Genomic DNA, 230686 nt, shown 5'->3' on the forward strand with positions numbered 1-230686 from the left:
ATCTCGCGACCTGAAACAGTAAGACCTGCAATCACTTTCTTCTGCCGGCAATAACGCGACAACAATATCCCCCAGATGCCGTACAGGATGGTATTGATACTCACCTGTAATGTAGCAGCTGCCTGTTTCAGCCGTGCGCTCAGCGCTTCGCTGAATGTTGTCTGCAGGGATACCTGCTCCATATTAAGGGAAGGCTGCATAAAGGATTCCGTCAGTGTGCCCGGCAGAAAGTCTGATTCAGTGGCCAGGTGGTCCAGCCAGTACTGTGTGACCGTATCCTGCTGTTGCCGCGCCAGATACTCCGTTACGCCCGTAAATGACACCGGATCTTTTAATATTGTCTTGCCATGGTACACGGCAATCAATTCATTCATCACGATGGCGAAACTCCAGCCATCCAGTATGATATGATGGAAGGAGATCACCAGCCGGGAGTTATCCCCTATATGTAAGATCGCTGCTCTGAACAATGTATCTGTGAGTATATCAAAAGCGCGTTCCCTGTCTGCCTGCAGGAACGCCGCTACCTCGTCTTCATGTTGCAATGAATGGCATGTCAGCTCTGGCGTCACTTCATCCATGATCACCTGTACCGGTCTTACTCCTTTATCGGCTATGAAGCGAAGTCGTAAGGCATCATGGCGCTGCATCACGGTTGTCAGGCTGTTACGGAAACGTTCCACATCCATTCCGCCTGCCATGGTGAAACTGTATTGTTCAAAATAGGCCTGCCTGTCTGTTTTAGCAAGGGCATGAAATAACAATCCCTCCTGCAGGGGCGTCAATATCTGTATACTTTTTATATTGCCCATATTTATAGTGAATTATAGATCTCTTCCATTTCCTGTTCATTCAGCTCCAGCGCTGCTGTACCTGCTACCTTCTTCTTAAACATGTCATCTCCTTTTCCTAGTGCATAAATGAACTGTTCAAGACAGGTGATATACTTGCAGAGCAACTGCGTAGCTGTATCTTTTGTAAATAATGACCGGTGATAAGAAAGGCTCACCTGTAGTATACCTTCTGAAATGATCAGCGTAAAGTAGAGCGCCGAAGGCATGTAAATCGCAGGTCCCACATTCTGCTGTACCGGTGATAAAGGATGAATAGTGAAGGCCTGCCGCTCAGCGGTATCATGTTGTCCAAGATAATTGAAGGTGACGAGAGGTTCAGTGCCCCGACTGCGTGCAGGCAGTTCAGCCAGGTAACGCTGACAGAGATATCCTTCTCCATTGCCGGGCATCTTTTCCAGTGCAGCAATGGTTTGCTGTATTCCACTGCGCATATCTTCTGCGGGAAGACAAGGCAATGCTACCGGGTACTTCATCGTAAACCAGCCTATTGTTTCAGCGAAGGAAGCTGCATCTTCCGTACTATTCCTGCCGTGCGACTCCAAATACAATGTAATCGCAGATCTGCCGTCCCATTCATGTATGGCGCTGGTCAGCGCAGCCAGCTGCACTTCCTGTATGGTCACATTCATCGTATGCAGGGGCAGTGATAACAATTGCTGCGTGGTAGTTGCAGACAGCTCTCCATGCAGGTGATCAAAATACTGATAGGTCTTCTCTACAGGCGCCAAACCGGTCCAGTCTTCCGCAACCTTTGCCTCCATGTCTATCCAGTAGGATAATTCCTGTACAGTAAGACTATCTGCCTTTTTCCTTAAGGCCTGCGACCATTTCAGGTAAGACCCGGATGTATGCTCCTGCGGTGCTCCATTACCAGATAACTGCTCCAGGATGATACGCCATGAAACACCATCAATGATGAGGTGGTGCGCCAGCAGGAACACATAGTCCTCTTCTTCTCCATGGAATAAGATGCAACGGAAGAGCGGCCCCGTTTCCAGGTCAAACTGCTGCTGCCAGTATTGCGCCTGTCCTTTCAGATCGTAGGCATCCTGTTCGATAAAAAGTCCTTCCATCACCACCGCTGCCGGCAGTACGTGCTGTATACGCTCATTCCCTGCCAGAGGGAAAACAGTACGCAACCCCGCGTGGGTTTGCCATAAACGGACAACTGCTGCGTTAAGATCATTCGCGTCTATCTTTCCGGTAGCCTGCAATAAAACAGACTGGTTATAGTAATGCAGGTCAGCAGTGTTATCCCTGAAAAATTTGATCTGCAAAGGTGTAAGCGGAACTGCCCCTCCGTCTGCCAGATCATCCGCAGGGATGCTATCTGCCTCTTTCAGATAATTTACCAGTTGTGAAATAGTAGGGAACCTGAGTACATCGCCCACCTGCAACATCCAGCCTTTCTCCCTCATCTTTGCCACCACCTGTATGGCCTTTATGGAGTCGCCACCTATACCCAGGAAATGATCATGGATACCCACCGGTACTTTCTGTAATACCGTCTCCCATACCTGGGCCAGCAGCTTTTGCTGCGGTGTATTGGGGAGTACGATTTCCTGTCTGCTGCGCACCTCTTCCGGAGAAGGCAATGCAGCAATATCCAGTTTACCGTTGACGTTCACCGGGAACCGTTCCAGCGCAATAAGGCTGACAGGATGCATATATGGGGGCAATTGTAACTCCATCTCTTTCCTGATAGCAGCATCCAGTTCAGGAGCGCCCGCATAATAGCCGACCAGTTCTTCGTGACGTATGATAACAAAAGCATCCTGCACACCAGCAACACTACGCATGACGGATGTTATTTCACCCCGTTCTATACGGTAACCCCGTAGCTTGATCATGTCGTCATTGCGCCCGGTATAACAGATGTTTCCGTCAGGCAACCAGTAACCTTTATCGCCTGTTTTATATAAGCCGTTTATAAAACGTGCCGCTGTCTTTGCCTCATCATGAAAATATCCGGTTCCCACCGTACTGCCACCGATCCAGATCTCTCCTTCTATGCCCGGGGTACAGGGTTCCATCTGCGCATCCATGATACAGGCGCTTGTATTGCTGATGGGTTTACCTATCAATATATCGTTAAATGACACTGGCACATTCCATACAATACAACCTACGGTACACTCTGTAGGGCCGTATTCATTATAGATCTTCATGGCTGGATATAATGCACGCAGGATGGCAATATCGCTTTCCAGCAATGCTTCTCCTCCTACGATACAGGTATCTATGGTCGTATGTGTAATGTCCAGGTGCGGCAGCATGCGGATATGTGAAGGGGTCAGCTTGATGGCATTCATCGTACTGAAAGCATTCCGCAGATGTATGCTTACGTCCCTATCCTCCGCGCAGATATACAATATTGCTCCTCTTAACAAGGTGCAAAAGACGGTAGTAACGGTCAGGTCAAATGCAATTGGCGTAAACAATGGCATTGTACCGGCAGGATGATTGGCGAAATAGTAATGGCCCGCCCAGCGGGTATAGTGTAACAGGTTATTCATGGTGATGATACAGCCTTTGGGCTGTCCTGTTGTACCTGATGTATACAGTATATATACCGGCTGATCCGGCTGCCAGCGGGGAAGCTGCCTGTTAACTTCAATAAGGGCCGCCTGCTGGTACAGTTTCTCCGGAGAGACACTTTTATCAGTTTCCTTATCATCTGTGATAGCCAGCTTTGCTTCTGATTGCTCCATGATATACTTAATCCGGGCGGCAGGATACTGTTTATCAGCCGGGATATAGGTTGCTCCGCTCAGCATGACCGCCCAGATGACAGGTAATAATTGCTCCGTACGGGTCATGTTGATCAATACCCTGTCGCCCGGCTGTATGCTGTATTGCACGATCAATACTTCTGCCAGTTGCCTTGACTGCCGGAGTAAGTCCCTATAGCTCATACTTCCCCCATCCCACTCCAGCGCAATATGCTCAGGATACCGACCTGCGGTCGCGATGAAAGCATCTGTCAACGGCACAAATTCAAATGGGATCTGCGCCCCAAACAAGGGCTGTATATCCGGGGTGCTTACTATTATTTCTCCTGATATAAAACGGCTGACATAGTCCAGTAAAGTCTGCCGTATCCATTCCAGCGATGCCCGAGCAATGGCAGTTCTATCTGCCTGCAATATGATCCTGGTAGTACCGGCAGTATCTTCTGCAAAAAAGGAAAGTATAAACGGCTCATGACAGGAAAGGCTTTCTATACAAACCGGCATCTCTACCAATACGCCTCCCGGGAAATGATCCCTTTCCAGGTATTCGAAACTACAGGTGCAATTATTGTCAGTAGTATCAGGCTCAAACTGCTCCCGGTACAGGTCTAAACGTTCTCTCTTTTCCTTCAGCCGCATAATATCCTGCGCTTCCTCCTTACGGAAATTGCTATAGATCCCCTTTGCAAAAGGACCGGGTATTTGTTTAAATTCATCAAACCGGCGACCGGACGATATGTATACGGCAGCGCCTGTACCTTGCTTCAGGTAGCCGGATGTTACATTCGTCCATGCCCAATACCAGATATCCGCGGGTGTTATATTCTTTTCTGCCGCTACCTGTTCCAGCTGATCAAGCAGTGCCTCGTCTGCGTACAGGTCTGTAGTGATATAGGAATCATATACCGGATTGCCCATGCCCTCCTGTAGTGTAAGCGTTCCGTTGATCTGTATGGGTTCCTGCTCCAGATCCTGTGGCAGTGCTGCCTCTTCCGCTGAAGTGCTTTCCAGCCATTCAACATACTGAATGAACTGCAGTGGGTCTTCTTCCGGTTCATCTGCTGTTACCAGCTGTTGTACAAGAAAACGTAAAGACCAGCTATCCAGCCATACAGTAGGGGCAACGATACCCAGATATACCGGCGCTCCTTCATTGTCATTAAATATCACCAGCCTGATCTCCCCGTTATCCGGCGCAGCTATGCGCTGCCATTCACTGATAACGGCCTCCTCCTCACTCGCCCGATCAGCAATGACGGTCAGGATCGTCTGGTCATCCTCTGTCACTTCCTGAAAAGGGATATTCACATTACTGCTATAGGTACTGACTGTTCTCAGTATACCATGCCTGCTTACCAGCAGCTCCCAGCGACTGAGGATATCATGTGCAACAGGGGTAGTGATCCTGAACAAAGCCCTGTGCAATAATGCCTGATCCCACTTGAGACTGAAGTACTTTTTCTGCACAGGAGATATACAATGGATACTCATATTAAACGCTTAATTCTTTTTTAGGAAACTACTGATACTCGCCTGCTGCGCAGCCTGCATCATGTCTTTTTCCGTATTATGTAATTGATGTTCCAGGACTGTCATTGTTTGTGAAGGTTCGCCGCTAAGTGCCGACAGCATCTGCTCAAATCTTGCTATACCCCGCTGTACAAATTTTGCGCTGTAAGCATGCTGATCGTACAGGCATTCCGCCGAAAGTCCCTGTTCTTCTAATGTAAAATGTATCTCCATGCTGAACTTCCTGCTCATCGCCGTATGAAGAGGACGCACGGTAATATCCGGCGGTGTCACAACGGCATCCCTGTAATGCCCTTCGAAATCATCTATGTGAATTTCCAATATGCCTCGTCCCGGTACTTCCTCTCCCGCAGCAGGCACCCATTGCGCCACATACTTGTCCTGCTGTTCAAGATAAGCAGTACACTGCGCCTGCACATGTTCAATCAGGTCTGATATATGCGTATACAACTGCTTATAGATTGTGAAGGGCACTACGTTCATGAACAATCCTATCGTATTATACCAGGCTGGATCAAAGCGGCCATGAAGTGGTGCAAACACTGTCAATACCGGCTGTGAAGCATCGTCCATAAAAGCCAGGGCCTGTAAGCCGGTTATTAATGCAAAGGGAGATACTTTGTATGCTGCAGATAATTCAGTGATAGTATCACCTGAGTACTTATGAAATATCTTCCTGAAATATCCCGATCCCTGGCTGGCGGCATTTTCATCTAACCTTTCCTTTAAGAGGCAATGCCGCGCCAGTGTGGCCCTGTCTGTTTTAAAAGGCAACTGCTGACTGGTACTGTATGCATACTTACTATAGGGTGTAATTTCCGTATGTGCTATTCTTTCCCCGTAGTGATCCAGGATGGATGTCATGAGTACCTTGATACTCCAGGCATCGGCAATGAGATGATGCAAAACAAAGGTGAATACATAGCGCTGCCGATCCTGCTGCTGTAGAAAGAGGCGGCATAAGGGGTCTTTCTCCGGATTCATTTCCACACCGGAATCGTCGCCATATTGTACCTGGTTTTCATTCACAGGGAACAGTTTATACTGCAGGCCCTGTCCTGATACCCTGAAGCGACATCTCAGCATGCCATGCACTTCCAGTACGCTGTTAAGCGATTGCCTGAAACGTGTTTCATCTAATGGGCCGGTCAGTTCAAAAGCCCCCTTCATCAGGTATTTCCCGGCTCCGGTCGTTTCCATATCCGCCCACATTCGCTGTTGCATGGGCGTGGCATTGTGCCATTTGTTTTCTTCTGTATATTTTTCGTAGGAAACCTCTGGTGTTTTCTGATCAAGCAAATGAGCCAGGTCTTTTACCTGCGGATACCTGTAAAGCTCTCCCAGCGTCACCGCCTTCCGGGATAGTTTATAGATAGCGGAAATAAGCTGAATAACCCGAAGGCTGTCTCCTCCAGCGGCAAAGAAATGTGTATGCCGGTCGGCAGGTGCACGCAGTATTCCTGCATACAGTAAGGCGATCATATTTTCGCTTTCAGACACCGGCGCGACTGTCTGTTGCTGATCCTGACTAAATGGTGATGGCAACTTTGAGCTATCTTTCTTGCCATTGCTGGTGAGCGGAATAAATGGTACCATGATAAAGAAAGAAGGCACCATATAAACTGGCAGTACCTTCCTGGCGTATGCCAGGAGCATGTCCCCCTCGCAGGAAGCATCTTCCGGCACCACGTATGCCACCAGTACAGGCTGTTCATTGCCCTCAAATACCTTATACGCTACCACAGCATCTTTCACCAGCTGGTGTGCTGTCAGGCAATGCCGGATATCTTCCAGTTCTACCCTGTTACCATTGATCTTTACCTGCCCGTCCTTTCTTCCTGCAAAAACCAGTCTGCCATCATCGAGCCACCGTACAAAGTCCCCCGTACGGTACCATGTCTCCTCTCCATTTTTATAAAAACGTGATGCGGTTTCTGTGTCATTATTGAAGTAACCCTTCGTTAAGCCGATTCCCGTAATGTGCAGCTCTCCCGTTACACCTGCGGGCACCGGCTGCTGATCTGCATCAAGTACCATTACTTTTACATTTGCCATGGGCATACCTATAGGCATCCCCTGATCTGATGGATAGACACGGGTGAAGGTGGTACAGATCGCATTCTCCGAAGGGCCATAGGCATTGAACAACATATGCCTGCCTGCGAGTGCAAGCCCTGTTCTTTCAGGCAAGGCTTCTCCCGCGGCAATGAGCACACGTAGTGTATGTGGTAGCTCCGCAGGCAAGGCCGAGAGATACGCCGGTGGAATGGTAGCTACTGATATGCTCTTCGTTGCTATCCAATCCAGGAATACATACTGATTACTGATCAGCTCAGGAGTAGTGGTGTTTAAAGCAGCGCCAGATAATAAGGCCAGCAATACTTCAGACAAGGATGCATCAAAGCCCGGGGAAGAGAACCATAGGCAATGATCCTGCTGCGTCACACCAAATCCCGCGATCTGGGCAGTGATCGTATTTAACAGGCCTGTATGCGATATACTTAGCCCTTTGGGCTTACCGGTAGAACCGGAAGTGAAGATCATGTAAGCAGGCGCTGCACCTGTGATGTCAGCAGAGGGATTCTCCTGGCTTGAAAATGCAGGCATATATACTGTAACATCTTTCAGCGGGTATGATTGTCCGGAGGTATTCAACACTACCTCTGCCCCGCATTCCCTTATGACAGAAAGCACTCTTTCTTCCGGCAGTTTTGCGTCGATGGGTAAGTATACAGCTCCCCTGTTCATGAGGGCCAGCATAGCTGTAACAGTCAGTTCATTGCGGGCTGCCAGTACCGGTACAATCTGCCCTGGCTGGATTTCATCCATATCCATGGTAAGCACCCGTTTCAACAAAGTGCGGTAACTCACTGCCGTTGCCTCATCAACAACCGCGGTACGGTCTGGATATTGCTTAACAATCTCGCGGAAGCGGGAAATGATCGTCTCAGTGGAATCGATAGGCACAACAACTCCCGTACCACAGTTGTCCCATTGTGCCGTTTCATCAGGGGAAAGCATTGAGACTGTTCCAAGAGCGCTTCCTGGCTGATCTAACAGCTGGTCTGTCAGGAAGAGACAGTGCTTTAATAACTGGCGGATGAAGGACTCCGTGTAGATATGTCTGTCGTAATCAACGGTAAGTCCCAGTTCATCCTTATGTTGCGAGAAGTTGAAAGCCAGCCCTACTTTTGCCTGCGTCTCTCCTTCATAGGATAGTTTCTCTAACTTCAGATCATTCGTCGCTATGATATTGCCCTGTTGTCTTTCCTGGAAGTTCACCAGTACATGAAACAGGTTGTCGCCGGAGATGCCATGTAGCGCTGTCAGTTCTTTCGCCAGTAATTCGTAAGGGTATTGCTGATGCTGCAGGCCTTCTGCAAGACGGTGACTCCATTGCCTTGTCAGTTCATCAAAAGAAGCCTTAGGATTGAGCTCATTTCTTAGCAACAGTGTATTGAGGAAAAACCCTACCTGTTGCATAAAAGCCTCATGCAGGCGATTGTCCACCGGTATGGCCATTACCCTGTCATTACCAGCGCCATAGCGGTAGAGCAACATATCTACGACAGACAAAAGCAATGGGAAGACAGTGATCTTCCTTCCTTTTGAAAACGCCAGTATTTTTCCTGATAGCGTTTTCCCTAATGCAATGCTATAACTGCCGGCTGTATTGTTTTGTTCCTGTACACCATTGAGTGGGGCTGTTAATGCCATCACGGGCAATGGGTCTTTGAATTGCTGCACCCAATAGTCACGGGCTGCCGCATCCTGTTGCAGGCTATTCTGCCAGGCAGCGTACTCTTTATATTGTAAACCAGAAACAGGTTCGTTTCCGGCTGGCTGATCATATTCCTTCAACAGGTGTTCAAACAGGATCTCTTCCGATAATCCGTCTGCAATGATATGGTGCAGGTTGATCAGCAATAGCCATTCCTCCTCCGCAAATTTGTACAAGGCAACCCGATACAGTGGCAATACATCCAGCGGAATATGTAGCTCCGCATGTTGCCGGCATACGGATTCAATATCAACAGGCCCTTCTTCATACCGGTAGCTGAAACTCGTATTACCATGAATGACCTGCCTGGGTACACCGTCCTCCCCCTCCACGAAGGTGGTGCGTAATGATTCAAAACGCGCGATCACCCTTTCAAAGGCAGCGGTAAAACTCTGAACAGAAAAGGGTCCGTGTATCCTGTAAGCAGCAGGCATGTTGTAAGCGGTAGACAAGCGGACGCTGTAATGCTCCATCCAGATCCGGAGCTGCTGTCCTGACAGCTCATAGGATTCCTGAAAGGGAAGCGCAACAGGTTCCTTCAAAAGGGCCTTTTTAGCCCTTTTAACCTGTATTGCCTGCTCAGACAATATTGGATAGTCAAAAATATCTTTCAGCGAAAATCCGGCCTTAAAATGCTTATTTAAACGGGCTACCAATGCCGAGGCCTTGATGCTTTGTCCGCCGGAAGCAAAAAAGTGGTCGTGTCTTCCTACTCTGTCTGCCTGCAGGAGTTCCTTCCAGATCGCTGCGACCTGTTCTTCAGTTTCATTCACAGGAGCTTCATAAGCCTGGGTATCTTCTTTAATGGTCAAGCTATGGGACAACAGCCTTTTTGTATCTACCTTCCCATTGATTGTAAGTGGTATCTGCCTCACCCTATAATAATGCTGCGGCACCATATAGGCCGGTAAATGCGATTTAAGCGACGCCACCACAACCGCAATGGCAGCATCGCCTTCAAAGAACAGCGCCAGCTCCTGGTCATCCCCCTGCGGTTCTGCCAGTACCTGTACTGCCCTTATGCCTTGAATATTTTGTAAATGGTGTATGATTTCTGCGGTCTCTATACGGTATCCGCGGATCTTCAACTGCTGATCTATTCTGCCGAGGAAAACCAGTTCGCCGTTGGGTAATTGCCTGGCAAGGTCGCCTGTGCGATAGAATAAGCGCTTATTGTCCGGCTTTACAAATTTCTCATCTGTCAATGCCTGGTTGTTAAGGTATCCTTTTGCAATACCATTACCGGCGAGGAACAGTTCACCAGCGAGCCCCGGCATTAATGGCTGACAGACATTATTGAGAATAAAGGCCTGCATGCCATCGATAGACTTACCTATCGTGATCAGCTGATCATCAGGACTAATACGCTTTACAATGCAACCAACAGTTGCTTCTGTAGGACCATATTCATTAAACAGTAAAATGTCCCTATTGAGCCGGAACAAAGTTGCAGCCTGTGATGAAAGCAATTGTTCACCACCGGTAATTACTACCTGTACTGGCGTATGCGTCAGTTCCAGGTGTTTTAACAAACTGATATGTGAAGGCGTCAGCTTAATGCTATCGATACCATACTGTCCGGAAAAGCATTGCTGCAGAACCAGGTCTGTTGGTTCTTCCTCGCGGAACACCACGATCTTCTTCCCGGTTACCAGGGGCAGGAAAATGCTGGTGATAGTAAGATCAAAAGACAATGGCGTAAACCATGGAAAATTACCGCAGGTATTCTCCTTAGTATAGGTTTTAGCGCACCAGTGAAGATAATGGGACAGGTTGTTCACCGACAGCATACACCCTTTGGGTTTGCCCGTGGTGCCAGATGTATAGATCACGTAAGCGAGTGCTTCGCCATGCTGTTGCGGATACGCTACCTCAGTTACTATACCATCCGTCTTCTCAAGAAAAGCTGTTATGTCACCTTCAGTTAATACAAGCACAGGGGCAGCATCATCCAGGATAGCCTGTATTCTGGCAGCTGGCTGGGAAATATCCACTGGCAGAAAAGCAGCTCCCGCTTTCATGATAGCGATGAGCGCAATGATCACGGCTGCACTTCTTCCCGCACCAATCGCTACAATATCTCCTGGTTGCACGCTCTTTTCATTCATCAGTACAGCAGCCAGTTTATTAGCTGATTGCTCCAGGGCACGATAAGTATATGTTACATTTCCCTCTGCAATAGCAACAGCATCAGGATGTTGCCGGCAGCTTACCTGAAACAACGTTATAAAATCCTGCCGTGCAGTTTTAGGAAGGACTGTATATACGGATAAATCATCCGCCAGCAAATTAATGTCAGTGACCTGTTCAGGATCATTCTCTGCCAGATCAAACAACCTTTGTAATACACCATCTATCTGTTTAATAGCACTCAGGCTGAATTTTGTACTATCAAAACTCAGGCGTGTTATCAATCCATCACCTGTATCCAGGATATCTAATTGCAACGCCACGCCGGGAAGCATTACCCGCCAGTCAGTACAATGTTTTACGTCATCAGGCACCTTCATGTACTGCACTACATAAGGCAAGTCCTTACCGGAAACTTCCTTTATAAATTCATGGCTGAAATATTCAGCTACAGATTGTCTTTCATTGACTGATTCAGAGATCTTGTCTACCAGTGTTTTAAAGCTGTCCTCCCATGTTAGTGGCAAAGGGATCACCTGGTCGATAAGACCCACGGTATTATCCAGCTCATCATATACTCTTCCCCTCAGTAATATACCCGGCGCTACAAGATCGCTACTGGTAAAGTGACTTAACAAAACACTGAAGATGCCATAACAACAATCCCTCACTGACATACCCGCTGTTGCAGCAGTCAACTGCAATGCGGTTCCTCTCCGGGTAAGGGCAGTACTTTCATATACCGGTTTATCCGAAGTACTTGTCGTTTCAAATAAAAACGGTGAGGCGATTACACGCTCAGCCAATTGCTGTTTGAACCAGCCGGCAATCTCCTCTGGTTGCTGTTCCAATGTCTCCGTTTGCCAGCTTACATACTGCGACCAGGATATAGCGGGATCAGCCACTTCCTTATCTGAAAATACATGTTGTATATCACTGCATAGTTTGCCTATGCTGTGAAAGTCTGCCACACCGAAGGGCACTTGCAGATATGCATGGTAAAAGGCATCTTCCTTGTTGCGGGCCGCCGCAAACACCACATATTGGCTGAATTGCTGCAAATGCTGCTCACAATCTGCAACAAAAGAAATCGCATCCTTTCCTTCTTCCTCAAGGAAAATAAGTATCCGCCCGTCTTCGGCTGCCGTGATCTTTTGTAAAGGATATACCATATCAGGCTGGTACACAAAGCATGTCAGCAGGGCTTCCTGTTTACGAAAAAGCCCCTGCAGCGCCGCTTCAAGCGCCTTTATATCCTGCACCGGCTCACAATGGATCTGCCAGGAGAAGGTAAGTGGTAAATGCGATACGTATTGTTGAAAATATCCTTTCTGTGTTTCAGTCACAGGCAGGATGACAGCACCAGGTAAACTCGTCATTATTGTCTGATAGGTTTCATCATGATTACATTGATCTCTCTCGGGCCTTTGAATGAATTACGGCCATGCGCCACCAGCATATTATCCATCAGCAGGATGTCCTTTCTTTTCCAGGGAAAATAGACGCACTCTTCTTCGTAAGCCGCATGGATAAGCTCGAGGTACTCGGCTTCGATAGGAGAACCATCGCCGTAATAAGTATTAAAAGGCAATTCATCACTGCTGGAAAAAGCTGCTCTTATCTCAGGCGCCAGCGCCCCAAAATTGAAGAAGTAGCCATGGTTGAACCAGATCTCCTCCCCCGTAACCGGGTGTGTCCTAACTGCAGGTCTTTGCCACCTGATCTCCAGCCGGTCATTACCTGTCCAGCTGAACTCCTGCCCATATGCTCTACAATGCTGTTCCACGACTGTCCGGTTCTCTGTCTGGAATACCTCCTGCCACGATAATCCCACGCCCTTCTGCAATAGCCTGCGGTATAGTATGCCCTTTTCTTTGAATACACTTACCAGCTTTTCAGGCAGGCGTTGCAATACCTTGCGTACATCAGCCACAGGTGTTTCTCCTTTTTCAGACGGCTCCTGAGAACAATAAAAAGCGATCCTGAGCGGCCATGTATGTGAGTAAGACAATTCATTATGCATATTAATGACCTGATCTGCCGGATGTTCTGTAGAAGTGTAGAGGTTCTCCTTTACTTCTGTACGGGGCGATGAACGGTCTTTATAAGAAAGGAATTCTTCATTGAACGCCCCCATTACATCCTGGAAAGCATTCCTGTCCGGCACGTCAAAACCTCTGAATAAAATAGCGCCATGCACATTCAGGTCTTCATTTACTTCCTCCTGGTGACCCGCTAACCACGATTTCAGGGAGATCCCATCCATAGCGGGTTTATAGATCACCGGGAAGCCAGGTATCTTTTCAATAATATCACCTGCAATATCAATGGTTCTTGGTTTCACATCTTTTAATGAAAATTGCTGTCTCTGGAATTGCATGGGGATCTATTTTGTTGTGGTTAATTTCAAAAGGTTCTCACTACGGCGGGAATGTAACGCCTGTTTAGTTTTAGCTGCCTTTAACTCCTTCAATGCGCCTGTCAACGTTGCCAGGGATTCATCTCTATTAGTAAAGGATAATTCAAGCAGCATTTGCCAGTCCTCCAGCATTTCCTTCACCAGCGATGCAGGATAGCGCCCGGTATCATAATGTATCTGTAATGCTATATCGTCGTGTCCTTCATCAAAGCGGAACTCCATGGGGTATTTTCTTGGGTCTATGGACAAACTGCTGAACGTACTTACCGATAATCCGTTAAACTCCCTGGAAGTATGGTGCCGCTTCAGTCTGAAATTCTGCAGCGATATTTCTATTTCAAAGAAGGGATGCTGTTCACCCTTACTACGATCCCAACATTCATTCTTCAATGTTTCGAAAGAATAATCCTGTTTTTCAAACATCTCCATCAGGTGCACCTTGAGTCTTTGCAGAAGTTGTGCAAATGTTTCTTCCTTCCGCAGCTGTGTACGTAGTACCAGTATATTCAGGAAATGCCCCACCAGCTTATGCCATTTCGCCTTGCTCCTGCCGGTAACAGGGGTTCCAGTGGTAATATCTGTCTCACCAGTATAGCTGTGCAACAGCAATTGTGTCACTGCAGTGATAACGGTGAACACGCTCAGGTTAAGATCAGTGGCCAGCTGCCGGATACCGGCGTAATGCTGACCACTAATTAGTGAAGAAAACGCTCCATTTCCCGGACTTCCATCGGTGGTTGTTCCCGGAATATGGAGCGGGTTCACGTCTTTCACCTGTGCATGCCAGAAGTTCCGCAGCGCTTCGTTCGTAACGCTCTCCTGCTCTTCCTGCACATAATGCCGGTATTGCAATGACTCAGCATCTTTAATGGTCTCGCCTTTTATTAGTGCATTGTACAGGTCAATAAGGTCATTGAAGAGCACTTCCATTGACCATCCATCACAAATAATATGATGCACCGTAACGGCCACCAGGTAGGCCCCATTCTTCCTTTCACTGACCACCACCCGCCATAGCCACTCATCGCCTGGTCTGAAGGGTTCCTGGTTCTTTTCCAGTAGTAGCTGCGTTGCTGCACTGTCCCCTTCCGGCAGTTCCATCCAGGTCAGGGCAAATTGACGGTCCTGCACGGTTCGTTGCCAGGGCACACCGTCTTTTTCATAAAACACGGTGCGTAATATTTCATGCCGTTGCGTCAGCAGGTTACAGGCCTCCCCGAATTTATCAGGGAGGAACCCGCCTTCAATGAGCATGGTTTCCGATAGATTAAATAATGACGATTCAGGTTGCAGTTGCCATGCCCACCAGATATTCTGCTGAGCCGCGGAGAGTTTTATTTCCGGTAATACTTCTTCCTCAGTGGCGCTGATCAATTCATCCCGTAACAACTCCAGGCAACTATCTTTTACAGCGTCTGTCAATTGACGGATATCAGTGGCGGTATGCGCCGTGGAGACATAACAATTCCTGCCTTCCCATATATAAATACCTTTTGCCAGCAGTTTATAGAACAGCAGTTCATAATTGCCTTTCAGCACAAAGCGGAACAGTGATCCGAAATGCACCATGCTGATAGGAAGACGCTGGCTTTTGAAGAAAGTATTCAGTTCGTCGCAGATGCCACTGGTAGTTTGTTCCAGTTGCTGGTAGATGCCGGGGGTCGCCTCCAGATGATTCAGGACATGAATACCTGCCGCCATTGCCAGCGGATGATGACAGAAAGTACCTGCTACAAAGGTATTCATCACAGTAGGATGTGAATTATCACCATAAGACCAGAAACCGCCATCCACTGCGTCCATAAAACGCCTGTTGCCGGCTACCACACCGATGGGTATTCCACCACCGATAATCTTACCATATACAGAAATATCCGGTCTTACCTTTGTAAAGGCACGGATACCATTGATTGCGAATCTAAATCCGGATATCACCTCATCAAATATCAGCGCGATATTATGCTGGGTTGTGATACCTGACAATTGCTGCAGGAAGTGTTCCGGGAAGAAATCGGGTCTGCGGCTCTGCACAGGCTCTACCAATACCGCAGCAATTTCCCCCGCCATACCTGCAATTACTTCCAGGTCTTCTTCATTGCCATAGCGTAATACCAGCACATCCTGGCTTACAGAGGAACTAACTCCCGGGGCTAGTGGTTCACCATACACCTCTTTACCCTGCCGCGCCAGTATGCCATCAAAGGTACCATGATAGGAACCGGAGAAAATAACGATCCTGTTCTTTTGTGTCACTGCCCTCGCCAGTCGCAAAGCCACCATCACAGCCTCTGTACCGGTGTTATAAAAAGCGGCGCGTTCATTACCTGTTATCTGACAGATGCGCATGGCCAGCTCTCCTGCCTGTGGACTCAAAGCCCCCAGGAACAATTTATCATCCAGTACTTCCTGCAAATGTCGATTGACGAATGGCGGGTTATAACCAAACAGGTGTACGCCGAACCCCATAGTGAAATCCAGGTAGCGGTTCTCTTCCTTATCCCATATATAAGCACCTTCCGCTCTTACGGCAACAGGCTGATACACCATCTCTTTCCAGCGGGGTTTGAAGCCTGCAATATTCCGGTTATTAGCCAGGTATTGACGGTATTCCTGCGTAAGCTGTTTGGAGCTACTGCTTCTTTTCACTACATCGTTTACCAAAGTCTGTAAAGCAGCTTCCTTACCTTCTGCCATCTGATCAGCGGCTATCTCCGGTACTTTATAGGGAACAAACGCAGCTTCCACTGTTTTCTTCACCGGCAAGGTTCCGGGAGCGGCTGACTGTAAATATTCCTTTAACTTACCGGGTGTATTTAGTTTGTCGTAGAACAGGGAAATTTCAATGTTCACCTTTTTATCTTCCAGGATGCGTTCCCGCAGATGCATGATCATAATAGAGTCCATGCCGAGACCAAAGAAATCATCATCATCTCCGAACGTGCCTGCATTCATTTCTGTTATCTCGCCAACGATCCTGTCTACATATAAAGTCACCGACACATCTTCTATGAGCACCACAGGCACAGCTTTAACGACTTCACCAGATGGCTCTTCAGCTGAACGATACAAGCTGTCTTCTACCCAGAATTCTTCATGCTCGAACTGATAAACCGGAATAGGAACAAGCGTACCACGTAAGGACCAGGGATGCTGCTTCTTCTTTAGCAGGAACTGCTGCGCATCTTCCTGCAGCAGCGGACAATGACTATGCGACATTCCGGGAGATACCAGTAACTTCTCATCAGCTCCTGCCATGAACAATTCCAGCAAGCGTACTGCTGCCGCCTTATTCTCTGCAATCACTGCCACCCGCTCTTCAAAATGATCCCTGCAGTGCAGGGCCGTGTAGGCAATATCAGGTAAAGCAAAAGTTGCATTCCTGAGATAGGCCACATATGCTGTGGCCAGTTTTTTCAATGCAATCATGGAGCGTGCGGAGAGCAATAAAACAGCACATTCATCCGGGTAAGGGTTACTGTACTCCTGTTCCGCCGACTGCAATATCATGTGCACATTTGTACCACTGAATCCGAAAGAGCTCACTGCCGCCAGGCGGCTTTCCAGTTGCGGCATATCGGTGAGTGCTGTCACCACCTTTACCTGTTCATGCCAGTGAATAACAGGATTGGGTTGATGATAATGCAGACTTGCCGGTATCTTTCCATGATACAGGCACAAAGCCGTTTTTATCAGCGCCGCAATACCGGCGGCTGATTCCAGGTGACCGATATTCGTCTTTACACTACCCACATAGAGCGGATATTGGCGTTTATTTTCCGTGATATAAGCCTGCTGTAATGCTTCTGCTTCAATAGGATCGCCCAGTTTAGTGCCTGTACCATGTGTCTCTACGTACAGCACATCATTGGGATTCACCTTCGCATCATGCAGTACTGACTTTAATAGCCTTTCCTGCGCAAGACCATTCGGCGCCGTCATACCGTTGCTGGCGCCATCCTGGTTCACCGCTGTTCCTTTGATGACAGCAATGATATGGTCTCCATTCTTCACTGCATCATCGTACCTTTTCAGCACCACAATACCACATCCTTCGCCACGGCCATATCCATCTGCGGATGCATCAAACGCTTTACAACGCCCATCTTCTGCCAGTGCTCTTGTTTTCGAGAGAGAGATATGCCCGAAGGGCGTCAGGAAAAGATTCACTCCTCCCGCAATAGCGACGTTGGTCTTACCGGCACGGAGCTCACGAACAGCCAGATCTACTGCTACCAGGGAAGAAGAACAGGCGGTATCTATTACCATATTGGCGCCCGTCAGGCCCAGCTGATAGGCAATCCTGCCACCAGCGGTAGAAATTGCATTCCCTGTCACCGAGAAGTGCGAAATACCATTCACATTCCCTCCTGCTGCCAGGTGCCGGTACTGATCGTCTGATATACTTAAAAACACAGCGGCATCTGTACCGTTCAAACTCCCCGGTGGTATATTGGCTGCTTCCAGCGCCTGCCAGGTAGTTTCAAGGAGTATGCGCTGTTGTGGCGACATCTGCCTCGCTTCCGCAGGATTGATCCGGAAGAAGGCAGCGTCAAAACCTTTTACATCATCAATGAAAGCACCCTTGGTACAATAGGATTTGCCCGGTGCATCAGGGTTCTTATCATAAAAGCGCGCTGCATGCCAGCGTGCGTCCGGCACTTCTGTCACCGCATCCTTTCCATTACACAGGTTCTCCCAGAATGCCGCTATATTCTCCGCACCAGGAAAACGGCAGGACATGCCCACAATGGCAACAGGCATGCCCTCCTTTTTTTCCAGCGCAACTATACGTTCTTCTGCTATCTTCAGCCTTTCGTATAACTTTTTTACCAGCTCGATATTTTCCATAGGCGATTAATATTTTTGCATTTCTTCACTGACCATTTTTAATACCTCTTCGTCGCTCATCTCATAGAGACTGCTGGTTACCTTTTTTACCGGTGCTGCTACTGCTTTTCTGAAGCGACTGTTCACATACACCGCCAAGCCAGGGATAGTTGGATAATTGAACAGCATATTGGTGTTAACATTCAGTCCCAGTTGCGAATTGATACACTGTACATACTTCACCAGTAGTATTGAATCCATACCCATATCGCTGAAACTTCTGGTAAGGTCCACCTGTTCACCATCACCGATAGCCAGCACCTGTTTCACCAGCCTGACCAGTTCCTGTCTGATCAGGTCTTCTCTTTCCGCATCATCATTGATCAATGACAGATCCGTTTCACCTGTTACCGTCACCTCTTTCGTATCCTCCACAGGCCGCAGGTTTTCCCAGAAGGCCATCGTTCCCTGCATTTCCATCATGCTGATAAAGCGGGTATTGTCGAGACATACATATACCAGCTGCGGAACATCCGGCACGAGCAGCGAGGCATACACTCTTCTTACTGTTCCCGCATTAAAAGGTGGTACGCCTGATTCTTTCAGCAGGTCTGTACTGTTTGCTGCTTCCAGCATCATATTGCTGTCTTTCCAGGGGCCCCAGTTGATCGTCTTCGCTGGGATACCCTGCTTCCTCAGCTGCAGCACATATGCATCCATATAGGCATTCGCAGCAGCGTAATGAGATAGCATACCTGATCCCCATACGGCGGCAATGGAAGAATAAGTAAGCAGGAAATCCAGCCCTTCCATGGGTAAGTATGAAGTGAGATGTTGCAACCCAATGATCTTGGGACCAGCCACGTACATGATATCGTCAGCAGATAGCTCGCTTTGCAGACAACGGCTGTTAGTACCTGCCGCATGTACAATGCCTTTCAGTGTTTTCTTTTCCCTGCGCAGCCAGTCGCCAAAGTGGCGTACTGCGTTTGCATCTGTTACATCCAGCTGCCTGTATACAATACGATGATTGCTGGTATAACTGTCTCTGCTTCTTCCGGTGATAATTACCGCACCAGCACCTTTATGCACCAACCACTCTGCAAGATGTATCCCCAGGGAACCTCTGCCACCAGTAATGAGATAAGTACCGTCGGGATCGCCCGTAACTTCTGTTGCAGATGAAAGCCCTGTTACTGCGAGAGCAGGATACCACAGTTGTTTGTTTCTGCAGGCAATCTCCCTGTAGTAAGACTGTTGTACATAATTGTCGACGAACGTCTGATCAGGCAGTTCCTGGTCTATGTCCAGTACCAGCATGGCAGGACCGCGCATTTCCAGGGAAGCTGATCTGATGAAGGCTGTCAGGCTGTATTGTAGTGCAGCCACATTATCACTACCCGGCGCATTCAATGCATGACGGGTGATAAACAGTATAGATGCGGGTGTATGAGCAAGCCGTTGCAGTGCTTGCAGAAAGGCCAGTAATTCCTGATAAACATGCTTCATGCCTGGGGCATCAGTTTCCTTCAACCCACTGACATCATATACCAGGCAAAGCGGACGCCCATCAACAGGCGTGATGCTATCCAGCATGAACAGACGGTCAGTTCCTAATCCGAGGCCTCCTTTACCTTGGAGGAGTTGCTCCATATTGGCGACTATTCCCGCGTCTGTTTCGATATATATGTATTGCGGTGCGATAGGGTTTTCATCCAGTACTGGCAGTGGTTTCCATTGTACGTTAAAACAGGCGGCCGCAGATTTACCGGGCAGTTTTCCCAACCAGTGTGACTTCAACTGGAAATGGGGAGCTGGCAGTTGTTTTTCTCTGACGGCCGGTGTTGTTTCACAGGCTGCTACTATGCAGTGAGCGATGGTACCCGTAAATCCAAATGAACTAACGCCGCCGCTCATACGTGTGGGCGCATTAAACTGGTGTACGTCCTTATTAATACGGAAGGGCATATGCTCCCAGGCGATATGATGATTCGGTTGCTGAAAATGCAAATGGGGAGGCAATTGCCGGTGATAAATACTCAGGCATGCCTTCATAAAACCAGCTAATCCGGCAGCAGCTTCCAGGTGCCCTACATTACTTTTCACGGAACCTAACAACAGCTTTTTATCACCATTACGATGGCCGAATACCTGCTTCAATCCTTCCGCTTCTACAGGATCACCCAGCGAGGTACCTGTTCCATGGCCTTCAATAAAGCTGATTTCTTCCGGGTGCATGCCTGCAGCCTGCAATGCGTTACGGATGACCTTCGCCTGACTTACGGGATCAGGTACGGTCAATCCGCCGCTTGCGCCATCCTGTGCAACGGCAGAACCTTTTATACATGCATAGATACGGTCGCCGTCATTTACCGCATCAGATAGTCTTTTTAATATAACAGTCAGACAACCTTCAGAACGTACATACCCATTCGCGCTATCATCAAAAGCCTTACACCGGCCATCAGGCGATAACATACCGGCGTCTGTAAGGCTGGCCTGCAGGTAAGGGGATAATACCAGGTTGGCCCCACTTACAACAGCCAGGCTGCATTCATTTCTCTTCAGACTTTCTGCTCCCTGGTGCAAAGCCACCAGCGATGAGGAACAGGCGGTATCGATACTCAGACAGGGACCATGAAAGCCGTAACAATAAGAGATACGGCCACTGGCGCCACTGAGCGAATTACCACTTCCCAGGTAAGGATCTACCCTGTATTTATCATCTTGCTGCATAATATGCAGACTGTAATCGAAAGCGCTGATGCCGGTAAATACGCCGGTATAAGACCCTTTGAGGGACTCAGGCCTTATGCCTGCATCGGCAAGGGCATTGGCTACCATCATGAGCAATTGCCGCTGCTGCGGATCAATGTATCTTGCTTCTGCGGGGGAGATGTGAAAATATTCGTTATCAAACAATGTGATGTCGTCCAGCAGGCCTGCATGCGGCATTGCGCGATGCACAGCATCTTCCGGCTGGCCCATATCCCGCCAGCGGGCTGTCAAGCCATTATCAGCGATCAGGTCCTCCCCTGTCAGCAATGCCTCCCAGAAATCCTGCGGAGAACGGATACCACCGGGCAGGTGACATGCCATCCCCACTACCGCTATTTCTTCTGTTGAAGAGTCGCGGTTCTTCTCTTCCTGCAGTTTTCTTTCCAGGTTCCGGATGATCAGAAATGACTTCTGAAGGCTGCTTAATGTATCATGGGATGTTGACTGAGTGGCTGTTTTCACAATAGTTATTTTGGTTGACGGGTTAAATAAACTCTTTAAAGCGGGGCAGCTGCAAATGCGGGAAATGCATACTAAAGTACCTGGAAAGTGTCTGGCAGAAAACGGCGGTATCCGAAAAATAGAAATGGTTACCTTCCAGCCATTCCTCGTAACAGGCAGCCCGGGTATGTTCTTTCCAGGTAAGCGCCGGCTCTGTGCCTACATGCTCGTCCTCTACTCCGTTCATCACAACGAAGGGTATATCAAACGGTTCCTGCTGCTGATAGCAGTAAGTGTCATTCAGACGAAGATCGTTCCGGATGATCGGAAGATAAAAAGAGAGGAAGTCGGGATGCTCAAGGAATGAATCCGGAATGCCTCCCATGATCGCGAGATGGGCCAGCAGTTCTCTATCAGACAATAAAGACCTGTTCTTCTTCTCTGCAACCGCGGGCCCTTTTCTGCCGGAAAAGAACACCAGTTCCGGCAACTCCATGTCATAACGCCGCATATAGTTCATCGTTTCGAAGGCAATGAGCGCACCCAGGCTATGACCGAGGAATACCAGCGGGAGTCCGGCTTTCCTTTTCTCGCGCACAATGCTCATACAATCCATTGCCATGGCATTCATGTCTTTCTGAAAAGGCTCACGTATCCTTCTGCCTCTTCCGGCATAACAGATCGCAGATGCCACCGTTTCCGGCAGCAGTGCTTTCTCAACAGGAACATAGGAAACCTCGCTTCCGCCCGCGTGGGGGAAAATAAAAAGCTGTACGCCGTTGATACGCATCGCTTTAATGTTGTTTGTAGTATGTGAAATTTATTTGCCCTTATTTATCGGCTGAAAAAGGTAAAGCACTACGAGTACTACAACAGGGGTCAGGATAAGGGCCAGACAAAATGATCCCCAGAAGCCGGTACGCGAACGGGCGCCGACTATTCCGCAGACCACTGAAAGAATTATCCAGCCGATAAATAAGGGGCTAAATAAGATACTGAACATAATCGGGTCGGTTATATTGTTTCAGACTCCGGCAGATCAGTATCCCGGACGGATTTTCCTCTCGTAAAAGGTTTCTTGACTGTTTTGGTGATGTTAGTAACTACTTCTTTTCCTTTATCCAGTTCATCTGAAAAATAATCTTTTACAGCTGCAGGTTTGAAATCGAGCATGGTACCTCCTTCAGCAAAGTGTCTGTCAAACACCTTTCCAACTGCGTAGGTAGTAGCGCCGGCAAATGCAGGGAATGTAACAGCGCCGATGGCAGATCCTACAACCGGAATAGCTTTGATCGCACTTCCGATGAAGCCTGTTACCAATGCTTTGCTACCTACACCTCCTACCAGTGATGCCAGCAGTGACTTACCCAGATCTTCTGCAAACTGAACACCATGTGCCTTCGCCAGTTTACTGATCATAGAAAGCTGTACACCGGTAACGGCTGCCACATCCACCATTGGAATAGGAACAGCCCCTACACCCATGGATATCAATACATGCTTTTTGATAATTGCCCTTGCATCTGCTTTCTCAGCGGTGGCAACTTCAACTTGTTGATTTTCTACCATGTTAATTTTATTTTACTTGATGAAAAATACCTTTATTGTTGTGTTCTTCTCCTTTGATTTTGAGGCGGCGCATTTTGCGAAGTGGCAGTGGGTACCGTTGTAAACTGATCGCCCATGATAATCGGCAGTCCGCTTGCATTATTACCCATGATGATCATCTTCGAGTTCGGCGACATAGCCAGTCTTTGTGTTACATCCAGCGCCCTCCATTGAGCAGGCGCCACATTCAGGATCGTACTGAAATCCCTGATACCTTGTGCCTCTATGATCTTACGCTGCCGTTCCTTCCGCTCCACCGCCAGCCGGTAATCATATTCCTCACTCTGTTGCTGCCGCGCATACACAGCTGTAATCGCCTTGTTCACGGAATCAGGCAGGACTACACTTGAAATGAAATATCCCTCTATAATGACTTTGTTGTTGACCAGGATCTTCCGCAGACTATCTATTTCATTCTTCTCTATCACACTTCTTTCTGTCATATAGATATCTTCCGGCGTAAGTGCGCCTATATCTTTCCTGACTTTGGCTTGCACACAGGGCGCTATCAGCGTGTTCTTATAATCAGCTCCCACCTGCTGATGCAGCAGCGGAAGAAAATTCCGGTCCGGCTTGAACAAAACAGCGTAGTTCAATTCGATCTTAAGACCATTCTTACTGATAATAGACTGACTGAAAGTGAGCTTTTGTGTCCTGACATCGTAAACGGTCATTGTGTTAAACGGACTAATGATATGCAGGCCTTCGCCATATGACCTCTTTATATCGGTACCATTTCCCATGGTATATAAAACGCCTGCCTCACCCGATTTGATCACTATGAAGATCCGTTTATGAAAAAACACAATAAAAAAAAGAAGCACCAGTGTTACAATAGCCGTTCTTCTTAAGATTTCATTCCTCTCGGTCCGGGTAAAAGATTTTTTCATAACCTGCCCTCTGCAAGACTATTTAACTGGTTAGCCAATGAAATACATGTAAATGACTGATGGTAAGTGAAGGGACCAAATAGATGTTTTCATTTAGTATCATTAATGGGTTTTATCATATTATCAATACGGTTTATGATTTTATTTCCCGGCACATGACATACACACGTATAGCAGAATGGCCATCACGGCTGTACCGTGATGCTTCAGGACATTTCTTTTAAACGTTCCCAAACAATGAAGACAACCAGGTAGGTTGTCCTTTAAGGGAATCAGGATCTATCATACTCAACAGTGGAATTGTGGCTTATACACGAGTAGTGATATTTCATTTCTTGTTTTATCTAAATTTTACTGATATTCGTTTAAATAAAATTCGTGCTATTATCGCTATTATTTACCACATAAAAGTGTAGTCTATGAATTTCTTATTGTAGAACAATGTATATTTAACAACCAATCCGAATTTTGAATACACCTCAATTCAGCGGGAAGTCCATAATTTTATATCCGTGATGTTCAAGACAGGTCAGGCATACTACGCCTCGCTCCCTATTTCATAAGCATAAATAATGTGAATGTTCTGTTGTTTCTAATCTCTTCCTGTAGACTAGCTAAATATATTTTATCCATTTCCCAATGAACCAAAATCCAAAAAACCAATGTTATCAATTAATCTGAATCGCAAATACCAGATCGGTATCATTGAAGAAGATGCTCAATTCAGTGACGACCTTATTTTACACATCTCTCAAAACAGCCATTTTTCCACCTGCCTCAACACCAATAGCACCTCCAATGCATTCAGGATATTATACAATCATCCGTCCCTCAACCCTGACATGCTCTTACTCAGTACACAGGCAGCAGACGCAGAAGGCATGGAAGAAATAAAAGAGTTTAAAGAATTAAAGCCCGAAATGCAGGTGGTATTGCTCACAAAAGAAGAGAATAAACATATCATCCAGATGGCGTTCGACCAGGGGGCAGATGGTTACCTCATGAAAACCGAGAACTTCGACAGCATGGAGCATAAGATGATCCATATGCTTGAATACGGACAACCTGCTATGAGCCAGCAGATCTTCCGGTATATGCTTTTCCGTAACCGGGGTGATAAACCGGTTAAGAAAGATCAGTTGACGAGAAAAGAGCAGGAGATCATAGATATGGTCCTGGAGGGAATGTCTTATAAAGAAGTTGCAGCGACGCTGCACCTGAGTTTAAATACGATTCAGTATCATATGAAGAATATTTTTCTTAAGCTGGATATCAAGACGAAGACGGAGTTGTTTAAGATGTATTTTCATTGAGGGAGGATTGCCTGTCAGACGCTGTTCTGCTATAGTTAAACGTTTCCATATCATATATTGTCGTAATAACTGTGACGACCCGTTGTTTATTCAATGGGTTGGGAATAGTTTGTGGGTTCCCCGGGGAATTCCGTTTCCCCGGGGTAGCGGCGTATTTTGTTACCCGGGGTTGAAACCCCATTACGTTTTCCGGTTGGGAATCGGAAATGGGGGTTTCCCATGGTTCCATCCAAATCCGGATTAAGACAAGATTCGCTTGATATTCGTTTGAGATTCCTTTGAGATAACCTAATCCTCCCTTCATCTTCCCTTTTGAAGGGAGCATGAAGGGAGGATTAGGTTATCTCAAAGCCGATTGTAACGAATCCCGAACCTATTGAAGTAAATATTTCCGCCTTTTTCACTTTGCCTCACAAAGCTCACACGCTTTTATTTCGCGTTTTGGGGGTCTCATGATCGATTTTCGGCGTCTCGTATAGTTTTTTTTGAACCGTTTTGAAATCCTTCCTAACATTGTCCAATGAATCAGGACATTGTGCAGACAGGCAAAGCGTTCTTTGACATATTGGTTTAATGAGGAGATTATTTCACTCGCAGCAGCTTCGCGTTAATGGCGACAACAATGGTGCTCAAACTCATTAGTACGGCGCCCATTGCGGGACTAAGCATAAATGCAGGATAGAGGATACCCGCAGCCAGCGGGATGGCAATAACGTTGTAACCGACAGCCCATACCAGGTTCTGGACCATTTTCCGGTAGGTAGCTCTTCCAAAGGCGATCATCTGCACCACGTCTTTAGGATCGGAGTTCACCAGGATAATGTCTGCAGTCTCAGCCGCTACATCGGTTCCGGAACCGACGGCAATGCCGACATCGGCCTGGGCAAGTGCGGGAGCATCGTTTACGCCATCACCGGTCATGGCAACGATCTCACCTTTGTCCTGGAATTCTTTCACCTTGCTTTGCTTTTCGTGAGGCAGCACATTAGCCAGATAGCCATCCATCTGCAGTTTACCGGCCACGGCAGCAGCAACTTGTTCATTGTCGCCCGTTAGCAGGAAGGAGCGGATACCCATGGCTTTGAGATCAGCAATGGCCTCAGCCGCGGTTTCACGGATGCTATCGGCCAGGGTGATGATACCAGCAGGGGCATCGTCAATCAATATAAAGTTCACTGTATCGGTGGATTGATCAATTTCAGCGGGAATGGCAGGCATTTGGCTGTTTTCCTGCCTGAAATAGTTAGGGCCTGCCGCTATTACGTTTTTGCCGTTTACAGTGCCCCTAACGCCCATTCCCTGCATATATGTGAAAGCAGTGGATGGCCATAATTCCAGCTGCCGTTCTTTCAGCTTTTTCATGACGCCATGGGCGATATGATGTTCTGAATTCTGTTGTACGGCAGCGGCATAACGTAGGATATCATCCGCAGAAAACTGATCATTCAGAGGGATGACTTTCTGTACTTCATGTGAGCCTCTCGTTAAGGTTCCTGTTTTATCAAAGATGATCGTAGTCAGTTTCCGGGCGTTCTCAAAAGCAGTCCGGTTACGGATCAGCAATCCATGCATAGCGGATAGTGAAGTGGAAATAGCTACTACTAATGGGATGGCCACACCCAGTGCATGCGGACATGAAGTGACCATTACCGTTACCATCCTTTCCAGTGCAAAAGACAATTCGTTGCCTTTGATTAGCCAGACGATGAAAGTGATAATACCCACACTGATTGAAATAATAGTCAGCCACTTTGCTACTTTGTTGGCCAGGTTCTGTGTATTGGATTTTGCGCCCTGGGCTGACTGTACCATGTTGATCACTTTGTTCAGATAGCTATCGCCACCCGTACCTGTCACCTGCACCTTTAAAGCGCCGTCTCCGTTTACAGCACCACCGATCACTTTATCGTCCTTTCCTTTTTTAACAGGTACACTTTCCCCGGTCAGCATGCTCTCGTTTACATTGGAGCTCCCATCAAGTATAGTTCCATCCGCAGGTATCTTTTCTCCGGGTTTAATGAGAATGATATCATCATGTTGCAGGTCTTTCAGCGGAATATCTGATACCTGTCCGTTACGCTCTACATGCACAATAGCAGGAAGCAGTTCCACCAGCGACTCGAGCGCCCTGGAAGCAGCCATCTGCGATTTCATTTCCAGCCAGTGTCCCAGTAGCATAATGTCGATCAGTGTAGCCAATTCCCAGAAGAAGTCCATACCACGGAGGCCCAATACTACCGCTACACTATAAATGTAAGCGGTACTGATAGCCACCGCTACCAGCGTCATCATACCGGGGTTCTTCCATTTCAGCTCCCGTATCATGCCAACAAGGAAAGGCCATCCTCCGTAGAAGTAAATAAAGCTGCTCAAAGCCAGCAGTAAATAACTATCACCAAGAAAAGAGATCTCAAGGCCCAGCCACATCTGGATCATATGGGACAATAACAGCACCGGGACAGTCAGGGCAATACATAACCAGAAACGCTTAAGGAAATCCATCGTATGGTGCCCCGCATGCTCATCATGACCTCCTTTGCTGTCATGCTCCTTGTGATGTTCATGCCCTTTACCGGATGTAGGTGTATGTTCATTACTGTTGTGATCATGCTGATGAACCGGCGCGGGATGCTGCGGCTCGTGTTGGTGTCCATGATGTTCATGCTTGTGTTCCATACGATAGATTTTTTAAGTGACAGGATTTCAATGATCGTTATACTATTTCAGTGTTTCCTTTACTTCGCCGCAGGTCATCATCTTTTCTCCGAAATATGGGTTCTTCACTTCTTCATTAGCACTTAACCAGTAAGCGCCCTTGCTTTCCATTGCCATCGGGCAATAGTCAACATACAACGCGCCACTGTTCAGGCCAGATTTCTTCACCAGTGAAATAAAATTGTTGCTGAGATCTGCGTATGCTATTCTTTGTGCTTCAATATCTTTCGCAGCAGTGATCTTTGCTGCTGATGTACCTAATGCATTACCACCGTCAACAGTTGCTGCACCGGCTTCAATGGCATTGCTGGCAATCTTTGCGGATGCTTCATCTCCATTGATGAGGGCTGTGGTCAGATGTACATAGTGCTGGTACACAGCATTCAGCTTATCATCTTTCAGCTGTACAGCGGCAGCAGCTGGTGCACTGTTTTCACTCATATGACTGTGATCATGGCCTTCATGCGTCATGCTATCTGTAGTGTTTTCGCTCTTTGCAGCTTCAGGATTATTATTGCATGCTGCAAATAAAATAACTGCCAATACGGGTAATGCCGCTCTGATTAATTGTTTCATTAGTGTTGTTTTTATTGAATGGATTAATATCATTGTTTAATTATCGTATACTATAAACCGGCCAGAGGATCCGCGCCTTTCTTCAGTACAAATTCTGAATACAGGAGGTAAGCACCGGTGATCACTACTTTATCACCGTCTTTTAACCCGTTGCTGATGGCTACCTTGTCGAAGTTCTCCATGCCTGTTGTTACCTTCCGTGGTTCAAATTTTCCCCGGGCGGTTTCAATCCACACATGCGCACCTTTACCATCTCTGATCACGGCATCTACCGGCAGACTTAACACGTCTCCGCTGCTTTTCATCGGAAGGAAAATATTCGCCTGTATTCCAGGTTGCCAGCGATTATCGGGGTTAGGGATTGTACCACGGATCTGCATCAACTGACTACCACTCTGTAAAACGGGATTGATAAATGCGACCGTCATTGTCTGAGGATCATTCTCCCAACCGGCAACCACTACTTTCACCGATTGCCCTACGCGAACAGCGGCTGCTTCTGCCGGATAGACATCGGCTTCCACCCATAACTGGCTATATCCTTCCAGTCGCATTACAGCGCCGCCTTCAGCCACGTACTGGCCTTCTGATACAGACAATTCCGCCACCACCCCGCTTACAGTAGCCGGATAGGTTACATAAGGATCCGTCTTGCCGGACTGTAACAACTGGTCGATCTGCCGGTCCGACTGGTCGTATAAAGCCAGCTTTTGCCTGGCAGCCTTTTCTATCTGCTGAAAGCGGGCATCATCCGGGAAATGTTTTACCTGGGCAACAGCCAGCAGGTATTCCTGTTGCAGGGAGGCCAGTTGTTCGGAGTAAATGCGGTATAAGGGTTGCCCCTTATTTACCTTCGTCCCTGTTTCCTTTATGAACAGCGTTTCTACACGTCCGGCTACCCTGCTGGAGATCACTGCCGTTTGTTCAGGATCGGTTACCAGGCGGCCGTTCAATTGTTTGGAATCGGATAAGGCTGCACTTCCTACAGTCATCGTAGTAATGTTCGCCAATTGTATCTGGCTTTCGCCTAATGTCAGGGAAGCAGTTTTATTACTCTTATCAAATGGTACGAGGTCCATACCACAGATGGGACAGGTACCGGGTTTGTTTTGTACTATCTGCGGATGCATGGGACAGGTATAAGTCTGCTGCTGTGTTGCAGCCGGCGTCTGCTGACTGGATTCCTTACACGCCGCCAGCAGCAAGGCTGGCATTAATGCGGCGATGGCAACTGTTTTGATGAATCTTTTTCTTTCCATATATCACTATTGTTGCACGTTCTTGTTTATTTCTATAAAGCTCTCACTGTCTACCAGGTAAGATGCATTTGCAGCAACTTTCCAATCGCTGATATCTGTACTTACCTGTATCATATCTTTTGTCTCGGCAGTGGTTGTTATCTCAATAGGTACATAAGCATTATGCTCCTTTTTAAAGACTACAGACCTATTCCCCAATTGCCATACCGCCTTTTTAGGTAGCCACCAGCCGCCGGTATATATCACAGGAATATTCGCAGTGAGCAATTCTCCTACCTGCAGCTGATTATCCTGCAGATATATTCTGGCCAGCGTAAAGTTTTGTCCGTTACGGAAAACAGGTTCTATCAGGCCGATATTGCCAGGTTGCATTGCCTTCATGTTGTTAGCGGGGTAAAACAGCAATTTCTGGCCCTTCTTTATGCGGGCAGCCAGCTGAGGCGGGAAAGCAAATTCTGCCACCAGCCCCGAGGACTGATAAATGGTGAATAAAGATTGACCGGCATTTACATACTGCCCCTCCCGAAACAATACGGGTGACGCTACCGGAGCTGGACTACCAGCAACAGGTGCCGGTCCTCCCCCCTGCATACCGCCTCCCATACCATCATCAGCAGATGCTGCCGGAGCAGCGGCAGGAGTAGCTGCCTGTGCCTGAGCAGTCTTCTCCAGGATATAACCGTCGCTGTTACTATATACCGGCACACGGTACAATACATTGCCTGATTGCAGTACCTGTGTAATTTGTGCAGGTTGCATACCCAGCAGCTGTAAACGTTGTTTCGCAGCAGAGAGCATCTCCGGACTATTCTTCGCTACATATAACAACTCTCTTTGTGCAGCAGCGAGGTCGGGTGAATAGATCTCCATAATCAATTGTCCTTTCCTTACCGGCTGATAGTTGTACTTTATCAATAACCTCTCCACGCGTCCGCCAACCCTGCTGGCAATACTTGTCTGATGACGGGTATCATAAGTGATAACACCGTTCACTTCCGAGGTATAAATACGGGTACCACGTTCAGCAGCAATCGCAGAAATGCTGGCGATGACATGCTCATTTACTGGTTTGGTTAGCCCGGTAATATTACTATCAACTACCAGTTCTTTATTAGCGTCTTTCAGCACCACGTCCATGCCGCATATGGGGCATTGTCCCGGTTGATCTCTCACTATCTGCGGATGCATGGGACAAGTGTACAGCTGATGCTGTGTATGACCTGCATGTTTTTCCTTACCTGTTTTGCTTTTGCAGGCCGTCATGCCAAACAGGATAAAAGACAGGCCCAGTATGATACTAACGATATAGCTGTTTCTCATAATCCACTATCATTTCGTAGAGTTTTAATTTTTCATCCAGCACGCTGGACTGCATCATGGCAAGCGCCTCCCAGGAATCGATCACATTACTCAGCGCCAGTTTGTTCTCCTGGTAGTTCAGGAAATTGGCATCCAGCGTTTGTTGCAAGGCAGGGATCACCTTTCCTTCCATGGTGGCAATACGTTGCTGCATGGTCTGTATTTCGTACTGCATGCCGTACAACATGCCCTGCGTTTCCTGCAGCATAGCTGAGCGTTCCTTTTCCATTGCCTGCACGTTGTATTGCATGGCTTTTACGCCAGACTTGTACATCTTCGATGCCCAGGGAGCAATAGGTATGCTGACCATCCCCATCACGCTGTAAGATTTAGGCATCATTTCGCCTAAAGGAGACATATGATCGAACCGTATCCTGAAATCTGGTTTCTTCTCATGCTTCATGCTCTCAATATTCAGCTGCATGGATTGAATGCTGGCATCCATCCTGACGATATCTTTCCTTACACCGGATAAGCTACTTGTATCATAAGAGGCGGCCTGCATAAAACGCGGCTCGTAAGTAGTATCTATTTCAAAGGACTGATTGCCTGGTGCATTCATGAGACTATTGAGCCAGGACCTTGCTTTGGCAATCGTACCTTCCTTCATACGGATCATGTTCCGGTTATCTTCAATCTTTGCATTGGCGCGATATACACCGCTTAGCTGCGATTGATTGTAGGGATACCTGACTTCCTCGATCTTCTTCATCGTCTGCATGATCTTCTCTGTTTCCTGCAATACTGTAATGCGCTGCTTCGCAATCAGCCAATTGTAGTAAAGCAACTTTGCCCTTGCTTTAAAATCATTCAGGGTAATATCTCTTGTAGCCAGTTCAATATTGCCCTGTGAGGCGATATAACGTTTCTTTGCATTGAGTTTCGCCGGATTAGGAATGTCCTGTTCCAGTTGCAGCATCAGGCTTCCTTTATCCCTGTCCTCCATAACGGTTTGTCCGGGATAAGGCGTCATGTATGTGCCCACTCCGACCATCGGCGCCATCCAGGCAGTGGCAGCATCGGCGCTATACTTGTAGCTTTCGGCTTTTAGTCCGTAGGATTGCAGCAATACGTTATTCCTGTCAACCCTTTGTATAATACTGTCCAGCGTCAGTACCGGCGCCTGTTGTGCAGACACTGCGGCGGGAAGCCATAACAGCAGATATATGATATATTTAGTGATGTACTTCATGGATCTCTAGTTTTCCGTACTTGCGTAATTCATATTCTTTCGTCATTAAAAAGATCAGCGGCGTCACCAGCAATATATGCGTGGAGGATGTGAGCACGCCACCGATCATCGGCAGTACGATAGGTTTCATCACATCGGTTCCTACGCCGGTAGCCCACAACACAGGTACAAGACCAAACAGTGATACACATACCGTCATCAGTTTGGGACGCAAACGTTTGGCGGCGCCATATATCACATGTTGCCGGAGATCTTCCTTTGTGATCGTCTCTGAAGAATTGCCTTTCTCTTTTATCAGTTGCTGCATGGCATCATTGAGGTAGATCACCATCACGATCCCTGTTTCTACGGCTATACCAAACAATGCGATAAAGCCCACGGCAACTGCCACAGAGAGGTTCACTCCCCAGAAATAGATCATATACGCACCACCGATCAGTGCAAAAGGCACGGTGATCAGGCTAAGGAAAGCCTCTCTGACAGATCTGAAGGCAAAATAGAGGGAAAAGAAAATGATCAGTAATACAATAGGCGCAATCCACATCAGCGTTTGCTGACCGCGGATCAGGTTTTCATATTGTCCGCTCCATTCCAGGTAATAACCGGCAGGCAATATGCCTTTGGCTTCACTCATTTTATGAATGGCATCTTTTACCGTACTACCCAGGTCACGGCCACGCACGTTAAATAGTACTGCACCGCGCAGCATAGCATTCTCAGAAGAGATCATAGGAGGACCATCGGTAAATTGCACATCTGCAACCGACGATAGAGGCACTTCGCCCATAGTAGCAGACATCATGGGAATACGTTTGATACGTTCCACACTATTGCGGTAATCCTGCGCCAGACGTACGCTGATAGAGAACCTTTGACGGCCTTCTATGGTATTGCCCACAGGAGCGCCCCCCAACGCCGTTTCCACTGTCTGATTTACATCGTCTACGCTAAGGCCATAACGGGCCAGGTCTGCTCTTCTTACATCGATGCTGAGATATTTTCCGCCGGTAACTGGTTCTACATAAAGATCCATGATACCAGGTGTTCCTTCCAGCGCCTTCTTTACCCGCTCTGATACCACTGCAATAGTGTCGAGCTGCTGTCCGTATATCTTCACACCTACATCCGTCCGGATACCAGTGGCCAGCATGTTGATGCGGTTAATGATGGGCTGTGTCCAGCCGTTCACCACACCGGGTATCTGTAGTTTGGCATCCAGTTCGTTGATGATGTCTTTCTTCGTTTTTCCGGTCCGCCATTGTGATTTCGGCTTCAGCATAATGATGGTTTCTATCATGCTGATAGGCGAATTGTCGGTAGCGGTACTGGCACGTCCAGCTTTGCCCAGTACCTTATCTACTTCCGGTACAGACTTGATAATCCTGTCCTGTACCTGCAGAATACGTTTCGCTTCTGCATTGGAAATATCAGGTAATGTAACCGGCATGAAGAGGATACTCTGTTCGTCCAGTGGGGGCATGAATTCGCTACCCAGGCTTTTTAGTAAAGGAATGGTGATCACGAGTGCGATCACATTGATAGCGATCGTCGTTTTACGCCATTTCAGGACCGTATTGATGATCGGTTCATATATCCGCTCCAATATTCTGTTCACCGGATTATCATGGTCGGACCTGAACTTTCCCTTCATAAAAAAAGAGATGAGTACCGGCGCCAGTGTGATGACCAGCAGGGCATCCACGATCATGATAAATGTCTTTGTAAAAGCCAGTGGATGGAAGAGTTTTCCCTCCTGACCTGTCAGCATAAAGACAGGTAAAAAAGACGTGATAATGATGATCGTCGCAAAGAATACCCCACGGGATACCTGTTTGCTTGACTGTTCTATCACCTTTAAGCGCTCTTCCTCCGTGATCCATTCAGGCGATCTTTTGAATTTATTCTTGAACCAGCTCATGTTTATTTACTTTTTTGTTGTTCCTGCCAGCCTGCATATCTTTCTGCCAGGTGTTTGTAGGCGTTCTCACTCATAATGATCCCATTGTCGACTATCACACCGATAGCCAACGCAATACCTGTCAACGACATGATATTGGAAGAAATACCGAAAGCATTCAGCAGGATGAAACTGGCAGCCAGTGTGATGGGGATCTGTATGATGATGCTTAGTGCGCTGCGCCAGTGGAAAAGGAAGATGATCACCACTACTGATACAACGATCATTTCTTCGATCAGCGTACGTTTGATGGAATCCACTGATTCTTTGATCAGCGCCCCCCTGTCGTAAATGATGTCGAACTTCACGCCTTGCGGAAAACCTTTGGCGACTTCTTTCATCTTCTCTTTTACCTTGTCAATGACAGCGTCCGCATTCTCGCCGTAGCGCATTACCACAATGCCACCCACACGTTCTCCCTGGCCATCCTGGTCGAATATGCCGAGGCGTGTCTCGCCGGTCATCTGCACCGTGGCAACGTCTGCTACCCTGATGGGGATGCTGTTCTGGACTTTAACAGGAATATTCTCTATCTCCGCTACTGATTTCAGGTAGCCGGATGTTTTAATAATATAGCCGATGTCGCTGAGCTCAAACTTACGGCCACCGGATTCATTGTTGTTTGTGCGTACCGCGTTGATTACTTCTGCTACCGACAGGCGGTAGTACAACAGTTTGTTAGGATCTACCGTGATCTGGTACTGTTTCTGAAATCCACCGAAGGAGGCAATTTCACTAACGCCTTCCACATTCTGTAAGGCGAATTTTACATACCAGTCCTGCAGGGCGCGCTGTTCTCCCAGGTCCATTTCGGGGGCATCTAGCGTATACCAAAGTATATGTCCGACGCCGGTGCCGTCAGGACCTAACTGGGGTGTTACACCAGTGGGTAGAGAACGGGTAACGGTGCTTAATCTTTCGAGCACCCTTTCCCTTGCCCAGTAGATATCGACATCGTCGTTGAATATCACGTAGATGAAACTCATGCCGAACATGGAGGTACCACGTACGTATTTGATCCGCGGCAAGCCTTGCAGGTTCGTCACCAGCGGATAAGTGATCTGATCTTCTATCAATTGCGGACCACGGCCCATCCATTCAGTAAAGACAATCACCTGGTTTTCCGAGAGATCAGGGATGGCATCGATGGGGTTCTTCTTTACCGCGAAGATTCCCCAGGCAAACAAGCCTGCTGCCATCAACAACACGATGAACCGGTTGCGTAAGGACCATTCTATTATTCTATGTACCATACAGGTTTGTTTCAGGGGCATATGCGCAGATGTTTGCATATGCTGACCGTTAATACCGGCAGGCGTCATTACAGCGCGTTATAATCGCACAGCATTATGCCTGATATCAATAAATTATATGTGGAGATAGTGGGCGTACCTAAAAAAGGAGGTATAATAAATGTACGCCTGATGGGTTATCAGATACGGAAGGTGCAGTTCAATATATGTGTATGTACTTTGCTACTTCGTGGCGGAGCGTTGCAGACCGGAAACTCTTCCAACAGGGAAGCAGCATACATCTCCGGCTGTTCGAAATAAGTAACCGGGAGGAAAATAGCGGGCAACTGTATAAAAGGAAGGATATTTTCAGTAGCCTTCTGGTCTTTCTCCAGCTTAATTGTTTTATGCTCATCCTTACAGCATTTCTTTGCGCATGCTGATTTGGGTTCTGCGCCACACTTACTGCATTTCTGGCCTTCCTTATGCCATAGCTTCACTTCTACCAGCTTTCCCATGCAATAATGCATGTGGAAGGTAGCCCCGGTAGCGGAAACCATGTAAAGAATGGCCAGGATGAGTGTGAGTAGCTTTTTCATCTAGGGCAAAAGTAGTCGTAATATCGGAGAATGTGTTATATAATTTTGGGCTGGGTTTATATTATTATGAGAAAATGTTATAAGGTATTCATAACATGTCGTTTAAACTTATCTACCTACATCATTAAGCGGGAACCTTGTATCCGGTCACGATCAATGGTGTAGGTAGATAGGATTTTTGGTTAAAAGACAACCATCATCTTGAAATGATTCCTAATTCAGCTACGGATACGCCCTTCCCTGTATTAATGTGCAACGCAGAAAATCTGAAATACCGCGCTTTCAGTGTTTTGGGCAGTAACAACAACTGCTGAACCGGATTGGCTTCAATGTTATGAAAGTCACCCTCTCTTGCCTTTTCCCAGTCCTTATCATTATTACTGACGTAGAAAGCGTAACGGCCGATCAGCCCCTCATTCTTTTTATCCTGTCTCGGGAGATACGTGAATGCCTTGATAGACCTTTCCTCACCCATATCTATTGTTACATCCACCGGCAGTTTACCAGACAGTTCAGGAGTGAGGGTACTCCAGTTGGTGTTTTCATCTTCGTCAATGACATTATCTGCATGGCTGCCTTCCGGCGCTTCCACTATCTTCCAACCCTTTTTACCTATGCCGAATATCCTGGTACTGATATCTCCGGATATCTGTTTGTCCATAATCCTTGCTTTGATAGTTCCACCATCAGCAAATAAAAACGGTCCTTTATATACCAAAGATCTGGCTGATGGTTCTGAGCCATCCAGTGTATAATAAACAGGCTGCCCGGATGCATCTGAAATGATTGTAACCATACCAGACTTCTCTCTGCTGATAACAGGCGCTTTAATATGCACAGGCTCTTTATAAAGACCGAAATCGCTCAACGCAATACATACCGGTGCACCGGTGATACGTAACCTTACTTTATCTGTTGTGATATTTTCTTCCAGACGTATCAACCTGTTGGATCCTATACTGGTGGCGGTGGCAATTTCCTTCCATTCACCATTTTCAAAAGCATCCACTGCCACAGCATCGATGCGTTGGCCCAGTTTAATGTTCTCACGGAGACGGATGACGTTGAATGTTTTCTTACCACCAAGGTTGAGCTCCAATGTAGGAGTTGTTACACTGTCGTCTGTAGCCCAGTATGAATACCGGTCATTGTCCAGCAGGAACTGCGGACCAAAACTGGCCTTGTTATTCCCGCGAATGTTGCTGGCCTTTAATTGCGCTCCCTTTGCCAGATTAATCGCAAAGGTCTGACGCAACAGATCACCGAAGCCTTTCAGGGAGGCTACATCAGCAGTATTTAGCAGTCCACGCTGATCGGGAGATAATCCAAGGTCCAGACCAGTCCCACGGCCTACGCTTTCATAATACAGGTCCAGCAACTCGGAGGGAGTTTTTACCTGTGGATTCTGAGACGCATGATAGAACCATCCCGGCCGTAAGGGTACATCACATTCCGCCGGCATCCAATACATACCGTTGCGTGTACCTTCTGTTGCCAGTTCTGTTTTTGCGTAACCATTGGCGGGCTTTCTACCCGGGTCAGGTGCCTGCGGCGTATAAGTAGCCCAGCAGGTTTTACCTGCATGTCCTTCCTCATTCCCTACCCAGCGCACGTCCGGTCCTACATCTCCAAATAATACAGCACCTGGTTGCATCTTCCTTGTAATAGCCCAGGTATTATCCCAATCATAATAAGTAGTACGGTCAATATTTCTTGTTTCATTGGCGCCTCCATAATAGCCGTTACCACCATTAGCGCCGTCATGCCATGAGGAGAACAACGGACCGTAGTTGCTGTATAATTCTTTTAACTGATTACGATAGATCTCCAGGTAGGCAGGCCTTCCATATTCAGGATTATTCCTGTCCCACGGAGAACAATAGAGGCCCAGCTTCAGCCCAAGTTGTTCACAGGCCAGCTGGTATTCTTTGATGATATCTCCCTTACCATTCTTCCACTTGCTTTTGGAAATGTTGTGAGGCGTTGTTTTGGTAGGCCAGAGACATAAACCATCGTGGTGTTTGGCCACTACAATAATGCCCTTAAAACCGCCTGCTTTAGCGGCGCCTACGATCTGTTTCGCATTAAACTGTGTGGGATTCACCAGTCCGGGATCTTCATCCCCATATCCCCATTCGTGATCGAGGTAGGTGTTGACACCGAAATGGATCAGGCAGTACATCTCCATTTCATGCCATTTCAGCTGAGCAGCTGTTGGCAACGCACCATAGGGTTTGGGAGCGGATTGTCCCCAGGTTAATACCTGTACACTAAACAATACCGTCAATAAAAAGACTCTCTTCATCGGATAACATTCGTTTTATTTTGCATGATTGATTGAGACCTGTTAATATATCTATACCTGTTAAATCTTTTCATTAAAGGTACCTGCGGGCGGAAAGGTACCTCCTTACCTGCCCCGCCCGCAGGCACTGGTATAATTTACTACCAGCCGGGGTTTTGTGGCAATAATTTCTGATTCAGCGTCAACTCCTGTGTAGGGATGGGATACAAATACATTTTATCTTTCCATACACGGGATGTGATGCTTGTATACAACCTGATATAATTATTGGCATCCACCTGTACGCCACTCACCTGGCTGGCAGGGTATTGCGCCCTTACAGCAGGCGTCAGTTTCATCCCCAGGATAGTTTCAGGATTCTGAATCAGCTCACCTGCCTTCCAGCGCATGATATCATCAAAACGGAAACCATCTGCCGCCAGTTCGATCCTTCTTTCCCTCCGGATCTCATCTATCAGCACAGGCAGCGCGGGGAAATCAGATTCCGGGTCTTTTACCAGGGTCGCAATATCCATATGCGCCATGCCTACCCTGTCACGTATTTTGTTGACAGTATTATCTAAAACAGTTTGCGTGCATTGCCCCAGCTCTGCTTTCGCTTCTGCTTCATTCAGCAATATTTCTGCATACCTGAAAATGAACAGGTCCAATGTAGACTGTCCGGCATTCCATTGTGCAGGGTCGGGCGACAGCGCTTTGATGATCATATAACCTGTTGGTGCGGTTGCCGTGCCTATCTGCGGCAGCGTAAATATATTCTTGGTGCCATCGGCATTATTCAGCAATACAAATCCTCTTGTAGCAATCAGCTGCCTGAAACGGGGATCCCTGTTGGTAGCCTCTGCTTCCAACGAATCGTCACCCTTATACAAAGGGCTTAATGCAGTAGGCAAACCATCTTTACAAAGGAATGAGCGGACAAAATTCTTGCTGAATCCCGTGGAGCTTTCCCCCAGTTCTCTTGTAAGATTTTGGGTTAACACATTCTGGATGTATATGGCCGGCAGGATAGCCTCCTTGTTATTACTGAGATCTTCCTGGATGAACAGATTATAGTAGTCTTTAGTGGGGTTACCTGTTGAATAGATATCATAGTTACCAGAGTTCATGACCGCTTCCGATGCAGTTACTGCTGCGTTCAGATAAACTGTTTCATCGCCGGTTCCATGATATTTCCTGAAAGTACCTTCCCATAAACAAATGCGCGACATCAGGGAATAGGCAGCATATTTATGCAATCGCCCTGCGTCTGCCGTATTCAGGTCAGGAAGGTTTGCCACCGCAAAATTCAGGTCGGCCAGCACGGAATCCATCACCTGTTTACGCGGCATCCTGGATCCATACAACAAAGCGGTGGAGGTATCAGTCAGATCGGTGTTCAACCAGGGCACATCACCAAAGGTCTTCACTTTCTGCCAGTAAAACAGCGCTCTGAAAAAGCGGATCTCGGCAACATATTTATTCTTCGTAGCATCATCAGCATTAGCCCGCTGATAACGCTGCAGGAAATAGTTACAGGCCCTTATCTGCCACCAATCCCATCCACCACCACTCACAGGCACTACATATGAGCCATACAGAAAATCATCTGCATCAAGCGGTACCTGGTTGTCCGAATTCTTTTCCGACCAGCAAGAATTCTGAACAGGCAGGTTCTGATAAAACTGGTTACAGTACAGCTTTAGGTCATTGGCGTTCTTGAAGAAAGTCGGTTCGCTCAATGCATCTTTGGGATAAAGATCCAGCTGTTTGTTACAGGCCGCCAGCAACAGCGCCGTAACGACGATAATATAGTTAATGAAGCGTTTGTTTTTCATAATAAAACATTTAGTCTTAGAGATCCCTGTATTATAAACCTACCTGTACACCAAATGAAACCGCGCGACTCAGTGGATAAGTACCGAACCCGATTATTTCCGGATCGTAAGCTTTAAACAGGCTTGTAATTTCAAATAAGTTCTGCCCGGTTACATACACTCTCAGGTTCCTTATTTTGGTTGCCCTGATAGCATCCTCAGGGATCGTATACCCAATAGAGAGATTCTTTAAGCGGCAATAAGCAGCACTCTGCAGGTATTTGGTCTGCGTCTGAAAGTTACTGCCACCACCAAACCTTAAACGCGGGAAGTAGGCGTTGGTATTCTCAGGCGTCCAGTGGTCTTTCATGTACTCGAATGGGACACTCCACTCAGAATAGAATCCGAAGAATGCATTATCATTCGGCATGATGTCACGCTTTGCTACCCCTTGTACAAAGATGGTCAGGTCAAAGTGTTTATACTGTGCCGACAGTGTTACACCATATTGATAACGGGGTGTACGGTTGCCGATCACTTTCTGATCGCCGGGATTGGACACGGTATTATCGCCGTAACTTATTTTACCGTCCTTATTCAGATCTTTATATTTTATGTCGCCCGCCAGCTGTGTAACAGTACTCAACTGTGACTGATCAGCGGCTTTCCCCTCCGCATCTGTTTTAAAATATCCGTCTGTTTCAAAACCCCATATCTCGCCGAATTTCTGTCCCACGTATAAATTGTTGAACAATTTATTGGGGTTGAGATCATATTTCGTGATAGTGGAAGTATAATCAGACAAGCCGACTCTTACGGAGTATTTCAACTCTTTGCCGATCTTATCCCTCCAGGTCAGACTTAACTCCCAGCCTTTCGTACGGAGATTAGCAGCGTTCTTTAAAGGTGGCGTAACGCCCAATACTGCCGGTAATGGCTGACCACCTACCAACATATCCTTTGTATCCCTGATATACCAATCGAAAGTACCGTTGAGTTTTTCGTTGAGCAGTGAATAATCCACACCTATATCTTTAGTGGTCACTTTTTCCCAGGTAAATCCCTGGCTCACCAGTCCCGGCGTACCTACATAAATGCTCTGTTGTGAGCCAAAGATATAGTTGGATTTACCGGTAGGCGACAAGGCGATGTAGGGATATACACTGGCATCTGTCGGACTTGCAGGATTAAACAGCTGGTTGGGAAGCTGTCCGTAAGAAGCGCGTATTTTCAGGTCATTGATCACTGATTTCAGCGGCATAAAGAAGCCTTCTTCAGAGATGCGCCAGCCTGCAGAAACAGAAGGCGACCATACAAATCTTTTACCCCGTGGGAAAGAAGAAGTACCATCATAACGACCGTCTACTTCCAGCAGGTATTTATTTTTGAAGATATAGTTCATCCTGTACAGCAGCCCATTCAATGCCCATTCAAATTCATCGCTGCCCACACCCGGTTTTGGATCATCATTTAAGCCAACAGAAGGGGTACCCGGATCTATGAGGTTCTGTGCTCTGATATTCACGGTTTTGATATGCCTCTTTTCCTGGTTGTAACCAACGATCAGTTTAAAATAATGCGACTTGTTGAACGTATTCTCATAGTTGGCAAACAGGTTCAGTGCATTGTAGTTATTATTATAGCTGATCTCTGTTGTGGCGTCAGGATATGTCCATGGATAATAGTTTAGGAAGGCATGATTCACACCATATTCCGGGAACTGCTTTTGCACTTTCTGCTCAAAACCCGAGTAACTGTTATATGTATAGTCAGCGTTCAGCGTTACATTCTTCACGGGTGTAAGCACAGCCCCACCGGTGAGCCAGAGATCATTAGCGGTCAGCTTATCACGGCCGTTCTGCATCATTACAGCCACAGGATTCGTCCAGCTGCCCTGTCCCGCATAATCCTTACCACCAGGATTAAAAACAGGCATATTAGGCCTGGAATCGCCCTGGATATAGCTATTGGAATTACCATTAGTGGGCGCATTAGGAGCATCGTTTGAAACATGGTTCAGCGTTGTTTTCATGCTCAGGGTTAACCATGGAGTAGCTTCGGTGGTCACTCTCAGACTTGGATTGATACGTTGATAATCTTCATTACCCTGTTTCAATAATCCTTTCTGATCAAAGTAGCCTATTGACCCGATGAATGAGCTCTTCTCTGAACCGCCGGAAACGGAAAGATTATGCTGCTGTTGTCCTGTCCAGTCGGGATATAATACATTTACCCAGTCTGTATTGCCCACATAACGGTATTTGGAAGGATTACCGGGATCAGGATATCCTGACTGATTATTTGCAGGATCTGCAAAATACTTTGCCGCCATGATAGAGTCCGTTTCAGTGAAAGGGAAAGAAGCGGTGGAACCACCTGAGATCTGTCCGTTCCTGTCTGCCTCCCTATGCATAGCGATATAGTCAACTGAGTTGAGATATTTCGGCAAACGGGTGGGTCGGGTGAGCGTATAAGCACCTGAATAGTTCAGATTCAGCGCACTGTTCTTCTTCCCGCTTTTTGTTGTGATCAATATGACACCATAAGCGCCCCGGCTACCGTAAATGGCTGCAGAAGCAGCATCTTTCAGCACCGTAACGCTTTCTACATCTCCGGGGTTGATCAGGTTTGGATCCATCTGCACACCATCTACCATTACCAGGGGACCGCCCAGGTTCTCGTTGCCGGAATTGATGGAAGTAATACCCCTGATATTGAAATTGGCACCGGTACCGGGCTTACCATTATTCAGGTTGATGTTCAGGTTGGGAACCAGCCCCTGAAGGCCCTGGGCGAGGTTGACCAGCGGACGGCTTTCCAGTTCTTTGGCGCCCACGGTAGCAATAGCCCCGGTGAGGTTTTCCTTCTTTTGGGAGCCATATCCGACTACTACCACATCACTCAGTGCCTGCAGGTCTGATTCCAATCGCACGCTCAGCCTGGAACGGCCCTCTGCAGGAATCTCGCGAGACCGGTAACCGACAAAATTGATAATAAGCACTGCATCCCTGCTGACAGATCTGATGTTAAATACACCTTCGTTATTGGTAACGGCCCCCTGTTTAGTACCTTTCACCATTACAGTAGCCCCTGGCAATGGATTGCCGGCTGTATCCGTCACTAACCCTGTAAGATTGGCAATAACGGTATCTGGCGGAGCTGCCAATGAAGGCGGGGATTGTTGCGGAGGAAGTTTGCGACTGATGATAATTGTTTTATCCTCTATGGAATAATCAAAAGGCTGGTCTTTCAGCACCTCCTGCAGCACCTTTTCAACAGGTGCATTTTTCATATCAATAGATACCGGTTTGGAATCTTTTAAAATGCGTACATCGTAGAAAACACCGTATCCGGCCTGTTGCTCAATTGTCTTAAAGATTTTTATGAGCGACACATTCCTGGCCGAAATGGTGATCTTTTGTGAAATCCCTTCCGCACTTACACACATGAAACTTACCAGTAGCAAGAATGTGGCTATTTTCATGATTCTGAAAAGTTTAGTTAATAGTCCCGGCACGCCAACACTATTTTGGCATAGAGCTGTTAAATTCATAACTTGGAATTGGGTGATAAAATTGGTTTACAGAACAGTTTTTGCCCTTTGCCGGGCCCGATGGCGATCGGGTTCCGGCTTTTATAAGCGGACATTGATTTTGGTCAGTTGTTTCTTGTCGATAGTTACGTTTTTAAGTTGTTAAACAATATGGCTGCAGTGACACATGACAGTCTGATTCAGCCCTCCTTGCCTGTTCCATGATGAGCGGGTATAACGGCAACGATGAATACGTTTAACGGATTGTTCAACCAGGTAATACTGTGATTGTTTTTCCTTCAACGTGGAAACGCACATGATACTTCTCAAGAATTTTAAGCATCTGCGCTAAATTGAGGTCCCTTTGTATCCTTCCTTCAAACACGGCATCGGTAATGTCCCCTTTATAATTTACTTCTACATCATACCAGCGTGCAACCTGGCGCATTACTTCCGGCAGGTTGGCCAGGTGGAACTGAAACCAGCCTTCTTTCCAGGCAATGACCTGCGCAGTGTCTACATCCTTAAACACCTGAAATGTCCCATTTGTGCTTAAACTGGCCTGCTGACCCGGTTTTAATATGACACCTGGCTGCTGATTCACATTCACCTTTACTTTACCCTCCAGCAGGGTTGTATTGATGGCTGCTTCATCTTTATAAGCATTAATATTAAAATGTGTTCCCAGTACTTCTACCTCTGTTGAGCCGTTCACATCGACCATGAATGTTTTTGCAGCGTTGCCGGCCACTTCGAAGTAAACTTCTCCGCTTATTGTCACCCGCCTTTCATTTTGTGTAAAGGCAATGGGATACCTGATAGAAGATGCAGCATTCAGCCAGACTTTGGTACCATCTGGTAATACGATCTTAAACTGTCCTCCCCTGGGTGTTGTCAATGTATTATACGCGATGCCTGATTCTGCGCCCTGTGCTTTATACTGCAACAGCCCGTTATGCTGTCTGATGGTGGTTGCTCCCTGCCGGATCAGCTGATTACCGACACTATCCAATGGGACGGTTGAACCATCACTCAGGGTTAGAAGCGCCTTATTACTACCAGGAGCCACATCATTTTTAGCAGCTATACTATCTGTATTGCCGGTCTGTTGCGGCTGTGCCTGACGGAAAAAGAGCAGGTATGCTCCGACACAACACATCACCACAAAGACCGCTGCGGCCCACCAGGCGCCTCCACGCGCCAGCCATCTCACAAGGGGTTTCTGGTCCGGGACCATAGGGGGAATCACCTCTTCTGTCAGCAATGGCCGCAGCCTGTCCAGTGCTTTTTCTTTAATATGATCGTCAGAAAGACCATGGTACATGGGGTTCTCCCATACACTTTGGATCATTTCATTCCAAATTTCTCTGTTCCCGGGCTCTTCCAACGCCGACCATAACAGCTGAAACTCCTGCTGTGAGAGGTCTTCCGTCAGATATTTCTCAATCAGTTCTCTTAATTCTTCCTGTGTCATGCAATGAATATATTTACCCTTCTACTGTTAAAGACAGCCGAAGAATACAAAAGGAAGTGCCGGAAGGAAAAAATTATTTTAAACGGGAAAGAATCAATAAAAACAGTCCCAGGGCATGCTCCTGCAGATATTTTCTTAAAAAGGCGATGGCCCTTACGATATAGTCCTTGACAGTTGCCCTGCTTACCCCCATCTGATGGCTGATCTCTTCATGACTCAGGCCGTTTTCCCGGCTTAAGCGGAATGCTTTCTGTTGTTGCGGGGGAAGTTGCCGCATTCCTTCTTCCAGGATAGATTGTAACTGCCGGAACTCTGTCCCTGTTTCCGTATCGGGCTCTGATAGGGAAAAATGATGTTGCAAATAGTTTGTATAAGCCGCCTCCAACTTCAGACGGCTCAGCTTATTATAGACCAGGTTGCGGGCGGTAATAAATAAGAAGCCGTCGAGGTTATCAATAATATCTGTCTTATGACGGTTTTGCCACATACGGAGAAATACCTCCTGGGCAATATCCTCGGCTATCTGGTTTGACTTTGTCAGTACTAAAGCGGTTGAATATACCTTGTCCCAATAGTTATTAAAAAGCTGATTAAATGCGTCCTCCTCTCCGGCTGCCATCCGGAGGAGCAATGTACGGTCGGTATAGCGGGAAGTAGTCAAATCTGAACGCAGCCTTTATCTGCCCAAACATAGCAAAATAAATTTAAGACGGCTATTTTTCCTTTCCCCTTCTACAAAATACGACGAGGCTTCATAAGAAAGCCTCGTCGTATAGACATAAAAGTATAATAAATTAAAAATTTAGTATCACACTACTGAAATCATTGGTTCACTGTTCTATATCATATTTCCTTAATTTCTTCTGATCATTGTACTTCATCTTTGTCCCCGCCTTTTTTTATTTCAGTACATCCAATATCGGATGTGTGATACCCGATACTTTGTTCATTTCCGGTTTGATCAATTCCATCACGGCAATGTTGTTCGTGCCTTTACGGAGCCATTCAGCCGGAACGTAAATTGTTTGCTGAGGACCTACCTCCCAGTATCTGCCGAGGTGATGACCGTTGATCCATACAGCGCCTTTACCCCAATTGCTCATATCCAGGTAAGTATCTCCCGGCGTATTTAATACAAATGTGCCCTCTTTTAATGCCGGTACGTTTGTGCCAATACTCTTTTGTGACTTCACGGCCGGCAGCTTGTTAAATGGCAGTTTATACATCTTCCAGTTCCTTACTTCTTTACCTGCCAATAATACCTGCTCTGTTATACCTTTCTTATTTGTCAGCAGATAAGGACCGAAGTTGATACGGCCCAGGTTTTCTACCAGCAGGTCCAGTTTCACCTTTCCTGCAGGCAGCTGCAATTGTAGGCTATCCAGCCCTGATCTTCTGTCCAGCACTCCCACTCTCTTGCCATTTACCATAACAATACAGTAGTCCCTCAGCTCTTTCAGCTTTAACCAGGCCTTTTGATTACCGGTCACAGTTGTACTATATAGTACCCATCCATATGCTTGTCCGAGATCTTCAAAAGTGAGTGGTTTCACACTGCTGACAGGCGCCGGCAAGAAATTAAACAGTGGTGTTGAGCGTGTAAATTGAATATCCGGTATCTCTATCACAGGTCTTGCTGCAGGTATTTCCGGCAGTACTGTTCCGGCAGGTAAATGCTTAGCGATTACATTACGGAACTGCCTGAACTTTTCTGTAGCATTACCTGCTTCATCAAGTGGTGCATCATAGTCATAACTGCTGATCTGTGGTTCATATGGCGCATGATCATTTGCATTGGCGCCATTCATGAAGTCCCTGGTGGTTCCTCCATGGAACATATACATATTGATGGAAATGCCTGCAGACAGCACGCTATCCAGTTTCCCCAGGTACTTCTCATAAGGAACAGTATGATGTTTTGTTCCCCACCAGTCGAACCAGGCAGGATACCATTCGGCTATATAATAAGGGCCTTTGCCGTTATGATTTTCATTGATCAGCTTCTTTACTTTCGCAGGATCGTCTACGCCGTTGATTGCCGGTAAAAGACCTGGCAGGTGACCATCTTTAATAGCTGGTTCAGGATCACAGGTATAAAGCAGGCAGTCAAATCCCGCTTCTATGAACATTTTGCGGTTAATGTCGAGATAGTCTTTATCGTTCGAATAAGAACCGTATTCATTTTCTATCTGCACCATCAGTATATTACCGCCATGGTTCACCAGTAATGGCGACAGTTGTTTACCTACGGCCTTAATATAGTTCCTGTACGCTTCCAGGTATTGCGGTTCTTTGCTGCGCACAGTCAATCCCTTTATCTGCTGTAACCAGTACGGATAGCCGCCAAATTCCCATTCTGCACATACGTAGGGACTGGGTCTTAAAACTACCCATAATCCTTCTTCCTGCGCTGTTTTCACAAAGGCAGCAATATCATTGTTACCTGAAAAATCATAATGTCCTTTTTCAGGTTCATGCACATTCCAGAATACATAGGTGCCGATGGTATTCAGGCCCATGGCTTTCGCCATTTTCATCCTTTCCCGCCAGCATTCGCGTGGCACCCGGGGATAATGCATTTCGCCCGAGATCATCAGGAGGGGTTTACCATCCAGCAGGAATGCGGTATCTCCCAGTTCGAACGTATGTTTCCCTGTTTGCTGCGCACCTGCATTCATGCTGAACAGTGCAATCAGCAAAGCAATTAAGCCAGTCCTTTTCATCCTTGGTCTTTTATTAATTAATACTTTCTGTCACTGTAACAACAGCCCTGGCGGGTATGGTGAGACTATTGTTTACAGCAAGAGGGTGCAGGTTATCTGTTTCGGAAGTCACATAGGAACGCAGCCTCCGGAACTGTCCCTTCTTACGGTCCAGTGAAATATGTTTATTCTCGTTCGCATTGTTTACGATCACTACACTGATGGTGCGATCCGTATTTTTATAGGCGGAGACCAGCAATGTACTGTCTCCCTGTATTTCAGCCCTGATCCTTTTTGCTCCGGGTCTTACAAAGCGGCTATAGTTGCCGAGTGCCCACAGCATTTTACTGTCGCGGAACTCACCATCCTGTTTGTTTTTATCTATATAAATCAATCCATCCTTATAATCATAAGGAGATATCGCCAGCCAGTATTGCCATGCTGTGGCATTAGCAATAGTCAGATCATTATGGATAACACGGGCCAGGTACAATGCCGCTTCCATTCCATAGTCCCTTTTTTCGCCATTGATCTCTCCGGCATTGTCACCGAGTATACAGTATTCTGATTGCCAGAATCCCAGTCCGTTTATTTGCTTAACATGTTTCGCTACTTCCTCTCTTACCTGCACCGCGATGTTATTGGGTGAGGTGGTAAAATAACTATGACCTAAAATATTGTGATAAACATTCGGCAGGTTCCCCAGGTATTGCGGAGAGCTGATGTCAAAGAAAGCATTGATCTGTTTACCTTTCGCGGGCTTATCTCTACCATCAAACAGGTAGTTCAGCTGACCGGCTTCCCCGATCACTATTTTTGTAGACAGTTTGCGTGCTGTCAATGTTTTGCTCAGACTTCTCGTCAAGGCACTGATCTGATCATTGTTGTAAGGGCATCCCTCCTGCTTGTTATCACTCCAGTCCCATTGTGGTTCATTCACGGGACTGATGAAGTCAAAACGGGTACCGGTAGCTTTATGGATGCCTTCAAGTGCATCTGCTATATAAGCAGCAAAAGCATCGTATTTATCAGGACCTATGTTTGAATTACCTTTATCAGCAAATGCTCTGCCGTTGAGGGTCAGACTAACAGGAGGACTATTCAGGAATGCCAGGAATTGTTTCACCTTTCTCTCTTTCGCTGCCTGCAGGAACCAAAGCTGTCCTGATTGTGTCTGCCAGCTGTTAGCCCTGTGCCATTCGTCTTTGATGCCACTGCTTTCTCCCTGTTCAGCACTGCCCGCACCTATATTATAGCGCCACAGGGATAGTCCGATGCCTTTAGGTTGCCCCGTAGCAGTCGTGTCTGTGCTAAACAGCCAGTCTGCCATTCTGTTCTTCTTTTCTGCCGGCCAGTTTCCTACAAATTGCGTAGACCAGGCATCTGAAGCGCCGAAATTGTCAATCGTCTGATAAGTCACTTCCGGATCGATGCTTATATGCACCGCGGCGGTCTGTCCCGCCGCGGTATGCATACATGTATAAAGCAATAATGCAGATACAATGATCACTTTCATACTAATATCCACTTGTTTGTTCCAGCTTATTATTTGAAGCCTGGATCTCTGTTCTTGGAATAGGCAGCCAGTAGTTCTTTTCTGCGAAGGAACGGTTGCTCAATGCTACCATCTTTGTATATACTGGTTTTTTATTGCTATCCAACGTCACGGTCATACCATAAGCAGGAACGTTTTCTGTCTCCATGGCAATCTTCCAGCGACGTACATCATAAAAGCGGTGCTCTTCGAAAGCCAGTTCCACCTGTCTTTCCCTTCTGATCGCTTCCCTCATCTGGTCTTTGGACAGACCTGCGGCCAGTACCGGCTGTTTAACGCTTGCACGCTGTCTTACCTGGTTCACCGCATCATATACGGATGCATCTGGGCCTACTGCTTCGTTCTGCGCTTCTGCATAGCTCAGCAGGACTTCCGCATAGCGGAGATAGATCCATGGCTGTAAGCCGGCTACGTTCCATGGGTTATCTATAGGATTGTTGTCATCCATGAATTTACGCAGGTAATAACCAGTTTTCGAAGTATTCCAGTTAGAAGGACCGTCTTTACTGTCTTTACCACCCGGAGTATACGTTTTAACAGTATCTCCTCTGTAAATAGCGCCATTATAAAGTACGGTCGCATAAAAACGGGCATCACGGTTTGCATAAGGATTAGTTGCGTCGTATCCGGAAGAGGCATCAGTGATCGGTTTACCACTCTTCATTTCGTACGCATCCACCAGGTTCTGCAACGGTATGTTTCCACCCCAGCCATTATAACCATTTGGTCCGTTTGCGATTTCCAGGCATACGTGGCGGGCACCTATTGCATATTGTCTGGCGAAAATAATCTCGTTATTGCTGGTGTTCAGGAACAATTTCGAATAATCCGGTGCAATTGAGTACTGGTTCATGTCCATCACCGCTTTTGCAGCTGCTGCAGCATCTGCCCAGCTACCTACATTATACAGTGGGCTGGCCGCGTATAATAACAGGCGTGCTTTCAATGCCAGCGCTGCACCTTTGGTGGCGCGGCCCGCCTGCCAGCTGTTGTCGTTCACAACAGGCAGATACTGTGCAGCAGAATCCAGTTCAGCCACCGCATAAGCGATACAGTCTTTCAAAGAAGACTTGGTATAGAGGGAGGCATCGGTCATGTCATCACCGAGATTGTATACTTTGTCGCCCATTAAAATAACGCCGCCATAGTTCCTGATAAGGTCCTGGTAACGGAAAGCTCTGATAAAATGCAGTTCACCTCTCAGTTTAGCTCTTAGCTGATCGCTCATTCCCACCTGCATAATATTGTTCAGGCCATAGTTACATTCGCGGATACTGCGGTAACTCCGACCCCAGATAGTACCGGCAATACCGGTATTTTCCGGCGCCAGCATACCTCTTTGTATCAGCCAGGTATTATCATCGTTGTTATATATGGCTTCATCTGTGAGTGCACTCCACATTGCATATTCAAAACCTCTGCCGAAGCCCGGAGGCGTTCCTTCAGCTTCCTTATCCTGTAGTCTTACGCCCATGTAACGGTTAATAACATAGCTCTCAAACAAAGAGGAGTCAGCCAATACTGCCACATCAGCAATCTTATCAGAAGGTACAATATCCAGGTAATTCTTTTTACAGGAGGTGAATATTCCTCCGGCAAGAAGCATCGCGTATAATATTTTCTTACTAGTTTTCATTGATGGAATTTTTACGGAATTAAAACTTAACATTCGCACCCACATTCACAATACGTTGCTGCGGATAGAACTGTCCGCTGCCGCTAAAGCCTTCCGGATCATAGTCTTTCACTTTGGTGAAAGTGAACAGGTTGAAGGCGCTGGCGTATATTCTCAGGCCGGAGATATTCATACGGGATAAAATACCTGCGTTCACGTTATAGCCAAGTTCTACGTTCTTCAGACGGAGGAAAGAAGCATTGTTCAACCAGAAGGAGTTCTTATACAGACCACCGTTGATAGAAGAAGAAGCTCTTTCGTCTACTTTAGGATAAGATCCGTTAGGATTTGACGGACTCCAGCGGTTATCGGCCCAGCTGCTATAGTAGTTACCGATAGTACCTGCTTCAGGTAATACATACTGGCTTACACGCGCCTGCCCTGCAAATACCACGGAGACATCAAAGCCTTTGTAATCAGCGCCCAATACAGCACCGTAAGTGATCTGAGGAATATTGCTGTATGGCATTCTTGTCTGGTCGTCTGCAGTGATCTGACCATCCTTATTGTAATCTTCATAAATCAGGTCACCAAGCTGCGCACCTTTCACGTGTGGAAATTTATCCAGATCTGCCTGCGTTCTGAAAATACCAATTGCATTGTACAGCAGCTCTGTATTCATTGGCCTGCCGGTTTTCCGCTGGTAATCCAATGTTCCTGCCGCTTCATCGATGAAGATCACTTTGTTTTTTGCGTAAGTAAAGTTCGTGCTGATATGATAACCGATACCGGTGGCAGTGCGGTTGTCATATCCCAAGGTTGCTTCAATACCATTGCTGTTCACCTTTCCGATATTCTCAGACGGCACGAGCGGATCAGCACCGTATGGATTTACGATACCTGATATCTGTGGAATAGAGGCATTCCTTGGCGTGAGGATGTCACTACGTTTCTGCTGGAAATAGATGAATTCCAGTGACAGGTGTTTCAGGAACTGTGCATTGAAACCTATGTCCAGCTTTTTCGCTACTTCCCAGGTAATGTTTGGGTTACCGAGCTTGGTAAGATCGATACCTGAGTGCACAACGGAACCGAGCACATACTGGTTATTCAGGGAATAGTTATCGAAGTACTGGAACAGTCCCACATTATCATTACCCAATGTACCATAGGAACCACGCAGCTTCAGGTCGTTGATAAAGCCTACTGAAGACTTAAACCATTCTTCCTGTGATACGCGCCAACCGGCAGATACTGAAGGGAAGAAACCATAGCGCTGGCCAGCCGGGAAAGTAGAAGAACCGTCAATACGGGCCTGCGCCTCGAGGAGATATTTTTCCGCGTAGTTATAGGCCAGTCTGCCGAAATAACTCTTCCTCGTAAAGGTGTAGCTCTTACCGGAGTTATCTTTATCTGTTGAAGCAGCGCCACCCTGAGATAATTCAGGTGTCAGCGTTGTCGGGAAATTCATCCTGTAGGCGCCAAGACTATCCAGGGATGTTTTACTCTGCTCATATGCTACGAAGGCACTTACATCGTGCTTACCAAACCTGCGTGCATAGTTCAGCTTGATGTTGGAGGTGATCAGCGCTTTGTTCAGTTGTCCTTCAGACAGCGTAGCCATTTGGTTAGAACCACCGATGACTGTTTTCTTATAAGTGTTGGTTGCTTCTACAAAGTCATACACTGCGTATGGCTTAGCAAATGATTTGCCGAAGCTCCATGATTTGTCGATAGACATGAATCCATCCAGGGAAAGACCATCTACACCCGGAATGGCATAGCTGCCTTTCAGGATACCATTGAACACCTGTGTAGGGTTCCTGTTGGTACCGCCTATATCGGTTACCTGCAGTATCGGGTTATTGTTCTCGATACCGGAAGTTGGTAAGCCATTAGGATAACGTGCTGCCACTGTAGGATAAGCGCGGTAAATAGAACGGAAGATATCTCCCGCACCGGTTACCGGATACATACGGTCTTCTTCACGGCCTGACAGATAGAGGCTTACTTTCAATCTTTTGGTAACATCCGCATCGATATTTGACCTGAAGTTGTACTGATTGTAATCTGTTACACCATGTTTATAGATACCGTCCTGTTTGATCATACCCAGGGACACATAATATCTTACATTCTCACCACCACCATTTACCGACAGGCTATGCTGGCTCTGCAGCGCAGTATTTTTCAGCGTTTCTTTCTGCCAGTCAGTGTTTGGATAATGCAGGGGATCAGAACCATCTCTGAACTTCTGGATCTGATCAGCGCTGTACACCTGGTTCATACCATTTGCCGGCAGCGCATAATACTGAATCTCATTCCTGATAGTGGCATAAGTTGCCGCATCAGCCATTTTTGGCAGGCGGGTTGGAGAAGAAAATCCCTGGTTAAAGCTATAAGAGATTACAGGCTTACCTGTTTTACCCCTTTTGGTGGTTACCAGGATCACACCATTTGCTGCACGGCTACCATATACCGCTGCAGATGCGTCTTTCAGTACACTGATACTTTCTATATCATTGGGATCCAGCCTTTCCAGACCACCGATCTGTCCGGGCACCCCGTCTACCACGATGAGGACATCATTACTACCGGTAGTTGCCAATCCACGGATGCTCACAGTGGAACCATCGTAACCTGGCTCACCAGACCTGTTGTTGGCAATTACACCAGAGAAGCGGCCAGCCAGCGCGTTGGATACGTTTGGCTGAGGGCTTTTTACGATATCGGCCCCTTTTACCACAGAAATAGAACCGGTAAGGGTCGCTTTTTTCTGGGTACCATAACCTACTACCACCACTTCATTTACATTCTGGCTCACGGATGTGAGCGTTACATTTACCGGGGCAGTACTTTTAACCGCAACTGCCTGGCTTACGTATGAAACGTGATTAAAGATTAAGGTATCCCCTACATTGGCCATCAGGGTAAATTTACCCTGGTCATTCGTCAGCGTTCCCTGGTTGGTTCCTTTTATACGGACACTCACACCGGGAATCGCCCCAGTCGCTTCAGACACTTTCCCTGTAATATTTTGCTTTTGCGCCCGTAATTCAGGGGCTAGGGACAGGGAGAGGAGAAGGACCATCAGCAACTGTCGTAGTGACACTAATTTCACTACCGTCGATAAACATTTTTTCATAACGTACATTCCTTTAAAGTTGATTGATAGTTGGTTGCACTATGATTACGTGGTAATTATGTGACTAAATTAGGTGGATAAAAAGGACCCGCAGAGGGGGTAAATCGCTTAAAAAAGGGGGTAATTTCATATTTCAGACTGCAGAATTGTCTGATTTTACCACGTTCAGGTCCTGGTTAAAAGAATGCCTGTACTTTTTGACGTAAGCCGAAGGATTCATCCCAAACAGTTTATGAAACTGCTCCCTGAAATATTTAATATCAGCGATTCCCACCTGGAAGGCAGCCTGGTTGACGGTATAATTCTCCTTTAACATTAAAACTGCTGCCTTCCTAAGCCGGATAGAACGGATAAAGGCATTGATCGTCTGTCCCGAGATTGATTTTACTTTCTTATAAAGGCTGGAATGGCTCATGCCTATTGCCTGTGTGAAGGTCTTAATGGAAAAATCTTCGTTCCCCAGATTATCTTCTACTATTTCTATACATCTTTTCAGAAAGTCCTGGTATTCAGCCGGTACTTTCACATAACTGGTTCTGAGTGTAATATTTTCCTGGAAATATTGTTGTAACAGGTTACGGTTCCTGATAATCGTCTGGACCTTTACCAACAGCAGGGCGCTGTCAAACGGTTTGGTAATATAATCATCCGCGCCACCTTCTATCCCTTCCATTTTCGCCTCTGAAGAAGAGGCGGATGTGAGCAGAATAACCGGGATATGGCTGATAATATCCGTCTCCTTGATCTTCCTGCACAATTCAATCCCGTTCATTCCCTCCATATGGATATCACTGATCACCAGGTCCGGCATATACTTCTCTACCGCGGTAAAACCCTCCGTACCGTTTTCCGCTTCGTAAACAATGTACTTGTCCTCGAAAAGCCGGCGCAGGTACTCCCTGATCTCAGCATTGTCGTCTATCAGGAGGACAGTCCTCTTTTCCGTGATCATTTCTTCGGGAGATGCAGGCTTTTCCGGTTTCCGGTATAGATCATCTATCAGTTCGTCCAGGATGGCCGACTTCTTCACCGGTTCCTCCTTGAGTAACAGGGCGTCAAAATGCTCCGTTCCTGTCTTCAGGTGGACACAGAAGGTGGTCCCTTCGTTAACTTTACTGGTATAGGTGACGTTCCCCTTATGATTTTCAATGAATTTCTTCACCAGGTAAAGTCCGATCCCAAATCCAGAACTATGACTATCCCCATGCTGGAATTTGTCAAATATCTTGTCGCCCATCGTCTCCGGAATACCTGCTCCTGAATCCTTCAACACGATATCAACTCCACCTGCTGTTCTCTGGATATGGAAAGAGATTTCTCCCCCATCAGGAGTAAACTTAAAGGCATTAGAAAGCAAATTGAAGAGGGCTATTTCTATCTGTTCATAGTTGGCGCATATTTCAAGAGAGCCATTACTATCTGCCAGGAACCGGTACCTGATATTGCGGGTCTCGGCTTGCTGGGTAAAACAGAGGAATACCTCCTCACACAGTAAGGTAATATCAAACTTAGTGACCTTTAATTCCTCATTATCAGCTTTCCGGAATAATAATAACTGGTCCACCAGGCTTAGTAAGCGTCTCGCGTTCCTGTATACCACCCCCAGCTTTTCATTGTCTTTCAGCTCCTTCAGCGGATTAATGATCAGGGTGAGCGGGGTCCGGAATTCATGGGAGATATTCGTAAAGAAGGACAGTTTCTTCTCATTGATCTCCTTCTCCTTTTCACTCTCCAGGTGCGCCAGCCGGATCTCGTATCGCAGCCTTTCCTGGCGGGACTTATATTGTATATAAAGGGAGATGACGCCGAGGATAAGCGCTATATAGATACCATAAGCCCAGGGAGTGCGATACCAGGGAGGCAGCACGATGATCCTTAATAGTTGTTTCTCGTCCCCCCATTTCCCATCCGCGTTTGTCACTTTGATCATGAAGTTGTAATTCCCCTCGGGGAGGTGGGTATAATTGGCCGTACGGGATTCTCTCGCATCATTCCAGCCCTTATCCCAGTTTTCCAGCTGGTAGCTGTACCCGATCTTATCAGGCGAGGTATATTCCAGCGCCACAAAGTCCAGTGAAACCGCTGCCTTATCGTAAGGGACGGTTATTTCTTCTATATTCTCCAGGGATCTTTTCGAAATGTATTCCGTATTCTGCCCGACAGGGACATTATTCAGGCGGATATCCGTCAGGAAAGCGGGCGAAAAGTTACTCCGCTCATAAATACTGTCAGGATGGAAAATATTAAAGCCTTTAATGCCTCCGAAAAGGAATTCCCCCGATCTCAGCCTTAAAGCGGCATTATAGGAAAACTGGTTGCTCTGCAGCCCATCCGTATGTGAGAAGTTCCGGCAGGTATACTGTACCGGGTCAAACTTTGCCAGTCCGTTGAAGGTACTTAACCAAAGATTTCCCTTGTCGTCTTCCAGCAAGCGGAGTACCGTATTACCGGGCAGTCCTTCAGCTTCCGAGAAACGCCTGAACTTACCGGTTACCGTGTTGAAGAGTAATAATCCTCCTCCCTCTGTTCCAATCCACAGGTTTCCCCGCCGGTCTTCATGGATGGCCCTGACGGTATAACCAATGGGATAGGTATGGTGCTGCTTATGATCGCGGTCAATCTTTATCAGTGAGGAATAGTTCCCGGCCCACATGTTACCCTTACGATCTTCCGCCAGGCTCTGGATATTCACCAGCGCCCTGTCAAACAGTTCGAAAGTATCTGTCTGGCGGTTAAAGATGTATAATGTACCATTGTTCGTCGTGCTGGCCCATAACCGCTTCTGCGCGTCTTCATAGACGACCCAAACATTATTCTCCGCAGCTTTGGTAAAAGGATTAAAACAAGCATAGTGATCAAATGCGTCCCGGCTTCTGTTATATTTATTGATGCCACCAAACCAGGTAGCTATCCACAGATCACCGTGGGAGTCCTGCAGCATACCGGTAATAAAATTGCTGCTGACAGCCAGTTTGTTTCCCGGGTCGTAGTTGTAGTTCTTAACAGTATTGTTCTCCCGGTTCCAGTATTTTAGTCCGCCGCCATCTGTGCCTATCCATATATTTTTACCATCCCCTTCGCAGAAGGAAAGAATGAAATTGTCTACTGTGCTTCCCTTGAAGGCATGCTGCTCAAATAAATTACGACGGTTATCAATAATATTAACGCCTCCCCGCAGGGTACCGATCCACTTACGGCCTTCTCTGTCCTCACAGATCGAATAGACGGCATTACTGCTAAGTGCATAATCACTGTGTCTTGCCGCTCCATCCTTTACTACGAATATTCCATGGCCATCAGAGGCCGCCCACAGTATTCCCTGTTTATCTGAACAGAGACTCACGATCTTACTCTTCTCTTCCAGGTAATTGTTCGAGTAGGTACCGTTATATCTGAAAAGTCCTTTATCTGTCCCAATCCAGAGAGCGCCATCTTTATCCACCTTCACGCAGTTGGCCTGGGTTAACTCCCTGTTGATAACAGTAACGATAGATTTACTGCAATCATATTTACATAATCCGATGCCCTGGACGAAAATATAAGCTGCGGTTTTATCCGCATTAAAGTCAATGGCTGTTACTTCATAGTTCAGGTTATTATCTACCGGAATCTGTCGCCCTGCAGCTGTATGCCTGGTAAACAATAAGAGTCCCCTGCTCTCCGAACCCACCAGCACCATACCGTCATTTCCTGCCTTGATGACGTGAATATTTCCTTCCACGGGTTTACCGGTTGCAGCATTCCTGGCCACGGAAAAATGTTCATTTACCGGGTCAAATATGCTGATCCCTTTTCGCCCTCCTATCCACAGGCGATGATCGGTATCACCGTCAATCGTATAAATACCATTATCAATAAGAGATGTACTGTCGCCTATCCTGTTCCTGTAGATCCTGAATTTATAGCCATCATACCGGTTCAATCCGTCGTATGTTCCGAACCACATGAAGCCTTTATAATCCTGGTAAACATTTACGACTGCATTGTTGGAAAGCCCATTTTCTATACTTAAATACCGCAAAGGTTGCTCAGCAGCAAAGAGACCATTTATGGAAATGGTCATCCATATCAACATTGTCCACCGCATTCTGTAAGCGCTAATTTGCGGTCAAAATAACATTTTTTTCATAATCCCATTCAACAATATCATATTTCACACATAAGGGTCATTCATCAGTATATTCAAACAGAAAGCCTCCGGATCAGTGATCCCGGAGGCCTTTCTGTCAGCAGAATATCATTTATGCCTTCACCAACGGCGGCACAGTCAGCACAGGTTCGCTGTCGCCCACCACCGGACCATCTACCGCCAACTCACTGCCCTTCCGTTTGGATTTAAACACCGGCCAGAGGAACTGCGCGTACCACTCTTCCTCCTTGTAATGTTTAATGCCATATCCGCTGGGATATTGCCGGGTAATAATCCCTGTCCCAAATATGATATCCCAGATAAAGAACATATTTCCAAAATTCCCTTTATAATGCCCTACACCATCATCATTACTGTCTGCATGATGGGCATGGTGAGTAGCCGGGGTTGAGATCAGTCTTTCCATCACCCAACCAATAGGCTGCAGCCACCGGATGGTATAGAAGGGTTTATCCCATTTAATACTGGAATGCGCTGCCGTTGTGATCAAGGCCTTGATACCTGTCACAAACAATACCGGGTATCCCAGTCCGAGGTACACCAGGGTGGTGGTCAGATAGATCTGTGAAAAGAAAATGGTGTAGATGATATTCTGCCGGCTGGCCATCGCCATTCCCATATAAGGCGCAGAATGATGCGTACGGTGAAAACGCCATAACCAGGGCAACTGGTGATGCAGGCGGTGATACCAGTATTGTGTCAGATCATCGCCTACAGCGATGATAGCAAATCCCCACCAGAACGGTACCCAGGCAAATATATTTTTTGCATCGGGCAACAGCGTAGGCAGAAACAATACACCCACGTAGGCAATAAGCGGCCGCACTACGATCTTAGGTACAACGAAACATACAATGTCCAGTATCCGTTCATTTTTCGTCCACCTGTTCTCATACAAGCCAAAGGAGAATTCAACGATACCAACGATTAGCATGATCACCGGCAGTCCCCATCCGTTTAGATTTCTAAAGACAAGTTCTATATAATGTAACATCAGATTAAGTTTTGTGTACCAGCAACGCCGGTACAGGTAATAAAATGTTATCTTGACGCTTTTACAATTGTCTGCGTATGCTGCTTCCACGGTCTTTCACCGCTGATGCTGAACGACAATAGCATCAGCAATACAGGCAATGCATACAACACGATGCTTATCAGTGCATCTCTGACAATTCTTTGCTGTGTGATCTTATCCGTTTTCATGATGATTATATTTTCATGTTAAGAGCCAATGCTGGATCAGCCACAAAGCGCCAGCGATAATAATCAGCGGTATTAAAAAAATGATAATACCTACAATTATCTTTCTGATCAGTAACAAAATATCCTGTACTATCATACGGGTATCATTTAGGAGCGGCGGTGAGTAATTTTCTTGAGTTGATCAACCTTGCATTAAACACGTCCTCCCAGTCGATATACGGATAGATATTATACTTCTTTGCATCCTGCTCGAAGAGCTTCTTCAACTCCGCCAGTTTCTCCGGATATTTATCCGCCAGGTTCACCCGCTCATTGAAGTCATCGTTCAGGTTATACAGCTCCCATTCGTCTTTGTCAAAATCTTTTTTGATGGCTTTACCCGCATCTGAAAAACCATTCAGGTCTTCATAGTTGGGATGATGTGCAGCCCCGGCTTTCCATCCGTCTTTATAAATAGCCCTGGAGCCAAAAATATAATAGTACTGTTCCGTATGCCGTGAAGGCGCGTTGGCATTGGTAAAGGAATATACCAGGGAGGTACCATGCAGGCTATCCTGTTGAATGCCCCTGATCTGTTGCGGGAAAGGAATATGCAGGAATTCCAGCGTAGTAGGCAGAAGGTCTGTTACATGTCCGTACTGTGTGCGTATTTCGCCTTTGGCTTTGATCTCTTTCGGATAGAACACGATCAGTGGGTTACGGGTCCCTCCTTCTGAATTAGCATCCTGTTTCCAGTATTTGAATGGCGTGTTGGCTGCCTGTGCCCATCCTAAAGGATAATTGGCATCAGATTCCGGCGTACCTATCTGGGCGATATGCGCCTCGTTGAATAAGCGGACAGAATCGCGTGACAGAGTCTTATTTCTTCTGGGAGAATGACCATTGGTCACCACGCCTTCCAGGGTGCCTTCTTTACTCGCTCCATTATCACCAACTACGACGAAGATCAGCGTATTATCCAGCTGATTGATAGATCTCAGGTAATTAATCACGCGACTTACCTGGTAATCAGTATAAGTCAGGTAACCGGCATAAACTTCCATAAAGCGTGCGTACAGCTTTTTCTGGTCAGGTTTGAGCTCATTCCAGGCCGTTATATACGGGTTCCTTTCCGGCAACTTTGCATTGGCAGGAATGATGCCCTGCTTCTTCTGATTGGCGAAAACTTTCTCTCTGAATGCGTCCCAGCCATCATCAAACTGTCCCTTATACCGGTCGCTCCATTCTGTGGCCACCTGGTGAGGAGAATGCGTGGCTGCTGGTGCGTAGTACAGGAAGAAAGGCTTATCGGGCGCTGCTGCTTTTTGTCTGGCGATGTAGCTGATTGCCTTATCGGTGATCTGCTCGCTGAGGTGTCTGCCATCGGGTTTGATGTTCACGTTATCTTCCACTAATGCTGGTTTATACTGATCTGTAGCAGAGCCCAGGAAGCCGAAGAAATGTTCAAAGCCTTTACCGGAAGGCCAGCGGTCAAAGGGGCCTGCGTCTGAAGTATCTTCGTCAGGGGTGAGCCCGTATTTACCCACTGCAAAAGTGTTGTACCCGTTCTCTTTCAGGACCTCTGCGATGGTCCCTGAACTGGAAGGTATACGTCCGTCGTATCCGGGGAAGCCGGCAGAAGAAAAGTAATGTGCAAAGCCGCCCATATGCACAGCATGATGGTTCCTTCCGGTCATTAATGCTGCCCTTGTAGGCGCGCAGATAGCAGCCGTATGAAAATTGGTGTAGCGCAGGCCGTTGTTAGCCAGGCTGTCAAATGTGGGGGTGCTGATCACACCTCCGAAAGTACTGGTGGCGCCGAAGCCCACATCATCCAGCAATATCCATATCACATTCGGAGAACCTGCCGGCGGTTTTACCTGTGCCGGCCACCATTCTTTTGATTCAGCCAACGTACGGCCCACTGTGCCCTGATAGGTTTGCTGTGCGCTTACCCCCAGCACTGTCATTAATGTAAATGCAGTTAAAACGAGAAATTTCATGTTGTGTTATTATTTTTTTATGACGATGTGATTACCAGCCCGGGTTATTTGTTAATTCCCCATTGATGTCGATCTCCGCCTGAGGAATAGGAAACAGCGTATCTTTTAATGCCGCCCCTGTCTTTGCCGGCAGCTTTTTCAGCGCATCATAGAGATAACTGCCTCCTCTTCTTGACAGGTCAAACCAGCGCATGCCTTCCTGTATAAACTCCTTTCTTCTTTCCAGGAAAACGGAATCGCGAAAGTCCGCCTGGCTCAATCCTGTAGTTAGCCCTGCAACATTTGCACGGCTTCTCACCTGGTTGATGGCAGCGTAAGCGTCTGCCGTAGGGCCATTATTCAGTTCATTCAATACCTCTGCTTTCAGCAGGAGGATATCCGCATACCTGATCACCGGGAAATTGATACCGCTCTGTGCCTGGTTGTTTAATGGCGTCAGCGAGTAATCTATGAACTTGGCAAAACGGGCGGGGCTGAAGGTGACGTAGTTCCCGGTGGCCGCATTATAAATACGGGTCAGGAATGTAACATCCCTGCGGGTATCTGTTGCAGCAAACAACTGGAACAGCGTGCTGTCAGCAGGAAGATCTCCCGGATATACAGCGGTATTAAAAGAAGAGAAATTGCCACTGCTCAGCGTCTGGGAGCTGTTCTTGGCACCAAGGTTCGTCCCGAACTGTACGGAGAAAATATGCTCCTTTCCGTTCTTCGTTGCCTGCTGGAAAACATCGAGATATTTTTCAAATAAGGCATAGCCGTATCCGCCATTGATGACCTCATTAATTTCGGTCAGGGCCTTACCCCATTCCCTGCGGGTCACATACACTTTTGCCAGCAATGCGTGAGCAGCACCACTGGTAGCACGCCCGATATTTCCGCCCGTATATGTTTTAGGCAATAGTGTGGAAGCAGTAAGATCTGAAATGATCTGCGCATATACACTGTCTTTCGGCGCCCTTTTTACCTTCTGTGCATTTACATCTATAGTGGAAGGATCATGTAAAATAAGTGGCGCATCTCCCCAGAAACGCACGATATTGAAATACACCAGTCCGCGAATAAACTTTGCTTCCCTTACGAGACGTGCCCGTACCGTCGTATCAAAATCGATAGATGGAATATTGTCAATTGCAATGTTTGCACGGCTGATAGCGAAATAATGTTGCTGCCAGTTCTTCTTCACCCTGTCATTGGTGGCAACATAGGTGGCTGTACCTAATGCCCGTACGTCTGTATTGGTATTCGACGGACTAAACACCTGGTCGTCGCTGCCATTCCCCGTTAACAGGTTCAGATTCCTGCCGTACATCGGAAAGTCGCCCGCCGCATCTGTGTTCAGGGCACTATACACTGCAGATACCGCGGCAACGGCATCCGACTGCGTTTTGTAAAATTGTGAAGCGGTGATGAGAGAAGAAGGTGATTCATCCAATTTATTGCAGGAGGCCGCAAGCCCACCGGCAATCAATAGTATCGTATATAATCTTGTCATTGTATTAGTATTAAAAACATGCAGGGTAATTGTCAGAATGTAACACTTAAACCGGCGAGGAAACTTTTTGAGCTTGGATATGCGCCATAGTCAATCCCCTGTTTCGTGTTGTCATTATCGTAGAAGTTTACTTCCGGATCCAGACCGGAATAATCTGTCCATGTCAGGATATTCTGTGCAGTTACATAAATCCTGAGTTGTTTCGCATGAATTTTCTCCAGTACTCCCCCCGGAAGGCTGTATCCTAATGAAATATTCTTCAGTTTTACGAAAGATCCGTTTTCTACATACCGGTCAGTTACCTGTGCTACCGGTGCATTGGTGGCCCTGGCCACTTTCCCGTTGGGATTAGTATCGCTATACCTGTCTAGCAACGTGGCAGAGGCATTCAGCGACAGTGTAGGTATTTCCAGTTTCTGCTGCAGGAAGTTGAATATCTTGTTGCCATAGCTACCCTGGAAAACAAAGGACAGATCAAAGGCCTTATAATTCAGTGTATTGGTAAAACCAAAGGTCAACTTAGGCTGCGCACTGCCCAGGCTATGTTTGTCGGCAGTTGTGATCACTCCATCTCCGTTGGTATCCACATACTTCGTATCCCCTACCTGCTGCGATGCGCCGGTCAATACAGGAATGCCTTTCTGTACGTCCTCTTTCGTAATCAGACCGTTGGTATTATAACCCCAGAAAGTACCCACCGGTTCTCCTACTTTTACTATCACAGGGGAAACGTATCCTGTAGGTGCCAATGGGAAATAATAGTCTGTACCATCACCCAGGCTCAGTACCTTATTCCTGTTGGCAGCAAGTACCAATGTAGATCTCCAGTTAAAGTCTTTTCCTTTGATGTTATCTGAGGTGATGCTTAATTCCAATCCTTTATTTTCTACACTTCCCACATTCTGTAATACGCTGGAATAGCCGGTATACAGTGGGAATGGCACATTCAGCAACAGGTCTGTCGTCTTCTTATAGTAGGCGTCGAACGATACATTCACCCGTTTGTTGATCAATCCGAAGTCGATACCACCATTGTACTGTGTAGTTGTCTCCCATTTCAGATCCGGGTTGGCGATCTGCACAGGTGCGATACCTGTTACCAGTGCTCCGTTGAAATAGTAGTTCGATGGCGCCAGTGCAGCCAGTGAGCTATATGGCGGCACTTCCGAATTACCCGTTCTGCCAACAGATAGTCTGAGTTTCAGGTCGCTGACAGCATTTCCCCATTGTTGCGCAAAAGTTTCCTTTCCTGCGTTCCACGAAAACCCTACCGAAGGGAAATATCCCCAGCGATTATTCTTTCCCAGTCTGGAGGAACCATCTGCACGCAATGACAAGGTGAAATTGTATTTATGCTGATAAGAATAATTCACCCTGGCCAGGTAGGAATTCAGAGAAGATTCATGTCCGTCGGAAACAGACAATACAGCTGTACTGGCATAGTTCAGATTATTAAAGGAAGTAAGGTCATTAGGAAATTTCTGCGCACTGGCCACGGCAGATTCATCCTTCTGATGCTGCATGGTATAACCTGCCAGTACGTTCAGGAAATGCTCCTCCCCGAAAGCATGGTCGTAGGTCAGCGTATTCTCATTGATCCAGGTAGTAGCGTTCAGGCTACCCACAGAAGCATATCCTCCCGTGGCATAACCGGTAGCAGTTCCTCCGGGCGAACCGGCATAGCTGGGAGAATAGTAATTCTGTTTTGTATTGATCAGGTCTGCACCGCCTGTTATTTTCAGGGTAAGTTCTTTAAGCAGCTTATATTCCAGTGAAGTATTTGCCAGGATCCTTCTCAGGTAAGTTTTATTGATTGTAGAGGCAAAATCCTGGATCGGATTGGTAGGATTAGCGGAAAAAGGACTGCTCGTATTGTAGCTACCATCTTCATTTCTGATCTTTGCTACCGGCGACACCTGCAACAGGTTGGCAAAGGCAGTACTCTGGAAATTGAGGCTGTTATAAGCGTTTCCATATAACTTATCTTCTATCGACTGACTACCGAAGATATTGGTAGCAATCTTAAGCCGGTCAGTCACCGTACGTTCATAATTCACACGACCAGAGTAACGTTTAAACCCGGTATTAATGATAATACCTCCCTGATCAAAGTAATTACCCGAAATAAGGTACCTGGACTTCTCATCTCCTCCCGAAAAGGACAGTTCATGGTTCTGCAGTGCTTTTTTCCGGAGGGCAGCATCCTGCCAGTCGGAGCCTTCGCCAAGTGCAGCAAGATCTGCATCGCCGTATGTCTTCGGACTTCCTGTGCTCACGTTAATATCGTTTACCAGTTCGCCCCATTGCCTGGCGTTGAGCAGGTCCAGTTTCTTTCTTACCTGTTGAGTACCAACATATGTATTGTAGCTCACTTCATCATGGCCCCGACGGCCTCTTTTAGTAGTGATAATGATCACTCCATTGGCTCCGCGGGAACCATAGATAGCGGTCGCGGAAGCGTCTTTCAGCACCTCTATTGAGGCGATATCGCTGGGGTTGATGGTTGACAATGCATTGACACCGGTACCGTTAGAAGCGCCTGTATTTGCGTAGTCGTTGTTATTATAGATGATAAACCCGTCTATCACATATAAGGGAGCATTCCCGAAGCTGATTGAGTTCCCGCCACGTACGCGGATGGTAGCCGTACTGCCTGGCTGTCCGGAACTCTGTGTCACAGCTACGCCCGGCACACTTCCCTGCAGGAGATTATCAAATGCGGCAGCAGGCTGCGCCAGTAATACCTTGGATACGCTGGCCACAGACCCGGTAATATCGCTTTTACGTTGTGTACCATACCCGACCACAACGACTTCGTTCAGCTGACTTTCATTCTCCTGTAATAGGATCTTTAGCGGAGAACCGTCAGCCTTGATCTCTTGTTTTTTGTACCCTATGAAAACGGCTTCAATAATGTATGGCAGCTTCTGACCTGTTTTGAACTGGAAGTTCCCTTTTGAATCGGTCAATACCTGGTTGGTGGTGCCTTTAATTCTGACCAGCGCACCAATGACGGGGGTGGCTGTTTTACTGTCAAGTACAGTACCGGTGAGTGTAGAATTAATTACAGGATCGGAAGAGGATTGGGCATATAACGTTACAGGTGCTATCCCTGTTAACCAGGAAATAAGCAAGAGAACTTTTTTCATTAAATTTGCGATTAGTGATTAGACAATACGATACTGCCCCGCGATCATTCGCAGAGTAGTACATCCAGAGATTTGTTTAGTCAGGCCGGCACTGTTCCCGCAGTGCCGGTCAACTTTTTACCATTACAGGCATACAATAAGGTGCACCCCGATTATTTACGATAACATTGTTCAACAACATACTTTTAGTTTATAAAGATTACGTTCCCTTTTGCAGGGAATACGGTTTACCGACATGAGTGTTGAGTGGAAATTCGGGCGAAATATGGCCAGGATTAGCGTTTTGTTGTACTTCAGCAACAACAACAGCAGCAGTAGCTTTTGCTGCTGGAGATGTTTCTTATTTGATATTTGGTTGATCCCTTGTGTGTCATTTGGCAATATATTACAGGGAAGTACGCTTAATTTTCGATTCAAAAATAGAAAGTAATTATTAGTCCACCAAATTAATGTACTAATAAATTTATAGGGATGCTGCTTTTCTGTTCATTGCTTATCTAAGTAGTATCTTTCTATGCGATGATAGCGTTAGCCTCCGACCTCCTATATTAAGAAAGCATTCTCGTTTCAGAATGCTTTCTGTTAGTCTTATTGTTAGTCGCAAATTACAGGAATTACTACACCAGCTTACGCTTACTTCTCACAGAAATCACCGTTTGCAAAACAACCGAAGTCCCTACAAACAGTAATCCTACATAAAAAGATGCATTCACCTCCTTCCCTTCTGCAAAAAACAGGAAGGCCATTATTATCGCATAGATAGGCTCCAGATTGAAACTGAGATTTACCGTAAAGGCAGGTATTCTTTTTAACGTTTCTGCAAACATTATGTACAAAGCCACCGTGCAAATCAACGATAAGAACAGCAGGTAGATTGTATCCTTTACGCCGGGAATAAGACCTTCGACCGGGAAATAGTGAAGATATATGGGTAGTAAGATCCCTAAACCGATCGTCCCTCCCATCATCTGATAGTAATTGATCAACTTACTATCATAGTTTCTCACCAGGCGTTCATTATAAATTGTATAAAGCGCGGCAAAAGCAGAAGAAATTACTCCCAGCACGATGCCAAACTGGTAAGATGCGTCAAAATGAAAGATAAGGGCAATGCCCAACAAAGTAAGCAGGCTTAATAAAAGCTCCGTGAGAACGAACCTTTTTTTATTAAGCAAAGGCTCAAAGATGGCAGTAAAGAAACTGGTCAGACTGTAACAAACAACCCCGATGGAAATGTTAGAATATTTAATGCTGCCATAAAAGAACACCCAATGAATGGTGATCAGCATGCCAATTTTTGCAACGTCAAACTTTTGGCGAACCGGAATTGCAGTATTCGCCTTCACCAGCTTCAAAATGAAAAATAGCCAGATAAAAGAGAAGAATACCCTATACCAAACCAGCAACCCTTCGTTGAGAGAAATGAGCTTACCAAATACTCCGGTGAAACCAGCAAGCATTACCGCCACATGTAATATGAGATATGGTCTTTTCATATAGAATTATCCGCACGTCACTACGGGACAAGCAATTTAATATTAACAGTCAATTGAAATTGGAAGAATAAATAAACTACCGACGGAGAGAACCATCAGCTATCTTCTATTGAAGAAATATTAAAATCCCGGAGGAGGGAGACAACTCTTTCTGTTCATAGTTATTGAAGTAATTCCGGCAAATATAGTAAAAACTAAATTCTCCCGTTCCTGATTCTTATTTCAGGTGAACAAGCTAAAAGCCATGAGCTGGCTCGTTTACAATAAAGTGTAATAAGCTGTTGGTGGGTGGTTATTCATTTTTGGAAATGTAGTATTGCATAAACCATTTCGTTCATTTTATTAGGGGATGTCATTTGTATGAATAAGAATTAATAATATTGATGGCAGAATGGTGTTTGTTTCTTTTGATGCCATCTGGGGTCCAAAACAATTTTACCATATCTCTATCTATTGAAATATTGTTAATCTATGAATAATACACTTTCCTTTAAAGAAAAGTCTGATCAGAGTCTGCTTTCTGCCAGATATTTGATTAAAAAAAAGATCTATTGTAGTAGTGTACATTGTTCGTTTTACTCCTGTTTACAAACAATGTTTCATTGCTTATTTACGAAGAAAAAGATTGCTAAAAATGAGTTCATTGCGAAAGGTAAACACAACGGCATTAGCTCACATATGCAGGCATTCAAATTAATTGGCAATGAAATAGCTAATAACGATTTTAAGGATTACAAATGGTATCAGAAACAATATCCGGAACTGAAGCACTTAAGAGAAAAAGCAGATTATTCGGATGAATTTATAATACAGGAAGAAGTTCATGACGCCTTAAACAAAGCTAATAGTATTATTTACCTCGTTAATAAAATTTAATTCTATGTTTAACAAATCGAATAACTCCTCCGTTGAGTTTATTAAAGAAAAACTGGGGCTTTTAGCCAACGCTTTCAAAACAATTACCATAAGGTATGCATATAATGATGCAATTAGCACTCATATCGTTGAGCTAACTCCCGAAGAGGAATATTACAATAACACCGCTCTCGACAAATGCTGGATTCCAATCTCCCTGGAGTTTAAGACATTATTTGAAAACGAAGATATTACCTTCATTTCCTCAGATTCGATACTGAAAATATCGGATCCTGCATTTGAATGGAATACTAACGGTAAAATAGCCAAAGAGCAATCCCACTTCCAGTTTCCGAGGGATGTTTTACCAACACCAGGCCAAAGAATTAGTCTGGCCTGAAAAGACTGAGCTTGTCGGGCTACATGTCTTCTTAGTTTCACAATTCAATATGATACGTCGTTTACAATTGGCATAATTACACTTACATCAGGAGCGAATAGCTCAGTCAGTAGAGCATTAGCTTGGGAAGCTAATGCTCTTACTTTTTGTAATCCGCAAACGCCTCCAGGTATTTACTGATAAATTCCTCTTTACGCTTCAACCGGTATTGCATGACAAAACGGGGGTGTTCCAGAGGAACAATCGTTTCAAAAAAACCTTCCTTCTCATTCAGTTTCTTCAGGAAGGCGGCATTCTTACCAGTACCAAAGCAGTAACAGACACGGGTATCCACACCAAATTCCAGTTGCTGACGGATGCTCTTCACCATAAAGTCATATACTGCATTGATCAGCGCTTTACTGTCGTAGTAGTTATAATTGACTTCAGAGCCATCCGGCTGTATAGCTGTGAATCCCAGCGGAGAAACCGATGCGAAATAGAAATCATGGTAAAAGGCAGCAGGCCCTCCATATGCGCTGATCACATCATAAACGAATACAGACGAAGGCTCGTGTGTTTTCAGCCCTTCAATACCAATTCCCAGCACTTCTGTCAATCTTTTGGTATCTGTAAAGGGAATACCGGTCGCGCCAGAACCTAAGCGGCCGGGATTAATACCCATAATTATGCGACGCGGATGATGATCGTTATAATACTTGCGGTAAAATTGCTGCATGATATCCATCACCTGCGGCTGCTCACGGAAAGGGTTCATGATCCTGACGCCCGGTGGCAGGGAGCCTGTATAATGCAGGTTGGTATTGAAATCAATGACGTGGTCGGCAAATGTCTTCTTCTTCATGATAGGATTTGGGCAGTAAAAATACGCTGTTTCTTCTTAGCGTAATACAATTACCGGATACTTTTCCCCTAAATGAGCCCTGCCTATTCACGGTCTCATCTGACCGGTTCAGCACAAATTTAGCCTCCTTAACGGACTTTTACATTGCCTCCACCCCCTCATAAGTCTAGTTTTGATCTATCAATCACTCACAGATCTAAACTTAAAACTATGAGAAACAACAGAACAATTATTGCTATGAAACGTCTCGCCTTATTCGCCATGCTGGCGCTGAGCATTGCCTCCTGCGATAAAGACGAAACACCATCCAAAGACAATGAAACAGTAACAGTAGATTATCACCAGACAGCCACCACACAGTTTATTGACGCAGGTGATACAAAGTATGCTTACCGGGTTTTAGGAGAGAAAAAAGATACTCCACTGATCCTCCTGTCTCCGCTGGGAGCGTCAATGGATGACTGGGATCCGGCTATTACCAATGGGCTTGCTCAAAAACACAAGGTGATCATATTTGACAACCAGGGTGTGGGATCATCCACAGGTAAAACACCGGCTACGATTGCTGATATGGCAAAAGGCGCTGTCACATTTATAAAAGCGCTGGGCTATAATAAGGTGAATCTGATGGGCTTTTCTATGGGAGGATTTGTTACACAACAGATAGCGCTTACTGAACCAACGCTGGTAAATAAGATCATACTAACCGGAACCGGTCCAAAAGGTAGTGAAGGACTATCCAATCTGCCTAATTTATTGTCAGCCGCTGCAGGCCTGAGCCCTGAAGAGTCCTTCCTTCTCTTCGGATTCACATCATCCGCAGAAAGCAGAAATGCTGGCAAACTGTCTTATGCAAGAGTACAGAAACGCACGGTAAACCGCGATGCACCATTAAGTAATGAAAGCTTTAGCGCTCAATTGACAGCGGTGCTGGCATGGGCTCAACCATATCCCAATGCGTTAAAAGAGCTCGAAACGATCACACAACCTGTTCTGCACATACAAGGCCAGAAAGACGTTCCTGTTCCTGTGATCAACGCAGTTAACATGTCTCAGCATATACCAAATGACCGTCTGTCCGTTTATCCGGATGCAGGTCACGCTGCGTTTACGCAGTATCCCGAACAGTTTGTACAGGAGGCAAACGACTTTTTAAAATAATTAGTTAGCAATTCTTTTCTAAAGGATATTCTAAGCCGCATATATCAAATGGTATATGCGGCCTTTTTTATTGGAGTCTTCTTGATATAGACCAGCGTAGCTATGATTGCACATTATTGGTTGAGTGCCACAAATGCCTGTGAAACGGTATCAGCCAGATGGCCCCAGCGGTTGGCTGCCACAAGTTGCTTGCCATCAAGCGCCCTGATTTCCATTACGGCTCCTTTTTCCCGGGTAGTCATAAGTCCGCAGAAACAGGGGACATTAGATGGGCCTACCTTTTCAAAATCCTTGGTCTCGTCCGAAAATTTGAGGTTTTGACCGTTGTAGATACTTTGCAGCCATTGAGCTACTGTAATGTCAGGAGTAGCCTCTATGGTACGACCGGCATGCCCTGGAGTATCCAGGCCAAGCGGGAAAAGCGGCGTAGCTGCATTCCCCCCCGGCTCACCCGCAGCTGTCATCACATCAGCTCTAAAAACCGGAGCGGCAGGCATTTGTGCTTTGTCTTTAAGCTCAGAAAGACTTGAACGGCTCAGCACCGGCACCATCATCTTTGCAGCCCTTGGAGTAATTAATTCACGTAATACAGCTCGCAACTCACTAAAAAAGCCCTCCTTTCCCTTTTCCTCGTATTGCCTTGCAATATGCTTATCCGAGCCGGTGATATCACCTGTACGCATAAATTCTTCAATATTACGTGCATTGGCGCAATACTGGATCCTGTAAAAGTCTTCCCGGTAGTCCCTATATTTCATAATAGTTTCATGCGCCTCGTTTGCCATAAGCCGGTAACGGCGTTGACCTGCTACATAACTTCCTAACAATGCCACAAGCCCCTGGTATGCCGCACCCTGTCCTGCTATTGTACCCAAAGGATCCTGGGCGGCATTTACAGCCTGTCCGAGTACCGCTCTTGAACTCTCGTCCACGTTCAGGTCATTGGTACCGTCCCACGTTGCTACCTGCTGCAATAGATCAATGATTTTATCAGGTTTAATGCCACCGGTAATATGAATATTTCCCTCCAATGCGCCTGGTAGGCGCCTTAACACAATATTACGCGCCAGTTGTGTATATCCCTGTGCGGCAACGAGTCCGCGAACCCGCCTGGCTTCCGTTTCAATCCGCCTGGCGATGTTCCCCAGTTCAGTCGGTTGATTCGTTTCATCAACAGGATCAGTAATAAATTCAATGATTCCCTGCCCACCGATGATATCTGCAGTTAATTTCCAGCCCGTACCACTGAGAATAGCCTTTCCTTTTTCCAGCTGATGGTCAGATGTTTCAAAAGGCAGGGAACGTTCACCATAACCGTCTTCTTCTTCGTCCGAGTTAATTAAAATTGAATATTCATCCTGTTTGTTACGTTTAGATTCCTTACGTTTAGGTTCTTTACGTTTAGGTTCAGGTTTCATCCTGCCCGGATAAAGTTCAAAGGTCGGTGTCTCGATTTCCAACCCCACTTTACGCTGTACCGGAGCCGTGGTATAAGGCTTTATTTCCACATCTTCAGACTGATCATTTCCATTTTCGGCAGGCATAGGGAAGGCCTCAGTTTCCTGCGCACGTATCCCATACATTGGTGTAGGACTATCTTCTTTCCTGTTTTCAACCGACGCCTTTGCAAATGCCTGGATAGCGGGCCTGGATACTGCTGAAGAGCTACGTCGGGCTACAGCTACCGGTGAAAAAGACCGACGAAACTGAGTGCTGCTATTTTCCTTTATCATGGAGTTGAGGGATTAGGGTTAATTAACTTTAAAATACAATTTTTCCGGAAATATTCTTCTCTAAAGATATCCAACCCGCTGGCTATAAAATGGACAATTCAAGGCGCTAGCTATTGTAAATTGTTCATTTTCGAAATGCCATGTTCGACAAAACCATTTTGTTCATTCCATGGGCAGATTAATGAAGCATTAAAAGGCGCGAAATTGCCCAGATAATTTTCGATAAAAGAACTTAGCCATCTGATTCATTCCAGATGCCTTTTCCATTTCTGTCCCCTCCCAACCCAATCCGAATACTTTTCTCATCCCCGCTCCCGGAGATATCCTTTACAACTAATCCCTTCTTTATTGTAAATATGACAAATATCCCGCCTTTTTGTATATTTATACCCACTACGTATTCTAAATTGTCATGCGTAAGAATTCCCACACTGATGAAGAACTTCTGGAACAGATCCAACTAAACAGGGATGCTGCCGCCTTTACGACTTTATACGAGCGTTACTGGGAAAAGCTGCTTACACTTGCCTATATCCGCCTTCAATCATCTGCAGACGCCCAGGAAGTAGTACAGGACGTTTTCCTGGACATCTGGAAAAGAGCCGGCAACATATCCCTGGAACATTCCTTTCATACATATATATCCGCCGCTCTCAAATATAAAATACTGACCTTCTTAGCCAAACGCAAAACAGAACAGGCCAGAAGTGCCCTCATAGTACAGGACGAAGCCGATGCCAGTACCGAACAATGGCTTAGCTATCAGCAATTACGCCAGGAACTGGAACAAACCGTACAGGCCCTCCCTGAAAAATGCCGGCTGGTATTCCGCCTGAGCAGGGAAAAAGGCATGAGCGAAAAACAGATCGCGAAAACCCTCAATATCTCTATTAAAACCGTAGAAGCCCATATATCCAAAGCATTGAAAACGCTGCGTACCTCCCTTCAGCATCTCCACTCCCTATTCCTCTGGTAAAATATTTTTTCCCCGGCACTAAGGGAAACCGCTTATCTCCAAAGACTATATATAAAAGAGGCCCTACAATGAATGATCTGACATCAGAACAGATATCCCGGCTTGCCGATAAATGGCTAAAAGGTACTATCAGCCAGGAAGAAAAGGCTTTGTTTGAAGCATGGTATAATAATGTACCTGAAGGTACTGTTGAATGGGATGAAGCAACGGCGCATTCCAACCGGGAACTCCGTGAACAACTCCTCCAACAGATCAGGGACCGCATGGAAGAAAAAAGGCCTCTTACATTATATAAACGTATACCTGTCAGATACCTGGGCGCAGCTGCAGCGGTATTACTGTTGTTCATTGCAACAGGTATCTACCGGTATAGCGTTAAAAAGCAGGCATCATCTCTTGCCAGCAATAATATAAACACTAACCAGCTTAAACCCGGCGGCAACAAAGCCACCCTTACACTTGGCAACGGCACCGTAATAGCGCTTGAAGATGAACAGAACGGCGCCCTCGGACAACAAAACAATACAAAGATCATTAAGCTCAATAACGGTCAACTCGTATACAACAGTGAACAGGAAAGAGCAGGCAATGCACCTGTAGTCCTCAATACACTTTCTGTACCCCGTGGTGGCAAGTACAATATCACACTTGCCGACGGAACAGTGGTATGGCTGAATGCAGCCAGCAGCATTACCTTCCCTGCAGCCTTTACAGGCAGGGAAAGACAGGTTACTTTAAATGGTGAAGCTTACTTTGAAGTTGCCACCGACGCCTCCCGCCCCTTCACAGTAAAGGTGGGTGACATGCAGGTAAGGGTACTGGGGACACATTTTAATATCATGGCTTACAATGATGAACAGTCTGTAAACACCACACTATTACAGGGAGCAGTGAAAGTACAGAGTGCCGCCGGTGAAGCATTGCTCAAACCAGGGCAACAGGCTAAAATGGATCACACAGGCAATGTAAAGGTCGTACCTGCCAACATCGACGCTACTATCGCCTGGAAGAACGGCCTGTTCAGCTTCAATAATGCCTCGATAGAGGAAGTAATGCGACAGGTGGCACGCTGGTTCGACGCAGAAATAGTATACCCGGATGGTATTCCACAGGACCGTTTCCAGGGGGAAATAGACAGAAACTCAGATATAACGGCCGTACTGAAAATACTCGAAGCAAGCGGGGTTAAATTCACCGTACAGGGACATAAAATACTGGTAAGATCCTGACACCGTAAAGACAACGTTTTTATCAACCAAAATTGAATGCAGGTATGGACAACGCACCTTGACTCCACCTGCCGTATAACCTGTAATAAAACAGGGGCGATTGAGCCCGCCCCTGCAACGTTTGGGTTGTACAGGCAATAAAATAATCCGCTGAAGATCAATTATCACTCTCACCCAAACACTGCAAATCTATGCAATTGTATGATTATGTGGAAGCCACAGATATGCCCTGGCTTCTGCCAACCAAAATTGAACATCGCAGCATAGCAAAGAAAGTGACGCTATTCCCTGTGCGCAAAATTCTCCTGGTTATGAAAATGATCACCATTTTACTCACAATCGCCTGTCTGCAGGTAAGCGCTGCCAGCTATGCACAAAAGCTGAGCTTATCCGCAAAGGACCGCCCACTGGAAGAAGTGTTCAGGGAAATTAAAGAGAAAACCGGCTACCTGTTCTTCTACAATATAGGTATGCTGAAAAATGCGCAGAAAGTGAACATACAGGTTGAAAACAGTGATCTTCGCTATGTGCTGGACCTCATCTTCAAAAAACAACCCTTCACCTATGAGATCGTCAATAAAACAGTGGTGATAAAACCCCGGCAGACAGATCTCCTGATGGTGGTACCCACTGAAGCACCCGCTGGTAACGTTTCCGGCCGGGTGACAGACGAAAAAGGGAATCCCCTGCCCGGTGTATCTGTACAGGTGAAAGGCAGTTCCAAAGGCACACAGACCAATACCAATGGAGAATATCAGCTGACCGGATTAGCCGACAATGCTATATTGATATTCCGTTATATCGGCTTTCAGCCACAGGAGATACCGGTAAACGGGCGTAACAACATTGCTGTTACGCTTACATCCGGTGCACTTGGCCTGGGTGATGTGGTAGTAGTAGGTTATGGTAAACAATCACGCCAAAACCTTATCAGCGCTGTCAATACCGTAAAAGCTGATGAACTGAACAAAGGTGCCATTACAGACGTAGGCCAGTTGCTGCAAGGTAAAGTACCAGGCCTGAACGTATCTGCGAGCGGCGATCCGAATGCGGTTGCGGCCGTAGTATTGCGCGGCGCTTCCACACTGAATGCCTCCCAGGGGCCCTTCTATGTGATTGATGGCATACCGGGAGCCGATATCTCTGTTATTGCACCCGACGACATTGCATCGGTGGATGTGCTGAAAGATGCCGCTGCCACCGCCATTTATGGTAACCGCGCTGCCAATGGCGTGATCATGGTCACCACCAAAAGAGGCAAAAAAGGACAATTACAGGTATCCTACAGCGGATATGCAGGTATGGAAAAAGTATCCAACAACCTGAAGATGATGAATGCCGAAGAATTGCGCAGTTTCCTTACAAAGAACGGCCAGTCCTTATCTCCGGCGGATGATAAAGGCGCTAATACAGACTGGCAGAAAGCGATACAGAGAATTACCGCCGTATCACACAACCACAACCTCTCCCTGAGCGGAGGCACAGACCATAGCACCTATGCCGCAAGCCTGAACTATACCAAAAAAGAAGGTATCCTGCTGAACAGCAACCTGGAACGTGTCATCGCACGTTTACAACTGGAGCAGTACGCATTGAACGACAGAGTTAAATTTGGTGTAAATGTGATGAACTCCAACAGCAATGCCAATGATATCCCTTATCGTAATGTGGTACTGCTGCAATCTGCATTACATCTGCCTGTTTCACCTATAAAAAACGCAGACGGTTCCTGGTTTGAAAACTTCACTACACAGGGTTATTACAATCCTGTTGCCATGATGAATAATAGCCAGATGAACAACAAATACAACAATCTTGTAGGTAGCTTCACCACTCAGGTGAAATTACCATTCGGATTTACCTACGATCTCAATCTCTCCTATATCGGCTTCACCTCTTTGCATAGTGAATACTACGATAAGTATTTCACAACTAGTTATAACAGCATGTATGACAATCCCGATCCCGGATTGGGCGGTCATACCCAGCAAACGTTTGGTCAGAACGGACAGGCTACCAGAAAATCTTACCAGAACACCACAAAGGTGCTGGAAACCTTCCTGACATGGGATAAGACCTTCGGACGCCATGTCATCAACATGGTACTGGGATATTCCTGGCAAAACAACAAAATAGGCGACGGCTTCCAGGTTACCACCAGCAATTTCCCAGTAGACAATATCGGTTATAATAACCTCGCCCTGAGTAGTCCGTATTCCGTATCGGGCTTCCAGGTGGGATTTGGTCCTGATGGCCTTTACCAGGAAAACAGGCTGATCTCCAATTTTGCCCGTTTGAACTATAACTACGGCAATAAATACCTTCTGCAGGGATCTGTAAGAAGAGACGGCAGTTCCGTGTTCGGCACTAACAACCAATGGGGATATTTCCCATCCGTAGGTCTCGCCTGGCGACTAAGCCAGGAGAATTTCATGAAGGATGTCACCGCACTAAGTGATGTAAAACTGAGAGCCAGCTATGGCGTAACAGGTAACGCATCTGGTTTTAGTGCCTACACTTCAAGGTTCATCTCCGGCAATCTGGGTGTGTATTATTATAACGGTATGGCAATAGCAGCCAGTGGTCCCATACAGGCAGCCAATCCTGATCTGAAATGGGAAAAGACCGCTACCTCCAATATCGGTGTGGACTTTGCCATACTGAAAGGTAAAGTCAACGTTTCAGTAGACGCATATAACAAAAAGACAACAGGCATGATCTACTCTTACAGGGTAGACCCCATACTTGTTCCTACAGGCACTATCGTTGCCAATGGCGGCAGCATGCGCAACAAAGGGATTGAAATAAGCATCAACGCTACACCAGTACAGAACAAAAACTTTAGCTGGACCAGCAGCCTGAATATTGCGCACAACCAGAACAGGATCACCAGTCTGACCAATCCGCTCTTTGCCGGCGGCGACTCCGTATTGCTGGCTTTCCCTGAAGGTGCTGGCCAATCCGGCCACTCCTTGCAGATACTGAAAGAAGGTAAACCGTTGGGACAGTTTTTTTCGCTGGCCTATGCCGGTAAAGACGCCAATGGCGTTTCACAATACGTGGGTGGCGACGGCAAACTGACTACCACCCCGGTAGTAGGAACAGACTACCACTACATCGGCAATGCACAACCTAAATTGCTGATGGGATGGGCCAACAATTTCCATTACCATCAATGGGATCTGAGCATCTTCCTGAGAGGCGTATTCGGCAACAAGATATTCAATGCTACACGAGCAGACCTGTTCAGACCTTCTACTGCTCAATATACCAACATCCTGAAAGATGCGGCCAGTGAAAGTACGGCCGACTTCAACGCATATCTCTATTCCGACCGTTTTGTTGAAAGCGGCACTTATGTACGGTTTGACAATGCCAGCCTTGCCTACAATTTCAAAAACCTGGGGCCATATATCAAAGGACTCAGACTATATGTAACTGCCAACAACCTTTTTGTCATTACAGGATATAAAGGCGTAGACCCTGAAGTGAACCAGGGAGGCATCGCACCAGGGGTAGATTACAATAACTTCTATCCCAAAACACGCACCTTCTTATTTGGCGCAAACATATCGCTGTAAGTGAACAAGTTAAAATCTTCATTATGAAAAAACTACTTCAATATATAAGCATTCCTTTGCTGATGAGCGTATTGGGAGCCTGTTATAAGCTGGATGTGCCCATCACAACTGAACTAACGCCGGATGTATTTCCACAGGACAGCGCACAGTTTGTTGCAGCATCAGGTCCTGCCTATGTAGCTTTAAGAGGAAACATTTCGGTGGAATACTTCTTTCTGCAGACATTAACTACCGATGAAGCTATCTTCCCTGCCAGAGGAGGTAACTGGTATAACGGCGCAGAATTTCAACAAATGCACTATCATTCCTGGACCAAAGACAATGGCCTGGTAAACGGAAACTGGACCTGGCTTTCCACTATCATAGGAACAACGAACCAATCCCTGTCGATACTATCTAAAAATGTTCCGGAAGGCGCTTTTAAACAGAGAACTATTGCAGAACTCAGGATGATCCGTGCGCTGGCTTATTTTATGATGATGGACAACTATGGTAATGTGCCACTGGATACAGTAAACGGCGACTTCACACCCAAGCCCAATGTGCCTCGCGCCCAGGTGTTCAACTTCGTAGAGCAGGAAATAAAAGCCTGCATCCCCTACCTTGGTACCGATCCTGTTGCTACGTATGGCAGGGCCAATAAATGGATGGCTTATACCTTACTGGCAAAAATGTACCTGAATGCTGAAATTTACACAGGTACTGAAAGGAACAATGACTGCATCGCAGCCTGCGACAATGTTATACAATCCAACCAATATGCGCTGGAACCTAAAAATACCTATCTGCAGATGTTCTATCCCAACAACGGGCCTCAAATGAAGGAGTTCATTTTCGCTATACCTTTTGACCCTTCATGGGCGAACACCATGCCTTTCAGGTCACAGAACCTGCATGCACGCTATGACATTCCGAGAGGGCTTGCGCAGCAGAAGTATCATCTTCCCTTTACACCAGATGGCGCTATCTCTACCCTGCCTGAATACTATGTCAATTTCAATGATCCCGGAGATATCAGGAACAAACAATGGCTCACTGGCCTACAGTACCTGGACGATGGCGTAACACCCGCTACCGTTACCACTACCAAGAAAGGCTATGATCAGTTCTATACCGGTGCGGATGGTTCGGCTCCTTTCACTTACCAGATCGATCTGAAGCCAGAAGTGATCCTCCGCCAGGATGTAGCTTCCTTTGATGCAGGCAACGATGAGATTGCCTGGAATATGGGTTATCGTAACATCAAGATCTTCCCCGACGCTACATCCCTAAACAGGAACCAGAAAAATGATATTCCGTTCTTCCGTTACTCAGATGTTATACTGATGAAAGCGGAAGCCATACTGCGCGGAGGTGCGCCTACCCTGGGTCATACGGCGCTGACACTGGTGAACCAACTAAGAGCAGAACGCAGTACATCACCGGCATGGGGTGCTGTGACGCTGGAAGATATCTATGCCGAAAGAGCCCGTGAATTTGCCTGGGAATCCTGGCACAGGAATGATGTGATCCGCTTTGGCAAGTATGAAGGAAAATGGGGCTTCAAAACAGATGCAGATCCTAATAAACGCATCTTCCCGATTCCAACTACAGCCTTCCAGCTCAATCCTGCACTTACCCAGAATCCTGGATATCCGCAGTAACAATAACATACGGAAGAAATTTTACACCCGGCATTATAGTACCGGGTGTAAAATTTATCGGCAAGTGTTTAACTTCACTGCAGGATGCGCATGACATATGTCCGACGCTCCGGCAATCAATTTTTCAATCTCATTCGTACCATCAGATAATGAAGATCTTATTCCCGGCCAAAGTACGCCAACACCGGTATTACATCGCCTTGTTCCTTTCCATCTGCTTTTACACCAGTGCTGCAGCACAGCTTAATAAAGCGGAAGCCACTGCGCTGATAAAGAGAATAGTGCCGGACAAGGCAGCTGCATTCACCGTGGAAAGTTTACCGCCACAGGCAGACAAAGATGCTTTTGAAATAGAAAGCAACAAGGGAAAGATCATTTTAAGAGGCAATAACGGCGTAGCAATAGCCGCGGCCTTATATCATTACCTAAATGAATATACTCACAACCAGATCACCTGGAATGGCACTAACCTGCATCTTCCCGATCGCCTGCCTGCTGTACCACAGAAGGTGCAAAGGAAATCTCCCTATCAGTACCGCTACTATCTGAACTACTGTACCTTCAATTATTCGATGAGCTGGTGGAACTGGGAACGATGGGAAAAAGAGATAGACTGGATGGCACTACATGGTATCAATATGCCGCTGGCTATTACCGGGGAAGAATATACCTGGTACCTTGTCTACAAGGACCTGGGGTTCAGCGACGCAGAATTACAGGACTTCTTCAGTGGACCAGCCTATTTTGCCTGGTTCTGGATGGGCAACCTGGATGGCTGGGGTGGTCCTCTCCCACTCAGCTGGATGAAAAGTCACCATGACTTACAGGTTAAGATCCTGCAAAGGGAAAGAGCACTGGGTATGAAACCGGTATTGCCTGCCTTCACCGGTCATGTGCCTGCTGCCTTCAAAAAGAAATTCCCCGCAGCAAAACTGATAACTACCAACTGGAAGAATGGCTTCGCCGATACCCAGATCCTCGACGCGGCTGATCCGCTCTTCGCTATACTGGGTAAGAAATTCCTGGAGAAACAAACACAGTTATTTGGCACAGATCATTTATACTCGGCGGATACCTTTAACGAAAATGAACCGCCCTCCGATGATCCTGCCTTCCTCTCAGGATTGAGTGCAAGGGTTTATGAAGGCATGAAACAGGCAGATACTGACGCTGTATGGGTCATGCAGGGATGGCTGTTCTATAGCGACCGTAAATTCTGGAAAGCACCACAGGTAGAAGCCCTGTTGAAAGCCGTTCCAAATGATAAAATGATCCTGCTGGATCTCGCCGCGGAAATTGAACCGATATGGAAAAGAACGGACGCCTTCTATGGCAAACCCTGGATATGGAATATGTTAAACAACTTCGGCGGAAATGTCAACCTCTTCGGAAGAATAGAAGGTGCCGCATCAGGCCCTGCATTGGCACTGAATGATACCAGTTCCGGTAATATGGCGGGCATTGGTCTTACTATGGAAGCTATCGAACAGAATCCTGTGCTGTATGAACTGATGATGGAACATACCTGGCAATCCCAGCCTATACAACTGGACAACTGGCTGTATAAGTATATCCGTAACCGCTACCGTAGTGAGAATCCAGACCTGCTCAAAGCCTGGGACATCCTGAAACATACCGTCTATAACGGACAAGCCATCAGGGATGGCGCAGAATCTATCATTACCGGCCGCCCTACTTTTGATTCGGCTGCTGAATGGACACGTACCCGACTCAATTATCCACCAAAGGAACTGCTCCCTGCATGGGACCTTTTCATCAAAGCAGCAGCGGCGGGCGTCAATACTGACGGCTTCCGTTATGACCTGGTTGATATTAGCCGACAGGTACTGGCCAACTACGCATTACCATTGCAACAGCGGTGGGTACGTGCCTTCCGGGAAAAAGACAGTGCCGCTTTCCTGTTGTACAGTCGCCGGTACCTGACACTGATCAGCGACATGGACACCCTCCTGGCTACACGCAGGGATTTTATGCTGGGCCCATGGATCGCCACTGCCCGCAGCTGGGGAAATAATACTGCAGAAAAGGCTTTGTATGAGCGTAACGCCCGTGATCTGATCACCTTATGGGGTGACGCTAATAGTCCCTTACACGAATATGCCAACCGCCAGTGGAGCGGTCTGCTGAACGACTTCTATAAACCACGCTGGGCACAGTTCTTTGACATGCTGCAACATTCACTGCAAACAGGAGCAATACCTGACTTACCGGCATTCGATAAACAGATACGCAGCTGGGAATGGCAATGGGTGAACCGCCAGAAAGCGTTCCCTGTTACCGCACAGGGCAACAGCATACAGACCGCCCGCAGACTATACAATAAATACAGACCAGTAATGGAAAATCCGCTGTAATATATACCCGCCACCCGGGGACTTTCATAGCGCAATCCTAAAATTCCGGCGATCGGTCTATAAAGGGTAAGCCCCTCTGCCGGAAAGGACTATTTTCCAGTCGTTTCCGGTTATTTTAAAATTCCACTCACAGCGAGCTTTGTGTTATCAAAATAAGAAACTATGAAAATAACAACAGCAGGCTCGCTGGGAAACGTAGCCACACCATTAGTTAAGAAACTGGTTGCAGCAGGACACCAGGTCACCGTTATCACCAGTAACCCCGAAAAAAGGAGCGCTATCGAGACATTGGGCGCCATTGCTGCGGTAGGTTCGATAACAGACGCCAGCTTCTTAACAACGGCTTTTAACGACGCAGATGCCGTTTACACCATGATGCCCCCTTCAATGGGCCCCGGAAACATGATCGAAAATATTGCCCGGGCCGGGCAGGCGTATGCTGACGCCATCATGAGCGCGGGTGTTAAGCGTGTTGTTTTCCTGAGTAGCATTGGCGCAGATGCAGTTGCAGGCACCGGCCCTATTCAGGGCGTGAACCGCGTAGAACAGATATACCGGCAACTGCCAGGCATAAACATTACAGTGCTGAGATCGGGATTTTTCTACGTTAATTTTTTCAGGGATATTCCCTTGATTAAAAACAGAAATATTTTCGGGAATAATTATGGCGGGGAAGATAAACTGGTACTGACACATCCTGAGGACCTCGCAGCTGCTATAGCGGATGAACTGCAGTCAAAGGGGAACGGTTTTGAAGTGAAGTATGTGGTAAGCGATATTTCAACAGGAAACGAGGTGGCGTCCATCTTAGGCAAGGCAATCGGGAAACCGGACTTATCGTGGACAGTTGTTCCGGACCAGCAGTTAACAGAAGCGATGACAGCCGGGGGACTTCCTGCTGAATTGGCCGGGTTGATCACAGAATTAGGCCAGGGCCTGAGAGCTGGCATCATTACCAAAGATTTTTTTGACCAGGGGGCCAGTGTCACCGGTAAAAGAAAGCTGGAACAATTTGCCGAAGAATTTAAGGACAGGTATCAACAGGTTTAAAACATCATCCGGATCCGCGGCAATGCGGATCCGGATGATGCTATGGCTCTTTACCTGCATTTTTAGATGAAATGCCCGCATATGCATGTTGTGCGGGAGATCTGATGGTATCTTACATTTCAGTTTAAAGTCATAAATTGCAGCAATGGCCAAAGCCCGAACCTGATGATATTCAGTTTTTCCGCAACAGCTGATTTTGACTTTATGACCTATTTTGCCCGTCACATCGGGGCGACGGTAAACGGCAACCTGTTGGTAATACCTGAACACCTGGGCCAGGGACATATTCGCAAATTAACCTTCGGCCCGGATTTCAAGATCACGATCCATCAATACATACTCAGGGAAGACCTGGTCATCAAACGTAATACCTCCGGTCAGGGTAATGACCTGATCACCGTATTTTTCTATACCAACGAGCAGCCGCTTGGAATCGCGTACAATGATGACCCTTCTATACAATTTTCCGAACGGGATGACTCGGCCATCCAGGTCACCTCAAATGATCTAAGCTCCACCATACGCTTTCCTGCCAATCACTCCATTCATTATATGGTGGTTGCAATCAAGCCGCCATACCTGGCATCATTACTGGCTACAAATAAACTGAATTCTACACTTCAGACCATTACCGGCAGTGGCAATTCCTTTCTTTACCTTGAGCGCATGAACGCCGAAACCAAGCTGCTGTTAAAAAATCTGGGCACCATAGATATGCAGGATAACCTCAGCCACTTCTACATGCAGATCAAGGTGCAGGAGCTGCTTTACCTGATTTTTCATAAATTGTCGATGCGTGAAAACGTACCACATCAGAATATCAATAATGGTGATGCAGCAAGATTACTGCATATTCGTGATGAAATCCTCAAAGACCTCAGCGTACCGCCGGTACTGCGCGAGCTGGCACAAATCGCAGCCATGAGCGAAACCAAACTTAAGCAGCTCTTCAAGCAGGCTTTTGGAAGCACGATCTATAACTATTACCAGCAGGCCAGAATGGAGGAGGCAGCCTTCCTGCTCAAACAAGGCAATCACTCCGTTGCGGAAGTGGGGTATGAAATGGGATTCTCCAATCTCAGCCACTTCAGCAGGTTATTTGAAAAACACTACGGGTTGAGTCCAAAAAAATTCTCCTACTCCTGATCCTTTCCCGATTATTGTACTTCCCGATGGCAGCATACAACCACTATACCTTTCTCATCACTGGTTGATTATTGTGTTGATCGTACACCGCCGGCAACATGCTACTATGCCTCATTTTAGAACCTCCGCATCAGCGCAAAAAAGTCCACGGGCGATATAAACCTCATAAGCCTTAAATCGTCATTGACCGCTGCCGTTTAAGACTGTTTTTCCGGCTTTTTGCGCTATTTACCGCTCTCAGGAAGATGCAATTTTGTGATGTAAATAAAAACATCATAAAATGAAAAAGTTATTCACGCCGTATAAGAAAGGTTCCTTTCAGTTAAAAAATCATGTGGTAATGGCCCCGATGACCAGAAGCAGGGCGCTTAACAACTTACCGAACGAACTTATGGCCAACTACTATAAACAACGTTCGGGAGCGGGCCTCATCATTACTGAGGGCACGTCACCCAGCCCCGAAGGTTTAGGCTATGCCCGTATTCCGGGCATCTATTCCGAAGCGCAGGTGGAGGGATGGAAAGCCGTAACGAAGGCGGTACACGAGAACGGCTCCAGGATCTTTGTACAACTCATGCACACTGGCAGGATCGCGCATGTTACCAATCTGCCCGAGGGTTATTACCCCGTAGGCCTCTCCGATGTCAAAGCTGCCGGCGAAATATTCACAGACGAAGCAGGTATGCAGGAACATTCAATTCCTGCTGCCCTGGATGCCAAGGGCATTGAGCACCTGATCAGCGATTTTGTGAAAGCCGCCGAAAACGCCATTAAAGCCGGTTTTGATGGCGTAGAACTTCATGGCGCCAATGGCTATATTCTGGAACAATCATTAAACCCTTACGTAAACACCCGTACGGATATTTATGGCGGAAGTACAGAGAACCGCAGCAGATTGATCGTGGAGATTGCCGGAAAGATTGCGCAAAAGATCGGCGCAGAAAAGGTTGGCCTGCGTATCTCACCGTATTCTCAACTTAGCGACATGCCGCTGTATAACGGGGAAGAAGTGCATCAAACCTATGCTTACCTGAGCAGCGAACTTGGCAAGATAGGAATAGCTTACATACATATCTCTGATAGTCCTGCTATTCCGGAAAAAACGCACAAGGCCATCCGCAATGCGTTTTCAAATACGCTAATCTACTGTAACGGATTAACGCCTGAAACAGCGGAAATAAAACTACAGAATGGATCAGCCGATCTCGTAGCATTCGGCAGAAGCTTCCTGGCAAATCCGGACTTTATGAAGAGGATAGAAAAAAATGACCCTTTAAATGAAGTGGATTATATGACCTTATACACTCCCGGCGAACAAGGGTATATAGATTACCCGGTACTGGGCTAACGGTAATTCAAAGACCGGACGACTGTCAGTGACCGTTAGTGTGTTTCACCCATGACTCACTGCCAGTAGCCGCTGATGAATGTCACAAGGTTGAAAGAAGGTGCCTTCAAAAGCAATTAAGGCACCTTCTTCCATGTATACCGTCAGGATCCTGTCCATAATCCAGGCAATGGCTGGGCCCTATTGGGCTCACAGCAAAGCCTCGCAATGCAGCGCTATACGCTCATCCCTCCATCTATGATAAATTCAGCGCCTGTAATAAATGAAGCGACTGAATCGTCAGACAAATGAAGTACCATCTGCGCCACGTCCTCCGCTGCGCCGAGCTTTCCCAACGGAATTTCGGGCAGGATCATATTTTTCGCCGTCTCTTCATCAAGTCCCAGCTTCTTTACAATTTCAGTGGCTGTTGGTCCCGGACTTACCGTATTCACCCTTATTTTTTGCCCAACCAGTTCAACCGCCGCCGTTTTCATGAGCATATTCAGCGCTACTTTACTGGCGGAATACACAGCGCTGTTAGGTCTGTGCATACTTGCACTGTTGGATGATATCATTACAACAGATGCCCCCTCATTAAGGATCGGGATAAATTTCTGCAGCGTGAAAAATGCACCCTTGAAGTTGGTATTAAGCACATCATCAAAATGCTGTTCTGTTGCAGCTACAATGGGGAAAAAAGCAGCAATACCCGCATTGATCACCAACACATCGGCCTTTCCATAATCGCGTTGCACCTGTGCTACCAGCTGATCTATCTCCTGTAGATTTGCCTGATCCGCCTTCACCGCCACTGCGCCAGTGTCCTTAGCTGCCTGCTCTATTGCATCTTTACGTCTGCCCGTAATGATCACCTTTGCACCTTCGGCGATAAAACCCTTTGCCGTAGCCAATCCGATACCGCTGTTCCCTCCTGTAACTACTACTACTTTGTTCTCAAATTTTCCCATGTTATTTTTATTTTTCTGAGCAACAAAACTATTTTCCAATGATGTAAATTTGTTATGAGTTACATAAAGAATAGTACTTACATAAATGTTACTATATGGTCAATTTGCTACAGGCTGACTGTAAAACCGACTGTAAAAAAGCACAGGCAGCAGTGCAGGATACGTTATATGTTGTTAACGGTAAATGGAAGATGGGCCTTTTATCTATCCTGATAAACAGTGGCACTAAACGTTTCGGAGAACTGGTACGTGAGGCGGAGATCTCTCCGAGAATACTTTCCAAAGAGCTACAGGAACTTGAAATGAACCTGCTGGTCACCCGAAAAGTCTGTGATACCAAACCGGTAACAGTGGAATATTCAGCCACTCCTTACAGCAAATCCTTAATGGAAGTGATTGATGCCATGGTACGCTGGGGTACCAGGCACAGAGAGATGGTTGCGGCGGCAGCAGCCAATTCGTAGTCTTACAATACCTTTATATTCCACTTTTAACAAACAAGTTAATCCATGAAAAATCTCATCACAAACTTATTCCTGGTGTTGATCGCTTACCCGTCTTTCAGCCAGCAGGCAGCAAACAATAGCAGCCCTGCAAAGCTGACAGATGGCATCTCCGTTGCCTCTCTGAAAGAAGAAAGAATAAACGAAGACAAGATAAATGCGCTGGCAGAAGAAATTGGCAAAAACACTTATCCCAATATTCACAGTCTGCTGATCAGCCGCCATAACAGGCTGGTGTATGAACATTACTGGCCGGGGGAAGATCAACGCTGGGGGAATCCCACAGGCGTTATACCGCATGACAGGGATAGTTTGCACGACATCAGAAGCATTTCCAAAAGCATTGTGTCCGCCTGTATTGGGATCGCTATACAACAGGGAAAGATCAAAAGCGTTGATCAGAAGGTCTTCAGTTTCTTTCCTGCCTTCTCCGCTCAGGATACCGGCATGAAATCTGCGCTCACCATCAGACACCTGCTCACTATGAGCTCCGGCCTCGTGTGGAATGAAGATGTTCCTTACGACAATCCGGAGAATAGTGAAATAAAGATGATCCAGAGCTCCGATCCGGTAGGATATGTACTCAGTCAGCCGATGGACGCGCCTCCCGGACAGGTCTGGAAATACAATGGCGGCACCACTCAGTTGCTCGCAGCCATCATTGAGCGGACTACAGGGAAGCCCATAGACGAGTTTGCCCGTGAATACCTGTTTAAGCCATTAGGTATCACTACCTTTACCTGGTTCCGTTATCCGGGCGCTGATATACCTGCCGCCGCTTCAGGACTACGCCTGCGCTCCAGGGACCTGCTGAAGTTCGGACTGCTATACAGCAACAAAGGAGTCTGGAAGGACAAACAGATCGTTCCGGCACAATGGGTAAAGGAATCTTTCCAGCCACAGGTAAAACGCTCCGGCGGGGCCTATGGCTACCAGTTCTGGATATGGGACGATACCGTGAATAACAAACCAATACAGGTAGTGAATTGCGTCGGCAATGGCGATCAGCGCATCATTTTTGATAAAGAAAATGACCTGGTAGTGGTAATTACTGCCGGCAACTACAATAAATGGAACATTCGCAAAAATAGCGCGGCAGTAATGAGGGATTATATCATTCCCGCAATGGAAAAATAAATGTGCTGGGACGTTTATGCATCCGTTTATTTGCGGCCCGGCAGGAAGAGTTCTCCACCCTCTTTAAGCTCTATTCTGCCAGCGACCGGCTGGAATATATTGAGCAACATCATCCCCACATACTGCAGCGGGTATCATTGACCCAGCTCTCTTCCTTCCTGGGAGTAGCCCGGGAAACTTTAAGCAGGATCAGAAAACGCCGTACCGTGTCCTGATATTTTGTGACGATCGTCACAGCGTTGAAAGTAGAGATGTATAGAACTTTGTGCTCATCGCAAAAAGTAACACATATGGCAAAACTTAGAAAAATCGACGCGGAGACCAATGTCATCACCTGGTTTGAAATACCAGTACTGGATTCGGCCAGGGCAAAAGCATTTTATGAAACCATCCTGGACATCAAAATGCACACGCTCTACATGGAAGAAACAAATGAAGAGTTAACCTTCTTCCCATCTGATCCAAATGTTGTCCAGGCCACCTCTGGGCGCGTAAGCGGATCATTGACAAAATCAAAAAATGCAACACCGTCAGCCGGAGGTACAAAAGTCTATCTTAACGCATACCCCGAGATTGATCTTGTACTAAACAGGGTTGAAAAGGCTGGCGGAAAAATCATCGTTCCCAAAAAGCATATCAGGGCAGGCTTGATTGCAGTCATTGAAGATACCGAGGGAAACAGGATCGGGCTTCACGCTGAGCAGTGATCCTTTATACATCCAGGTACGGCTGTGCCTTTGTATGTGCTTAGCTGGAAAACGCTCCGATATGCCAGAGTATACCTGAGGGATCATGTATAAAACACTCCTTTCCCCAATCATATGTTCGTATGGGTGTCAGTTTCACACCGGGGTATTTATCGGGCAGGTTCAGTGTCTGCAGTTCGGTCCAGAAACGTTCTACGTCTTCCACTTCAAGGAAGATCATTGAATTATCTATCCAATCCTGCACATACGCCCGCTGAAGGTAAAATGCCAGTTCTCCTGTTTCGAAAACAGACATGTCCGGAGATAATACCCCCTCCTCGAAACCGAGATCCCTGTAAAAACTACGGGACAGCTCAAAGTCTTTAGCGCCGATAAATGGCCGGATTGATACAGCTTTATGTTCCATGATTTTTACGTTTATTGATTGCCACGAACCTGGCCTGTTAAAGATAACAAAGCCCGGGCAAATAGCCCGGGCTTCATTACACAAACCAAATATTAACTGTATTAGTTCAACTTCCTGTAACCTGCAGTTCCCATCGGGGAGCCAGCCAGCGGCAGGTAGTAATTCGCGGCATTTACCTGTGCGGATAACCAGGTCGGGAATTTCTTATTCACCAGTGTACCGGTACCTTCCTGTACCTGTGCATTCTGCTCAGTGTAGATGTAATACTTGTCATAGATAGGCGCTACTGCGTTATGCGGTCTGATAAACGCATTTCCGTTGACTATCTGAACACCTGTCTGACCAGTGCTACCATTGATACGCAGGCTATTTCCCATAGTATAGGCAATGGTATTGTTGGTAAACTGCACGATCGCATTCGCATAACCTCTCATGCTCACACCATCTCCCGAGCCATTTCTGAACAGGTTGTTGTGAATGATATGGGTAACTCCGCTTCCACCGGAACCATAGAACTGGCAAAGTTCACCCCAACCGTCATGTACATAGTTGTCGTGTGTGTTGGTATTGATGGTACGTCCGCCGATCAGGATACCGCCATTATGCGCGGAATTCTTCTCCATTGCCCAGTTGGTCACTTCATTGTTGTAAACCTCCAGGTGATCAATAGCGGCAGTCTGTATACCATCTTTTCCAATGTTCATTACCTTATTGTTATAGATCTTCACGTTCTTCCACATGATGGGCTGTACATACTGATGACTTGTGGCCATTCCTGCTGTAGCGCCATAGTAAGGTGCATTAGCAGTCAGATCCCAGTAAGTAGCAGTATGACCGATATACATCGCTTCGTTTGCGGTACCTTTGATCACCAGATCATGTATCAGCAGATTGTTCATTGTGGTGTTCGGATATTGCGTGGTCGCATCTCCTGTTACAGGATCTGTTTTCGCTACGATACCATTACCACCATTCTCGATAGTCAGATTGGAAACTTCGATGTTGTCACTCTTGTTACCGATCTGCAGATCATAATAAGCTTCTTTTGCTCCCTGTGTTGAACCACTGATAACGATCTGGGACTGTCCTGACTGACCTCCGAAACGTATGTAATGGGAGTTCCAGAATACACATCCCACGCTGTACGCACCACCATTCCAGGCTGGATCACCGATTTTAACTGCATTACCTGCCAGGTTGCGAATGGTAATAGGTGCAGAAGCGCTTCCACTCACATTCACCACCTGTACAGCCTTAAAATTACCTTTCAGGTTGATAATGTCACCTGGTTTGTAAGTGCCTGCGGTATTGTCTATAAGCAGACGACCATTGGCATCAGGAACCAGTGTAAACTCCCTTCCGGTAACTGTTGCGGTAACAGCCAGATTGTTGTTTGCGTCCAGTTTTTCCGTTAAAATGTCCTCTTTCTGACAGCTTGCAGCGAGAATGAGCATAGCCGCGCCAATCATTGATTGGCCAATGATGTTGAGATTCTTCATGTTGTAAATTAGGATACAGTTAAATTTTAGGTGCGGTGACTCAAACCGCCCAATAAATGTTGTGATTAAAAAATAATGTCGTGATTACTCGAAATAAAAAAGCTGACTAATGTTGTGATTAATTAGACCAAATAGGTGTTTAAAAATTCGATTTGTTACAGTGTGTTTTTCTGTTTTTCAATCAAGATAGGTTTTAAAAAATGATCAGTTGCGATGTGCTCTTCTGTTTTTCAATAAGTTTTTCCGATATGTCTCTTACTCTTCTGTTGGGCTTTTGGTGTGCATCGTTACGTTTACCGATGCTGAACATTCATGACAAAGTAAATAACAAATTGTTCTTCTTCAATTGCGATGCAAAGTTAGAAATAATTCTGCAAATTCAAAACAAAAAAAAATTCGCAATGAAACAAAAATTATTCAACAACTACACGAAAGTGTATACAGTAACTGTATCACATCGATGAATCTGAAGACTGTTTACTATCTTGTGTCGCCGCTTATACGGTTATTATTATTAATTGAAACCCTTACTGACCATGAACAAAATTGTCTGCCTGACACTCATCTGTAGTATGATAACAGGTGTTTTATATTCTCAGACACCAAAAGAAGAAAAGGAATTGCTGAAAGCTGTAGATCAGTTCACGAATGCCAATAAACAAAACTGGGATGATCTGGAGAAGTTAATGAACAGTTTGCCTGACAGTGAAATTGTACAGCGGACTGATAAATTTCGCAACGCAGCTTTTGTCAAATCGTTTAATTCTTTTAGTCAGAAAAACGGCGACAAATATGCAGCTGTACGCTCAGCAAAATTTGCACAGTATGCTCCGCCACCACCTGCACTGCTCGCCCTTGAATGGGATACAACAAGCCTCCGCACGCCCAATGGTGTGACCAGCAATATCGATCTGTTCTCAGTGATCCTGCTCCGGACATTTGATCCGGGTCTGACCGCACAGATCGCCAACTCGATGTTTGTACTAACCATATTCTCCGACACCACATTGCAGCCCTTGGCCCTGCGTTATTACCGCGTAAAAGGGATGTTCGGTACGCAACTGTATACCAGGCATCTTTCGGGCGATTTCTGGCAAGTCTGGGCCGCAGACCGCATACTGGCGATTTCGTTCCGATATGACGTAAGACAGGGGATTATTTCCGCCGCCAGTCGGACAAAGCTGGATGACCCCGCCTATGCAAAGATCAGTTGGCCTCATTCCATAGCGAAGCCAGCCAATGAAACTGTCCGCCTGATGGATGATCTGGTACAATCAATATGGGACAGTTATCCGGAAATTGGATATGAAAATGAGGACAGGTACCTTCGGTACCGGCAATTGCAGACCATAAAACTGGCAGCATTTCATAATAGCAACCGCGGGCGTTACAGGAAAGCCATAGAACAGGAGTTGCGCTCGCTGGCACAGCCGCCTGCTACGCTTACCGGCTTTAAAGAGCTCACTACAGCAGAGGACGATATCACTCCCTACAGGGATAGCACCTACAATGCGGCCACTTTTCTCTATCCCCGTCAGTGGGCTTCAGCAATACAGATGGCAGCTCTATCCTATTTCCAGCTGAACCCGAAAGAATATGCGAGGCGTGTACAACATACTGCTATATTCGGCCTGAACAGCTATGCCCGCCAACTCAATAATGACGAATGGGAAGTGTGGAATGTAGGGGCCTTGGATGCCTGCAGTTATATATGGGACCTCAGGACCGGACATGCCAGCAAAGCTCGCTACTGGGTACAGGAAGATACCAGGTTTTGATATAACTTAGAGTCCCGCTGTAAGAACTATTTATAGTCACTATGGCAGAGCTGGCTTGTTCTCTGATGTGTCGGCTCAAGTCCAACTATGCGTCGGGTATGAGGCATGTTTAAGTCCAGATCAAAGGCATATCAAAGGCATATCAAAGGCATGTCAAAGGCATAGTAACGGAGGCCAATTTTGAACCACGTGTCAGAACTGGTTTGTTAGTGTCGGATCATACAATACTAACAGGAACAAATCCCATTAATCTTCCATATGAACTGGTACAAACTATGGTTCTCCTATGGGTATCTTACGTTCATCTGACGTCTTTGAACGTAGCATGAACTTAAGATACCCATAGGAGAACCATAGCTTGTACCTGATTACATCCTGTTCACATACTCTTCAAAGCAATTCTCTTTCCGGTGCAATTATATCCTATGCCTTTTCATAATCAAGCAGGATTACCCCTGATTTTGAGGTAACGGCCCGGTTGAGTTTCAGATTCGTCCTGTCCTTCAGATCTGAAAAGAGCGGCTTCCCTCCTCCCAGGATCACAGGATGCACCGCCAGCAGGTAATTATCAATGAGGCCCAGGTTAACAAACGTAGTGATCAGTTTTGCCCCACCATAAAGCCAGATGTCCTTTCCCGAATGTGCTTTTATTTCATTCACCTTTTCAGCAATATCAGATGTGATATATGCAGCATCCTTACTACCCGTCGGCCGTGTTGAAAAAACATACTTGCTTTTACTATGCACGTTCTCCCAGAGTTTTTTTTCTGGTAAAGAAGCATCGGCAGCAGGCTGATACTGCCCCCATAGATCATAACTCACTCTCCCGTAAAAGATCGTATCTATCCGTGCCAGGAACTCGTCAAAATGCGATGTGATGCTCTCTCCGGCAGCAGGTCCATCGTCCATGATGCACCAATCAATTTCGCCGTTAGGTCCTTCAATAAAACCGTCGAGTGTTACGGCAAGATTTAAGATTACTTTTCTCATATCGTATGGTTTACGTTTTACTTTTCCGCGCTAAGTTCCTGCATTTTATTTATCCTGAAACCATTCTTTTTGACGAGGGCTGCCAATGCGTTGAATTCCAACTCAGGTGTGTAAATAAAAAAGATAAAGGCCGCACAATGGCGGCCCTTATCATTTACCACAGCACATATCAATTTCACTTAAAGCACAATGAGCTTCTGTGTTGAATTGAGAGAAGAATTTGAGATCTTCACCAGGTATACGCCCGGTTTCAATGCTTTGGGTTCCACTGTGTAATTATTTCCTGTAGTCACTTTCTGCAGTATCAGCTCACCTGTCAGGTTATATACAGTGATAATACTTCTTTCCATTTTAGCGTTTGTAAAACGGATCTGAGCACCATTGCTGGCTGGAGCCGGGTTAGGATATACCTGGAATTCCGGATGAGCGTACACAACTTTGTATTCCTCAGGTCTTGCCTGACCCTCGAATGGCTGATTACAATATAAAGACCAATCAATACCTGATTTAGCCTCAGCAACAGCTTCGCTGGTTCTTGCAGAAGAAAGCAGAGCAGCATTGTACCATTTGGTATTCACACTGGCAGCACCAGTAACACCGGTAACCAGCTGCAGACGGTAGTCATACTTCGCCTTTCTTGTAGCTTCCCCCTGATAGATATAATCAGTGTTTGTAATGATAGCGATCACTATATTGTTAGCTGGAGCAGAAGCAAGGTTCAGTGTAACATTACCGCTGGATACATACTGGCTGTATACAGGCGTACCATTGGTAGTCCAGTAAGCCAGCTGACAGGTCATATTAGCGCCTATAGGTTGGAAGTTAACGGTAACGGTATTACCGGTCACTGTTAAAGGAATCTGATTAGCGCCTGACCAACCTGGGAGTGTAGTTGTATCAGGTCTCAGCACGCCGCTGGTATTAGTTGTTTTCACATAAGGCGTTGCGATCCACGGAGCTGGATTTAACCAGGAAGGCTGCCACTCGGCGCCGATAGAACTACCAAAATTCGCATCGAGCAATGCTACAACAGCTCTCTTCCATTTACCAAAATCAACCATGGCCTGTTTAGCCCTGTACTCAGTGATCAGTCTGCGCATCTGTGCAGCACCTATTCCACTCGCCATGCCTTCCAGTACTCTTCCGGATGCATATCTCCAGATCCAGGGAACAGCGTTGTTGCCGAGCACATTACCCACGAAAGTAGGGAACGATGAACTATACTGGTGTCCACCGAGGAACCTGCGCCATGTACAGAGCTGCTGACCGCCATTGAACATGTTCACACCTTCTGCTGATGGTCCGCCGAAGCTACCATCCTGCAGCCAGCCTGAATAACATTCAATAGGCATAAACGGCGCAATGAAATCAGTACCATTCAGGAAGCCCATAGAGCTGTAGTTATTGGATCTGCGGGCATCAGCTGTTTGCTGGAACCACACGTTACCACCTTCATGGAACCATGCAGATTGTTTTACACCTGGCAGGTCGGCCAATGTAGCATGAATACCTTCATGCACCATAGCGCTTCTCTGGTATTCGCCATCGCTGCCTTTGAATGCAGGATCAAAAGCAGACACCGGGTAATAGGATGCCAGGATAATAGGCCAGCTCTTTCCATTATAGCCTATAGCACTCTGCCATCCACCCAGCTCTGTGCTATCTGCATTGTCAGTACAAAGACCGGAACCATACAGGTATACAGCGCTCTTATAACCGCTTCTCGCTCTCAGGTCAGCAGGCCAGCCCATTGTATCGCGGAAGTATTTGAACTCGCTGTTTAAGCGGGCCAGCATCGGTGTGATAGCGGCAGAAGTGATGACAGATTTTTTCTTTGGCCCCCAACGGAACGTCCACCAGCCGGAAGACTGGGTGCCCACTACCTGCGGACAATCATTCAGCACCTGTGCAGGCTCAGCCAGATTAGGATATTCAGTCCTGAAGTCATAACTGATGGTAGGTGAGTATGCAGGCCAGGCATAAGGACTGCCATCACCACCGCCCGGAGGCGGTTCTGTTGTTACCGGAGTGCCGTACACACGCCATTCCAGGATGCCCGTCGACTGCGAAGTATTACGCATGGAGAGACGCAGTCTGGTTGTATTCACTGATGTAAAAGATGCCGTGTTGAAAGCATTTTTTACTAAAGGAACATTTGCCAGTTGTGTCCATGCTGAACCATTCCAGTATTCAAGATAAGCGGTAGTAGGCGTCAGCACACCACCAGCGTCATCAAACCAGTACACTTGCACCGAGGTAACAGCATAAGTCTGTGCCCAGTCATACTGCACCCATTGGATGGAATTCGGATTATCCCAGTTGCCATAGGCGCCATGGGTTTTGTCATTTGAATTGGCCGGCGTGTAATTGTCATTTAACGCCGTAATAGTTTCCCAGGGGGAAACATAAGAAGTTGAGGAGCTTGCCTGTGGCGCAATATTCGTTTGTGCGTGCGCGACAATGCTGCCAAACAACAACAGGAGCGATGTCCATGTAGATTTTAGCATCGTGTGTTTCTTTTAAATGGTGATAAAAAAAAGGATAGCCTGGATAGTTGTTCACTTCACCATCGACGGGTTTTTCAGGTCACAGCAATTCCTATAGCGGGCTTTTCAGGTCACTGCTTCATAGGTTCTCGTATTGATCTTCGGAATGAAAATAAACTATGGCTGAATAGAGCGCCATAGCTGGGTCGTATCATTTTTCCTATACCGTAAATGGTTCTTTTGAGTTTTAATAATATGGTTTTTGATGCTCAGTACACTATACTTCTGCACGCTGTAAAAATAGTATAGTATTCAATACTGGAATCTCCGTATTTTAACTTCTTTGTATAGTATTTTATCCATATGGTGTCACACAGACACTATATAATAATACATCAATATTGTACAGTTACTATCAACAGTAACAGGCATATGTTTTCGTAGGTATTCTATTCCGGCTAACCTGAAAATAATATTTCAGCGGGATAAGCCCCTTTTGCATTTTTCTCTTCTCATAATTTGACGCATTAAACAAAGTAGTTTGACGTTTTAAACAAAGTCGCTTCCAGTAGTTGTCTTTAGCTTTGTCTCATAAAATTCAAAAAAATGAACGACAACTATAATGGCGCATTACAACAGCCTCTCCACTCAGGATTCAACGCTACATCTACCACACAGGATGTGATAAAGGGAATTGACCTTCATGATAAAACAGTGATCGTTACCGGCGGCTATGCAGGTATCGGACTGGAAACAGTAAAGACACTGGTAACTGCGGGTGCCAAAGTGATCGTACCGGCCCGCGATGTGCAGAAAGCTGCCAACAACCTGAAAGGTGTAAACAATGTAACAGTGGAAGCCATGGATCTGATGAACCCCGCATCTATTGATGCCTTTGCAGATAAATTCCTCTCTGTCCATGCGCAACTAGACATCCTTATCAACAATGCAGGCATTATGTGGGTACCGCTGCAACGCGATCAACGTGGATATGAATCGCAGCTGGCCACCAATCATCTGGGGCACTTTCAGCTAACGGCAAGGTTGTGGCCAGCATTAAAGCATGCCAACGGCGCCCGTGTGGTGAATGTATCTTCCTTCGGCCATCAGATGGCGCCTTTCAACTTTGACGATCCCAATTTCATCAACCGGGAATACGAAACCTTACAGGGTTACGGACAATCCAAAACTGCCAATAATCTCTTCTCTGTAGAACTGGACCACCGTGGTAAAGCCTTCGGCGTAAGAGCCTTTTCCCTGCATCCAGGCTCAGTACTGGGCACTGACCTGGGACGTGTTGCACCAATGGCCTTATTCCAGCAAATGGGCACGCATGACGAGAACGGGGATATCTATCCTGAAGTAGCCGCCAGACTGAAAACCGTTGCCCAGGGCGCAGCGACTTCTGTATGGTGCGCTACCAGCCCACAACTGAACGGTATCGGTGGCGTATATTGTGAGGATGCTGATATAGCACAACTGGATGAAGGAAACATCGTACACAATTATGACGATCCTTCCTCACTAAGAGGTGTGAAACCATATGCAGTGGATGCCACTAACGCACGAAAATTGTGGGCGATAAGCGAAGAGATGACAGGCGTTTCATTTCCTGCGAACTAACTGAATCATTCCCGGCATACAGTCCACCACAGACAGGCTGCGTGCCGGGAATTACATAATGGGATCATTCGCTGCGTTAGACCCATTCAGGGGGCTAATTGTTTGTAGCCCGGGATTTTCAACCCCCGGTTGTGGCGTAACGCCCATTAGGACGTACGCGGTTATAGCGTAACACCGGTTAGGGCGTACCCGGTTGCAGACATAACCCGATTAGAGTATAATCTGATTGGGTCGTAACGCCGGATTGGGGTGCACCCCGGTTTAACGGAATAGACACCCGAAACGGAATGCCCACACACAACGCCCCGGCATGTTTTATTTTCGTAGATTTATCAGCAATGGAATTTGAAACAAAATATATTACCCCTGATATCAAACTATCGGAATTTATCGGCAAATCCTTCAGAGTAGAGGTCATGTTCGAACATCACATGCTGGTCTGGTTCATCTCCGGTGAAACTAAGATCATCCAGGCGGATGCCACATACACTTTCAACGCCGGCGATACCTTCCTGATCCCACGCAATCAGCTCGCTACTGTCATCAATTACCCCAAGGATGGTCTGCCACACAAAGCGGTAGCCATGCATCTTACCAAAGAACGCTTAACCGATTTCTATTCCCGACATAAGGCTGTTAATGCCGGAAGAGTACAGCCACTGCAGAAGGTCTATCGCTTTACAAAACATCCACTGCTGGAAAGCTGCCTGGCATCGCTTATCCCCTATTTCGACCTGGGCGACAAACTGCCTCCGGATATCGCCACTATCAAAATTGAGGAAGCGATCAGCATCTTAAGATCCATTGATAAAGATGTAGATGGGTTACTCGCCAACTTCGAAGAGCCTGGTAAGATCAACCTGGCAGATTTCATGGAACGGCATTTTATGTTCAACATGACGCTGGACAGGTTTGGTTATCTCACCGGCCGCAGCCTGGCAACATTCAGAAGAGATTTCAAAAAAGCGTACAACACCACTCCGCAGAAATGGCTGACAGAAAAACGGCTCGAGCTGGCACATTACCAGATCGCTGAACAACGACGAAAACCTATTGACGTATATGTAGAAGTAGGCTTCGAAAACCTTTCACATTTTTCGTATGCCTTTAAAAGCCACTTTGGATATCCGCCGAATGCACTGCTGGAAAAAAAGTAATGGGGCTTTCTCCTGTACGATCATCTTTCATCAAAGATGTTGAGGTAGTGTACTTCCACGTAATCATATTTCTTGAACAGCTCAAACTGTGATCTGTCGCAATAGGCATAGATAAAGTTATCATCATCCGGTCTTAGCAGGCAATACTTCTCCTCCTTGTCCCTTAACAGTTTATTGAACATCATTCCCAGCTCATAGAAATTCCATTTATCCAGGTGTTCCACTGTCTGGAAGGGACCAGCAGTAAAGACAACTCTCATCCTGTTGGAAACAGGGTCGGCCGGTGATTTGATATTTAATTGAATAGTATTTCCCGGGTTGATGTTTAATACCTTCTCCAGCTCTTCACGTAGCCATTTCGGCGCTTCCTTATCTGCATACACCGGCAGGTAATGCCTGCCATCGTACAGGTCCGACTGGTATCGCAGGTTCAGTTCCTCCAGTGTCAGGCGCACAGGGATCTGTGGTATGTCTTTCGCTTTATCAGGGAAGAGGGGCAGATAATTATCAGCATCTCCCAGCACTGAATAACCGGGTATGCTATTCAACACTTCCTGGCGACTGGCGAACGCAAGGTATAAACAGGACTTATTAAATGATTCGTTTGCGCCAGCAGTACTTAGAAGCGGTACGATACCATATCCATTGAAACGGTGTATCAGTCGGGTATTGACCATTTTGACGAAATCAACGATAAAGCCGTCTAACCTGTCTATATAGTCATCATACAGCATACGCTCCGTATGTCGTGTTAGTCCGTCTGAAAGCTCTATTTCAAGCAGAGCCTCATCATTAGTTTTCAGCACGATCCTGCAGCTAGGGTCATTAATGGCAGCCAGTACACTGTTGAGATGTTTGATCAGTTCGGGCACAAACCATTCATGGTGGTCGGGGAACTCTTTCTTCACGGCATCGCCGTGGAAGAAACGGATAGTTTGTTTTTCAGGCATAAGAGATTATACAACGAACACAAAATAAAAAATTAGGATAATTATTTCCTGTTTTTTTTATCTGTTGCAACGCTATAAAATATCGGAGTTCTCTTTACCTATTCGCTCCTCTTCCTTGCCTGTTAAGACTCCTCCTGATGCTTGTTCACCGACTGTTCATGCCTCTCCGGCGAAAAACAATAGGTATTTCCTCTCAGGCCAGCTAGTTTCGGGCCTTGAGTCATTAACCTCTCCCTGATACAGGGGATTATTGTTGAATCGTCATGCAGACTTCATTCAATTGCATATGCGTATTAGTAAACGAACGACTGTAACACTACTGACAGGCATTTCGCTTGTACAAATCATCGCCTGCGGCGGTAAGAAAAACAATACTGCAAAAAACGAGGTAAAGACTTACCCGGTCATGCAAATGGCTTATCAGCAGGCAGAGATAGACAACGATTATCCTGCTACTATTCAGGGTATTCAGAACATTGAAATACGCCCCAAGATTGACGGTTACGTGGAAGATATTTATGTAGATGAAGGGGCCGCTGTAAAGAAGGGACAATTGCTCTTCCGCATCAATGCGCCGCAATATCAGCAGGCAGTAAAAACAGCGGAAGCAAACATTGAAATAGCGCGTGCAGATGTGAATGCCGCACAGATGGAACTGAACAAGGTAAAGCCGCTGGTAGACAAAGACATCGTCAGCAAATATGCTGAGGAAGCAGCCGAGTACACACTGCAATCCAAGCAGGCAGCGCTTACACAGGCCAGGGCCGCATTAAGCAATGCGCAAACAAACTTCAGCTACACCTCTATATATAGTCCTGCCGACGGCGTGATCGGCATACTACCTTATAAGATAGGTAGTCTTATCAGCAGTACAACACCGAACCCTTTAACAACCGTATCCAATATCAGCAAGATCTATGCTTACTTCTCCATCAACGAGAAACAGGGGCTGGATTTCTTTGCTACATCAAAGGGGAAAACCATGCAGGAAAAGCTGGCAACGCTTCCTCCTGTAACATTAGTTCTTGCCAACGGAACATTGCTTCCCGACAAAGGAAAGGTAGAGACAGCGAGTGGTCTGATTAATACTCAGACCGGTGCATTGAATATGAGAGCTACCTTTCCCAATCCGGGAGGTCTGGTCCGCAGTGGCAGCAGCGCCCTTGTACGTATTCCGGAAAAAATAGACACTGCGTTGTTAGTCCCCCAGAAAGCCACCTACCAGATACAGGGAAAATTATTCGTGTATGTGCTGGGAGAAGGTAATAAGGTCAGGTCTGTAGAGGTGACCTCCTCCGCATCTGCCGGACAGGCATTTATTATCACAAATGGGATCAGGCCGGGCGACAAAATTGTGGCGGATGGCATATCAAGCTTAAGGGAAGGCCTGGTCATAAAACCCAAACCCATCAGCGCAGCTGATGCACTAACTGCCTTGTGACAATAATACTGCCTATTAAAATGATGATATGTTAAAGCGATTTATAGAACGGCCGGTATTATCCACGGTAATATCCATCATTATCGTGACGCTTGGCGTACTCGGACTGGTATCATTACCGATATCACAATATCCTGATATAGCGCCTCCGACGGTGCAGGTGCAAGCTACTTACAGCGGTGCAAATGCCGATGTGGTAATGAAGAGCGTGATCGTTCCTTTGGAGCAACAGATCAATGGCGTGGAGAATATGGACTATATCACCTCCACCGCTGGTAATGATGGCAGCGCCAATATCACTGTCAGTTTCAAGATAGGCAGTGATCCCAATATGGCGGCCGTGAATGTACAGAATGCTGTATCCCGTGCTACACCTTTGTTGCCACAGGAGGTAACCCGCGCAGGTGTGACAGTACAGAAAAAACAGACAAGCACCCTGCTCATCTTTGCATTGTACAGCGATAATCCCGCCTTTGACCAGACCTTCATCCAGAACTATGCGTCCATTAACGTACTGCCAGTTATCAAGCGTATACAGGGTGTAGGCGATGCCTCATCTTCCAGTACCATGGATTATTCCATGCGTATCTGGCTGAACACAGATGCCATGGCATCTTATGGGCTGGTACCTGCAGATGTCACAGCTGCGCTGGCGGATCAGAATATCCAGGCAGCACCTGGACAGTTTGGTGAGCAGGGAAAGCAAGCTTTCCAATATGTGATCGCCTATCCCGGTACCTTGACAGATCCCTCACAGTTCGGCGATATTGTGATACGTTCCAACCTGCGGGGCCGCATTCTTCGCTTAAAAGATATTGCACGCGTAGAACTGGGCGCATTAAGTTACTTCAACCCGGGCCGTGTGAACGGACATCCCGGGGTTTCTGTCAACGTCGCACAGGTAGCAGGCTCCAACGCCCACCAGGTGATCCAGCAAACACTGGAAGCCCTGCAACAGGCTTCAACAAGTTTTCCGACTGGTCTTAAGTATGCGGTGCTACAGAATGCTGACGACTTCCTGACGGCCTCCATCGACAAAGTATTACATACACTGGCTGAAGCGTTTATACTGGTATTTATCGTCGTATTTATCTTCCTGCAGGACTTCCGTTCCACGCTGATACCAGCTATTTCAGTGCCGGTAGCTATTATCGGTACTTTCTTCTTCCTGAAGTTATTTGGGTTTACCATTAACCTGCTGACGCTCTTTGCCATTATACTGGCGATAGGTATTGTCGTAGATGATGCTATTGTGGTAGTGGAAGCGGTGCATGCCAAACTGGATGGAGGGTATGAGTCTGCGGAGAAGGCCAGCGTGGATGCACTCAGCGAAATATCGGGGGCGATCATCTCCATTACCCTGGTGATGTCTGCCGTATTTATTCCAGTTAGTTTCATCGGCGGTTCTTCAGGCGTATTCTACAAACAGTTCGGCCTCACGCTGGCAACTGCTATTGTACTTTCGGCTATCAATGCACTTACTTTAAGCCCGGCGCTGTGTGCATTGTTCCTCACACCTCATCATGAAGAGCATAAGAAAAAAAGCCTTTTCCAACGCTTCCACACCGCATTCAATACCTCCTTCGCACAGATGACCGCCCGGTACAGTAAGGCGGTCGCTTTCCTGGCAAAGAAGGTATGGATACCGCTCTCGATACTTGCTATCTTTTGTACCATATTATATTTTCTTTCGAAAAGCACGCCCACGGGCTTTGTGCCTGATGAAGACCTTGGCGCTGTCAACTGTAATATAGCCCTTCCTCCGGATGCATCTCTTGACAGGACGGACGCCGTTGCACGAAAGGTAGAAAAGATTGCCGGCACCATCCCGGAGGTGAATAGTATACTGGTAGTAACGGGTCGCGGACAACTATCCGGCAACGGTAACAACTATGCTTTAGTGGTCATGCGGCTTATCCCTTGGTCACAACGGAAACGGAATGTACAGGCGATCATTAAAGAGTTGTTTGCAAAGACGGCAGATATTACGGAGGCCGAGATCAAGTTCTTCGCCCCTCCTACCATCCAGGGTTTCGGCGCTACCAATGGATTTGCATTCCAGTTACAGGACAAAACAGGCGGTAGCATCGCCAGCTTTTACAAAGTGGGTAAGGATTTTCTGTCAGCCCTGAATGATCGTCCGGAGATACAGTTTGCCACCACCTCATTCAATCCCAATTTCCCGCAATACACGATGACCATCAATGTGCCGAAAGTGAAAGAGGCGGGACTGAATGTGACGGATATTACAGGCGCTATGCAGGGATATTACGGCGGAATATATGCCTCCAGTTTTAACGAGTTTGGCCAGCAATACCGCGTAATGGTACAGGCGTCACCGGAATTCCGTACAACGCCGGAAAGTCTGAATGCAGTGTTTGTACGTACGCAGGATGGTCAGATGGTGCCTATCACTGAATTCGTGACGCTGACGCAGACCTACGGGCCTCAGACTATTACCCGTTTTAATCTGTTCAATTCCATCAGCGTGAACGGTACGCCCAACCCATCCTATAGTTCAGGACAGGCTATCGGCGCCATACAGGCAGTGGCGGCAGAGACACTACCACAGGGCTATAGCTTCGAATATTCCGGTATCACAAGAGAGGAACTGATGGGGGGTAGTCAGACGGTATTTATATTCCTCCTCTGTCTTGTTTTCGTGTTCCTCTTACTGAGCGCTCAGTACGAAAGTTACCTGTTGCCTTTTGCCATATTGCTGACCATCCCTGTCGGGATAGCAGGGACCTTCCTGTTCATCAATCTCTTTGGCATCAGTAACAACATCTACGTACAGATCACGCTCATCATGCTGATAGGGTTATTGGCCAAAAATGCGATTCTGATAGTGGAATATGCCCTTGAAAGGAGAAAGGCGGGCATGGATATCGTTGAAGCAGCTGTTAAAGGCGCAGAAGCCAGATTACGGCCTATTTTAATGACGTCTTTTGCCTTCATCCTGGGACTTGTGCCCCTGATGCTTGCCACAGGTGCAGGCGCAAACGGTAACCGCTCTATTGGCACCGGGGCTGTTGGGGGTATGCTGATCGGTACCACCTTCGGGATCTTTATCACACCTGTTCTGTTTATCCTGTTCCAGACCTTACAGGAAAAATTCAGGCGAAAAAAGCAAGTTATATGAAACGGCATTTCACACGGGATATTATCATCACTGGCATAGCTATGCTGGTCATGACATCCTGTTCCGTCAGCAGGAAGTATGAGTCACAAAATACGGCCGTAAAAGGGCTTTACAGAGATATTGACGAAACGGATACCAGCAATATTGCCAGTCTGCACTGGAAAGAGATCTTTACAGATACACTGCTGCAACAGCTGATCACTACAGGCATTCAGCAGAACCTGGACCTGCAGGCAGCCTATTCCCGCATCCGCCAGGCCGAAGCAACATATGACCAAAGCAGCATGCAATTCATCCCTTCCCTGGGCGTTAATCCAACAGCTACCTATGCAGGTTCCTCTGATCCACAGGCCCTCGGGAAAATTGTCACGCCTGCCCTGTATCAGACAATGCTCACAAGCAGCTGGGAGGCAGACATCTGGGGAAAACTAAGAAGCGCTAAAAGAGCCAGCCTAGCCAATATGCTGCAGGCCGGGGCAAATGCCAGAGCCGTGCAGACATCACTGGTGGCAGGCATCGCGGCCAGTTACTATACCTTGCTGGCCCTTGACCAGCAGCTGATCATCACACAGGAAAGTGTGAAGAACTGGCAGACGACGGTCGATATTATGAAGGAGCTTAAAACTGCCAATACCGTTACAGGGGCCGCTGTTGTGCAGAGCGAGGCGAGTAAATATGCCGTATCTGTTACCATTCCTGACCTGAAACGATCTATACGGGAAACAGAGAATCAACTGAACCTGTTACTGGGGAATGTTCCCGGGCCAGTCAAACGGGCAACGCTGGACAGCCAGCATCCCATTACGTTATTACAGACAGGTGTACCCGCGCAATTACTTGCCAACAGACCAGATGTACAGGCAGCAGAGTATAACCTGAGGTACTATTTTGAACTGACGAATGTAGCACGGAGTTATTTCTATCCATCCCTGACACTCAGTGCGTCTGCCGGGTATGGAGGGTTAAGTTCTTTCTGGGGAGCGGGTTCCTGGCTCAGTAACCTGACGGCTGGATTAACACAGCCCATTTTCAGCCAGGGCCTTAATAAAGCAAGGCTGCGAGCTGCCAGAGAACAACAGCAGCAGGCAGCCCTGAACTTTAAAAACACGGTATTAACAGCCGGAGAAGACGTGTCCAATGCCATGTACTCCTACCAGATGGCAGGGCAAAAGGCAGCAGACAGAAACCTGCAACTGGAAAACCTGAGGAAGTCAGTAGAATATACCCAGGAACTGGTACGCTACGGCTTCGCTAATTACACGGAGGTACTAACAGCGCAGCAAAACTTACTGGTGGCACGACTCAACAAAGTGAACGACCACCAGCAACAACTGCTGGCCATTGTATCCTTATACCGTGCATTGGGAGGCGGCTGGAGGTAAGCCGCCCCGTATTAGAATACATCCAGTATCATCAGTTTCTTCTCTCCTGCCGGAACAGACCAGCTGATCTCCTTTCCCTTCTGAAAGCCCAGTAAGGCCGTACCAATAGGCGCCAGCACTGATATCTTATTCTGACTGATATCTGCTTTGTCGGGCGTCACTACGGTAATAGCCAGTATCCGTTCTGTTTCCATATCCTTGACAACAGCAGTGGAATTCAGGCCTACTACGGTATCAGGAAAGTTCTCTTTACTTACCAGCCGGGCTTTTCTTAACTCTGTTGCCAGTTCCGTTACATTATTTTTGTCGAATGATTGCGGATTGCCGTTCCGGATGTATGTTGTGAGGATATCAAAATCCTCCTTCTTTATTACCAATTGTTCTTTTTCCATTTTAATTAGGTTTTGATTTAAATGATAATTCGGAAATCAATTCGGGCCGGGTTGTATTTGGTGGGCGAATCGATTTTCACCGGGTTGTACCCGCATGGGCGGATCGATTTCCCCGGGTTGAAAACCCGGGGCTACAGACAATTGGACTCCTACGGAGTCCTATTATGTTTTGTTCATTTTGTTTTGTTAATAGCGCGTTAGTCCCGCTGATCTGTCAGGCGCTTTTCTTCAGAGAAACGGGCAACATCTTGGACAGGATCACCTTCCATTTTTCTGCTTTATCTTCCAATTCACGAAGCTTATTGATATTATCTTCTGCCTGTTTGAAAAAAGGAATATCAGCAGGTTGCTTTTCTATAAGGAACCTGAAATGTAAGGTCATCCTTTCAAGATACTGCTCCAGCCTTCTCTTTCTCAGGCCATTTACATGAATACGACCATATTGTTTTTTCACTGAACAGTTACTTACCTGGTTCAGGTCAATGACATATTCTGTAAGCGTCCCGCTACTGGTACCGTTCAATACCAATAGCTTTCTCTGTATACCATCCAGGCCGATGATGCAATTCCTTAATACCTCCTGGCTTGAGAAGGTAAGGTCATACTTTGTTCCGAGCCTGCTGAAATAATCAAGCAATCTTTTCATCTTTCTACGTTTTTGTCTGTTTCGAATAGCTATCAGCAACCCGTAACATAAAAATGTAGCTGCTGAAAGCAGGATAAACACATCTGCGAATGACATGATAGTTTTTTACAGCGCAGTACGATCACTTGCTCCGGGCGAAGCTGAACAACAGCAATACCGGCGTGGTGATGCATAATATAAAATACCATTTAGGACTGGCGATCATGCCCCGCTCCATTGAAATAGCGCTTAATACGGCCAATAGCGCGACAGCTCCGCCAGCTGAAACACGTTGTTTCCGGTACATGGCAATAACTTTTACACGTTAATTACTAACAGTAAATAAAGTTGAAATACAATTATCCCAGGCTATTGGAGTAATCAGGCCTGGGCAAACCTGTTAAAGTCTTTAAAGTTGGAGAAATAGTACAGGTCTACACAAAAGGGGATAAATTCCGGGAAGGACCAGGTAAAACAGTTGCTGATATCAGGTATAACGTACCTGACAGCATCTGTAGTGTTAATATGGGAACTCTTCCGGATCATTTATTCAAACTTACTAAATAAATCTGTTATAAAAACATCAAATATTTAATGGAATGTTAATTGTTGCTCCATTGTACTAACTTTAAGCGCATGAAGGCAGGTATGTTTTTACGCAGCACATCACTCCAGGATGACACCTATTTCGAACAGGCTGTTATTTTCATTACCGAACATAACGAAAAAGGCGCTATGGGCTTCGTTGTCAACAAACTTTTCCCCCGGAGGATCAATGAACTGGTAGAGTTCAAAGATAGTGTACCCTTCCCTCTACATGAGGGCGGACCCGTAGATCAGGAACACCTGTTCTTCATACACCAGCGCCCTGACCTTATAAAAGGAGGCGACCCGGTGACAGGTAATATCCACCTGGGTGGCGATTTCAAGGCAGCCATGCAATATCTCAACAACAATACCATTACGGAGAAAGATATCCTGATCTTTATCGGCTATTGTGGCTGGGACGACCAGGAACTGGAAGCAGAGATTGCCGAGGGCAGCTGGGAGCTGGCCGAAGAGCCGTCCGTCAGCCTCTTTACTGGTAGGTAGGCCCCGCCCTGGATTTGATTGATTTAATCCAGGTATACTGGAATAGTTTACAGCTGTAACATTTGTGGCGCGATGGTCGTTCTACAACGACACGTCCATGTTAAACTATATTATTGCTGTATCATGAAACATTTTTATCTCCTTCTTTCTGCTGCATTCTTATTTGCAGCCTGCTCCAAAGATAAATTCGACCCTTCGAAACCTAAAGATGGCCAGGAAGTAGAAGTCTTCCTTGACCACTACACGACAGCTGGAGATCCACGGATATTCCACACCGATAGAGACCATTCCCTTTATACCTATTTGCACAAATTCGATGAACGGGAAATTGGTTACACCTATGTAATTAAAGCCAGAGTGGTTGTTTCGCCACCGAGCTGGCAGGATTCCCCTCTTTATACTTTGGATTATATCAAAACACTTGCTAAGGAAAAATACCAGGGAAAAGATACTTTTGCGCTGCCATTATTTGGATGGACTGGCGGCGGCTCTGATGCCTTCTTCCTGAGAAAGGATGCCGGCAAATATTCTTATCTGGGTTTCCAACTTACACCTGCCGATGCCACCGTTCAGCAGGATCTTGACACAGCGCTCGTAAAGGGACCACCAATGACAACCTCCGCAGGTCCATGGACTGCCTTTAAGGTATTTGTGCAGCATGATCCCGCCAACTATACCAAGGGATATATCGTGCACAGAGTGCAGCTTCCATAGAACAACATTTGTTACTGAAATAAAAACGAGGCACATCTGACAATCAGGTGTGCCTCGTTGTGTAATTGCATGTGCTAAACTTTGACTATCTTCAATACCTCTATTGAGGCTGTTGGTTAAAAAGTTCACGTCTTACACTTCAAATACAACATCTCTATGTCAATCAGATCCCTCCTTACCTGCTTGCTCTTCTTACTCCTGTTGGGTACAAGCTTATACGCACAGCAGGAAAGCCCTTATTCCGCTAAGTTATCAACACGCCCGGCCGGCATTCAAGACTGCCGATAAACCCGCTACGGGACTTTTTCGTAACTTTAGAAAAAAACAGTACATGGAGAATAAAGGGCTGCTTTTTATTCCGGATATAAGTGGCTTTACCCGTTTTGTGAACGAAATAGAGATCGATCATAGCCGGCATATCATACAGCAATTACTGGAGGTACTGATCAATGCGAATAATACCGGACTTGAGATCTCAGAGATTGAAGGAGACGCCATTCTGTTCTATAAATTCGGAGAACCGCTGGAACTGGAAGCATTATATAAACAGGTGGAAAGGATGTTCTGTGAGTTCCACCGGCATCTGAATGCATATGATAGCCGCAAAATATGCCAGTGCAGAGCCTGTGTATCCGCTGTAGGTCTTACCCTGAAGGTCATCACTCATTATGGCGAATTTACCACCTATAACGTGAAGAACTTCAGCAAGCTGATAGGGAAAGATGTGATCGTTGCCCATCAGCTCCTGAAAAATGATATAGCGCAACATGAATACTGGCTGGTAACAGACAACCTGTTGCAGGATACGCCTCCCACCGGACTGGCAACATGGATGAAGTGGGACGCCAGCGCTAAACAGACAGAAACAGGCGAAATCCCCTTTCACTACACCCAGCTAAGCCAGTTAAGGGAAGAACTACCGCCTGAACCGGATCCGCAACTGGAACTTTCCGACAAGGTTAAAGTCGTATCTGTATTCAAGGATTATGATGTAGATATTAAAACGCTCTGTTTTACAGTCGTACACTTCGAGTTCCGCCACCAATGGCAGATTGGATTAAAAGAAGTGAATGAGGTAGAGCATTTTCTGCCCGGCGTAGGCAGTCGCCACCAGCATGTAATGGAAAATGGACAGAAGATAATGATGTTTACCAGCAGCTTTTACTATAATCCGGAAGAAAAGATATTATTTAGCGAGACCGACGAAAAACGAAAAAGCTCGACCTATTACACCATCACAAAAGCACCTGACGGACGTTCCCGTTTAATATTGGATATCTACATCCCTAAAAATCCGGTACGACAGCTATTGTTTAATCTTTTCGAGAGAAATGCGCTCCAGGCTAACCTGCGGGAATCCCTGAACAGGCTGGAACCTATCGTAAAAGAGATGGTATTACCGCTGGAATTTTAACACACCACTGTTTTCCGCCTGTCACCGACAGGCAGGAAAATCAGTCCCCTGCCCTGCTCCGTTACCGAAAAGGGCAATTTCAGACCATTCCAGCGGCTATTTAACAAGTTATGGCACGCAGGGGTTCTACGCGTTCTGTAACTCCGTAATTTCTATCTTTCTCATCTGCATCAGTGCCTCCTGTGCCTTCTGGGGATTATGAGATTTAAACAGCAACTGGCCAATGTTTTTTGGCACCACCTGCCAGCTGATGCCGAAAGGGTCTTTACACCAGCCACACAGTCCTTCCTCACCGCTTTTCGTGAAAGCATTCCAGTAATAGTCGATCGTCTCCTGGTCATCACACTCCAGCACCAGGGAAACACCTTCTGTAAAGGTCATATGCTGGGGCACACCACTATCCATTGCCATCAGCAGATGACCATTAAGCGTAAATTGCGTATGCTGGATCTGACCAGTCATCGGTCCTTCTGAATAGCGAAGGAGACCGTCATTCTTATAAGCCGGGAAAGTTCTTTCGTAGAAATCAAGCGCCTGCTGGCACTGCCCTTGCTGGGCCTGGCCGAACATCAGCGTAGGTACAAGTTTGTTATATTTCCAGTCATCTGCACCATAATACAATTGCCAGCTAACGCCATAACGGTCTTCTATCCAGCCATAACTGGCACTCCATGGATAGCTATCCAGTTGCATAAATATTCTGCCGTCTTCGGCCAGTTTTTCCCATATCTGTGCGATAGCGACCTTGTCGTTAGATACCCACATAAAAGAGAGTGCAGGATTGGGCTTATACATGGGGCCTCCATTCAGACCCATTATTTCAGTACCATCCAGTAGCGCTTTGACGACTATGGGATTCTCATCTGTGATCCTGGAATTGGGGAAAACCGACACATAAAAATCAAATGCCTCTTTGGCCTTCCCGTCAAACCATATACAAGGAAAGATATTGGTGTTCGATGAAGCGTTCATGATGCATTATTTTGCTATCGAATTTAACCAATTGTCCGATGACCATGAAATTCAATTCATTGTTTAGCAATATCCTTATCCCTCCCCTCGATCAGGAACGAATGAAAATTCTGCAGTAATGCATCAGAAGTATTCGAGTTGGTGAAGATGGCATATCCCATTTTAAGGTCCTTATACACTTCAAACCGGCATTTAAAATCCCCGTTATTACCACCATGGCCAAATGTTTTACCGAAAGGTGTTTCCCTTATCTCAAGGCTCATGCCCATATAGGTAGGTACCTTTGGTTTATGCGTCCATCCGGAGAAGTCATATTCCGACTGCTTCGACATAATGGTATTATAGGTTTCCGGCTTCAGCCCTTTCTGCTCTAACAGAAATAACATAAACCTCGTGAAGATCAGCGCTTCTGTATGCATAGAATAAGCCATACCTGGTTTTTCCGGCAGGTCGTTGTTACTTGGCCGTCCATCGAAGTGACCATATGCCACTACGCGTTGCAGGGAATCATTCTTTGAGAAAAACGTATGGTATAGTCCGACAGGCTGGATCACCTCTTCCTGCAATACCTGCTCTACGCTTTTACCCGTGATCTTTTCCACTACCATTTTGAGGTATTCAAAGCCTTCTCCTGAATAGCCAAAAGCTGTTCCGGGCGTAAATTTAATACTTAGTTTACCATCACGCCAGTTCGGGAAACCAGTACGATGTGTCAGTACATGTCTTGCTGTGATCAGCTTATAACGGTCATCATATTCTATATCCTTGTAAGGAAGATATTGGTATAAAGGTTTGTCGAGATCAATCACTCCACGTTCTGCCAATCGTTCAACAGCCAAAGCAAACACAGGCTTTGTAACAGAGGCTGCTTCAAACAGTGTACTGTCGCTTACCTTTTGACCAGTCATCGTGTTGGTAACCCCATATGTTTTATGATAAACCACTTTGCCATCCTTGATCAGTGCCAGTGAAACACCCGGTATTCCATAATACTCGCGATAGGCTTCAATAAAGCTATCTACCTTACCAGGATTATCTGCCGTAAAATCAAACAGTACACCTTTATCAGGGATCAGGTCTGGCACAGGCGATAATGGGAGAACAAAATCCGGCGCGATTACTTTTTGCCCTGGTTTCGCCACAACGATAAGTGGTTCTTTAGCGACAACCGAATATAGCTTATCATCCGATTGATAATAATGGCTGGGAAATGAAAGCTCATATTTTCCGGCGGGAATTACTATTGAATAATTGCCTACGCTATCTACTTCAGCTGAAGTCCAGAGTTTTGGGTTCTCTAAAGACTTCAGACGCACCTGGCCGGGTAGTTTCACAGCTGTATGCTGGTCCCAGCTCACCTTGCCAGAAACGGTGGACAATTTTGCGCCATTGGGCAGGAAGATAATATCGCCCAGGCTATTCGGATTCATATATTTATCATATCCTTTTCCCCAGTCTGTCCAGGAGAAACTTCCATCTTTGTCCATGTCCATTACATTAAAATCAAAGCCCACCGACTTTCCAACCGTCAGCTCATTTCCCAGCTGTATACGCCACTCGTAATAGCGCATATCTCCTTTCCGGACCATAGCCACCTCTGCAATCTTCCAGGAGGCCGTACTGGCGAAAGGATCATAGAACGCGTTATTGATATTACGGAGTTTCTTACTGTACATAAATGAGGCAACGCCTGAACCAGACATCAGATGGCGGGCATCAATGCTTACCTGAAGACCATCCTGGGTATTCCACCTTACATTCTCAGAGGTATCTTCCACAAAGTCGTCATCCCGTATCGTAAAGGCCACATACAATGACTGGTCTTCAAGCCGGTAACCCAACTGGAAGAATCCGGAGAAATCAGCGTCGTCTTTGGGTTTGGTTTCCGAAAGATTCATTGCGACCATGTACTTTGCCGCATCTTTCGGCCAGTCTGAAAAGTCGCCATCAACAGTAATCTTTCCAAGGGGATAAGCAAACGCTACACTCCCGTTGTGGGCCAGTGAGGGAATGCAAAAGTGGATGCATAATACTGCAATGCATACTGCTTTAAGAGATGGAATTGACATGTTCAACAATTTTAAAGGTAAAGTGATAGTTCCGTTGAACGAAATAGTGGTTGCAATAAGGACACTTTAGCTATAAAAAGGTTGCATGTACGGGGTAGATTTTCCCTGTGTTCAGGAATTTATCACCTTTTTCACCGTAGAAAGGAGCTGCTGCCTGCCCTTCTTCGGATGGATAAGGTGCAGCTTTCCGGGTAGCAGGGTATGGGAGGGGCCGTTCTTATACCAGCGTTTTCCTCATTTCCATCAGGGAAAAAGAAGAACGGGCTGCCGAGGATTTGTTGGAAAACGGCACTTCATTGCCGGTAGGTTCGAAACCTTTACGCCGGTACCAGTCGATCAGCTCCTTCCGCTTGTCTATGACGGTGATTGTAATAGTATTATACTGGTGTTCCCTGGCGAAGGCCTCGCTATACTGTATCAGGCGACTGCCGATACCGGCAGTCTGTACCCCTGGTAACACCGATAACATGCCGAGATATAATGTCGTTTCCTTTTTCTCCAGTAATACACTGCCCAATATCACGGACTGCATGTCGCAACATTTAAATATCGTTACGCCTGGCCGGCTGATAAGGTCAAGTAAGGCTGCTTCTGTGGTTCTCTCTCCTTCTACCAGGTGCCCTTCAGAGGTCCAGCTTTTACTGCCTGCTTCACCTTTATAAGCACTATTGATAAGCTGCGTTACGGCGGGAATATCTGCTGCTGTAACGGGAGATATTGTATAAACTTCCTGAGTCTGTTGCATGCCTTAAAATACTACTTCCGGTAATATTATGCAAGTCGTCTTATACCGGACACTCAAGAAGGCATTATCAGGTATTCCGCCGCAACATCAGACTACATCATGGCTCCTGCGCGCCGGAAATAATCAGAATACAGATGGTGCATTAAAATACAGCGTTACCCTACTTATTCTCATTTGCAGGGGTAAAATTTTAATACCCATTCTTTAGATATCCTTTAGTATTTTCTTATCTTTCGCGCTGTCAAAAACAACGTTATGAGATCTGCCAGCGCTACTATTACCTGTATATTTTCTTTTTGCCTGCTAACAACGAATGCTTCAGCCTTCGCAGGAAACTCTCCTATAGCCGACACCGGTATAGTAGCCGACGGCGCCACGCCTCAACTGATCTCCAGGAACTTCTCCTTTACCGAAGGACCAACAGCTGACAGGCAGGGGAATATCTATTTTACAGATCAGCCTAACAATAAGATCTGGAAATACGGCATTGATGGCCATCTCTCCGTTTTTATGGACAGTGCAGGCAGATCAAACGGCATGTACTTCGATAAAAAAGGAAACCTGTATTCCTGTGCTGACGAAAAAAACCAGCTTTGGATGATCTCTCCTCGTAAAAAGATTACTGTATTGATAAATGATCTCAACGGTAAAAAGCTGAACGGGCCTAATGATCTCTGGGTATCTCCACGTGGAGATGTCTATTTCACAGATCCATACTATCAACGCAGTTGGTGGACGAGGACGAAGCCTGAAATAGCAGGAGAGAAAGTATATGTTCTGCTACATGGCAGCAGAAAAGTAATACCTGTTGTAGATACCCTGCAGCGCCCTAACGGCATCGCCGGTACAGCAGATGGTAAATACCTGTATGTCTCAGATCTTAATGGAGGAAAAACTTACCGGTATACTATTAATAAAGGTGGCGCCTTAAGCAATGCACAGCTCTTTGCGAATATGGGCTCTGACGGGATGACAACGGATAACCAGGGGAATGTATACCTCACCGGCAAAGGTGTTACTGTTTTTAGTAAACAGGGCGTACAGATTGCCCATATCCCTATTCCTGAAGGCTGGACTGCCAATGTTGCTTTTGGTGGCAAAGACAGGAACAAATTATTTATCACTGCATCAGAGGCAATATATATACTCGATATGAAGGTGAAAGGAGTTGAATAATATTTTCTGACTATCTTCGTCCCCATTAATAACTTATGCCCCTGAACTTCACCACATTAACCCTAAGGGACGCGATAGAACAGGAACTACTAACTTCACTCGCTACAGACTTCGACATGCTGGAAGATGGCGCTGACTCGAAGAGGAAGAATAAAATCATTAATCGCTTAAAAAAAGAATGGCGCCTGCAAGATACAGGCGCCATTCTTTTTAAACGTATTATTGCTGTTTCTTTAGGGAATATTTCAGCCCAACATTACCGGAGACGGTGCTGGTAACTGAATACCATTTATTCTCGTCACTGAGCAGCACCTCATAGTTTACGCCCGCCTTATTGGTAATTTCTGTAACACCTTCAATATGCCTGTCGCGGTATTTTTTCTTCACCGCTCTCAGTACTGTCAGTGGTAGCTCCTTCTCGCCACAATACCGAAGCGAATAGACTAATGTACCTTGTTTATCGTACCAGATCCGGTACTGGCTATCGTCCTGTACGAAGCAAACCACATCATAGGCGCCATCTTCGGTCCATCTGATGTATTGTGCCTCGGGGAAGGTGTGATTGAAAAGGCGTAATACAGTCTCATTGGGAGCTGCAAACAAAGATAATTGTGAGCAGAAGATTATTGCTGCTATCAGTACAATTCTTTTCACATTCAACATTGGATGAAAAACAGCTACACGTAAAAAAGTAATCCGTTTCATGGTTTCAGATTTTATGAAAAACAATTTTGTTGTTGATGATGTAAAAGTAGTACGGGTCACAACTTTAAAATTGTATAAAACGGAATAAGGCTTCTTTTGCGTTGAGATGCTATTTCTATTAATATTAAAAATGGAGCCTTACTCCCCTCCTGCTACTGTAGTACTTTTACCTTTAAAGATCTCCGCCAGCTTATCCGTTAATTCCTTCCCTCTCAGATTGCGTGCAATGATATTGCCATTGGGGTCTAACAGAAAGTTGGCTGGTATTGCGCGTATATTATATAGTTTCGCAGCTTCGTTATTCCATCCCTTCAAATCACTCACCTGTGTCCAGTCCAGCTGGTCTTTTTCAATAGCCTTAAGCCATGCTTCCCTTTGACTCGGGCCATCCAACGACACGCCCAATACAGTAAATCCGTTCTCCTTATATTGTTTGTGAGCAGCCACTACGTTCGGATTTTCTTTCCGGCATGGTCCACACCAGCTTGCCCAGAAGTCCAGCAGCACATATTGCGATCTGAAATCAGAAAGCTTCACTGTCTTTCCATCGGGAGTATTCTGTTGAAAATCGGGAGCCGCTTTACCGATCTGGGTATTCCTGACAGCCGCCAGCCGGACGAGTATGTCTTTTGCCAGTGGCGCTTTTTTCAATGCAGGTGAAAGTTGTTTATAAGCCGTTTCAATTTCGCTGTTGAGTTCTGCTTCAGCGGTGGCCTGCGACAGGCAGACCAGGCTAAAATAGGCATCCAGGTGCTTCTTCGCAAAATCCAGTCGAAGCTGGTTCTCCTCTTTAAAAAGCAGTTTTTCCCGTGCTTCAAAACCCGCATGCACCTTTGTGTCCTTTTTTTGTTCCTCCGGCAATGCATCAAACTCTTTATATAAGGCGTCAAACTTGTCCTCAACAGGCTTTAATAAAGCCAGGACCTCCCTATTCAGGCTATTGGTGACAGAGCCTTTAATCTCCAGGTGTTTCAGCGAGTCCGGCGCTGTCATTGAGAACGTTGCCGGCTCCAGGTAAAACCGGAAATAATCCATAGACTCTCCCTGCGCAAGCTTGTTGACATGAGGGTTCCTGTTAAGGAACAGGGAGGAGTAAACAGGATACTGCAATTTGCCTTTCAAGGTAAAGCGTCCTTCCTGTACAACAACTGAGTCAGTTATTTGTTGATCCTCCAGATTGTACACCAGGAAGATCTTATCTCCATTCTTCAAGGCATCCACCTTCCCCTCGATCTTAAAGGAGCCCTGTGCCATCAGCATTGAGGGAAACAATAAAAGTGCTGTCAGCAACTGCTGTATCCTGATGCCAATTCCGGAATGTGCTGATGGATCTGTATACAGAATATCTTGTAACTTGTCTTTCATGATCTATTTACGTGTACCTGGGTTAAGAGATGGGTTGATATGCAAATTAACCGTATTCTTTCGTATCCTCTCCGGAATAAATGATACATGCACATCAGGGCTGATATACGGTCGCTGAACAGGTCTGTCTCCGAAGATCAGCAGTAAACAGCTATTACAGCCCAATAAAGCCAATTTATCCTGATACCCTTCGCTATATCATAAGACAGACGATGTGGTCAAAAAAGGCTCCAAAAGCCTGAAATAAATCGTCCAGATAATTATCTTAGTAATTCACTTTTTATTATTAAACGATTGCTCATGCGTCTATCAGGTATTCCACTCTTATTGGCTCTATTCTTTTGCAGCAACACAGTATTTTCCCAGCAGCGGCCTAATGTCATTTTTGTACTGACGGATGACCTGGGGTATGCAGATCTTTCCTGTTATGGCAACCCTGTTATTAAGACACCTTTTTTAGACCGGATGGCCGGGATGGGGGTAAGAGCTACCAACTACGTTGTTACCAGTCCCACCTGCTCACCATCGAGGGCATCCTTACTCACGGGCAGATATTGCACAAGGCCTAATATTCCATTGCCACTGGCGCCTGGTTCACCATTGGGACTACCGGCAACAGAAGTAACAATTGCAGAAATGCTCAAAGCAGCGGGTTATAAAACTGCTATGGTCGGCAAATGGCATCTGGGCGATCATCAGGAGAACCTGCCTATGAACCAGGGCTTTGATTCTTATTTCGGACTGTTGTACAGTCATGACTATCGCCAACCATATGTAAAAAGCGACAGCACCATAAAACTGTATCGCAATTACACGCCTGCCGTTGTCAGGCCACACGATAGCACCTTAACACAGACATATACCAGGGAAGCTATCCAATTTATAAAAGAACAAAAAAAGGATAAACCCTTCTTTCTGTACCTGGCGCATAATATGCCTCACCTGCCGGTATACTTTGCAGCACACAAAAAGAACAGCAATCTGGAAAACGGTGGAGAACTGGGCGCAGTGATCGCGGAAATGGATGAGGGACTGGCTGCTATCTGGAAAATATTGGAACAACAAGGCCTCGCAGATAATACCATCTTTATGTTCTCCAGCGATAACGGACCATGGAATGATTATCCTTCCCGCATGTCTGACGACAGCGTTACAAAGTCTTTTCATACCGGTTATACAGGTGTATTCAGGGGAAGTAAAGCCACCACCTATGAAGGCGGCGTACGGGTACCTTTTATTGCCTACTGGAAGAATCATACACTTAAAGGTGCAACAGTCCATGCCGCGATGACCTGCCTGGATGTACTGCCCACACTTGCAGAATGGATACATTGTCCGCTGCCTGCCAACACGGTCCTCGACGGCCAATCTATCGCCACAGTACTTACCCGGAATAATGCGCCGGACAATCACCGGGAGATCTATTATGTACACAATAACATACCGGAAGTGGTACGCCAGGGTCCCTGGAAGCTGAGAAGGACCAAACCATCCGGGCAACCTGTCATTGAATTATTCAATCTTAATTATGATCCGGCAGAAAGAGTGAACCTGTCAAATGAACATCCGGAAATAGTAGCAAAACTCACTGCACTTTTAGCACAATATCCCGTAAATTAGACTGAGAAAATGTTTGTCTGTTTTCCCCGTATGTAAGAGGCATACGGGGAAATACCGGAATATACCATCCCCTGTCCACGTTTTATCCCTCCTTACCCCTGAAGATCGATATCCCTTCAGTAACAGATTTCATGATGCACCACAACCGGGGCATGAGTCAATGACATAGATTTTAACTATTAAATTATAAAATCAATTGATTTTGATTATTTCTACAATATCATACTTTTACCATTCTACACAAATACCAGGTGTAAAAACTGTTCATTTAACTTCATAAACCTCTTAAAAATGGAAAACGTACAGGATATTAGTAAATGCCCGTTTCATAACGGCACTATGAAGCAGAATGTTGGCGGTGGTGGCACCAGGAATCGTGACTGGTGGCCCAACCAGTTAAAGCTGAATATACTGCGTCAGCACTCCTCTTTATCAAACCCTATGGGTGAAGATTTTAACTATGCCGAAGCTTTTAAAAGCCTCGACCTGGAAGCAGTAAAAAAAGACCTGCATGCGCTGATGACAGATTCACAGGACTGGTGGCCGGCCGACTTTGGGCATTATGGTCCGCTGTTCATCCGTATGGCATGGCATAGCGCTGGTACCTATCGCGTATTTGATGGTCGTGGTGGTGGTGGCCAGGGACAGCAACGTTTTGCACCGCTTAACAGCTGGCCTGATAACGTGAGCCTCGATAAAGCCCGCCGCTTGCTGTGGCCTATCAAACAAAAATATGGCCGTAAGATCTCATGGGCTGACCTGATGATCCTTACCGGTAACGTGGCACTGGAATCAATGGGCTTCAAAACATTTGGTTTTGCAGGCGGACGTGCCGATGTATGGGAACCAAGTGAAGATGTGTACTGGGGTTCAGAACAGACATGGCTGGGTGGCGACATCCGTTATGCGCATGGCTCTCCCGGTGTAGTGGAAAATCATGGTGTACTGGTATCCGATGATGATGCAGACGGCGATATTCATTCCCGCAACCTGGAAAAACCACTTGCTGCTGTACAAATGGGTCTGATCTACGTGAACCCGGAAGGTCCTGACGGTAATCCTGACCCTATCGCTGCCGCCAAAGATATCCGTGATACATTTGGTCGCATGGCCATGAATGATGAAGAAACAGTTGCCCTGATAGCAGGTGGGCACAGCTTCGGTAAAACCCATGGTGCTGCTCCTGCAACCCATGTTGGCAAAGAGCCTGAAGCTTCCGATATCGAACTGCAGGGTCTCGGCTGGAGCAATAGTTATGGTTCCGGTAAAGGTGGCGACACGATCACCAGCGGACTTGAAGTTACATGGACTAAAACCCCTACCAAATGGAGTAATAACTTCTTCGAAAACCTTTTCGGCTTTGAATGGGAACTGACCAAGAGTCCTGCAGGAGCACACCAGTGGGTGGCTAAAAATGCAGAGAGCATCATTCCAGACGCCCACAACAGTGCTAAAAAACATTTGCCTACTATGCTTACTACCGATCTGTCTCTGAGGTTTGATCCGGTGTATGAAAAAATATCCAGACGCTTCCTGGAAAATCCAGATGCATTTGCAGATGCCTTTTCCCGCGCATGGTTTAAATTAACACATCGCGATATGGGACCTCGTGCACTGTACCTCGGCCCTGATGTACCACAGGAAGAGCTTATCTGGCAGGATCCTATTCCGGCAGTGAACCACACATTGATAAATGAAAACGAAATTGCAGCGCTGAAGGCGAAAATATTGAGTTCCGGCCTGAGTGTATCTGAACTGGTTTCCACAGCATGGGCTTCCGCTTCTACCTTCCGTGGTACTGATAAACGTGGTGGTGCAAATGGCGCCCGCATTCGCCTGGCTCCTCAGAAATACTGGGTGGTAAATAATCCTACTCAACTGCAAAAAGTACTGGATGTACTGGAAGGTATCCAGAAAGAATTCAATGGTGCACAGACTCCCGGTAAGAGAGTTTCACTGGCAGACCTGATTGTACTGGCAGGTGGCGCAGGTATTGAAAAAGCAGCGAAAGATGCAGGACAAACCATCACCGTTCCTTTCACACCTGGCCGTATGGATGCTTCACAGGAGCAGACCGATGTTGAATCAGTTGGCTACCTGGAACCAATTGCTGACGGTTTCCGTAACTACCGCAAAGCAAAATTCCCTGTATCTACAGAAGAACTACTGATAGATAAGGCCCATTTGCTCACGCTCACTGCTCCTGAATTAACAGTACTGGTAGGTGGTATGCGTGTATTGAATACCAATTTTGATGGTTCTCAGCATGGTGTCTTCACGGCACGTTCGGGCCAGCTCACCAACGATTTCTTTGTCAACCTGCTCGATATGAATACTGCCTGGAAAGCAGTAGCAGCAGACAAAGAAGTGTATGAAGGCAGCGACCGCGCTACTGGTAAGGCTAAATGGACTGGTACCCGTGCAGATCTCGTGTTCGGTTCCAACTCAGAACTGAGAGCTATTGCAGAAGTATATGGAAGTGCAGATGCGCAGGACAAGTTTGTAAAAGACTTCGTAGCTGCCTGGACTAAAGTGATGAACCTGGACAGATTTGATATAGCTTAATTGTAAGATCCAGTGAATAATAAAGCAAAGCCGCCGTAACAGGCGGTTTTGTTTTTACAGGCATGCTCTTACCCGCACAAAATAGAAAAGCCACCTTTGCAGGTGACCTTCAATTTAAACTCTCAGCGAGCCACGAAAACCTCTGGCAGCATAATAAGAGATAGCGCCATTGTGATATAGGAAGACAGTATCATAGCGGCGATCACAAAAGAGAGATCCGCCAAGTTTTCTGATATTGGGCGGTGTGATCACCCAGCTTGACGTCTTCAAATCAAACTTCCCCAATTCCTGCAAGCCGCGGTATTCTTCTTCAGTTAATATTTCTATGCCCATGCTGGCAGCCATACCAATAGCGCTGCCGTCTGGCTTTGCTTCTTTCCTTTCCTCCAGCGCTTCATCGTCATAGCAAAGACTTCTGCGGCCTTTAGGGCTTTCAGCAGAGCAATCATAAAAGATATATTCAGCCGTCTTTTTATCGTGGCCTACAACATCGGGTTCGCCACCTGTGCTTTCCATTTCATTGAGAGACCACAGCTTTTCGCTATCAGCTTCCAGCCTTGCCTGGACATTCGCCCATTCAATACCTTTATGACGGTGCATGTTCTTCTCGAAGCGGGTCTTCAATACGTTGAACAGCTCTTTTTGTTGTTCTGCTGATAACCCTTTCTTTGAAATAGTTTTCTTTGACATAATTGCAATTATTATTGCCACATAGGGCTTTACTTAAATATACATGAATCTTTACGTTTACGCTATTCCTTTATTGTTGGGTACAGGCACAAGTCTTCTCTCCGCAGGTCTGAAATACCAGTATACTACAATCAGTGCTAACTTTAATTCACGCTATTCATTATTGATGGGCACGAATACTAATCTTCTCTCTGCTGGCCTGAAATACCAGTATACTACAGTCAGTGCTAACTTCAATTCACCCTATTATTTATTGATGGGCACGAGCACAAGTCTTCTCTCCGCAGGTCTGAAATACCATGATATTACAGTCAGCGCTAACAGCAGCAGGGAAGGAAATATTTCACTTACAGCATTGCCTGCGGCAATATGTGAAAATATCGCTCCTGTCATGGCAAAGAAAAAGCCTGCATAAGCCCACTCCTTCAGCAAAGGAAACCGGGGAATGAGTATGGCTACAACACCCAGCAATTTCCAGATACCCAGTATTGTTGGGAAATAAACGGGATAGTTTAAATGCGCAAGAAAATCTGTTTCCGGGTTTATTTTGAATAACTGTACGAACCCGGTTGAAAACATACCTAATGCAAGCCATACAGTGGCGATCCAATAAATGATCCTGTTCCTTTTTTTCATGCGTGTTGTTTTAATTTACTTACTATTTCCTGTAAACGGTTATGTGCTATATTTATACCATAAGCAAAAGGCATCTTCAGTTGCTGGTCTCTGTCAGCAGCAGATTTGTATACTATATGCATGGTAAGTTTACTCGTATCGTCGGTGAGTTTTTCAAACTGCAGGAACTCAAGCTGCACACCCCATGGCGCATTCACCATTTCAAATGTCCGTGTGATCTTTTCGTTAGGACTAAACTCATGGAATACACCGTTGGCCTGAAATGCTACATTTCCCTGAGGATCTTTTGTCTCATACTGCCAGCCACCATGCTTTTTACCTTCAAATTTCAGCACTTTCGTTCCCATCCACTGCTCAATAATTTCAGGTTCTGCATGCGCTTTAAAAAGCAGTTCCAGTGGCAGATCAAATTCCCTTGTTACCACTAAATCATGCCTTCCTTCTTCGGCGTTTACTTTTGTCTTCTTCTCCATATTATTTCATTTATTGGGTTTGTATTTTTTCATTACCTCCTCCAGTTTGTTAAACCGCTCATCCCACATCTGGCGGAATGGTTCGATAAAGTCTGCTACCTCTTTCATTTTTTTTGCATTGATATGATAATAGATTTCTCTACCGTTTTGCTCCTGCTCAAGCAATTCGCACTCGGTGAGTATTTGCAAATGTTTTGAAACTGTCGGCCTTGCCGTGTCAAAGTTGGATGCTATTGCACCTGCTGTCAATGACTGTGTAGCAAGTAACAGGAGTATGGCCCTTCTCGTCGGGTCTGCTATCGCCTGGAAAACATCTCTTCTCAGATTCATTATGTAGCTATTTGACTACAAATATAAGTGTAGCTATTTAACTACACAACTTTTAGCGATATTTTTTTTAGAAAAAATAGACAAGGCTGATTATCAGCATCATAATTAACAGCGGCTGCCGGGTACATCCGTTAACCGCAACAATTCATGTATTCACCTCAAAGCCTTCGGCAAATCTTAAACTTCAAAGTTTTTTACTGTTCTCACCTAAACAACATCCTCTATGGTTGTGGCCTTCCGAATCGGCCATGATTTTACACTAAAACTATTAATATGAAAGTGAAACCAACGATCCTGCTCGCTTCATTGATTTTATTAACAGCAGTAGTCGTAATCATCTCCTGTAAAAAGGATGATTCCGGTTCCAGCTCAACATCAGGCTCCATTTCTGCATTGACCTGTTCAGGCGCAAGCTTTTCAGGTACAGCGACCGTCAATGTAGCATATACCGGAACGGCTACTGTTCCCTATACAGGAGGTAATGGTACTACATATAGTGCCGGCACACAGATCTCATCAACGGGTGTATCTGGTCTGACTGCCACCTTACAGGGGGGCACACTGGAAAGCGGCGCAGGTAATCTAACATACGCTATCAGTGGTACGCCAACAGCTACCGGCACGGCTTCCTTTGCTATCAGTTTCGGCGGACAAAGTTGTACGCTTTCGCTGATTGTTGGCTCGGAGGCATCGACATCCTGTAGTTCATTAACGGGGGTAGCACAAGTTGTATGTTTGGCAAATGCCTTTATTGCAACGCTGACAACCTCACAGCAATCACAGGTTGTACTGACCTTAAACCTTACAAATGCAAAACGCTGGTCTAACTTACCATGCGCGCTATCCTGCCGTAATGGGTTATTGTTTAGCAGTTTAACAAGTGCACAACAGGCAGCAGCGCTGGCGCTCATTCAGGCAGCTTCCGGCACAGCAACAAATGAGGGTTATGAAGAGTGGCAGACCATCCGTGCTGCTGATGATTATCTTGGTCAATCTGCTTCGGGATATAGTTCCGGCAACTATGTGATTGCCTTCCTGGGTACACCGAGCACCACCGGTAAATGGATGCTGCAGTTTGGCGGACACCATTATGCGCAGAATATTACCTATGATAACGGTGTCGTAACCAGCATTACGCCGCTGCACGAAGCAGTTGAGCCACATGGCTCCTTTACCGTAAATGGTACTACGTATACCAGTCCGATGGCATCTGAACTGGCGGCCATGCAGGATATGCTGGCATCCTTCAGTACAACGGAACTCGCCTCAGCAAAAATTTCAACTACCTTTTCTGACTGTCTGATGGTACCTGGTTCAACTACCAACACCTTCCCTTCCACCAAACAGGGTATTCAGGTTAGTACGCTCAGCAGCGCTGTTCAGACAAAAGTAATGACGGCTATTGCCGCATGGGTCAATGATCTGGATCCAACAACAGCCGCTACCTATCTGACCACTTACCAAAGCGAACTTGCCAATACATATGTATGCTATTCAAGCAATACAGGAGGCACCTCCGGAACCGCCAGTTCATTCTTTACCACTAATACCGATTATGTTCGAATCGATGGCCCAAGTGTATGGATTGAGTTTGTATGCCAGAATGGTGTCGTGATCTCCGGACAAATTCACTATCACACCGTAATGCGTGATCATAAGAGGGACTATATCGGATTATAAATTGCATCAACAACATGTTTGATAATAATACTTTTAAAAACAGCCGGTCCCTTTCAAAAGGGTGGCTGTTTTTTCTAAGCATTGCATTTGTTCTCTTTGCAGGACTTCCAGGTACGGCTATTGCACATCCATCGCCTAACAGTCTTATTTTCTTAGACCTTAGTCCTAAAAAGGTAATGATGGAAGTGCAAATTCCACTCACGGAACTGGAACTGTCATTCAAGCCCGGTATTGCTAAAACTCCGGAGACTTTTCTGGCCAGCGAAGGAACGCAGTTGAAGGAATACCTGTTGGCACACATCCACGCATATGCCATAAAGGATCATCCCTGGCTGATTACTATCACCAACCTGAAAATGGATCAGGGTAAATATCCTGATAGCAATGTGCCGTATTGGGAAGTGAATGTCTCGGTAATGTTAACACCGCAGGACAATACCGACAGCCGCAATTTCTATCTGGATTATGATGCCGTTATACACCAGGTAATGAATCATGCTGCTTTAGTATCTATCCGGAGTGACTGGGAAAACGGCAACGTTGAGACGGGATCAGGCGAAGTACAGGCTATCGGCTGGAATTTAGAGAATAATACCATTCCTCCTTTACATGTAAATCCCAATAAGGGAAGTTGGTGGACAGGCTTCATCAGCATGGTTACGCTGGGCGTACGCCACATTGCGGAAGGCACTGATCATTTGATGTTCTTACTTGTTCTATTGTTACCGGCAACGCTGTTAGTGAAAGACAAGGAGTGGAATAGATTTGGTGGTACGCGTTACAGCATCCTTCGTTTACTGAAAATTGTCACTGCGTTCACAATCGGGCATTCGCTGACTTTATTATCAGGCGCCTTCGGCTGGGTAAGATTACCTTCACAGCCTGTAGAGATCCTGATTGCATTTTCCATACTTGTCTCTGCGGTTCATGCCTTACGTCCGCTGTTCCCAGGCAAAGAAATGTTTGTAGCTGCTGGTTTCGGACTTATTCATGGATTGGCGTTTGCCTCTACCCTATCCAACCTGCACTTAGATACCGTTCCAATGGTACTCAGTATTCTTGGTTTTAATATTGGTATCGAGTTGATGCAGTTATTTGTAATTGGTATCAGTGTTCCCTGGTTAATCATCCTGAGCAGGAAAGCGATGTACAGGTATGTTCGTATCACTGGTGCTGTATTTGCAGCAATAGCGGCTATCGCCTGGATGTTACAACGGTATCTGCAACGCTCCAATCCTTTCTCAACAATAGTAGATCAGATAGCTGGACAGGGTAAATGGATCATAGCTGGGATAGCATTGCTGGCAATTATGGCATCTGTTTGGCCTAAACAGAAGCAGACCAGGGTCCCTGCAATAGAAACAGTGTAATTCTCTTCCATTCACCGATCCCATAGTCAGGGAATCTGTCAGATGGTAGCAGCCTGGAGTAGCCTTTCAGTTCTCTTATATAGCCAGCGTTGAACAGACTCCATGTTTCCAGTATGTAACTTGCATATGACTTGCATCATCTTTCTACTTAGCTTTGTAATATCATCATAACCGTTCCTGCCAATCCTTCCGGGTTAATTTCGCATCGTTTAGAAAAATCCGCGTTATCAGCGCATCCAGATAAATACACATTTCCTTAGTAGACCAAGCCCCGGTGCTTGCGGTATCAGGGAAAGCTCTTTGACATATGGAATTAAAACTTCACCGATCATTGTTCTGATACATACAGCAACTGTTCATTATTGAACGCTTATAGATCAGAAAAACAAAAGAAGATATTGAAATAAAGACACTTACGTACATGGCACAGCGTTTGGCATCGGAGTAACAGCTTTCATAATACACATTTAGATATGAGAAAAGTTTTCATTCACCTGCTGGCACTGGCATGCTGTATCACACAGGTAAAGGCACAGTCGGCATATGATTCCGTTAATGTCTCCATAAAAAAATTTATGGCAGAAATGAATATCCCCGGCTTTGCTACCTGCATCGTAAAAGACGGGAAGATACTATGGTCCAATGCTTATGGGCAGGCCGATATCGCCAATAAAAAAGCCATGAGCATAGATGGCATCATGAACATTGGCTCGGTATCCAAAACATTTACAACAACTGCGGCAATGCAACTCTGGGAGAAGGGATTGATTGATCTGAATGCAGATATCAGCAGCTATCTGGGCCTTACGATCAGGAATCCGAAGTACCCGGACAAACCCATCACCGTTTTCCAGATACTAACACATACGTCTTCTATTATTGACGGTAAGGCCTATGGAGAAAGCTATGCCTGTGGCGATCCTACCCAATCGCTGAACGACTGGATACGCAGTACGCTCACCCCCGATGGCACGCTGTATAATAACGGAGATAGTTTCGCTAACTGGTCACCAGGCGATAAACGCAAATATTCAAATATGGCATTCGGCCTACTTGGATTGATTGTCGAAAAGGTAGCTAAACAGCCCTTCAACCTGTATTGCAAGGAGCATATCTTTCAGCCGCTGGGGATGAACAAAACCGGGTGGATGTTAAGCGAGGTTGATACAGGCAATTATATCAGGCCTTATGCCTACATTACGGAAGAAAGCAGAAAGGAATATCTGAACTATGCAAGATTGTTCCCCAACGAGTCTGAGTTTAAAGTCGGCACCTACATTCCGGCGTGTTTATATAGTTTCCCCAATTATCCGGACGGATTAGTCAGAACCAGTGTGCAGGATTTATCTCTCTTTCTGACCGCGCTCCTGAATGGTGGTGAACTTAACGGCAAACGAATACTCCAGCAGGCAACCATCGACAAAATGTTTACCCCGCAACTGGAAGCATACACTGCGCAGGGCTTGACCTGGCGTACTTCCGAATTCGAAGGCAAACATAGTAAGGCAAAATTATGGGGGCATTCCGGCCTTGATCCCGGTATTCAAACCTTTCTATTTTTCAATCGTGAAAATAAAACGGGGGTGATCACTTTTCAAAATTCTCCTTCCGATGGAACGCCGAAAATTGTTGGGGAACTATATGAAGCGGCGACTTCATCAAAAGGGAATTAATGGTATCTGCCTATAAGGTTTAGGAGGATGTAAAGGAGCATAGAAGCCGAAAAATACAAACTAGTTGGTATTTCCCGTTTGCAAGGACTGGGTTAAATTTAACTGGGAAAATACTTATGCCCTTTATATCCTTTTATTAAAAACAACCATTATGGCAGATGCCCCAAAACCAAAGCTGGCGCCTATCAAAGGCCGGGTGTTAAACGCACGCCCCGATACAATTGATTTCCGGGATAAAATGTACAGTGCTACCTTGTTTGAGGTACCGGAATCAATCCCTCTTGAGCAATATAGGCGCAGGGAGATTCCCATCCTTGACCAGGGACAGGAAGGCGCCTGTACCGGCTTCGGACTGGCCACAGTGATTCATTATCTGCTGACGGTAAGACGAAATAGTCCAATTATGGCACAGGCGCAGGTAAGTCCGAGGATGCTATATGAGATGGCGAAGAAATATGACGAATGGGAAGGAGAAGACTATGTTGGATCAAGTGCACGTGGCGCCATTAAAGGATGGCATAAACACGGCGTTTGCCTCCTGGATAAATGGAGATATGATCCCAATTGCCCTGATAAAGAACTGACAGCAGAAAGAGCTGAGAATGCCGCAGAATTGCCTTTAGGAGCATACCTGAGAGTGAACCATAAAGACTTCACTGCCATGCATGCGGCTATGGCGGAAGTTGGCATCCTTTACGCAACGGCAACTGTACATGACGGATGGTACAACGTACAAACTGATGGCACCATTCCCTACGACAGGAATCCAATACTTGGCGGGCATGCCTTTGCCGTGGTAGGCTACGACAGGCATGGCTTCTGGATACAGAACTCATGGGGAAACGATTGGGGTAAAGAAGGATTTGCCCGCATCTCATATGATGACTGGGCAGTAAATGCCACAGATGTATGGGTGACGAGATTAGGTGCGCCTGTCATGTTCAGAAATCCCAGTACAACAACAGGAAGTATAACGCTGGCAGCTTCCGTAAATGACCAGCTGTCTTATAAAGAGCTACGGCCGCATGTAATCAGCCTTGATAATAACGGTAAGCTAAAGGAAACCGGCACTTATGGAAATAAGGAGAATGATGTAAAGAGGATTTTTACAGAATATATCCCTGAAATAACTAAGGACTGGAACAAAAAGCGGATACTTTTCTATGCACATGGTGGCCTGGTTTCCGAAGGATCCATCCTGGAACGCCTTACTGACTACCGAGAGACCTTGCTGGAAAAAGAGATCTTCCCGATCTTCTTTATATGGCATTCCGATATCAGCTCTACCATCAAAGGTCTGTTGCAGGATGCCATCAGGAAGAGACAGCCGGATGAAAAAATGGGAGGCGCACTTGATTTCCTGCTGGACCGGCTCGACTATTCCCTTGAACCATTACTGCGAGGCCCCGGAAAGCTGATGTGGGATGAAATGAAACAGAATGCCAAAATGGCTTCGGATGTTGACAAAGGAGCCTATTTTACTATTCAATGTCTAAAGGAATTCCTGGATACTAATGACGCAGAAATCCATCTCGTGGGCCATAGTGCCGGCGGTATATTTTTTGCACCATTCATTCCTCGCCTATTGGAACGTGGAATCGAGATACAATCATGTACCCTCTGGGCGCCCGCCTGCACAATGAGCGACTTTACGACGTTCTATGAACCGGCTATTGAGTCCGGGAAAATAGAAGATTTCACGCTGTTCACACTTACAGACCGTGCAGAGCAAAAAGACAATTGTGCGCTGCTTTATAACAAGTCACTATTGTACCTCGTCTCAAATTCATTTGAAACAATCTTTGGAGGAACTCCTTTGCTTGGCATGGAGAAGTTCATTCGTGATAACGACGACATACAGGCATTGATAGATAGAAAACAGATTAAGTGGATTACATCTCCTAATAATCTGCCTGTTCCGGACTTCTGTGAGGCACGTCATCACGGTGATTTTGACAATGACAGTGCCTGTTTCAATTCTACTGTACAGCGTATTCTTGGTATTACAATCCCTGTTGTTCATGTGGAAGAAGTTGCAAGAGTGGCAAGGGCCGCTACAGTGTTACCACCTAAGCAAATCAGCAAAGCTGCCCTGGCGTCGGATAAATTGTCTGACGGAGATAGCATACCAAAGAATGCCAGTACCCTGGTGCTCATCACCGAGCAGGATTTAAAAATGATCAATAAAGAAGAACTGGCGCACAGAAGGAATATTATCAATTCGGAATTCAAATTATAAAAGCATGTTTGTATTGTGCCGTTGTGGGTCAGCAATTCCCGCAACGGCGCAGTACAGATAATACCGGCAAATCCGGGAAGCATACCCTATACCCTATAAATTCCCTTATTACCTCTTCCAACTCATTAAGCAACCTATACCGCCCTCCCCATATTGAAACCATAACAATTACCCTTCATAGCGGCTCAGACAAATGCCACGCAACTTTTTCGGGCTCTAAACCTGCCCCTGAGGCAACGGCCGTTATAAAAAAGTTAAGGCCCTTGCAAAAGTAACCTGCTATTATTTTCTTTGTAGTTCGTTTACTGCCAAATGGGAATCATGCACGGCCTATGCGCTATTGCATATCTCCTCGTGCGGTAAAGACGGAGCTACTACTTTTAATCATATCATTCCGCAGCAACTATTCAATCGCATTATGAAACAAACCATTCTTGTAACCGGAGGCACAGGCACACTTGGAAAACAGGTTGTGAAACAACTAATTAAGCAAGGCAATACACCTATTGTTTTAACATCGAAGGAGAATGCTACTGTGGAAGAGGGAGCTACAGCAGTTGTCGGGAATCTGACACTGGGTACAGGTTTAAATGAAGCAACAGCCATTGCCGACGTCATTATTCATTGCGCAAGCAATCCCCGTAATTCAGCCGAAGTGGATATACAGGGTACCGCAAATTTGCTTAGCGCAATACCGACAGACAGATCACCTCATATCATTTATATATCGATTTGCGGGGTAGACAAAAGCACCTACGCATATTATCAGAATAAACTAGCTACCGAAAAACTAATAGCAGCATCCAGTTTTCCGCATACGATCATCCGGATAACGCAATTTCATGACTTCATCCTTCACCGTATTTTGCTACCGGGACTGAATGAACAGGAGTCATTTATCGAACTGCCAGATAAAATGTCCTTTCAGCCGATAGATATTCAGGATGCAGCAGCATATATTGTGAACAGTATCCGGGAAGTACCTCAAGGGGCCTGTTTAACGATTGGCGGTCCGGAGGTTTTCACTGTCCGGGAGCTGGCCACAACTTATCTTGCATATACAGGAAAAGAATACGCCATCAGAGATTTATCTGCTCAAAGCGATTTCCATAATATTTTCAGGTCCGGCATCAACCTGACACCGGAAAATAAGACAGGAACAATAACATGGCCAATATTTCTGCAAAATACTTTATGAAATATAATACCGCGCATTGCCACATGTTGACCTTGCCGCCAGCATTGCTTCCGGCAAGCAGGAAACCGTGAAGGTGGTCCTGCACCCGATTTAGCTACAACTTCCCGCGATTCTACTACTAATATAACTGGCCATTCATCGAATTTTGACTTGCAAAATCAAACATACTATGATAAAGCAAGTAAAATTAGGTAGCCAGGGACTTACTGTACCGACAATTGGACTAGGTTGTATGGGCATGACCTCCTTAGGTCAGAACGATATCTACGGAAAGGCTGACGAGAAAGAGGCCATTGCCACGATTCACCGCTCATTCGAGCTGGGAGGCAATTTTCTGGACACAGCAGACCTTTACGGTCCATTAAAGAATGAGCGATTGATTGCCAAAGCTATCCAGGGGAACAGAGACAAATATATCATTGCCTCTAAATTTGGATTTGAGATAGATGATCAGGAACAATGGATCGGTACAATAAATGGCAGCAAAGATTACGTGAAGAAAGCAATTGAGCGTTCATTGAAAAACCTCAATACCGACTATATCGATCTCTATTACCTGCACCGTCTGGATACTAACACGCCCGTTGAAGAAACCGTAGGTGCAATGGCCGACCTCGTTAAAGAAGGAAAAGTACGATATATCGGACTTTCAGAGGTTGGTTCCAATACTATCCGGAAAGCGCATGCAATTCATCCGATAACAGCTGTACAGACCGAATATTCGCTGTTCGAGAGAGAAGTGGAGCGACTGGGAATACTGAATACATTAAACGAACTGGGCATTGGCTTTGTAGCTTATTCACCCCTTGGACGAGGCTTTATATCAGGCGACTTTAAAAAACCGGAAGATATACCGGAAACCGACTTCAGACGTCTCCTGCCGCGCTTCCAGGGAGAACAATTCTATAAAAATATCGAGCTGCTGGAAAAAATTAAAGAGGTCGCTGAAGCAAAACAGATTACCGCATCGCAGCTTACCATTGCCTGGGTAATTGCCAAAGGCCATGTACCAATCCCCGGCACAAAACGGGTAAAATACATTGAACAGAATATTGCGGCTACGAATGTCACGCTGACTGCCGAAGATATCAGCCTGCTGGAAAGCATCATCCCAATTGATGCCCAAACAGGTGCCAGGATGCATGAACAGGGAATGACACAGGTAAACCTTTAAAACTATTGGCGGGCAGTAACTATCTTTACTGCCCGCCATTTTTGTAATTTTACGTAATGAAGCATACGCCATATCATATCAAGTCGATTTCAGCATATCACTCCCTTTACAACCTGGCTAAACCAGTACATCCCCTGGTAAGCGTGGTCAATTATGCCGATTTTAAAGCACCGGATGGCGGAGTGCCGGAAAGTGTCATGTACGACATCTACTCCATTAATCTGAAAAAGAACTTCGATGGCAAAGTAAAATATGGCCAGCAATACTATGACTTCGACGAAGGCGTGATGACATTTTATGCGCCTAAGCAAGTACTGCACATAGAGAACATCGGTACAAAGATACCAGATGGCTATTCTCTTATTATTCATCCTGATTTCCTCCAGGGTAACAGCCTGGGAACAAAGATTTATGAATATGGCTTTTTTAGCTATGCTACAAATGAAGCCCTGCATTTATCAGAACGTGAAGAAGAAATCGTAGAAGGCATCTATGAAAATCTATGTCATGAAATTAACTCACTAACAGACATACACACGCAGGATGTAGTGCTGTCACACATAGAATTACTACTCAGCTACAGCAATCGCTTCTACAACCGTCAGTTCATAACGCGGAAAACTGCAAACAACACTTTATTAGTCCAATTGGAAACCCTGTTAAACGACTACTTTGAAAGCGGAGAGATAGTGAAATCAGGACTCCCTAATGTTCAATACCTCGCCCGGCAACTCAATGTCAGTGCCAGCTACCTGGGCGATATGCTCCGTTACCATACCGGCATGAATACCCAGCAACACATTCATAACAAAATAATTGACAAGGCAAAAGAACTGCTAAGTACAACCAATAAAAGCGTAGCCGAAATTGCCTATCAGATCGGCTTCGAACACCCACAGTCGTTCAATAAACTTTTCAAAAGCAAAACGAACCAATCTCCTTTACAGTACCGCCAGTCTTTCTCCTGACAGATGGCCTCAAAATATCCCGCACGTACTCGGAAATATGTTTTAGATTTGGGGAGATTGTTTCTCAACCACGAAAGGATAACAATATATCAGGGAATGCTTCCGGGTCTGCAACCTTAAAATATACACGAAATTCCACTGAACTTACCTGTTAGACGTGGCAGTTTGAGCGATCTTTGTGTCAACACCAAGTAACAACGTAAACAGCAAAAAATGGACTTTGCAACTTACGAACAGTATTTTCAATCCATTTTGAATGGAGAGCACACCGATGCGCCGTATGATAATCCGGCGTATATGAATTACACAAAACTGAACTGGACCCGCCAGCAACGCTGGTTAAAAACCGGTGAGATGAATGCTGATCTTATCAGTCTTGTGATGCAGGTAAAACAGCCACTGCACTGGATACTGATCACAGAACCATGGTGTGGGGATGCTGCGCATATCTTACCTTTCATTCATAAACTCAGCCAGATTAATCCGCTTATTACCCTGGATATACAGCTACGTGATAGCGCCCCTTATCTCATCGACAGTTATCTGACCGGTGCGAGCAGATCCAAGTCTATTCCAAAACTGATAATACGCAACAGTGAGGAACAGGACCTGGTGGTTTGGGGGCCAAGACCACAGGAAAACCAGGAGCTTTTCGAACAGATGAAAGGAGATAAACGGGATATGGAAGAGATAAAGCTGCTGCTACAGAAATGGTATAATGATGATAAGGGTAGAAGTCTTCAGCATGAGCTGCTGGAAGCCCTGACGCCTGTGTTTACACATATGAAGTGACAGATATTCAGTGGTTGAACGCTTGTAATCCGTCGCCAGCACAAACACCTGAAATAGCAATATGCCGAAGCTATTAAAGAATAATAAAAGCCCTCTGATACCTTAATTAAAATACGTCTATTTCAACTCTAAATGCTATCCCAGCGGGAAACAAGTGCTGAATACCATGGATATTAAAAAGACAGCTAATTTCATGGGGCATACATCAGCCTTCATTAGGTCACGTCCGTTCTCGTAGACTTTGGTTGGAAGATCCGTTACGATGAAGCTTTGCGGTCCCTGACCTACTCCTTTTTCCGGAATGAATAACATTAAAAGAGTCGTCAGTAGTATACATAACCAGGAATGGGGCAATTGTTTCATTTTTAAAGGGAGCCTTAAATCTTATTGGCGATGTCATAACAAATTGCAATTATATTTCATTATTGGGATTACTAATGCGGGCAGTCTTCTTTGGGAGCACAGATTGAAAATAATATATTTAATCAGTATTCCAAAACTCAAGCAACATTGGTATTACAAACCGATTCACATTCTTTCAACTCCAACTGAGGGTCAGCCCACAGGGAAAAATTTTTCCCTGCCACCTCTTCGCCCACATGTTTTACCTTTGAGCAAATTTTTCTCATGTACGAAAGGAAAATACCCGAGTTGCTTGATTGCGGTTTAGCCGTGGCCTTGAAAGTAATTGGCGGCAAATGGAAAGCCTGGATATTAGACTGTATCAACCGTGGTGTTGCACGTCCTAGCGCCATTCATCGTGAAATGCAGGAGGTAGCGCCCAGGATCATCAACATGCATTTAAAAGAACTGGAGGAGTATGGTATTCTTTACAAGGAGGTGTATGCGGAAAGCCCTGCCCGGGTGGAATACCGGTTTACTGAGGTTGGTAAAAGCCTGTTGCCGGTACTTGCGACCCTGGAAACATGGGGCAATACGCACAAGGAGTTTATCCACCGCAATATTGAAATTTATCAACCCGGAACCTGCCGGTTCCTTCCGCAATAGAAACTATGCGGAAGGGCCGGTAAGATATCATTAGATTGTGTTCCGCAGCACTTTAATAATAGCAGCATGTTCTTCGCCTCCATAGCCGGCGTCTACTGTACGCTGAAAAATATCGGCGGCAAACTTTGGTAATTCCGTACTGATGCCAGCTTCTTCTGAATGCTGCACCAGCAAATGAAGATCTTCGGTTGTTGTTTTGACTGTACTCTCGGGATCGGCAAAACGATTATATTGTATCACTTCTCCCATGTGACGTGATTCTGTAGCGAGTATAGGTGAGATGTTAGCTATCAGGGTACCAAATGTATCCACGGGTATGCCTTCCTTTTCGCATATCAATGCACCATGGCAAAAGCCGATCCAGTTGCCGGCAAGATAAGCCATCACCGCAGAGAAGAATACCGCCGAAGCACCCGGCTCCTCTCCCAGATAGCTAAACGTACCTGCCAGGGCCCGCAACGTTGTTTCGTGTTGCTGAAAAGCTGCTCCCTGTCCTGATATCATGATAGTAGCCTCGCCGCCACCGATCTGCCTTGGCCAGGCCAGAATATCGCCGTTTAACGCAACGGCACCTTGTAGTGCTGCCCATGTATGTAACTCACGTGCTTCTTTTGGTGTGCCCGTACTCAATTGTACAAGCGTCCGATCTTTCAGTGCAGCGGCAGCTCCTGGCGTATTGAAAATCTTATTCGTGACTTTATAGTCCGATACGCAAACCACAAGCAAGGGACTGGCAGTTATTGCTTCCACAATGTCTGAGGCTACCACTGCGCCTTGCGTCACAAGCGACGCTGCCTTTGAAGCATCGCGGTTCCATACAGTTACCTTATATCCTTTCGTGATCAATGCACGGGCGATTGCAGTGCCCATAGAGCCGAGTCCGATCATGGTTACCCTCGTATCCTTACTGTTTGTTATTCCTGTCATTTGAATGGTTTTTATATGCCGCAAATTAGCCAGGACAGGAGCGGTAGGCAATACGGGAAAAAAGATTCAGGTGGGTGAAAAATTTATCCCTAAGGAAACTACCATACGAACGAAAACGTGGTGAGACCTTCAGTTATTACCGCTATCATCTGATCGGCATTTAACCAAACTATATGCAACCCTGAACTATTGCTGATTCACCTCAATCACCATCTGCTTGGCAATAGCAAAAGCATCTTTAGCCTTTACCTGGCCTCGTTCACCTGACACATCAGGTCTATACCCTTCATACAGGTTTTCCATCCCGAACAATCCAGCTGTTGCATTCAGCATACGTCCATAGACCATCTCATTATGGCCCTTTGCTTCGTTCTTAAGCATTGTCGAAATTGTCACAACTTCATAAGCCGATCGTATAGTTTCATCGGCGGCAAGACCAGCCAGATGACTTACCCCAACCAACATAACACCAGATTCGTTATAAGATGTTACTGTTTGGGCAATACCCACATTTCTTCTTTTAACATTTTCCTCTGAATAGGCTGCCTGCTTTTCAGCACGCTCTACTTCTGATATTGATTCCAACGTTTTAGGGTTAGTTACACCAGACATTGCCGTCTTTTTATAAATGTCAACGCCGGTGACCCTTGCTCCCTGTTGATACAGGTGATGGAAAAAATGCTGCTGATGGGCCACGCTTCCCGTATCATTACCCACAGGTTCCACGTTTCGATGGGGTTCTACATAATCCCTCACCTGGTCGGGCGTCAATTCAATATAAAAACGGCTGGCCTTTAAACGTTGCAGGGCTCCTACCAGAATAGTTACCATTACCCGGCTATAAGGGTCTTCGTGTCCTTCTCCAACTATCACCAATAGCTTCTTACCGGAATGGCGTGCCCGCTCCTGTGCTTCATCTATCATTCGTCCAACATTCGGTACATGAATTGCCAGTGCTTCGCGAATCAATGCTTCAAAATCATCCGCACTGGTATCTACCAATGCTGTCGTTGACAAATCTTCATTCACTTCTTCCGGTGGGTTAGCTATCAAGGCTAACAAGGCCTGGGCAAATTTGTCGTTGCCTTCGTCCAGCGCAGCCTTCAGAGTGGCTATCGTCTCCTGATGCCCCGAGCGGAGCACTGTGAGCACCGAATCAATTTCTTCTTCTGTTACTTTATCCAGTTCAGTCAACTTAGATATCTCCAGCGCACGCGCTTCATTATCGAACGTTTTGAGTACCATGCATAAAATCAAATCGATTTCACCTTCTGCATCCTCATACATACGTTGAACAACGGCTGACTGCCTGACTTGCCCTGCTTGTAGAGCACTCTCCTGTTTTGCATGATCATCAACCGCAACAAACTGTTTCACCTCACGTTTTTGCTGACTAACAGTTGTACTGGCAGGATAATGCGCATCATAGATTTCCTGGAATTCGCCCCGGCTCAACAGGTTGTAGTTAATAGGGCCGATGGTATGCGCACGCGAGAAACCCAGGATATCCTGCACATGCTGCTCACCGATCTTCCATACTCCTGTTACTGCATGATTGTTGTTTGCCGCCATATGCATACCCAAAGATCGCCGCTCACTAGCATCGCCCAATGCTTTACCTGGTGAATCTATTATGCTGTTATCCCCCGGACGAATCCATAATGCGCCCTGACAGAGATCATGTAATTCCTTTCCTTTATGGGCAATAGCCATCAATGGTTTGAGCAATGCTTCGGGGGCAACAATTTTCGCAGCTGCTGCCATGTCCCGCAATTCTTCGGCAGCCTTAAGCAGCCTTAGTACCGGACCAATCTTCGTGTCAGGCCAATCCTCACGCTTCAGATAATGCAGGTGTTTAGAGAATTCTTCTGTTACGGCAATCTCTACCTGTGTATACAGGGCCCTGGTGCTTTTCGCTAACGCCACCATGGCCTTTAATAATTCCTTCCTAAACTCTGCGTCAAGATCGATATTATCCAGTTCAGTATTATCCTCCACAATTGGCGGCAGCTCTCCCGGCAGAGACGCACCATCCGGTTCAACACTATGTCCAACACCGGATTGCTGCTGTTCCCCGAGGGATAAATCGTCCGGTTCATTTAATGCCGTTAAGGAAGTCGCGGAATCATCCATCACTCCCGGTATGAGCATTTCCAGATTGCTGAAGGCTGACTCTAACTTTATACTGAAATCGGCCATTATGTAGCGAACCCGCTCCAAGGTCGGGTCAGCGCCCTGGTCGTTTTTATCCTCATCTTTCTGATGCACGCCGGACCAATCTAATTTAAACATGCTCTCTAACCAGAAATTGACGGACTTTGTCTTTGCGAGGGACAAACTGGCCTCATTCGGCCATCTGGGTTTACTTTCTGCATGATCTTCTCCCACAACATTAAGTTTGTCTGCAGCCAGCGCCGCTAGTTGGATCACCGGAATACCACCCGCGTTAAAGCCTGTCGTGTTCCTCTTCTGGACAGGTATCTTAGTCCAAAATGGCGCAGTTCTATCAGCAACCGCCGGTTTATTCAGCGCCATGGATTGTAGCTGAAACGGCTTTACAGCACGTTGTGCTGAATGATCGTTGCCGGAATTGTTATTATTAAGGCTAAAGCGCTGAATATTCGTTTGACTACCTGTTTTTTTTGAAGTTGGATAGTCGCCCAAAGACGATTTTTCATTGTAAAATGGTTCAGGCAAATTTGGCTCTCCCTTCTGCTGCAGCACAATTACAGCAGGCATTGCCAATCCTCCTTTAGAAGTGTGATCAGCTGTGGATGCTGAGGCATTATTGTTGCTTCTGGGAATCTGTGATCTGGTAAGGGCCACGGGTTAAGCTTATTTGTGTATTAATATTAGCAAAATTTATCTAAAGCACAAAAGGAAAATGAGCTTAAGCTACCCGGATAAAAAAGGCAATAGCTAAAAAGCCATAACAGCCATCTTTGTGCAGCATTGACTAATCAAAACCTTAATTAACGGCACGTACCAGCAAGCCACCGGGGCAATGATCCACCTGGGGGGCCCGGAGGGGCATACTCCATTATTGCATTTCTTCCTATCAGTCTTTTCGCTTATCTTAATCCGGTGTTTTTTAAAATTACTGTTATGAAAAGACATTTCACGGCTGTTTTCGTATTTGCATTACTGGTGTTATCAGGAGGCGCATGTGGCCAGCAGAAACAAATTCCCAAAGGCACTGTCAAACGGTTAAAGATTCACAGCAAGTTGCTGGAAGGAAATCTCAGTGGCGACAGTCCCGATCGCTATGTATCAGTGTACCTCCCTGCCAGCTATCAGGCCAGTTCAACAAAGCGTTATCCCGTTGTTTACTTCCTTCACGGCTATACCGACGACGATGCGAAGTTTTATGGATTTAAAAAACACTGGATGGTATTGCCCCCCATTTTAGATACTGTTTTTTCCAGTGATGCGAACCATGAAATGATTGTAGTTACACCGGATGCTTACACACTCTTCCAGGGAAGCATGTATTCCAATTCCATCACGACGGGCAACTGGGAAGATTTTGTTGCAAAAGAACTGGTAGCATACATCGACAGTCATTATCGCACCATCGCTCAAAAAGAGAGCCGCGGCCTGTGTGGACATTCTATGGGTGGTTATGGCGCATTACGGATTGGGGAAAAGAATCCCGATGTGTTTTCAACAGTGTACCTGTTAAGCCCCTGCTGCCTGAATTCGTCTCCAATGTCCATCGAGTCCTTGCCACCGAATTTCCTGCGCGCAGATAGTATTAAAACAAAAGAAGAAATACAAAAAGCTGATTTCTTTACAAAAGCCATTCTGGCTTCAGCAGCTGCCTGGTCGCCTAACCCCAGCAATCCACCATTTTATCTTGATCTTCCTGTAAAGAATGGAAAACTGCAGCCTGTTGTTTTACAAAAATGGGATGCCAATAGACCTTTAAACAATCTGGATCAATACATCTTCAATATTAAAAAACTAACCGCCATTGGTTTTGATGCCGGTACGAGGGACGTAGCTATTGCAGAGAGCATAAAAACACTGGATAGTGAGTTCAACAAATATGGCATCAAACATTCCTTTGAAATTTATGAGGGCGATCACATTAACCGCGTTGCCGAAAGGATCGAAAAGAAAATGTTGGGATTCTTCTCTGAGAACTTATCATTTGAACAGCGCAAAAAGAAATGAGGAATAACATTTGCAAATCCTCTTTCAGTGTTTTATTTTTCATTTAATTCCACGGCATGAAATTCCTCACATTAACCACAATTACTTTATTCATGATCGTTTTTGCCTTTGCTCAGGTAAAAGTTGACATGACAGACTATAAAAAGACAAACGGTGCCCTAGTTACTCAGCAGGGACAATTGCTGGAAATCAACTGGCCAGCAGGTAATTCGCTTACAGGCCGGGTAGTGTTTGACTGCTCTCCCTCCCAACCGCTCTTTAAAACCATCTCTCTCGGCCAGCAACAGATTGCTGCAGGAATAGATCCTTCATTTCTAATGAGCGTCGGCCAAAGGGATCTGGTTTCACAGAATGGCTGGAATATATTCTTTGATAAGGTCCCTAACAAGCCACATCAAAGCTATCCGCTGACACTTAAGAAAACATCCGTGTCTGTGAGGACCGAAGGTAGCCGCACGATAGCCAGTATAGGCCCTATTTCCGGAGAAACATTTTCCGGCGTGCTGGAAGTCACGTTTTATAATGGAAGTCCGCTGTTCAATATTGCCGCTGTAATCAGCACAGCGGAACAAGCCAAGGCTATCGTGTTTGACGCTGGCATGGTAAGTACAAAGACAGACTGGCAGCATATTGCATGGATGAACACGGGAGACAGCCTGCTGCAGGCACCGGTTATTGCCAGCGATACTGCACGTAATCGTGCTGTAAAATACCGGGCGATTGCAGCATCCGGGAAACAGGGCACTATGGTGGTCTTTCCTCCTCCACATCAGTATTTCTATCCGCTCGATGAAGCATTCAACCTTAATTTCACCTGGTATGGCAGTCAATACCGGCAGATGGTCAAAGGCTACGGTATAGGCATCCGTCAGGAACTGGAAGGAGACAAGCGCTTTGTGCCATGGTTCAATGCACCTCCCGGTACCAAACAGCGCCTTAATTTCTTTTGCCTGCTTAGTAAGGATAAGGATGCGGCAGCATTTACTGCCTTGAAAGCCTTTACGCATAATGACCGCTATGCCGAATTACCCGGGTTCAAGACAATGTCCAGTCACTTCCATAATGAGTTTGTCATGAAGGTCATGATGGCGGGACAAACAGTACCTCAACATCCTGAGTTCGTAAAAGTGTTCAAAGACCTGGGGGTAAACATTGTACATCTCGCAGAATTCCACTACACCGCCGATCCCCGCGGACCAGATGAAAAACGCCTGCCGCAGCTAAAGGCCCTGTTTGATTTATGTGAAAAGCAGTCAGACAACAAATTCCTATTGCTGCCTGGCGAAGAGCCGAATGAATTTTTCGGCGGTCACTGGCTGGATGTCTTCCCACGTCCAGTGTACTGGGTAATGTCCCGTAAACCCGGCCAAGCCTATGCAGAAGAAAAACCGGGCTATGGAAAAGTGTATCATATCGGTAACAAGGAGGATATGCTGAAATTACTTGAAGACGAACGGGGACTTGCATGGACAGCACATCCGCGGACTAAAGGCTCAGTTAGTACTCCAGACAGCTACAGGCACGAAGCCTTCTTTCTATCCGATCGCTTTATGGGAGCCGCCTGGAAAGCTATGCCGGCAGACCTTTCCCAGCCTCGTCTCGGTAAAAGGGTACTTGATCTCATGGATGACATGAACAACTGGGGTACGAAAAAGACTATCGTCTCTGAAGCTGACCTGTTCACCATTACACAGCATAACGAGATGTATGCGCACATGAACGTCAACTATCTCATGCTCGATAAACTTCCCGCTTACAAAGACAGCTGGCGTCCCGTTCTCGACGCGATGCAACACGGACGATTCTTCTGTAGCACAGGAGAAGTATTAATGCCTTTGCTGAAGATCAACGGCCATATTTCAGGCGATAGCCTGCGTTTGCCGGCCAATGGCATGGCTACTATCGACCTGAAGCTTCAATGGACTTTTCCAATGAATTTTGTTGAGATCATTTCAGGGGATGGTAAACAAGTATACCGCGAAAGAATACCGCTGACTAATACCAATGCATTTGGTGAAAAAAGTTTCCGGTTTCCTGCTAAGCTAAGCGGTAGAAAATGGGTTCGTGTAGAGGCCTGGGATGTTGCGGTCAATGGAGCGTTTAGTCAGACGTTTTGGTTATTGTGATGTCTTATCGTTATAACCAGAACATCTGCGGAATAATATATGATACCGTCATCCATCATGCTTACACCAATATGTGGGTTCTAAATATATAAGCTCGCCAGATGCGCTGCTACGTATGTTACATCCTTTCAAATTGTCTGAGACTTTGAAATAGATGGCTTATGTCCTCTGGCTCAAACATTGACCGTTCATTGTCTAAATGATGTACATCTTCAATTTTATCTATTTTGCTATAGCCTGTTTCTCTCCGTTTTTTATTATAGGCTTCAGTCAGTTTTTTCCAATCTAGATTGGGAAAAGGAGCTATATCGTTCCAATGCTTCAATATGCGTAAAAACGCATGAAACGATCGATACGGCAACAGGTAAACTTCGATTTGTAGATATGAACAGATACGTTGTCTAAAATATTGGTCTTTTGACACAAAGATTTGTACTTCCCGAGAGAAGGTACGGTGCACAATCCAATAGTTCCAAATAACGTCGCCAAGATTGTCAACAGCTAAAAAATAATCATTAACAAAATTGGTCCCGTCTAATTTCAGACGGTAATTCAACCGGGCAACCAAATTCATATAAGCCGTTCTATATTTTACCTGTTGCATTATGGTAAGGGGTTCACATGTCGGAAACCGCTCAAATAATAATTCTTCGATCACTCCTCTTAATGGATGTTCGGCAGTAAATTCATTGTTGATAGTGTTTAACCTATAAAAATTAATCAAAGTATCTTCATCCAGTTTGTCTAACTGGAATAGAAGGGGATATCCCGGATGCCAACTGGTTTTCAAGTTATCAAAATCCTTCTCAAGCCGTTGTACCCGAATTAAATCGAGCTCTCTCGTACATACAATAGGGTAAGTAATTCTCTGCGCTTCCCCATACACGGCCTTGTTGGTAATCGTCCGAAAAACAAAAAAAAGCTGATTGAAAAATACAGCCGCCTTGATAATATCCGCCAGGTACTCAGTTTCATGGCGAAAATGATCAAGCAAGAAATCCTGTACTCCCCCATTTTGCAATCTAACTCTTATCCAACCGTAATGAACATAAGTACGGATAAAACTGCCTTCTAATTCTTTGATAGCATCTTTGAATGCTCGCTGCGAAAATTGTAATTTATATTTTTTCTCATGCAAATTGCAGAATGCCTGCATAGCTTCGCTTAATTCTTCAAGATAAATACTATTCCCCAGGGTAAGAAAAACCAGCAACAAAAATCTAGAAAACGGCTTGATATGTCGTTGGAAGGGTAGCTCCCATAGCCCAGCCGGGTGTTCCAACATATTCAGCAGCTCTTGCGCAAACTCCCCAGGTGTAGTGCTTTTTTGGGGTGGAGTATGTAGATATAAAGATAGTAGCCTGGGGCTATAGTTTTTATGATAAATGATTTGTTGATAAATCTCCGGTTTACCAAACTCCCGAACATATTCTTCCGACAAATTCGAAAAACACAGATGATTATGCAAAATCCTGGCTTTGATCTGAAATGTGTAATAGCGAAGGCCCAGAATACATTTGGACAGGTTGATCGCAGGGCTGTCCAGCAATTCATAACGTAACTGAGTGTCTTTTAAAATATATTCCCTTGTAGTAAAAATTAGTATCTTGTCTTTACTTGTCCTGACTAACTCAATAAATGCTACCAGCCGCTTATCCTCATTGCGCTCTAGCCTTAGCTCTTCTATACTCTGCCCTAAAAAGTCATCATATAAAAACACTTGTTTCACTCCCTCTTTCAACAACTCAAACGCTTCGTCAATAGACTCAGATATATACACAAATTCTTCATATTCGTTATGCGCCAGGTAATAATAAGATAATATACGGGCAAGTGTGGTTTTGCCAATGCCTGGAATGCCGGAAATAATAACATATCGGTTTGTGGAAAGAATTTCACTGGCGGCGCCGAAACCATCATTGGCAACATATACTTTCAGCAGGTCTTTTATTTGTTGCAATTCGAATCTGGACTGATTAACAACCTTACTTTTCACTACTGCTTCCAATACGTGCGTACTGTGCAACCAGAGTTTAAAATGGTTACGTTCTGCCTGCGGATATTTTCTTAACAAGGCATTGAGCTCTCTTTGACCAAGAATATTGGTCTCTGATGTCATCCACTTAGAAAAGATGGCGTAGATCTTTTCCTTTTGCTCTACTGTTAAATCCACACTCGTCACTACATAGTACTGCTGAGGATTTAAGAACTCGATTTTGGCTACCTCATTTTTTAGTGCGGCATATAGGTTCAAAAATTTGCTATATCTTTTACACTGAACAATTGTTGTTCCACTATCAGGATCATTCAAGCGCAGGTCAATTCCCCTGTCGCGTCCTTCCGCAAAGGATTCGAGTCGAACTCCCCATTCAATACTAAGCAAATCTTTCACTAATTCTTCAAACTCAGAATACGAAAGATTTAAAAAATCATATTGGTTAACCATATTATAAAATATTCAATATGCAACAAGCATATCCCTCCTTTGTATCCGGCCATTGTCTCTCCAAACATAATAATTATTCCTTGCGGACAATGAGATCGTTTCTCTAAGTACAGACCTGTAATATGACCTAATAAACATCCAGCGGGCTATCTTTGTCGAAGACTCTGACAGTGCAGCACCAGTTCACCCCTTTTGAGACTTTGGTTCAAATAAACTTAAAAAGTTGCACTTAACTAAAATTTATAACACATGTTTTTGAAAAATATAGACTCTTACGGAACACTTCGAAACCCGCCTACCGGTGACGATACGCCACATGCTCTAAATAATAGCTGATTGCAAGAAAACGAAGAGTTAGAGCTTTTTCACCGATAACCACCTTATCTTTGCAAAAAAAGATCTCCTCTCTCCATTTAGCTTAAACTGTGAACAATGAAGTTGCCCCTGATAATTATCATGTGCTTTTCCCTGAGAGCAGTTGCGCAGCAGCCTTATACTGCCTCATTCATTGCAAAGCTCGGGACAGATACAGTTATCGTCGAGACCTATAATATGATGCACGACCACCTGTACGGGAAAGCTTTTCTACGTTACCCGGAAGACAGGATCGGCGTCTTCAATTTTCACTTTCATCCTGATGGAAGTATTCAACATTATTCTATGTCGTACATGAAGCCGGATAGTAGTTATGTCACCTCATCAGGTACTGAAGGTATGATCTGCGAAAACGATACCTGTACATGGTTTGCAGGATGGGCCGGCCTTGAAAGTGAATATGTCAACAAACGAGCCGTCAGACATATAGACTTTATCGGTGGATGGACGCCCACCTTATCACTTGTCGAATGGAATTGTATGAGGCTAATGCATTCTGGCAAGCAAAATCTTCCCATAACCCTGGTGAACGATTATATAGGAACAAGGGATGTATCCCTTACAAAAGGGAACAATGATACGCTGATATTTGGCGGTCCTTTCCTTGAATATGCAAAAATAAAAGCTACCAATGAAGGAAGGATCATGTCGTATGACGGCATTGGCACTCCATGGAACTATATTGTAAGCAAACATGCTCCCATAGATGTTGATGAAGCGGCAAAAAGAATGTCAAAGACACATAAGATTGGGATACCTTCACCACAGGCGCAAGTGCATTTTTCTTTTGGGAAAGATACTATCAGATTACGTTATGGCCGGCCTTTCAAGCGTGGCAGAGTAATATTTGGAGGCATTGTTCCCTATGATTCAATCTGGCGGACAGGCGCCAATGATCCTACGGAAATAGACCTGCCGTTTGACATTCAATTCGGACAAACTATTGTGCCCAAAGGCAAGTATAGTATATACAGCATTCCGAGGAAGGGCGCCTGGACATTGATATTCAATACTGATCTTCAACAATGGCCGACCGATCCAAACAGGTCAAAAGACCTTGCACTGATCCCGATGAAATGGAGGATTCCCAGGCAACAAACCGACCAGTTCACAATTGATATAGAAGTATTGAATGACGGAGGAGTGATAAAATTTACCTGGGACCAGACAGAAGCATTTGCACCGTTCAGGATAGTAAAGCGCTGAATGCCTTACTTACCCTTCGCCTTCGGCAACTTATCCTTCCAATTCCACCATTTCAGTTTTTCAATTTCATGTTGTTCTTTGGGTGTGTCGGCATAATATACCGCACACCTGAAAACATATAATACACAAGGGTCCTGCACGACCCCTGCAAAGCGATTTGAAAGGTCATAAAGCAATTCCGGATCTTTTCCTTTCAGGTCGGAAACTCTTGTAATACCAATATTCCAAAGGTCGGTAGCCAGCGACTTTCCAACGCCGGGAATCTGAATGAGGTCTTTTATTGCTTCCTGCTTTGTCATTTAACGTTAGCATTATTTAGCTCAAAGGTATCTGATTTGAAAATCAGATTCACTATAACCAGTACGCTCACATCGTTGTGTTGGCTATTGGCCATTACGGGTGAGATGTTCCCCGGCAGGTACCTGGGACGACAAATCTGTCGCCCCAGGAACTCCGGGAGTTAAACCTTACTTGGTTGTATCCTTCTGATGTTTCCACAGCTCCTGGAAAATAGCACTGTGCTCACGCAGGTATTCAAACGTTCCCTCTGCCACAATCTTTCCCTGTCTAAGCACATAAATATAGTCGAACTGGTACAGCAGGTGCAGGCGGTGCATGGAAGAAATGAGTGCCTTGTCTTTGAAAGCAGCAAACATCTTCTGGTAGATCATTGCTTCTGTTTTCGGATCAACACTACTGGTAGGTTCATCCAGCAATACCACTTCACTTTCACGGGCGGCCAGAATACCACGCGCCAGTGCCAATCGTTGTTTCTGTCCTCCGGAGAGGTTTACACCTTTTTCCCGTATATCCGATTCCAGTCCTTTAGGGAGATGATGGATCACATCGGTGAAATGGGCGCTTTCGCTGACTCCCATTATTTCCTCATCTGTAAAAGGGAGACCAAGGGTGATATTATAAGCAATGGTATTCTCAAAGATCTCCGGTTCCTGGGGAAATAGGGTTACGGTTTCATTAATGGTGGCCAATCCAAAGGGCTTCCCGTCCACCTCCAACTGCATGTCTGGTTCGGGAGTAAACAGTCCTCTCAGCAAAGACAGCAAAGTACTTTTACCGCTGCCGCTTTCTCCGATCAGGGCAATCTTTTTCCCCCGGCCAATGGTAAGGTGCAGATTATGCAGGCTTTGCGGAGCATGTTCGCTGTCATATTGGTTACGGTGCGAGAAACTGAGGTTCCTGATCTCAATAGTTTGCCAGTTATCCGGCAAATCGGTCAGCTGATCCGGGCGGTGCTGTTCCTTATAAGCCTTCTCGATATTACGGGCCGTTTCTACATGGGTGTTGAACTGCACGATCTCAGTGTATTGCCAGGCCACGTCATGGAATACGGTAGTAAACTGTGTCACAAAACCCAGCAACGTAATCAATCCCGCTACAGGAAACACCTTACCGGCTTCCCAATGCTGGTATACATACCCTGCGGCAATGGTCACATAAATGAGGGTCACTAACATATCGGCAGCAAACCACTTCCATTCATTGATCACTGCATTTTTTCTGAACGGCCGTGCAATCAGTTGCACTTTACTCAGCAATCCACTCTCCATGCTTTTTTCCAGGCGGAGCGTGATCACGGTCATGATGTTCGACAAGCTGTCGAACAGTGTGGAAGAAACCACGTGCTCCTTCTCATTTACCTCGTCGAGTGTTTTGATGAAAGGCTTATCGAATTTCATGATCACCCAGATAGTGATGAAGCCGAGCAGGATACCGATACCGCCGAATACCGGAGAAAAATACAGCATGGCAACCACCGAAAACACCAATTTGGCAATAGCATGAATATACATGAAGCCTTTGTCAAAAAATTCCTTCAGGGCCTCGAACGCCTTACGGATACGGTTGATAGTGGAACCACTGTGATGGTCCTGGTGCCATTTTATTGGCAGATGCAGTGCCTGGTGATAGCGTTCCATCAGAAAGTTACGGCTGAGATTAAAGGCCAGCTGACGCTCCATGACACGCGCTGGTCCATGGAAGCACCATTCCACGAATTTCAGTCCGAAATAGGTAAGCGCGTATAGAAAAGCGTAATGGAAAACCCGCTGGGTATCCTGCTGGATCTTTCCAATAAACCATCCGAAAAGAATGGGGTTCAGGGAGTAGATGATATTCGCGAGAATGAATAACGTATATACAAGTATGTATCTTTTTCGTTCCTGACGGGCATAATGATATGCTGTTCGCAACAGTGCGATATATGGATTGGACATTTGCTGACTAATAAAAAAGTAAATAAAATCGGATTCGTCCCGGGGAAATTCCAGGAACAATATCAGGTCAGAGCGGGCCACACAGTCAATGTTGTGGGAAAATGCTACTGCTTAGTGTGTGAAGGTCATTAGGAACCTGCCTTTCATTGTTGGTATTTTATGTTGGAATCGCAAAGGTCGGAAAAATATTTGAAATGGATTGCAGGTAGGGAAAATTCCCAACCTCAAGAAAGGTTTCATAGGAAGGAATGGCATCCTGAATTAATCAAGTGCCTTATAATCTTCCCTCACTGGAGTGAAAATATCAAATATCTTACAATCTGTAAGCGCCACACCGCCATGCTCTGCCCAGGAAGGAATAACAGCCACCATCCCTTTGGTGTATACCTTCGTTTCACCATCGACCGTCAATTCAAATTGCCCCTCCTCTACCTGTGTTACCTGCTCATGAACATGCTTGTGCTTGGGAAGCACAGCCCCTTTTTTCACATCCCAGTAGCTCAGTGTCATAGAAGGTGTGTGAATAAATTTCGCAGAAAAGCCGGGTATAATCTCGTGGGCGGTGATGGCATCTAAAGTTATCATGCTTAACGTTCCGTTTTAGTGCCATAAGTTATAAAAATGTGTTGAATTAACCATTAGTTTATTCCTGGCAGAAAGGCACATCGCAGACACCCTCGCCATTCTCTTTATTTCGTGGTCTAACCAAAGCCCTGGCGAAATACAGTGGATATCAAACACTAATAAAACCAAAACCAACTGATTAACAGTAAGTTACCGGAAGGCATAGGTATTGCAATTCTCCGTCTGCTCATTAACGTTAAAACACTACCGCAGCATGTAGACAGCTATTGTTATATCTCTAAGAAATAGAAAAACAGAACAAATAATCTTTAAAAATCAAACGATGAACAGCCAAGAATTAATTGAGTTAACAAAGGATCTTATTTATCATGCCACACATTTCGATGTGCCCTACGTTAAGGAAATTTATGCAGATAAATTTCTGATAGCTAATGTTGATAAGGATGGCGGAGTGGAAACCTTGAACAAGGAACAGCTCGTCGCTTTTGTTCAGGGAAACAAGAACGCGAATATTGCACCGCTTTCCACAAAGACCGAATTTCATTACGCCATATGCGATGAAAATATGGGCATGGTGGTGATTACCCGCGAACTGGAACTTAATGGAAAACCGAGTAGAAAATTCTTAACTGTCATCTGGGAAAATATATCCGGAAAATGGCAGGTGGTTAAGGAATCATCTATTGTACGCGACTAAGGAAATCAGTCAACAGAACAAGTCTACAATTGTCAGGCTTGTTCTGTTACTTCATTTTAAATGACGCCGCCCGTTCCCTCCCAAAAGAAGCCAGTATAAGATTTTGTATCCGCTTGTAACCTTTTCGAAATAATGTACTCTATTAGGGAAACAAGTTGTATGCTTTATTTAATCATTTCAATTTTCGCTATTGCCGCTATTGTCGGCCTCGTTATTCTAAAAAACTGGCTCACGTCGGCCAAAACCTCCCGGACTGTCGTTTATACGCATGGTGCTTTTGCTGCCATTGCCCTGGTATTGCTGCTGGTACAGGTACTGCAAAATCCCACCAGTCATTTGCGGACCAGCCTCACGTTATTTGTTATAGCGGCCATTGGTGGCTTTTACATGTTTTTCCGGGATCTGAAAGGCAAATTCAGCCCCATCTGGCTGGCCGTTATCCATGCATTGCTCGCGGTATCAGGATTTATCATTTTGCTGTTAACTATTATTTAAATACCTCCATATGAAGTTGTTTGGCCATCCGGTACATCCGCTGCTCATCCATTTTCCAACGGCTTTGCTACCGATGGATCTGGGCCTCACTATACTGCACTATACCACGGGCAATTTCACCTACTACCAGGCAGGTGCATATTGCCTGTGGACAGGTGCTTTGCTGGGCCTGCTGGCTGTGATCGCCGGTATAATAGACATGACAGCAATTCCACGCACTAATAAGAAAGCAATAACACTGGCCCTATACCATGGATTCTTAAATGGCCTGCTACTGCTTATCTTTGCTATTATTGCCTGGAAATCCTGGCAGGCCTTTCCCACTCCCTTCCTGGCAGGGAAAGTCGGTGTGGTTGTAAAAGGTATTTTGGTAATAGCTCTTTTTGCCGGAAATTATATGGGAGGAAAATTGATTTACAGGCACCACGTTGGTATAAACCTTAATGAAGAGTAAATGGAGACATTACAGCATAAAATCAGCTACGCTTCTGATGAGACCATCATTAAAAAAATACTCGATGGTGAGATAGTGCTTTTTGAGATATTGATACGCCGTTACAACGCGCTGCTTTATAAGATCGCCCGTTCTTATGGTTTCAATCACGAGGACGCGGAAGACCTGATGCAGGAGTCTCATTTTTCCGCATACAAATCCCTTGGCAGTTTCCGTGCAGAGGCATCTTATAAAACCTGGCTTACTAAAATTCACATGAATGGATGCTATCATAAATTAGATCAGCGTTCAGTTCAGTATGAAGAAGCAACGGATGAAATAATTAATCACCATACGGCTGTAACACCCACTATTGCCGAAAATCAACAAACCGAGCAAATGGTTATGAATAAGGAACTGGGAAGGGTATTGGAAGAAAGCCTGCAGCAAATTCCGCTTGCTTACCGCACCGTGTTTGTGCTTAGAGAAATAGAGGGATTCAGCGTGGCTGAAACTGCCGATCTGCTGGGTATTACACCTGTGAACGTAAAAGTAAGGTTAAACCGCGCAAAGGCGATGCTGCAAAAACAACTGGAGAAATTTTATTCAGCGGCGGATCTTTATGAGTTCCATCTTATGTACTGCGATAAAATTGTCAAAAATGTGTTTGCGAAAATTGCAGGTGAAGCCAATGAAGACCACCCGTAATCACCACAAACCGCAGCTGCCATAACATGCGGCGCCAACATGTACCAGGAAACATAAAATCCCCACCTATAAAGATGAAAAAAATCACCCTGCTAACATTTCTCATCCTTGCCTGTGCTATCGCAAAATCGCAACAGGCACCTGCTCTGATCAACAGGTTCAAGTTACTAATTACCAATGAAAGCAATGAAATGCTTCTGGTCAAATGGAAAGGCAACTGGGAGGTTCCAGGTGCCGCATATGGCGATAGTACTGTAGTTAAGCCTATTAATGAATTCCTTAACGATCTTGCCACCGGACTCGGAATCAAAATCAAACAGCCGAAACTGGCGGGGGTATTCACCTACTATATGAATGACCGGCAGTATCCGATGATCTTCAGCTATTACACTGCGAAATCGGACAAAGGACAACTTAAGCCGGGGCCGGGTATAGAAGAAGTAAAATGGTTCCCGGTATCAGAAGGTTTAAAAATAGTTCCATATCCCAATTCTGTCGCAATCATCAGGCAGGTGCTCTCTTCACCAAAAACAATATGGGGCGGAGCCTTCAGAGTATATCCCTCACAGGGCTGGAAATATGAAATCATATCAGATTTTTATAAAATGAATTGACTTACGGAGTCCCATTATACCATACATAACATTTGTTGCCCGCCATCCTTTTGCAAGGAATCTGCTATCTATATCTATGTATATAGTTGATATGACGTCGCATTTACCCCTGTACATTGTCCATTTCAAACACGGCCTGCTGTTAGACAGCTCCTTAATTTTACGCATGTAAAACGCTACATACAGGCGGTATTAACAAACAGAAAATGAATTATCATGAAAATCATTATTTATCTGGCATCATCGGTCAATGGCAGGATTTCTAATAACAGGAACGTTCCGGACTGGCTTTCGCAGGAATATGGACGAGGGTTTATGGAAATCTGTCAAAAAACAGGAGCTGTTATCATGGGAAAAACGACCTATAATATATTGGCCCCCGACTACCTACCACTTCAAAATGAAGGCACTATGGTGGTACTTACTCACGATACTACCGCCACTCCTGCAAGACCCAACGTGGTATTTACCGATAAAAGCGCAAAGGACATTGTTGCCCTCCTTGAATCAAAAGGACATCAGGAAGCGGTGATCATCGGAGGTACGGCTACCGTAAGTGAATTCATAAAGGCAGGAATAGTTACTGAGATCATCCTGGTAGTTGAGCCGGTACTGTTTGGTATGGGATTGCCAATGTTAGATGATGTAGATGTAGAATACAAAATGCACTTATCAGAAATAAAGAAACTGAATGATCATACAGTTCAGCTGCATTACCAGGTATAATAGCTTTTCTGTGTTTGTAGATTACCAGAACCGAAGCAAGCGTCAGTTGCTCATCAGAAGGCACAACAGTAACCGTTAAATGATAAACAACGTATTTTACCTTGACATTCAGTATTAAAAGCTATATGTTTGTACATACAATCGATATTAATGTACAAACATATCTATAGCCTGATAGTCATAGTCTTCCTTTGTTCCTGCGCAAGCCAACGGGAAAACCTGCTCCAATATACAGATCCCGGCATTGGGACTGCACACAGCCGCTGGTTCTTTTATACACCAGCTGCGCTACCACATGGCATGGCGAAATTAGCCCCGTCTACAAACGGGCATTACGGCAATCCCAGTGGCTGGGAGGCCGTTGGCTATGATACAAGACACAGATCAATTGAAGGATTTGCGCATTTCCATGAATGGCAGGTTGGCGGTGTTGTGGTGATGCCGGCAACAGGTCCGCGGATATTGAGTCCAGGGAGCCTGGAAGATGCCGAAAAAGGGCTTAAAAACGGTTATCGCTCACTGTTCGAACACAAAAATGAAGTTGCCCGGCCGGGATATTACAAAGTAAAACTTGATGATTATAATATTACCGCCGAGCTTACAGCAACCAGCCGGGTTGGTTTCCACCGATATACCTTTCCCGCCGGTTCTGATTCCAGGATCATACTCGATATTGGTAACAAGCAGGGGGAAAGCGGCGAGGTACTGGATGCTGCGGTACGCATGACTGACGAAACGCATTTTGAAGGGTTTGTAATCACCTACCCCGCATACATCAAAAAATATGATCCACAGGGTAGCATATCAATGTACTTTTACGGTGAGATCAGCAAGAAGCCTACATCTGTAGGCGCTTTCAATGCCAGCGAAGTAAAAGAACATACCACTGAAAGTAAAGGCAAAGGCGCCGGCCTTTTTCTCGAATTCCCTACCGCAAATCAGGAAACCGTCGAACTGAAAATAGGACTCTCGTATACATCTACACTCAATGCAAAGAAAAACCTGGAAGCCGAAGCGGCAGGACTTGATTTCAACAAAGCAAAAAAGATTGCCCAGCAAGTCTGGCAGCGTGAACTAGGCAAGCTTTATGTAAGTAGTCCGAATACAAAAGATAAAACGAAGTTCTATACGGGCCTGTATCATGCACTTCTTGGCCGCGGTATTATTAACGATTTCGGCCAACCCAATCTCTACAACACTGATGCAATCTGGGGTGCATTCTGGAATCTGACCCAGCTATGGGCGCTCGCCTATCCTGAACATTACAATGACTATGTCCGTTCGCAGATGGATATCTATCAGAAACGGGGCTGGTTTGCCGATGGTGTCTCCAACGGACATTTCACCTCGGGCGTCGGTACCAATTTCGTGGGACTGGCAATAGCTGCCGCCTATCAATGCGGTATCCGCGACTACGACGCCGAATTAGCCTACAAAGCTATCAGAGCGAATGAAACTTCAGGCACCAACAGACCCGTAGGAGCCGGCAAACTCGATGTCGAAGCCTTCAACAAGTATGGCTACTCCCCTTTTCTTGAAGAAGATAAAACAGATTCCACCGGATCGCGGTTCTCTGCATCGCATACGCTTGAATACAGTTACAGCGCATTCGCCACTGCCCAGATGGCTAAGGCACTGGGCAAACAGGCTGACTATGATTACTTCATTGACAAATCCAAGGGGTGGCAGATGCTCTTTAATCCCGCATCGAAGCTGATACAGCCTAAAACAGCGGACGGCAGGTTCATCGACAAGTTTGACCCTCTTGAACCCTGGCGGGGGTTCCAGGAAGGAAACGCTGTACAATACACTTTTTATGTACCACAAAATCCTGCCGATCTTATTGCTGCAATAGGCAGAGAAGAGTTCAACGCAAGGCTCGACAACATCTTCAACACCGCCCAACAAAACAGTTTTGGAGGAGGAAAAACGATCGATGCATTCGCAGGTATCAAAGCAAATTACAACCATGGCAATCAACCAAACCTGCATGTCAGCTGGTTATTTAACTTCTCCGGAAAGCCCTGGCTCACACAAAAATGGACACGCGCTATCTGCGATGAGTTTTACGGAACAGAAAGCATCCACGGTTATGGTTACGGACAAGACGAAGATCAGGGCCAGCTCGGCTCATGGTATGTAATGGCAACATTAGGCTTGTTTGACGTCAAAGGGCTTACCGACCTGCGACCGGTTATCCAGCTGGGCAGCCCTATGTTTGACCGGGCAGACATCAAATTAGGCAATGGCAAGACACTCAGCATCGTTACACAAAACAACAGCAAGGAAAATGTTTATGTACAGGAAGCCAGCTTTAATGGCAAGCCGCTTAATAATGCATGGCTGTACCGCGAGGAACTGATGAAAGGCGGCAAGTTGATTATGAAAATGGGGAATGTACCGAATGAAAAATGGGGAAGCGGGATGCCTCCTCCTTCGGTACAATGATTATCTTTACGTCGAAAGCAGTATTATTAATACTGCTACCGTGAACCTTCCAAAACACCATTAACATGATACAGAACGGGCAAGTAAAACTTAGAAAAACCATGGAAAGCGATTTAGAATCTTTGTTTCAATTTCAGCTCGACAGGGATGCTATTTACTTAGCCGCATTTACGCCTAAAGACCCTACGGACAAAAAAGCATATTTTGAAAAATTCACAAAATTGCTGAATGACCCAACAATAAACATGCGGACAATTCTGGTTGATGAAACCATCGCTGGTAGCATTGCGAAATTTGAAATAGAAGGAGACGCAGAAATTACATATTGGATAGACAAAAGCTTTTGGGGAAAAGGAATTGCTACGACAGCACTTAAGAACTTTCTAACCATTGAAAGCACAAGACCTATTTTTGGCCGTGTTGCGTTTGACAATTTAGGCTCGCAGAAAGTTTTGGAAAAATGTGGTTTTATAAAAATCGGCAAGGATAAAGGCTTTGCAAATGCAAGACAGGCAGAAATAGAAGAATTTATTTACAAGCTGATATAGAAATAACAAAACAACGAACTGCTTTGTCCGTACCTGCTCCATCCCCATTACACCACCTGTTTTCCCTTCGCTACTCCTGGAGCAGGAACATGCATGGTGGCGGGATTTCAATGGATTTTACTTTTCTCTGACCACAGATTGTTTATGATACCTATCAGGCTATATCATTGCTGATGGCAATTGGGGCAGGTGGTTTGCTCCAGAGACGTCAGACAAACATCTCCTTTAGGTCTGGGCTGACTGAGATTAGCAATTTTGATCTTCACTAGCTGGAGCTTTTTTGGAGTTGTTTTCTTTTTCATGGTGATGATGTTTAATGAATACTCCCCTCCTGTCTTTAGCTTGAGAGCAATGCCATGGAGTGGTTGTTCAGCATATAAACGAAGCTGAAATATTTCAGTGTGTTTATTACAGGTGATGTGATCGATACCCAGGCTAACAGCAAATTCCTTTATCGGGTTAAGCATTTAGATGATTAACAGGAATAATCATTGTTACTAATGTAGTTAAATTTTTCAATGTTGAAGATAGTACTGACGGAAGAAAAATCTGTTCAGTTATCGAACTGGCTTTTGAGCATTCGATTGCTTATTACACGTTAATAATATTGATCCTCAACGATATGTAAGATAAGTTTTATCATTTAGTTCACAAAAATCCTTATCTTAGAATCAGGTAATACACCCCATTCCCTTCACTTTTCAGACGTTGCTTTTGTCTTTATTTATTATTAAAACTTAGAACCAATTTTTATGAGAAAGATTTATCTTTTCGTATCGATTGCTTTTTTAGTATCCTGCACCTCCGGCTCCAACAAAACAACAACGGAAGCAGCAAAGGCATCCGATTCCGATTCGAACAAACATGACAACGTTACTTACCCTTACACAGCTGCTTATTCTTCGGATTTTGAAATCGGCGATGCGAAAAACGTACAAACATTGCTGGAATTGTATCAAAACTGGGACAACAACACCATTGAGAATTCAAAGAATTCTTTCGCAGATACTGACACCATGTATTTTGCTGATGGCAATATGTTTGCGGGCAGTAGGGACTCGCTTATAGCTGTTGCTAAACAGGTGAGAGGACAGATGGGTAAGGTCGTCGATTCTGTTCATGCCTGGGCGCCTCTCAGAAGCAAGGATAGAGATGAAGAATGGGTAGTTATATGGACCCGGGAGTATTCAACAGATGCCAATGGAAAAACGAGCGCTAAGGAACTGCAGGAAACATGGCGGTTTGATAAAAATGGGAAAATTAACCTGATGTATCAATACGCGCAGGCCCCTCCCAAGATGCCGCCAGCACCGCCAAAAAAATAAACAACCACATTATAAACAACAGCCCTCAGTCTAAAGATCTGAGGGCTGTTGTTTATAATGGGCTATTGCTCCGAATAGAGATGCGATTCCGTGGGGATTTCGTAAACTATACTAATATCAGGCCCATCATTCTGGTGAGTGAAGTGATAAAGTAAAGGCAGCGTAACGGCTTCGATGCTATTGCAATAGTATTGTACGCTGAAAATGGGGATATGGTGGTTGTGCATCAGGGAGAACTGGCTTAGAGTGATATAGCTGGAATCATCTGACCCGAGGGGCATTTCCCACAAACAAAAAGCCCGACTTCTATTCGAAGCCGGGCTTTTGTGATCCCGCTGGGATAATTCTAATATGTTGAAACTCACTAAGGTGCTGATTTTCACCATCAGCAAAAATAACGGGCCACCATTTGGGCCACTTTATATAAAGATCTTTAGTACGGTAGTTGAATAGTTAAACAAAGATACTAGAAGCAGTTTCGATTAACAAATATTTCATTTGAGTTAAAGTTTTGTTAGAATTTTTAGCTGCGATAGCAGCTAAAATTGCCCAATAAGGGCAATTTGGATGCCTACGACTTCGGAGTAGGCATAAAAAGATACCTTGTTGTAAAACAAGGGGACATCTTGTCATTTTCGAATGACAAATGGGAAGCCATAAGCCCAGTCTGGGCTTCTCGGCAGAGTAAGGTGCAAAACACTGGTATCTGCTGTTGGCGGTGCCAACGAGGATGCCAGTCATAAAATAGCGGGCATTGTCCTTTGGTCCCGGCCTCGGACTTCTGCAACCTACCTTTCTCCAGTGGCAGGAATAAAAAATAAAAACTGCTGAAATTCTCTACCCAGCGCAAGCAGGCCGGGTCATACGTTAGGGCTGTAAACTGCTGCTCAAAACCCATAATAAAAATTACTTCCATCATCACAAAATCCATAACACATTCACTTAACAATACCAAAGTTAGCGGCGTTAAACAATGAAAGCAATCCCCCTTGAATTTCTATAGGGATCAAAACAGGAATCATCTGCATCTTTGAATAGTGAAAACGAAAATGTGAATTATGAATGAAAAAGAATTAGTGGGCGTATTACTCGATACGGTATTGAGTGCGCCGGGTATGGCAGAAACAGTTAAAATTGATTTAAAAATCAGCCGGAAAAACGCGCTGCTGCTCGGTAACCTGATCAGCAAAGGCATAGATCCCAAAAGCACAAACGGACTGCTAGACAGTATGCCTAAAGAAGCTGCCGAACAGCTTACAGAAGTGTCAAATGAGATCATTCAAAAATCGGGCTTAACGGACCTTAACCAGAAGCTCAAAAGCCTAACCAGCAAGTAAAAAAAAGAGGGCTGTACTCACAAGAGCAGCCCTTATTATTTATAAACCGTTTGCTACCCATTCCAGCAGCAGTAAAAGTATACCTCCCAATTGCAGTACCGAAGCCAAAATATAAATGATACCTTCAGAAAAAGAAGTATACTCATAGGCGTTAAAACTGGTAAAGCCCTGTACGCCAAAAGCGTTTGTGCGCTCAAACCTGCGCCGTCTTATAGTGCGCTTAATCCTGCGGGCAAAGAACAACAATACCAGTCCAACCCATTGCAGCAAAGTGATCTCCTGTAAGTATTCCATGATGAAAAAGATTAACTATAAAAAGAACTGATCTACCAGCTTGGCGAACTCCCGGCTGCGGTTCCGCGCCTTGTACTTCACTAAAAAATCCACTATAACCGCCTGCGCCTTTCCGCGCATTAAAAGCCGGGAAAAAGCAGCTGGGTCACTCACCATCTCAACATGACCAGTAATCTTGCCATATATCCATTTAACAGCGCAAAACCATTTCCGGAAACCGTGTATGTAGCGCACGGGCCATGCAAGTTTTAAAGTATCTTCACGCTCAATAATCGCTTTACAATAACCGGTAAGCTTTGCCACCAGTAGCGGCAACTCGTTTTTAAATTCTATGGCAATTAGCCTAACCTTTACGCTGTCTGTCATATAGGCTGGATAGAATCTTTTATCATGCTGTTTATCAGATAGTACGTATTCCTTTACAGGTACCGGTATTTTTCTGAGAACAACCTCACCAGATAGCAAACCACGTTTTATTTTTCGCCTACCAGACAATACAAGTCCTTGCTTATCCGCTTTAATATAAGCCGTACCGTTATTCATCCGGCGGTTTACCGCAACAGCCAGCCTTGGCGCGTCATGAGTAATGCTAGGAAAGTACAATAAACTTTGTGCAGCAATATTTTTATTAGAACGTTTCATAAAATCAAGTTTTAAAAGATTAAAAAAACAGGTAAAAGCAAAAGCAGGCCGCACCACAAATATCATTCACCAAAAAATAACTTTACGGCCAGTTCATACCGCTCATCGTTAATCCGGTCGATACTATAGCGCTGTATAAAATCCATCACCACTACAAAGCGCGGGGTTTCAAAAAACTCGAAAAGAAAAAATTTCATGTTCCTGCACAGCAGCTTATATTTCAACTCAATGATATCATCAGTATCATCAGCAGTGTCTACCCAAAAATCAGCCGTCACAAGGTGATTTTCCGGCCAGTTACTTTCAATGGCATGCCGGTTTTTAACAATATCTTGGCAATGCGCTTGCAGCTCCTTTATCAGTTTAGGGATATGCCGGGGAAACAGTTCAAAAATTGCTTTTCCCTTGTCTGCGTTTGTAAAGTTTTCTAAAGCTTTCATCATACAAAATTTAAATGATTAAAAAAGGGCAGGGATAAACGGAAAATCAAATCAATAATTATTTTCAATAAACAACCTTACCTCATCAAGCGTTCCCCTGAATTCCTTACTACTGTTTGGAATAACTACTTTAAAACTTTCGCTATCTTGTGTAAACAGGATACTATTATAAGAACCAAAAGAAAGTAAGGGCGTATCCGGATAGTCCGTTAATACCAGCTTTGCTGCTGCTGCCGAAATTTCATGATCATTTACATTGCGCCAATACAATTTAACCTCCCGGCCCTCTATCAGGTCGTAGGAGCCATCGGCCCAAAACATTTGGCCCCCTACCTTAATAAAGCCTTCTTCCTCGGTTGGGTGTTCCTGAAGGGCATAACGTCTACCATTGTATTTTAAAATCGGTTCTCCATCTTCGGTAAATCTATTAGTAAAGAAAGCTGTAGTACCATTTTGGAAATGAAATTTCTGTATCATAACATTAGTATTTATCAGGTATTTAAGAATAAGGCAAGGGATAAAAAGACAACGCAAATCACAGTGCTGATTCCAGCGGCGGTACATCATTTTCAGGTGCATTTGAATACTCCGGCAGACCGAAAAAAATGGCCGCTTGTAACTGTGTAATCACCTTATTCAGAAATAAATAAGCATTCTCATGGTCAGCAGACAGATCAAACTTTGCTGCCTTTATTGTGCTGATGCTGATATTATTACGGATACCATGCAGCCAGCGTAAGAATTGCAAGGGCGGCACATTAACAGGGATGAAAACAGCGTTTATAGATTCCGGCGAGGCCACAAGTGCCAACGTTTCCGGCTCCTTCCAGTAAAACATAAAACTCTGATAATTCAAAAATGCCCAGCTGTTTACATAATAACTGATCTGATCTTCCGAGAGATCACTACAACAATGACCCTTTTTAAAAGATGCAAGAACCAATTGACTGGCAACATGCTTTAAAACTTGTGGTTTAATAATCTGGATAGACATAAAATGAAATTTTGAAGGATGAAGAAATGAGGAAGGGATAAACAGGATACCGTAACTACTTTAAACTACGGTTACCGTTGTACGATTTATTTACATACTCGCTACCATATTTTGCGCGTATCTCTTCCATACTTTTACCGCTACTGCGAAATACTTTAGCTTCCTCGGGCCGCCAGTACCACATTTTCTTTTTACTGGCAAACAGTAAACCCGCTTCTTTCAACCTGTCTTTTACAGCATAAGTATTGCCTGATACCCATATCCAAGCGGCCACTATTTCAATCACAATACCTTCAAGAGCGATAATTTTTTCAATAATGATGCGGTACTTTTCATCATCCTGTCGGCGCTGTTCTGTCTCTTCACTATTCAGGTTTTCACCGGCCAGCAATTTTGCACATATGAAATCATATTCATTTATCAGTTCTTTCATTTGTTCCTCATCACCGCCTAAATCCGGGTGGAGCTTTTTAGCTAAATCTCTGTACCGGGTTTTAATTTCGTCAAGCATTGTACAATCGTTGAAATATTTCATGGAGAATAACTTTGAGCGTTAATAAAAATTTTTCCCGTCTTCCGCATTCCCCCGAAGCGTTTTCCCCGAAACGGAAGGCTGCCGCGAAGACAAGGCTATGGTACGACACGCCACCAGGGATTTTGGCACTTATAAGTCCCGAAGGGGGCCATGCCCGAAAAAAATCAAAAGAGAAATGGCATTATGCAGTGACAACTTCCCGGCGTGTCGTTCCTTAGTCGCAGGATTCCCGGCTGCCTTCCTTGAGGGAAAACAATAGTTTTCCCAGCTGTATCACATTCGCAAAGCGGATGCAGATACAGCAACAGCCAACAAATAAGAGAACCAGCAAACAGCGCAATTTGTCAGGCTGCCAAAGGCAGCCACGGTAACGAACAAACGATAAGAAAAGCTAAACAGGAAACAGAAAGAAGAACGGAGCGTCGCAACGGCGGTTCAATAGAGAAGAAACACTGACTAACAAAAAGATTACCTACAAAAACATCAGAAATAAAACATAAAAAAGCCCCCTGATCTGTATCAGAGGGCTGCTAGTCTTAAAAGCACAATATTAAAAAACTATTCTACAGGCACCCATTCCGCGCCATTATATCTAAACTCCGCAGATTTGTCAACAGGATTAAGCCCACCATCCAGCACTACGAAGGGTGAAACATCTTTATAACTTAGTCGATAGGCAATAGATGCTATCTGGTCATTTTCGCGTTCCCTATACTTAATATCTTTTATTTCAATATCCCTAATTGCCACAAACAAGCGTTTAATAAAGGGATACCTTGTATCACCCGGCAGATCATACTTTCGTGCGGCATCAGTAAGCGCCATAGTTTCTGCACCGCCATCCGCTATAGTCCATTTCCGGGTAACGGTCAGCAATTGTTTTGCCTCCAAATCTTTAATTGCTGGCGTATTCACTTTATCCCGATCGGTCATATTCAAGTCCGTAGCCAATGTATCAGACTTCCATAGTTTTGCTACAAGCAGCTTTGCATCAGATTTACTTAACTCTGGCTGGTTAGAACAGCCCATAAAAGCCACTGAGAGGCCCATCATCATAATTGCATTCTTCATCTTCATCATACTACATTTATTTTGAGGTTTATATTAAAACAATCTGTACAAGCGCCAATTTATCCATATAAAGCGGCGGGTGTTGTTACCGGGTAGGTAAATATCGGTAAATGGAAATAAAATTCCTACGGCAGAGCTCAGGTTTTATTTCTCCGCATACGCGGGAAGGAGGTTCTTGCACTACAACAAACTACTACCCTTACCCCTAGAATAACCTTTCGTACAATAAACTTAGTCTCCGTTGCCCGCTTCGCGGAGTGCGATATGCATACCAATATAATTTCTCCCTCCCTTTGAGTTAGAGATGCTACAAATGTGATAGAGGAAGGGATAAAGGATAAGGCAAATAGACGAGAAAAGAAGAACAGAATACCATACCCATGCTCATAGGGTGTCAACGATAAGTACTCTAGCCTCTATATAGGGCGACAAATCTAGCAAAAATGCGAAATTCCGTATGCCGACTTGTTTTTAAGTCTACCTATACCTGTGATTTATTAGCATAATAAATTAAACTATACCCACCTGCGCAAAAAGATTGCGCACACCCATACCTATCTTTGCATAAGAGGGACACAAAATTTGTTATAATAAAAATTTCTAGTTTATGATCTACGAAAGCGAGCACTGGAAAAAAGATTTACTGAAGTTTGCTAGGAAGCTCACTAAAAGAAAACACTCAGCTACCTGGGAAGAGCGAGACTATTGTGATTTTGAAAAGGAACTAATGATTGGCTTCTACATCATCCGCAAACTCTCTGATGCGGGAAAGCTGTCTGATACCACATTGGAAAAAAAACTGTCAGGTAGGAAAATTCCAAGCAGAAATAAGATTATTCACCGACTTAACGCCCATCGTTATCAAGAAAGCTTCGATTTTGCAAAGGCAGAAGCTATTGAGCTTGACCTGATATTTGTTGCCAATCAATTGATTCACAGCTATGTTTTAGCCCATATTTTAACGAAGATGAAATCGGCGGGCGTTATCTATTTTTAGGCATCCACTTCTGCTCAGATATGAAACGTAACAACTCATTGTACGAACTTGAAATCGATTCTATCATTTCGACTTTTAAACTTTGCGGCAATGATTACCCAGCAAACATTCATATCAAATTTTATCCTGACAAAAAAGATTATATTTTTATAAATAAATAACTCAATAGAAGCTCAATGGTACCATCATTTGATGATATAACACTCACAAACCTGGCCCTCGTTATTTCAAGAATGCTCACCCATAGTCAAATTGGACAGCATCTTTCCAGTGCAAACATCTCCGAATCTGCGCAGGGTACAAACAAACAAGATCGACTATACTACGCTTTCAAGCAAAAGCAAAAGCAGGATGGATGTGGAAATAACATCTTAGCTTTTGTAGGGATGCTTTTAAATCCCAAACGTTACTCTGTAGAGGACGAATTCGAAAGCCAACGGGCTGCTATCAATGAAAAACTAATTTATGAAGGCATTGAATTTGATAAAAGCGGACGTCCACAGACAGTAGTAAAAGCCAAAACGATCTCAGAAGCAAAGAGGCGGTCTCAAAAAATAAAAGAGAAAGTGCACGGTATCGGGGTGCATCATGAAATCCTTCGTTACTGCGAAGAGGAATGGTTAAAGGAGAACTATTTTCATGCGATTCTTGAAATAACCAAAAGCGTTGCTCAGCGGTTACGCGATAAGAGTGGATACGTTTCCGATGGTGCAGATCTGGTAGATGAATGTTTCGGGCTGGGTAAAGACAAAAAGCCCATGCTCGCCTTTAACTCCCTGCAAAGTGTCAGTGAAGAAAGCGAGCATAAGGGATTTGGGAATTTTTGTAAGGGTTTTTTCAGTATGTATAGAAATCCGAAAGCTCACAATGCAAAAATACTCGAAGATACACAGCTGTCAGAGATGACAGAAGTTTTAGTCGTAGCGTCGATCATCCATAATAAACTTGATAAAACTGTCAAAACCCACTTTAAGTAAAGCTCAATCTAATATTAAGGAAGAGCGGAACTTAACAGGAATGAAGCAAAGGTATACTGCAAATGGTTCATGTGCCCAGATTATCAAATATGAAATTTGACTTAAATACATAACACATCATGAAACGCGATCTTTTGCGAATACTGTTTATATCTGCCATATCCGGCATTGTCATTACCATAGGCGTATACCTGTTCCAAAAACCTTCCTTTACGGCTGGCTTTAACCTAATAGAGCAGGATAAACTGGGAACGGCAATAAGTGGGTTAACGGCCCCGGTAATCGGTTTGATATCAACTGTTCTACTTTACCTGGCTCTGAGCAAACAGACTGAATCCAATAATGAACAAAAATTCAAAAATGAAAGTGACATTCTCTTTTTATTAATCAATCAGTTGGACTTAGAAATCAACTCTTTCCGGATTAACCAATCCCGACAAGACAAAAACGGGAATGCCTATGAGCATCCAGACGATATAGGTGCAACAGGTATATGGAATTTTAGCAAATCCTGTACAGATCTTAATAGCAGAGGCGGAAAGCTATCCCAAAAACGCGAAAGATTCGATCAGCAATTTGAAGCCAGTGCCATAGTTATGATTATAGAATCATACGCCTTAATTGAAAGGCGTATCATCACTGCTAATCTCGCAGCAGATATGAAAGAACTATTTCAATCAAAGCTCCGTTTCTATTACGACTTGAAGCTAAAGGAAGCATTGGAAATGCTCGCCGATGCCTTCAAGCGATATCAGCTTACAGATGAACTCATGCCCAAGCGGATCATCCAATTCGTTAGCAGCAGATGACACTATAGAGGCGGCCTAATTGGGCCGCCCTCCTTAAGGAACCTATATCTAAAACAGATCATCATCGTATACCTAAGAATCTATTCAGCAAGCTTCTTTTTGCTGGCTTTCTTTACTGATTTAACTTTCTTAGTACATGTTATAAAATTGCCCCAATTACTAAACTTATTGTAGAGGCCCACTGTCGTAAGCAGTTCTTCTATTATAGCATCTTTTTCATCCGGGTAGGCCCGACAGTGCAAAAGCAGGGAACAAAGTTGTACTGTTGTGAGCAAGCATTGATCCCTTCGTGTTGCGTAGGGTATCATTTGATCGGGAAAGGCAGCCTGTGTACGTTCGTCTAAAGGAAACTCTCTGAAAGCATTTACTAAAAGTATTCCCTTGGCTATGATGCCTTTATCTGATAAATAAGTACCTAACCATTTTTCCAGCTGACCAGCATTTTTTTCACCGGCTGATTTGGTAAGCCCTTTAACTTCAACAATTACAATTTGCTCGTTACGGGACATGATAATGTCATCCCGATTCGGCTCGGCAGGTAAAATGGTGAAACCAAGTTCTTCAAAGACCAGTCTAGCAGATCGTTCCAAGGTGAAACCAGTGCCTGTCCATAGTTGTTTAAGCGGTAGAAATGTCGCTAGTCTGTTTTTGCTTTCTTCTCTTTTCTGAATTAATTGCTCAATATCAGATTCAATTTGGTTTAAGGTATCTCTTTCATGTGCTTCACCGGGAAGTAAGAACTTGTCGGCCCAATCTGGAACAATAGCGATTTCATCACCCTTTCTAATGCTGCGGCAAATCTGATAGAGATCATTTAAGAAATCTTCTTCATCCATATTGGTACCCTCAGTCAATGACGGTAGGAATACATAGTCTTTTGTATAAAATCCTACTGACGCATTTTTAGATTTGGCATTACCTATAGAGATACCCGGATGCGATATGAAGCCGACCAGATATTCAAATTCGGTTGAGTAACGGGAAACGAAGTTTGCAAACTGAGTATTGGGGCTAATTTCAATTTTCCTGCCTTCCGTTTCAATTTCATCGACTTCTATGTCGAGATATTTGAATAAACTTGTTTGCATAGTCCCGGCATCGAGAAAGAATCTGCTATGGTTGCGCGTGCAAAAGAATACTATAGGTATGTCCTTCCGCTTGGCAAACTCTTTCAATTGTGTAAATCGCGGCTCGACATCACCCGGCCAGCTATCGTTGACCTCTTTAATTAATTCGTGAAGATCAATAACAATAAAATCAAACTCAAGGAGATTTTGCTTAGATAAGAAGTAGAACCCTTCAATAGTCACGAATAGCTCACCGACTTGCTCTATATGTAATTCGCTCACGGTATATGATTTTGCATTCAAATATAGGGCTTGCCGTAGGCACGGCAAATTATTTCTGCCGGCAAGAGCTCCAAAACATGACAGAGAGGCTGACAAACGATAAGTTATAGAGACGATAATGGAGAACTGAGCATAACGGTGGGTCAATAGAAAGCCAAGCCGAAGCCACTCAGAGAAAAATCGCGTAACTTCAATAAGAAAATGGCTATCTATGCACTTCACCACCCTTGTACCAAACATATTCTATCCCGACATTAAAGACGGTCTGAGGCTATTTGTGGACTGTCTGCAGTTTAAAATCTCCCATAAAGAGCTGCAGTCGCCCAAGCCCTTCTGTGTACTGAAGAAAGAAGGATTACGTATAAATCTATTTCAAGACGCAGCATTGGCACAAGAGCACCACCCCGAGTTCCGGCTTGTGACCCTAAACATAGAAGAAGTATACAATAAAGTGTCTACATCCCATCCCGAATACTTACACCCCAGCCTAAAAACAATAACCCTTAGGCCCTGGGGTGCAAAAGAGTTTGCATTAATGGATAAGCAGCTAGGCATCATCATTCAGGAATGGACTTAGAGGAAGGTAGAGATAGTATGCGAGTCAAAGCCGCAGCAAAAAAGACTTTCGTATCCTTATAAAAAAAATAGATGGAAACGGAACAGGAACTATTCGAACTACTACAAATAGATCAGTACCGGATGGTCGCAGAAGCAGAAGTTCTAGCACTGGTTCACCAGCATGAAAAAGGTTTTCTGATGGACAAAGGAAAAAAGCGTGCCTACGCACTCGGCTGGTTTTACGGAGATCCCACCTGCGGCATTGTAGACTCGCAAAACCAATGGGCAATAATGGCAGGTACTGACCAGTTTGTGCTTTGGGACAACGGTGAAGTAATACCTTTGTCGTTCAACAATGCACATCAAATGAAATTAGACAGCCCAAACAGCATATTGATTCTGACAGACCCCTGGACAGAATATTCCGCAATATGGAGTTTGGATGTTCAAAGTAGGCAGTTTGAAAAGATGAAAGACTTTCCAGAATACAGGGAGCGAGAATACACAGAAGATATCATTTGGTAATGAACGCTGCAGGAAGCAATAAATTAGCTTTTTGCTTTTCCTGTCATAATGGTCAACAAACTTTGAATTTTAAGGCGCAGTTCATCAAAAGTTAAAATCTCAACATCTTTACTGTTGTTCCGGAAAAGCTCAAACGCACCTCTTTGTTTTGCACTAAGAGTAGAAAAATTGCCTATCAGTACGAGCGCTTTCGGATTGAACGTTTGTACATCCGTATTGCCCTGCATCACAGTAAAATAGCTTTTCTGAAAGATATCCCGCTGATTGAGCACCTGGCCGATGCAGCCAGTCAGCTCCTTGCTTGCCGCAAACACATTATCACCTCTATAGGCCGTTGATAATACCAACTCAGCCAAATGTGTCTTAATCTCCACGAAGGACACATTAGTACTCAATCCACCCCTAATAAGGAAATCATTAAACTTGCCACCCTTGTTGCTGATGGTGTTTCCCCCAACATAAGCCTCATCCTCATGCAAAATGACTGGTTGAGCAAAAAGCGTAGAAAATATCCAGCTGTGCTGCTTGAGGAATGCCTGCCATTTCTTTTCAAGCCCCTTGGTGTCGCTGGTAATCGAATAAAGCTTATCAAAATCGTCGAGCGCCGCCTGGATAAATTTATTATCAATAATCTCTTTCGTTTTCGCAAGACTCGTATCGGTAAAAAAATCTGGCAATAACGTTAGCTTTTCAAACAACTCTTTTATTGACTGCTTGTCTGCATCACTGAACTCCGACAGCGAATTCCCCCAATCCAGCAAGGTAGCTGCCAACGTTCCCGAAGTATAAGTCTTAGCGGGCGCTGTAATCTTAGTGGGAAAAGCCTCATGCATGTACTGCTGGCTGGCCCTTTCCCTTTCCGTTTTCTGCTTATCATTCAAACTGGAGAATGCTGTATTCCATTCGGTTAGCTTTTCTTCATTCAAATAAACAATACCCTTTTTTAAATCAATATCCACTTTGCCACCTTTTTCTACAAACACCTCTGAAATCTTCAGAGCGTCTAAAAAATCGCTAACCGGACGTAGCGTTTTGGTAAACCCATATCCAAACGTGAATACCTTATATACACCAACGGGTGGTTTTTTATTGAATCCTATATAAGTGAACTTTTGAATATTTGTATACTTAGCTTTACCCTTGTATGGAGTCGGATAATGTATTTCCTTATCTTCTTTTAAAAATATCTCCCGAGATTTTTGATCGATGTTATTTTCAGAATCTTTGAAGAAATAAACTTCCTTTGTAGCCTGACTAGCCTTGCGGTATTCTTCCGGCTTAATCTGGGCCTGAACTTTAGCCATACTTTATGAGATTAATGAATAATTACTATGAATTTAAGAAATATAATATACTATCATCCGTTTTGTTCTAAAAATTGATAGGTCATCGTTCTGCAGATAAATGCAGCGTAAAGTTCTTATTCAGTTTAATCACAATCTTCTTATCATAGGCAAAAATCATCGCCTTAACATCCGAGGTAAATACATCGGCCAGGTCTCTGGCAACAGTTGAATTGCTGATTTTAACAACCTTCCCATTGTCAATCTGCAGGTTAAAGCTGTAATCCTGCCTGTCACCAACCATAAAAAAATCATTTGAAGGAAATTCAATAGCGCCATGATGAGGAAATATTTCCAACATCGCTAGCATATCCGGTAAAGCCTTCTTCCATATGGCTACATATAATTCTTGCTTTTCCATAATGTTTAAAATTAAATTGGGGCAAATAAGTGTTATCACACGCAATATAACCAATTCAGCAGTATAAATGCCTACCAGTCGTCGCATTGCAACCGTATTAAAAAAAATAACCAAGGCGAAGCTGGCAGCTTCGCCTTGGGCATGCTCAGGATGCCAACAAATGCAATACCATCCAGCAAATAGGCAGTAGCGGCGATACAGTGAATGAAACACTATAATCGCCCTTGGCGAAAACAACAGTCATACAAACAAAAAATTAATAGGTGAAAAATAGTAAGCGTTGTACACCACTTACAAGAGTTGCTACCCCCTACAACTCTGGACAATGCATCCATCTATACATGTGTCATAGATGCAAGACTTTATTTAGTACAGGACCATATTTTTCAACAAAAAGGCAACAGGCCGGTCTTGCTTTTAAAATATGATTAGAGCGTAATCATCCATAAAAGCAATAAATCGCTAACTAACCTCGCCAATAGCTCAAAAAAGGCTGCATTAACAACGCATTAACTTTTCAGTTGTCTTTTTAGTCAACAGATTCCTTGAGATTTGCAAAAGAGTGCAATACCGCTATTATCTTATTGATATCCCCATAATTATTTTAACTATGCAATTGTTGTAAATCAACAATAAACTTTATAACTTAGAGTTAAAATATAAAAATAAGTTGTAATGTTTGCGATCAACACTACGAGGGTGCATTTCAAATGAGTTCACGGTATAAACAATATAACGATATTCAGCTTTCCGAATTGGTGGTTCAGAACGATACGCATGCCTTTGAAGAATTCTACAACCGCCACTGGTTAAAACTGTATCTTTTTGCTAAAAAACGGCTCGATACCAAAGAAGAGGCCGAGGATGTGGTGCAGGAAGTATTTATGAAGCTATTTCAAAAGCTGCCCAGTGTTCATGCAAAGCAATCTTTAGTACCCTACTTGTACGAATCGCTGCGTAGTACTATGATTGATCTTTTCCGGCGTGGTAAACGTAAGGAAGAAGTTATTTCCAGCTTCCGCGAATACTATGAGAAAGGCGTTTACGATACCGACAACCAAGTAAATTACAACGAACTGGAACGGTTAATCGAAGAAGAGATCAGTAGCCTGCCTCCCCAAATGCGCAAGATCTATGAAATGAGCAAGAAAAGGTTCATGAGCAATGTAGAAATTGCCGAAGAACTCAACATCACCGAAGAATCCGTAAAAAAGCAACTCTACCGAGGCATTCATAAGCTACGTAACCGCTTAGGTCGCAAGTTTTGGCTCAACATCATCATTCTACTTGTTTGGCTCAATCGCAGCCTGTAACCCATCCAATTATTTTCTGTATAAGTTAATACCATGTTAAACAGATTTAAAATAAATTTAACATAGAGTACCACTTTTCATGTCCCCATTCGTGTATCTATTTACATCACCCCATAGTTTTTAAGAAATGACTGACAACGAATTTACATTACTGCTAGAGAGGTACAGCAAAGGCGAATGCAGCCCTGAAGAAGCTGCGGTAGTTGAAGCCTGGTTTAACCAGTATATGGCTAATGCAACTGGCAAGTCAGAATTGACCGACCTGCAAGGTACACGTAGCCGCATCTGGAAAGGGATCGGTGTAAAGCATAAGCCTGCTGTTAAGTTATTGGCAGTAGTTCGTTATGCTGCGGCAGCATTAATTGTTATTGGGGGTATTACCTGGTTTTATATTAATCATAACAATAAGACAAATTTTAAACCTTTAACAGCTCAAGAAATTCTGCCGGGTGGCAACAAGGCAACACTCACCCTGGCAAACGGTAAAAAGATCAGTTTAAACGCCCAGAACGACACGATTGCCATCGACCCGGCTTTGGGCGTACTGATCTCAAATGACACCGCTACAGGTGTTGTTACTTATAAATATCAAAACCGCAAAACGGAAAGGGGCAACGGAGAAACAAACAGTTTTAACACCATCAATACACCAACCGGGGGGCAGTATAAACTGCAATTGCCCGATGGTACTATAGTTATATTAAATGCCTTAACCCAAATTAAATTCCCATCCCGTTTTGCAGGCAGTACAAGAGAGGTAACCCTTATAGGTGAAGCTTATTTCGAAGTAGCGCACAACCCTAACCATCCCTTCAGGGTAAATACGGCCGACCAACAGGTTGCCGTTCTTGGTACCCACTTTAATGTAAGCGCATACCCGCACCAGCCCACGAAAACTACACTTACGCAAGGCCGCGTAAAATTAACCCAACCCTCTACAGGCGCAAGCCAACCATTAAACCCGGGGCAACAAGCCGAGCTTATATCACGCGGATTTAATGTAAAGGATGTCATAGCCTCTGATGAAATAGCATGGATAGATGGAATGTTTATTTTCACAAAAACCCCTATAAAGGAAGCCATGCAGCAAATTGCCAGGTGGTACAATATTGAGGTTAACTATCAAACTTTGCCCAATGTTGAACTGCAGGCAGTATTGTCTCGCAAGCTTACTTTAGCACAGGTTTTAGATGCTATACAATTTAGTGATGACTATGAATATAAAATCAATAACGAAAGGAGGCTAGAATACGTACGAAAAAGGGGACGATAATACAACAACCAAAATTTGGTAGATAACATATATAAAAACAAACCGACCCTGTTGCATCAGGATCGGCAAAAGTTGTTTGCAGTTATTTTACCGTTTAAGACAGCTAAATACTAACCAACCAACAACTAAACTCCAAACATATGAATTATTTAATTCATACAGCCAGTGCTATGCGCATAATTATGCGAAAATGCCGATATTCAATACATCAATGTACCAGGGTAATGAAATTGATACTTATATTCCTTATCACGTTTCAGGCGTCGGCACTGGCCTTAGCACAACAGGTTACGCTCAATTTCAAAGACGCTCCTATAACAAAAGTTTTACGTTCCATCCAAATGCAAACCGGCTACGGCTATAGTATGGACGGGGCCGAGGTTAAATACGCAAAACCTGTTACACTAAACCTCAAAAATGCTACTATCGAAGAAACTTTACAAAACCTATTCTCTAACCAGCCATTCAATTATAAGATTGTTGGAAAAGTAATTAAGATTACGCATAAAGAAGTGGAAAGGGCTTCCACCTCTTCAGTAACAACAGAAAAGGATGGAGAAATAACTGGGCAAGTTACCGACAAAGATGGTAAGCCATTGGTCGGGGCAACCGTTTCTGTTAAGGATGGCAGCCTTGGTGCTGTGACAGATGCCAATGGCCGGTTTAAGATAATCGGTGCTCCGGCAAACGGCACATTGGTTATAACGATGATAGGCCGTGAAACCAGGCAGGTCAACTATAAAAGTAACCTGGTTTCACCAATAGTATTATTGGAGGTAAATGCTGCGCTAAAGGAAGTTCAGGTAATTGCCTACGGCGAAGTAGAAAAAAGATTTTCTACGAGCAATATAGGTACAATAAGTGGTGAAACCATTGCAAAACAGCCTGTAGGAAATCCATTACTCGCTTTGCAAGGACGCGTACCAGGTCTATTTATCCAACAAAATTCAGGGGTGCCTGGATCAGCTATTAGCGTAACTGTCCAGGGACAGAACAGCTTAAGAAACGGGAATCTCCCCTTCTATGTGATAGATGGTGTGCCTTATCAGCCAAATACAATTTCTTCCCAGAATACAGCATTGGTGATGAGTCCAAACTCCTATAGCAATTTGAGTTTCATTAATCCAGCCGATATTGAAAGCATTGAAGTACTTAAAGACGCTGATGCGACGGCTATCTACGGTTCCCGTGCAGCCAATGGCGCAATACTGATTACCACCAAAAAAGGTAAAGCCGGGCAGACCAAAGTAGATTTGAACCTGCAAACCGGCTGGGGCAAAGTAGCAAAGACACCTGATATGCTTTCAGGACCTGAATATCTTGCAATGCGGCATGAAGCATTCCAGATCGGCAAAACGACTCCGGGCATTACAGACTATGATGTGAACGGGGTTTGGGATACCAGTCGAAATGTAAATTGGAGAAAAGAATTGGTTGGGAACACAGCGCAATTTCAAAATTTGCAGGCTTCTGTATCAGGGGGCTCTGAAGGAACTCAATTTCTAGCAGGAGCAGCATATATCCGCGAAACGCCTGTCTTCGCCGGTAACTTCTCAGATGTTAAAACATCGGTTCGCTTCAATATCAACAACATTTCACCAAATAAGAAATTCAATTTTTTCTTGTCTGGAAGTTACTTGCAAGGGAACAACCAGCTTCCAAATGTCGATTTTTCCAACGTATCGGCGACACTCGCCCCCAATGCCCCGGATTTGTATAATCCAGATGGAACATTAAACTGGTCACCTGATCCAACAAGACCGAATGTTAACACGTTCCAAAACCCGGCAGCAGGTGCCTTGAGGAGATATAGTATCAAAAGCAGAAATCTGGTTGGAAATTCAACCATCTCTTATGAACTAATCCCTGGACTAGCCCTGAAATCTAGCTTTGGATATAATCGTCTCACATCAGATGAATTGACCATAAACCCGACTGCAGCTGCAAAACCTGATGTATTGCCTATTAGAAATTCTGCCCTGTACTCAGACAAAAGCATAGAAACCTGGATTATCGAACCGCAATTGACGTTCAGGAAATCCTATTCATTTGGTTCTATAGACGCACTGGTTGGAAGTACATTTCAGGAAACAGGAAGTTATCTTTTGGCACTGACAGGAGGCGATTATGCCAGTGATGCACTTCTTGCTGATTATAATGCCGCTGGAATAAAAAGCGTCAATCAATCAATACAGGCAACTTACCGGTATAGTGCCATTTTTGGCCGGTTGAACTACAGATATAACGACCGTTATATCATCAACCTAGCAGCGAGAAGAGACGGCAGCAGCCGATTTGGTTCTAAAAACCTTTTTCATAACTTCTATTCAGTTGGCGGAGCCTGGTTGTTTTCAGAAGAGCATTTCATTAAAGAGCATTTCCCAGTGCTGAACTTCGGAAAACTAAGAGCAAGCTATGGTACTACCGGTAACGACCAGATAGGGGATTACGCGTTCTATAGCCTTTATGATAATTACGGCGTCGACCTGCCGATACTAGGTACAACGGGCTTGGTGCCACGTGGTTTATCTAACGCATATCTACAATGGGAAGAAACCCGAAAGCTCAATATGGGGTTGGATTTTGGAATTATCGACAACCGAATAATGGTCAGTGCAAATTATTTTCGTAACAGATCTTCTAATCAACTGTTAAGCCAAAATCTGACTATAGTAACAGGCTTCGGCGAAGTTCCCAGAAACCTTCCTGCGACAGTACAGAATACGGGCTGGGAGTTTACGCTCGATTATGAACCTATTAGGGGAAATAACTTCCGCTGGAGAGGATCAGCAAACATTACCATTCCAAAAAATAAGCTGATACGCTATGATGGATTAGAAACAAGCAGTGACAGAAATGCCTATGTAATCGGGGAATCAATAAGAATAAGAAAGGTGTTTGTCTATTCAGGCGTCAATCCGCAAACAGGTTTATACCAGTTCACCAATGCTAAAGGTGAACTGACCTCTTCTCCTAGCGATCCGGTTGATAAAACAGCATTGATTAATCTTGATCCCAAATGGTATGGTGGTTTTAGTAATACATTTAGTTATAAGGGATTTGACCTGGATATTTTTTTCCAGTTTGCGAGCCAGAAAGCAGCTGCATCTTCAAGATTTGGAAACTTCCCTGGAACGTCGTTTAATACCAACCAACCAAGTATCGTCTTGAATCGCTGGCATAAGCCCGGCGATGATGGCGCTCAGATACAAAAGGTCTCGTCTAATTTTATTGAAGTTTTGTTCCCGAGCATACTGGCAAGTAGCAGCACTGAAGCATATAGTGATGCAACCTATCTGCGCCTGAAAAATGTGTCCCTTTCTTATTCTTTGAATAGCAACCTATTGAAGAAAGCTCATATTACAAATGTGCGTTTCTATGTGCAGGGACAGAATCTACTGACGTTTACAAACTTTTTTGGCGGCTTAGATCCTGAAACCAGAAGCCAAGGGGCGCTGGGCCCGTTAAGGATGATTACATTGGGAACACAATTAACTTTTTAACTGTAATATAATAAATCGAAAATCATGAACACTATATATAAATGTAGCAGAAATGCAATAATGGCTGTATTGCTATTCTGTTTATTTCCCCTGCATGGATGTAAAAAGTTTGTTGAGGTAGAGCCGCCGCCAACAAATGTAAACGAGGGAAATGTATATGCGTACGGTTCAACAGCAGCTGCCGCAATGATCGGTATCTACACCCAGATGTCAAACTCCTTTTTTCTTAGGGATATCAGTCTGTATGCCGAGTTATCAGCAGACAACCTGGTATTATTCAATAATGATAAGACCGACTATGTAACGTATTATCAAAATGCGTTACTGGCTACCAATGACGGTACTACTAAATTCTGGCTACAAATCTATCCATACATCTTTAGTGTAAATTCTGCGATAGAGGGGCTGAACAAATCGAATGGCGTCACATCAACAGTAAAGCAGCACCTGCTGGGCGAGGCCCATTTTCTCCGGGCGTTCTACTATTTTTATTTAGTCAACTCCTATGGAGATGTTCCCTTGGCCCTAAGTACAGATTATGTCGTAAATAATAGCCTTTCACGTAGTCCGGCTAGCCTTGTTGTAGCGCAGATTATTGATGATTTAAAGCAAGCTCAAAACCTGCTGTCTGATAGCTATCTGCAGGCAGATGCGGCAACTGCATTTCCAACAGGGCAAGAGGAAAGAATAAAACCTAACCGGTCTGCTGCATCTGCACTGTTAGCAAGGGTGTATCTTTATCAAAAGGATTGGGTCAACGCCGAACTGGCAGCATCCGAAGTAATTAACAAAACTGCGTTATATTCAGCAATTCCGTTAGACCAGGTATTCCTGAAAAACAGCAAAGAAACCATTTGGTCCATTCCGGGTGTACGTGCGGGAAGCCCGAACACAGACATTGGTGATATTTTTATCTTGCGGCCTGGCGGTCCAGCAGATGTTACTGACCGCACAATTTATCTGTCTCAAAAATTGGTTGACCTATTTCAGACTGGTGATCAGCGTAAAAATGTTTGGGTAAACAGCGTAACAGATAACAACAATAAACCCTATCCATATGCAGCAAAATACAAGGCTACAGGTGGTGATGCACTATCAGAATACATGATCATTTTGCGACTTGGAGAACAATACCTTATCCGGGCTGAAGCTAGACTGCAACTGGGCAGAACTCAAGATGCAATAGCTGATTTAAATACCCTGCGTGCAAGGTCCATAGACCCGAATGAACCCGATGAAAATAAGCGGTTGAAACTATTGGCAACTTCTTTGTCTAAAGAAGCAGCCCTCACCGCTTTAAATTACGAAAGGCGTGTTGAAATGTTTTGTGAGTGGGGCGACAGGTGGTTTGACCTCAAACGAAGCGGTCAGATAGACGCTGTAATGTCTGCGGCTGCCCCGCTCAAAGGTGGCGTAGCATGGCAATCCTACAAAGCCTGGTATCCGGTCCCATCCGATGAAATAAGAATTAACACCAAATTAAGCCAGAACACAGGCTATAATTAATCTCACATTAGTCGTGTAATAAATGTAGGGGACAACTTTTCGGGTTGTCCCTGCAGCTTACTCGCCATTATTTAAAAATAATTTATGAAAAAGATTGTCTTGATATTATGCTTGTTAAGCCCTGTTGTCGTTCACGCGCAGAAAGATTCAGGAACAGAATTTAGCAAAGCCCGCAATTGGCGGGAAGTGTTGACGGAGGCTAGTGCTGCGGGTAAACCCATCTTTGTAGATCTTTTTACAACCTGGTGCCCGCCCTGCCTGAAAATAGAAAAGGAGGTATTTACAGAACCAGAGCTAGCTCATTTCATGAATGCAAATTTCATCAATGTCAGAGTGCAAATGGATACTACTGACAAAGATAACGATTATGTTAAAGGCTGGCGGCAGGATGCCGCCAAATGGGCTAAATATGCTCCTACATTCCCCACTTTTCTATTTTATACTGCCGATGGCCAATATTCAGGCAGAGAAGGAGGATACCATACTGCTGATGATTTTCTTGTTTTGCTGAAAAAAGCACTTGATCCCCAAGGTAATTACCTAGCAGAAATAGCCGCATTTAAGGAAGATAAACTTGACAAACCACAGTTGCTTGAATTGGCTTACCGGGCTAAAAGTAATAAAGATGACAGCATAGCAAACGAGGTCGCTAAAGTATATAAAGCAAGATACGTTGACACGTTACCGGTAGATTCCTTATTGAATAAGGAAGCTGACCGCTTTCACTCGACATTTATCAAACTCTTCAATTTTAACGATAAGATCATTCAGTATATCTATAGTCATCAAGCTATTGCAGATGTAAGGTTTGGACGCTGGCCAAAGTATTCCCGAAACTTAACAGATTTTGTGATCAGTCGGGACTACATCAATAACCAGATTTCAGGATTATCCACTCCTGATTGGAATAACATTGAACGAAGCATTGCCAAAGATTTCGACCATCAAATTGCCAAGCGACTTGTTTTAGACGCCAGGATCAATTGGTCTTACCAGCACCAAGATTATAATGAGGGTGCCAGATTGGCGTTCATTAAGCTTGAAAAATATTGTATGGATACCACCTTAATGGGCAGAGTAGAAGTGAACAATATGATGTATGAGGTCGTTTTCAAGTATGTTGATGATCCAAAGGTATTGAAAAAAGCGCTCTACTTTATGAAACAGATTAATGAAATGGAAAACAATACGAGCCACGGTCACCTGGATACCTACGCAAGTATCCTGTATAAGGCTGGTGACAGAGACAGAGCGATTAGCATAGAAAACAAGGCTTTAAAAATTGCAATGCAAAAAAATGATCATAAAAATATTAAATTCTATAGCGATATCATTTCCAGGATGGAAAAGGGATTACCCATATGGAAGTAGTAAAACTGGAGGAAAATGCTAGAAACAGAATTTAAAAAAGCGCCCGATCACAGCGTGAGAGAGGTATATATATCCCCTGATTTGTTGTTAGTTCGAAAAATTGATCAACTTGTTGACCAGTATTTTAAAACACACAGTCGCGCCTTTTACTATTGTTCTCAAGTATCATGCAGTCTGAAAGTGGTAAATGCAATTTTGAAGTTCCACAGAAACCTAACCTTAAATGCATTGATTCAGGAGCGAAGGCACAGGGAAGCTATTTGTTTACTTACTCATAGCAGCATGGCTGTAAAGTGGATTGCCTACGAACTTGGATTCTGCGATCCGGGACATTTTATACGGGCGTTTTCAAATAAGGAGGGGCTTTCGCCAGCAAAGTTCAGACAACTAAACCTGCGACAGAAAAAAGGGTCGGGGTAGCCCCCGACCCTTTAGTTTAATCAAGCACCTGGTTTTACTGTCAGTACACCACAAGGTTGTGCTGAGTTAAGGGTAGCTTTAATAGTAAATGTACCCTGTTCCAGAGGTTGACCAATGGTGAGTCCAGTTCTGATTGAAGTACATTCTGTAGTAGCAGCAGTTGTGCTAGGAACAAAAACGATATCAGTGTTTCTTGCTTTGAAAGCAAATATCGCACCTATACCACCAGCGAACAAAACTGTAGCCAAGATTGCTTTAGCTTTAGACATAAAATAAAAGTTTTGTGTGTTAAATTGACACGCTTACTCTGTTCGAAAGGGTTTTCAGCGACCCCCTTTATTTTTTTCGAAAAAAATCTGGTTAAAATGGAAAGGAATTAGGGCCCCCATTGTTTGACGATTGATTATGAAAAAAGCAAATTTGTGTGTTATTGACTAACTATAATTTATTGATTAGTGAGTCCAGCTGATGAAAATTGAGCACCGTCGTCCCACCACCACGATATCGTTTGCCCTTATCAAAAAATACATTATAGGGCGTTGCATTCGGCTTATAACGTCGCATAAAAACGTGACCGGAGTCTCTCCCCACCATTACGTTTGGGTATTGTTCCAAATTGTAATTCTTATAAAATGCCATCATATCATTGTAGGGATGGTCTGTTATCAGGCAAAACTGTACATCCTTTAATTTTTCCATATTGGCTGCAATATCTTTCCATTCTGCCCTGCAGGCCTCACAATACGGCTGGTAATAAATTAGCAATAGCGGTTTACCCTTTGGTATTCTCGCGATGTTAAAATAGCTCGTGCTGTCTGGCATTTGAAGAGAAATATCAGGTATAGTCTCTTTAATTCCACAGTTGGTTAATACTACTCCCATTAGCAAAATCCCCAAGTAACGTTTCATACCTGCAAGCTACTTACCTCTTCAATAAACATTCTTAGGATGCACAGGTATTAATTAGGAGAAAGAAGAAGATTAATGCGCTTTCTTATGCAATCGATATCACATATAACCAACCAATTGCTTTGTTAAGCGGTGGTTAATTTATTGGTAATTATGTATATACACCCGAAATTCGCGATTCGAATATTTTCTCCTGGAGAGTACAAGAATGTAAACCAACCAACCCAGGTAATGAAACCTAACCAAAAAATTCTGATAGTTACTTGCTATCGACGTTCCTACTATTGGGCAGAAACGCTTTTAGCAAAGTCTATAGGCGCTATGCGGCAAGGCACAAGTATGCCACCCGCCTTTGCTAAATTATTGTTAAAGTAAATTTCACCTCGCCCATTTCTATAAATATTACTCGTAGATCATGACACTTGTGGTGTAAGGGAAACGTTAGCTAAGATTGTCAACTGTAAAGCAGTTAAAATTTCTAAACCATTAAATTCTTTCTTTATGGAATTGCAAAGTTCGGGGAACAAGAGGCATGAACATGTCGTAAAACTGGATAACAAGACATTTTCTAGCATTTATGAAAATTACCATAAAAAATTGTTCGGCTATGCCTATAAAATCTTGAAGCTTGAACATGAAGCGAAAGACATCGTACAGGAGATATTCACAAATATCTGGCAGGAAGGCATTAGAGGGCATTCAGGACCAATTAATATAAAACCATATCTATATCAATCAGTTAGAAATAAAATAATAGATCTTGCCAGAAAAAATAAAAATGTGCAGGCTTATTTTGAAGAACAGAGAACAAAAATGGTTACCAGCCACCTCTCCGCTGACAAACCCATCCTCACGGAGGAAGTGATAAGTATTATCGAAGGTGAGTTTGCAAACCTAACGCCCCGTCGTCGGCAGGTTTTAACAATGTTTGTAGAAGAAAACATGTCCTATCGTGAAATTGCCAAAGAGCTTGGCATCTCAGAAGGTACTGTGCTGTCAGTTATACGGGCTGCCAGGGATATCGTACGTCCAAGGATCCGAAGAAGCTTGGACCTCTCCATTTTATACATCATACTGAATAGTATAAAGTAGCTTTATCCCAGTATTGGTAAGTTTTAGCAAAAAATACAAGTTTCGATACCAAGATTATTTCATTTATCCGTCATAGTAGTAGGGCCTTCTGGGCAATTGCAATAACATCAAAACATACTACATGACAAGCAAGAAAAAAACAACTGTTAAAAACAACGAAAGCAACCCGCCATCAAAGAAATCCAATACTGCAGGCCACTGGCTAACAAGGCATGCACCTAATGCTCCTGTAAGGAATCGCCGCCGGCGTCATCACAAGGTTCGAAATTGTAAACGGTTAAATATTACTATTAGGGGCACAACCATGCCAGATCTGCCTACTATGTTAGATCGCTTACCTCAGGCAGATGACATTAATGTACTAATAGATGCCAAGTCCAAACAGAATAAAGTGCTGATATTTTTTTTAGCACCAGTCATCTGGCTTGCTATCCTATTCTTATTCTGGCATGTATTGTTTAAGCAGGTTCAGGGGCTTAGCCCGGTCACAGCTTCAATCTTACTGGCTGGCACAATGGCTATGATCACCATCCTCTTCGCTTTTATACTACGGTTTACTGGTATGCTTTCCGAGAAGAATTTTGTAAAATTGGTTCGGTTGGGGATGAAGTTCAGCCTAATGTCAATTAGGTCATCAAATGCGCCTGAAAAAAATAATTGATAAATTTTAAAAAAGTCGTACCAAGTTTTTCAAAGTTAATCGTCTTAATATACGATAACCTCTACAACCATCATTGTAAATCATCCAAACAATCATCTCACGGTAATGAGCACACAAACTATCGAACAGTTATTCACCAAGTACAGTGAAGGCACTTGTACTTCGCAGGAAGCTGCGGAAGTAGAATCATTATATGATTATATGGTAAAAAATGAGTCCTTAGAAGAAGCTTTAGGCAAGCTTGAAAGTAACTATTCCTATTTGCTTGATAAGGAACCGGTGTACAAAGTCTATATCCGGAAAACCGTAGCAGCGGCGGCAATTATTGCAACCGCTGGAGTGGGGCTGCTATTTTTTTTAAAGCAGCAGGACCGCAAGAACGAGCTGGCCATCAACACCCATATTAGCAGGTTGGTTGATAGTGGCAAGGCTATTTTAAAGTTGCCAAATGGTAAAATCATAGAACTCAATAATGCGGCAGATGGTCTTCTATATGGTTTTAAAGACGGAACGATTACCAAACGAGATGGTAATTTCCTGACCCTTTCTAATAATGGAGCAGCTGGCACGCTTTCCGGCGAACATGAGCTCTTTACACCGAAAGGGGGCGAATACCATCTTACGCTTCCCGACGGTAGCACCGTTCAGGCAAATGCGGCTACACATCTTCGGTTCGACCCATCAGAAAGAGATGTTGAAGTGAATGGTGAAGCCTTTTTGGTGGTGCATAAGAATTCGGGAAAGCCATTTATTGTTACACTTCGAAACGAAAAGGTCCGCGTATTAGGCACGCGTTTTAATGTAAGCAATTACGAAAATGAACAGGTAAAAACAACCGTTACTGAGGGCCTTGTACAGGTAGAAACCAATTTAGGTAATGATGTACATAAGTTGAAAGTTTCTGCTTCAGAGCAGGTTGTATTTGATCAAAAGAACGTTAAAAAATATTCCCGGATAGATACCCTAGCAGCCGTGGGCTGGAAACAAGGTCTATTTGCATTTTCCCAAACACCTATTAAAGATGCATTGAGGCAACTTAGCAGGTGGTACAATGTTGCGGTAGATGATTCCGGCATTCCGGATGAACTGCGTGTAGTTGCGCAGTTCCGGAAAACAGAACCGCTGCCCAATGCACTCAAGATGCTCAATGCATCCGCTAACCTTAAATTGGAATTTGACGGAAAACAAATTGTAGCAAAATAGCATAAGAACTTAACTACGGTACTATCCCTTGAACGCCCTCATTAATTAACCTAATTGATGAGGGCGTAGTATTTATTGTCATACCACCAACCATAGCATTCTTTTTTACATCAACATAAAGCGACTGGCTAAAAACTAACCAAAAAAATCAAAATGAAAACAATCATTCCGCTTTTTCTTGTTCTTTTCGTATTTGTGTGCTATGTACAAGGGCAGCAGGTCCGCCGCTTATATGTGCGTAGTGCTCCGCTGCTCGACGTAATGACTAGCATTCAAATGCAGACCTCGTATTCCTTCAGCCTACCATATGATTGGCAAAAAGATGCCAAACCAGTTACCGTAAAGTTGAAAAATGCAGACTTATCTAGCGTGCTTGAGGTTATTTTCACTAATCAGCCTTTCTATGCAAAAGTTCAGGACAGTTCAATTTTTGTGCACCGCAGGGTTGCTACAGATTCCGTTCCTGTTAAAGTAACAGCAGACAGCAGCCATACAATAAGTATAACCGGCATCATCTCTGATCAGGAAGAACAGCCTATAGTTGGCGCAACGGTACAAGTAGCCGGTTATCCCAAAAAAGGTGCGGTAACGAACAACCGCGGCTACTTCGTAATCGATAACGTTCGCCATAAAGGGGAACTTAACATCAGTTACATTGGTTATAACAACCAAACCATTCCCTACTATGGTGTTAAAACATTGAGGATTAATCTTACTCCTGCCAATACCTTATTAAACGACGTCATATCCAAAGGCTACTACAGCACCTCTCCAGAATTAAATACTGGCAGTGTCGGCCTTGTTAAAGGCGAATTGCTGCTTAGGCATCCTGTGGCCGACCCATTTGCCGCGCTTAGTGGCAAAGTTCCGGGGCTTTTTGTTATGCAAACAAGTGGCCTCGCCGGCGCGGTACTGGACATAATAGTCCGTGGTCGCAATAGCCTCATAAATGGAACGGCACCCTTGATTATTATTGATAACCTGCCGCAAACGGACCTCCCGGTTACGCAAACCATTAATGCAGCAGGCGGGTTCAGCCCAACTGCCGGGTTACCCACAGCATTTATCGACCGCATTGAAGTCCTGAGAGACGCCGATGCTACTGCGATCTATGGATCCAGGGGCGCCAACGGTGTCATTCTGATCACCACAAAAAAGAACCTTCCGGACAGCACCCGCTACCACTTCGATATATATCAGGGAATAGGAAAAGTAGCCAAACACCTACCTTTTCTGGATGCTTCGCAGTTCCTTATGATGAGACGAGAGGCATTGCGAAACGACGGAAGCATAGTAAAGGACACCGACTATGATCTGAAGGGGATTTGGGATACCACGGCAACCCGCAATCTGCAAGATCAGCTCATCGGCGGCGTTGCCAAAATTACAAACGTGTATGCAGGAATGACAGGAGGCTTAGAGCGGACGCGCTTTTCTCTGGATGGCGTATTCCACAGGGAAAGCACCGTTTACCCTGGTAGTTATGAAATTACCAATAGGGCATTAAGGGGGTATCTATCACATGCATCGGAAGATAAAAAATTTACCATGCAGCTGGATGCCAATTTTTCCTTCACCTCTAATGATCTTCCGCAAAATGACCCGGCCAAAAACATTAACGGTGCCCCCTTTAACGTTCCATTTTATGATGCAAAAGGTAACTTGAACTGGATGGACGGAAAATACTGGAACCCTGTTAGTACACTTCACCAGCTATCTAACACCACCATTACCTATTTAAGAGGCAGCATGCTGATGAACTATAACCTATCGCAGAATTTTAAGTTAAAATGCACTTTTGGGTACAATACTACTTTATTAGACGAAACGGCAATTACACCTTACGGCTCTGTGATGCCCAGAGACACATTGCAGGCCGAACAAAGAATGTATAAAACTGGGCTAAACAACATACAATCCTGGATAGCGGAACCACAGGTAAGTTACCACTTAAACAAAGGAAATCATCAATTTGATGCACTTCTGGGCGCTACCATACAGAAAGTAACCAATAAACAAACTTTTATGTCTGCCAGTGGTTTCCCCAGTGATGATCTCATTGATGACCTTGCGATGGCTGATACCGTTACCATTCATCTCGCTACCAGCAAATATAACTATCAAGGGGGCTTTGCCCGGCTGGGGTACAATTTGCAAAACCGGTACATCTTCAACTTTACTGGCAGGATTGATGGAAGTAGTAAGTTTACCCCAGACAAACGTTGGGGTAAGTTCTGGGCCATGGGAGCGGCATGGATATTTTCCAAAGAACCCTTTATGGCCGGTTTAGATTCTATTCTCACCTTAGGGAAAGTCCGTGGCAGTTTTGGTTTTATAGGCAGTGACCAATTACCTTACGACGCGTTTCGCGTTAGCTATATACCTACAACCGGCTATGGCGGAGCCAAGGGATATAGGCCACGGCAACTGGCCAGCGAAGCTTCAGGTTGGGAAACTATGCAAAAACTTGAGATAGCATTGGAAATGTGCTTTTTTGAAAAGTTTTTTTTGCAGGCCAGCCTATACAGGAACAAAACGAGGAACCAATTGGTGGTCATACCACTCTCTGTCATTACCGGTGCAACAGAAGTTTTGGGCAATGTACCTGTTCAGGTAGAAAATAAAGGATTGGAGTTGTTTATACAATTGGATAACATCAAAAGAACTAATTTCAATTGGAATACCAGCTTTACGCTTACTGTACCGAAAAATAAGCTGGTAAAATATCCTGGTTTAGAGGGTTCCAAGTACCGGGACCGTTTCTCTGTAGGGGCTTCTATAAATTCAAAGAATCTGTTTAGTTATAATGGAGTTGATTCTTCTACAGGAATTTACAAGTTTGTACAACTAGATGCAAACCCATCTCTGGACCAACATGACAAGCGCCCGTTCTCGTTCGATCCTGTTTATTATGGAAACCTAACAAATACTGTCAGTTTTGGCGGTTTTTCAATAAGTGTAGACCTACAGTACGTTAAGCAGCCTGGGTATGACAATAGCAGGGCGGTTACAGCCGGTAATCTCCTGCTTTCAGGGTCAAATCAATTTACCTCTATTTTAAACCGATGGCAACAGCCGGGGAACTTGGCGCCAAACCAGCAATATTCGGCCACCAACATGGACGCACTTAATGCCACCTCCTATCTGAACCAAAGTGATGCTGTTCATGTCGACGCTTCCTACATAAGGCTCAAAAATGTTTATCTCAGCTACACATTGCCAGTATTTTCGAAAAAATTATTTGGGCTTCAACAACTCACCTTGTATGCAAACGCAGAAAATCTGCTCACCATCACCAGGTTTAAAGGTCTTGATCCCGAAACACAGCGATTCGGGATAACGCCATATTTGCCGCCATTACGCATATTTAGTACCGGCCTAAGAATAACTCTATAAACTTAAAACTATGCGGATGTGTAAAACATCAAGAACTGCTTGTCTTTTCATTAGCCTATTACTCAGCTTTAGCGGATGTTACAAAAAAGACGGACCAGGTTCAACTGAAAGCTCCGTCCGGCCTGCTGCTATTTTTAACAATGTAGAAACTGCATTGGGTACACTAACAAGTATATACGCCTCTATGGCATATAGTAACACGTCTTCTTACACAACCGGTTTTTATACAGGTCTTTCTTCCGACGAATTTGGCTGGGCTACTAAGTGGAATTATGAGCTACAACAAATCTACACCAATGCTGTAGATGCACAGTCAAACGGTGCCATTTACCGCTATTGGGCCTCAGCTTATGACCATATTTTTCGTTCAAACGATGTCATTATGCGGTGTGGCAATGCATCTATCCTTCCAGAGACAGTGAAAAAGCAGCTCATTGCCGAGGCAAGATTTATCCGTGCCTACTGGTACTTTTACCTTGTGAATTTATGGGGCGATGTACCATTGGTATTAACCACCGACTATAAGGAGATTCAACATAGCAGCCGAACATCTAAACTCAAAGTATATGCACAGATAGAGGACGATCTAAAAACAGCCATCAGGGATTTAAGCCCTCTTTATCTTGATGCCAAAAGCTTTGAGCCATCAAAATTTAGGCTTCGGCCCAATAAGGCTGTTGCACAGGCACTCCTGGCACGTGTTTATCTTTATGAGGCCAAATATTCGGAAGCGGAAGCAATGGCCAGTTTACTGATTAGCAATACATCAACCTATCAGCTTGTACCGTTAAACGACGTGTTTTCCATTACATCTAAAGAAACCATCTGGGCACTTGCGGGCCCGTATAACAACCAGACCACAAACAATACTTTTGAAGGCTATAACTATATTCTTACTGAATCGCCGGTGGGTTCTGGAAAGCCTTTTCTAAGCAATCAGCTGGTTACGGCTTTTGAAGCTAAAGACCAGCGCTTGCTTAAATGGGTAGGCTTATATACAGACACTTTATCACAACATGCAGAAGTTTACCATTATGCCAGGAAGTACAAGGTAAAGGAAGCGGCAGGCATCACTGAACACACAGTATTGTTCCGTTTAGCCGAACAATACCTGATCAGGGCAGAAGCCCGTGCTAATCTTGGCAAAATGAAGGAAGCGCTTTCTGATGTTAACATGATACGCGCCCGTGCCGGATTGACACCGCTCAATTCACATAATACCGCGTTAAACCTGCCTAACCTTGTTAGGGTTATATTAAAGGAAAGGCGGGTTGAACTCTTTGCTGAAGGCCATCGATGGCTAGATTTAAAACGGACGGGCTATATCAACGAGGTGATGGCCGCTGTCTCTGCCTCAAAAGGCGGTACCTGGAAACCTGATATGCAGCTATGGCCCATAGCGGCCAGCGAATTGGCCGCTAATAAACAGTTAAAACAAAACCCCGGGTATTGAACTGGTTGTTATGATAAAGCAAGGCCGCCTTGTGTTTCCAGTTTTTTGGGAGCAGCGGCCTTGCTTAACAATAGGCGATTAAGGTTTTACCGGGAAAAACCTGATTCCAGATAGTGTATATACTTGATAGGTAAGCCCGTTTGACGACGTATAAACGCAGCCCCAGCCATCTTCAGGGCAATCAAACGGAACGTAAACCGTATAATAAAAGGGGCCATTGGCGATAAAACCGATGAAGGAGCGTGCCTTTGTAGCCATTGCTGCACCAGCTGCAGCAAGTAATAAAATTAGTGCTAAGATTAATTTTGCCTTGTTCATAAAATTTTGTTTTAAGGGTGAAAGATTATTTTGAGATTTGGGTTAGTCAAACTTAGCATGGTGCTTTAAAACAGGCTTCCGGCAGTTTATTTTTAAGGCAAGCAGCGCCAATACCAAAAAGGTAACATTAAATGCCAGGTGCTGTGGCCAGGTAAGCGCTCTGATTATCCCTCCGCAGGTACAGGGACGTTCTTTTGTAAAACCGAGCACGTAGATAACGTATAGGGTAAACATAGCCATTAACAATACTGATCCCGCAAGTCCATAACGTTGCGTTTTATTTGATATGAGCAGCGCAGCTACCAGTAGCTCCGTAGCAGGAACCGCAATAGCCAGGGGTAAAGCAACTGCCTGAAGCAATGGAGATCGTTTCAGGTCGTACAGATAATAATTAAATGAAATGAGTTTGTTTAACGCTGCATATACAAACAGGAAAAACAATGCATAGCAAATGCATGCAATTAGGGTTCTTGTGCTCATAATCATAAGGTTAGGCGGAGCCGATAATAGCGACGATATAAATTTCAGCGCATTGGGTTATGGATGCGCAGCTGTAATCGAGTTGGGTTAATAACCAAGCTTATTAAATTCTAATTGTCCCTGCTATAAAAAAGCAATGCGTGCTAACAAACAGCTTCAATACTAATTTACTGCATCCCGCTAGAATAGACAAATTATTAACAAAATAGGGGAATTTTCCGGAGCATAGCAATTTCCTCTCTCTCCCTGGGAGAGATGTCGGAACGACAGAGAGGGCAAGTAAGATTGAAAGATTGTAGATGTTACCTTTTATACATGAGTGCAACGTCACTAGTATGAAATTTATCCTTTCGAGTGTTTTCGTTTTTCTACCTTGGCTCCAGTGCATTTGCCAAATCAATATTGGCCTTAAAGACACTACGTGCCAAGCAATCTCTTTAAGACAGAGAATAGGAGATTTCAGGCTATCTAATGTAACAATGCTTGGACCTTTAAATGTTCATAAATGTATTTTTAGCGGTAATGTTGTTCTACAACTCACGGGTATAAATAAAATGTATTTTACCAATTCCTTTTTCCCGAAGTCAGTTTTTATAGAAGACCGTAGTCTTGATACACTATATATGGATTTTTCTATATTCCAAGGTCAAGTCATTGTGACATCTTTTAATTCTCCGCAACTCGTTAGGGAATATAGTTTTGCGAACACAACATTCAGAAAGGGCTCAAGTTTATACATCAATCCTATGCCCAACAAGCTACGCTTTAATAATGTAACAATCGAAGATAAACTTGATTTGACCAGAGATATACCAGATATGACCGATGGACAGACTGTATCAATTGACTTGAGAGCTACTGATATCTCAAAATTGAAATTACCCGCCAAGTTTGATATTCTGATAGACAATGATCACCATGACGTCTACTATGAAGAGTATTGCTCCATGTATGAAAACATACTAACATATTATTCTGACAGAGGACATCGGGGCAGACATCGGGACATTGACATAGAATATCAGAGATTCAAAGATAGATCTACGTATAAATGGAGGAGTAAACTAGTCGAATGGTGGTGGAACTTTGGTTATGATTCCACTTTAATATTTTATCATATACTACAGTTTTTGATTGGATTTACAATAATAAGCTATTGGTGCTTGAAAGAGCTGCAAACGAACATTTACACCATTAACTCAATTTCGGAGGTTCCAAATATCAATAGAACTATGGGTACGCACTCCCTCAAAAGGCTTTGGTATGCCTTCGCTTATTCTGCAATAGTGTTTCTATTATTGTCTATAAAAATTGAGAAGCTGCAACTAAAAGCGCAACCCTGGTACATAGTCGGTACGATTTTCTTGTTACTAATGCACATCACAGGACTATTCTGTATCGGTTTCCTGGTGAAGTTTGTGTTGCATATGTGATTCTACGTCAAAATGTAAGTAACCAGGTAGTTCTCATACAAAGCAACCAACTTATCGCCCCGCACAATAAAATCCGTCAGCTTCTTTTCGGGATGTTTGGGTAGGTATATGCTGTGGCTATAACGGCTATCAGAAAGCCGGTAAACATCAATCACCTCATGTTTATTAAAATCATTCAATAGCTCATTATCGCCAGCCAAGGCCGCATGGTTATAATACCATTTGCCATCCGTAAATCCGCGTTTATTGATGACAAGTGCAGGTTGGGCCATGGTACGAATAGTTTTACCATTGGCTTTATAGGTACCCAGCTTTATTTTACCTACAGTATTTGTGTCTATCAACATTCCGGTGAATAGCGTATTCAAATCCCGATTCAAATAGACAAAAACATTCCGGTAATAATAGGTATAAACCATATGGCCGGTGGCCTCATCTAAGCACAAAAAACCGTCAGTACTAAAGTTGTCGCTACTTGGCTCTATTTTTTTCGGCATTTCGCTTTTCAATAGTTCCAGTTTTAACCTGCTGCTATCCGGAAAGCTTAGTTTCTGGTATGTGGTATCCTGCAAACTGTAGCTGCAACTAAATAAACTAAGCCGGGCTTTGTAATTTCCTAAATAAATGCGGCGGTTATGATCTATTCTACTGATGTACCAATGATTGAATTCCAGTTTCAGTTGCTGCAATTGCTGCGCCTTGTAGATCGGCCTGCGTATAAACCCGTTTTTTACCGGGGCCGGTTGCATCAGGTAAAGAGCAACAACAGCGGCAATGCTTAATGTAAATAACAGCGTTAGGGTAATGTAAAGTTGTTTCATAAGTTTCTTTTATAGTTCGGAGATCCTGAAACAAGTTGCGGATGACGTTGAGGCGGTTTAGATTGGCTAAAAGAGGGGAGCAATGCTCCCCTGTAACGTCAATCAAGGTTGTCTTTTACCAATGATATTGCTGGTTTGATGCACAGCCTCACATCCAGGTTGGCTGTAAACAATTAAACCTTCAAATAACTGTTCGCAAATAACACCTTCATAGTCTGGGCTACATTCAATAGCATTGCTACAGTCGCCCTCAAGGTAATAGGTATAAACAATTTCAGGTTTAGGTGCTGGTGCCTTTGTTTGCTGAACCGCGTAGGTTCCACCGGCTATCAGCACAAAGGCCATAGCCACCAACATTATTTTTTTCATGTTGTAAATATTAAAAGTGATGCCTACTCTGTTTGGTGCGGGGTTTTCGGCAATGGCCCCGATTCATATTGATCAATAGAATGTTTTATGATCAGCCCCGTGGCAGCCAGGGCCATAAAAAAGATATTCAGTACCAAATGCCATTTCCAGCCTATTGCTTCTATGGCTGCTCCGCAGCCACAAGGCACTTCGGGCGTAAAATACAGTACCAGTACAATGTAAGTGCTAAACATGATCATCAGGCTAAAGGAGCCATAAAGGGCTATCTGCCTGAACCGATGAAACATTAATAGCAATGCCAGCACTATTTCTGTTAAAGGCACTGCCCATGCCAGCAGGCCAGCGTAGGGTGTTAGCATAGCGCTCTTGCTCATGGTAATCAAAAACTTATCGTATGCAAATAACTTGCTACAGGCTGCATATGCAAACAGGATAAAATAGGCCCAGCAAATCATTTCTAGCATCAGTTTATGAATGCGCTGTTGCTTCTTGCCGCTCATAGTGGTATAAATGAATTGGGTTATAGTGCTCCTAAGTAAATACTATCTGTACAATCATCACCGGTTTCTGCCCTAAAGGCAATATAGCAGTGCATTGGGGTGGCTTGCCAGCTTTGCGGCAGGGTTAGGGTTTCTGCTGCTGCTCTGCGTTTGGCCCCGCACAGGTTAAATACTGCCTGCTTTAGCTGCGGTGCATAGGCCAGTAGTAGTACATGGTCTGTACTGCTCGGATACGCGCTTGCAGCCGCCCAGCTAAAGGTTAAGGTATTGCCCTGTAAGGATACGGAAGGGCTAAGCCCCTCCGTATCTATTGTACCCGCAGCCAGCTTTAACTGGCTATAGGCTATTTCATAGTTAGGATAAATGCCGATAATGGCGTGCTGCATGTTGTAGGCCACGGCAGCATTGTAGGCATTGTACGTTTGGATCTTCACTACTTCTGCATAACCCAGCTCAATAAACGCCTTACAATGTGACAGTACTGAGTTTACAAGCCTCATCTTTGCCCTACATGCCAGCTGCTTTTCAGTTGGCGGCTTGTCTGGTTTATTGCGCTTGGAACGGAGGATAAACTGCCCTTTCAGTTCATATCCCTCTACCGTGCCGATAGCGCCGGAAATGGGGCCTAAAAGGCCCTTTTTTAATCTGGCCATTGTGAAAAGTTTAGGTGGAATTTAAAGTATCGTGAACTCACCAACATAAACACTGTTCGAAACATCCTTGCCATCGCTGCTCACGAAAGAAATCCAGCAGTGTACAGCATCGCCCGAAAAGTCTGGCGGTACCTGTAGTACATAGGCTTCTGCCGATCTGGCAACAGGCCCAACCAGGGTAACGAACTTGTCCTTTTCCAGATTATAAACCAGAAAAGTTGCACGATCTGTACCGCCGGTACTGTCCATGGGCGCATCGTTTGTCCAGCTAAAGTTCACTCGAGCGGCTGTTGCTATAGTTGCCTGTGCATTGGCGGCAAGCAACAGGTTACCTTGACTAAATACAACCTTTTCATAATCAATGGCATAGTTTAACACACTTGTGCCTGTTACCGCGTTTTTAAGGTGGTAGGCCGTAGCGGCGTTCATAGGTGTAATACCATCATTAAATTGCTGATAACCCTTATTGACCAGAAATTTAATGCGCTTTAAAAAGCCGGTTACCAGTGCCAGCCTGAATTGGGTATTCAGCTGTGCATCGGTTGAAGGCTTATTGCTTTTAATTGGGCGGCTACGCATCACGTAGATGCCATTCCAAACGGCACCTACAACAGTGCCAACGAGCCCACTAAAGGGCCCTAAGATGCCTTTAAAATACTTTCCCATAAAATAAGGTTTTAAAAATGTGAGGGCTGTAAACCATAGTTTGACCGTAGATTGGTCGTAGGTTGATCGTTTGCAACCGATCAAGGGGCGATCAATGGATGATCAATGGATCTTTAACGTCCAGGCGATAGGGATATAATTTACCGGATGCTTTTGTCCGGATGCTGATGTAAAGTTAAAGCAGACACACTGATGTGTGTTGTCACGCTTAATAATATTCCGGGTGTGGTAAGTGTAGGGATGGATGTCCAAAATGAGTGATAAAAAGAAAAGCCGTACAGGCTTATGTACGGCTTTGGGTGATCCACAGGTAATTATTGCTTTTTTTCATAGGTTTGGAATAGGTGTTACCTAATCTCTAAATGAATGAATTGGTCTCTAAAATGAGCCATCAGTATTTCAGTAAATCTTCCGATAATATATCCTTTCGTTGCTTCGTCTGGTTCATCTTTCTTCGACCACCAGGATATCACTAATTTAAGCCCATTAGGATCAGCATAGGGCTTCAGCATTGCCCGGTCGCTCCATTGATCAGGTACATGATTATAATGGGTATTGCTGTCTGAGTCCTTCCTGATCTCCCACGTTTTTAGTACCTTGTCGTCGATCTTCTTGTTGATACTTTCATAAAGCGGGTTCGCCTTGCCGCTTTTAGTGTGAATGATAATTTCCATTTGTATTATTGATTTTGATTTAAAAACTATGTATGATGCTAAGCACGTTCAGCGTTATCGTGCATTTCTTTTTCAAGTTCATCGCGCACCTTTATGTAATAACCATCTGGTATAAAAACACTTCCTATCCTGTTGTTATAAATCCTGTCCTGAACCGACCGGATTGACTTTTCACCTGGATCTTCAGTTTTTAGCAGGCGGTTAATGATGGTTTCTGTTTCCTCGGAATAACTAATAGACTTTTTTTGATCTATACTCGTCTTAATTCCAATCCAAAGCAGGGGTAAAAATACCGCAATCATCACCAGAGCCGTTTGCATAGTCGGGTTTATTAAAACTGATGCCAGCAACAATACGACAAGTGGAATAATAGATACCTTTAGGGCTAGAACCCTAAACCTCTGTCTGATTTCTTTATCATATATCATATTGACCTTCTGACAATGTAGTATCAATTTGTTGCCTTCATACTTTGCAAGCTCTATTGGATACCAATCGTATAAATTGTTCAAATCTGCTACTCTCTTTTTGTAGCGGTTCGAATATTTGGTAACGACAGCTGTACTATTTTTACTTGCCACAAAATCTTCATTCCAGGAAAGCGGATAAACTGTACAGTCAAACTCTTCCTGCACCTTGGCCGCTTTCTTTTTATTATCATTAATTACATAGATCAGCAAAAGCAAATCTGTCATAGCAACCACGATTGTGCAAAAAATAACAATGCCATTGATATCAATGTGCCAAATACTTAATATTAACTTCAAAAGCCCCAGAAAGATAGCTACTGGACATGTCAACCAAATTTGCCACAAATACCCTTCTTTGGCTTCAGTGTACAATTGCCGCTGTGCGCAAAGCAAGTCAATGTTCTTTTGTTCGTTTTGTCTGGTAAATATTGTATCCATTATTTGTTGGTTAATATGTCGGAAAATCTGGTCCAAAAACTTCTATCCACTTTGCTATAGCCAGGTCGTCCCGCCCCTGGCTCTTTAGGTTTATAGCATCATTGGCCCTATTATAGTCCAGGCTTGCCCTGCTTTGTATAGAATTGCGCTCATCCAAGTTCAATGTATTCAGATCGCCCTGGTATCCCTTCGGATCAAGCAGTGCTTGATGCACCCGTTGAAAGATAAATGCAAACAGGTTTCTTAGTTCCACTGCTATGTCCGTTCCACTTGTATTACGCTCATAGTAATCCAAGATCAGACATTCCAGGAAATATGAGCCCATAGTAGCAGCAGTTCGGCGTTTTGTCCAGTACTTCATCAGCCGAATCATGTCTAAAACCGAGATGGCTTGCTGACTATGGATGCGAGCTGTACGTTCCTTGTCTATCCTTGGATCGGTAGGTTTCCAATTGCCTTTACCGTCAGGTATCAGGAAAAAAGTATCTCCGTTAATCGGAACAGTCTGGAAGCAAGGTACAATATCGTATACCCACTCATATGATTTGAGTTTCAGCGTTGCTGCTTCCTGATTTCTTTTGATGTCTGCTTTTTCATACGAAGAGACACCTTTCAGGTAGTCCTTAAACCTGTTTACTACCTTAATTGAATTGACTATATCTGTTCCGGGGTTTACCATGCCATCCTGGCGCGTTCCCCAATTACGCAGTCGTACCTGATAACCGCCGCCCCAAAGTTCTTGGCGGTAGTTACCCTCTGCATTCATAACAATCATAAGGTCAATGTCATCCAGCTCTCTAATTTTGGTTTTACGGGAATACGACCCGTAATCTATAAAGGACATGCCCGGATAAAGTTTAAAAAACCTGCCATCATCGGGAAACCGCTCTATTTCTGCCAGAAGGTTTCCCTTGCTGGCCTTTGCTACATCATTACGATCTTTGTCTATTCTTACAAAATTCGTCAAGAATAGGCTAAATGCTGTGCCTACTGTTTTTGCCATAATGTTAATTTACTGTTGAATACATATTTTATTTTTTGTATGCTAACTGCATCACAAGATCTGCCGACAACCAGAAATTACGGTTTCCCGTAAAATTATCCCTGTATTTGCGTTATTTCTGCAAATCGAAGCGAAGCTCGTAAAATTATCGGAATAAAAAATTATTATTTGCTCAAAATTTGCGAATTCGCAAAAAGTAGGGTACATTTGGGCGTAGAGTATGACTATGAAAAAATCAATGCGTATATGATCGTAGAATTCAGCATATCTAACTATCGGTCTTTCAATAGAATGCAAACCCTCAGTTTTAAGGCAACCGGATTGGTGTCAGAAGACAAAACCGTTGATGAAAAAAACTTGATCGACTTTGACGGGGCCAGGTATTTAAAAATAGCTGCCATTTATGGTGCAAATGGAAGTGGAAAGTCCAATATTATTGAGGCCCTCCAATTTTTCAGCGGTGTAATCATCAGTTCTATAGAAGTTGATGATCTGGCGCATATGACGATGCAGCCTTTTTTGTTCTCATCAGAGAGAATGGAAAATTTGGGATTCTTCCAAACCATATTGATTATAGAAGGAGTAAAGTACAGATATGGCTTTACAATAGGCGATCGAGGCAAAATAGCTGCTGAATGGTTGTTTGGTCCTGCGTCCAAAAATGAAACTTTCTATTTTAAACGATCTGGATCAAGTGTTGAAGTAAACGGAGAATGGTTTCCGGAGGGAACTTCGCTCCCTTCCGATAAATTAAGAAACGATTCGCTTTTCCTTACTTTTTGTTCATCCTATGACGGAAAGGTGTCTCGGGCCATTCGTGATTATTTTAAGTTACAAGTCAGCTTTGAGGGCCATACACGCTATCCTTATTTCTTTCATCAGAGAATCAATGCCCAGGCTGAAGATGGTGATACCGACAGATTACTAACTGAAGGTCAAAAGGATTTAGTGCTTACATGGTTAAAGCGGGCAGGGATGAACTATGAGGATATTGAAATAGAAAAGCCTGACGATGAAAAACGACGTCCTCGCATTTTTCTCTATAAAAATGTTTATGACAGTAAGGGCAATATCACAGATCGGCGAAGACTAAACCTGGATAGGCATGAATCTCAGGGAAGCAAGAAATATTACAGATATATAGGTAAGCTGATTGCTAAATTTGAAAGAGGTGGCCTGTTCGTATCAGATGAGATAGATAATAATTTTCATCCTTCATTGCTGAAAAAGCTGATTTGCTTGTTCCAGGATTCAACAATCAACAAAGCAAATGCCCAGCTGCTGTTCACTAGCCATGATACCAATTTAATGAACCCGGATTACATGCGGCGTGACCAGTTTTATTTTGCTGAAAAAACCTTACTCGAAGATACAAAGCTATATTCTCTTGCCGATCTGAAAGGAATACGTAACAATGCTGATTTTGCGCGGCAATATCTGAGTGGAGCCTACGGCGCACTGCCCATTCTTGGTAACTATCTTGAGGAATCAGAAAAATAAAGTATGGCCGGACATATCAACCCCTGGGATGTAAAAACTGATGATGCAAGAAAGGAAGATACTATCAATCTGTATATCATCTTTTGTGAGGATGCAGTAAGTGAACCGGTTTATTTTCGTTCCTTTCAAAATGACAATTTAAAAATTAATGCGATCCCTAACCAGAGAAAAGGCAAACTGAACCTTGAGGCAACCGTAACACAATGCAAAAAAGACGGCTTGATTGAATTTGCAGAGAACGGCTACCGAATCAAGGATGACAGAACCGAAAATATCTGGTGTGTTTATGACCGTGATTTTGAGCATGCTGATTTGGCAATGGTGCAACCGGCCAAAAACACCGCATGGGATTTGGCAATACAAACGGCTTCTACTGCCGGTTTGAAGCTGGCCTGGAGCAATGATGCGTTTGAACTTTGGATACTGCTCCATTTCGAAGAGATTGCACCAGGCCAGCCTGTGCATCGAGATTACATTTATGAACGGCTTACTGAAATTTTTAAGGCAATTCAGCCTAGAGATGCAGCCTTAGATGCTATTATAAAGCACCCTAAGTTTGGCTATAAGGACAGCTTTAAGCACCTAAATGCATTTTATACACACATCCTGCCGTTGCTAAAAGGGAAAACCAATGAAGCTTTGCACAGGGCCGCTACTTTGGCCGCTTACCATAACGGCAATACTACTTTTTATGAGCGTAACCCTTGTACTTTGGTTCATACGCTGGTAACGGAATTGCTGGCAAATGGTGGGCTGTAGTTTACAATTTAATACGCGTCACCAAAAGGTTCGTAAAGTGACATCTAGTGCGGTTCAACCTTAGTGGCTATGTGTTAACCATGTGATTTAATTTGACTAACTTTGAGCATAAGATTATCATATTAGATGAATTTTATTTATTCTAGTAGGATTCAAACTATCATGTAGATAATGAGTAAGATCAGAGTTAGAAATTTTGGGCCAATAAAGGGAGGATTGCGTAATAGTGATAATGGCGGCTGGATCGATATTAATAAGGTTACAGTTTTTATTGGAAACCAGGGTACAGGAAAAAGTACGCTGGCTAAGCTAATTTCTACCTTTACATGGATGGAGAAGGCACTCACTCGCGGCGATTATACACCCGAATATTTCACGGGTCGTTACATACTAGGTGAATATCTGGAGTATCACAATATTTCGAGGTATTTTAAAGGTAATACGGATGATCTATTCAGCTCAACCGAAAACAATCCACAAACTGAAATAGAATATGAGGGATATTCATATTCCATGAAATTTATAAATGGACAGTTTGCGATAACGAAAAACAATAGGCAAGGTTACCATTTGCCTCAAATTATGTATCATCCGGCAGAACGGAATGTGTCTAGTTATTCGCAGGATTTCCGCCGAAATAAAACCCTACCCGGTTCTCTCATAGAACTCGTTACACAATTCCTTATAGCAACACAAGCTATGAATGATCGTGTTAAACTGCCAATCAACAATTTATATCTGGTTTATGACGAGGCTCAAAAAAGTGTTAACCTAGCGGGATATGATTATAGCATATATTTACATGAGGCGTCTAGCGGTATTCAATCTTTGGTTCCTCTTTACTTAATATCCCGTTATTTTGCAAATTCAGTTAAGATCTCTTCTGAAAATAGAGAGCAAATGAGCAGTGAAGAGCAGATACGCTTTAGGCGAGAGGTGGCGGCGATACATGCAAATGTAACGCTTACTGAAGAACAGCGCAGGTCGGCACTTTCGGTTGCAGCAGCAAAGTATAATAAAACAGCATTCATTAATATTGTAGAAGAACCAGAGCAAAATCTTTTTCCAAGTTCCCAATGGGAAATATTAAAAAGCCTTCTGGAGTTTAATAACATGAGCACGGGCAACAAATTGATCATGACTACGCATAGCCCTTATGTTATAAACGACTTAATGTTGGCAGTAAAGGCAAACTATGTTTACGGTATCATTGAACAATGCGGAAAAACAGAACTTCTTGATGAGATTGAAAAAATCGTTCCAAGGGCATCTATTATCAATTCAGAGCAACTGTCTATATATGAAATGGACGATGAAGGTAATATTTTAGAATTGGGTAAACAGAACGGATTACCATCTGATGAGAACTACCTTAACGAGATGTTAGAGCAATCGAATGAACAATATTCACAGCTATTACGTATAGAAAACAAATGCCGGTAAACTTTTTTAACGACACGCTTCATACACATTCCAGTAATGAACAATTTGGTTTATGCGATAAACCACATCCAATAAGAGAACCTTCATACATAAATGAAGATCGAACTGAACCCTGGATAGGCATTGTTAACAATCCTAATAATCATCACGTAGATTTTTATGGATTAGATCACGCACTCAAAATCCCAATTCCAGAACCTAACCCTGATGGAAAGTATCTGGAAAAGCTTTGTGATGGGATGATGAACCATAACAATAAGCTGGATTTTGTTGAACTTAAAGAGGCTCAAGGTGGTGGCAAATGGATTGGCAATGCTACCAAGCAAATTTTAAGTGCTATTAGACTTTATGAAGAGAATCACAATGATATAGCCAATTACCAAGAGGTAAATGCATACATCTGTAACAGTTTACAACCGGCATTGAACACGAACACCATGCATCCTAAACAAGACTTCCAAAATTTGAGTTTGACCTACGGCTTTAAAGGTGAGCTGATTGTAAAACAAGAAATCGACATCTAGATCAACTTCGGAACTTCACAGCAGCAACCAATACGTTTGTAAAATGAATTAACCTATTGTATATAATTATTATTTGTTCTTAAATCCTAATAGATAGACAAATTAGCATTACATTTGATGTGCAATTTTAATATTAGCCAATCATTTTGATTAGCCAATTTTAACAAAAAGCATACGAATATGAGGATTGATCATTTAGCCGTCAAAAACTTTAAAAATTTCATATCACTGTCTGTTGACTTTGAACCGGGGGTAAACCTGTTTGTAGGAACGAACGGCAGCGGCAAAACTTCAATCCTTGAAGCAATCAATGTAGCCGTTGGTGGCTTTTTCTACCCTTTGCGTAACAGCAAATATCAGCGTGCTATTTATTTTGATGAAATTCGTATTGCTGATCGCGTAAGAACACCAGAGGCCACCGTGGCAGCACGTTCAAAGGATATTCCAGGGGCAGGCTGGTCCAGAACCATGCGCAGCGAATCAAAAGCAAATGATTCGAAAGGAAATGCCCCCCTTGCCGCATTCAGTAAACATTACTTCGATGAATATTTTCAAGACCCAGCAGACAGGCATATTGCTCCGCTCATAGCTTACTATTCTACACAACGTCTGTTTAAAGATTCTAATGTATCAGAAAAGCAGAAGTATGATGCGGCGGCAGGCAGGATGAACGGATATCTGCTTTGTCTCAAAGAAACCTCAATTAAGACCGTGCTTGAAGATTGGCTGTTTAATGCCATAGTGAGGCGGGCATCAAAATATGCAAACGAAATTGACGATACCGATGTAATTTTAGAAAACGTTGAACATGCGGTTAAAGATGTGCTGAGTTATGCGCTGGGTGTTCCGGAAGATCAGAAATTGCGTATATATCCCGATCCTGATTTTGACAATCAATTATTCGTGCGGTATGACAGCGAACATGACCTGCCATTAGAGTATTACTCTGATGGATTTCGGAACATGATTTATCTGATTATAGATTTGGTTTGGCGCGCCTCTCAGTTAAATCCATGGTTGCCTTTGGCAAATTTCAATCAGGTTACAGGTGTTGTTACCATTGACGAAATAGATCTTCATTTACATCCAAGATGGCAAGCCAAAGCCATAGCGGTATTACAACGGCTTTTCCCCGGCGTTCAGTTTTTCATAACCACACATAGCCCTACGGTAGTTGCAAATTTCCAAAATGGCACCTTGTACGTAATTAGCGGCAATTGTATTGAACGCAGTAATACCGAATATTTTGGCAGGCAGATAAATAATGTTCTGAGAAACATTTTAGGTGCCGCAGACCGCCACAAACCCACACAGGATAGATTGGACCGACTGTTTAACCTCATCTTAGAAAAAAGAAAAGACGAGTATACTACAGAGTATAATCTATTGGTTGAATTGCTTGGCAAAGATGATATTGATATTCAAAAGGCTACAGCGCTAATCGATATGCAAGATATTCTAAATCAATAATCCCAGCTATGCAATACATAAAGAAAGGTGTTAAACCTCCTGATGAGTGGGAAAACTGGTTTACGGTTCCCGTAGATCCTGATCCGCGCAGAACTTATGATTATGGAAGGGACGCAACTGCTTGCAATATCAAAGAAGTAAAGCAGTATTTACTTGCAGAACAGCATAACCTATGTGCTTATTGCCAGCGTTATATCGTTGAAAAAGATTCATCAGTAGAGCACGTAATGCCCAAACAATACAATAAAGAGCGCTCAACCTGTTATACCAATTTGGTAGCGGTTTGTAAAACACCAAATAAAGATCCGTTGACAGGACGCGACCATTGCGACAGGGACAAAGGTAGTTTACCAATAACTCCTTTCATTTTTTTAGAAAATAACGATGTAAACTTAGCTCAAAATACAAACAACGCTTATTTTACTGCTAATCCGGATGGTACTATACTGCCAAGAGTTGGTTTAAAGGATAATATAAACAAGCAGGTGGAGGCATTTATCGATACATTAAATCTCAATCACTCTGATTTAAAAACTTCCCGCAGTCAGGATTACCTTAATGGAATTGTAGCGGCCATGAATTTGCTTAACCTGCAAACTAAACAGCAGAAAAAAGACTTTTGGAAAGCGCAGTTTGCCGCAATTGTTGCAGACAATTCCAGGCCTTATAGGCAATATCTGCTCATCGTTATTGCCAGAATTTTAGGCGCACAATAGGACAATAAAAAAACCGGACGGACATGCCCGGTTTTTTCTTTGACAGGTACTCTACGTTAAAATTGATTACATCAGTAATTTGCAAAAGGCCTACCAGATATCATCTTAACAACCATGTTAATGATCAGTAAAAACCTATTCCTCATACCCATCAGTGCCATCAGCAAATTTGGTTAGGCTAGTTAAAAATTCTTTAAAATTTGTTCCAATATCTTCTGCCTCTTCGTCGGCAATGGCGTACATGTCTACCTGAATGAAGGTTTCTTTTGACTTATTAATGCCAAATGCAAGGCCACCACCATTGGAGCCGATCAGAAATAATCCGGGAGCAAATTCCGGCACGTTATACATTTCGTTATTTTTTTGAAGTTCCTCTACAGGCCACAGTACTAGCCATTGCCCATCAAGAATACTACCTTCGCCGCCATTGTGCTCGCGCATAAACTCTTGATATCCTGGTGGAAACTTGCAGTCTATGGCTTTGATCGCTGTTGTAAACAGCTGCTCATCCAGAGCGTCATTTTTATCGAATTCATGCATTAAATAGCTGATTTCTGCGTCCATGTTTGGAATATGTCGACTGTTTGATAGTTTTAAAAATAGATTTTCCATATACTGAAGCAAGGCCGCCTGTAATTTATTACCAAAAGCGGATAGATTTGGATTATGAAAAAAGCAGATCGTCAATAATCTTGCTGCTCATACTCATCCTCATCGTCTTCTTTCCAAGGCAATGACAAATAAGCCAAAAATTCTCTGAAAACTTTTCCGACATTTTCTATAGTATCCTCATCGGCGCCTATAAAAGGAAAAGAAACAAAGGTGCCTTCTTTTCTCCGTATAGCGAAACCTGTGCCGCCGCCATCTGATCCAATCAGAAAGAAGTCAGGTAAAAATTCATCGAAACCATCGTTGAACTTAATTAATTCTTCCGCACGCCAGAAGTGTACATATTTCCCATCCCGAATAAATCCTACGCCTCCATTGGTTTCACGCAGAAAGTCCAAATAGTCGTCGGGAAAATTGCAATCGATACTGTCGATGATTTCCGAGAATTTCGTACCGTCGATGGACGAATTTAAGGTAAGGTCTTGAATGTATTTGGTGATATGCTCGTTCATACGATAGTTTTCTGTCCGGAATTTAAAGAATGGCCCGCATTGTGGCGGGCCATGATAGTAACCATATAGGAGTATACAGTTAATTTCCGAACCGTTAAGTTTAAATAAGTATCTCAGCGCAAAGTACCTGTTTACAGCTCTGCGATAAGTAAGATATGAAGATTGGTAATTGGATTGTGAACTGCGTTTGTAATATATTGTATGCCCTTCAAAAAATTTCTTAACTCGATGTTAATACACGAAAAATCAGCCCGCACCACCGTGCGGGCTAATAAAGTAATCAAATCGTTTGTCCTGCCCAGTTACTCTTCCGGGATTTCATATTTTGCCAAAATCGGATCGGCAATGTCAAAGTCCTCCTGTAATGCACCATCATCGAACCAATAAGCGTTAGCCTGGAAACACTCCAGAACTCCCTGAAATAGTTCTGAAAGTGATTTGTAACGAACGTACAGTTCCTTTCCGTGCACTGGCACAGAGTATAAATACAAGTAACCAAACAGTACATCGTCAGGATCGCAGTTCATCAACAGATAGTCACCACCCCCTGCCGATAAGATTGGAAAATACTTTAAATTCCAATCACCCGCATGTGTGTAGATTTTATAGGTCTCTATACAACCATCCAGCGATTCAAAAATGCCATCGGGAAAAAGCAATGACTGTGCAATTGTCAGATCATCTGAAACCCCCATCCCATTTTTCCATCCAAAAAGTTCAAACACAACTGTCGGAAATGTAAGGTTTAAGTCTCTCTCTCGCTCCGCAATTTCGGCCTGAGAAAGCCCATCCTGAAGGCGCCCGAAGGCGATTGATTGCTGTGAACTGAATATCTGGCTCAGCTTGTCTAAAATAGGTGTTAACTGCATATTCACTATATTTTAAAGGAATCCAGGGTTCAACGTACTTGGTTGAGGTGTAATAATAGGTGGAATTATTGGAGGCGCAAAACGCTGCAGGAGAGTTTCCAGAATTTTAAACATTGGAAATACATCTTCTTCCGCTACCGGAGAAGTATCCGGCTGAGAATTGTCGCCAATTGGAATTACCAATATCCGATCCCCGGTCTGTAAATTATTTACCGATACCAGACTGCCTAATTTTCCACCTTGTATGTCCTGTTCCCCTTTAGGAACTACCATAGTTTCGGCATATCTTCCATTTTTATATCCTCCTTCTTTAGTCATCGCGTATGGATACTCATCTATCGATGAAACGCCTTTTACTGGCTTTACATCTCCAGTATATCCTTTTTTTGCCAGATATCTGTTTCGGTTGGCTGCATTTTTATCAGAGTCATAAGTCAAAAGCATTGAGTAACCTTTTGCTAAAGCATTCATAGTGTTTTTGTAGATGTTCTTGGTTTCCGATTCATAAACATAGTGTAAAACGAGTTTCGCACCTGATTTTATTGTTTTTCGAATGTCCTGATATAAGGCTATGGCATCTACTCCGGTATATTTCACGCCGCCTGCAATGGGCTTAGCGTCTTTACCATCCGGATCTATAACGTTGATCGGATTGTTAAACGCGAAGTTGAATTGCGATACCCAGGCGTACTTAAGCCCGTGCGGATCTGGAGAGTGAAACCTGCCTATTTGCGGATCGTATAAACGGGCTCCAAAATCGTACACATTGGCACTCCATCCGTCGCCAAATTCGCCTGTTTCAAGCTTTTTGCCATGAAACAGGTAATTATTGGAAATATAGCTCTTCTTTAAAGCTTTGGCGCTTATGCCTGCCATTTCAAGGCCAAAAGGATAGTAATGATGTTCTTCTAGCAGTGGCCCTGCATTGTGCGTAACAATTAAGTTGTCAAAATAAACATCTACTGCACTTTCGTTGCTGGAGTAGATGTATATAAAGCCAGTTTTCTTAACGGCCATTTTGTTTACCACCAGGTTGATGAGCTGGCCGGTGCTTCCTTGTACCTGTCGTACGCCCGAATTTTCATTAACCAGGTTAAACTGGTCGTCGAACGTAACAAAATTCAAATAGGCCTTGGGTTGTGCCGCCTGGTTTTGATTGGGGTCAAGGTTTTTGATGCCAGAGTAAATACTGCCGTCGAACAGGGCTAATGGGCTATTGCTGCCTGTAGCTTGGTGTATGCCATCGGCCAAGCTCACCCCGGTCATGGCATTTAAAAAAGACGTTACTATGGCCTGGGCAGTGTTTACAGAACTGGTTGCCGACGAACTTTGGTAATAGGCTTTTGAAGATATGGTAATAGAATCGCCAGCCATTACCCTCAATACCAACGAAGGGCCAGTTTTTTGCCCGGTTGCCCCATTCGTTAGCGCAACGTAGTCATTAGGGTTTGTGGTATTGTCTGTAGGATAAGAAACTGGTTTGGCCGTCCGGGTGGCATCAATATTGGCAAACAAGGTATTCTCTGCGGCACTCGCGGCGGTCTCCATTGTGGCCGCATACAAGGCCGTATCAGACCTTGTGCCGAGTACCATCTCCACGCCGCCGGTATGGTTTTTTAGGAAATAATCAAAAGTAAACTGTACCGGCTGGTTGCTTTTGTAAATGGCCCTTATACGGCCCCGCTCGTGCGCAATGCTTTGAAGGGTATCGTAGCCAGGTTGGTTAGGATCAGCATTTCCATTAAGGTAAATGAATCCATTGGCATACTGGGTTAGCACCGTACGGTAGGTATTACTGGTATCGGTTACAACCTTGGCCAACTGCCTGCCATCGCCACCACGTACCAGGTATACATCGCCACGGCTTTTTACTTTGTAATAAACCGGGAGGTTGTTGTGGTCATATATGATGGTATCTATATCCTTGTTCTTGTCTTTAGCTATATTGCCATTCCGGTCATACCAATAGTCTTGAAAGTTGTTGTTCCAGATCTCTGTAAAATCGCCCAGCCTGGAACTTGGGTTATTAACCTTATCGGTAACATAATACAAGCTGTTGCTGTAAGGCACGTATTCGTAATCCAAACTGTCTATGGTTTTTATCACCATGCCATCCATGCCCCTTTGCCGCATGCTTTGGATGTTCCCGTTATTATCATATGTTATGCCGCTTACCGAAAAATCCATTAGGTTTTGTGCCCAACTGGTACTGCCGTTGTTTTGCTGGGTATAATAAGCCGCAACCAGGCGTTGTGCAGCATCGTAGCTGTAGCCATTGGCCCGGGCAAGGCCGTCGCCCCGGCCTTTAAACTTCATGCCAGCAACGTTTCCAGTATACTCGCTGCTATCAAAGCCAATATCATAGCTAAGCTCCATACCAAACCAATTTGAAGTACTACCCACCGTATTTACATAACCTTTGTTAACGGCACGCAACCATTTGCGGATGTTATAGTCGTATGCTAAAGTTTCCAGCTGCGTGGCAGCACCTGGGTTTAGCCTTTCGGTTAGCAGCTGGCCCAGTTCATTATAGCTCATTACGCTAAGTGTGCGTTTTAGTGCGGCATTGTCATTAAGCGTTACAATCAGTGAATCTAAGCGGCCACCATCATCGTAATGGTACAGGGTATGTACAGTAGTTTGTGGTGTGATGGTAGACTGCGGATTGTTATGTTTTAAGTAGGTGGCCAACATTTTGCCAGAGAAATCGTACACTTTATTGGTAATGTCTTTGCCACCACCATAGTTTTCCTCTATTTTCTGAATTTCGCGTTGCCTGTCGTTATAATATATGGTGGTAGTAAGCCATCGGTTTTTACTGCTGTCCCATACGCGCTTGCCAGTTATCAGCCCTTTGGTTTTAGTGCTGGGGGCAGCTGGCATGCCTTCTGCATAGGGGTTGCTGCCTACCCGGGTATTGCTTAAATCGGCCGTTGCATAAGCAGCGGCGCCAGTAAAGCTGTAATTGTCGTAATAAATGTAGTACTGCGGTACCATAACCGCAGGGGTAAGGAAAGGAACACTTACGGCCGGATTGGCTACTGTAGAGGTATCCATCAATGCCTGCATGTATTCGCGTGTGGAACCAGTATAAAATAAGCTTTCGCCTGTTATGCGGTTCAATGAATCGTAAAGAATGGCTTTGGCCATGCCCATTGCTGCCAGGTTGCCCGTTCTGGTAATTACCAGCCTATCGCGCTTGTCGTACACCATTTCAACCGAATCGGCACCTGGAGTTTTTTCTACAATTACCCGCTCCCTTTGGTCGTACCGATACATATAACCCAGTTCTGCAATGAGGTAGGGCGTAACAGACCAATGAGATTTGATAATATCAATAAGCTTGGGGCTAAGAATAAATGCCAATTTGCCATTGGTGTTGTAAATCTGGTAGGTACAGTTCCAGCCTACATGACCTGTTCCGGGTGCGTACGAGTTCTGTATCTTTTTTAAAATACTGCGTCCCATTTTGTCTGTAAACTCAATGGTTTGCATGCCTTCTTCGTTAATTGTAGTTTCTTTATGCAGTGTACCCGCGGCATAATAGCCACCGGAGGTTGGGGTTCCGGTAATGCCCGATACCGAGTATTGCCGTACAGAATCAGCCACGGTATTAAATTGGTAGCGCGTTTCCTGTGGTCTGTTGCCACCTTCCAGCGCCCAATTGTTGCCTTGTGCAAACACCTTTACGGGCCGCCCACCAGGTGCGGCTTCGTACTGGATGCGGCCATAATAAATGCTTTCTCCAGCCGTAGCCGGATTCAGTACGGTATCTTTGTAGAATGCACTTTGTGCATTAAAAGGATCGGTTTTAAATTTTCCATCACTGGTATTGCCCGTTTTAGGAGCATATGGCAAATACTTATAAACTTCCTGGCCATACTGGTTGTAAACATAAGGACTTACAAAGTCCTTTCCGGAAGGTGTAATTCCCTTTTCTACACGCTGTATCAATCGGCCAAGGCCATCATGGTATTCTGTAATTTGCCGTACCTCTGCGCCGGTTCTGCTTGCAGCTTTCAGGTAGGCCGTATCGTTACTGGGCACATTTGGTTCCCAGGAACAGATATAATTTATCCATGTATTGGTATATGCCGCTGGTATGGCTGCTGGCGTTGCTGCAGGCCTAAATTTTTGTTTTGGGATATTTTGTGCATGCATAACCAATGCAAGCATGGTATACCCTAGCACTTGGAGCACAACTTTCTTTATCATCTTAAAAGACAGTTTTGGGGTTATTGGTTGATAGATGCAGCTATTTTGTGTTCAAACAGTTTAATGATCATTCCATTGTGGTCTCGCACGCTGGTTTGCCTGCCCAGCCCATCAAAGGTGTAATAGGTGGTTACTCCGGCTGCATTGGTTTCACTGGTAATTTTGCCATAGGGCGAGTAGGTTATGGTAAATACCTGTGCCGATTTACCGGCCAGGGCGCTGCGTACTTTGGCAATCTCTGTACGTATGGCCTGGTCATCGGCAGGCGCATCCAGGTTGGCAGGTATAACCAAACCGCTAACTGATGAATAGCTGGCCCCTATAATTTTGGCCACCGGGTATTCGCCACCATAGCCCCATAGGTAAACCTCACGCAAGTCATTTGATTTGCTTTGTTCTGTAAGATTGCCCCAGTAGTCGTAGGCCGAAAAGGTAAGCCTGTTTTCCAGTGGCTGGTCGGCCCTGATCATTTCCTTACTCGATGGGGCAATCATTCCACTAAAGAACGAGAAATTGTTTTTCTCCCGATAGATCTGGACACCTCCTTTGGTAATGCGCTGTTCTATGACTTCCGATACCATATTTCTGGCCACCATAGAGTCGTATACGGCTGTTCCGGTAAAATCTGCCGGATAGCTGTAGGTGGTGGTTTCTATGATGTTATCGCTGCCGGTAACGTCTTTACGGGTTACTTGTGCCGATACAGAGTCGTAAGTATATGAAGTTTTAATACCCAAGCCGGTACCATTTGTTACATCGTAAAGGCTATCCGTGCTTGATTTCAAGGTTGGCCAAAATTGGAAGCGTTGGTACATACCAATATTAAAGGACCAATCTGGCCCGGTAGGGCAGCCGTTAACAAAGGTATTAGATACCCGCTGTACGCCACATTTGGCACCCCATACGCAGCGCAGGTTTGGCTGCCCTGCAGTGTTGTTATAGTTCCACTCGTTAATGGTGCTTTTTAGCAACCTGCCATTGCCATCGTAAACACGTTTGGCCAATGGCATACCACGCAGCTCGTCGTAGCTGGTGCGCGGAATGTACGGATAGCCGCTTCCACCGGCATCCATAAAGCCTGGCAACGTATAGGTAAATTCCTCATAACCGTTTTCTGCATTTTCGCCATATTGTGCAACAACCCTCGAATAACCAATAGGGCTTCCCTGTGTGCGGCCCAATGCTACCAGGCTATTGCCATAGCGGTTAAACATCATCCAGTCGCCGCCTTTTGCGGCTGGGGTACCTGTGCAGTAATAAGGCACATAAGAATAGCCTGCATACTTAGCCTCATCAAGCAGATAGCCCGATGTGATGCTGTCGTTTAACTGGTATTTAAAACGTACTACCTGATCGTTGGCATGGTTAAAGCCATCAAAAGTAGTGATGCGTTTTAACCTGTTGCCTCCTGCCAATTTGCTGTACAAGGCAGGGGCAGTAAAATAGTTCCAGTTCTTATAGTTTAAGGTAAGAAAACACTTTTCGTTAAAACCCACACGCTCTGCCACCAGGTAATAGGTGGCCCCTTTATTTAACGAAATGTTTTGTGTACGTGTGGTACCGTTAGAATTGCCAGATGCCCATATCAGGTGAAATGCCGCATCGTATATCTCTACAGTAGCCTGCGGATCGGTAGGGATAATGCCAGTAAGGAAATAAGTTACAGAAAGTACTCCCGGAACGTTGGGCACATATACCATTGTGGTATCTTGGTAAACCGATGGTAATGAGCCAGACATGGTAGTTGCCGTTGCCATTGCGGTAACAGCACTAGAGTCGTAATGCTGCGCCCTATAAATCGAAGCGTTCTTAAAAAAAGAATACTGATTAGGCTCATACTCAAATGTAGTAACACCACCCGTTGGGTGGGTAATGGTATTCAGTAAACCGCATTGCATGGCGGCCGAGTCTAATTCGCGGTTGGCACCAGCATAGTCTACAAACCCATCTGTTAGCGCTGGTATAAGGCTGTTGTTTGATGCTCCGTTGTAAAAGCCCCAGTGGTCTTGGCTGTAAGAGTTCCTGGCAGGCAAGCCATCGGGGTTAATGTAGCTAAAGCTGGTTTGTAAAGAGTCTGTACCGGCTACATCTACAAAGTTGACCAAAAACAGTCTTTTCTTTAGCACATCGGTAGCAGCAGCATTTGCGTAAAAATGGTTCAGCTTTATTTTTTTTATGAGCGTATAAGTTTGCCCAGTTGCATTGTAAAAGCTAATTTCTTTTAATCGGGCTTTATCGCCGGTGTTAATATCAGCACGATCATTAACACTGTTGAATTCTACCTTCCCACTTTTGTAAACTACAGAAGTTAGGGTAAAGGAATTGGTAGTTTGGTGGTTATAGGTTTTGGTGGCATTATCACTAGGTGGCTGCTGGTTTAAGCAACCAGTAGGCTGGTCGGGTACCGCGGTATACTTTGTTTCGCTTGGCAGATCGTCAAAATTATTGAATGAGGTAGCTGTGTAGTTGAACTTAATGGTATCTTTTCTATTGGGCGATATGATGCGGCTAAGGAACCAGGCCGTTTTACAGGTAAAATTACTACCGTCATCGCCCGGTAAGGTTTCTATATCGTAAGTAGAACTTTCTATATTTGAAAACTCGTACCTGGTGCCGTTTTCAATAGTGATGACAAAACCAGTGCTTACACTGCCAGTTAACTTCCAAGGCTTGTATGGCGTAAAGAATACAGCACCAGTTCGATCAAAAAATATTTTGGCACTCTGGCCATCAAAATTAACATAATACATATCGGGCAGCAGATCCAGCCTCCCATCGCCGATGTTCTTTTTATCGCAGGTAGTTAGGGTGTTTAACCACGACGTAGGATTTGCGGTGTTCCACAGCGGCAGGGCGGTGCTGGCTGCTGCGTCGTTGTAGCCCATAGTGGTAAGCTCGTCTGGGCGGCCTACGGGAGTGCGTACAATAGCGCCTCCAACGGTAACATCAAAACCCGTACCCGCCCAGGAGCCCTGGCTTTCAACAAGGATACCCCCGGCTCCTGAATAGTTTAATGAAATTTTGTGCAGTAAAGTTCCAGACTTGATCTCGTACAGTGGAAAGCTGATGTCGGGCTTTCCGGTATAATACGAAACAGGGATATCGGCTACACGTACCATTTCTGTAGCCTTTTTGCTCGGTTCGTAAATGGCTGCTGGCGAGGTGAGATCGAAAGTGGTTGAGCTTTGTGCCAGTAGCAGATGATAAGGGATGAGCAGCATGAAAAGCATTGCCCAGCCTTTGATCTGTTGGGGTAATCGTAACATAAGTATATATTGTTTGGGGAAAAATTATTTGAAAGTGTAACCAAATCTTATTTTAAAGGGCTGTGAGCCAGGAATTTGCCTGGCGGCAAGGAAATCGTACAGTACAGTAGTGGTAGCCGATCTTTTAGCAGCTACTTTAACTTTATGGCATAAGCCAATCAGGGCACTCATTTGGTAGCCATTCCAGTTCTTTAGTTCGCGTATACGATGAAAGCCTGTAGGTTTATTGGCTTCTAAGCCACCGTTAATGTAAATGCTGCGCCGCAGCCTCCAATCTAGAAAACTGCGGAGGCCCAAACCCTGATGGCTAAAAGCAATATGATCCCATCCATTGCCTATACCCAGCTTATAAGCTAAGCCTATACCTGCTGTACCGTTTTTGTGAAACTTATAGGCTACTTGCGCTACTATATCGGCTACTGCTGGGAAGTAGTAATTGGCCCTTTGAAACTGGATGTTACCACCCGGCTCTAAGCGGTTCCAAAAACGCTTTGTTTTGAGTGGGTTTGGCTTAAAGGATGGCATCTCATCAACATTACCGTTTGATGCATATTTAGATTTGAAATTATCAAATTGTGAGCGCCCTGCATCCAACTGCTCGCTGGCCAGTTGCCTGCCTGCGGCATCAGTACCTATGCGCCGTTGCAATGTGCTTTCTACCTGTGCGCGGGTTTGCAAATCTTCAAGAGATCGGCTTGTATTGTAGTTTTCAGGCAGGTTAAAAAGGCTTGCAAAAAGGCTGTTGCGGGCCATAAAGTTTTGAAACTCTGGCCTGGCCTTTAAAAGAGCAAGCAGCTTCTCTTCGCGCCTTTTAGGATCGGTTAATATAGCCTTATAGTCTTCTATTTGCTGCCGATAGTAGAATACCTCCTTTTCTAAACCGCCCAATTCTGCAGAGAACTTACCTAGCGGCGTTAAAACCGCCATAATTTCCTGTTTACCTTGGCTAATTAGGTTGCTTGTTTGTTCGGTAACAGATAGGCTGTTTTGAAGCGCTGCTACCGTTTGTTTTGATTGCTGATACAAGTTTTGATCTGCAGTGGCCAGCTGGCCAATGTATTTAACAGCGCCTTGCAGTGTATCCAGGTAGCCAAAGTATGTGGTGGGTACCTGGGCTACGTTTTGCAGCTGGCCACGCCAAGCTGTTGCTTTGGCTATTAGGGCCGGAAATACCTGGTTGGCAGTTTGCTTATCAAACAAGGCAACTTTCTTTTGCATGCGCTCTAGCTTTAGGATATAGGCATCTAAAGCTTTGGTGTTCTCTCGCATCAGCTTTTTACTGCCCAATGCAGCTTTTTTTGCTGTTGCTTTTAGATAACTGTTGGTTTGGTGCCTAGCCAAACTATCATGGCTGTGCTGTGCATATGCGCCCGGGGTAAAGGCCATACACAAGAGCCAAATGAAGTGAAATTGCTTCATCTGTTTAGAGTTTATGGTGGATGTATCTAGATGTTATTTTGGGGTTGCAGGCAGGGGTATTTACTATGTTTTTTGGTTAGGAATATACTGGCTGGCAGAGGAAGTACCAGCTGAGTTATGAAGATAAGATACGTTTTTAAGAAAAGCGTTAATAATTGGTTAACGGAAAAAAATAGTAAGAGAGTACCACTTTTAAGCAATTTGTTCGTGTACAAACTAGTGCTGTACAATTGCGGCCTAAGAAAGTATATTACTTGTAGAAATTACACATGAAAGGAAAGCTATTTTTATTTTTATTAATATGGTCGGGGTTATGTTACGGCCAGAAACCTGCGCTAACTCTTGATTCGTACAAAAGATGGCCTGAAGTAACAGGTGGAGGCTTAAGCGGCAACGGACAATTTGCATTTTATACCATCAAAAACTTTCCGGTCGGCAAAAGTACTTTCGTTCTTAAAACCACAGATGGCAAGGAGCTATTTTCTTGTATCAATTTTAATAATCCAAGATTTGGATTTAATAGCAGATATCTATATGGAATCCTTGAGGTGGACACGCTACTGATCTACGACACTAGAAATAAAACTCAAAAAAAAATACCTGGAGTGAGCAACTATGAGTTGGTTTCCATTACTGGGCAAGAACGATTAGTAATAACAGAAAAACAAAGAACATTAAAAATAATAGATGAATTTGGAAACCGGCTTTTTACTTTTTCTTCTATCAATTATTACAAATTCGGTCCTAGCGGCAAAAAATTATTTATTGAACAACCAGATAATACCTCCTCAAGAAGCGTTATATGCAGCTGGATCGATATGGCTACCGGCAAAGGAAAGATCATCTATAAAGGCGAAACAACAAACAGCGTAATCTTTGATGGTGAAGAGAATCAGGCTGCATTTATAGCAAGTGATACTGCTGGAAATAACATCTTTTATTATAATAGCCATGCAGATAGCGCTGTGCTTTTTATTCATAAACAAACTGAAGGAATAGCAGCTGATCTAGCTATTGAAAAGGGACAATACTGGTCCTTTAGCAAAGATGGTGACAGAATTTTCTTCTCACTGGATAAGCAGAGCGAAAGTAAAAATAAAGACATGCCTCCAGAATTAGAAATCTGGAGTTACGAAGATGCCTTCTTGAGAAGTTATTATAATGGGATGGTTGGAAAAGCAATGCTACAAGTTAGAAGCTATTTGTCCACAGCGGACATACGGACAGGCAAGGTCCTTCAGCTGATTAAAGGTGATCAAAGGGTTTTTGCAAACTCATTGCAGTACAATACAGACAGCATCTTTTTGGTAATTTCTTCCTACGGTCTTAACACTGAAGACTGGAATAAAAATGCCACATCCTCATTTTACCTTTGCAACACAAAAACCGGCAAGCAGATTCCGCTAGAGATCAATAGAAAGGAAACTCTTGCGCCGGTCATATCGCCCAGCGGAAAATACATATTGTATTTTGACAGAAGCCTAGGTAATTATATATGCTTTAACATTGCCACTAATGTGAAAGAAAATATTACTGAATCCATTCATGCCAGTTTTCTGAAATATTTCAACCAGCACTACCCCAGACCGGATGTTTCAGTCGTCGGAATAACTGGTTGGGTTAAAAACGATGAATCAGTTTTAATCAATACGAGCTACGATATTTACAAAGTAGATCCTTTAAATTTCGATAAGCCTGTGAATATAACACAGGGCATTGGCGAAACAAAAAAAACTGTATTCTATCTTGCCGGACAGCCTTTGGGTAGTATTGTTGGCAGCAACAATGGCAAGGTTTTATTGAGTGCTTTCAATACGAAGAATAAGAATTATGGCTTTTATGAAGCTGATGTTCTTCATGGAAATCAGGATATTAGGAAACTAAATATGGGTGCGTATTTCTCGGGCCACATTGACGATATCTATTACCAATTGGATGATGAAAACTTTATAGTAGCCAAAAATAGTGCGGGCTATTTATTACGATGGGAGCAGGCAGACAAGTCTCCAAATTATTATTTCAGCAAAGATCTGCGAAATTTTACGCCGATTTCTGATATGCGTCCAGAAAACGCATACAATTGGCTCACTGCACAACTGTGCGAATACAAGGACAGCCTGGGCGGTCACTATCAAGGAATTCTTTACAAGCCGGAAAACTTTGATCCAAATAAAAAGTACCCGGTCATCTTTAATATTTATGAAACAAAAAGCAATGGCCTTAACGCCTTCATCAAGCCTGGTCTAGCAGGTACGAATTTTAATATATCGCTATTAGTTAGCAACGGGTATCTTGTTTTCCTGCCAGACATTAGGGGAATAGTAAGAGCACCAGGTGAAGGTGCATTACGATCTGTTTTAGCGGCCGCAGATTATGTCACTAAGTTTGAGTATGTCGATGAAAAAAAATTGGCGCTTGTTGGCCATAGTTTCGGTGGCTTTGAGACAAACTATATCATTACGCATTCGAATCGGTTTGCGGCAGCGATATCTGGTAGTGGTATCAGCGATATGGTAAGACTGGCTACAGCTATCTGGATACCAGGGCAAAGCCAGCAATGGTTCACACAGTATTCCTATTTAATGATGGAAAAGCCAGTTGTGGATGATCCAGAATCCTACTTCCGAAACTCGCCGTTATTGAATGCGAAGAAACTAGGTACGCCTGTGTTATTTATGCACAATGACGGTGACGAGAACGTCAGTTATGAGCAAACACAGGCATTTTTCATTGTTTTGCGAAGTTTACTTAAGCCTTGTTGGTGGCTTAATTATAAAGGTTATGGACATGGGGTTGGTGGTGAGAAAAATCAACTGGATTATAATACGAGGGTATGGCAATTTTTGGATCATTACTTAAAGGACCAGCCAATGCCTGATTGGATGAAGGAGCATATTTAAAAAAATAGGCTGGGTATCCCAGCCTATTTTTTATCAAAGACCAGCTTTAACCAAAATAGTTCCACAGGGATTTGAGGGATTCGTAGCACCCCTAATGGTAAACGCGCCAGGTGATCCGGGCAACGCGGTTGTTATTCCAAATTGTTGACTTGGGCAAAAGGTGGTAGGTGCAGTAGTAGTAGCCACCCAAACGAAATCGCTTGCCGTTGTTTTAAAGGCATATATACCTCCAATAATTCCGAATGCTGCAATAGCAGCCAGAAATAGTCTAGCATTTCTCATAAATATACTTTTTGGTGTTTTGAAATTTTCTTCTCCAACCTGTAGGTTTTAAATGCCTCCCAAGCTAATCGCATGATTTGATTTAAAGGTATTGGATGGCAAATATTCCGGTAGATTGGCTACAAAGTTAGAAGGCTGTACTTCTCCGGGGACCGCAGTTTACATTATAGATAGGGAATTTTATTAGCGCCCACGCCTATTTCTATTCATTAGATCTCCAAAACCAACTGTAATTTGATTGCAGTTGATTGCGTAATGCTTTTATTTAATGATGGGATCAACCGTGGGGATGATCCTGTTACCGAACTTCGAGACCCACCTATTTTACAGACAAAACAGCAGAAAAGCGACCTAGACTATGCACAATGATGGTGATTGGAATGTTAACATTGAACAGACTCAATCTTTCTTTATTGTACTCGCCCCTCCAAACACCCGTGTGGTGGTTAAACTATAGAAGATATTATTACCTGAAAGGTGCTCCTATGCCTGCCTGGATGAAGGAACATATCTAATTGATTTTCTGTATCTACGGTTTACGTAATCGATTAAAATTATGATTTGTTAACACACTATTAACGCTTTAGTGTTTATAGGGGGGCTAATATTGCATTCAATTCGATGGCAATCGGAAGGAATTTATGTTTGACCTTTAAAAATAACTAAACAGATGATACAGATTACCCCTCCCAATTAAGGGCCAACGGCCTACGTGCCCTTTACAATCTCCGTTTTACTAATGTAATGAAATGATCCTGTACGCGGTTTCCTGCTGGCCGTAGTATTATTCCCCATTTCCAAAAAATATGCACACCGCTATACGCTGTGCTGTAGTCTTATTGTCATGAAATATGAGACGACTCTGCAACCCAAGGCAGATAAGGCAGCTTTATGCCTTAAAGCAGCAGATTACCTTGCGTTCGCATTTTGCTGTATTTACTATAGCTATTGTATTTGGATATATCCGGTAGTTGGGGCCAATAACAAGGCTGCCTTCTTACCATATGTAATGTTGCCGTTTGGTTTGGCAATACTAACAGTATTAACCCTTGTGAGGCTGTTAAAGCAGCCGATTAAGCTACAGCTTGGGCACAACATACTGCTGGCTGCTGTAGTAGTGGGTTGCCTGGCATGGGCATTTTGCTGGGGTACCATTGGCAATGAAGCCATCATCAACTGTTTATGTACGCTTATGGCAGTTTGTATTTTGGTGTATTACCTGCCCAAGTACTTGCTGGGACACTTCTTTTGGCTTTTAACTGCCATACTTTTTATACAGATAAGCCAGGGCTATTACCAACTTTTGGCAGGAAGGCTTTCTAGCCATAAACCGCCCGTAATTAGAGGACATTGGAATACGGCAGCTGAATTTGCCAGTTATATGCTGGCTGCATATCCGCTATTGCTTTATACTACTATACAAATATTACCTCATGCTTCGGTGGTGGGTAAAGCATACCAACGCAATAAAATTTTGCTGCCACTTATAGGCACATTGCTTATGGGTCAGTTACTATGCCACATTGGTTCTGCCAGGCATTGGTATCTGTTTGTATTTGAAAATGTTTTTTCCGGTTACATCATTGCCCGCAGCTGGTTAAACCCTTTTTCTAAAAAGTTTCATTTACTAAATAGGTTGGTAATGGGTTGGGGCCTGGCACTTGGTGCTCTTATCTACATAGTAGCATTTAGCATGCCCCATAACTTAATGCTGTTATACCTGCTGCTAGGCATTTTGCTATGCATCAACAAAATGCTGGTGGGCTTAAATTTCATTTTTTACATGCGGCTGTACCTGGTAATATGTTGCCTATTGGCTATGGACAACTATGTATTTAACATGCCAGCTATATTGTTCATAGCTGTGGTTTTTGCTGCATTCTTATGCGCTATTGTGGCAATAGGGCCTAAACAGCCAGAAGTAGAAGTTCCATGTTATATGCTTATGCTGGCGGTATTGGCCCTCTTTGCAGCTACGCTGCTGGCAACAGGAAAATTAGCAACAATAATCAGGCTTTCGGGTAAAGATTTTAAGATCATATAATACAAAGATCAGCAGGCTGGCAGGCACAGTGGTTTGAGGAAGCCATTGGCTTGCCGGGGGGGACGTGAATTCTCCGTCCCCCAAATTTTCTTTCATCGTACACCAAAACAACAAATGATAATGAAGCGGATAATTGCAGCATTAATTGGCTTAGGGATAGCCTATAGCATGTTCTCTTGCCAAAAGCCAAAGGATACACTAAAACACATCAGAACTGACGCGAGCTATTACGTGCTATGGCATTTGCCGCAGGGTATACGCGGTGCGCTTGACCAGTACACCACTTTCGATTTTGACTACAGCCGTTTTGCCATCACCTTAAACGGTGGCTTGTACCTGAAAGTAGATAGTATAGAAAGTGCTGGCCGCCTGGTAAAAATAGAGCTGCCAGGTGCAGCGCTAAGTACCCGTAATGTAGCCATGGCTATTGATTTTTATGGCTGGGCTGTACCGGCACAAACTGGTAAGCCCAATTATGCCGTGTTCAATATAGAAGATGGCTTTTTAAAGATTAAGGGCAAAAATGTAGATACCACACTGGGTAAAGGTGTATGGTACCTCACCAAGGCAGGAAAGGTATTGCCCGGGGGCAGGCAGTTTTTTATGGTTTCTGCCGACGGGCTTTTGTATGATGATGAAATAACCCTTGGAGAACTGTGCCGATCAATAGAAGGGATATACAGTATAAGGGTTGTTTACGATGAGCGATTTTCCGGTAGTGTGTTGTATAATGTTGACATAGACATCCGCAAGAGCCTAGCAGCGCAATTGCCTGCCTTTGCGGCTGCTGGCAGTTTCAACTTTACACTTGATAGCTATAACAGGGTGCTCAATATTCGCCCAAAATAATAACAATTATACACCAGAATAACTCTGATTTATGAAACGGATGAAATTTATTATGCTGCTGATCTGCGTAGCATTTACCAGTTGCCTAAAGATTTTAGAGGGTGAAACATTGGAATGTTCTGGCCCATATATCAAAACTTGCCACCTGGGTATGGGTGTAAACGCTACCCTGAATACCTACAGTTGTATGAGATATAAGTCGCCATCTACCGATGCAATGGCATTTAATGGCGAGGGGGCTTTTATGATAGCGCAGGAAAGTGCCGAAGGGGTAACGCTGCAGTTAGCTATTGATGGCATTAAACTAACCTGCGCGGATGGGGAGTTTTATGTGAATGCCTATGGTGCTTACGGTTGGAACCTGGGCAAGCCTGCCGAGGTGAGGTTAGCGGTATTTAAAGGAAAAGTAAGGGTACAAAACGCAGGTGTTGATACAACTATAGCCGATGGTGCCGTAGCGATATTTAACGACTCTGTAAGCACAGCTATAAACTGGCAGCCCAAAGAGCTGACCTATTGGGTAAACCAGTTATATAAGGTTGAACAGGTACCGATTTATGAGTTTAAAGCAATGCTAAACCGCTGGTTTGATGTTAAGGCTGGTGTTTTATCGCAAAATGCAGACTCCATGTTGTATAACGTACGTATACAACGCGACCTGCCTTTGGCCCCACAGCTAAAGGCATTAGAGGAAAATAATGATTATCTGTTTACTGTTTTTAGTGCAGATTCTATCACGATAAGGCACAAATAATAACATTGAAATATTTACAAATGAAAAGACAATTCTTGTGGTTTCTTGTGCTGGCAATGGCAGTTATATCTTCTGCTTGCCAGAAAGCCCCAAACGCTTACCTAAGCCAGCAAACTTATGGTAGCGAAAAAATATTTTCTTTTGATAGCGAATTTAGAGTAATGGTAAATAAGCATAGTGAATTGAGCTATAACATTAATGACCAGCGATTTTATCTGAAGGGCGGTTCTTTTATAAAAATAGAGGGGCTGGCGGGGCGAAGAGCGCCGGTAACTTTTGTGGCAAGTGGCGTAGCACTGCAAACGAGTGAGGCAGAGATAAATATTGATGCTTATGACATAGCATCTGGCCGGGGCAAGCTTACGATATTGAATGGAGTGGTAAAAATTAAAAACAATTTGACCGATACCAGCATTACCAGTGGAGGCTATTGGTTTGGGCCAACTGTGCTTGATAGCGATATTGATTGGCTGCCTGCACAAGAGGTAAAATGGTTAGACAAATGCTACAGCTCTAGTAGTATGAGAGTAGATGATCTGGTAAAACTATTGTATCAATTTTACGCTACTTACGCATCGTATGGCACCGAGCCGGAATTTAAAACCGCAATTTTTGAGGATGTGCACATAGACATCAGAGAGCCTTTGGTTACTGTGATTGAACGTTTGGAAAGGAAGGGGAAATTTAAGTTCAATTACTATCCGCAATATAACAGCGTAATAATTACTAAAAAAGATTAAAATGATAAGGAGCTGGCTTTGGGCGACCCTGGTTACACTTATGGTTGGCATGGGATGTAAGCAAAGGTATGTTGATTCTGATCCAAAAATGGATAGAAAGCGGGAATCAATTTACAGAAACGATACGAGTTTACATTCCCTTGATAGCCTGCAAAGTGATAAGCGATAGCAGTATCGTTTACTAAAATTATTGACTAATACCATCATGAAAATATTTTTGACTATACTGGGCTTTTGTGTTACAGTTTTATCGGCCAGTGGGCAGGCGCTTGTAGATTCTACAGAATTGGCGAAAAATGCTGCATACTTTAAAAAATTGGAAGAAGGCTTTTTATACAATATACAGTGGGCATATGAATTGAATTTGCTTGAACAGGTATCAGGTTTTGCGAATGTGAAGCTTGACAGAGCCAAAGTAGCTGAAAAGGGCAATATTTACAGCCATGCCATTCATGATTCGAGTGGTTATAAAGTGTTGTTCTGGTACCAGAAAACGCTGCCCAAAATATGTGCAGTTGCCGATGTTACTTTTGACGAAGTAAATATGGACGCCATAATTACCTATATGGACCGCGAGGCAACAAGCCAGGAAGCTAGTATATGTAAGCGTATATTGACAACCCTGAGTGCCATAAGCCGCGATAGCAGCTATACCCTTTTACCGGCAACCTGCCTGCAGTTCATTCCTCTGCCGCTGGCAGAAGGCGGGCAGGTTATTGTATATCAGCGATCACTTGATCTGAACACCTGCATCTTTGGCAACGACTATATTTTTACGTTTGACGCTGCTGATTCACTAATTGGAACAACTAAGGTACACGATATGCCTACCAAATCGTGCGTAGATTATGCGGCAGGCCATGTTGCAGATTCAATAACCCTGCACCATTGGCACGACTTTAAAAGTTTGAAAGATTTCCCCATTACAGATATGGCCTCGGTATTTTTTTATGCCGGAATGCACCACATCAAAAAATTTTTGCTGATAGGCAATGAGTTTATTTTTAAGATTGATTTAGGTACAACGGAAATTTGGTACCTGGTAGGTGACGAGTTTAAAAAGGCACTACTGCAATTGCCCCAAAGACCTACAGGCTGGACTTTGTAGTTTTTTGTGTAGTTTATCATTTTATTTAAACAGGTTGTGTAACTGCATTTCATGTAGCCGTTATTTAGAATATATTTATAGTACATTTTTTACAGGCGTATATGAAAATTTATCCCAAAGTACTGCTCAGGGTACCCCAACTGAAATTAAACGCTTCATTATATACTGAATGGGAAAAGCTGAAAGCCTCGATCGCTATCTCTTCGACAGATTTTTACAAGCAAATTAAAGACGTTACTGCAGAAGAACTGGACAAGCTGCCAAGGGCAGTGTACCATACGATATGGAAGTATTTTAACCGTTCGCAGTATAGGGCCACACCCTATGGGAGTTTTGCCGGATGTGGCGTGGTGGAGATGGACACCAGTACCGAGGATAATGAGATTGTAGTTAAAGATTCCAAGATACTCCACAAGTTTCCCTGCTGGACATTGACAGATAAACTGGCTTTACAAATAACAGTAGTTACTGCCGATACGCTTGTTTGCAACAATTCCAGCTGTTACAGCGTAGGCAATCAGATTCGTTTTGTGGCGAGAGAGGAAGACAGTTTTATTTTGGCCGAAACCGACGGGCTTGAATTGTTTCTTCAGGTTTTAGATAGCTGTAAGGTACCGGTGGCAGCCTCGGTATTACTTGCTACTATTGAAGGATGCAGCATTGCTGTTATACAGGAGATGGTAGATCTGCAGCTGCTGCTTACTTCAAATGCACCTAACATTATTGGGCAGGACTATTTTGAGCGCCTGGGCTATGTGGCCACTACTGATGATCCTTTATATATACTTGCAGAGCGTAAGGTTTTGGAAGCAAAGTTGACCAGCAAAACCTTTCAGGATCTACCTGAGCTGATCAGCCTAATGCATCATTTTGTACCCGATCCTGCTTTTGATGATCTTGAACGGTTTAAAGCAGCCTTCAGCAGGAAGTTTGAGCAACGCGTAGTACCACTAATGGTAGCGCTCGACCCGGAACTGGGCGTTGGCTATGCCAATCTTGACCTGGCCCTTGGTTTGGAAGCTCCTATTGCAGCGCCGCCCCGCATTGAAGGCGTAAATGACAAAAGGGTAATGGTAGATCTGCTGTTTAAATCTTTGATCGACTCCGGCTGTAAGGTAATACAGCTGGAGCATTTGAATATGCAGCCCGGGAAAGTAAATAAGGTTATACCAGGGTCATTAGGTGTGCTTGGCGCTGTGGTAGATGATTTGCTGATCATAGAACAAATTGGAGGACCGACAGCTAACCGCCTCTTGGGGCGGTTTTCGCTGATTGGTAAAGATATAGAGCAGATGTGTACTGCTATTGCGGCTGAGGAACTAGCTGCTAATCCTGGTGTTTTATTTTTTGACATTGGCTATACGGATGAAGTTTCGGTAGACAATGTAAACCGTAGAAAACAGATCTACCCGTACCAACTATCGTTGTTGAATTACGATGATTCTCATGGCGCGCTTTATTTGGCGGATATAGATGTTTCTGTTATTGGAGACCAGGTTATTTTATATGACCGCAATAGGGGTAAACGTATTGTACCCCGATTGAGTTCCGGATATAATTACAAGCGCTCGAACCTGGCAGTGTATCGCTTTTTAAACGACCTGCAGCATGATGGCTTAAAGACCAACTTTAGCCTTAAACTAACTGACTATTTTCCCGATGAAAATTTTTATCCCAGGCTGCAGTACAAAAACATCGTTTTATCGCCCGCGCAATGGCGTATCTCTACCGCTGCGTTGCAACGCCAGGCAGCTGGAACAATAGACATTCATATCCTGGCTGATTATCTGAAAAGCATGGGCCTTGAAAAATATGCTGTTACTCGTACAGAAGACCGTACCATGGTGTTTGATTTAGACAACCAGGCAGATTTGAATGAGCTGCTGCATGTAATGAGCAAGTTTGACTCTTTTATATTGGAAGAAGGGTTTATTGCTAATTGCCCGCTGGTGCGAGATAAGCAGGGCAATGGCTATGCACATCAGTTTGTGCTAAGCCTAGTTAATGAGCAGAAACAATATGATCCGATAGAATTGAGAGACTATATGCCAGCCCATACCGAGGGTTTTAAGAAGATTTTCCTACCCTGCGACGAATGGCTGTATTTTGAAATTTACACGCATCCCTTAAGGATTGACCCTCTGCTTGATGGCCCTATTCGCTTTCTTTTGAAGGAAGAAAGAGAGAAGATTGAGTCCTGGTTCTTTGTACGCTACGACGAAAATGGAACACATTTACGGTTAAGGCTTCGGCTTAAAAAGCCATCAGATCATTTGCATATGATTCAGCAGTTGAATGCTGTTTTACGCAGCGAGATGATAAGCGGTATAGTTTCGGATGTAAAGGTATGCAGCTATAAAAGGGAGGCCGAAAGGTATGGCGAAGACTTGATGGCATCAATAGAAAAACACTTTTGCTTAGACAGTTTATATGTATTGGAAGTGCTGGCCAGCGGGGCCACTGAAGAAGAGAAATACAGGCTTTGCACCGATATGCTAATGGCGATCCTAGATGCGCTGGGAGATTTAACTGGCGAGGGTATGATGTATGTTGACAAGGTTTGCCAGGCTTTCTCTGAAGAATACCAGACTACCGGTGACGGATTTAAGGCCTTAAATAGACATTTTCAGCGTATGCTGAAAAGCCCCTTGCCTATTGATGATGATACGCTGTCAGCTTCGTTTGAAACCTGCAAATCTTCTGCAAAGGAATTGCAAAGTAATTGCCCGGATGATAGGAAAGTAAAGTTAATGGCTGACCTGATCCATATGCATGCAAACAGGATGTTTCCTAGTCATCAACGCAGCCATGAAATGATGGTCTATTATTTTTGCCAGAAAATGTTGTTACGGCAAAAGGCTTTTGAGAAGCACGCTGAAGATTCAGGTAATAAAAAGAACCTCCTTTTGCAGAGAAAAACTGGGTAGATGATTCCCTTAAAAATTATAGGCTCAAAACTCCAATCCATCTCTAGGACCCAGGAGGTTCGTTCCAATAGCGGTTTAACTTTTTACAGTGAGGTTTTTATTAAAATCATTGTAGATAGATGTTTGCCCGACCCGATCGTATAAACAACTCTTTCTCCTAGCATCCAGACGTTTCCATCCTTATCCTTAAATTTTGGCGTGCCACCTCTGTGGTGGGCATTTCCCGGAGTGCCATTCTCCAGCCACATGTTATAATATTCTCGACTCCCATTTCTTTGTCTTTCAGCATGGCAATCCGTTTCCCATACGCCTTGCGTTGCAGTTTGATAAGTTAGATTATCAGCATGGGCCCAGCCTTGTTCGCCTTGAACATTCCATGAGAATTGGGGATCCTTTGTTTTTATCCATATGTCTTCTGGTGCCTTTATACAGAATGTAGCAGGTCGTCCATCTTGCAGCAAACATGGAGCATAGTCAACATAAGCCGTATCTCCAGGCTTCATCAGACTCAATTTGCTTATGCTGGCATTTGCGCCATTGGATAAGAAGGAAGCAATGCTGTCCGGCCACATACTGGTTTCTGTGCTGGGAGCGTCAGCGATTGCTAAGGAGTCAACAGCTTTAGCGCTTTCTTGATGTTGATGTTTTTTTGACAGATTTGCGCAAGCTACCTGCAGAACGAGGGCAGTGCATAAGAATACTGAGATTTTTGGATTCATGATGGACTGTGATTTAGTTTAATACTGAATATAATCATAAAAACTATGACAACAGAAATCAGAACGAAACAATGGGCTATTTAGGTAAACTTACCTAAGGCAATGTAGTGCATGCCCAGTCTTTAGGGATTGATTTGGCCATTTTCAGTCCACTAAGAAAGTACAGATTACACATTATCACTAAAAATGAGCGGATTCTGGAATTTGTCCACTTTAGAATAATTCCTTGATTTAGTTTTGAGTCAACGAAAGGAAGTAAAAGGCAGTTGGGTATAAATAGTTCTACGCTTATCACTCATCTCAAATTTTTTTTTATGGTTGACCCAGATTATAAAACTGTTAACCGAGGGATTCCACAGATCGATTATAGTAACATTCTGAAGTATCACGGTTGCAATTACCAAATTAAAGACAGCTTTTACAGCGTAGGTACTGGTGGGGTTGGCGTCTATACGATTTATCTATCAACCCGAATTTTGTCTGCTGGTTTATTACTAGATAGGGTTTTGCCGGTTCTATGCCGCTATAAAATAAGTTTTGATGTATTGCGAAATAACCAAATGCTCAGCGTTTTTAACGGCTATGCAAGAGGTCTTGAAAGTGTTGGCAAGTTTGTTACCGTTTACTGTTACAGTTATGCTCAAGCTGTTGCTATTTTGAAAGATTTAGAGCGAGTCGTTACGGGTATTAATGGGCCAGAGGTGCCCGGAATGCTAAGGGTGGGACACTTGAGTTATGTAAGTGAGCAGTTCTTCAAGGGCGTTACAGGTGATAGAAAGTCTGCTGATATTCCAAAAATTGCTGAAAAAGAAAAGTGTCCACGTTTGCTGGGCGGTTATTATGTGCCAGTTAAACTTATGCGGCGCCTGCCTAAGGGAGATACTTACTGGGGGATTAACATTCGGAATCTCTGTTTTTCTCCATGCCTGATTAAGCAAGGGCGACGGCATACCTTTGATGACCATTATGGCAGGGATATGTTTGATCGATTGGATTGGCAATACCGTGTGCTTAAAGAACTTGCACCTTTGAAAATATCCAGCCAGGTGCTGGATCTCATATACAAAAAAGAATGTGCTTACCTGGTACTGAGTTATCTGGAAGGAAGCAGTATGCGAATGAAAGTTGCTGAGCTGAAAGGTGAAACTTGCTGGAAGGATCTGCCAAAAAGTCAAAGATTGAAATTACTCTGTCTATTTCTTGAAACACTAAAAACGGTCGGCCAACTACATGCTGCCGGGTTTCTACACCGGGACCTTAACGTTGACAACATCCTTATCGCACCTAACAATAAGGTATTGCTCATAGACCTGGAGCTGGCCTATACCCAAAGACTAAAACAGAAGGGGCCACCCTTCGGCCAAGGGATTGCAGGCTATGTTTCGCCGCAGCAGCGTAGGTATGAAATTCCTGATGATAAAGACGATGTATATTCCTTAGCGGCGGTGCTAGTTTTTATAATAACAGGTAGGCATCCGATTGAAACGATAGTGGAAGATGGTGGCAAGACAACTGAAATATTGCATCAGGTTACAGGGAGTCAAAGTCTAGCTGAGATAATGATCCAAGCTTTGGCGCCTTCCGTTGCAGAAAGAATTTCGCTTCAGCTACTGTCTGCATTGGTGGAGGATGAAATAGCCCATTACCATACTTATTGTTAACTTTTAACAGCTTTTTTATGAAATGGAAAGAAACGCTCGTGGACCTGATTGCCTATTGTTATGTAGCACTTTTTGTCTATGCTGCCATTAGCAAACTGCTGGACTACGAAAAATTTGTAAAGTCTATTAACCTCCAACCTTTTGATGACCGCTGGACGCCGCTGCTGGTATGGGGACTACCGACCATTGAACTGGCAGCTGCTGGCTTGCTCATGTTCAGCGCGACACGGGTTTACGGCTTTCTATTGTCGCTGGTATTGATGGTAAGCTTTACTATTTATATCAAACTGGTGCTAAGCAACTATTATGGGTCTGTTCCTTGTGCTTGCGGTGGTATAATCCGAAAAATGGACTGGCAGGAACACTTATGGTTTAACCTATATTTTGTTTTTATCGGATTGGCTGGGCTAATCCTAATGTGGTCCAATAGAAAGTCTTCCCGGGAAACTAAAGACCTGATTAACGCAGTAGGCTAACCCCTTAAAATATTCACGTGGATACAGGTTTACGGTGGCTCCTGTTTCCTTAAAGGCCGCCCTATTTTTAAATCCTTAAAAAAACGAAGTTTATGAAAAAGATCAAGCTCGCTTTAATTGCGCTATTTTCTGTAATAGGTGTAGGTTCAATAGCTGCTACATCTCATGCACCTGGAGATTATTATGCAACTCCGACAGGAGGTACTCCACTTGGCATTAAAGGGGAGGATTTCACTTGTGGTGATAACCCAGATGAAACCTGTGCATATCTGGAAAATCAAAGTGGACCCAGGACTCGGGTTACTGGAGGTTATGTGGATTTGATTCCATAATTAGTGCAAGGAGAGCAACCAGTTGCTCTCCTTGCTGTTCAATGTTCAAAAATAGACTTGTTGTTGAAACCAGCTATTAAGGTTTTTTTTGTCTAGCCCAAGGCCATTAAATCCTGACTTTTATTAGGTTTTCAAGGTATGCAATCAGTTCTTGTTCAGACCATCTCTTAATGCCGTTGTTGATATTAACATTCTTCATATTTTTATCTATGATAATAAATGTAGGAAAACTCTGAATGTTGTATTTCTTGATCAGATCATGATGTAAACCTTTTCCTTGAGTATACAGGTTGATCCCTTCTGGATCGGTATATTGGCTTTTTCCAACACTTTCTATCCAAGTCTTCCTATTAACATCCACAGAAATCGAGATGAAGGCAATATAAGGGTTGCCTTTGAAGTGTTGCTCTACTTTTGACAACACATACTTATAGTGTGCCGTACAGCCAAGACAGCCTGTAAACCAAAAATCAAGAAATACTACCTTCCCTTTAAAATCGCTTAGTTTACTTAGTTTTCCCTGGGCGTTTTCCAGGGAAAAATCATATGCAGGCTTACCTATCGTCAAATTGCTGTTAAGGTCAGATAGCAGGGATAAATAATCCGGATTCTGGATGACTTGCATTGCTTTCGCTGTAAAAGCTGTATCCAGTTTATTTAGTCCTCTATTAAGCATATACTCCGTCAATAGTTTGTCTCGAAGAGCTGGGCGAAAGGTATTCGCATATTTGACAATGTCATACTGATTTTTAGGGAAATCATTTCCATACCTGATCCCAAACTTCCATTGCAGTAGTTTTATAAGTGAGTAGTCAGGGCAGTACGTTTGAATGTTTCCAGGAAGGTCAGGAACTGTTAACAGCGCAATGTTGTTATTGTATAGCTCCTGTAACAATGGAGTTATGGAAGAGCTGTCTAAACGCAGGATAGTTTTCTCGGTAGTAACCAACGTCCATAGTCTTTTTTTATATTCCTGGGTAATTGTATTTGCCTTGAAAATGTCTTTATCTTCTTGGCTTAGCTTCGGATATCTTTTCTGAACCAGTGCCAATTTCAAGTTTAGTAATGAATCCAAGGGAAGATTGAGGTAGTTGGAAAACTCGGCAACAACTGGAATTTTGCTGTATTTCGATTCTGCCTTAGAAGTGTGCTGCGAACGATAAAACCGTTTCGTAAAATCCGACTCCATTTGTTCGAGCTCGTAAGCTAAGTTCATTTTGTCAGAGCCAATTCCTGTAAATCGGATTTTTCCGTTGCTCACGATTAGGTTAACGTGATCTCCAGGGCTAATGGGAAAATAGGCCAGGTAATCTGTTTCCTTTCCATTAAAAGTTTTCAAAGCAAAATAGGCTGTTCTGGAGAAATCACTGATTTTTAGAGTACCTGGTTTTGAATAGTCAAATCTTTTAGACGCTAAGATGGAAAGTGATGGACTGGTGGACAGGTATTCTTTCCAAAGGTCAATTTGCAAGCTATCATAGCCTGAATTCTTCTGTACGATCACCTGTATACTTGCTACCTGATTTCCTCTTGTTTTCAATATGGAGGTTTGTGCATGCGTTTGAATGCTGGACTGTAGTAGCGCCAGCATGATTGTCATTATAATTTTATGATTCATTGTTCTTATAATCGTTAGTCCTAAGTAATTTACCGGTCGTTTTGCTGGAGACCTGAGATGCTGATTTCTAGTGGAGGTATAGGGAAAATGTAGCGTGGCGCGTTAGGTTCTAATTTGTATTCTGTACCATTTAACAACCTGCGTAACGTGATTTGACGATCAGGTTCTCTATTGAGTCTCCTCAGATCTAACCAGCGTAAGCCGCGAAACACCAGCTCTTTCCGCCTTTCGGTCAACACAATATCTAGTGCCTGTTTGGACGTTGCGGCGGTTTGGTTTACATAGGTACTGGTGCCATTTGTATTTTTTTTAAAACGGTAGGATAATAGAAGGTTGATATCTTGCATAGCCAAACTAATTTCGCCCCTTCGAGCCCTGCCTTCAGCCCGGATCAGATACATTTCATCTGTAGCTAGCCCACTAAATGGCGCAGTAAATTTTGTATAGCTTCCTTTAAAGAAGTAAGTACCTGGAGTGAGCGTCCTGAAAAACGCAGCCTGTCGAAGATCATTGGATGCATAGGATTTTAGCAGGACGGTGTCTATGAGGGTATTAGCCCGGCTTATTAGGGGAAGGTTATTTGGCATTATTGTCTGAAAAATGATTTCCGGATGCTCAATGGTGCTAAAGGGAGCTGTTGAGCTAAGGGAAAGGGTATTGTAGTCTAAAAGCTTGTTATGCAGTGTTAAACAACTGTCTGCATAATTTTCTGCACTGATGTAATCACCCATGTTCAGGTAAATTCTTGCAAGCAATGCATATACAGCAGGCTTTGCAGGTCTT

At 44.5% G+C, this 230686-nt stretch carries 174 protein-coding genes (2 of these 174 running past the window's edge); 82 read left to right on the forward strand and 92 right to left on the reverse strand.

Annotation, left to right across the window (positions count from 1 at the left end; genetic code table 11):
* From BLR32_RS08180 to BLR32_RS08220, 9 genes are all read right to left on the reverse strand, one after another.
* On the reverse strand, nt 1–812 hold the 5' end (the start) of the coding sequence (locus BLR32_RS08180; RefSeq protein ID WP_089830483.1) for a non-ribosomal peptide synthetase. It extends 5281 nt beyond the left edge of the window; 812 of the gene's 6093 nt are visible here — the first part of the coding sequence; the start codon lies at nt 810–812; the stop codon falls past the left edge of the window.
* Between the two features lie 2 nt (nt 813–814).
* Nucleotides 815–5077, reverse strand: a complete 4263-nt coding sequence (locus BLR32_RS08185; protein WP_089830485.1) for a non-ribosomal peptide synthetase — start codon at nt 5075–5077, stop codon at nt 815–817.
* 9 nt (nt 5078–5086) lie between these two features.
* Nucleotides 5087–12406: a non-ribosomal peptide synthetase gene (locus BLR32_RS08190; protein ID WP_089830487.1), complete on the reverse strand. Its 7320-nt coding sequence runs from the start codon at nt 12404–12406 to the stop codon at nt 5087–5089.
* Nucleotides 12406–13407 (reverse strand): TauD/TfdA family dioxygenase, encoded by a 1002-nt coding sequence (locus BLR32_RS08195; protein ID WP_089830489.1) that lies wholly within the window; start codon nt 13405–13407, stop codon nt 12406–12408. The genes BLR32_RS08190 and BLR32_RS08195 overlap by 1 nt, the downstream gene beginning before the upstream one ends.
* Nucleotides 13408–13413: 6 nt before the next feature.
* Nucleotides 13414–18294: an aminotransferase class III-fold pyridoxal phosphate-dependent enzyme gene (locus tag BLR32_RS08200; RefSeq protein ID WP_089830491.1), complete on the reverse strand. Its 4881-nt coding sequence runs from the start codon at nt 18292–18294 to the stop codon at nt 13414–13416.
* Between the two features lie 6 nt (nt 18295–18300).
* The gene (locus BLR32_RS08205) at nt 18301–21513 is read right to left on the reverse strand and encodes a type I polyketide synthase (protein WP_089830493.1); all 3213 of its coding nucleotides are present in this window, start codon (nt 21511–21513) and stop codon (nt 18301–18303) included.
* Between the two features lie 22 nt (nt 21514–21535).
* The gene (locus BLR32_RS08210) at nt 21536–22282 is read right to left on the reverse strand and encodes a thioesterase II family protein (protein ID WP_089830495.1); all 747 of its coding nucleotides are present in this window, start codon (nt 22280–22282) and stop codon (nt 21536–21538) included.
* A 224-nt stretch (nt 22283–22506) separates the two neighbouring features.
* Nucleotides 22507–23061 (reverse strand): YcjF family protein, encoded by a 555-nt coding sequence (locus BLR32_RS08215; protein WP_089830497.1) that lies wholly within the window; start codon nt 23059–23061, stop codon nt 22507–22509.
* A gap of 32 nt (nt 23062–23093) precedes the next feature.
* Entirely contained in the window at nt 23094–23879 is a 786-nt protein-coding gene (locus BLR32_RS08220) for a prohibitin family protein (protein ID WP_176842205.1), read from the reverse strand.
* 773 nt (nt 23880–24652) lie between these two features.
* Here BLR32_RS08220 and BLR32_RS08225 point away from each other — a divergent pair.
* Nucleotides 24653–25303, forward strand: coding sequence for a response regulator transcription factor (locus tag BLR32_RS08225; RefSeq protein WP_089830501.1), 651 nt, complete (start codon nt 24653–24655; stop codon nt 25301–25303).
* A 582-nt stretch (nt 25304–25885) separates the two neighbouring features.
* Here BLR32_RS08225 and BLR32_RS08235 read toward each other — a convergent pair.
* The 24 genes from BLR32_RS08235 to BLR32_RS08345 all read right to left on the reverse strand — a co-directional run bounded on the left by BLR32_RS08235 (nt 25886) and on the right by BLR32_RS08345 (nt 67788).
* The gene (locus tag BLR32_RS08235; protein WP_089830505.1) at nt 25886–27979 is read right to left on the reverse strand and encodes a copper-translocating P-type ATPase; all 2094 of its coding nucleotides are present in this window, start codon (nt 27977–27979) and stop codon (nt 25886–25888) included.
* A 42-nt stretch (nt 27980–28021) separates the two neighbouring features.
* Nucleotides 28022–28594, reverse strand: a complete 573-nt coding sequence (locus BLR32_RS08240; protein ID WP_176842206.1) for a DUF3347 domain-containing protein — start codon at nt 28592–28594, stop codon at nt 28022–28024.
* Between the two features lie 50 nt (nt 28595–28644).
* A complete protein-coding gene (locus BLR32_RS08245) occupies nt 28645–29853 on the reverse strand; it encodes an efflux RND transporter periplasmic adaptor subunit (RefSeq protein WP_089830509.1) in 1209 nt (402 codons plus the stop codon).
* 6 nt (nt 29854–29859) lie between these two features.
* The gene (locus BLR32_RS08250) at nt 29860–31173 is read right to left on the reverse strand and encodes a heavy metal-binding domain-containing protein (RefSeq protein WP_218124163.1); all 1314 of its coding nucleotides are present in this window, start codon (nt 31171–31173) and stop codon (nt 29860–29862) included.
* Nucleotides 31151–32404, reverse strand: coding sequence for a TolC family protein (locus BLR32_RS08255; protein ID WP_089830513.1), 1254 nt, complete (start codon nt 32402–32404; stop codon nt 31151–31153). The genes BLR32_RS08250 and BLR32_RS08255 overlap by 23 nt, the downstream gene beginning before the upstream one ends.
* The gene (locus BLR32_RS34475) at nt 32388–34322 is read right to left on the reverse strand and encodes an efflux RND transporter permease subunit (RefSeq protein ID WP_089830519.1); all 1935 of its coding nucleotides are present in this window, start codon (nt 34320–34322) and stop codon (nt 32388–32390) included. Before BLR32_RS34475 ends, BLR32_RS08255 begins: the two co-directional genes overlap by 17 nt.
* A 2-nt stretch (nt 34323–34324) precedes the next feature.
* Nucleotides 34325–35614 (reverse strand): efflux RND transporter permease subunit, encoded by a 1290-nt coding sequence (locus BLR32_RS34480; protein WP_089832097.1) that lies wholly within the window; start codon nt 35612–35614, stop codon nt 34325–34327.
* A gap of 179 nt (nt 35615–35793) precedes the next feature.
* Nucleotides 35794–36192 (reverse strand): HYC_CC_PP family protein, encoded by a 399-nt coding sequence (locus BLR32_RS08270; protein ID WP_089830522.1) that lies wholly within the window; start codon nt 36190–36192, stop codon nt 35794–35796.
* A 196-nt stretch (nt 36193–36388) separates the two neighbouring features.
* Nucleotides 36389–38497, reverse strand: coding sequence for a discoidin domain-containing protein (locus BLR32_RS08275; RefSeq protein WP_089830523.1), 2109 nt, complete (start codon nt 38495–38497; stop codon nt 36389–36391).
* A 140-nt stretch (nt 38498–38637) separates the two neighbouring features.
* Nucleotides 38638–40314, reverse strand: a complete 1677-nt coding sequence (locus tag BLR32_RS08280; protein ID WP_089830525.1) for a RagB/SusD family nutrient uptake outer membrane protein — start codon at nt 40312–40314, stop codon at nt 38638–38640.
* 31 nt (nt 40315–40345) lie between these two features.
* The gene (locus BLR32_RS08285) at nt 40346–43777 is read right to left on the reverse strand and encodes a TonB-dependent receptor (protein ID WP_218124164.1); all 3432 of its coding nucleotides are present in this window, start codon (nt 43775–43777) and stop codon (nt 40346–40348) included.
* Nucleotides 43778–44093: 316 nt separating this feature from the next.
* Nucleotides 44094–45299, reverse strand: a complete 1206-nt coding sequence (locus BLR32_RS08290) for a FecR family protein (protein WP_089830527.1) — start codon at nt 45297–45299, stop codon at nt 44094–44096.
* Nucleotides 45300–45372: 73 nt separating this feature from the next.
* Entirely contained in the window at nt 45373–45960 is a 588-nt protein-coding gene (locus tag BLR32_RS08295) for an RNA polymerase sigma factor (RefSeq protein WP_089830529.1), read from the reverse strand.
* 238 nt (nt 45961–46198) lie between these two features.
* Nucleotides 46199–48022: a glycoside hydrolase family 35 protein gene (locus tag BLR32_RS08300; RefSeq protein ID WP_089830531.1), complete on the reverse strand. Its 1824-nt coding sequence runs from the start codon at nt 48020–48022 to the stop codon at nt 46199–46201.
* A gap of 13 nt (nt 48023–48035) precedes the next feature.
* On the reverse strand, nt 48036–49517 hold the full coding sequence (locus BLR32_RS08305) for a glycoside hydrolase family 30 protein (protein WP_089830533.1): 1482 nt from the start codon (nt 49515–49517) through the stop codon (nt 48036–48038).
* 1 nt (nt 49518) lies between these two features.
* On the reverse strand, nt 49519–51192 hold the full coding sequence (locus BLR32_RS08310) for a RagB/SusD family nutrient uptake outer membrane protein (RefSeq protein ID WP_089832101.1): 1674 nt from the start codon (nt 51190–51192) through the stop codon (nt 49519–49521).
* A 19-nt stretch (nt 51193–51211) separates the two neighbouring features.
* Nucleotides 51212–54316: a SusC/RagA family TonB-linked outer membrane protein gene (locus tag BLR32_RS08315; RefSeq protein WP_089830534.1), complete on the reverse strand. Its 3105-nt coding sequence runs from the start codon at nt 54314–54316 to the stop codon at nt 51212–51214.
* 133 nt (nt 54317–54449) lie between these two features.
* Nucleotides 54450–58379, reverse strand: coding sequence for a hybrid sensor histidine kinase/response regulator transcription factor (locus BLR32_RS08320; RefSeq protein ID WP_245705383.1), 3930 nt, complete (start codon nt 58377–58379; stop codon nt 54450–54452).
* A gap of 178 nt (nt 58380–58557) precedes the next feature.
* Nucleotides 58558–59460 (reverse strand): sterol desaturase family protein, encoded by a 903-nt coding sequence (locus BLR32_RS08325; protein WP_089830538.1) that lies wholly within the window; start codon nt 59458–59460, stop codon nt 58558–58560.
* Nucleotides 59461–59507: 47 nt separating this feature from the next.
* Nucleotides 59508–59669 carry a hypothetical protein gene (locus BLR32_RS33975; protein WP_176842207.1) on the reverse strand — a complete coding sequence of 54 codons (162 nt, stop codon included), beginning with the start codon at nt 59667–59669 and terminating at the stop codon, nt 59508–59510.
* A gap of 143 nt (nt 59670–59812) precedes the next feature.
* Nucleotides 59813–61651: an arylsulfatase gene (locus BLR32_RS08330; RefSeq protein ID WP_089830540.1), complete on the reverse strand. Its 1839-nt coding sequence runs from the start codon at nt 61649–61651 to the stop codon at nt 59813–59815.
* A 31-nt stretch (nt 61652–61682) separates the two neighbouring features.
* Nucleotides 61683–63143, reverse strand: coding sequence for a RagB/SusD family nutrient uptake outer membrane protein (locus BLR32_RS08335; RefSeq protein WP_089830542.1), 1461 nt, complete (start codon nt 63141–63143; stop codon nt 61683–61685).
* 32 nt (nt 63144–63175) lie between these two features.
* Nucleotides 63176–66292, reverse strand: coding sequence for a SusC/RagA family TonB-linked outer membrane protein (locus BLR32_RS08340; RefSeq protein ID WP_089830544.1), 3117 nt, complete (start codon nt 66290–66292; stop codon nt 63176–63178).
* Between the two features lie 617 nt (nt 66293–66909).
* Nucleotides 66910–67788, reverse strand: coding sequence for a DMT family transporter (locus BLR32_RS08345; RefSeq protein ID WP_089830546.1), 879 nt, complete (start codon nt 67786–67788; stop codon nt 66910–66912).
* Nucleotides 67789–68259: 471 nt separating this feature from the next.
* Between BLR32_RS08345 and BLR32_RS08350 the strand changes: the two genes are divergently transcribed.
* Both BLR32_RS08350 and BLR32_RS08355 read left to right on the forward strand, forming a co-directional pair.
* Nucleotides 68260–68664 (forward strand): HEPN domain-containing protein, encoded by a 405-nt coding sequence (locus BLR32_RS08350; RefSeq protein WP_143011395.1) that lies wholly within the window; start codon nt 68260–68262, stop codon nt 68662–68664.
* A 4-nt stretch (nt 68665–68668) separates the two neighbouring features.
* Nucleotides 68669–69043, forward strand: coding sequence for a hypothetical protein (locus BLR32_RS08355; protein ID WP_089830550.1), 375 nt, complete (start codon nt 68669–68671; stop codon nt 69041–69043).
* 139 nt (nt 69044–69182) lie between these two features.
* Here the strand turns inward: BLR32_RS08355 and BLR32_RS08360 are convergent, their stop codons facing one another.
* Nucleotides 69183–69887, reverse strand: a complete 705-nt coding sequence (locus BLR32_RS08360; RefSeq protein ID WP_089830552.1) for an SMUG2 DNA glycosylase family protein — start codon at nt 69885–69887, stop codon at nt 69183–69185.
* A 210-nt stretch (nt 69888–70097) separates the two neighbouring features.
* Between BLR32_RS08360 and BLR32_RS08365 the strand changes: the two genes are divergently transcribed.
* The gene (locus tag BLR32_RS08365; protein WP_089830553.1) at nt 70098–71048 is read left to right on the forward strand and encodes an alpha/beta fold hydrolase; all 951 of its coding nucleotides are present in this window, start codon (nt 70098–70100) and stop codon (nt 71046–71048) included.
* 113 nt (nt 71049–71161) lie between these two features.
* Here BLR32_RS08365 and BLR32_RS08370 read toward each other — a convergent pair whose 3' ends face one another.
* Nucleotides 71162–72781, reverse strand: coding sequence for a hypothetical protein (locus BLR32_RS08370; protein ID WP_089830555.1), 1620 nt, complete (start codon nt 72779–72781; stop codon nt 71162–71164).
* Nucleotides 72782–73193: 412 nt separating this feature from the next.
* Here BLR32_RS08370 and BLR32_RS08375 point away from each other — a divergent pair, with 412 nt between their 5' ends.
* The 8 genes from BLR32_RS08375 (at nt 73194) to BLR32_RS08410 (ending at nt 86129) form a co-directional block, all read left to right on the forward strand.
* Nucleotides 73194–73757, forward strand: coding sequence for an RNA polymerase sigma-70 factor (locus BLR32_RS08375; protein ID WP_089830558.1), 564 nt, complete (start codon nt 73194–73196; stop codon nt 73755–73757).
* 68 nt (nt 73758–73825) lie between these two features.
* Nucleotides 73826–74986 carry a FecR family protein gene (locus BLR32_RS08380; protein ID WP_089830559.1) on the forward strand — a complete coding sequence of 387 codons (1161 nt, stop codon included), beginning with the start codon at nt 73826–73828 and terminating at the stop codon, nt 74984–74986.
* A gap of 191 nt (nt 74987–75177) precedes the next feature.
* The gene (locus BLR32_RS08385; protein ID WP_245705384.1) at nt 75178–78567 is read left to right on the forward strand and encodes a TonB-dependent receptor; all 3390 of its coding nucleotides are present in this window, start codon (nt 75178–75180) and stop codon (nt 78565–78567) included.
* A 23-nt stretch (nt 78568–78590) separates the two neighbouring features.
* Nucleotides 78591–80210, forward strand: a complete 1620-nt coding sequence (locus BLR32_RS08390) for a RagB/SusD family nutrient uptake outer membrane protein (protein ID WP_089830561.1) — start codon at nt 78591–78593, stop codon at nt 80208–80210.
* Nucleotides 80211–80359: 149 nt separating this feature from the next.
* Nucleotides 80360–82585: an alpha-N-acetylglucosaminidase gene (locus BLR32_RS08395; RefSeq protein WP_089830563.1), complete on the forward strand. Its 2226-nt coding sequence runs from the start codon at nt 80360–80362 to the stop codon at nt 82583–82585.
* A 162-nt stretch (nt 82586–82747) separates the two neighbouring features.
* On the forward strand, nt 82748–83635 hold the full coding sequence (locus tag BLR32_RS08400; RefSeq protein WP_089830566.1) for an NmrA family NAD(P)-binding protein: 888 nt from the start codon (nt 82748–82750) through the stop codon (nt 83633–83635).
* A gap of 165 nt (nt 83636–83800) precedes the next feature.
* Entirely contained in the window at nt 83801–84781 is a 981-nt protein-coding gene (locus BLR32_RS08405; protein ID WP_089830568.1) for a helix-turn-helix transcriptional regulator, read from the forward strand.
* A gap of 280 nt (nt 84782–85061) precedes the next feature.
* Nucleotides 85062–86129 carry an alkene reductase gene (locus BLR32_RS08410; RefSeq protein ID WP_089830570.1) on the forward strand — a complete coding sequence of 356 codons (1068 nt, stop codon included), beginning with the start codon at nt 85062–85064 and terminating at the stop codon, nt 86127–86129.
* 215 nt (nt 86130–86344) lie between these two features.
* On the opposite strand, the gene BLR32_RS08415 is transcribed toward BLR32_RS08410, so the two are convergent.
* Nucleotides 86345–87079 carry an SDR family oxidoreductase gene (locus BLR32_RS08415; RefSeq protein WP_089830572.1) on the reverse strand — a complete coding sequence of 245 codons (735 nt, stop codon included), beginning with the start codon at nt 87077–87079 and terminating at the stop codon, nt 86345–86347.
* A 95-nt stretch (nt 87080–87174) separates the two neighbouring features.
* Here BLR32_RS08415 and BLR32_RS08420 point away from each other — a divergent pair, with 95 nt between their 5' ends.
* The 4 genes from BLR32_RS08420 to BLR32_RS08435 all read left to right on the forward strand — a co-directional run bounded on the left by BLR32_RS08420 (nt 87175) and on the right by BLR32_RS08435 (nt 89426).
* On the forward strand, nt 87175–87543 hold the full coding sequence (locus tag BLR32_RS08420) for a winged helix-turn-helix transcriptional regulator (protein WP_089830574.1): 369 nt from the start codon (nt 87175–87177) through the stop codon (nt 87541–87543).
* Between the two features lie 45 nt (nt 87544–87588).
* Complete coding sequence (locus tag BLR32_RS08425; protein WP_089830575.1) at nt 87589–88719, forward strand: serine hydrolase domain-containing protein; 1131 nt, start codon at nt 87589–87591, stop codon at nt 88717–88719.
* A gap of 2 nt (nt 88720–88721) precedes the next feature.
* Complete coding sequence (locus BLR32_RS08430; protein WP_218124165.1) at nt 88722–88934, forward strand: cyclic nucleotide-binding domain-containing protein; 213 nt, start codon at nt 88722–88724, stop codon at nt 88932–88934.
* Between the two features lie 75 nt (nt 88935–89009).
* Nucleotides 89010–89426 (forward strand): VOC family protein, encoded by a 417-nt coding sequence (locus BLR32_RS08435; RefSeq protein WP_089830577.1) that lies wholly within the window; start codon nt 89010–89012, stop codon nt 89424–89426.
* Between the two features lie 40 nt (nt 89427–89466).
* Here BLR32_RS08435 and BLR32_RS08440 read toward each other — a convergent pair whose 3' ends face one another.
* Nucleotides 89467–89832: a VOC family protein gene (locus BLR32_RS08440; RefSeq protein ID WP_089830580.1), complete on the reverse strand. Its 366-nt coding sequence runs from the start codon at nt 89830–89832 to the stop codon at nt 89467–89469.
* Nucleotides 89833–89933: 101 nt separating this feature from the next.
* On the reverse strand, nt 89934–91331 hold the full coding sequence (locus BLR32_RS08445; protein ID WP_245705385.1) for a right-handed parallel beta-helix repeat-containing protein: 1398 nt from the start codon (nt 91329–91331) through the stop codon (nt 89934–89936).
* Nucleotides 91332–91867: 536 nt separating this feature from the next.
* On the opposite strand from BLR32_RS08445, the gene BLR32_RS08450 reads away from it, so the two are divergent.
* Nucleotides 91868–93109, forward strand: a complete 1242-nt coding sequence (locus BLR32_RS08450) for a hypothetical protein (protein ID WP_143011396.1) — start codon at nt 91868–91870, stop codon at nt 93107–93109.
* 423 nt (nt 93110–93532) lie between these two features.
* Here the strand turns inward: BLR32_RS08450 and BLR32_RS08455 are convergent, their stop codons facing one another.
* Together BLR32_RS08455 and BLR32_RS08460 are read right to left on the reverse strand one after the other, a co-directional pair.
* Nucleotides 93533–94099: a dihydrofolate reductase family protein gene (locus BLR32_RS08455; RefSeq protein ID WP_089830584.1), complete on the reverse strand. Its 567-nt coding sequence runs from the start codon at nt 94097–94099 to the stop codon at nt 93533–93535.
* Nucleotides 94100–94278: 179 nt separating this feature from the next.
* On the reverse strand, nt 94279–96606 hold the full coding sequence (locus BLR32_RS08460) for a T9SS type A sorting domain-containing protein (protein ID WP_089830586.1): 2328 nt from the start codon (nt 96604–96606) through the stop codon (nt 94279–94281).
* 585 nt (nt 96607–97191) lie between these two features.
* Between BLR32_RS08460 and BLR32_RS08465 the strand changes: the two genes are divergently transcribed.
* The gene (locus BLR32_RS08465; RefSeq protein WP_089830587.1) at nt 97192–98208 is read left to right on the forward strand and encodes an SDR family NAD(P)-dependent oxidoreductase; all 1017 of its coding nucleotides are present in this window, start codon (nt 97192–97194) and stop codon (nt 98206–98208) included.
* Between the two features lie 338 nt (nt 98209–98546).
* Nucleotides 98547–99365, forward strand: a complete 819-nt coding sequence (locus tag BLR32_RS08470) for a helix-turn-helix domain-containing protein (protein ID WP_089830590.1) — start codon at nt 98547–98549, stop codon at nt 99363–99365.
* A gap of 20 nt (nt 99366–99385) precedes the next feature.
* On the opposite strand, the gene BLR32_RS08475 is transcribed toward BLR32_RS08470, so the two are convergent.
* Nucleotides 99386–100315, reverse strand: coding sequence for a hypothetical protein (locus tag BLR32_RS08475; RefSeq protein WP_089830592.1), 930 nt, complete (start codon nt 100313–100315; stop codon nt 99386–99388).
* Nucleotides 100316–100601: 286 nt separating this feature from the next.
* Between BLR32_RS08475 and BLR32_RS08480 the strand changes: the two genes are divergently transcribed.
* The 3 genes from BLR32_RS08480 to BLR32_RS08490 are packed head-to-tail and all read left to right on the forward strand — an operon-like array spanning nt 100602 to nt 106280.
* A complete protein-coding gene (locus BLR32_RS08480) occupies nt 100602–101756 on the forward strand; it encodes an efflux RND transporter periplasmic adaptor subunit (RefSeq protein WP_089830594.1) in 1155 nt (384 codons plus the stop codon).
* Between the two features lie 28 nt (nt 101757–101784).
* A complete protein-coding gene (locus BLR32_RS08485; RefSeq protein ID WP_089830596.1) occupies nt 101785–104898 on the forward strand; it encodes an efflux RND transporter permease subunit in 3114 nt (1037 codons plus the stop codon).
* A complete protein-coding gene (locus tag BLR32_RS08490) occupies nt 104895–106280 on the forward strand; it encodes a TolC family protein (RefSeq protein WP_089830598.1) in 1386 nt (461 codons plus the stop codon). The genes BLR32_RS08485 and BLR32_RS08490 overlap by 4 nt, the downstream gene beginning before the upstream one ends.
* Nucleotides 106281–106291: 11 nt before the next feature.
* Here BLR32_RS08490 and BLR32_RS08495 read toward each other — a convergent pair whose 3' ends face one another.
* The 4 genes from BLR32_RS08495 to BLR32_RS33985 form a co-directional block, all read right to left on the reverse strand.
* Entirely contained in the window at nt 106292–106672 is a 381-nt protein-coding gene (locus BLR32_RS08495) for a GreA/GreB family elongation factor (RefSeq protein WP_089830600.1), read from the reverse strand.
* Nucleotides 106673–106886: 214 nt separating this feature from the next.
* Nucleotides 106887–107318: a hypothetical protein gene (locus BLR32_RS08500; protein ID WP_143011397.1), complete on the reverse strand. Its 432-nt coding sequence runs from the start codon at nt 107316–107318 to the stop codon at nt 106887–106889.
* 121 nt (nt 107319–107439) lie between these two features.
* Nucleotides 107440–107604: a hypothetical protein gene (locus tag BLR32_RS33980; protein WP_176842208.1), complete on the reverse strand. Its 165-nt coding sequence runs from the start codon at nt 107602–107604 to the stop codon at nt 107440–107442.
* Nucleotides 107605–107678: 74 nt separating this feature from the next.
* Nucleotides 107679–107843: a hypothetical protein gene (locus BLR32_RS33985; RefSeq protein ID WP_170117395.1), complete on the reverse strand. Its 165-nt coding sequence runs from the start codon at nt 107841–107843 to the stop codon at nt 107679–107681.
* 90 nt (nt 107844–107933) lie between these two features.
* On the opposite strand from BLR32_RS33985, the gene BLR32_RS08505 reads away from it, so the two are divergent.
* From BLR32_RS08505 to BLR32_RS08515, 3 genes are all read left to right on the forward strand, one after another.
* Nucleotides 107934–108389: a YqgE/AlgH family protein gene (locus BLR32_RS08505; protein WP_089830604.1), complete on the forward strand. Its 456-nt coding sequence runs from the start codon at nt 107934–107936 to the stop codon at nt 108387–108389.
* 123 nt (nt 108390–108512) lie between these two features.
* On the forward strand, nt 108513–109103 hold the full coding sequence (locus BLR32_RS08510) for a hypothetical protein (protein ID WP_089830606.1): 591 nt from the start codon (nt 108513–108515) through the stop codon (nt 109101–109103).
* A 331-nt stretch (nt 109104–109434) separates the two neighbouring features.
* Complete coding sequence (locus BLR32_RS08515; protein WP_089830608.1) at nt 109435–110517, forward strand: DUF2652 domain-containing protein; 1083 nt, start codon at nt 109435–109437, stop codon at nt 110515–110517.
* Nucleotides 110518–110643: 126 nt separating this feature from the next.
* On the opposite strand, the gene BLR32_RS08520 is transcribed toward BLR32_RS08515, so the two are convergent.
* The 3 genes from BLR32_RS08520 to BLR32_RS08530 all read right to left on the reverse strand — a co-directional run bounded on the left by BLR32_RS08520 (nt 110644) and on the right by BLR32_RS08530 (nt 114303).
* The gene (locus tag BLR32_RS08520; protein ID WP_089830610.1) at nt 110644–111489 is read right to left on the reverse strand and encodes a VOC family protein; all 846 of its coding nucleotides are present in this window, start codon (nt 111487–111489) and stop codon (nt 110644–110646) included.
* Between the two features lie 56 nt (nt 111490–111545).
* Complete coding sequence (locus tag BLR32_RS08525; protein ID WP_089830612.1) at nt 111546–113558, reverse strand: serine hydrolase; 2013 nt, start codon at nt 113556–113558, stop codon at nt 111546–111548.
* Between the two features lie 217 nt (nt 113559–113775).
* On the reverse strand, nt 113776–114303 hold the full coding sequence (locus BLR32_RS08530) for a GNAT family N-acetyltransferase (RefSeq protein ID WP_089830613.1): 528 nt from the start codon (nt 114301–114303) through the stop codon (nt 113776–113778).
* Nucleotides 114304–114558: 255 nt separating this feature from the next.
* On the opposite strand from BLR32_RS08530, the gene BLR32_RS08535 reads away from it, so the two are divergent.
* A complete protein-coding gene (locus BLR32_RS08535; protein ID WP_089830615.1) occupies nt 114559–115479 on the forward strand; it encodes an SMP-30/gluconolactonase/LRE family protein in 921 nt (306 codons plus the stop codon).
* A 219-nt stretch (nt 115480–115698) separates the two neighbouring features.
* Here the strand turns inward: BLR32_RS08535 and BLR32_RS08540 are convergent, their stop codons facing one another.
* Nucleotides 115699–116184, reverse strand: a complete 486-nt coding sequence (locus BLR32_RS08540; RefSeq protein ID WP_143011398.1) for a hypothetical protein — start codon at nt 116182–116184, stop codon at nt 115699–115701.
* 138 nt (nt 116185–116322) lie between these two features.
* Nucleotides 116323–117549, reverse strand: coding sequence for a TlpA disulfide reductase family protein (locus BLR32_RS08545; RefSeq protein ID WP_089830619.1), 1227 nt, complete (start codon nt 117547–117549; stop codon nt 116323–116325).
* A gap of 300 nt (nt 117550–117849) precedes the next feature.
* On the opposite strand from BLR32_RS08545, the gene BLR32_RS08550 reads away from it, so the two are divergent.
* Both BLR32_RS08550 and katG read left to right on the forward strand, forming a co-directional pair.
* Nucleotides 117850–119169, forward strand: a complete 1320-nt coding sequence (locus BLR32_RS08550; protein ID WP_089830621.1) for a sulfatase-like hydrolase/transferase — start codon at nt 117850–117852, stop codon at nt 119167–119169.
* A 291-nt stretch (nt 119170–119460) separates the two neighbouring features.
* On the forward strand, nt 119461–121734 hold the full coding sequence (gene katG, locus BLR32_RS08555) for a catalase/peroxidase HPI (RefSeq protein ID WP_089830623.1): 2274 nt from the start codon (nt 119461–119463) through the stop codon (nt 121732–121734).
* Nucleotides 121735–121848: 114 nt separating this feature from the next.
* Here the strand turns inward: katG and BLR32_RS08560 are convergent, their stop codons facing one another.
* The 4 genes from BLR32_RS08560 to BLR32_RS08575 all read right to left on the reverse strand — a co-directional run bounded on the left by BLR32_RS08560 (nt 121849) and on the right by BLR32_RS08575 (nt 123863).
* Nucleotides 121849–122424, reverse strand: coding sequence for a DUF4256 domain-containing protein (locus BLR32_RS08560; RefSeq protein ID WP_089830625.1), 576 nt, complete (start codon nt 122422–122424; stop codon nt 121849–121851).
* A 246-nt stretch (nt 122425–122670) separates the two neighbouring features.
* Nucleotides 122671–123060 carry a DoxX family protein gene (locus BLR32_RS08565; protein WP_089830627.1) on the reverse strand — a complete coding sequence of 130 codons (390 nt, stop codon included), beginning with the start codon at nt 123058–123060 and terminating at the stop codon, nt 122671–122673.
* On the reverse strand, nt 123057–123533 hold the full coding sequence (locus BLR32_RS08570; RefSeq protein WP_089830628.1) for an SRPBCC domain-containing protein: 477 nt from the start codon (nt 123531–123533) through the stop codon (nt 123057–123059). Before BLR32_RS08570 ends, BLR32_RS08565 begins: the two co-directional genes overlap by 4 nt.
* Before the next feature lie 6 nt (nt 123534–123539).
* Nucleotides 123540–123863 carry an ArsR/SmtB family transcription factor gene (locus tag BLR32_RS08575; RefSeq protein WP_089830630.1) on the reverse strand — a complete coding sequence of 108 codons (324 nt, stop codon included), beginning with the start codon at nt 123861–123863 and terminating at the stop codon, nt 123540–123542.
* 273 nt (nt 123864–124136) lie between these two features.
* Between BLR32_RS08575 and BLR32_RS08580 the strand changes: the two genes are divergently transcribed.
* The 9 genes from BLR32_RS08580 to BLR32_RS08625 all read left to right on the forward strand — a co-directional run bounded on the left by BLR32_RS08580 (nt 124137) and on the right by BLR32_RS08625 (nt 135965).
* Nucleotides 124137–125543: a DUF3500 domain-containing protein gene (locus BLR32_RS08580; protein WP_089830632.1), complete on the forward strand. Its 1407-nt coding sequence runs from the start codon at nt 124137–124139 to the stop codon at nt 125541–125543.
* A 14-nt stretch (nt 125544–125557) separates the two neighbouring features.
* Nucleotides 125558–126913: a HupE/UreJ family protein gene (locus BLR32_RS08585; RefSeq protein ID WP_089830635.1), complete on the forward strand. Its 1356-nt coding sequence runs from the start codon at nt 125558–125560 to the stop codon at nt 126911–126913.
* Between the two features lie 473 nt (nt 126914–127386).
* Complete coding sequence (locus BLR32_RS08590; protein ID WP_089830637.1) at nt 127387–128586, forward strand: serine hydrolase domain-containing protein; 1200 nt, start codon at nt 127387–127389, stop codon at nt 128584–128586.
* Nucleotides 128587–128737: 151 nt separating this feature from the next.
* A complete protein-coding gene (locus tag BLR32_RS08595; RefSeq protein ID WP_089830638.1) occupies nt 128738–130825 on the forward strand; it encodes a C1 family peptidase in 2088 nt (695 codons plus the stop codon).
* A 418-nt stretch (nt 130826–131243) separates the two neighbouring features.
* Entirely contained in the window at nt 131244–132023 is a 780-nt protein-coding gene (locus tag BLR32_RS08600; RefSeq protein ID WP_089830640.1) for an SDR family oxidoreductase, read from the forward strand.
* 169 nt (nt 132024–132192) lie between these two features.
* The gene (locus BLR32_RS08605) at nt 132193–133197 is read left to right on the forward strand and encodes an aldo/keto reductase (protein ID WP_089830642.1); all 1005 of its coding nucleotides are present in this window, start codon (nt 132193–132195) and stop codon (nt 133195–133197) included.
* Nucleotides 133198–133253: 56 nt separating this feature from the next.
* Entirely contained in the window at nt 133254–134165 is a 912-nt protein-coding gene (locus BLR32_RS08610) for a helix-turn-helix domain-containing protein (protein WP_089830644.1), read from the forward strand.
* Nucleotides 134166–134378: 213 nt separating this feature from the next.
* Complete coding sequence (locus BLR32_RS08615) at nt 134379–134957, forward strand: thioredoxin family protein (RefSeq protein ID WP_089830646.1); 579 nt, start codon at nt 134379–134381, stop codon at nt 134955–134957.
* Between the two features lie 627 nt (nt 134958–135584).
* On the forward strand, nt 135585–135965 hold the full coding sequence (locus BLR32_RS08625; protein ID WP_089830650.1) for a winged helix-turn-helix transcriptional regulator: 381 nt from the start codon (nt 135585–135587) through the stop codon (nt 135963–135965).
* 30 nt (nt 135966–135995) lie between these two features.
* Here the strand turns inward: BLR32_RS08625 and BLR32_RS08630 are convergent, their stop codons facing one another.
* Complete coding sequence (locus BLR32_RS08630) at nt 135996–136892, reverse strand: NAD(P)-dependent oxidoreductase (protein ID WP_089830652.1); 897 nt, start codon at nt 136890–136892, stop codon at nt 135996–135998.
* Between the two features lie 186 nt (nt 136893–137078).
* Entirely contained in the window at nt 137079–139631 is a 2553-nt protein-coding gene (locus BLR32_RS08635; RefSeq protein WP_143011399.1) for a hypothetical protein, read from the reverse strand.
* Between the two features lie 366 nt (nt 139632–139997).
* Here BLR32_RS08635 and BLR32_RS08640 point away from each other — a divergent pair, with 366 nt between their 5' ends.
* Entirely contained in the window at nt 139998–141068 is a 1071-nt protein-coding gene (locus BLR32_RS08640) for an alpha/beta hydrolase (protein WP_089830657.1), read from the forward strand.
* A gap of 56 nt (nt 141069–141124) precedes the next feature.
* On the forward strand, nt 141125–143194 hold the full coding sequence (locus tag BLR32_RS08645; protein WP_089830659.1) for a CehA/McbA family metallohydrolase domain-containing protein: 2070 nt from the start codon (nt 141125–141127) through the stop codon (nt 143192–143194).
* A gap of 118 nt (nt 143195–143312) precedes the next feature.
* On the opposite strand, the gene BLR32_RS08650 is transcribed toward BLR32_RS08645, so the two are convergent.
* Nucleotides 143313–145640: an nSTAND3 domain-containing NTPase gene (locus BLR32_RS08650; protein WP_089830661.1), complete on the reverse strand. Its 2328-nt coding sequence runs from the start codon at nt 145638–145640 to the stop codon at nt 143313–143315.
* Nucleotides 145641–146072: 432 nt separating this feature from the next.
* Here BLR32_RS08650 and BLR32_RS08655 point away from each other — a divergent pair, with 432 nt between their 5' ends.
* Complete coding sequence (locus tag BLR32_RS08655; RefSeq protein ID WP_089830662.1) at nt 146073–147221, forward strand: DUF2911 domain-containing protein; 1149 nt, start codon at nt 146073–146075, stop codon at nt 147219–147221.
* 5 nt (nt 147222–147226) lie between these two features.
* On the opposite strand, the gene BLR32_RS08660 is transcribed toward BLR32_RS08655, so the two are convergent.
* From BLR32_RS08660 to BLR32_RS08670, 3 genes are all read right to left on the reverse strand, one after another.
* Nucleotides 147227–147520: a helix-hairpin-helix domain-containing protein gene (locus BLR32_RS08660; protein WP_089830664.1), complete on the reverse strand. Its 294-nt coding sequence runs from the start codon at nt 147518–147520 to the stop codon at nt 147227–147229.
* 168 nt (nt 147521–147688) lie between these two features.
* Complete coding sequence (locus BLR32_RS08665; protein WP_089830666.1) at nt 147689–149455, reverse strand: ABC transporter ATP-binding protein; 1767 nt, start codon at nt 149453–149455, stop codon at nt 147689–147691.
* Between the two features lie 261 nt (nt 149456–149716).
* Nucleotides 149717–150040, reverse strand: coding sequence for a cupin domain-containing protein (locus tag BLR32_RS08670; RefSeq protein WP_089830668.1), 324 nt, complete (start codon nt 150038–150040; stop codon nt 149717–149719).
* Nucleotides 150041–150362: 322 nt separating this feature from the next.
* On the opposite strand from BLR32_RS08670, the gene BLR32_RS08675 reads away from it, so the two are divergent.
* The 8 genes from BLR32_RS08675 to BLR32_RS08710 all read left to right on the forward strand — a co-directional run bounded on the left by BLR32_RS08675 (nt 150363) and on the right by BLR32_RS08710 (nt 156709).
* The gene (locus BLR32_RS08675) at nt 150363–150737 is read left to right on the forward strand and encodes a hypothetical protein (protein ID WP_089830670.1); all 375 of its coding nucleotides are present in this window, start codon (nt 150363–150365) and stop codon (nt 150735–150737) included.
* A gap of 159 nt (nt 150738–150896) precedes the next feature.
* Nucleotides 150897–151232 (forward strand): hypothetical protein, encoded by a 336-nt coding sequence (locus BLR32_RS08680; RefSeq protein WP_089830673.1) that lies wholly within the window; start codon nt 150897–150899, stop codon nt 151230–151232.
* A gap of 10 nt (nt 151233–151242) precedes the next feature.
* Entirely contained in the window at nt 151243–151686 is a 444-nt protein-coding gene (locus tag BLR32_RS08685) for a DUF2231 domain-containing protein (protein ID WP_089830676.1), read from the forward strand.
* Nucleotides 151687–152373, forward strand: a complete 687-nt coding sequence (locus tag BLR32_RS08690) for a sigma-70 family RNA polymerase sigma factor (protein ID WP_089830677.1) — start codon at nt 151687–151689, stop codon at nt 152371–152373.
* Nucleotides 152374–152447: 74 nt separating this feature from the next.
* Nucleotides 152448–152987 (forward strand): NUDIX hydrolase, encoded by a 540-nt coding sequence (locus tag BLR32_RS08695; protein WP_089830679.1) that lies wholly within the window; start codon nt 152448–152450, stop codon nt 152985–152987.
* Between the two features lie 216 nt (nt 152988–153203).
* Nucleotides 153204–153713 (forward strand): dihydrofolate reductase family protein, encoded by a 510-nt coding sequence (locus tag BLR32_RS08700; RefSeq protein WP_089830681.1) that lies wholly within the window; start codon nt 153204–153206, stop codon nt 153711–153713.
* Between the two features lie 150 nt (nt 153714–153863).
* Nucleotides 153864–156161 (forward strand): GH92 family glycosyl hydrolase, encoded by a 2298-nt coding sequence (locus tag BLR32_RS08705; protein ID WP_089830683.1) that lies wholly within the window; start codon nt 153864–153866, stop codon nt 156159–156161.
* 65 nt (nt 156162–156226) lie between these two features.
* On the forward strand, nt 156227–156709 hold the full coding sequence (locus BLR32_RS08710; protein WP_089830685.1) for a GNAT family N-acetyltransferase: 483 nt from the start codon (nt 156227–156229) through the stop codon (nt 156707–156709).
* A 164-nt stretch (nt 156710–156873) separates the two neighbouring features.
* On the opposite strand, the gene BLR32_RS08715 is transcribed toward BLR32_RS08710, so the two are convergent.
* Nucleotides 156874–157176, reverse strand: coding sequence for a hypothetical protein (locus BLR32_RS08715; RefSeq protein ID WP_089830687.1), 303 nt, complete (start codon nt 157174–157176; stop codon nt 156874–156876).
* 285 nt (nt 157177–157461) lie between these two features.
* Here BLR32_RS08715 and BLR32_RS08720 point away from each other — a divergent pair, with 285 nt between their 5' ends.
* The gene (locus BLR32_RS08720; protein ID WP_089830689.1) at nt 157462–158034 is read left to right on the forward strand and encodes a hypothetical protein; all 573 of its coding nucleotides are present in this window, start codon (nt 157462–157464) and stop codon (nt 158032–158034) included.
* 1058 nt (nt 158035–159092) lie between these two features.
* On the forward strand, nt 159093–159371 hold the full coding sequence (locus tag BLR32_RS08730; RefSeq protein ID WP_089830693.1) for a hypothetical protein: 279 nt from the start codon (nt 159093–159095) through the stop codon (nt 159369–159371).
* Between the two features lie 39 nt (nt 159372–159410).
* Here BLR32_RS08730 and BLR32_RS08735 read toward each other — a convergent pair whose 3' ends face one another.
* The 7 genes from BLR32_RS08735 to BLR32_RS08765 form a co-directional block, all read right to left on the reverse strand.
* Complete coding sequence (locus BLR32_RS08735; RefSeq protein ID WP_089830695.1) at nt 159411–159665, reverse strand: hypothetical protein; 255 nt, start codon at nt 159663–159665, stop codon at nt 159411–159413.
* 15 nt (nt 159666–159680) lie between these two features.
* Nucleotides 159681–160307 (reverse strand): hypothetical protein, encoded by a 627-nt coding sequence (locus BLR32_RS08740; protein WP_143011400.1) that lies wholly within the window; start codon nt 160305–160307, stop codon nt 159681–159683.
* Nucleotides 160308–160369: 62 nt separating this feature from the next.
* On the reverse strand, nt 160370–160747 hold the full coding sequence (locus tag BLR32_RS08745; RefSeq protein WP_089830699.1) for a hypothetical protein: 378 nt from the start codon (nt 160745–160747) through the stop codon (nt 160370–160372).
* 51 nt (nt 160748–160798) lie between these two features.
* On the reverse strand, nt 160799–161224 hold the full coding sequence (locus tag BLR32_RS08750) for a hypothetical protein (protein WP_089830701.1): 426 nt from the start codon (nt 161222–161224) through the stop codon (nt 160799–160801).
* A gap of 58 nt (nt 161225–161282) precedes the next feature.
* On the reverse strand, nt 161283–161741 hold the full coding sequence (locus BLR32_RS08755) for a hypothetical protein (protein WP_089830703.1): 459 nt from the start codon (nt 161739–161741) through the stop codon (nt 161283–161285).
* A gap of 55 nt (nt 161742–161796) precedes the next feature.
* Nucleotides 161797–162276, reverse strand: a complete 480-nt coding sequence (locus tag BLR32_RS08760) for a hypothetical protein (protein ID WP_089830705.1) — start codon at nt 162274–162276, stop codon at nt 161797–161799.
* 558 nt (nt 162277–162834) lie between these two features.
* Entirely contained in the window at nt 162835–163356 is a 522-nt protein-coding gene (locus BLR32_RS08765) for a hypothetical protein (RefSeq protein ID WP_089830707.1), read from the reverse strand.
* 598 nt (nt 163357–163954) lie between these two features.
* Between BLR32_RS08765 and BLR32_RS08770 the strand changes: the two genes are divergently transcribed.
* The 3 genes from BLR32_RS08770 (at nt 163955) to BLR32_RS08780 (ending at nt 166130) form a co-directional block, all read left to right on the forward strand.
* The gene (locus BLR32_RS08770; RefSeq protein ID WP_089830709.1) at nt 163955–164344 is read left to right on the forward strand and encodes a hypothetical protein; all 390 of its coding nucleotides are present in this window, start codon (nt 163955–163957) and stop codon (nt 164342–164344) included.
* A 176-nt stretch (nt 164345–164520) separates the two neighbouring features.
* Entirely contained in the window at nt 164521–165321 is an 801-nt protein-coding gene (locus BLR32_RS08775) for a TIGR02391 family protein (RefSeq protein ID WP_089830711.1), read from the forward strand.
* Nucleotides 165322–165440: 119 nt separating this feature from the next.
* A complete protein-coding gene (locus BLR32_RS08780; protein ID WP_089830713.1) occupies nt 165441–166130 on the forward strand; it encodes a hypothetical protein in 690 nt (229 codons plus the stop codon).
* Between the two features lie 80 nt (nt 166131–166210).
* On the opposite strand, the gene BLR32_RS08785 is transcribed toward BLR32_RS08780, so the two are convergent.
* Nucleotides 166211–167479, reverse strand: a complete 1269-nt coding sequence (locus tag BLR32_RS08785; RefSeq protein WP_143011402.1) for a hypothetical protein — start codon at nt 167477–167479, stop codon at nt 166211–166213.
* A 211-nt stretch (nt 167480–167690) separates the two neighbouring features.
* On the opposite strand from BLR32_RS08785, the gene BLR32_RS08790 reads away from it, so the two are divergent.
* On the forward strand, nt 167691–168056 hold the full coding sequence (locus tag BLR32_RS08790) for a VOC family protein (protein WP_089830717.1): 366 nt from the start codon (nt 167691–167693) through the stop codon (nt 168054–168056).
* 71 nt (nt 168057–168127) lie between these two features.
* Nucleotides 168128–168562 carry a hypothetical protein gene (locus tag BLR32_RS08795; protein ID WP_089830719.1) on the forward strand — a complete coding sequence of 145 codons (435 nt, stop codon included), beginning with the start codon at nt 168128–168130 and terminating at the stop codon, nt 168560–168562.
* A 23-nt stretch (nt 168563–168585) separates the two neighbouring features.
* Here the strand turns inward: BLR32_RS08795 and BLR32_RS08800 are convergent, their stop codons facing one another.
* Together BLR32_RS08800 and BLR32_RS08805 are read right to left on the reverse strand one after the other, a co-directional pair.
* Complete coding sequence (locus BLR32_RS08800; protein ID WP_089830721.1) at nt 168586–169866, reverse strand: Shedu immune nuclease family protein; 1281 nt, start codon at nt 169864–169866, stop codon at nt 168586–168588.
* Between the two features lie 82 nt (nt 169867–169948).
* Entirely contained in the window at nt 169949–170353 is a 405-nt protein-coding gene (locus BLR32_RS08805) for a hypothetical protein (protein WP_218124166.1), read from the reverse strand.
* 623 nt (nt 170354–170976) lie between these two features.
* Here BLR32_RS08805 and BLR32_RS08810 point away from each other — a divergent pair.
* From BLR32_RS08810 to BLR32_RS34585, 6 genes are all read left to right on the forward strand, one after another.
* A complete protein-coding gene (locus tag BLR32_RS08810) occupies nt 170977–171579 on the forward strand; it encodes an RNA polymerase sigma factor (protein WP_089830725.1) in 603 nt (200 codons plus the stop codon).
* 127 nt (nt 171580–171706) lie between these two features.
* Nucleotides 171707–172852: a FecR family protein gene (locus BLR32_RS08815; protein WP_089830727.1), complete on the forward strand. Its 1146-nt coding sequence runs from the start codon at nt 171707–171709 to the stop codon at nt 172850–172852.
* A 224-nt stretch (nt 172853–173076) separates the two neighbouring features.
* A complete protein-coding gene (locus BLR32_RS08820; RefSeq protein WP_176842210.1) occupies nt 173077–176355 on the forward strand; it encodes a SusC/RagA family TonB-linked outer membrane protein in 3279 nt (1092 codons plus the stop codon).
* Between the two features lie 24 nt (nt 176356–176379).
* Complete coding sequence (locus BLR32_RS08825; protein WP_089830731.1) at nt 176380–177861, forward strand: RagB/SusD family nutrient uptake outer membrane protein; 1482 nt, start codon at nt 176380–176382, stop codon at nt 177859–177861.
* Between the two features lie 84 nt (nt 177862–177945).
* A complete protein-coding gene (locus BLR32_RS08830) occupies nt 177946–179232 on the forward strand; it encodes a thioredoxin family protein (RefSeq protein ID WP_089830733.1) in 1287 nt (428 codons plus the stop codon).
* Between the two features lie 15 nt (nt 179233–179247).
* Complete coding sequence (locus tag BLR32_RS34585; RefSeq protein WP_089830735.1) at nt 179248–179652, forward strand: helix-turn-helix domain-containing protein; 405 nt, start codon at nt 179248–179250, stop codon at nt 179650–179652.
* Between the two features lie 20 nt (nt 179653–179672).
* Here the strand turns inward: BLR32_RS34585 and BLR32_RS08840 are convergent, their stop codons facing one another.
* Nucleotides 179673–179921, reverse strand: coding sequence for a hypothetical protein (locus BLR32_RS08840; protein ID WP_089830737.1), 249 nt, complete (start codon nt 179919–179921; stop codon nt 179673–179675).
* Nucleotides 179922–180090: 169 nt separating this feature from the next.
* The gene (locus BLR32_RS08845) at nt 180091–180561 is read right to left on the reverse strand and encodes a TlpA family protein disulfide reductase (protein ID WP_089830739.1); all 471 of its coding nucleotides are present in this window, start codon (nt 180559–180561) and stop codon (nt 180091–180093) included.
* Nucleotides 180562–181062: 501 nt separating this feature from the next.
* Between BLR32_RS08845 and BLR32_RS08855 the strand changes: the two genes are divergently transcribed.
* The 5 genes from BLR32_RS08855 to BLR32_RS08875 all read left to right on the forward strand — a co-directional run bounded on the left by BLR32_RS08855 (nt 181063) and on the right by BLR32_RS08875 (nt 188366).
* Entirely contained in the window at nt 181063–181653 is a 591-nt protein-coding gene (locus BLR32_RS08855; protein ID WP_089830743.1) for an RNA polymerase sigma factor, read from the forward strand.
* 121 nt (nt 181654–181774) lie between these two features.
* Nucleotides 181775–182314, forward strand: coding sequence for a hypothetical protein (locus BLR32_RS08860; RefSeq protein ID WP_143011403.1), 540 nt, complete (start codon nt 181775–181777; stop codon nt 182312–182314).
* A gap of 105 nt (nt 182315–182419) precedes the next feature.
* Nucleotides 182420–183517: a FecR family protein gene (locus BLR32_RS08865; protein WP_089830747.1), complete on the forward strand. Its 1098-nt coding sequence runs from the start codon at nt 182420–182422 to the stop codon at nt 183515–183517.
* A gap of 153 nt (nt 183518–183670) precedes the next feature.
* Nucleotides 183671–186913, forward strand: a complete 3243-nt coding sequence (locus BLR32_RS08870; protein WP_089830749.1) for a SusC/RagA family TonB-linked outer membrane protein — start codon at nt 183671–183673, stop codon at nt 186911–186913.
* A gap of 16 nt (nt 186914–186929) precedes the next feature.
* A complete protein-coding gene (locus tag BLR32_RS08875) occupies nt 186930–188366 on the forward strand; it encodes a RagB/SusD family nutrient uptake outer membrane protein (RefSeq protein ID WP_262487405.1) in 1437 nt (478 codons plus the stop codon).
* Nucleotides 188367–188444: 78 nt separating this feature from the next.
* On the opposite strand, the gene BLR32_RS33730 is transcribed toward BLR32_RS08875, so the two are convergent.
* The 10 genes from BLR32_RS33730 to BLR32_RS08925 all read right to left on the reverse strand — a co-directional run bounded on the left by BLR32_RS33730 (nt 188445) and on the right by BLR32_RS08925 (nt 196191).
* Nucleotides 188445–188684, reverse strand: coding sequence for a hypothetical protein (locus BLR32_RS33730; protein ID WP_143011404.1), 240 nt, complete (start codon nt 188682–188684; stop codon nt 188445–188447).
* A 42-nt stretch (nt 188685–188726) separates the two neighbouring features.
* Nucleotides 188727–189164: a MauE/DoxX family redox-associated membrane protein gene (locus BLR32_RS08880; protein WP_143011405.1), complete on the reverse strand. Its 438-nt coding sequence runs from the start codon at nt 189162–189164 to the stop codon at nt 188727–188729.
* 1435 nt (nt 189165–190599) lie between these two features.
* On the reverse strand, nt 190600–191418 hold the full coding sequence (locus BLR32_RS08890; RefSeq protein WP_089830758.1) for a hypothetical protein: 819 nt from the start codon (nt 191416–191418) through the stop codon (nt 190600–190602).
* Nucleotides 191419–191520: 102 nt separating this feature from the next.
* Nucleotides 191521–191787 (reverse strand): hypothetical protein, encoded by a 267-nt coding sequence (locus BLR32_RS08895; RefSeq protein WP_089830760.1) that lies wholly within the window; start codon nt 191785–191787, stop codon nt 191521–191523.
* Between the two features lie 23 nt (nt 191788–191810).
* On the reverse strand, nt 191811–192287 hold the full coding sequence (locus tag BLR32_RS08900) for a MauE/DoxX family redox-associated membrane protein (protein ID WP_089830762.1): 477 nt from the start codon (nt 192285–192287) through the stop codon (nt 191811–191813).
* A gap of 20 nt (nt 192288–192307) precedes the next feature.
* Entirely contained in the window at nt 192308–192940 is a 633-nt protein-coding gene (locus tag BLR32_RS08905) for a DUF6266 family protein (protein WP_089830764.1), read from the reverse strand.
* 21 nt (nt 192941–192961) lie between these two features.
* Nucleotides 192962–193606, reverse strand: coding sequence for a DUF6266 family protein (locus tag BLR32_RS08910; protein ID WP_089830766.1), 645 nt, complete (start codon nt 193604–193606; stop codon nt 192962–192964).
* 347 nt (nt 193607–193953) lie between these two features.
* Complete coding sequence (locus BLR32_RS08915) at nt 193954–194280, reverse strand: hypothetical protein (RefSeq protein WP_089830768.1); 327 nt, start codon at nt 194278–194280, stop codon at nt 193954–193956.
* Between the two features lie 38 nt (nt 194281–194318).
* Nucleotides 194319–195188 (reverse strand): S-4TM family putative pore-forming effector, encoded by an 870-nt coding sequence (locus tag BLR32_RS08920; protein WP_089830769.1) that lies wholly within the window; start codon nt 195186–195188, stop codon nt 194319–194321.
* Between the two features lie 10 nt (nt 195189–195198).
* Nucleotides 195199–196191: a nucleotidyltransferase family protein gene (locus BLR32_RS08925; RefSeq protein WP_089830771.1), complete on the reverse strand. Its 993-nt coding sequence runs from the start codon at nt 196189–196191 to the stop codon at nt 195199–195201.
* 246 nt (nt 196192–196437) lie between these two features.
* Here BLR32_RS08925 and BLR32_RS08930 point away from each other — a divergent pair, with 246 nt between their 5' ends.
* The 6 genes from BLR32_RS08930 (at nt 196438) to BLR32_RS08955 (ending at nt 202603) form a co-directional block, all read left to right on the forward strand.
* Nucleotides 196438–197691, forward strand: a complete 1254-nt coding sequence (locus BLR32_RS08930) for an AAA family ATPase (RefSeq protein WP_143011406.1) — start codon at nt 196438–196440, stop codon at nt 197689–197691.
* Nucleotides 197692–197694: 3 nt separating this feature from the next.
* Nucleotides 197695–198450: an RloB family protein gene (locus BLR32_RS08935; RefSeq protein WP_089830774.1), complete on the forward strand. Its 756-nt coding sequence runs from the start codon at nt 197695–197697 to the stop codon at nt 198448–198450.
* 171 nt (nt 198451–198621) lie between these two features.
* Nucleotides 198622–199893 (forward strand): AAA family ATPase, encoded by a 1272-nt coding sequence (locus tag BLR32_RS08940; protein WP_089830776.1) that lies wholly within the window; start codon nt 198622–198624, stop codon nt 199891–199893.
* A complete protein-coding gene (locus BLR32_RS08945) occupies nt 199884–200417 on the forward strand; it encodes a hypothetical protein (protein WP_089830778.1) in 534 nt (177 codons plus the stop codon). Before BLR32_RS08940 ends, BLR32_RS08945 begins: the two co-directional genes overlap by 10 nt.
* A gap of 180 nt (nt 200418–200597) precedes the next feature.
* Complete coding sequence (locus BLR32_RS08950) at nt 200598–201887, forward strand: AAA family ATPase (protein WP_089830780.1); 1290 nt, start codon at nt 200598–200600, stop codon at nt 201885–201887.
* Nucleotides 201888–201895: 8 nt separating this feature from the next.
* On the forward strand, nt 201896–202603 hold the full coding sequence (locus BLR32_RS08955; protein ID WP_089830781.1) for a retron system putative HNH endonuclease: 708 nt from the start codon (nt 201896–201898) through the stop codon (nt 202601–202603).
* A 135-nt stretch (nt 202604–202738) separates the two neighbouring features.
* Here BLR32_RS08955 and BLR32_RS08960 read toward each other — a convergent pair whose 3' ends face one another.
* The 6 genes from BLR32_RS08960 to BLR32_RS08985 all read right to left on the reverse strand — a co-directional run bounded on the left by BLR32_RS08960 (nt 202739) and on the right by BLR32_RS08985 (nt 213493).
* Entirely contained in the window at nt 202739–203167 is a 429-nt protein-coding gene (locus BLR32_RS08960) for an SMI1/KNR4 family protein (protein WP_176842212.1), read from the reverse strand.
* Between the two features lie 119 nt (nt 203168–203286).
* Nucleotides 203287–203724 carry an SMI1/KNR4 family protein gene (locus BLR32_RS08965; protein WP_089830785.1) on the reverse strand — a complete coding sequence of 146 codons (438 nt, stop codon included), beginning with the start codon at nt 203722–203724 and terminating at the stop codon, nt 203287–203289.
* Between the two features lie 302 nt (nt 203725–204026).
* The gene (locus BLR32_RS08970; RefSeq protein WP_089830787.1) at nt 204027–204593 is read right to left on the reverse strand and encodes an SMI1/KNR4 family protein; all 567 of its coding nucleotides are present in this window, start codon (nt 204591–204593) and stop codon (nt 204027–204029) included.
* A 12-nt stretch (nt 204594–204605) separates the two neighbouring features.
* On the reverse strand, nt 204606–208808 hold the full coding sequence (locus BLR32_RS08975) for a DUF6443 domain-containing protein (protein ID WP_089830789.1): 4203 nt from the start codon (nt 208806–208808) through the stop codon (nt 204606–204608).
* 20 nt (nt 208809–208828) lie between these two features.
* Complete coding sequence (locus BLR32_RS08980; RefSeq protein WP_089830791.1) at nt 208829–212074, reverse strand: RHS repeat protein; 3246 nt, start codon at nt 212072–212074, stop codon at nt 208829–208831.
* A 24-nt stretch (nt 212075–212098) separates the two neighbouring features.
* Nucleotides 212099–213493: a hypothetical protein gene (locus BLR32_RS08985; protein ID WP_143011407.1), complete on the reverse strand. Its 1395-nt coding sequence runs from the start codon at nt 213491–213493 to the stop codon at nt 212099–212101.
* Between the two features lie 269 nt (nt 213494–213762).
* Between BLR32_RS08985 and BLR32_RS08990 the strand changes: the two genes are divergently transcribed.
* The 7 genes from BLR32_RS08990 (at nt 213763) to BLR32_RS09025 (ending at nt 225097) form a co-directional block, all read left to right on the forward strand.
* Nucleotides 213763–216393, forward strand: a complete 2631-nt coding sequence (locus BLR32_RS08990; RefSeq protein WP_089830795.1) for an alpha/beta hydrolase family protein — start codon at nt 213763–213765, stop codon at nt 216391–216393.
* Nucleotides 216394–217519: 1126 nt separating this feature from the next.
* Nucleotides 217520–218719 carry a hypothetical protein gene (locus tag BLR32_RS09000; protein ID WP_089830800.1) on the forward strand — a complete coding sequence of 400 codons (1200 nt, stop codon included), beginning with the start codon at nt 217520–217522 and terminating at the stop codon, nt 218717–218719.
* A gap of 120 nt (nt 218720–218839) precedes the next feature.
* The gene (locus tag BLR32_RS09005) at nt 218840–219568 is read left to right on the forward strand and encodes a hypothetical protein (protein ID WP_143011408.1); all 729 of its coding nucleotides are present in this window, start codon (nt 218840–218842) and stop codon (nt 219566–219568) included.
* A 31-nt stretch (nt 219569–219599) separates the two neighbouring features.
* Entirely contained in the window at nt 219600–220322 is a 723-nt protein-coding gene (locus BLR32_RS09010; RefSeq protein WP_089830804.1) for a hypothetical protein, read from the forward strand.
* A 20-nt stretch (nt 220323–220342) separates the two neighbouring features.
* Nucleotides 220343–221062 carry a hypothetical protein gene (locus BLR32_RS09015; protein ID WP_089830806.1) on the forward strand — a complete coding sequence of 240 codons (720 nt, stop codon included), beginning with the start codon at nt 220343–220345 and terminating at the stop codon, nt 221060–221062.
* 205 nt (nt 221063–221267) lie between these two features.
* On the forward strand, nt 221268–222170 hold the full coding sequence (locus BLR32_RS09020; protein ID WP_089830808.1) for a hypothetical protein: 903 nt from the start codon (nt 221268–221270) through the stop codon (nt 222168–222170).
* A gap of 101 nt (nt 222171–222271) precedes the next feature.
* Nucleotides 222272–225097: a lantibiotic dehydratase gene (locus BLR32_RS09025; RefSeq protein WP_089830810.1), complete on the forward strand. Its 2826-nt coding sequence runs from the start codon at nt 222272–222274 to the stop codon at nt 225095–225097.
* A gap of 83 nt (nt 225098–225180) precedes the next feature.
* Here BLR32_RS09025 and BLR32_RS09030 read toward each other — a convergent pair whose 3' ends face one another.
* Complete coding sequence (locus BLR32_RS09030) at nt 225181–225816, reverse strand: hypothetical protein (RefSeq protein ID WP_089830812.1); 636 nt, start codon at nt 225814–225816, stop codon at nt 225181–225183.
* A 314-nt stretch (nt 225817–226130) separates the two neighbouring features.
* Between BLR32_RS09030 and BLR32_RS09035 the strand changes: the two genes are divergently transcribed.
* The 3 genes from BLR32_RS09035 (at nt 226131) to BLR32_RS09045 (ending at nt 228285) form a co-directional block, all read left to right on the forward strand.
* A complete protein-coding gene (locus BLR32_RS09035; RefSeq protein WP_089830813.1) occupies nt 226131–227477 on the forward strand; it encodes a protein kinase domain-containing protein in 1347 nt (448 codons plus the stop codon).
* Between the two features lie 17 nt (nt 227478–227494).
* On the forward strand, nt 227495–227953 hold the full coding sequence (locus BLR32_RS09040) for a MauE/DoxX family redox-associated membrane protein (RefSeq protein WP_089830815.1): 459 nt from the start codon (nt 227495–227497) through the stop codon (nt 227951–227953).
* A 92-nt stretch (nt 227954–228045) separates the two neighbouring features.
* Nucleotides 228046–228285 carry a hypothetical protein gene (locus BLR32_RS09045; RefSeq protein ID WP_089830817.1) on the forward strand — a complete coding sequence of 80 codons (240 nt, stop codon included), beginning with the start codon at nt 228046–228048 and terminating at the stop codon, nt 228283–228285.
* 106 nt (nt 228286–228391) lie between these two features.
* Here the strand turns inward: BLR32_RS09045 and BLR32_RS09050 are convergent, their stop codons facing one another.
* Both BLR32_RS09050 and BLR32_RS09055 read right to left on the reverse strand, forming a co-directional pair.
* The gene (locus BLR32_RS09050) at nt 228392–229876 is read right to left on the reverse strand and encodes a TlpA family protein disulfide reductase (RefSeq protein WP_176842213.1); all 1485 of its coding nucleotides are present in this window, start codon (nt 229874–229876) and stop codon (nt 228392–228394) included.
* 56 nt (nt 229877–229932) lie between these two features.
* Nucleotides 229933–230686, reverse strand: partial view of a RagB/SusD family nutrient uptake outer membrane protein gene (locus BLR32_RS09055; protein WP_089830822.1) — the 3' portion only. It continues 626 nt past the right edge of the window; only the last 754 of its 1380 coding nucleotides appear in the window; the start codon falls outside the window, past its right edge — the gene reads right to left on this strand; its stop codon occupies nt 229933–229935.

This window comes from Chitinophaga filiformis (assembly GCF_900102545.1).
Lineage (GTDB): Bacteria > Bacteroidota > Bacteroidia > Chitinophagales > Chitinophagaceae > Chitinophaga > Chitinophaga filiformis.

Coding starts and splice junctions, on each gene's coding strand:
- BLR32_RS08760 (WP_089830705.1), bottom strand. CDS start 162,276: ATGAAATATTTCAACGATTGTACAATGCTTGACGAAATTAAAACCCGG.
- BLR32_RS08500 (WP_143011397.1), bottom strand. CDS start 107,318: ATGAAAAGATTGCTTGATTATTTCAGCAGGCTCGGAACAAAGTATGAC.
- BLR32_RS08955 (WP_089830781.1), top strand. CDS start 201,896: ATGCAATACATAAAGAAAGGTGTTAAACCTCCTGATGAGTGGGAAAAC.
- BLR32_RS08365 (WP_089830553.1), top strand. CDS start 70,098: ATGAGAAACAACAGAACAATTATTGCTATGAAACGTCTCGCCTTATTC.
- BLR32_RS08495 (WP_089830600.1), bottom strand. CDS start 106,672: ATGGAAAAAGAACAATTGGTAATAAAGAAGGAGGATTTTGATATCCTC.
- BLR32_RS08970 (WP_089830787.1), bottom strand. CDS start 204,593: ATGCAGTTAACACCTATTTTAGACAAGCTGAGCCAGATATTCAGTTCA.
- BLR32_RS08660 (WP_089830664.1), bottom strand. CDS start 147,520: ATGACAAAGCAGGAAGCAATAAAAGACCTCATTCAGATTCCCGGCGTT.
- BLR32_RS08700 (WP_089830681.1), top strand. CDS start 153,204: ATGAAAATCATTATTTATCTGGCATCATCGGTCAATGGCAGGATTTCT.
- BLR32_RS33975 (WP_176842207.1), bottom strand. CDS start 59,669: ATGAAAACGGATAAGATCACACAGCAAAGAATTGTCAGAGATGCACTG.
- BLR32_RS08415 (WP_089830572.1), bottom strand. CDS start 87,079: ATGGGAAAATTTGAGAACAAAGTAGTAGTAGTTACAGGAGGGAACAGC.
- BLR32_RS08585 (WP_089830635.1), top strand. CDS start 125,558: ATGTTTGATAATAATACTTTTAAAAACAGCCGGTCCCTTTCAAAAGGG.
- BLR32_RS08225 (WP_089830501.1), top strand. CDS start 24,653: ATGTTATCAATTAATCTGAATCGCAAATACCAGATCGGTATCATTGAA.
- BLR32_RS08485 (WP_089830596.1), top strand. CDS start 101,785: ATGTTAAAGCGATTTATAGAACGGCCGGTATTATCCACGGTAATATCC.
- BLR32_RS08255 (WP_089830513.1), bottom strand. CDS start 32,404: ATGAAGTACATCACTAAATATATCATATATCTGCTGTTATGGCTTCCC.
- BLR32_RS08410 (WP_089830570.1), top strand. CDS start 85,062: ATGAAAAAGTTATTCACGCCGTATAAGAAAGGTTCCTTTCAGTTAAAA.
- BLR32_RS08630 (WP_089830652.1), bottom strand. CDS start 136,892: ATGACAGGAATAACAAACAGTAAGGATACGAGGGTAACCATGATCGGA.
- BLR32_RS08480 (WP_089830594.1), top strand. CDS start 100,602: ATGCGTATTAGTAAACGAACGACTGTAACACTACTGACAGGCATTTCG.
- BLR32_RS08720 (WP_089830689.1), top strand. CDS start 157,462: ATGAGAAAGATTTATCTTTTCGTATCGATTGCTTTTTTAGTATCCTGC.
- BLR32_RS08535 (WP_089830615.1), top strand. CDS start 114,559: ATGAGATCTGCCAGCGCTACTATTACCTGTATATTTTCTTTTTGCCTG.
- BLR32_RS09045 (WP_089830817.1), top strand. CDS start 228,046: ATGAAAAAGATCAAGCTCGCTTTAATTGCGCTATTTTCTGTAATAGGT.
- BLR32_RS08710 (WP_089830685.1), top strand. CDS start 156,227: ATGATACAGAACGGGCAAGTAAAACTTAGAAAAACCATGGAAAGCGAT.
- BLR32_RS34585 (WP_089830735.1), top strand. CDS start 179,248: ATGCTAGAAACAGAATTTAAAAAAGCGCCCGATCACAGCGTGAGAGAG.
- BLR32_RS08245 (WP_089830509.1), bottom strand. CDS start 29,853: ATGGAAAGAAAAAGATTCATCAAAACAGTTGCCATCGCCGCATTAATG.
- BLR32_RS08320 (WP_245705383.1), bottom strand. CDS start 58,379: ATGACCATTTCCATAAATGGTCTCTTTGCTGCTGAGCAACCTTTGCGG.
- BLR32_RS08920 (WP_089830769.1), bottom strand. CDS start 195,188: ATGGATACAATATTTACCAGACAAAACGAACAAAAGAACATTGACTTG.
- BLR32_RS08475 (WP_089830592.1), bottom strand. CDS start 100,315: ATGCCTGAAAAACAAACTATCCGTTTCTTCCACGGCGATGCCGTGAAG.
- BLR32_RS08800 (WP_089830721.1), bottom strand. CDS start 169,866: ATGGCTAAAGTTCAGGCCCAGATTAAGCCGGAAGAATACCGCAAGGCT.
- BLR32_RS08275 (WP_089830523.1), bottom strand. CDS start 38,497: ATGAAGAGAGTCTTTTTATTGACGGTATTGTTTAGTGTACAGGTATTA.
- BLR32_RS08935 (WP_089830774.1), top strand. CDS start 197,695: ATGGCCGGACATATCAACCCCTGGGATGTAAAAACTGATGATGCAAGA.
- BLR32_RS08750 (WP_089830701.1), bottom strand. CDS start 161,224: ATGATACAGAAATTTCATTTCCAAAATGGTACTACAGCTTTCTTTACT.
- BLR32_RS08390 (WP_089830561.1), top strand. CDS start 78,591: ATGAAAAAACTACTTCAATATATAAGCATTCCTTTGCTGATGAGCGTA.
- BLR32_RS08285 (WP_218124164.1), bottom strand. CDS start 43,777: ATGAAAATAGCCACATTCTTGCTACTGGTAAGTTTCATGTGTGTAAGT.
- BLR32_RS08625 (WP_089830650.1), top strand. CDS start 135,585: ATGTACGAAAGGAAAATACCCGAGTTGCTTGATTGCGGTTTAGCCGTG.
- BLR32_RS08705 (WP_089830683.1), top strand. CDS start 153,864: ATGTACAAACATATCTATAGCCTGATAGTCATAGTCTTCCTTTGTTCC.
- BLR32_RS08990 (WP_089830795.1), top strand. CDS start 213,763: ATGAAAGGAAAGCTATTTTTATTTTTATTAATATGGTCGGGGTTATGT.
- BLR32_RS08340 (WP_089830544.1), bottom strand. CDS start 66,292: ATGAAAAAAGTTCTCTTGCTTATTTCCTGGTTAACAGGGATAGCACCT.
- BLR32_RS08755 (WP_089830703.1), bottom strand. CDS start 161,741: ATGTCTATCCAGATTATTAAACCACAAGTTTTAAAGCATGTTGCCAGT.
- BLR32_RS08880 (WP_143011405.1), bottom strand. CDS start 189,164: ATGAGCACAAGAACCCTAATTGCATGCATTTGCTATGCATTGTTTTTC.
- BLR32_RS08315 (WP_089830534.1), bottom strand. CDS start 54,316: ATGAAAAAATGTTTATCGACGGTAGTGAAATTAGTGTCACTACGACAG.
- BLR32_RS08695 (WP_089830679.1), top strand. CDS start 152,448: ATGAAAAAAATCACCCTGCTAACATTTCTCATCCTTGCCTGTGCTATC.
- BLR32_RS08940 (WP_089830776.1), top strand. CDS start 198,622: ATGAGTAAGATCAGAGTTAGAAATTTTGGGCCAATAAAGGGAGGATTG.
- BLR32_RS08605 (WP_089830642.1), top strand. CDS start 132,193: ATGATAAAGCAAGTAAAATTAGGTAGCCAGGGACTTACTGTACCGACA.
- BLR32_RS08815 (WP_089830727.1), top strand. CDS start 171,707: ATGACTGACAACGAATTTACATTACTGCTAGAGAGGTACAGCAAAGGC.
- BLR32_RS33980 (WP_176842208.1), bottom strand. CDS start 107,604: ATGTACCGGAAACAACGTGTTTCAGCTGGCGGAGCTGTCGCGCTATTG.
- BLR32_RS08405 (WP_089830568.1), top strand. CDS start 83,801: ATGATATTCAGTTTTTCCGCAACAGCTGATTTTGACTTTATGACCTAT.
- BLR32_RS08670 (WP_089830668.1), bottom strand. CDS start 150,040: ATGATAACTTTAGATGCCATCACCGCCCACGAGATTATACCCGGCTTT.
- BLR32_RS08380 (WP_089830559.1), top strand. CDS start 73,826: ATGAATGATCTGACATCAGAACAGATATCCCGGCTTGCCGATAAATGG.
- BLR32_RS08370 (WP_089830555.1), bottom strand. CDS start 72,781: ATGATAAAGGAAAATAGCAGCACTCAGTTTCGTCGGTCTTTTTCACCG.
- BLR32_RS08575 (WP_089830630.1), bottom strand. CDS start 123,863: ATGAATCTGAGAAGAGATGTTTTCCAGGCGATAGCAGACCCGACGAGA.
- BLR32_RS08325 (WP_089830538.1), bottom strand. CDS start 59,460: ATGTTACATTATATAGAACTTGTCTTTAGAAATCTAAACGGATGGGGA.
- BLR32_RS08420 (WP_089830574.1), top strand. CDS start 87,175: ATGGTCAATTTGCTACAGGCTGACTGTAAAACCGACTGTAAAAAAGCA.
- BLR32_RS08930 (WP_143011406.1), top strand. CDS start 196,438: ATGATCGTAGAATTCAGCATATCTAACTATCGGTCTTTCAATAGAATG.
- BLR32_RS08870 (WP_089830749.1), top strand. CDS start 183,671: ATGAAAACAATCATTCCGCTTTTTCTTGTTCTTTTCGTATTTGTGTGC.
- BLR32_RS08465 (WP_089830587.1), top strand. CDS start 97,192: ATGAACGACAACTATAATGGCGCATTACAACAGCCTCTCCACTCAGGA.
- BLR32_RS08530 (WP_089830613.1), bottom strand. CDS start 114,303: ATGCAACAGACTCAGGAAGTTTATACAATATCTCCCGTTACAGCAGCA.
- BLR32_RS08545 (WP_089830619.1), bottom strand. CDS start 117,549: ATGAAAGACAAGTTACAAGATATTCTGTATACAGATCCATCAGCACAT.
- BLR32_RS08675 (WP_089830670.1), top strand. CDS start 150,363: ATGAACAGCCAAGAATTAATTGAGTTAACAAAGGATCTTATTTATCAT.
- BLR32_RS08640 (WP_089830657.1), top strand. CDS start 139,998: ATGAAAAGACATTTCACGGCTGTTTTCGTATTTGCATTACTGGTGTTA.
- BLR32_RS08350 (WP_143011395.1), top strand. CDS start 68,260: ATGAATAATACACTTTCCTTTAAAGAAAAGTCTGATCAGAGTCTGCTT.
- BLR32_RS08770 (WP_089830709.1), top strand. CDS start 163,955: ATGATCTACGAAAGCGAGCACTGGAAAAAAGATTTACTGAAGTTTGCT.
- BLR32_RS08520 (WP_089830610.1), bottom strand. CDS start 111,489: ATGAACGCTTCATCGAACACCAATATCTTTCCTTGTATATGGTTTGAC.
- BLR32_RS08805 (WP_218124166.1), bottom strand. CDS start 170,353: ATGCGACGACTGGTAGGCATTTATACTGCTGAATTGGTTATATTGCGT.
- BLR32_RS09005 (WP_143011408.1), top strand. CDS start 218,840: ATGAAGCGGATAATTGCAGCATTAATTGGCTTAGGGATAGCCTATAGC.
- BLR32_RS08425 (WP_089830575.1), top strand. CDS start 87,589: ATGAAAAATCTCATCACAAACTTATTCCTGGTGTTGATCGCTTACCCG.
- BLR32_RS09010 (WP_089830804.1), top strand. CDS start 219,600: ATGAAACGGATGAAATTTATTATGCTGCTGATCTGCGTAGCATTTACC.
- BLR32_RS08570 (WP_089830628.1), bottom strand. CDS start 123,533: ATGGAGAAGAAGACAAAAGTAAACGCCGAAGAAGGAAGGCATGATTTA.
- katG (WP_089830623.1), top strand. CDS start 119,461: ATGGAAAACGTACAGGATATTAGTAAATGCCCGTTTCATAACGGCACT.
- BLR32_RS08915 (WP_089830768.1), bottom strand. CDS start 194,280: ATGGAAATTATCATTCACACTAAAAGCGGCAAGGCGAACCCGCTTTAT.
- BLR32_RS08840 (WP_089830737.1), bottom strand. CDS start 179,921: ATGTCTAAAGCTAAAGCAATCTTGGCTACAGTTTTGTTCGCTGGTGGT.
- BLR32_RS08525 (WP_089830612.1), bottom strand. CDS start 113,558: ATGTCAATTCCATCTCTTAAAGCAGTATGCATTGCAGTATTATGCATC.
- BLR32_RS08825 (WP_089830731.1), top strand. CDS start 176,380: ATGAACACTATATATAAATGTAGCAGAAATGCAATAATGGCTGTATTG.
- BLR32_RS08735 (WP_089830695.1), bottom strand. CDS start 159,665: ATGGAATACTTACAGGAGATCACTTTGCTGCAATGGGTTGGACTGGTA.
- BLR32_RS08345 (WP_089830546.1), bottom strand. CDS start 67,788: ATGAAAAGACCATATCTCATATTACATGTGGCGGTAATGCTTGCTGGT.
- BLR32_RS08505 (WP_089830604.1), top strand. CDS start 107,934: ATGAAGGCAGGTATGTTTTTACGCAGCACATCACTCCAGGATGACACC.
- BLR32_RS08830 (WP_089830733.1), top strand. CDS start 177,946: ATGAAAAAGATTGTCTTGATATTATGCTTGTTAAGCCCTGTTGTCGTT.
- BLR32_RS08470 (WP_089830590.1), top strand. CDS start 98,547: ATGGAATTTGAAACAAAATATATTACCCCTGATATCAAACTATCGGAA.
- BLR32_RS08450 (WP_143011396.1), top strand. CDS start 91,868: ATGAACAAAATTGTCTGCCTGACACTCATCTGTAGTATGATAACAGGT.
- BLR32_RS08715 (WP_089830687.1), bottom strand. CDS start 157,176: ATGCTTAACCCGATAAAGGAATTTGCTGTTAGCCTGGGTATCGATCAC.
- BLR32_RS08795 (WP_089830719.1), top strand. CDS start 168,128: ATGGAAACGGAACAGGAACTATTCGAACTACTACAAATAGATCAGTAC.
- BLR32_RS09040 (WP_089830815.1), top strand. CDS start 227,495: ATGAAATGGAAAGAAACGCTCGTGGACCTGATTGCCTATTGTTATGTA.
- BLR32_RS08925 (WP_089830771.1), bottom strand. CDS start 196,191: ATGGCAAAAACAGTAGGCACAGCATTTAGCCTATTCTTGACGAATTTT.
- BLR32_RS08310 (WP_089832101.1), bottom strand. CDS start 51,192: ATGAAAACTAGTAAGAAAATATTATACGCGATGCTTCTTGCCGGAGGA.
- BLR32_RS08550 (WP_089830621.1), top strand. CDS start 117,850: ATGCGTCTATCAGGTATTCCACTCTTATTGGCTCTATTCTTTTGCAGC.
- BLR32_RS08845 (WP_089830739.1), bottom strand. CDS start 180,561: ATGAAACGTTACTTGGGGATTTTGCTAATGGGAGTAGTATTAACCAAC.
- BLR32_RS34475 (WP_089830519.1), bottom strand. CDS start 34,322: ATGAGCTGGTTCAAGAATAAATTCAAAAGATCGCCTGAATGGATCACG.
- BLR32_RS08775 (WP_089830711.1), top strand. CDS start 164,521: ATGGTACCATCATTTGATGATATAACACTCACAAACCTGGCCCTCGTT.
- BLR32_RS08455 (WP_089830584.1), bottom strand. CDS start 94,099: ATGAGAAAAGTAATCTTAAATCTTGCCGTAACACTCGACGGTTTTATT.
- BLR32_RS08565 (WP_089830627.1), bottom strand. CDS start 123,060: ATGAAAAAAAGGAACAGGATCATTTATTGGATCGCCACTGTATGGCTT.
- BLR32_RS08895 (WP_089830760.1), bottom strand. CDS start 191,787: ATGAAAAAAATAATGTTGGTGGCTATGGCCTTTGTGCTGATAGCCGGT.
- BLR32_RS33985 (WP_170117395.1), bottom strand. CDS start 107,843: ATGATCCGGAAGAGTTCCCATATTAACACTACAGATGCTGTCAGGTAC.
- BLR32_RS09015 (WP_089830806.1), top strand. CDS start 220,343: ATGAAAAGACAATTCTTGTGGTTTCTTGTGCTGGCAATGGCAGTTATA.
- BLR32_RS08190 (WP_089830487.1), bottom strand. CDS start 12,406: ATGACGAGTTTACCTGGTGCTGTCATCCTGCCTGTGACTGAAACACAG.
- BLR32_RS08200 (WP_089830491.1), bottom strand. CDS start 18,294: ATGGAAAATATCGAGCTGGTAAAAAAGTTATACGAAAGGCTGAAGATA.
- BLR32_RS08515 (WP_089830608.1), top strand. CDS start 109,435: ATGGAGAATAAAGGGCTGCTTTTTATTCCGGATATAAGTGGCTTTACC.
- BLR32_RS08590 (WP_089830637.1), top strand. CDS start 127,387: ATGAGAAAAGTTTTCATTCACCTGCTGGCACTGGCATGCTGTATCACA.
- BLR32_RS09050 (WP_176842213.1), bottom strand. CDS start 229,876: ATGCTGGCGCTACTACAGTCCAGCATTCAAACGCATGCACAAACCTCC.
- BLR32_RS08510 (WP_089830606.1), top strand. CDS start 108,513: ATGAAACATTTTTATCTCCTTCTTTCTGCTGCATTCTTATTTGCAGCC.
- BLR32_RS09030 (WP_089830812.1), bottom strand. CDS start 225,816: ATGAATCCAAAAATCTCAGTATTCTTATGCACTGCCCTCGTTCTGCAG.
- BLR32_RS08615 (WP_089830646.1), top strand. CDS start 134,379: ATGGACTTTGCAACTTACGAACAGTATTTTCAATCCATTTTGAATGGA.
- BLR32_RS08650 (WP_089830661.1), bottom strand. CDS start 145,640: ATGGTTAACCAATATGATTTTTTAAATCTTTCGTATTCTGAGTTTGAA.
- BLR32_RS08790 (WP_089830717.1), top strand. CDS start 167,691: ATGCACTTCACCACCCTTGTACCAAACATATTCTATCCCGACATTAAA.
- BLR32_RS08875 (WP_262487405.1), top strand. CDS start 186,930: ATGTGTAAAACATCAAGAACTGCTTGTCTTTTCATTAGCCTATTACTC.
- BLR32_RS08395 (WP_089830563.1), top strand. CDS start 80,360: ATGAAGATCTTATTCCCGGCCAAAGTACGCCAACACCGGTATTACATC.
- BLR32_RS08435 (WP_089830577.1), top strand. CDS start 89,010: ATGGCAAAACTTAGAAAAATCGACGCGGAGACCAATGTCATCACCTGG.
- BLR32_RS08375 (WP_089830558.1), top strand. CDS start 73,194: ATGCGTAAGAATTCCCACACTGATGAAGAACTTCTGGAACAGATCCAA.
- BLR32_RS08900 (WP_089830762.1), bottom strand. CDS start 192,287: ATGAGCGGCAAGAAGCAACAGCGCATTCATAAACTGATGCTAGAAATG.
- BLR32_RS08280 (WP_089830525.1), bottom strand. CDS start 40,314: ATGAAAAACAAACGCTTCATTAACTATATTATCGTCGTTACGGCGCTG.
- BLR32_RS08235 (WP_089830505.1), bottom strand. CDS start 27,979: ATGGAACACAAGCATGAACATCATGGACACCAACACGAGCCGCAGCAT.
- BLR32_RS08905 (WP_089830764.1), bottom strand. CDS start 192,940: ATGGCCAGATTAAAAAAGGGCCTTTTAGGCCCCATTTCCGGCGCTATC.
- BLR32_RS08460 (WP_089830586.1), bottom strand. CDS start 96,606: ATGCTAAAATCTACATGGACATCGCTCCTGTTGTTGTTTGGCAGCATT.
- BLR32_RS08980 (WP_089830791.1), bottom strand. CDS start 212,074: ATGTTACGATTACCCCAACAGATCAAAGGCTGGGCAATGCTTTTCATG.
- BLR32_RS08440 (WP_089830580.1), bottom strand. CDS start 89,832: ATGGAACATAAAGCTGTATCAATCCGGCCATTTATCGGCGCTAAAGAC.
- BLR32_RS08690 (WP_089830677.1), top strand. CDS start 151,687: ATGGAGACATTACAGCATAAAATCAGCTACGCTTCTGATGAGACCATC.
- BLR32_RS08865 (WP_089830747.1), top strand. CDS start 182,420: ATGAGCACACAAACTATCGAACAGTTATTCACCAAGTACAGTGAAGGC.
- BLR32_RS08810 (WP_089830725.1), top strand. CDS start 170,977: ATGAGTTCACGGTATAAACAATATAACGATATTCAGCTTTCCGAATTG.
- BLR32_RS08185 (WP_089830485.1), bottom strand. CDS start 5,077: ATGAGTATCCATTGTATATCTCCTGTGCAGAAAAAGTACTTCAGTCTC.
- BLR32_RS08250 (WP_218124163.1), bottom strand. CDS start 31,173: ATGAGAAACAGCTATATCGTTAGTATCATACTGGGCCTGTCTTTTATC.
- BLR32_RS08290 (WP_089830527.1), bottom strand. CDS start 45,299: ATGACACAGGAAGAATTAAGAGAACTGATTGAGAAATATCTGACGGAA.
- BLR32_RS08950 (WP_089830780.1), top strand. CDS start 200,598: ATGAGGATTGATCATTTAGCCGTCAAAAACTTTAAAAATTTCATATCA.
- BLR32_RS08960 (WP_176842212.1), bottom strand. CDS start 203,167: ATGGACGCAGAAATCAGCTATTTAATGCATGAATTCGATAAAAATGAC.
- BLR32_RS08860 (WP_143011403.1), top strand. CDS start 181,775: ATGACAAGCAAGAAAAAAACAACTGTTAAAAACAACGAAAGCAACCCG.
- BLR32_RS08445 (WP_245705385.1), bottom strand. CDS start 91,331: ATGAAGAATCTCAACATCATTGGCCAATCAATGATTGGCGCGGCTATG.
- BLR32_RS08685 (WP_089830676.1), top strand. CDS start 151,243: ATGAAGTTGTTTGGCCATCCGGTACATCCGCTGCTCATCCATTTTCCA.
- BLR32_RS08210 (WP_089830495.1), bottom strand. CDS start 22,282: ATGCGTATCAACGGCGTACAGCTTTTTATTTTCCCCCACGCGGGCGGA.
- BLR32_RS08665 (WP_089830666.1), bottom strand. CDS start 149,455: ATGTCCAATCCATATATCGCACTGTTGCGAACAGCATATCATTATGCC.
- BLR32_RS08635 (WP_143011399.1), bottom strand. CDS start 139,631: ATGCCTGCTGTAATTGTGCTGCAGCAGAAGGGAGAGCCAAATTTGCCT.
- BLR32_RS09000 (WP_089830800.1), top strand. CDS start 217,520: ATGAAATATGAGACGACTCTGCAACCCAAGGCAGATAAGGCAGCTTTA.
- BLR32_RS34480 (WP_089832097.1), bottom strand. CDS start 35,614: ATGGTACATAGAATAATAGAATGGTCCTTACGCAACCGGTTCATCGTG.
- BLR32_RS08540 (WP_143011398.1), bottom strand. CDS start 116,184: ATGAAACGGATTACTTTTTTACGTGTAGCTGTTTTTCATCCAATGTTG.
- BLR32_RS08975 (WP_089830789.1), bottom strand. CDS start 208,808: ATGATAAAGAAAGTTGTGCTCCAAGTGCTAGGGTATACCATGCTTGCA.
- BLR32_RS08680 (WP_089830673.1), top strand. CDS start 150,897: ATGCTTTATTTAATCATTTCAATTTTCGCTATTGCCGCTATTGTCGGC.
- BLR32_RS08560 (WP_089830625.1), bottom strand. CDS start 122,424: ATGTCAAAGAAAACTATTTCAAAGAAAGGGTTATCAGCAGAACAACAA.
- BLR32_RS08780 (WP_089830713.1), top strand. CDS start 165,441: ATGAAACGCGATCTTTTGCGAATACTGTTTATATCTGCCATATCCGGC.
- BLR32_RS08965 (WP_089830785.1), bottom strand. CDS start 203,724: ATGAACGAGCATATCACCAAATACATTCAAGACCTTACCTTAAATTCG.
- BLR32_RS08355 (WP_089830550.1), top strand. CDS start 68,669: ATGTTTAACAAATCGAATAACTCCTCCGTTGAGTTTATTAAAGAAAAA.
- BLR32_RS08985 (WP_143011407.1), bottom strand. CDS start 213,493: ATGAAGCAATTTCACTTCATTTGGCTCTTGTGTATGGCCTTTACCCCG.
- BLR32_RS09025 (WP_089830810.1), top strand. CDS start 222,272: ATGAAAATTTATCCCAAAGTACTGCTCAGGGTACCCCAACTGAAATTA.
- BLR32_RS08385 (WP_245705384.1), top strand. CDS start 75,178: ATGCAATTGTATGATTATGTGGAAGCCACAGATATGCCCTGGCTTCTG.
- BLR32_RS08490 (WP_089830598.1), top strand. CDS start 104,895: ATGAAACGGCATTTCACACGGGATATTATCATCACTGGCATAGCTATG.
- BLR32_RS08580 (WP_089830632.1), top strand. CDS start 124,137: ATGAAAGTGAAACCAACGATCCTGCTCGCTTCATTGATTTTATTAACA.
- BLR32_RS08195 (WP_089830489.1), bottom strand. CDS start 13,407: ATGCAATTCCAGAGACAGCAATTTTCATTAAAAGATGTGAAACCAAGA.
- BLR32_RS08360 (WP_089830552.1), bottom strand. CDS start 69,887: ATGAAGAAGAAGACATTTGCCGACCACGTCATTGATTTCAATACCAAC.
- BLR32_RS08270 (WP_089830522.1), bottom strand. CDS start 36,192: ATGAAAAAGCTACTCACACTCATCCTGGCCATTCTTTACATGGTTTCC.
- BLR32_RS08595 (WP_089830638.1), top strand. CDS start 128,738: ATGGCAGATGCCCCAAAACCAAAGCTGGCGCCTATCAAAGGCCGGGTG.
- BLR32_RS08820 (WP_176842210.1), top strand. CDS start 173,077: ATGAAATTGATACTTATATTCCTTATCACGTTTCAGGCGTCGGCACTG.
- BLR32_RS08215 (WP_089830497.1), bottom strand. CDS start 23,061: ATGGTAGAAAATCAACAAGTTGAAGTTGCCACCGCTGAGAAAGCAGAT.
- BLR32_RS08765 (WP_089830707.1), bottom strand. CDS start 163,356: ATGATGAAGATGAAGAATGCAATTATGATGATGGGCCTCTCAGTGGCT.
- BLR32_RS08730 (WP_089830693.1), top strand. CDS start 159,093: ATGAATGAAAAAGAATTAGTGGGCGTATTACTCGATACGGTATTGAGT.
- BLR32_RS08300 (WP_089830531.1), bottom strand. CDS start 48,022: ATGAAAAGGACTGGCTTAATTGCTTTGCTGATTGCACTGTTCAGCATG.
- BLR32_RS09035 (WP_089830813.1), top strand. CDS start 226,131: ATGGTTGACCCAGATTATAAAACTGTTAACCGAGGGATTCCACAGATC.
- BLR32_RS33730 (WP_143011404.1), bottom strand. CDS start 188,684: ATGAACAAGGCAAAATTAATCTTAGCACTAATTTTATTACTTGCTGCA.
- BLR32_RS08740 (WP_143011400.1), bottom strand. CDS start 160,307: ATGAAACGTTCTAATAAAAATATTGCTGCACAAAGTTTATTGTACTTT.
- BLR32_RS08400 (WP_089830566.1), top strand. CDS start 82,748: ATGAAAATAACAACAGCAGGCTCGCTGGGAAACGTAGCCACACCATTA.
- BLR32_RS08600 (WP_089830640.1), top strand. CDS start 131,244: ATGAAACAAACCATTCTTGTAACCGGAGGCACAGGCACACTTGGAAAA.
- BLR32_RS08335 (WP_089830542.1), bottom strand. CDS start 63,143: ATGACAAGATTATATACGATACTATTGATTGCCGGTGGGCTTGCGGCC.
- BLR32_RS08745 (WP_089830699.1), bottom strand. CDS start 160,747: ATGAAAGCTTTAGAAAACTTTACAAACGCAGACAAGGGAAAAGCAATT.
- BLR32_RS08330 (WP_089830540.1), bottom strand. CDS start 61,651: ATGAAATTTCTCGTTTTAACTGCATTTACATTAATGACAGTGCTGGGG.
- BLR32_RS08610 (WP_089830644.1), top strand. CDS start 133,254: ATGAAGCATACGCCATATCATATCAAGTCGATTTCAGCATATCACTCC.
- BLR32_RS08305 (WP_089830533.1), bottom strand. CDS start 49,517: ATGAAAGTGATCATTGTATCTGCATTATTGCTTTATACATGTATGCAT.
- BLR32_RS09020 (WP_089830808.1), top strand. CDS start 221,268: ATGAAAATATTTTTGACTATACTGGGCTTTTGTGTTACAGTTTTATCG.
- BLR32_RS08645 (WP_089830659.1), top strand. CDS start 141,125: ATGAAATTCCTCACATTAACCACAATTACTTTATTCATGATCGTTTTT.
- BLR32_RS08855 (WP_089830743.1), top strand. CDS start 181,063: ATGGAATTGCAAAGTTCGGGGAACAAGAGGCATGAACATGTCGTAAAA.
- BLR32_RS08240 (WP_176842206.1), bottom strand. CDS start 28,594: ATGAAACAATTAATCAGAGCGGCATTACCCGTATTGGCAGTTATTTTA.
- BLR32_RS08945 (WP_089830778.1), top strand. CDS start 199,884: ATGCCGGTAAACTTTTTTAACGACACGCTTCATACACATTCCAGTAAT.
- BLR32_RS08910 (WP_089830766.1), bottom strand. CDS start 193,606: ATGGGAAAGTATTTTAAAGGCATCTTAGGGCCCTTTAGTGGGCTCGTT.
- BLR32_RS08890 (WP_089830758.1), bottom strand. CDS start 191,418: ATGAAACAACTTTACATTACCCTAACGCTGTTATTTACATTAAGCATT.
- BLR32_RS08655 (WP_089830662.1), top strand. CDS start 146,073: ATGAAGTTGCCCCTGATAATTATCATGTGCTTTTCCCTGAGAGCAGTT.